225 protein-coding genes, 1 tRNA gene and 1 riboswitch (1 of these 227 running past the window's edge) are annotated in these 228,667 nt (G+C 47.2%); of the genes, 133 read left to right on the top strand and 93 right to left on the bottom strand.

What is annotated here, in order from left to right; genetic code table 11:
• Nucleotides 1-9 precede the first annotated feature (9 nt).
• Complete coding sequence (locus tag QJS83_RS07755; protein ID WP_284608604.1) at nt 10-480, bottom strand: ankyrin repeat domain-containing protein; 471 nt, start codon at nt 478-480, stop codon at nt 10-12.
• 18 nt (nt 481-498) lie between these two features.
• Nucleotides 499-945 (bottom strand): hypothetical protein, encoded by a 447-nt coding sequence (locus QJS83_RS07750; RefSeq protein ID WP_284608603.1) that lies wholly within the window; start codon nt 943-945, stop codon nt 499-501.
• A gap of 97 nt (nt 946-1,042) precedes the next feature.
• Between QJS83_RS07750 and QJS83_RS07745 the strand changes: the two genes are divergently transcribed.
• A complete protein-coding gene (locus tag QJS83_RS07745) occupies nt 1,043-1,825 on the top strand; it encodes a class I SAM-dependent methyltransferase (protein WP_284608602.1) in 783 nt (260 codons plus the stop codon).
• Between the two features lie 14 nt (nt 1,826-1,839).
• On the opposite strand, the gene QJS83_RS07740 is transcribed toward QJS83_RS07745, so the two are convergent.
• Both QJS83_RS07740 and QJS83_RS07735 read right to left on the bottom strand, forming a co-directional pair.
• The gene (locus QJS83_RS07740; RefSeq protein WP_284608601.1) at nt 1,840-2,478 is read right to left on the bottom strand and encodes a hypothetical protein; all 639 of its coding nucleotides are present in this window, start codon (nt 2,476-2,478) and stop codon (nt 1,840-1,842) included.
• Nucleotides 2,478-3,515, bottom strand: a complete 1,038-nt coding sequence (locus tag QJS83_RS07735; RefSeq protein WP_284608600.1) for a SurA N-terminal domain-containing protein — start codon at nt 3,513-3,515, stop codon at nt 2,478-2,480. The genes QJS83_RS07740 and QJS83_RS07735 overlap by 1 nt, the downstream gene beginning before the upstream one ends.
• Before the next feature lie 144 nt (nt 3,516-3,659).
• Between QJS83_RS07735 and mreC the strand changes: the two genes are divergently transcribed.
• From mreC to QJS83_RS07700, 7 genes are all read left to right on the top strand, one after another.
• Nucleotides 3,660-4,622, top strand: a complete 963-nt coding sequence (gene mreC / locus QJS83_RS07730; protein WP_284608599.1) for a rod shape-determining protein MreC — start codon at nt 3,660-3,662, stop codon at nt 4,620-4,622.
• On the top strand, nt 4,619-5,155 hold the full coding sequence (locus tag QJS83_RS07725) for a hypothetical protein (RefSeq protein WP_284608598.1): 537 nt from the start codon (nt 4,619-4,621) through the stop codon (nt 5,153-5,155). The genes mreC and QJS83_RS07725 overlap by 4 nt, the downstream gene beginning before the upstream one ends.
• Nucleotides 5,152-7,140 carry a penicillin-binding protein 2 gene (gene mrdA, locus QJS83_RS07720; RefSeq protein WP_284608597.1) on the top strand — a complete coding sequence of 663 codons (1,989 nt, stop codon included), beginning with the start codon at nt 5,152-5,154 and terminating at the stop codon, nt 7,138-7,140. The genes QJS83_RS07725 and mrdA overlap by 4 nt, the downstream gene beginning before the upstream one ends.
• Before the next feature lie 2 nt (nt 7,141-7,142).
• The gene (gene rodA / locus QJS83_RS07715) at nt 7,143-8,267 is read left to right on the top strand and encodes a rod shape-determining protein RodA (RefSeq protein ID WP_284608596.1); all 1,125 of its coding nucleotides are present in this window, start codon (nt 7,143-7,145) and stop codon (nt 8,265-8,267) included.
• Nucleotides 8,268-8,559: 292 nt separating this feature from the next.
• Nucleotides 8,560-9,279 carry a lytic transglycosylase domain-containing protein gene (locus QJS83_RS07710; protein ID WP_284608595.1) on the top strand — a complete coding sequence of 240 codons (720 nt, stop codon included), beginning with the start codon at nt 8,560-8,562 and terminating at the stop codon, nt 9,277-9,279.
• Nucleotides 9,280-9,457: 178 nt separating this feature from the next.
• Nucleotides 9,458-10,135, top strand: coding sequence for a hypothetical protein (locus tag QJS83_RS07705; protein WP_284608594.1), 678 nt, complete (start codon nt 9,458-9,460; stop codon nt 10,133-10,135).
• Nucleotides 10,136-10,150: 15 nt separating this feature from the next.
• Nucleotides 10,151-10,795 carry an iron-containing redox enzyme family protein gene (locus QJS83_RS07700; protein ID WP_284608593.1) on the top strand — a complete coding sequence of 215 codons (645 nt, stop codon included), beginning with the start codon at nt 10,151-10,153 and terminating at the stop codon, nt 10,793-10,795.
• On the opposite strand, the gene QJS83_RS07695 is transcribed toward QJS83_RS07700, so the two are convergent.
• The 3 genes from QJS83_RS07695 to QJS83_RS07685 form a co-directional block, all read right to left on the bottom strand.
• Nucleotides 10,792-11,463, bottom strand: coding sequence for a hypothetical protein (locus QJS83_RS07695; protein ID WP_284608592.1), 672 nt, complete (start codon nt 11,461-11,463; stop codon nt 10,792-10,794). The genes QJS83_RS07700 and QJS83_RS07695 overlap by 4 nt on opposite strands.
• A 147-nt stretch (nt 11,464-11,610) precedes the next feature.
• Nucleotides 11,611-11,937 carry a thioredoxin gene (trxA, locus tag QJS83_RS07690; RefSeq protein ID WP_284608591.1) on the bottom strand — a complete coding sequence of 109 codons (327 nt, stop codon included), beginning with the start codon at nt 11,935-11,937 and terminating at the stop codon, nt 11,611-11,613.
• A gap of 85 nt (nt 11,938-12,022) precedes the next feature.
• Nucleotides 12,023-13,048 (bottom strand): ANTAR domain-containing protein, encoded by a 1,026-nt coding sequence (locus tag QJS83_RS07685; protein ID WP_284608590.1) that lies wholly within the window; start codon nt 13,046-13,048, stop codon nt 12,023-12,025.
• A 114-nt stretch (nt 13,049-13,162) separates the two neighbouring features.
• Between QJS83_RS07685 and lptF the strand changes: the two genes are divergently transcribed.
• Nucleotides 13,163-14,266 carry an LPS export ABC transporter permease LptF gene (gene lptF / locus QJS83_RS07680; RefSeq protein ID WP_284608589.1) on the top strand — a complete coding sequence of 368 codons (1,104 nt, stop codon included), beginning with the start codon at nt 13,163-13,165 and terminating at the stop codon, nt 14,264-14,266.
• A 178-nt stretch (nt 14,267-14,444) separates the two neighbouring features.
• Here the strand turns inward: lptF and QJS83_RS07675 are convergent, their stop codons facing one another.
• From QJS83_RS07675 to QJS83_RS07665, 3 genes are read right to left on the bottom strand one after another with little or no spacing between them, the layout of a single operon-like run.
• Nucleotides 14,445-15,386, bottom strand: coding sequence for a DNA-processing protein DprA (locus QJS83_RS07675; RefSeq protein WP_284608588.1), 942 nt, complete (start codon nt 15,384-15,386; stop codon nt 14,445-14,447).
• A gap of 41 nt (nt 15,387-15,427) precedes the next feature.
• Complete coding sequence (locus QJS83_RS07670; RefSeq protein ID WP_284608587.1) at nt 15,428-17,053, bottom strand: LysM peptidoglycan-binding domain-containing protein; 1,626 nt, start codon at nt 17,051-17,053, stop codon at nt 15,428-15,430.
• Between the two features lie 16 nt (nt 17,054-17,069).
• Nucleotides 17,070-17,597: a tetratricopeptide repeat protein gene (locus QJS83_RS07665; protein ID WP_284608586.1), complete on the bottom strand. Its 528-nt coding sequence runs from the start codon at nt 17,595-17,597 to the stop codon at nt 17,070-17,072.
• Between the two features lie 498 nt (nt 17,598-18,095).
• Here QJS83_RS07665 and QJS83_RS07660 point away from each other — a divergent pair, with 498 nt between their 5' ends.
• The 3 genes from QJS83_RS07660 to QJS83_RS07650 all read left to right on the top strand — a co-directional run bounded on the left by QJS83_RS07660 (nt 18,096) and on the right by QJS83_RS07650 (nt 19,975).
• Nucleotides 18,096-18,821 (top strand): ComEC/Rec2 family competence protein, encoded by a 726-nt coding sequence (locus QJS83_RS07660; RefSeq protein ID WP_350159272.1) that lies wholly within the window; start codon nt 18,096-18,098, stop codon nt 18,819-18,821.
• The gene (locus QJS83_RS07655) at nt 18,818-19,534 is read left to right on the top strand and encodes a ComEC/Rec2 family competence protein (RefSeq protein ID WP_284608584.1); all 717 of its coding nucleotides are present in this window, start codon (nt 18,818-18,820) and stop codon (nt 19,532-19,534) included. The genes QJS83_RS07660 and QJS83_RS07655 overlap by 4 nt, the downstream gene beginning before the upstream one ends.
• Before the next feature lie 174 nt (nt 19,535-19,708).
• Nucleotides 19,709-19,975 (top strand): TFIIB-type zinc ribbon-containing protein, encoded by a 267-nt coding sequence (locus QJS83_RS07650; RefSeq protein WP_284608583.1) that lies wholly within the window; start codon nt 19,709-19,711, stop codon nt 19,973-19,975.
• A 216-nt stretch (nt 19,976-20,191) separates the two neighbouring features.
• Here QJS83_RS07650 and ald read toward each other — a convergent pair whose 3' ends face one another.
• A complete protein-coding gene (ald, locus tag QJS83_RS07645; protein WP_284608582.1) occupies nt 20,192-21,298 on the bottom strand; it encodes an alanine dehydrogenase in 1,107 nt (368 codons plus the stop codon).
• 356 nt (nt 21,299-21,654) lie between these two features.
• Between ald and QJS83_RS07640 the strand changes: the two genes are divergently transcribed.
• A complete protein-coding gene (locus QJS83_RS07640; protein WP_284608581.1) occupies nt 21,655-23,316 on the top strand; it encodes a hypothetical protein in 1,662 nt (553 codons plus the stop codon).
• 232 nt (nt 23,317-23,548) lie between these two features.
• Here the strand turns inward: QJS83_RS07640 and QJS83_RS07635 are convergent, their stop codons facing one another.
• From QJS83_RS07635 to ruvC, 6 genes are all read right to left on the bottom strand, one after another.
• Nucleotides 23,549-23,926 (bottom strand): hypothetical protein, encoded by a 378-nt coding sequence (locus QJS83_RS07635; protein ID WP_284608580.1) that lies wholly within the window; start codon nt 23,924-23,926, stop codon nt 23,549-23,551.
• A 319-nt stretch (nt 23,927-24,245) separates the two neighbouring features.
• Entirely contained in the window at nt 24,246-25,154 is a 909-nt protein-coding gene (lpxC, locus tag QJS83_RS07630) for a UDP-3-O-acyl-N-acetylglucosamine deacetylase (RefSeq protein WP_284608579.1), read from the bottom strand.
• Between the two features lie 21 nt (nt 25,155-25,175).
• Entirely contained in the window at nt 25,176-26,180 is a 1,005-nt protein-coding gene (locus QJS83_RS07625) for an asparaginase (protein ID WP_284608578.1), read from the bottom strand.
• Nucleotides 26,181-26,329: 149 nt separating this feature from the next.
• Nucleotides 26,330-27,322 (bottom strand): Holliday junction branch migration DNA helicase RuvB, encoded by a 993-nt coding sequence (ruvB, locus tag QJS83_RS07620; protein WP_284608577.1) that lies wholly within the window; start codon nt 27,320-27,322, stop codon nt 26,330-26,332.
• Nucleotides 27,319-27,900 carry a Holliday junction branch migration protein RuvA gene (gene ruvA / locus QJS83_RS07615; protein ID WP_284608576.1) on the bottom strand — a complete coding sequence of 194 codons (582 nt, stop codon included), beginning with the start codon at nt 27,898-27,900 and terminating at the stop codon, nt 27,319-27,321. The genes ruvB and ruvA overlap by 4 nt, the downstream gene beginning before the upstream one ends.
• A complete protein-coding gene (gene ruvC / locus QJS83_RS07610; protein ID WP_284608575.1) occupies nt 27,897-28,403 on the bottom strand; it encodes a crossover junction endodeoxyribonuclease RuvC in 507 nt (168 codons plus the stop codon). The genes ruvA and ruvC overlap by 4 nt, the downstream gene beginning before the upstream one ends.
• Before the next feature lie 71 nt (nt 28,404-28,474).
• On the opposite strand from ruvC, the gene QJS83_RS07605 reads away from it, so the two are divergent.
• Nucleotides 28,475-29,305, top strand: a complete 831-nt coding sequence (locus QJS83_RS07605) for a tetratricopeptide repeat protein (protein WP_284608574.1) — start codon at nt 28,475-28,477, stop codon at nt 29,303-29,305.
• A gap of 33 nt (nt 29,306-29,338) precedes the next feature.
• Here QJS83_RS07605 and QJS83_RS07600 read toward each other — a convergent pair whose 3' ends face one another.
• Both QJS83_RS07600 and QJS83_RS07595 read right to left on the bottom strand, forming a co-directional pair.
• A complete protein-coding gene (locus tag QJS83_RS07600; RefSeq protein WP_284608573.1) occupies nt 29,339-29,836 on the bottom strand; it encodes a hypothetical protein in 498 nt (165 codons plus the stop codon).
• A gap of 14 nt (nt 29,837-29,850) precedes the next feature.
• A complete protein-coding gene (locus tag QJS83_RS07595; protein ID WP_284608572.1) occupies nt 29,851-30,774 on the bottom strand; it encodes a hypothetical protein in 924 nt (307 codons plus the stop codon).
• 239 nt (nt 30,775-31,013) lie between these two features.
• Between QJS83_RS07595 and QJS83_RS07590 the strand changes: the two genes are divergently transcribed.
• From QJS83_RS07590 to bamA, 5 genes are all read left to right on the top strand, one after another.
• Nucleotides 31,014-31,703: a class I SAM-dependent methyltransferase gene (locus QJS83_RS07590; protein ID WP_284608571.1), complete on the top strand. Its 690-nt coding sequence runs from the start codon at nt 31,014-31,016 to the stop codon at nt 31,701-31,703.
• 121 nt (nt 31,704-31,824) lie between these two features.
• Nucleotides 31,825-32,391, top strand: coding sequence for an elongation factor P (efp, locus tag QJS83_RS07585; protein WP_284608570.1), 567 nt, complete (start codon nt 31,825-31,827; stop codon nt 32,389-32,391).
• 77 nt (nt 32,392-32,468) lie between these two features.
• Nucleotides 32,469-33,521, top strand: coding sequence for a hypothetical protein (locus QJS83_RS07580; protein ID WP_284608569.1), 1,053 nt, complete (start codon nt 32,469-32,471; stop codon nt 33,519-33,521).
• Nucleotides 33,518-37,474: a translocation/assembly module TamB domain-containing protein gene (locus QJS83_RS07575; RefSeq protein WP_284608568.1), complete on the top strand. Its 3,957-nt coding sequence runs from the start codon at nt 33,518-33,520 to the stop codon at nt 37,472-37,474. Before QJS83_RS07580 ends, QJS83_RS07575 begins: the two co-directional genes overlap by 4 nt.
• Nucleotides 37,474-40,263 (top strand): outer membrane protein assembly factor BamA, encoded by a 2,790-nt coding sequence (gene bamA / locus QJS83_RS07570; RefSeq protein ID WP_284608567.1) that lies wholly within the window; start codon nt 37,474-37,476, stop codon nt 40,261-40,263. The genes QJS83_RS07575 and bamA overlap by 1 nt, the downstream gene beginning before the upstream one ends.
• Before the next feature lie 5 nt (nt 40,264-40,268).
• On the opposite strand, the gene QJS83_RS07565 is transcribed toward bamA, so the two are convergent.
• Together QJS83_RS07565 and QJS83_RS07560 are read right to left on the bottom strand one after the other, a co-directional pair.
• Nucleotides 40,269-40,931: a hypothetical protein gene (locus QJS83_RS07565; protein ID WP_284608566.1), complete on the bottom strand. Its 663-nt coding sequence runs from the start codon at nt 40,929-40,931 to the stop codon at nt 40,269-40,271.
• A 93-nt stretch (nt 40,932-41,024) separates the two neighbouring features.
• Nucleotides 41,025-41,303, bottom strand: a complete 279-nt coding sequence (locus tag QJS83_RS07560; RefSeq protein WP_284608565.1) for a helix-turn-helix domain-containing protein — start codon at nt 41,301-41,303, stop codon at nt 41,025-41,027.
• A gap of 160 nt (nt 41,304-41,463) precedes the next feature.
• Here QJS83_RS07560 and QJS83_RS07555 point away from each other — a divergent pair, with 160 nt between their 5' ends.
• The 14 genes from QJS83_RS07555 to QJS83_RS07490 all read left to right on the top strand — a co-directional run bounded on the left by QJS83_RS07555 (nt 41,464) and on the right by QJS83_RS07490 (nt 54,361).
• The gene (locus QJS83_RS07555) at nt 41,464-42,270 is read left to right on the top strand and encodes an acyl-[acyl-carrier-protein] thioesterase (RefSeq protein ID WP_284608564.1); all 807 of its coding nucleotides are present in this window, start codon (nt 41,464-41,466) and stop codon (nt 42,268-42,270) included.
• Nucleotides 42,270-42,797, top strand: coding sequence for a DOMON-like domain-containing protein (locus QJS83_RS07550; protein ID WP_284608563.1), 528 nt, complete (start codon nt 42,270-42,272; stop codon nt 42,795-42,797). The genes QJS83_RS07555 and QJS83_RS07550 overlap by 1 nt, the downstream gene beginning before the upstream one ends.
• 93 nt (nt 42,798-42,890) lie before the next feature.
• The gene (locus QJS83_RS07545) at nt 42,891-44,399 is read left to right on the top strand and encodes an MmgE/PrpD family protein (RefSeq protein WP_284608562.1); all 1,509 of its coding nucleotides are present in this window, start codon (nt 42,891-42,893) and stop codon (nt 44,397-44,399) included.
• Between the two features lie 128 nt (nt 44,400-44,527).
• Complete coding sequence (gene prpB, locus QJS83_RS07540) at nt 44,528-45,427, top strand: methylisocitrate lyase (protein ID WP_284608561.1); 900 nt, start codon at nt 44,528-44,530, stop codon at nt 45,425-45,427.
• A 310-nt stretch (nt 45,428-45,737) separates the two neighbouring features.
• The gene (locus tag QJS83_RS07535) at nt 45,738-46,325 is read left to right on the top strand and encodes a hypothetical protein (protein ID WP_284608560.1); all 588 of its coding nucleotides are present in this window, start codon (nt 45,738-45,740) and stop codon (nt 46,323-46,325) included.
• A complete protein-coding gene (locus tag QJS83_RS07530) occupies nt 46,325-47,164 on the top strand; it encodes a TIGR02147 family protein (RefSeq protein ID WP_284608559.1) in 840 nt (279 codons plus the stop codon). Before QJS83_RS07535 ends, QJS83_RS07530 begins: the two co-directional genes overlap by 1 nt.
• The gene (locus QJS83_RS07525; protein ID WP_284608558.1) at nt 47,161-47,688 is read left to right on the top strand and encodes a hypothetical protein; all 528 of its coding nucleotides are present in this window, start codon (nt 47,161-47,163) and stop codon (nt 47,686-47,688) included. The genes QJS83_RS07530 and QJS83_RS07525 overlap by 4 nt, the downstream gene beginning before the upstream one ends.
• A gap of 130 nt (nt 47,689-47,818) precedes the next feature.
• Nucleotides 47,819-48,910 (top strand): DUF2914 domain-containing protein, encoded by a 1,092-nt coding sequence (locus QJS83_RS07520; protein ID WP_284608557.1) that lies wholly within the window; start codon nt 47,819-47,821, stop codon nt 48,908-48,910.
• An 83-nt stretch (nt 48,911-48,993) separates the two neighbouring features.
• Nucleotides 48,994-50,316 (top strand): chloride channel protein, encoded by a 1,323-nt coding sequence (locus tag QJS83_RS07515; protein WP_284608556.1) that lies wholly within the window; start codon nt 48,994-48,996, stop codon nt 50,314-50,316.
• Between the two features lie 147 nt (nt 50,317-50,463).
• Nucleotides 50,464-51,531 (top strand): M23 family metallopeptidase, encoded by a 1,068-nt coding sequence (locus QJS83_RS07510; protein WP_284608555.1) that lies wholly within the window; start codon nt 50,464-50,466, stop codon nt 51,529-51,531.
• A gap of 139 nt (nt 51,532-51,670) precedes the next feature.
• Nucleotides 51,671-52,015 (top strand): hypothetical protein, encoded by a 345-nt coding sequence (locus tag QJS83_RS07505; protein WP_284608554.1) that lies wholly within the window; start codon nt 51,671-51,673, stop codon nt 52,013-52,015.
• A 25-nt stretch (nt 52,016-52,040) separates the two neighbouring features.
• Nucleotides 52,041-52,592 carry a hypothetical protein gene (locus QJS83_RS07500; RefSeq protein ID WP_284608553.1) on the top strand — a complete coding sequence of 184 codons (552 nt, stop codon included), beginning with the start codon at nt 52,041-52,043 and terminating at the stop codon, nt 52,590-52,592.
• A 154-nt stretch (nt 52,593-52,746) separates the two neighbouring features.
• Nucleotides 52,747-53,913 (top strand): bifunctional 2-methylcitrate synthase/citrate synthase, encoded by a 1,167-nt coding sequence (locus tag QJS83_RS07495; RefSeq protein WP_284608552.1) that lies wholly within the window; start codon nt 52,747-52,749, stop codon nt 53,911-53,913.
• Between the two features lie 166 nt (nt 53,914-54,079).
• Nucleotides 54,080-54,361 carry a hypothetical protein gene (locus tag QJS83_RS07490; RefSeq protein WP_284608551.1) on the top strand — a complete coding sequence of 94 codons (282 nt, stop codon included), beginning with the start codon at nt 54,080-54,082 and terminating at the stop codon, nt 54,359-54,361.
• 29 nt (nt 54,362-54,390) lie between these two features.
• Here QJS83_RS07490 and QJS83_RS07485 read toward each other — a convergent pair whose 3' ends face one another.
• Nucleotides 54,391-54,966: a hypothetical protein gene (locus QJS83_RS07485; protein WP_284608550.1), complete on the bottom strand. Its 576-nt coding sequence runs from the start codon at nt 54,964-54,966 to the stop codon at nt 54,391-54,393.
• Nucleotides 54,967-55,074: 108 nt separating this feature from the next.
• Between QJS83_RS07485 and QJS83_RS07480 the strand changes: the two genes are divergently transcribed.
• Nucleotides 55,075-56,148 (top strand): alkaline phosphatase D family protein, encoded by a 1,074-nt coding sequence (locus QJS83_RS07480; protein WP_284608549.1) that lies wholly within the window; start codon nt 55,075-55,077, stop codon nt 56,146-56,148.
• 2 nt (nt 56,149-56,150) lie between these two features.
• Here QJS83_RS07480 and QJS83_RS07475 read toward each other — a convergent pair whose 3' ends face one another.
• Together QJS83_RS07475 and QJS83_RS07470 are read right to left on the bottom strand one after the other, a co-directional pair.
• A complete protein-coding gene (locus QJS83_RS07475) occupies nt 56,151-56,735 on the bottom strand; it encodes an alpha/beta hydrolase family protein (RefSeq protein WP_284608548.1) in 585 nt (194 codons plus the stop codon).
• Between the two features lie 135 nt (nt 56,736-56,870).
• On the bottom strand, nt 56,871-57,257 hold the full coding sequence (locus tag QJS83_RS07470) for a MerR family transcriptional regulator (protein WP_284608547.1): 387 nt from the start codon (nt 57,255-57,257) through the stop codon (nt 56,871-56,873).
• 47 nt (nt 57,258-57,304) lie between these two features.
• On the opposite strand from QJS83_RS07470, the gene QJS83_RS07465 reads away from it, so the two are divergent.
• Nucleotides 57,305-57,691 (top strand): hypothetical protein, encoded by a 387-nt coding sequence (locus QJS83_RS07465; RefSeq protein ID WP_284608546.1) that lies wholly within the window; start codon nt 57,305-57,307, stop codon nt 57,689-57,691.
• Here the strand turns inward: QJS83_RS07465 and QJS83_RS07460 are convergent.
• On the bottom strand, nt 57,688-58,071 hold the full coding sequence (locus QJS83_RS07460) for a group III truncated hemoglobin (RefSeq protein ID WP_284608545.1): 384 nt from the start codon (nt 58,069-58,071) through the stop codon (nt 57,688-57,690). The two genes, QJS83_RS07465 and QJS83_RS07460, sit on opposite strands and share 4 nt — an antisense overlap.
• Before the next feature lie 306 nt (nt 58,072-58,377).
• Between QJS83_RS07460 and QJS83_RS07455 the strand changes: the two genes are divergently transcribed.
• From QJS83_RS07455 to QJS83_RS07445, 3 genes are all read left to right on the top strand, one after another.
• On the top strand, nt 58,378-58,791 hold the full coding sequence (locus QJS83_RS07455) for a Fur family transcriptional regulator (RefSeq protein ID WP_284608544.1): 414 nt from the start codon (nt 58,378-58,380) through the stop codon (nt 58,789-58,791).
• 24 nt (nt 58,792-58,815) lie between these two features.
• The gene (locus tag QJS83_RS07450; RefSeq protein WP_284608543.1) at nt 58,816-59,352 is read left to right on the top strand and encodes a peroxiredoxin; all 537 of its coding nucleotides are present in this window, start codon (nt 58,816-58,818) and stop codon (nt 59,350-59,352) included.
• A gap of 101 nt (nt 59,353-59,453) precedes the next feature.
• On the top strand, nt 59,454-60,014 hold the full coding sequence (locus QJS83_RS07445; protein ID WP_284608542.1) for a carboxymuconolactone decarboxylase family protein: 561 nt from the start codon (nt 59,454-59,456) through the stop codon (nt 60,012-60,014).
• Here QJS83_RS07445 and QJS83_RS07440 read toward each other — a convergent pair.
• A complete protein-coding gene (locus QJS83_RS07440; protein WP_284608541.1) occupies nt 60,011-60,367 on the bottom strand; it encodes a VOC family protein in 357 nt (118 codons plus the stop codon). The two genes, QJS83_RS07445 and QJS83_RS07440, sit on opposite strands and share 4 nt — an antisense overlap.
• Before the next feature lie 26 nt (nt 60,368-60,393).
• On the opposite strand from QJS83_RS07440, the gene pepN reads away from it, so the two are divergent.
• The gene (gene pepN / locus QJS83_RS07435; protein WP_284608540.1) at nt 60,394-63,015 is read left to right on the top strand and encodes an aminopeptidase N; all 2,622 of its coding nucleotides are present in this window, start codon (nt 60,394-60,396) and stop codon (nt 63,013-63,015) included.
• A 42-nt stretch (nt 63,016-63,057) separates the two neighbouring features.
• Here pepN and folE read toward each other — a convergent pair whose 3' ends face one another.
• Both folE and QJS83_RS07425 read right to left on the bottom strand, forming a co-directional pair.
• Nucleotides 63,058-63,765 (bottom strand): GTP cyclohydrolase I FolE, encoded by a 708-nt coding sequence (gene folE, locus QJS83_RS07430; RefSeq protein ID WP_284608539.1) that lies wholly within the window; start codon nt 63,763-63,765, stop codon nt 63,058-63,060.
• 62 nt (nt 63,766-63,827) lie between these two features.
• Nucleotides 63,828-64,502, bottom strand: coding sequence for a PilZ domain-containing protein (locus QJS83_RS07425; protein WP_284608538.1), 675 nt, complete (start codon nt 64,500-64,502; stop codon nt 63,828-63,830).
• Nucleotides 64,503-64,583: 81 nt separating this feature from the next.
• Between QJS83_RS07425 and QJS83_RS07420 the strand changes: the two genes are divergently transcribed.
• The 4 genes from QJS83_RS07420 (at nt 64,584) to QJS83_RS07405 (ending at nt 70,768) form a co-directional block, all read left to right on the top strand.
• On the top strand, nt 64,584-65,747 hold the full coding sequence (locus tag QJS83_RS07420) for a hypothetical protein (RefSeq protein WP_284608537.1): 1,164 nt from the start codon (nt 64,584-64,586) through the stop codon (nt 65,745-65,747).
• A 9-nt stretch (nt 65,748-65,756) separates the two neighbouring features.
• Nucleotides 65,757-66,473, top strand: coding sequence for an acid shock protein (locus QJS83_RS07415; protein ID WP_284608536.1), 717 nt, complete (start codon nt 65,757-65,759; stop codon nt 66,471-66,473).
• Nucleotides 66,474-66,715: 242 nt separating this feature from the next.
• Nucleotides 66,716-69,088 carry an Ig-like domain-containing protein gene (locus QJS83_RS07410; protein WP_284608535.1) on the top strand — a complete coding sequence of 791 codons (2,373 nt, stop codon included), beginning with the start codon at nt 66,716-66,718 and terminating at the stop codon, nt 69,086-69,088.
• Between the two features lie 96 nt (nt 69,089-69,184).
• The gene (locus tag QJS83_RS07405; protein ID WP_284608534.1) at nt 69,185-70,768 is read left to right on the top strand and encodes a S8 family serine peptidase; all 1,584 of its coding nucleotides are present in this window, start codon (nt 69,185-69,187) and stop codon (nt 70,766-70,768) included.
• Nucleotides 70,769-70,775: 7 nt separating this feature from the next.
• On the opposite strand, the gene QJS83_RS07400 is transcribed toward QJS83_RS07405, so the two are convergent.
• From QJS83_RS07400 to QJS83_RS07380, 5 genes are read right to left on the bottom strand one after another with little or no spacing between them, the layout of a single operon-like run.
• Nucleotides 70,776-71,255 (bottom strand): YceI family protein, encoded by a 480-nt coding sequence (locus tag QJS83_RS07400; RefSeq protein WP_284608533.1) that lies wholly within the window; start codon nt 71,253-71,255, stop codon nt 70,776-70,778.
• Between the two features lie 48 nt (nt 71,256-71,303).
• Nucleotides 71,304-72,323, bottom strand: a complete 1,020-nt coding sequence (locus QJS83_RS07395) for a hypothetical protein (RefSeq protein ID WP_284608532.1) — start codon at nt 72,321-72,323, stop codon at nt 71,304-71,306.
• Nucleotides 72,324-72,341: 18 nt separating this feature from the next.
• The gene (locus QJS83_RS07390; protein WP_284608531.1) at nt 72,342-73,043 is read right to left on the bottom strand and encodes a hypothetical protein; all 702 of its coding nucleotides are present in this window, start codon (nt 73,041-73,043) and stop codon (nt 72,342-72,344) included.
• Nucleotides 73,044-73,048: 5 nt separating this feature from the next.
• Nucleotides 73,049-74,734, bottom strand: a complete 1,686-nt coding sequence (locus QJS83_RS07385) for a DUF1501 domain-containing protein (protein ID WP_284608530.1) — start codon at nt 74,732-74,734, stop codon at nt 73,049-73,051.
• A gap of 10 nt (nt 74,735-74,744) precedes the next feature.
• Complete coding sequence (locus tag QJS83_RS07380) at nt 74,745-76,298, bottom strand: hypothetical protein (RefSeq protein ID WP_284608529.1); 1,554 nt, start codon at nt 76,296-76,298, stop codon at nt 74,745-74,747.
• A 180-nt stretch (nt 76,299-76,478) separates the two neighbouring features.
• On the opposite strand from QJS83_RS07380, the gene QJS83_RS07375 reads away from it, so the two are divergent.
• Nucleotides 76,479-77,315 (top strand): hypothetical protein, encoded by an 837-nt coding sequence (locus QJS83_RS07375; RefSeq protein WP_284608528.1) that lies wholly within the window; start codon nt 76,479-76,481, stop codon nt 77,313-77,315.
• A 21-nt stretch (nt 77,316-77,336) separates the two neighbouring features.
• Entirely contained in the window at nt 77,337-79,004 is a 1,668-nt protein-coding gene (locus tag QJS83_RS07370) for a hypothetical protein (protein ID WP_284608527.1), read from the top strand.
• Nucleotides 79,005-79,010: 6 nt separating this feature from the next.
• Here QJS83_RS07370 and QJS83_RS07365 read toward each other — a convergent pair whose 3' ends face one another.
• From QJS83_RS07365 to QJS83_RS07355, 3 genes are all read right to left on the bottom strand, one after another.
• Nucleotides 79,011-80,717 (bottom strand): sensor histidine kinase, encoded by a 1,707-nt coding sequence (locus QJS83_RS07365; protein WP_284608526.1) that lies wholly within the window; start codon nt 80,715-80,717, stop codon nt 79,011-79,013.
• Nucleotides 80,714-81,340, bottom strand: a complete 627-nt coding sequence (locus QJS83_RS07360; protein ID WP_284608525.1) for a LuxR C-terminal-related transcriptional regulator — start codon at nt 81,338-81,340, stop codon at nt 80,714-80,716. Before QJS83_RS07360 ends, QJS83_RS07365 begins: the two co-directional genes overlap by 4 nt.
• 80 nt (nt 81,341-81,420) lie before the next feature.
• On the bottom strand, nt 81,421-82,227 hold the full coding sequence (locus QJS83_RS07355) for a S1 family peptidase (protein ID WP_284608524.1): 807 nt from the start codon (nt 82,225-82,227) through the stop codon (nt 81,421-81,423).
• A gap of 246 nt (nt 82,228-82,473) precedes the next feature.
• On the opposite strand from QJS83_RS07355, the gene QJS83_RS07350 reads away from it, so the two are divergent.
• Nucleotides 82,474-84,186: a DUF2785 domain-containing protein gene (locus tag QJS83_RS07350; RefSeq protein ID WP_284608523.1), complete on the top strand. Its 1,713-nt coding sequence runs from the start codon at nt 82,474-82,476 to the stop codon at nt 84,184-84,186.
• Nucleotide 84,187: 1 nt separating this feature from the next.
• On the top strand, nt 84,188-84,703 hold the full coding sequence (locus tag QJS83_RS07345; protein ID WP_284608522.1) for a hypothetical protein: 516 nt from the start codon (nt 84,188-84,190) through the stop codon (nt 84,701-84,703).
• Here the strand turns inward: QJS83_RS07345 and QJS83_RS07340 are convergent, their stop codons facing one another.
• Entirely contained in the window at nt 84,704-86,209 is a 1,506-nt protein-coding gene (locus tag QJS83_RS07340) for a flavin monoamine oxidase family protein (RefSeq protein ID WP_284608521.1), read from the bottom strand.
• A gap of 31 nt (nt 86,210-86,240) precedes the next feature.
• On the opposite strand from QJS83_RS07340, the gene QJS83_RS07335 reads away from it, so the two are divergent.
• From QJS83_RS07335 to mgtE, 4 genes are all read left to right on the top strand, one after another.
• Nucleotides 86,241-86,870, top strand: a complete 630-nt coding sequence (locus tag QJS83_RS07335) for a 2OG-Fe(II) oxygenase (protein WP_284608520.1) — start codon at nt 86,241-86,243, stop codon at nt 86,868-86,870.
• Complete coding sequence (locus QJS83_RS07330; protein WP_284608519.1) at nt 86,867-88,654, top strand: ABC transporter ATP-binding protein; 1,788 nt, start codon at nt 86,867-86,869, stop codon at nt 88,652-88,654. The genes QJS83_RS07335 and QJS83_RS07330 overlap by 4 nt, the downstream gene beginning before the upstream one ends.
• Complete coding sequence (locus tag QJS83_RS07325) at nt 88,647-90,518, top strand: ABC transporter ATP-binding protein (RefSeq protein ID WP_284608518.1); 1,872 nt, start codon at nt 88,647-88,649, stop codon at nt 90,516-90,518. Before QJS83_RS07330 ends, QJS83_RS07325 begins: the two co-directional genes overlap by 8 nt.
• An 80-nt stretch (nt 90,519-90,598) precedes the next feature.
• Complete coding sequence (gene mgtE / locus QJS83_RS07320; RefSeq protein WP_284608517.1) at nt 90,599-91,939, top strand: magnesium transporter; 1,341 nt, start codon at nt 90,599-90,601, stop codon at nt 91,937-91,939.
• A gap of 63 nt (nt 91,940-92,002) precedes the next feature.
• On the opposite strand, the gene QJS83_RS07315 is transcribed toward mgtE, so the two are convergent.
• Together QJS83_RS07315 and QJS83_RS07310 are read right to left on the bottom strand one after the other, a co-directional pair.
• Nucleotides 92,003-93,055 carry a S1 family peptidase gene (locus tag QJS83_RS07315; protein WP_284608516.1) on the bottom strand — a complete coding sequence of 351 codons (1,053 nt, stop codon included), beginning with the start codon at nt 93,053-93,055 and terminating at the stop codon, nt 92,003-92,005.
• 24 nt (nt 93,056-93,079) lie between these two features.
• The gene (locus QJS83_RS07310; RefSeq protein WP_284608515.1) at nt 93,080-94,936 is read right to left on the bottom strand and encodes a S8 family serine peptidase; all 1,857 of its coding nucleotides are present in this window, start codon (nt 94,934-94,936) and stop codon (nt 93,080-93,082) included.
• A gap of 156 nt (nt 94,937-95,092) precedes the next feature.
• On the opposite strand from QJS83_RS07310, the gene QJS83_RS07305 reads away from it, so the two are divergent.
• Both QJS83_RS07305 and QJS83_RS07300 read left to right on the top strand, forming a co-directional pair.
• Nucleotides 95,093-95,698, top strand: a complete 606-nt coding sequence (locus QJS83_RS07305; protein WP_284608514.1) for a DUF502 domain-containing protein — start codon at nt 95,093-95,095, stop codon at nt 95,696-95,698.
• A complete protein-coding gene (locus tag QJS83_RS07300; RefSeq protein WP_284608513.1) occupies nt 95,698-97,107 on the top strand; it encodes a hypothetical protein in 1,410 nt (469 codons plus the stop codon). Before QJS83_RS07305 ends, QJS83_RS07300 begins: the two co-directional genes overlap by 1 nt.
• Nucleotides 97,108-97,163: 56 nt before the next feature.
• Here QJS83_RS07300 and QJS83_RS07295 read toward each other — a convergent pair whose 3' ends face one another.
• Nucleotides 97,164-98,708 (bottom strand): leucyl aminopeptidase family protein, encoded by a 1,545-nt coding sequence (locus QJS83_RS07295; protein ID WP_284608512.1) that lies wholly within the window; start codon nt 98,706-98,708, stop codon nt 97,164-97,166.
• Nucleotides 98,709-98,827: 119 nt separating this feature from the next.
• On the opposite strand from QJS83_RS07295, the gene QJS83_RS07290 reads away from it, so the two are divergent.
• The 4 genes from QJS83_RS07290 (at nt 98,828) to QJS83_RS07275 (ending at nt 101,205) form a co-directional block, all read left to right on the top strand.
• Nucleotides 98,828-99,793 carry an endonuclease/exonuclease/phosphatase family protein gene (locus QJS83_RS07290; RefSeq protein ID WP_284608511.1) on the top strand — a complete coding sequence of 322 codons (966 nt, stop codon included), beginning with the start codon at nt 98,828-98,830 and terminating at the stop codon, nt 99,791-99,793.
• A gap of 79 nt (nt 99,794-99,872) precedes the next feature.
• Complete coding sequence (gene apaG, locus QJS83_RS07285; protein ID WP_284608510.1) at nt 99,873-100,262, top strand: Co2+/Mg2+ efflux protein ApaG; 390 nt, start codon at nt 99,873-99,875, stop codon at nt 100,260-100,262.
• An 84-nt stretch (nt 100,263-100,346) separates the two neighbouring features.
• Complete coding sequence (locus QJS83_RS07280; protein WP_284608509.1) at nt 100,347-100,658, top strand: hypothetical protein; 312 nt, start codon at nt 100,347-100,349, stop codon at nt 100,656-100,658.
• A complete protein-coding gene (locus QJS83_RS07275; RefSeq protein WP_284608508.1) occupies nt 100,630-101,205 on the top strand; it encodes a GNAT family N-acetyltransferase in 576 nt (191 codons plus the stop codon). The genes QJS83_RS07280 and QJS83_RS07275 overlap by 29 nt, the downstream gene beginning before the upstream one ends.
• Nucleotides 101,206-101,497: 292 nt before the next feature.
• Here QJS83_RS07275 and pdxH read toward each other — a convergent pair whose 3' ends face one another.
• The 5 genes from pdxH to QJS83_RS07250 form a co-directional block, all read right to left on the bottom strand.
• Complete coding sequence (pdxH, locus tag QJS83_RS07270; RefSeq protein ID WP_284608507.1) at nt 101,498-102,085, bottom strand: pyridoxamine 5'-phosphate oxidase; 588 nt, start codon at nt 102,083-102,085, stop codon at nt 101,498-101,500.
• The gene (locus tag QJS83_RS07265; RefSeq protein ID WP_284608506.1) at nt 102,085-102,780 is read right to left on the bottom strand and encodes an FKBP-type peptidyl-prolyl cis-trans isomerase; all 696 of its coding nucleotides are present in this window, start codon (nt 102,778-102,780) and stop codon (nt 102,085-102,087) included. Before QJS83_RS07265 ends, pdxH begins: the two co-directional genes overlap by 1 nt.
• Before the next feature lie 85 nt (nt 102,781-102,865).
• Nucleotides 102,866-104,017 (bottom strand): tRNA 2-selenouridine(34) synthase MnmH, encoded by a 1,152-nt coding sequence (mnmH, locus tag QJS83_RS07260; protein WP_284608505.1) that lies wholly within the window; start codon nt 104,015-104,017, stop codon nt 102,866-102,868.
• On the bottom strand, nt 104,010-105,059 hold the full coding sequence (gene selD / locus QJS83_RS07255) for a selenide, water dikinase SelD (RefSeq protein WP_284608504.1): 1,050 nt from the start codon (nt 105,057-105,059) through the stop codon (nt 104,010-104,012). The genes mnmH and selD overlap by 8 nt, the downstream gene beginning before the upstream one ends.
• Nucleotides 105,056-105,298 (bottom strand): Sec-independent protein translocase subunit TatA/TatB, encoded by a 243-nt coding sequence (locus QJS83_RS07250; RefSeq protein WP_284608503.1) that lies wholly within the window; start codon nt 105,296-105,298, stop codon nt 105,056-105,058. Before QJS83_RS07250 ends, selD begins: the two co-directional genes overlap by 4 nt.
• Nucleotides 105,299-105,391: 93 nt before the next feature.
• On the opposite strand from QJS83_RS07250, the gene QJS83_RS07245 reads away from it, so the two are divergent.
• The 5 genes from QJS83_RS07245 (at nt 105,392) to QJS83_RS07225 (ending at nt 110,345) form a co-directional block, all read left to right on the top strand.
• The gene (locus QJS83_RS07245; protein WP_284608502.1) at nt 105,392-105,778 is read left to right on the top strand and encodes a hypothetical protein; all 387 of its coding nucleotides are present in this window, start codon (nt 105,392-105,394) and stop codon (nt 105,776-105,778) included.
• A gap of 52 nt (nt 105,779-105,830) precedes the next feature.
• Nucleotides 105,831-107,939 carry an LTA synthase family protein gene (locus QJS83_RS07240; RefSeq protein WP_284608501.1) on the top strand — a complete coding sequence of 703 codons (2,109 nt, stop codon included), beginning with the start codon at nt 105,831-105,833 and terminating at the stop codon, nt 107,937-107,939.
• On the top strand, nt 107,920-108,603 hold the full coding sequence (locus QJS83_RS07235) for a response regulator transcription factor (RefSeq protein WP_284608500.1): 684 nt from the start codon (nt 107,920-107,922) through the stop codon (nt 108,601-108,603). Before QJS83_RS07240 ends, QJS83_RS07235 begins: the two co-directional genes overlap by 20 nt.
• Nucleotides 108,581-110,038, top strand: coding sequence for a sensor histidine kinase (locus QJS83_RS07230; RefSeq protein ID WP_284608499.1), 1,458 nt, complete (start codon nt 108,581-108,583; stop codon nt 110,036-110,038). Before QJS83_RS07235 ends, QJS83_RS07230 begins: the two co-directional genes overlap by 23 nt.
• Nucleotides 110,039-110,123: 85 nt before the next feature.
• Nucleotides 110,124-110,345, top strand: coding sequence for a hypothetical protein (locus QJS83_RS07225; RefSeq protein WP_284608498.1), 222 nt, complete (start codon nt 110,124-110,126; stop codon nt 110,343-110,345).
• An 86-nt stretch (nt 110,346-110,431) separates the two neighbouring features.
• Here QJS83_RS07225 and QJS83_RS07220 read toward each other — a convergent pair whose 3' ends face one another.
• The 6 genes from QJS83_RS07220 to QJS83_RS07195 all read right to left on the bottom strand — a co-directional run bounded on the left by QJS83_RS07220 (nt 110,432) and on the right by QJS83_RS07195 (nt 118,581).
• On the bottom strand, nt 110,432-114,130 hold the full coding sequence (locus tag QJS83_RS07220; protein WP_284608497.1) for an ABC transporter transmembrane domain-containing protein: 3,699 nt from the start codon (nt 114,128-114,130) through the stop codon (nt 110,432-110,434).
• Between the two features lie 277 nt (nt 114,131-114,407).
• Nucleotides 114,408-115,697 carry a putative Na+/H+ antiporter gene (locus tag QJS83_RS07215; protein WP_284608496.1) on the bottom strand — a complete coding sequence of 430 codons (1,290 nt, stop codon included), beginning with the start codon at nt 115,695-115,697 and terminating at the stop codon, nt 114,408-114,410.
• An 18-nt stretch (nt 115,698-115,715) separates the two neighbouring features.
• Nucleotides 115,716-116,009 (bottom strand): hypothetical protein, encoded by a 294-nt coding sequence (locus QJS83_RS07210; protein WP_284608495.1) that lies wholly within the window; start codon nt 116,007-116,009, stop codon nt 115,716-115,718.
• On the bottom strand, nt 116,006-116,737 hold the full coding sequence (locus QJS83_RS07205) for a hypothetical protein (protein WP_284608494.1): 732 nt from the start codon (nt 116,735-116,737) through the stop codon (nt 116,006-116,008). The genes QJS83_RS07210 and QJS83_RS07205 overlap by 4 nt, the downstream gene beginning before the upstream one ends.
• Before the next feature lie 41 nt (nt 116,738-116,778).
• Nucleotides 116,779-117,729: an ADP-ribosylglycohydrolase family protein gene (locus QJS83_RS07200; protein ID WP_284608493.1), complete on the bottom strand. Its 951-nt coding sequence runs from the start codon at nt 117,727-117,729 to the stop codon at nt 116,779-116,781.
• 9 nt (nt 117,730-117,738) lie between these two features.
• On the bottom strand, nt 117,739-118,581 hold the full coding sequence (locus tag QJS83_RS07195; RefSeq protein ID WP_284608492.1) for an HNH endonuclease family protein: 843 nt from the start codon (nt 118,579-118,581) through the stop codon (nt 117,739-117,741).
• Between the two features lie 117 nt (nt 118,582-118,698).
• Between QJS83_RS07195 and QJS83_RS07190 the strand changes: the two genes are divergently transcribed.
• The 11 genes from QJS83_RS07190 (at nt 118,699) to QJS83_RS07140 (ending at nt 129,665) form a co-directional block, all read left to right on the top strand.
• The gene (locus tag QJS83_RS07190) at nt 118,699-119,682 is read left to right on the top strand and encodes a hypothetical protein (protein WP_284608491.1); all 984 of its coding nucleotides are present in this window, start codon (nt 118,699-118,701) and stop codon (nt 119,680-119,682) included.
• A gap of 99 nt (nt 119,683-119,781) precedes the next feature.
• On the top strand, nt 119,782-120,423 hold the full coding sequence (locus QJS83_RS07185) for a Crp/Fnr family transcriptional regulator (RefSeq protein ID WP_284608490.1): 642 nt from the start codon (nt 119,782-119,784) through the stop codon (nt 120,421-120,423).
• Between the two features lie 158 nt (nt 120,424-120,581).
• Nucleotides 120,582-122,846: a heavy metal translocating P-type ATPase gene (locus tag QJS83_RS07180; protein WP_284608489.1), complete on the top strand. Its 2,265-nt coding sequence runs from the start codon at nt 120,582-120,584 to the stop codon at nt 122,844-122,846.
• Complete coding sequence (gene ccoS, locus QJS83_RS07175) at nt 122,843-122,998, top strand: cbb3-type cytochrome oxidase assembly protein CcoS (protein ID WP_284608488.1); 156 nt, start codon at nt 122,843-122,845, stop codon at nt 122,996-122,998. The genes QJS83_RS07180 and ccoS overlap by 4 nt, the downstream gene beginning before the upstream one ends.
• The gene (gene ccoN, locus QJS83_RS07170) at nt 122,995-125,118 is read left to right on the top strand and encodes a cytochrome-c oxidase, cbb3-type subunit I (RefSeq protein ID WP_284608487.1); all 2,124 of its coding nucleotides are present in this window, start codon (nt 122,995-122,997) and stop codon (nt 125,116-125,118) included. Before ccoS ends, ccoN begins: the two co-directional genes overlap by 4 nt.
• Nucleotides 125,115-125,276, top strand: coding sequence for a cbb3-type cytochrome oxidase subunit 3 (locus QJS83_RS07165; RefSeq protein WP_284608486.1), 162 nt, complete (start codon nt 125,115-125,117; stop codon nt 125,274-125,276). The genes ccoN and QJS83_RS07165 overlap by 4 nt, the downstream gene beginning before the upstream one ends.
• A gap of 1 nt (nt 125,277) precedes the next feature.
• Nucleotides 125,278-125,835, top strand: a complete 558-nt coding sequence (locus QJS83_RS07160) for a cbb3-type cytochrome c oxidase N-terminal domain-containing protein (protein WP_284608485.1) — start codon at nt 125,278-125,280, stop codon at nt 125,833-125,835.
• A complete protein-coding gene (ccoG, locus tag QJS83_RS07155) occupies nt 125,832-127,220 on the top strand; it encodes a cytochrome c oxidase accessory protein CcoG (RefSeq protein WP_284608484.1) in 1,389 nt (462 codons plus the stop codon). Before QJS83_RS07160 ends, ccoG begins: the two co-directional genes overlap by 4 nt.
• Nucleotides 127,217-127,849, top strand: coding sequence for a sulfite exporter TauE/SafE family protein (locus QJS83_RS07150; protein ID WP_284608483.1), 633 nt, complete (start codon nt 127,217-127,219; stop codon nt 127,847-127,849). Before ccoG ends, QJS83_RS07150 begins: the two co-directional genes overlap by 4 nt.
• Nucleotides 127,850-128,011: 162 nt before the next feature.
• Nucleotides 128,012-129,343 carry an OmpA family protein gene (locus QJS83_RS07145; protein ID WP_284608482.1) on the top strand — a complete coding sequence of 444 codons (1,332 nt, stop codon included), beginning with the start codon at nt 128,012-128,014 and terminating at the stop codon, nt 129,341-129,343.
• A 10-nt stretch (nt 129,344-129,353) separates the two neighbouring features.
• Complete coding sequence (locus QJS83_RS07140) at nt 129,354-129,665, top strand: transcriptional regulator (protein WP_284608481.1); 312 nt, start codon at nt 129,354-129,356, stop codon at nt 129,663-129,665.
• Between the two features lie 6 nt (nt 129,666-129,671).
• Here the strand turns inward: QJS83_RS07140 and QJS83_RS07135 are convergent, their stop codons facing one another.
• Entirely contained in the window at nt 129,672-130,346 is a 675-nt protein-coding gene (locus tag QJS83_RS07135) for a protein-L-isoaspartate O-methyltransferase family protein (RefSeq protein WP_284608480.1), read from the bottom strand.
• A 43-nt stretch (nt 130,347-130,389) separates the two neighbouring features.
• Between QJS83_RS07135 and QJS83_RS07130 the strand changes: the two genes are divergently transcribed.
• The 4 genes from QJS83_RS07130 to QJS83_RS07115 all read left to right on the top strand — a co-directional run bounded on the left by QJS83_RS07130 (nt 130,390) and on the right by QJS83_RS07115 (nt 133,948).
• Entirely contained in the window at nt 130,390-131,346 is a 957-nt protein-coding gene (locus QJS83_RS07130; RefSeq protein ID WP_284608479.1) for a hydrogen peroxide-inducible genes activator, read from the top strand.
• A gap of 115 nt (nt 131,347-131,461) precedes the next feature.
• Nucleotides 131,462-131,965, top strand: coding sequence for a Dps family protein (locus QJS83_RS07125; protein ID WP_284608478.1), 504 nt, complete (start codon nt 131,462-131,464; stop codon nt 131,963-131,965).
• Between the two features lie 27 nt (nt 131,966-131,992).
• Nucleotides 131,993-132,733, top strand: coding sequence for a ZIP family metal transporter (locus QJS83_RS07120; protein WP_284608477.1), 741 nt, complete (start codon nt 131,993-131,995; stop codon nt 132,731-132,733).
• Nucleotides 132,734-132,766: 33 nt separating this feature from the next.
• Entirely contained in the window at nt 132,767-133,948 is a 1,182-nt protein-coding gene (locus QJS83_RS07115) for a sodium/glutamate symporter (RefSeq protein WP_284608476.1), read from the top strand.
• Here the strand turns inward: QJS83_RS07115 and QJS83_RS07110 are convergent, their stop codons facing one another.
• Nucleotides 133,949-134,221 carry a KH domain-containing protein gene (locus tag QJS83_RS07110; protein WP_284608475.1) on the bottom strand — a complete coding sequence of 91 codons (273 nt, stop codon included), beginning with the start codon at nt 134,219-134,221 and terminating at the stop codon, nt 133,949-133,951.
• Between the two features lie 200 nt (nt 134,222-134,421).
• On the opposite strand from QJS83_RS07110, the gene QJS83_RS07105 reads away from it, so the two are divergent.
• From QJS83_RS07105 to QJS83_RS07090, 4 genes are all read left to right on the top strand, one after another.
• On the top strand, nt 134,422-134,928 hold the full coding sequence (locus QJS83_RS07105) for a Spy/CpxP family protein refolding chaperone (RefSeq protein WP_284608474.1): 507 nt from the start codon (nt 134,422-134,424) through the stop codon (nt 134,926-134,928).
• Between the two features lie 144 nt (nt 134,929-135,072).
• Nucleotides 135,073-135,462: a hypothetical protein gene (locus QJS83_RS07100; protein WP_284608473.1), complete on the top strand. Its 390-nt coding sequence runs from the start codon at nt 135,073-135,075 to the stop codon at nt 135,460-135,462.
• Between the two features lie 106 nt (nt 135,463-135,568).
• On the top strand, nt 135,569-136,402 hold the full coding sequence (locus tag QJS83_RS07095) for a DUF6279 family lipoprotein (RefSeq protein WP_284608472.1): 834 nt from the start codon (nt 135,569-135,571) through the stop codon (nt 136,400-136,402).
• Nucleotides 136,403-136,466: 64 nt separating this feature from the next.
• Nucleotides 136,467-137,237 (top strand): protein-glutamine glutaminase family protein, encoded by a 771-nt coding sequence (locus tag QJS83_RS07090; protein ID WP_284608471.1) that lies wholly within the window; start codon nt 136,467-136,469, stop codon nt 137,235-137,237.
• A gap of 59 nt (nt 137,238-137,296) precedes the next feature.
• Here the strand turns inward: QJS83_RS07090 and QJS83_RS07085 are convergent, their stop codons facing one another.
• Nucleotides 137,297-139,162 carry a hypothetical protein gene (locus QJS83_RS07085; RefSeq protein ID WP_284608470.1) on the bottom strand — a complete coding sequence of 622 codons (1,866 nt, stop codon included), beginning with the start codon at nt 139,160-139,162 and terminating at the stop codon, nt 137,297-137,299.
• Here QJS83_RS07085 and QJS83_RS07080 point away from each other — a divergent pair.
• Complete coding sequence (locus QJS83_RS07080) at nt 139,113-140,024, top strand: YheT family hydrolase (protein WP_284608469.1); 912 nt, start codon at nt 139,113-139,115, stop codon at nt 140,022-140,024. The two genes, QJS83_RS07085 and QJS83_RS07080, sit on opposite strands and share 50 nt — an antisense overlap.
• On the opposite strand, the gene QJS83_RS07075 is transcribed toward QJS83_RS07080, so the two are convergent.
• A complete protein-coding gene (locus QJS83_RS07075; RefSeq protein WP_284608468.1) occupies nt 140,004-140,735 on the bottom strand; it encodes a glycosyltransferase family protein in 732 nt (243 codons plus the stop codon). The two genes, QJS83_RS07080 and QJS83_RS07075, sit on opposite strands and share 21 nt — an antisense overlap.
• 17 nt (nt 140,736-140,752) lie before the next feature.
• On the opposite strand from QJS83_RS07075, the gene QJS83_RS07070 reads away from it, so the two are divergent.
• The 3 genes from QJS83_RS07070 to QJS83_RS07060 all read left to right on the top strand — a co-directional run bounded on the left by QJS83_RS07070 (nt 140,753) and on the right by QJS83_RS07060 (nt 146,110).
• Nucleotides 140,753-142,264, top strand: coding sequence for a flippase activity-associated protein Agl23 (locus tag QJS83_RS07070; protein WP_284608467.1), 1,512 nt, complete (start codon nt 140,753-140,755; stop codon nt 142,262-142,264).
• Nucleotides 142,261-144,486 (top strand): transglycosylase SLT domain-containing protein, encoded by a 2,226-nt coding sequence (locus tag QJS83_RS07065; RefSeq protein ID WP_284608466.1) that lies wholly within the window; start codon nt 142,261-142,263, stop codon nt 144,484-144,486. The genes QJS83_RS07070 and QJS83_RS07065 overlap by 4 nt, the downstream gene beginning before the upstream one ends.
• 64 nt (nt 144,487-144,550) lie before the next feature.
• On the top strand, nt 144,551-146,110 hold the full coding sequence (locus tag QJS83_RS07060) for a LysM peptidoglycan-binding domain-containing protein (RefSeq protein ID WP_284608465.1): 1,560 nt from the start codon (nt 144,551-144,553) through the stop codon (nt 146,108-146,110).
• An 85-nt stretch (nt 146,111-146,195) separates the two neighbouring features.
• On the opposite strand, the gene QJS83_RS07055 is transcribed toward QJS83_RS07060, so the two are convergent.
• Complete coding sequence (locus QJS83_RS07055; protein ID WP_284608464.1) at nt 146,196-148,349, bottom strand: Kelch repeat-containing protein; 2,154 nt, start codon at nt 148,347-148,349, stop codon at nt 146,196-146,198.
• A 59-nt stretch (nt 148,350-148,408) separates the two neighbouring features.
• Complete coding sequence (locus QJS83_RS07050) at nt 148,409-149,503, bottom strand: hypothetical protein (RefSeq protein WP_284608463.1); 1,095 nt, start codon at nt 149,501-149,503, stop codon at nt 148,409-148,411.
• Nucleotides 149,504-149,731: 228 nt separating this feature from the next.
• Here QJS83_RS07050 and QJS83_RS07045 point away from each other — a divergent pair, with 228 nt between their 5' ends.
• A complete protein-coding gene (locus QJS83_RS07045) occupies nt 149,732-150,145 on the top strand; it encodes a hypothetical protein (protein WP_284608462.1) in 414 nt (137 codons plus the stop codon).
• 170 nt (nt 150,146-150,315) lie between these two features.
• Nucleotides 150,316-150,398: riboswitch (cyclic di-GMP riboswitch) on the bottom strand.
• A gap of 463 nt (nt 150,399-150,861) precedes the next feature.
• On the opposite strand, the gene QJS83_RS07040 is transcribed toward QJS83_RS07045, so the two are convergent.
• Complete coding sequence (locus QJS83_RS07040) at nt 150,862-151,656, bottom strand: Mrp/NBP35 family ATP-binding protein (protein WP_284608461.1); 795 nt, start codon at nt 151,654-151,656, stop codon at nt 150,862-150,864.
• Between the two features lie 50 nt (nt 151,657-151,706).
• On the opposite strand from QJS83_RS07040, the gene QJS83_RS07035 reads away from it, so the two are divergent.
• Nucleotides 151,707-152,111 (top strand): J domain-containing protein, encoded by a 405-nt coding sequence (locus tag QJS83_RS07035; RefSeq protein ID WP_284608460.1) that lies wholly within the window; start codon nt 151,707-151,709, stop codon nt 152,109-152,111.
• Nucleotides 152,112-152,115: 4 nt separating this feature from the next.
• On the opposite strand, the gene QJS83_RS07030 is transcribed toward QJS83_RS07035, so the two are convergent.
• Nucleotides 152,116-152,610, bottom strand: a complete 495-nt coding sequence (locus QJS83_RS07030) for a hypothetical protein (RefSeq protein ID WP_284608459.1) — start codon at nt 152,608-152,610, stop codon at nt 152,116-152,118.
• Nucleotides 152,611-153,233: 623 nt separating this feature from the next.
• On the opposite strand from QJS83_RS07030, the gene QJS83_RS07025 reads away from it, so the two are divergent.
• Nucleotides 153,234-154,259 carry an HNH endonuclease gene (locus QJS83_RS07025; protein WP_284608458.1) on the top strand — a complete coding sequence of 342 codons (1,026 nt, stop codon included), beginning with the start codon at nt 153,234-153,236 and terminating at the stop codon, nt 154,257-154,259.
• Nucleotides 154,260-154,292: 33 nt separating this feature from the next.
• Here the strand turns inward: QJS83_RS07025 and QJS83_RS07020 are convergent, their stop codons facing one another.
• The 3 genes from QJS83_RS07020 to QJS83_RS07010 form a co-directional block, all read right to left on the bottom strand.
• On the bottom strand, nt 154,293-154,670 hold the full coding sequence (locus QJS83_RS07020; RefSeq protein ID WP_284608457.1) for a YbaN family protein: 378 nt from the start codon (nt 154,668-154,670) through the stop codon (nt 154,293-154,295).
• 63 nt (nt 154,671-154,733) lie between these two features.
• On the bottom strand, nt 154,734-157,802 hold the full coding sequence (locus tag QJS83_RS07015) for an efflux RND transporter permease subunit (RefSeq protein WP_284608456.1): 3,069 nt from the start codon (nt 157,800-157,802) through the stop codon (nt 154,734-154,736).
• Nucleotides 157,803-157,816: 14 nt separating this feature from the next.
• Nucleotides 157,817-158,173, bottom strand: coding sequence for a photosynthetic reaction center cytochrome c subunit family protein (locus QJS83_RS07010; protein WP_284608455.1), 357 nt, complete (start codon nt 158,171-158,173; stop codon nt 157,817-157,819).
• A 110-nt stretch (nt 158,174-158,283) separates the two neighbouring features.
• Between QJS83_RS07010 and QJS83_RS07005 the strand changes: the two genes are divergently transcribed.
• The 11 genes from QJS83_RS07005 to QJS83_RS06955 all read left to right on the top strand — a co-directional run bounded on the left by QJS83_RS07005 (nt 158,284) and on the right by QJS83_RS06955 (nt 170,357).
• A complete protein-coding gene (locus QJS83_RS07005; RefSeq protein ID WP_284608454.1) occupies nt 158,284-159,618 on the top strand; it encodes a glycine--tRNA ligase in 1,335 nt (444 codons plus the stop codon).
• A 194-nt stretch (nt 159,619-159,812) separates the two neighbouring features.
• Nucleotides 159,813-160,517: a MotA/TolQ/ExbB proton channel family protein gene (locus QJS83_RS07000; RefSeq protein ID WP_284608453.1), complete on the top strand. Its 705-nt coding sequence runs from the start codon at nt 159,813-159,815 to the stop codon at nt 160,515-160,517.
• A gap of 10 nt (nt 160,518-160,527) precedes the next feature.
• Nucleotides 160,528-160,983 carry an ExbD/TolR family protein gene (locus tag QJS83_RS06995; protein ID WP_284608452.1) on the top strand — a complete coding sequence of 152 codons (456 nt, stop codon included), beginning with the start codon at nt 160,528-160,530 and terminating at the stop codon, nt 160,981-160,983.
• A 10-nt stretch (nt 160,984-160,993) separates the two neighbouring features.
• On the top strand, nt 160,994-161,491 hold the full coding sequence (locus tag QJS83_RS06990) for an ExbD/TolR family protein (RefSeq protein ID WP_284608451.1): 498 nt from the start codon (nt 160,994-160,996) through the stop codon (nt 161,489-161,491).
• Between the two features lie 24 nt (nt 161,492-161,515).
• Nucleotides 161,516-164,506: a tetratricopeptide repeat protein gene (locus QJS83_RS06985; RefSeq protein ID WP_284608450.1), complete on the top strand. Its 2,991-nt coding sequence runs from the start codon at nt 161,516-161,518 to the stop codon at nt 164,504-164,506.
• A complete protein-coding gene (locus QJS83_RS06980) occupies nt 164,503-164,754 on the top strand; it encodes a hypothetical protein (RefSeq protein ID WP_284608449.1) in 252 nt (83 codons plus the stop codon). Before QJS83_RS06985 ends, QJS83_RS06980 begins: the two co-directional genes overlap by 4 nt.
• On the top strand, nt 164,751-165,884 hold the full coding sequence (locus QJS83_RS06975; RefSeq protein WP_284608448.1) for an AgmX/PglI C-terminal domain-containing protein: 1,134 nt from the start codon (nt 164,751-164,753) through the stop codon (nt 165,882-165,884). The genes QJS83_RS06980 and QJS83_RS06975 overlap by 4 nt, the downstream gene beginning before the upstream one ends.
• Nucleotides 165,885-165,887: 3 nt before the next feature.
• A complete protein-coding gene (locus tag QJS83_RS06970) occupies nt 165,888-167,051 on the top strand; it encodes a hypothetical protein (protein WP_284608447.1) in 1,164 nt (387 codons plus the stop codon).
• Nucleotides 167,048-167,755, top strand: coding sequence for an outer membrane beta-barrel domain-containing protein (locus QJS83_RS06965; RefSeq protein ID WP_284608446.1), 708 nt, complete (start codon nt 167,048-167,050; stop codon nt 167,753-167,755). The genes QJS83_RS06970 and QJS83_RS06965 overlap by 4 nt, the downstream gene beginning before the upstream one ends.
• Entirely contained in the window at nt 167,752-169,335 is a 1,584-nt protein-coding gene (locus QJS83_RS06960) for a tetratricopeptide repeat protein (protein ID WP_284608445.1), read from the top strand. The genes QJS83_RS06965 and QJS83_RS06960 overlap by 4 nt, the downstream gene beginning before the upstream one ends.
• A 2-nt stretch (nt 169,336-169,337) precedes the next feature.
• On the top strand, nt 169,338-170,357 hold the full coding sequence (locus QJS83_RS06955) for a VWA domain-containing protein (protein WP_284608444.1): 1,020 nt from the start codon (nt 169,338-169,340) through the stop codon (nt 170,355-170,357).
• A gap of 68 nt (nt 170,358-170,425) precedes the next feature.
• Here QJS83_RS06955 and QJS83_RS06950 read toward each other — a convergent pair whose 3' ends face one another.
• Nucleotides 170,426-170,740, bottom strand: coding sequence for a hypothetical protein (locus tag QJS83_RS06950; protein WP_284608443.1), 315 nt, complete (start codon nt 170,738-170,740; stop codon nt 170,426-170,428).
• Between the two features lie 277 nt (nt 170,741-171,017).
• On the opposite strand from QJS83_RS06950, the gene ppdK reads away from it, so the two are divergent.
• The gene (gene ppdK / locus QJS83_RS06945) at nt 171,018-173,729 is read left to right on the top strand and encodes a pyruvate, phosphate dikinase (RefSeq protein WP_284608442.1); all 2,712 of its coding nucleotides are present in this window, start codon (nt 171,018-171,020) and stop codon (nt 173,727-173,729) included.
• A gap of 3 nt (nt 173,730-173,732) precedes the next feature.
• Here ppdK and QJS83_RS06940 read toward each other — a convergent pair whose 3' ends face one another.
• Nucleotides 173,733-174,545 (bottom strand): hypothetical protein, encoded by an 813-nt coding sequence (locus tag QJS83_RS06940; protein WP_284608441.1) that lies wholly within the window; start codon nt 174,543-174,545, stop codon nt 173,733-173,735.
• Between the two features lie 123 nt (nt 174,546-174,668).
• On the opposite strand from QJS83_RS06940, the gene pal reads away from it, so the two are divergent.
• From pal to smpB, 6 genes are read left to right on the top strand one after another with little or no spacing between them, the layout of a single operon-like run.
• Complete coding sequence (gene pal, locus QJS83_RS06935; protein WP_284608440.1) at nt 174,669-175,178, top strand: peptidoglycan-associated lipoprotein Pal; 510 nt, start codon at nt 174,669-174,671, stop codon at nt 175,176-175,178.
• 24 nt (nt 175,179-175,202) lie between these two features.
• Nucleotides 175,203-175,514: a DUF4398 domain-containing protein gene (locus QJS83_RS06930; RefSeq protein WP_284608439.1), complete on the top strand. Its 312-nt coding sequence runs from the start codon at nt 175,203-175,205 to the stop codon at nt 175,512-175,514.
• A complete protein-coding gene (locus QJS83_RS06925; protein WP_284608438.1) occupies nt 175,511-176,182 on the top strand; it encodes a tetratricopeptide repeat protein in 672 nt (223 codons plus the stop codon). Before QJS83_RS06930 ends, QJS83_RS06925 begins: the two co-directional genes overlap by 4 nt.
• Nucleotides 176,183-176,188: 6 nt before the next feature.
• Complete coding sequence (gene tsaD, locus QJS83_RS06920) at nt 176,189-177,223, top strand: tRNA (adenosine(37)-N6)-threonylcarbamoyltransferase complex transferase subunit TsaD (RefSeq protein WP_470287793.1); 1,035 nt, start codon at nt 176,189-176,191, stop codon at nt 177,221-177,223.
• A complete protein-coding gene (gene rsmA / locus QJS83_RS06915) occupies nt 177,220-178,047 on the top strand; it encodes a 16S rRNA (adenine(1518)-N(6)/adenine(1519)-N(6))-dimethyltransferase RsmA (RefSeq protein WP_284608436.1) in 828 nt (275 codons plus the stop codon). The genes tsaD and rsmA overlap by 4 nt, the downstream gene beginning before the upstream one ends.
• Nucleotides 178,044-178,496: an SsrA-binding protein SmpB gene (gene smpB, locus QJS83_RS06910; RefSeq protein ID WP_284608434.1), complete on the top strand. Its 453-nt coding sequence runs from the start codon at nt 178,044-178,046 to the stop codon at nt 178,494-178,496. Before rsmA ends, smpB begins: the two co-directional genes overlap by 4 nt.
• Here smpB and QJS83_RS06905 read toward each other — a convergent pair.
• Nucleotides 178,441-179,100, bottom strand: a complete 660-nt coding sequence (locus QJS83_RS06905) for a hypothetical protein (RefSeq protein WP_284608432.1) — start codon at nt 179,098-179,100, stop codon at nt 178,441-178,443. The genes smpB and QJS83_RS06905 overlap by 56 nt on opposite strands.
• 87 nt (nt 179,101-179,187) lie before the next feature.
• Between QJS83_RS06905 and QJS83_RS06900 the strand changes: the two genes are divergently transcribed.
• On the top strand, nt 179,188-179,949 hold the full coding sequence (locus QJS83_RS06900) for a hypothetical protein (protein ID WP_284608430.1): 762 nt from the start codon (nt 179,188-179,190) through the stop codon (nt 179,947-179,949).
• A 29-nt stretch (nt 179,950-179,978) separates the two neighbouring features.
• On the opposite strand, the gene QJS83_RS06895 is transcribed toward QJS83_RS06900, so the two are convergent.
• From QJS83_RS06895 to QJS83_RS06880, 4 genes are all read right to left on the bottom strand, one after another.
• The gene (locus tag QJS83_RS06895; RefSeq protein WP_284608428.1) at nt 179,979-180,263 is read right to left on the bottom strand and encodes a hypothetical protein; all 285 of its coding nucleotides are present in this window, start codon (nt 180,261-180,263) and stop codon (nt 179,979-179,981) included.
• 119 nt (nt 180,264-180,382) lie between these two features.
• Nucleotides 180,383-181,069 carry a flagellar brake protein gene (locus QJS83_RS06890; protein WP_284608426.1) on the bottom strand — a complete coding sequence of 229 codons (687 nt, stop codon included), beginning with the start codon at nt 181,067-181,069 and terminating at the stop codon, nt 180,383-180,385.
• Entirely contained in the window at nt 181,045-181,944 is a 900-nt protein-coding gene (locus tag QJS83_RS06885) for an SAM-dependent methyltransferase (protein WP_284608425.1), read from the bottom strand. The genes QJS83_RS06890 and QJS83_RS06885 overlap by 25 nt, the downstream gene beginning before the upstream one ends.
• Complete coding sequence (locus QJS83_RS06880; RefSeq protein WP_284608424.1) at nt 181,941-182,243, bottom strand: hypothetical protein; 303 nt, start codon at nt 182,241-182,243, stop codon at nt 181,941-181,943. The genes QJS83_RS06885 and QJS83_RS06880 overlap by 4 nt, the downstream gene beginning before the upstream one ends.
• A 213-nt stretch (nt 182,244-182,456) precedes the next feature.
• On the opposite strand from QJS83_RS06880, the gene QJS83_RS06875 reads away from it, so the two are divergent.
• Nucleotides 182,457-183,656 carry a hypothetical protein gene (locus tag QJS83_RS06875; RefSeq protein WP_284608423.1) on the top strand — a complete coding sequence of 400 codons (1,200 nt, stop codon included), beginning with the start codon at nt 182,457-182,459 and terminating at the stop codon, nt 183,654-183,656.
• 59 nt (nt 183,657-183,715) lie between these two features.
• On the opposite strand, the gene QJS83_RS06870 is transcribed toward QJS83_RS06875, so the two are convergent.
• The 4 genes from QJS83_RS06870 to map all read right to left on the bottom strand — a co-directional run bounded on the left by QJS83_RS06870 (nt 183,716) and on the right by map (nt 186,276).
• Nucleotides 183,716-184,237 (bottom strand): MarR family winged helix-turn-helix transcriptional regulator, encoded by a 522-nt coding sequence (locus QJS83_RS06870; protein WP_284608422.1) that lies wholly within the window; start codon nt 184,235-184,237, stop codon nt 183,716-183,718.
• Between the two features lie 207 nt (nt 184,238-184,444).
• Complete coding sequence (locus QJS83_RS06865; protein ID WP_284608421.1) at nt 184,445-184,846, bottom strand: hypothetical protein; 402 nt, start codon at nt 184,844-184,846, stop codon at nt 184,445-184,447.
• Nucleotides 184,847-184,959: 113 nt separating this feature from the next.
• The gene (locus tag QJS83_RS06860) at nt 184,960-185,445 is read right to left on the bottom strand and encodes a GlcG/HbpS family heme-binding protein (RefSeq protein ID WP_284608420.1); all 486 of its coding nucleotides are present in this window, start codon (nt 185,443-185,445) and stop codon (nt 184,960-184,962) included.
• A 72-nt stretch (nt 185,446-185,517) separates the two neighbouring features.
• On the bottom strand, nt 185,518-186,276 hold the full coding sequence (map, locus tag QJS83_RS06855; protein ID WP_284608419.1) for a type I methionyl aminopeptidase: 759 nt from the start codon (nt 186,274-186,276) through the stop codon (nt 185,518-185,520).
• A gap of 26 nt (nt 186,277-186,302) precedes the next feature.
• On the opposite strand from map, the gene QJS83_RS06850 reads away from it, so the two are divergent.
• The 4 genes from QJS83_RS06850 (at nt 186,303) to QJS83_RS06835 (ending at nt 191,341) form a co-directional block, all read left to right on the top strand.
• Nucleotides 186,303-187,151, top strand: a complete 849-nt coding sequence (locus QJS83_RS06850; protein WP_284608418.1) for an NAD(P)H-hydrate dehydratase — start codon at nt 186,303-186,305, stop codon at nt 187,149-187,151.
• A 91-nt stretch (nt 187,152-187,242) separates the two neighbouring features.
• Entirely contained in the window at nt 187,243-188,190 is a 948-nt protein-coding gene (locus tag QJS83_RS06845) for a hypothetical protein (RefSeq protein ID WP_284608417.1), read from the top strand.
• 1,096 nt (nt 188,191-189,286) lie between these two features.
• Nucleotides 189,287-190,294 carry a hypothetical protein gene (locus tag QJS83_RS06840; RefSeq protein WP_284608416.1) on the top strand — a complete coding sequence of 336 codons (1,008 nt, stop codon included), beginning with the start codon at nt 189,287-189,289 and terminating at the stop codon, nt 190,292-190,294.
• A 57-nt stretch (nt 190,295-190,351) separates the two neighbouring features.
• A complete protein-coding gene (locus tag QJS83_RS06835; RefSeq protein ID WP_284608415.1) occupies nt 190,352-191,341 on the top strand; it encodes an outer membrane protein assembly factor BamD in 990 nt (329 codons plus the stop codon).
• Here QJS83_RS06835 and QJS83_RS06830 read toward each other — a convergent pair.
• Nucleotides 191,331-191,918, bottom strand: coding sequence for an NUDIX hydrolase (locus QJS83_RS06830; RefSeq protein WP_284608414.1), 588 nt, complete (start codon nt 191,916-191,918; stop codon nt 191,331-191,333). The two genes, QJS83_RS06835 and QJS83_RS06830, sit on opposite strands and share 11 nt — an antisense overlap.
• A gap of 146 nt (nt 191,919-192,064) precedes the next feature.
• Here QJS83_RS06830 and QJS83_RS06825 point away from each other — a divergent pair, with 146 nt between their 5' ends.
• Both QJS83_RS06825 and QJS83_RS06820 read left to right on the top strand, forming a co-directional pair.
• Nucleotides 192,065-192,325 carry a PepSY domain-containing protein gene (locus tag QJS83_RS06825; protein ID WP_284608413.1) on the top strand — a complete coding sequence of 87 codons (261 nt, stop codon included), beginning with the start codon at nt 192,065-192,067 and terminating at the stop codon, nt 192,323-192,325.
• A gap of 23 nt (nt 192,326-192,348) precedes the next feature.
• Nucleotides 192,349-192,876 carry a cytochrome b/b6 domain-containing protein gene (locus QJS83_RS06820; RefSeq protein WP_284608412.1) on the top strand — a complete coding sequence of 176 codons (528 nt, stop codon included), beginning with the start codon at nt 192,349-192,351 and terminating at the stop codon, nt 192,874-192,876.
• 31 nt (nt 192,877-192,907) lie between these two features.
• On the opposite strand, the gene QJS83_RS06815 is transcribed toward QJS83_RS06820, so the two are convergent.
• From QJS83_RS06815 to QJS83_RS06805, 3 genes are all read right to left on the bottom strand, one after another.
• Nucleotides 192,908-193,330, bottom strand: coding sequence for a hypothetical protein (locus QJS83_RS06815; RefSeq protein ID WP_284608411.1), 423 nt, complete (start codon nt 193,328-193,330; stop codon nt 192,908-192,910).
• A 94-nt stretch (nt 193,331-193,424) separates the two neighbouring features.
• A complete protein-coding gene (gene trhA / locus QJS83_RS06810) occupies nt 193,425-194,042 on the bottom strand; it encodes a PAQR family membrane homeostasis protein TrhA (protein WP_350159285.1) in 618 nt (205 codons plus the stop codon).
• A gap of 105 nt (nt 194,043-194,147) precedes the next feature.
• Nucleotides 194,148-195,350, bottom strand: a complete 1,203-nt coding sequence (locus QJS83_RS06805; RefSeq protein WP_284608409.1) for a TCR/Tet family MFS transporter — start codon at nt 195,348-195,350, stop codon at nt 194,148-194,150.
• Nucleotides 195,351-195,417: 67 nt separating this feature from the next.
• Between QJS83_RS06805 and QJS83_RS06800 the strand changes: the two genes are divergently transcribed.
• The 9 genes from QJS83_RS06800 to QJS83_RS06760 all read left to right on the top strand — a co-directional run bounded on the left by QJS83_RS06800 (nt 195,418) and on the right by QJS83_RS06760 (nt 202,503).
• Nucleotides 195,418-195,672, top strand: a complete 255-nt coding sequence (locus tag QJS83_RS06800) for a hypothetical protein (RefSeq protein WP_284608408.1) — start codon at nt 195,418-195,420, stop codon at nt 195,670-195,672.
• Nucleotides 195,673-195,696: 24 nt separating this feature from the next.
• On the top strand, nt 195,697-196,590 hold the full coding sequence (locus QJS83_RS06795) for an aminoglycoside phosphotransferase family protein (protein WP_284608407.1): 894 nt from the start codon (nt 195,697-195,699) through the stop codon (nt 196,588-196,590).
• Complete coding sequence (locus QJS83_RS06790; protein WP_284608405.1) at nt 196,590-197,156, top strand: HutD/Ves family protein; 567 nt, start codon at nt 196,590-196,592, stop codon at nt 197,154-197,156. Before QJS83_RS06795 ends, QJS83_RS06790 begins: the two co-directional genes overlap by 1 nt.
• A 102-nt stretch (nt 197,157-197,258) precedes the next feature.
• Nucleotides 197,259-198,548 carry a trans-sulfuration enzyme family protein gene (locus QJS83_RS06785; RefSeq protein ID WP_284608404.1) on the top strand — a complete coding sequence of 430 codons (1,290 nt, stop codon included), beginning with the start codon at nt 197,259-197,261 and terminating at the stop codon, nt 198,546-198,548.
• 96 nt (nt 198,549-198,644) lie between these two features.
• Nucleotides 198,645-199,646 carry an LLM class flavin-dependent oxidoreductase gene (locus tag QJS83_RS06780; protein ID WP_284608403.1) on the top strand — a complete coding sequence of 334 codons (1,002 nt, stop codon included), beginning with the start codon at nt 198,645-198,647 and terminating at the stop codon, nt 199,644-199,646.
• Between the two features lie 70 nt (nt 199,647-199,716).
• Nucleotides 199,717-200,475: a substrate-binding periplasmic protein gene (locus QJS83_RS06775; protein WP_284608402.1), complete on the top strand. Its 759-nt coding sequence runs from the start codon at nt 199,717-199,719 to the stop codon at nt 200,473-200,475.
• A 59-nt stretch (nt 200,476-200,534) separates the two neighbouring features.
• Nucleotides 200,535-200,879, top strand: coding sequence for a DUF6152 family protein (locus tag QJS83_RS06770; protein WP_284608401.1), 345 nt, complete (start codon nt 200,535-200,537; stop codon nt 200,877-200,879).
• A 1-nt stretch (nt 200,880) separates the two neighbouring features.
• Nucleotides 200,881-201,336 carry a DUF6644 family protein gene (locus QJS83_RS06765; RefSeq protein WP_284608400.1) on the top strand — a complete coding sequence of 152 codons (456 nt, stop codon included), beginning with the start codon at nt 200,881-200,883 and terminating at the stop codon, nt 201,334-201,336.
• Between the two features lie 99 nt (nt 201,337-201,435).
• Nucleotides 201,436-202,503, top strand: a complete 1,068-nt coding sequence (locus tag QJS83_RS06760) for a linear amide C-N hydrolase (RefSeq protein WP_284608399.1) — start codon at nt 201,436-201,438, stop codon at nt 202,501-202,503.
• Between the two features lie 4 nt (nt 202,504-202,507).
• Here the strand turns inward: QJS83_RS06760 and QJS83_RS06755 are convergent, their stop codons facing one another.
• Entirely contained in the window at nt 202,508-202,789 is a 282-nt protein-coding gene (locus QJS83_RS06755) for a helix-turn-helix domain-containing protein (RefSeq protein WP_284608398.1), read from the bottom strand.
• Nucleotides 202,790-202,904: 115 nt separating this feature from the next.
• Here QJS83_RS06755 and QJS83_RS06750 point away from each other — a divergent pair, with 115 nt between their 5' ends.
• Nucleotides 202,905-203,663, top strand: coding sequence for a TfoX/Sxy family DNA transformation protein (locus tag QJS83_RS06750; protein WP_284608397.1), 759 nt, complete (start codon nt 202,905-202,907; stop codon nt 203,661-203,663).
• Nucleotides 203,664-203,787: 124 nt separating this feature from the next.
• Nucleotides 203,788-205,524 carry a tail fiber domain-containing protein gene (locus QJS83_RS06745; protein ID WP_284608396.1) on the top strand — a complete coding sequence of 579 codons (1,737 nt, stop codon included), beginning with the start codon at nt 203,788-203,790 and terminating at the stop codon, nt 205,522-205,524.
• Between the two features lie 290 nt (nt 205,525-205,814).
• Here QJS83_RS06745 and QJS83_RS06740 read toward each other — a convergent pair.
• The 3 genes from QJS83_RS06740 to gcvT all read right to left on the bottom strand — a co-directional run bounded on the left by QJS83_RS06740 (nt 205,815) and on the right by gcvT (nt 207,437).
• Nucleotides 205,815-205,897, bottom strand: a tRNA-Leu gene (locus QJS83_RS06740).
• A 57-nt stretch (nt 205,898-205,954) separates the two neighbouring features.
• Nucleotides 205,955-206,344: a glycine cleavage system protein GcvH gene (gene gcvH, locus QJS83_RS06735; protein ID WP_284608395.1), complete on the bottom strand. Its 390-nt coding sequence runs from the start codon at nt 206,342-206,344 to the stop codon at nt 205,955-205,957.
• A gap of 10 nt (nt 206,345-206,354) precedes the next feature.
• A complete protein-coding gene (gene gcvT, locus QJS83_RS06730) occupies nt 206,355-207,437 on the bottom strand; it encodes a glycine cleavage system aminomethyltransferase GcvT (RefSeq protein WP_284608394.1) in 1,083 nt (360 codons plus the stop codon).
• A gap of 92 nt (nt 207,438-207,529) precedes the next feature.
• Here gcvT and QJS83_RS06725 point away from each other — a divergent pair, with 92 nt between their 5' ends.
• The 4 genes from QJS83_RS06725 to QJS83_RS06710 all read left to right on the top strand — a co-directional run bounded on the left by QJS83_RS06725 (nt 207,530) and on the right by QJS83_RS06710 (nt 210,101).
• Nucleotides 207,530-208,042 (top strand): tRNA (adenine(22)-N(1))-methyltransferase TrmK, encoded by a 513-nt coding sequence (locus QJS83_RS06725; RefSeq protein ID WP_284608393.1) that lies wholly within the window; start codon nt 207,530-207,532, stop codon nt 208,040-208,042.
• 97 nt (nt 208,043-208,139) lie between these two features.
• Nucleotides 208,140-208,619, top strand: coding sequence for a DUF4423 domain-containing protein (locus QJS83_RS06720; RefSeq protein WP_284608392.1), 480 nt, complete (start codon nt 208,140-208,142; stop codon nt 208,617-208,619).
• Between the two features lie 88 nt (nt 208,620-208,707).
• Entirely contained in the window at nt 208,708-209,490 is a 783-nt protein-coding gene (locus QJS83_RS06715; RefSeq protein WP_284608391.1) for a substrate-binding periplasmic protein, read from the top strand.
• Nucleotides 209,491-209,591: 101 nt separating this feature from the next.
• Nucleotides 209,592-210,101, top strand: a complete 510-nt coding sequence (locus QJS83_RS06710) for a hypothetical protein (RefSeq protein ID WP_284608390.1) — start codon at nt 209,592-209,594, stop codon at nt 210,099-210,101.
• 2 nt (nt 210,102-210,103) lie between these two features.
• Here QJS83_RS06710 and QJS83_RS06705 read toward each other — a convergent pair whose 3' ends face one another.
• From QJS83_RS06705 to QJS83_RS06660, 10 genes are all read right to left on the bottom strand, one after another.
• A complete protein-coding gene (locus QJS83_RS06705) occupies nt 210,104-210,358 on the bottom strand; it encodes a YheU family protein (RefSeq protein WP_284608389.1) in 255 nt (84 codons plus the stop codon).
• Nucleotides 210,355-211,374, bottom strand: coding sequence for a small ribosomal subunit Rsm22 family protein (locus QJS83_RS06700; protein WP_284608388.1), 1,020 nt, complete (start codon nt 211,372-211,374; stop codon nt 210,355-210,357). The genes QJS83_RS06705 and QJS83_RS06700 overlap by 4 nt, the downstream gene beginning before the upstream one ends.
• A 9-nt stretch (nt 211,375-211,383) precedes the next feature.
• Nucleotides 211,384-212,370: a glycosyltransferase family 9 protein gene (locus tag QJS83_RS06695; RefSeq protein WP_284608387.1), complete on the bottom strand. Its 987-nt coding sequence runs from the start codon at nt 212,368-212,370 to the stop codon at nt 211,384-211,386.
• 48 nt (nt 212,371-212,418) lie between these two features.
• Complete coding sequence (gcvP, locus tag QJS83_RS06690; RefSeq protein WP_284608386.1) at nt 212,419-215,292, bottom strand: aminomethyl-transferring glycine dehydrogenase; 2,874 nt, start codon at nt 215,290-215,292, stop codon at nt 212,419-212,421.
• 100 nt (nt 215,293-215,392) lie between these two features.
• Nucleotides 215,393-216,577: an MFS transporter gene (locus QJS83_RS06685; protein ID WP_284608385.1), complete on the bottom strand. Its 1,185-nt coding sequence runs from the start codon at nt 216,575-216,577 to the stop codon at nt 215,393-215,395.
• Between the two features lie 37 nt (nt 216,578-216,614).
• The gene (locus tag QJS83_RS06680; RefSeq protein ID WP_284608384.1) at nt 216,615-217,340 is read right to left on the bottom strand and encodes a hypothetical protein; all 726 of its coding nucleotides are present in this window, start codon (nt 217,338-217,340) and stop codon (nt 216,615-216,617) included.
• Nucleotides 217,341-217,506: 166 nt separating this feature from the next.
• Nucleotides 217,507-217,971, bottom strand: a complete 465-nt coding sequence (locus tag QJS83_RS06675) for an actin-binding protein (RefSeq protein ID WP_284608383.1) — start codon at nt 217,969-217,971, stop codon at nt 217,507-217,509.
• 66 nt (nt 217,972-218,037) lie between these two features.
• Nucleotides 218,038-218,361: a DUF4286 family protein gene (locus QJS83_RS06670; RefSeq protein WP_284608382.1), complete on the bottom strand. Its 324-nt coding sequence runs from the start codon at nt 218,359-218,361 to the stop codon at nt 218,038-218,040.
• Nucleotides 218,362-218,368: 7 nt separating this feature from the next.
• Nucleotides 218,369-219,706 carry a TldD/PmbA family protein gene (locus QJS83_RS06665; RefSeq protein ID WP_284608381.1) on the bottom strand — a complete coding sequence of 446 codons (1,338 nt, stop codon included), beginning with the start codon at nt 219,704-219,706 and terminating at the stop codon, nt 218,369-218,371.
• A 12-nt stretch (nt 219,707-219,718) separates the two neighbouring features.
• Entirely contained in the window at nt 219,719-221,146 is a 1,428-nt protein-coding gene (locus QJS83_RS06660; RefSeq protein ID WP_284608380.1) for a TldD/PmbA family protein, read from the bottom strand.
• Between the two features lie 206 nt (nt 221,147-221,352).
• On the opposite strand from QJS83_RS06660, the gene QJS83_RS06655 reads away from it, so the two are divergent.
• The 4 genes from QJS83_RS06655 to QJS83_RS06640 all read left to right on the top strand — a co-directional run bounded on the left by QJS83_RS06655 (nt 221,353) and on the right by QJS83_RS06640 (nt 227,249).
• Complete coding sequence (locus QJS83_RS06655) at nt 221,353-221,592, top strand: hypothetical protein (protein ID WP_284608379.1); 240 nt, start codon at nt 221,353-221,355, stop codon at nt 221,590-221,592.
• Nucleotides 221,593-221,652: 60 nt separating this feature from the next.
• Nucleotides 221,653-222,819 (top strand): EF-P lysine aminoacylase EpmA, encoded by a 1,167-nt coding sequence (epmA, locus tag QJS83_RS06650; protein ID WP_284608378.1) that lies wholly within the window; start codon nt 221,653-221,655, stop codon nt 222,817-222,819.
• Between the two features lie 138 nt (nt 222,820-222,957).
• Nucleotides 222,958-226,800, top strand: coding sequence for a tail fiber domain-containing protein (locus QJS83_RS06645; protein ID WP_284608377.1), 3,843 nt, complete (start codon nt 222,958-222,960; stop codon nt 226,798-226,800).
• A gap of 143 nt (nt 226,801-226,943) precedes the next feature.
• On the top strand, nt 226,944-227,249 hold the full coding sequence (locus QJS83_RS06640; protein ID WP_284608376.1) for a hypothetical protein: 306 nt from the start codon (nt 226,944-226,946) through the stop codon (nt 227,247-227,249).
• 59 nt (nt 227,250-227,308) lie between these two features.
• On the opposite strand, the gene QJS83_RS06635 is transcribed toward QJS83_RS06640, so the two are convergent.
• Both QJS83_RS06635 and QJS83_RS06630 read right to left on the bottom strand, forming a co-directional pair.
• Nucleotides 227,309-227,599 (bottom strand): HU family DNA-binding protein, encoded by a 291-nt coding sequence (locus tag QJS83_RS06635; protein ID WP_284608375.1) that lies wholly within the window; start codon nt 227,597-227,599, stop codon nt 227,309-227,311.
• 103 nt (nt 227,600-227,702) lie between these two features.
• On the bottom strand, nt 227,703-228,667 hold the 3' portion of the coding sequence (locus tag QJS83_RS06630) for a glycosyltransferase family 4 protein (protein WP_284608374.1). 295 nt of this gene lie beyond the right edge of the window; the window shows 965 of its 1,260 coding nt (coding positions 296-1,260); its start codon lies off the right edge, out of view; it ends in the stop codon at nt 227,703-227,705.

Genomic DNA, 228,667 nt, shown 5'->3' with positions numbered 1-228,667 from the left:
CTTGGCTGTCTAATAATAAGACAGGGACTTTCCGCGCCCTTCCGATGACGGCATTGGCAACGGCTCCGACCAAGGAACCTCTCCGGAAAGAAGCATACTGACATCACGGCGAGAGAACATTTTCGCGAAGTCGATGGCCATCATGCCTTGAGCATTTTTTAAAAAAGGATCAGCGCCTCGCTGCAACAGAAGAGCTACAATTCCCGTGAGACCTTTAAACGCCACGCCCATCAAAGCCGTATTGCCTCCGGTGTCCATCGCATCCACGTCAGCGCCTTTATCCAAAAGAAGGCGCACCAGATCCATCTGATCATTGTAAGCGGCAATCATCAGAAGACTGTGGCCACGTCGGTTTTTCTCTTCAAGAGAACCGCCGCGCTCAAGATATTCCAGAACGCTTTCTCTCTCACCTTTACGGACATTTTCAAAAATGGGGGCTTCGGAAACGACAGATCTTTTGTACTCTTCCCAAGTAATCATCTCTTCTCCACTCGGCGCTTATTTTTCTTTGCAAGTGACGTCAGCTTGAGGCGCTTCGAAATCGTCAGCGTGCAAGATGCACTCAAACTTCACGGTGCTGATGGCATTGATCCGACCGCCATAAGAGGTTTCCTCGGCAGGAACAAAGACGCTGTAAACGCGATCTTCATAGCCGGGTTCGCGATCGCCCTCGTCGGGACCGGTCACTTTTCCATAGTAGGTTTCATTCTCTGTTTCGATGATTTTAAAATCGGCGGCTTTAAGAACTTTCGGAATCACTTGTTCTTCATTGCGAAAACCGTTGGCTTTTTCTTGGCGGACCGTCTGCAATTTTTTGGCGATGTCCGTGGAACCGTCATTCGCCAAAGAGATAAACTTCGCTACAACCTGCGCATCTCTATCGACCGCTGCGTGAACAGAAGGGCCGACCAATAAAGCGCCCATGAGAAAACAGACCGTTTTCATAAAATCCTCCGCCAGATTTTGGGATGAGGTATATTTACCACTGAGTCGTGTCATCACCCTATTTACTTTTCAGTAATCAAATTTCGACAAATGGATTATGACTGTTCACATGGATATCACAGCCTTCAACAAAAAAGCCTGGAACTGGCAAGTCGACAACAACAATCCTTGGACAATTCCCGTTACATCTGAAGCAGTTAACAAAGCTCGCAACGGCGAATGGTCTGTCCTTTTAACTCCGGAAAAACCGGTGCCATCTTCGTGGTTTCCGAAGATGACAAATTTGCAAGTCTTAGCGCTGGCTTCCGGCGGAGGCCAACAAGCGCCGCTCTTTGCGGCGGCAGGCGCTAAAGTCACCGTTTTTGACAACTCTCCCAGTCAGTTGGCGCAAGATCGTATGGTTGCAGACAGAGACAAACTCGCCCTCACAACCGTTGAAGGCGATATGGCTGACTTGTCTTGTTTTGCCGACAGCTCTTTCGATTTTATCTTTCATCCTTGCTCAAACTGTTTTGTTCCCGATGCGAAACCTGTGTGGAAAGAAGCTTACCGCGTTTTGAAAAAAGGCGGCACGATGATCGCAGGCTTTTGCAATCCGGTTCTTTTCACCATAGATCTGGATTTAGAAAAACAAGGCATCGTACAAATGAAGTACAAAGTCCCCTTTTCCGATGCCACGAGCCTTACGGAAGAAGAGCGTCTGAAATATTTCGGACCGAATGAACCTTTGAATTTCGGGCATACTTTACAAGATCTCATTGGTGGCCAGACAGATGTCGGCTTTGCGATTACGGGATTTTATGAAGATTCCTGGAAAGGCACGGCTCCTATCCACGACTTCCTTCCCTGCTTCATCGCGACGAGAGCGCTAAAGATTTAAGTTTCCTTCAAAGATTACTTGAAAGCGACCTTGTAGTTGGCGCCGAGATATTCAATCTCGATATTTTGCAACGAGCTGCCGGAAGGAAGCTTCGTCTGCAAAAGAGACGGCAAAGAATTTTGCAATTCAGAAGCCTCTTTCTGCGCGAGTTTCTTTAAAAGCAAAAAACCCTCGTGCTGATAGTCGGCTTCACATCCTTGCACTCGGTGCCACTCGAAGTTCACGCGAAGGAGATCGAATTTTTCGTTTTTTGGCAGACTTTCAATATAGTGCGGATAAGTGAACATCATTTCTTCGGGAGACTGTTCATGACTCCATGAAAAAGACCAACCGCGCTCTTCGCAGAAACGCAGACTTGCCAGTTGTGCGCCTTCTTTTTCTGCTTTTTCCGTGAGATTCAGGCGTGCGACAGCCATCACTTCGGCAAACGCATGATTCACACTTTCGGAAGAAGATTCGAACAGAGTTGCTTCAAGATCTGTTTTAAGATCCTTCAACCACTCGTCCACAAGCATCAAGTTGACCGACATTCCCGAAAGAGGATCGATTTCTTTTGTAAATCCGGCAGCAAGATGAAATAGAAAGCCCCGTCGTGAAGACAGGGCTCCTTGGATAACTATCAAAATAGGAATCTCGCGAACGAATTGAAGCATTAGTTCAATTGCAACGCTTGCGTATTCATTGTCACCAATGATTTCGCGCGGAATTGGTTCACCCAGGCTTCGAACAAACCGTCGCCACGACGCTTCTGAGTCATTTCAACAGACATTGGCTCAAGAGCCTTTACTTCTTCAACTTTAGACTCTTTCAATTTCAAAACGTACTTCGCACTTCCGTCGCGCACCAAACGCTTCAACAAAGGCTCGTCCTTTTTAAGTTCGAAGATTGCTTCTGTCGCCACAGAGCTTGTGATTTTCGGGAAGCTTTCCGCACCCAACTCCACCAAACCTGTTTCTTCCCACGAAGCTTTAAGTTCCTTCAACTGCGCATTCACCGCAGCTTCGTCACCCTTTACAAGAGCTTCGTCCAAAGCTTTGATCGCGGCTTCGGCTTTTTCTTTCGTCATCGCCTTAGAAGCGGCTTCAGAATCGATCTTCACAAAAAGAACATTGATTTTTTGTGCACGCAATTGCTGCAACTTCGCCATTTCCACGGCTGTCGGCACAGCAACGATCTCGAACATCTGACGCGTACGGACGTTTGCGATGTCTTTACGAACTTTATTTTCGAAATCGCCCGGATTCATACGAGTCGACTCAAGATAGCGGCTGTAGAACTCTCTTTGGAATTGGCCGTTTTGCTGGAAGAACGGAATGTCTTTCACGATAAAGTCGCGAACTTCCGCGTCTGTCGCCATAATGCCATTTTTTTGCGCAGCTTGAGAGACCAATTCCATGCGGATCAAGTTCTCCAGAGCTTGCTGGCGCAGAAGTTGACGCTGAGAGCTGAAATCCATCGAGCCCCCAAAGAGGTTTTGGTAGTACTGCTGAATGCGATTTTCTTCCTGTTGAAAGTCAGCAATAGAGATCAAAGTGTTGTTCACACGAGCAACAGAACCCACGCCCCCGCTCATACGGTCGGACACTCCCGAAAAGACAAACACAAGAACGATCGCACCGAAGAGAACCATCGCTGTGATGCTCTTTGCAGAGAGCTTTCTTTTCATCTTTTCTACCATATTCTCGCTCATAAACTTTTCCTTCCTTAAACAAGCTTTCAAATAAGCGGTTCCATTACCCAACGATTTTTGCATTTTTTCAAGGGGAAATTGTTGAATTCTCAAGGTCTTTTGATAGCGTTGGGAAATAAAGATAAATGCAACAGAAGGTGACTTTTGAACTTTTTCAACTTTGATCTCAAAAAATTGGTGATGATCGGGATTGTTTTGGCTTTGCCGCTCATTTCCATCAACATGCAGCAAAGACAGCAAGAATCTAATTGGCTTTCGAAACCTTTCTCCCTTCTTGGTAGCGCTGTGTCCGAAACTTTCTATGGCTTCAGCAGCGGGGTCAAAGGCACGACGGCAATGTACGTGGATTTGATTAATATTAAGAAACACAGCGAAGAACTCAAAAGCAGCAATAACGAATTGCAGGCGCGTTTGGAAAAAATGAACGAGCTTCTTATGGAGAATGATCGTCTGCGCGGACTTTTGACGTTCAAAGAACAAACGAAGATGAGCTTGATGGCGGCGCAAGTGATCGGCCGTGATCTGGTGATCGATCACAACACCGTGACAATCAATAAAGGCACCAACGATGGTTTGAAAGCCGGTCAAGCGGTAATCACCACCGGCGGTGTTTTGGGTTATATCTTTAAACCTGAAGCTTTCACGTCGCACGTGATGTTGATCACGGACCGCTATGCGGTGGTGGATGGTATCGTGCAAAGAACTCGCGCACACGGTATCGTTGAGGGAAAAAGCCAGTACGGTTGTTCTTTGAAGTACGTGGAAAAAACAGAAGACGTTAAAGAAGGCGACCTTGTTGTCACGGGCGGCCTTGATAACATCTTCCCGAAAGGTTTCCCGGTGGCGGTCGTGGAATCCGTCGAACGCAAAACTTTCAGCGTTTCTCTTAAAGTAGATTTGCGCCCTGTGGTGGATCCTTACAAGGTCGAAGAAGTTTTTGTCGTGCTTTCTGCGGCGAACGAAGACTTCGGCGACAAGTATGCTCCGCAAGCGGCAACGGAAACTCCGGAAGGCGATGCGCCGGCCGCGACTGCAACACCGGCGCCAGCAGCGACTCCAGCCGCTTCTCCATCCACTCCGAAAAAACCTGAGGAGAAAAGACAGTGAAGATCCGCTGGAACGCCATTCTGAATTTTCTCGTTCTATTCGCAGTTTTGATTTTAGTAGCCGGGTTTCAAACGACGTTTTGGTTCCAACTTTTTGGCAACGTGCCGTCACCGCTTCTCTGGCTGAATCTTATTGTGTATGTGACTCTTTATCGCAAACCAGGTCCGGCGATCCTCACGATTTACGCCATGGGCTTCATTTTGCTCGCATTCACGGCGATGCCTTTGAAGATGATGTGGATCAGTTTGCTGATTCTCTTTACCTTGGTCTATGGAATTAAAACTCGCGTCTTTTGGAGCGGCTCTGGATACTATACTATCATGTGTGCTTTCTCTGCCGTGGCTTATCACCTAATTTATTTCTTCAGTTCAATGGTGATGGAGAAAAACCCTGCGAGTTTTGAAATCGTCGATCGACTTGTACAAATCATCCTGACTCCTTCCTTTGCCTTCCCGATGTACTGGGTCTTGGCGAAAATCGACAAAGTTACGCAGGACGAACTTATGCATGAGCCCGGAGGATTGGAGTTATGAGTACTTACGTCAGTAATCCGGATGAGGCTAAAGAGTATCAGAGTCGATACAAACTGTTTTACTTCGCCATCATCTTTACGCTCACCGTTTTCTCGATGCGCTTGTGGTATCTGCAAATTATTTCGGGAAATGAGTTGCGCGAGTTCTCTGAGAAGAACCGTATCAAACAAAATAAAATCTCCGCACCTCGCGGCTTGATGCTGGATCGCGACGGAAAAGTTTTGGTCGAAAACCTGCCAGGTTTCGAAGCCATTCTTTCTCCACAGTATATCGAGAATCTGGATGAGCTTGCAAAAACCGTCGGCCCTGTCTTGAGCATGGAGCCCGACAAAGTCGTTTTGAAGGTCACAAAAAGTCGCCGTCAAAACGGACCGTTCGCGCAAATCCGTCTTAAAGAAAACCTAAGCCGTGAAGAAGTCTTTCGCCTTAAACGCATGCGCTTGGATACTCCGGGTCTTGAAATCCGCGAGTCCATCATCCGCTACTATCCATTAAAGGACAATGGCGCGCAGCTTTTCGGTTACGTCGGCGAGATCTCTAAACGTCAGCTTCCCGTCTTGAACGACCTTTACAAGGGCACGATTCGCTTTGAACAAGGTGATATCATCGGTAAGAGCGGTTTGGAAGAGACCCTGGAAAAAGACATACGCGGAACTGATGGCGTCAGCTTCTTGCAAGTCGATGCTCACGGTCGCGAAACTGTCACGCAGACTCCGAATATTTACGGTGAACAAATCAAGGATCAAATTCCTGTCCACGGGAACAACGCTGTCTTGACCATCGACCGCGATATTCAAGAAGCGGCGTTTAAGTCTTTCATGGCTTTGAATCGTATCGGCGCGGTTGTGGCGATGCGAACCAACGGCGAAGTTCTGGCTTGGGTCAGCACGCCGTCATTCGACCCGAACGAGTTTTCAACGGGTATCTCGGCGCAGACATGGTCGCGCTTGATCAACGATCCGTTTAAACCTTTGCGTAATAAAATTATTCAGGATCACAACTCTCCAGGTTCGACATTTAAACCTTTGGTGGCTGTTCCTGCCTTGCAGGAAAAAGTGATTACACCAACAACGATCGTCAGTGCACCGGGCGTGTTTTACTTTGGTCGCCGTCCTTACCATGACCACTTAAAAGGCGGTCACGGTAACATCACAGTGTATGAAGCTTTGGAAAGATCCTCTAACGTTTTCTTCTATAAAATGGGTATCGCACTGGGTGTAGATAAAATGTATGACTACATCAGCCTTTTAGGTATCGGACAAAAAACCGGCATTGAGTTGTCGCGTGAAGTTTCCGGTACGATGCCGAACTCAGCATGGAAAAAAGCGACTGTCGGTGAAGAATGGCAACCAGGGGAAAACCTGAGCACAGCAATCGGGCAAGGCTTCGTGAACGTGACTCCTTTGTCGATGGCGATTGCCTACAACACAATCGGCACCGAAGGCAAAGTCGTGAAACCTTTCTTGGTGCGTAAAATCATCGACCAAGACGGCAAAGTTTTGCGCGAAAATTTCCCGCAAGTGGTGCGCGATCTGCAACAGACGCAACCCAACGGCGTGCATGTCTCTGCAGAAACTTTCAAGGTTGTTAAAGAAGGTATGCGTCGCGTGGCCAATGGTGAACGTGGAACTGCGAAACACTGGAAAGTTCCCGGCGTCGAGATGGCTGGTAAAACTGGAACCGCACAGGTGATGGGCTTCTCGGCCGATCAAATCTATGCGAAGTGTGAAGGCCGCCCTATTCACATGCGCCACCACGGTTGGTTCGTGGCTTTCGCGCCCGCACAAAATCCTGAAATCACAATTGCTGCTCTGGCAGAGCACTCTTGCCACGGAAGTACCGGCGCCGCGCCGATCGTTCGCGATATCGTGCAAGCTTACTTCCAAAAATATCATCCTGAGGTTATTGAGGCCGCACTCAAAGCCAAAGGCGGCAAAAGAGCGACAGCTCCTGTCGTTGTCCCTGAACCTGCGGAAGGAGAATAAGAGTGTTTACATCTTTGCATGTCGAGGAAAGAACTCTTTTCAAAAAATTAGATATCAATTTAATGATCGTGATTTTGGCCCTGAACGTGATTGGCTTGATCAATCTCTACAGTGCCACCCACGGCCCAACGTCCACGGACGTCGCGTCCTTGTTTATCTCCCAAATCATGTGGTTGATTGTCGGCTGGACCGTGTTCCTGGTGATGACGCTGCTTGATTATTCGATCGTGAGCAGGATCGCTATCGTTATCTATGTTCTGAATCTGGGCGCGATTATTTACGTGACCTTCTTCGGTAAAGTCGCTCTGGGTGCTCAACGTTGGATTGACCTGGGTTTTTTCCGTTACCAGCCTTCGGAAACAATGAAACTTGCACTGATCATGCTGATGGCGAAAATCCTTGCGACCCGCAATTCGTTGGGCGCGGGCATGGGCTTTAAAGAGATGTTCGTTCCATTGATTGTTTTGGGAATTCCCTTTGTGTTCGTCGTTGAACAGCCCGACTTGGGAACCGCGATGATGTTAGCTGCTATCGGTGGCTCGATGCTGATCTTCGCCAAGGTGAAACGCATTATCATGGTTTCTGCGATTGTTTTGGGGATTATTGCCTTGCCGATCGCGTGGAAGTTCGTTCTGCATGACTACCAAAAGAACCGCGTCCTCACATTCTTGTCACCGACAAGCGATCCGCGCGGAACGGGATATAACAGCATTCAATCTAAAATCGCCGTAGGCTCGGGCCGCTTCTTTGGAAAAGGTTTTATGAAAGGAACTCAATCCCAACTTGAATTCCTGCCGGAGCGTCACACGGACTTTATTTATTCCGTGCTCAGCGAAGAACACGGCTTCGTCGGCTCTATCGCCGTGATGGGACTTTTCGCATTCCTTTTCATCACAGGGGTGCGCATCGCTTCCAATGCTCGCGATAAATTCGGGGCGCTGCTCACCGTCGGCGTTCTCTGTTACGTCTTCTGGCATATGTTCGTAAATATCGGAATGGTTATCGGACTCCTCCCCATCGTGGGTGTCCCGCTGCCTCTACTCAGTTACGGAGGCTCATCCATGCTGACCACCATGGCGGGCTTGGGAATCGTCTCCAGCGTCGCCTACCGCAGATATCTCTTCTAAAATAAATAAAAACGGAACCTAAAAGGTTCCGTTTTTTCTTTCTGTACAACGAAAAAAGCTGCGATTCCCTCGCGTCTCCACGTGTATTAGAAAGAACGTCTCGAAGTTAGAAATAATCTCGAATCGACTAACTATCTATCAGACATTGTCGATACTTTGTTTGACACCTTGATTTGCCAACGTGAAAGGATTCGTTTTCATGGGTGATTCATTCTAAGAACCCAAACATTCCGCGAACTTAAATTCTCGGCACGCGCCTTGAACTATCTCCTAGTAACAGGAGGTCGCGGATATGAAAACGAAACATCTCAATTTAGGACTTACGCTAGTTGCCGCAACACTCACGTCCGTTCTTTTTAACAATTTCGCGTTCTTGAGCTGGGACAAGCCCGTCATCGCTTCTATTGAAAGCGTGAACGAAGCTTCTCGTGTAGCTCACGCTAAAGAGCTTTTAGGCTTTGAATATAAAGGCTCTACAGCGCAAAAGCTGGAGGGCGAAGCGACCTTGAATGAAATGATCCACCGTAAGGTGCAAACGTCATTAGCGCCTAAATGGAAGGCTTACTCACGTGGTATTGCTCGCACCGTGATTACTGAAAGCGCGAAGTACCACATGGACCCAGTTTTCGTTTTAGCGGTGATCAAAACGGAAAGTAAGTTTAATCCTGTGGTTGTAGGCCGTCATGGCGAAATCGGTTTAATGCAAATCAAACCAGACACGGCGGAATGGATTTCCAAGAAATTCAATCTTCCTTGGAACGGCAAGAAAACACTTGAGAATCCAAGCGCGAACATCCGTATTGGCTTGGCTTACATGAATTACCTGCGCAGCTCTTTCCAAGGTAAAGCGATGAAATATGTGAGCGCTTACAACATGGGTCCTTCCAACGTCCGCCGCTTGCTTGCTAAGAACGTCACGCCTGCAGAGTACAACTCTCGTGTGATGAAGAATTACAGCGAGATCTACGCGAAAATCAATACTCCGGCATTTATTCAAATTGCGTCTAACTAGTATCTAAACAAATAATATGCACCCACGAATTTCCGCTGTGGGTGCGGCTCTTTCTGGCACGCGAACATTACAAAAAGTAATCAGAACTCTAAAACAAAAAAAACTTTACCGTTTCTCAAAATCGCTCTTCAAATTTTGACAGCTCCTCCGAAAAGATTTGTGCTTTGGAGGTCGTGGTATGTTTGGGTTTAAGTATCATCTTCTCAGCCCGCACTATGTTCCAGATAATCACAGCGAGTTCTTCAATAAAATTTACGCGGCTTGGAAAGTCACTTTTAAAGAGGTTGTTGAAAGCGCCGGTGGAGTTTTAGATCCGGATGATTTCTTTCGTTGCGATCACGTGGGCGTGATCACACATAAGAATGAAATCGTCGGACTTTCTTTGCTCACGATGTTCGATTTGAAATTGCATTCCTCCGTCGAACATCACTACATCCGCGCCCTCGAGAATCCAACCCAGGAGCAGCTTCTAAAAAGAGGTATTTCCCGTCTTATTAGTATTGAATATCTGAATGTGCTTCCCGAGTGGCGCAAAAGTCATTCGAATGTCGCGTGGACGGAAGTACTTATAGGCATGGGTCTTAAATTTATGGACGAATCCGTGGCCGACGTCATTATTGGCATGCCTCGGATCGACCGCAAAGTGGATCAAATATGCCAGAACCTTGAAGGATATGAAATTCAGGCGCCGATTTCGAAAATGAATTATCCGTGCGCAGTGTTGATTTTTAATAAGCAAGATAAGCGTCGCTTTAAAAATGAAATCACCGAGCAGTACGTACAGTCGCTGTGGAAGTCACGCGAGATTGTCGGCATTGCTCCTTTCCAAAAACAAATTTTCAAAAAAGCCGTTTAATTAAAGGAGTCCCCTGTGAAAAACAAAAAAATCTTTACCGAGCTTAACAAATACCTGGAAAGAACTGGTGAAAAACTTGTGAAGGCTCCATGGACAGATCCTAACTTCTATGCGGCTTGGTGCGCGCAAACGACTTATTACGTGCGCCACTCCACCCGTCTGCTCGCCTTGGCAGGAGCGCATACGGCTTGGAAAGATCAAGAGTTTCACAATCGTTTTCTAAAACATGCCGCCGAAGAAAAAGGTCACGAGAATCTGACGCTGTTAGATCTCAAACATCTGGATCGCAAAATTGAAAACATCCCCGAGTTCGCGGCGACACAATCGTTTTATCAGCCACAGTATTATTGGATCGAGAAAGTGTCACCCATGGCCTTTTATGGGTATATCCTCTGCCTGGAGTGCTTGGCCGCGCAGTTCGGCCCGCCAATCACCAAAAAACTGACCGAGCACTATGGCCCGAAGGGAGCCCACTTCTGGCGCGTGCACTCGGAAGAAGATCCCGGTCACGTGGAAGAGGCCGTTTCGCGAGTCGAGAAATTTCCCGAAGAAGTTCAGGAGATTGTTCTAAGAAATATGATTCAGAGTTTTGAGAACTACGAAAAGATTCTGGAAAGTTGCGCGAACTTTGCCGCGCAACCCGTAAAGAAAGTCGCTTAGTTATTCAACAAACGTGCGTTGCTCATAATGAGCAGCGCGCGAGGGCGACGAGCCTTCAACAAAGGTCCCATCCAATCCACTCGATGCTCCATCACCAAACGATCTGTCGATTGCAATTCACGAAGGACATGGTTTTCAACATTCGGCTTGAAGTTCCCTGTCAATTCGCCCGAGAAAATGCGAGAAGCATAGTCGAAAAGTTGACGAGTGACGTGCGGCTCACGCTCAAACAAAGACCACCACTCTAAAGAATGCAGCTCTTCCAAAGTGTAAGAGCAGAACTCAAAAAAGTTGAAGTTGCGGAACAACTGAACGTTTTCATCGGAATAGATTTCGAAGATGTGTTCTTCTGTCAAATGTTGGAAAAGATCCGCTTTCGGCGCCAAACCCAATTTGGACAATGCACGCCAAGTGAAAGACAAACTGTCTTTGATTTTGTAACCGTCAGACACCTGTTCTACACAAAGATCATGGTAAAACTGCACGTGGTCGACAGCGATTTTCTTTTTTTCAACAGTCAGTTTTGAGAAATGCGGTAGACCGTCAAGATAGGGCTTACGGTGAACTCCTTCGCAGGCAAGAAGCATAGAAATCTTCTGTGTCAGAGTTTTGAATTTCTCTTCTAAGAGAATGTCTTCTGATGAACGTACACCTAATGACAACGACATAATCACCTTCGGCCAGTGCCCATTTAACAGACACAGATCTTAGTATAGAGGTTTAATCATGTCCATAAATGACATAAAAAATGGGAGCCAAAAAGGCTCCCATTTCATAAATTTAATCTTTCTAAATACGATCGCAGCTAGATGTGATTAAACATTCTTATTTAGGAAATCAACGATCGCGTCTTTAGGGTGATTTCCAACAAGTTGTCCCACTTCACTGCCGCCTTTGAAAAGCAACATCGCAGGGATACCGCGGATACCGTACTTGCCTGGAGTTCCAGGATTCTCGTCCACGTTCACTTTAACGATTTTAACTTTTTGTCCAAGCTCTTGTGCTACTTCTTCCAACTTTGGAGCCAAGGCACGGCAAGGTCCACACCACTCTGCCCAGAAATCAACAAGTACTGGAGTTGAGGAATTTAAAACTTCTGCTTCGAAAGAACTGTCTGTCACTGGTTTTGTAAATGTGCCCATGAATGGCCTCCGTAACTAATCAAATACCAAATTCTATACTTAATTTGTATATGAAAACCTTATCGTCAAGGTGGTCTAGGATCAATCACTTTTTAAACATGGCTTTGGTGAATTCGCGACGTAACTTATCTATTTCGTTAAGGTTTTTATCTTCTGGGTCCACTTGTAGCTCTTTGAGACGTCGACGCGCCTCCACTCGACTGATCGTACTTTTAGGAGGGACCTTCACATCTGCGACCATTTCCTGGTATTTCGCAATACGCTCTTTGAGCTTCTCTTCCGATTTTTCGAGGTCCGCCCGCGCTTTTGCCTGCAGTTCCGCCTCTTCCGTTTCGACCGCGTTCATTGGCGCGGCTTCTTCCTCTAAAGCCGGTTCAATCCGTTCAACTTCGGGAGCTCCTCCGCCTAAAAGTTCGCGCTCCAAGGACTTCAAATCGACATCGGGAAACGCCTCTTCCGCGGCACCACTCACACGTTCTTCTTCATTGACGGAAGACATGCGATCACCGAAACGAAAAGAGATTTTTTTCTCCTGTTCTTCGTTATTTAGATCAAAAGATTGAGAATCTTCACGAACTCTTTCGGGACGCAAAGAGGCCTCGTCTGCGTCGCCTTCAACTGTTCCTTTAACGTAGATCGCTTCTTCTTCAAGATTGAATTTCGAATTGGAACCGCCAGTGGCAGCCCCTTTTTGCTGAGGGCTTTCGACATGCATCGCCTTGTTAAGACGTTCCAGCAAAACAGCTTCATCGTGACCGAGAATTTTTCCAAGAACTTGCACAAGACGCAGAGGAGGCACCGGAGCCTCCAGAATCATGTCGACACGAATCTTGATAAGATCTTGCGGTGTCGGTTTGAAGTTTGCCGGGAAAATAAGCACGGACTTTCCCTGCCAGCGCGTCGCCTCTTTCAATCTTTTTCCAACTCCCAAAGAGTTGACCTTACCGCCGCGGCCCGAGCCAACAACAAGATCGGGATTGAACGCCACCATCTGATCCGCCATTGCATATTCACTGGTAACCCCGATGACATCAAATCCGACTCTTTTCAGAGTGGCTTCAACGGCCATCAAGTCTGCGTAATCCTCGTAAACCAAAAGTATCTTGTTCATATCTTTATTGTCAGATAAGGAGTCATTGGGGTCAATAAGGCTTCAACTGGACAATGGACGCGATGACTCGGCCGCGAAGGTCGGTCTACAATTAAAACTCACACGGAGACCTTTTTGAGTATCTTTAACGGAAAAAAAGCAGCCCAATATATTTTCTTTGAGATGCTGCCTAGTTTTATTCTGGGACTGCTGGTGTTCATTTCAATCATTCTCATGTTTCAGGTCTTGCGCCTGACTGAGTTCGCCTTGATTCATGGCGTGACGATCAAAACGATCGCCGAAATCATCGGATATGTCGTTATCTCACTTTTGCCGGTACTTTTTCCCATGGCCCTTTTGTTTTCTGTCTTATTAACATACGGACGGCTTAGCCAAGATTCTGAAATCGTCGCGATGAAAGCGTCGGGTCTTCCGATGGGCACTTTGCTTCTGCCGGCGGTGATCTTGGCGACATTCGTCGGCGTGATCTCCGCGCAAATGTCATTCAATATTGCCCCTTGGGGCAATCGTCAGTTCGAAGTTCTTTTCAATCGTCTTTCCGACACCAAGGCCGCCGCTGTCATCAAAGAGGGAACATTCTCAGAAGGTTTTTTCAATATGGTGGTTTACGCCAACAAGGTGGACTCGGAAAAAGGTCTCCTGACGAACGTTTTTATTTATGACGAAAAAACCGGAGATGCTCCGTTAACGATTATCTCCAAAGAAGGTCAGATCATCCCCGATCCCGATAAACCAGGACACGAGTTGCTTCTGCGTTTAAAAGAAGGCGAAATTCACCGTCAGGCAAAAACTCACACGAAAATCAGTTTCGACACCTACGACGTAAAATTTTCCGAGCCCCTCGTGCTTTCTGAAAAAGCAAAATCGCCGCAGTCTTTGACTCTGCAAGAGGTTCGCAATCGTTTGAAGGAAGAGATCAAAGACAAAGAAATGGAACGCACCTTACGCACGGAGTATCACAAGCGCTGGGCCATCAGCGTTCTGTGCCTGGTTTTCGCGATGATCGGCGTGGGCCTCGGAACAACGACGAATCGCCGCGCAGCTAAAGCCGGTGGCATGATCATGTGTATTCTTATCATCATCTTCTATTGGGCTCTTTACGTCGCCGCAGAAGGCATGGCTCGTTCCGGAACTGCACCTGTGGTACTTGCGATCTGGGCACCTAATGTTATTTTTGGAATCTTAGGAATTGAAGCGTTAAGAAGAAATTGGAACTAGGCTGTGGTCGAAAAATTAGAGCGATGCAGTAGCATCCATACTACCACGGTCATCCTTGACCACATCGCCCCTCCCTTAACTCAAATGTTAGGGGCAATCCGATGGCCTTGCAAAAGATTTTTTTAGAACATTTCATTTTTTTCTGAGAGATTTTGGTCACTTAGCACAGCCACTAGGGCTAGTGCGAGACCTTCGATAAGTCCGCTATCCCTACTGGGGACATGTTTTCGCCGCTGAGTTCCGCACGAAAATACATGGATAAATCTTGAGCATCGCGGACAAGCCCTGCTCCCTCCGCCAGCAAATCCAAACTTCCTAAAAAATGCGGATCTTGCGGATGACCGGGAACAACCCACAAAGAACGTCCCAATTGCAGCGCCTGTTGTGCCGTGATCAAAGTGCCACTGCGTCTTTTGGCTTCAACTAACAATGTCGCTTTGCCCAGAGCCGCAATCAGGCGATTGCGGTGATGAAAAAGATGCTTATGCATTCTTTGCTCAAAGACATATTCACTTAAAAAACAACCGCCGCCATTCAACACAGAGTCTTTCCACTCGTACAGACTTTCCGGATAGAGCTGCCCCAGTCCCGAGGGCAGCACAATCACCGTGCTTGCACTTTTGCGTAAAGCAATCGAATGGGATTTTTGATCTACACCGCGTGCTCCCCCGCTGACCACACAAGGTTTTTCCTGGTCACAAAAAGTCGTGAACTCTTTTTCCATCCATTGAATAGAATCAAAACAAGGTTCGCGACTTCCGACAACCGCCAGTGTTCTTTGCGTGAGCCAAGCCGGCGATCCCCAATAACTCAGAGTCAGCGGCGGTTCGGACATCCAATAGCAAGCCGCGGGAAAAAGATCCTCACCATAAACCACGAGCTGAATTCCTTGCATTTTTAACTTCAGGCTTTCTTCGCAGTGTTTTTTAAAAAGCGCATGATTTTTCTGAAGTGCTTCGCAAAGCTCTGGCAGCAGTTCTTTAAGTTCACACAAAAGAACGTCGGCGGTCAGCTCTTGCGCACGTCCTAAGCGAAGATAAAGCTGGTGAATGGCGTCTCTATGCACCGTGTACAGAGGATGGTTTTTAATTAGCTGGGAAAGAGAGTAAAGATCGTTCATAGACAAAGGGCCCTGCAATCTGCAGAGCCCTTTGAGAATCACTAGAAATCAAGATCGGAGTCATCGCCTCCGGATTCCGGTGCTGGAGCCGGTGCTTCCGTAGAGGTGTCCTCTTCAAATTCTTTTTCAAAGTCGTCGTTCGCGGGTGCCTCGCTTTGTCTTTCGATGGCAGGAGCTGCTTCGTTCAAGGCATGCACCACGGACTTGCCGACGTAATCGCCGAGCAAAATATCATCTGTAGATTTGATCACGTATCCTGTCGCAAAATTCGGAGCGACTCTGACAACTTTAATCAAACCGATCACGCGGTCGTTGATCACAGCTTCCGTGTTTTTATTGCGCACGCGCTCATCTGCGAAAATATTCAGCGTTTGTCCCTCTTGCAGACCTTGGCTTGCGCCACCGTCCAAGAAAACAAGACTGTTCGAACCAAAGAGTGTGCGTTTGGTATCAAACTGTCCGCCCATGATTTTTGCGCCCACACCTGAAGTAACCGGCCCCACTGACGGATCGATCATCGGCATCTTGCCTTCAGTCAAAACAGAGCCGACTGTAACCGGCTGGATCGTTTTCTTTACAATCGCGCGATACACATTCTTATGATCGTTCACGCGTTCCAAAACTTCGATCTCGCCTTGTATCTCGACCATGTGACCCACGCGATCTTTGACTTGCGGATCTTTCACCGCAGAGACATTTCTTTGCGCGACGTAGTTTTTGCCACCAGCAGCGCCGTCCAATGTGACATAGATGTACTGATAGTCGCCGGCCGTTTGCATATTCATCTCTACACCCGTGACCTTACCCACACCTGCAATCGGCGCATCCTGAATGTAGTACTCAAGATTTTCCATCGCCGTTGGGAATTGCGTTTTCGGCAACGCGATTTCGACCTGCACGGGTGGCGTATTCACGGCCCCCATGCGATACAATGGCAAACTGCCCGGAAGATTTTTTAAAAGCGGCGCTCTTTTCTTTGGACGAGGAATTTGCGCTGGAGCCCCCTCGATAACTTTCGGAGCGCCAGGTGTTACAGCCTCTTCAGCTCCCGCCGCAGGTGCCTCAGCAACTTGCACTGTGGGAGCATCATCCATACTTCCTGGGAAGAACTGAATATTCATACCCGGATCAATCTCATGCGGATTTAAGATTTGACCATTGTTGAAAGACCACACCTTCGGCCAAAAAAGCGGATCACCGAAGAAGGTTTGCGAAATGCCCGAAAGAGTATCGCCTTTTTGTACAGCATACACTTCGGACTCACGACCTCCGACGGCTTTTTCCCACACTTCTTCGGAAGTTGGTTGTTCGTTATAAGTTTTGTAAATGCGGTGAAACTCCGCCTCGCGCGAATAATCGGGCTCCGTCGAACCACCGAGTGCTGGTGACGCCACTTCTGTCGGCGTTGCCTCTGGCGGCAATTCCGTCGGCATAGAAGGCTCCGCCACTTCAGGAGCTGGAGGCGCGATTTCTTCCTGTCCAGGCTCCGGGATCTCTTTAAACTCTGGCACCGTCGGCTCAACCACTTCACGTTGTTGAGGTTCAAGAACATCTAAAGGATCTGACTCCCAAGGTGCATCCGGAGGCACGTCTTGAGCTTGTGCGAGCAACGCACAAAAGATGAGGGCTAACATCACAGAGATTTTTTTGTTCTTCACTCTTTGCATCCTTGCAGGGAGTTTTTTAGTTGAACATTCTTAGTTCAGCATCGGCACGGAAAGATTCCGGGCTGCCTGGATACTTTGCGCGAACCTCTTTCAAAGCGCGCTTCGCGAAATCAGGAAGATTCATGCGTTTGTAAGTCATGGCCTTCGCAAACTTGGCAGCGACGACTTTGTTGCTGCGAGGATACTTTTGTTCGATTTGCGCGAAATGTTTGACGGCTTCCGCGTAATTGCTGTGGTCGACAGCCATGCGTCCCGCGAGGAAAAGAGCATTATCCGCGTAAGAACTTTGCGGGAAACGGGTCAGCAAACTTTGCAGACGACTCTTAAATGCAATTTCATCATCATTGTTGTAAGCGCTCACCATTTCAGCATAGAGAGTGATGTCATTTTCTTTCGAAATGTCTTTCCCTGTCAGCTCTACGAGCAAGGATTCTTGCGCCAAGTCTTTTGCTGAAGGGCTTTTCATCTTGGCAGTAGGCTTTGCTAAAACACTTAACGGAATGCTTAAAAGGACCGTTGCTGCTAATAGTCTAAGTTGCTTCATCTATCGACACCTCTTGATCTTTTTAAAGTATGACACGTACAGAGAAGTGCAAACAAGCAGGAGTTATCCACATAAAATGTTGAGTTAATGTAATGCTGGACCTTAGACCTGTTTGTTTTCAAGGGTTTCAGCGGATTGCCTCTTCCTTGTGCATCAATTAAGTATATGATTTTACTAAAATATATCCAATTACAGCCGTGCAATTAAGCTTACAAATTTCAGATCTTAAAATCCGACCTCAGAAGACGCGCGGACCCGAAGACAGATTATTTTAGAAATCAGGTGCGTTATGAAATTTGCTAAGTGTTTGTAACTATGATCTTTCTCTTCACCCTTGCATTAAGCGTAAGCATTTCACTTCCCAGCACTTTGCTGAGAAACATATCAGCTCTATCTCACAAACTTCAGCAAAGCTGTCTTCAGAATCTTCCGCACGAAACAGAAAATCACGTTTCATTAGCAGCGCTCGTTTGTGGTGAAAAAATCACAGACGAAAATTTGAAAACAAATTTGAGCAAAACATCTTTGATTCACATCTTCGTTGTCTCGGGCTCTCACTTAATTTTGCTTGATCAACTTTTGAGCATCTTGCGGATTCCAGTCTTTTTAAGATTTCTTTTTCTTGGCGGCTATTCACTCGCCGTCGGTTGGCAAGCGCCCGCTGTGCGGGCTTTTTTGGGTCTTTGTCTGCGTGAGTTTTTTCGCCGCAAAAAACATTTTTTCCCCGCTGATCTTGTTGTTTTACTAACGGGCTTAAGTGTTTTGTTTTTGTTTCCCGCGTGGTGGAATTCTCTGTCGTTGCAAATGAGTTGGTGCGCGGCTTTGGCATTGGGTGTGCCGGAACTCTTACGTTTGCGCGGCTCGATGGCGCGAATTCTCGCCGCTCAGTTTTCCATTTTTCTATTTATGAGTGCTCCCCTTTGGGGGCTTGGCAGCCTTCATCCGCTCGGGCTTCTATACAATTTATTTCTTGCCCCAGTGGTTTCTTACGTTCTTTTGCCTTTAAGTTTTTTAGCCGTTCTTTTTAAAGGTCTTTGCTTAACCTTCTTTGATAAAGTTATGACGAGCTTTACATTCGTGCTGCCGTTGCTGGCAGAGCCGGTTCAAATTGTGCGCGGCTCCCCTCCCTCCGTTGGTTTTCTGTGGCTGTGGATTCTTCTTTGGCACTTGGTGTTTCATTTCTTACGACTGCATTTGTGGCAGGGAAAAGATTCCACGCGATGAAAGTTTTTATTCTTTTGCTTATCACTTTGAGCGCCAGTTTTATTGGCCAAGATGTCGTGCGAGGCTATGTCGTTGTTTGGAATGTCGGGCAAGGACAATGGGTCACGAAAATTTCGGCGACGCAGTGTCAGCACTTCGACATGGGCGGCGAATTCTTTCCCTGGAAAAAAATTTTGCAAGCATGCCGCGGAAAAACAAACTCTGCGGTCTTCAGTCATTGGGACTGGGATCACATTGGCGCTGTGAGCAAGCCCTCAGTGCGCTTTCTTAATCTTTGCGCAAAACTGCGTCCGCTGGGCGGGTCTTCGAAACGGAAAATGAAATTGTTAAAAACTCTTCCTGATTGCGCCGACATTCCAAATAAGTTGCGAGTCTGGTCGCCACTTCGCTCTAAAAACTCAAACTCCCAAAGCCAGGTCGTTTATACTGAGGGTTTACTTATTCCGGGCGATTCGCCAATCGCACAAGAACATCTGTGGAAGGATCGCCCATGGCTGTCCTTTGCCAAAGTTTTAATCCTAGGTCATCACGGCTCCAACACAAGCACCTCAGAACCGCTTCTGCAGCGCCTTCCACGCCTGCGTCTAACCATCAGCTCCGCACGTTGGGCCCGCTACAAACACCCGCACCCAGAAGTCCTCAGACGCCTCAAATCCCACAACCTCCCCCTCCTCCGCACCGAAGACTGGGGCAACATCTGGCTAGAACAATAAAAAAAGGTGCCTGCTTCTTTTTTCTGGCTAAGCCGCAGCAAATCCGTCCGAACTTCCGAGCCTCGGGCAGATCACTCTCCATAGATAGATGTTTTGTAAAAACGAAGATCTTCATTTTTATTATCTATTTTTCAAAACACTCGAATTTCGGGAAACTAGAGGTCGGAGGTTTTTATGAAATGTCCAACATGCAAAGAAGTAAATCTGGTGATCTCTGAAAGACAGGGAATCGAAATCGACTATTGCCCTGAATGCCGCGGTGTTTGGTTGGATCGTGGCGAGCTCGACAAAATTCTTGAGCGCTCACAACAACACACAAGCCCTTCCCGCGCCGCTCAGGAATCACATTCACAGCATCACCAGCAACCGAACCCTTATCAACAACACTACCCCCAACACTACAAAAGAAAAAAGTCCTTCTTAGAAGAACTCTTCGACTAAAAGGAACTTAGAAAAGTAAGTAATTAAAAAAGAAAACCCCGCAAGAAACTTGCGGGGTTTATATTTTCTCAATTTACCCAAAACCAAGGCTGATCAAAAGTGGTCAGCCGCGAGGCGGAGGGCTCCGCGAAGCGCGGAGGTGTACTCCCAGTACGTCGGAGCGATTCGCGGTACCCGACAACGAAGTCGGATGGCCGCTTCTCATCAGCCGCCGTATTAACCTTTGTAAGGGCGATACTCCATGTGAAGATCTTTCGCTACCGGCTCATAACATACGTATCCGCCGTAAACGTTCAAACCTTTCATCAAGGCTGGAGATTTCGCTACAGAGTCTTCAACTCCCATAGCAGCGATCATTGAACCGTACTTCATAGTTACGTTCGTCAAAGCGTAAGTTGAAGTTCTTGGTGCAACACCTGGCATGTTAGGCACGCAGTAGTGGATCACTCCGTCTACTTCGTAAGTTGGGTTTTGGTGAGACGTCGGACGGCAAGTTTCGATACAGCCACCTTGGTCAACCGCAACGTCAACAACAACAGAGCCTTTAGACATGGAAGAGATCATCTCTTTCGAAACAAGAGTTGGAGCTTTGTGACCTGTGATCAAAACGCCACCAACAACAAGGTCAGAATCTTTCACAGATTCTTCGATATTTTTCGCGTTAGAATACAAAGTTTGGCAACGACCTTGGAAGATATCATCCAAGTACTCAAGACGTGCAGTGTTTACATCAAGGATAGTTACAGAAGCGCCAAGACCTACTGCCATTTTCGCTGCGTTCGTACCAACAACACCACCACCGATGATTGTCACTTTACCTGGTTTAACGCCCGTCACGCCGCCCAAAAGAATCCCTTTACCGCCGTGATCTTTTTGCAAGTAGAAAGCACCGATTTGAGTTGCCATACGACCTGCAACTTCAGACATAGGAGTCAAAAGTGGCAATGAACCGTTGTCCAATTGGATCGTTTCGTAAGCGATCGCTTTCACTTTACGCTCGCACAAAACTTTTGTGAGTTTCGGCTCTGCTGCCAAGTGAAGGTATGTGTAAAGGATTTGGTTTTCGCGCATCAATTCATATTCATCAGGAAGTGGTTCTTTCACTTTCTGAATCATGTCGGCTTTCGCGTAGACTTCTTTTTTCGTGTCGATAATTTTCGCGCCCGCTTTTTCGTACTGCTCGTTTGTGATGCCAGATCCAAGACCTGCATCTTTCTCGATAAGAACTGTGTGACCTTCTTTTACGTACTGACGAGCACCCGCTTCAGTAAGACCCACGCGATTTTCAGAAATCTTAATTTCCTTAGGAACACCGATAATCATTTTTCACTCCCATGTATTTCAAATGACAACTCCGGACTATGCCAGATTGGTAACAAAAAGCAAGAAACCCCCGGAACGGAGAACGGGCCGTTTGTCGCTATGTAGCCAGAAAAAACAAGCAGGCACCTTTTTTGGTGGCGCTGCGTTAGTATGCTGGTATAGGGTTGGGATTTGAAAGTCCTCGATCGCGAGAACCCTTCTTTAGGAGGGTGTTTAAGACTTAAACATAGGCCCCAAACGGGGCTCTAAGGTCTGTAAACAAGTGCCTCAAATCAAAACAAACTCGTTTCCAGTCCCTTTTTCCGTGGCAGGAGGCTTGCACCCTACCGAATGACTTCATCCGTCTGGAGACTTATATGAAACTGACACGGCTATTACCGTTCCTGTTGCTGGCTTCGGCGAATGCATTGGCGCAAAACACAACGCCCCAATGGCGTATCACCCAACCGGCCTGGACAAATTCCCACGAGGAACAATTCGGTAACTTCGTCGCACAACTCGGCGAGGCTGTCGAACGCCGCGAGTGCGCCAAAGTCGACACGTGTCTGCAAAGCACCGCCAACAAATATTACGGCACGGATCCTTCAGGTTTAAAATATTTCGCGGATTGCGCGGATCTTCCCTATTATTTGCGCGCCTACTTCGCGTGGAAAAACGAACTGCCTTTTTCTATCGTGAGTGAAGTCAAACCGAACGTGGCTCCGGGAGATGACATTAAATCCGTGCGTGACGTTCGCTACTCTCCGCTAGGCAACTATGTGACGAAGCGTTTTGACGTCGTCACGAAGAGCGGAATTTTTAAAAACACTTACGCAGATGCTCGCGAAATTTTGAATGAGACGGTTCCACAATTAACGTTCTCTGGAACATTCCGTATGATGGGTCACGAGGACACGGGACTTTTTGCTGACTTCTATCCTGCGCGAATTTCTCGCGAAGGCATTAGACCCGGCACTGTGATTTACGATCCCAACGGTCACGTCGCCATCGTTTATAAGGTGACTGACGACGGTCGCATTTTTTACATCGACTCTCACCCTGACAACTCTTTGACGATGGGTATGTTCACGCCGAAGTTTTCGCGCAGTAATCCTTATCAAGGTGCCGGTTTCAAAAACTTCCGTCCTCTTTATTTAGCGGGAGCAAAAGTCGATTCTTCGGGCCATCACACCGGCGGCCAGGTTCTGTCGTATCCAAACTCCCAGCTTATTGATTTCAGCACCGAGCAGTACTACGGCACAGAAAGAGATCCCGGCGGAGTTTGGAATAAAGGAAAATTCGTCGTTCAAGGTCAACAAGTCGGCTTCTATGATTATGTGCGCCTGAGTCTTACTCAAGGTGAATTGCACATTGATCCATTAAAAGATATGGCGCAAATCGTAGACGATATCTGCGTGAGCTTAAAAGACCGTGTCGCTGCCGTGGAAGCCGCACGCACTTCCGGCGTTTATCTAAAACCGCATCCTGAAAGACTTCCGGTTAATATCTTCGGAACTGAAGGAGAATGGGAAGCCTACGCAACGCCATCCCGTGATGCGCGTTTGAAAGTCGCGTTCATGGATTTGCTCAGCCAAACAAAAGCTAATATTGAACGCTACAAGCGCGGCGAATCTTCCATTCGCTACAACGGCGTGAATTTGGCCGAGGATCTCTTTAAAGTCTACGCTCAGAAAGCGCAAGCTTGCCAATTCTCTTACACAACGACAAACAATCTGACTGTGAAGATGAATTTGGAGGCCGCTCGCCAAAGACTTTTCGCGATGAGCTTCGATCCCTATCATTGCATCGAGCACCGCTGGGGTGCACGTATTGCCCAAGAGTTGGCGGCTTGTACGGATGATTCGAATAAACGTCTTTGGTACGAAAATCAAAAATGGATGCGCTATCAGTACGAGAGAAAGTACGATGCGAGAATGGACTATTCCGTTTACGAACTCACGGGTCCATTGCCAGGTGGTGTTGGTATCGCGACTCCTCCGGATATTGATATCGTTGGCTATTTGAAATCTCAGCGCTAAGCTCATGCGAGAGCTCCCGATGCGGCTACCAAGGGCCAAGCTTTGGCTTAGAGCCGCTCCGGCAGACACGGCCCTCCAGGCCTCGCCGCGCTTTGGTACGACATCGTGTCGGCGCGGAGGCCTGCCTCCGGGCTCTAAGCCAAAGCTTGGCCCTTGCCAGCCGACGGAATCTTTCCCATGAACATAGATTGAAAATCAAAAAAACAACGATCCTCGTTAAAGCGTTTGCGGCCTAAGACGCAAAAAAGTATCGGACAAGGGCCATTGCGAACGCAAAAATATATCCGTAACTAAACTTGTCTAGACGAATCAGTTCCATACCTTTTTTCGCACGACGAGCACCAAGAATCGAAACTAATGCACCCACAATCAATGGAGTTAGAATTAGGTTCGCCACTCTTAAAGAGCCCTCATTCACAAAATGATTTCGAACGATTAACAAACTGAGACCACCACAAATGGCGCCGACGACGGCATAACCAATAAGGGCAACAAAAGGGTTCGGTTTTCTTTTAAATGTTTCCGCAATACTATGAAAACCGAGTTCAAAAAGAACCTGAATAATTATCTCAACAAAAAACTCAAAAACAATACTAGCAATGAAGTCCATATTCCTATTTACCAAGTTTCACATAACCTGAGTCTGCATACAAGACCATAAAACAGAACCATGTTTTCACCAATGAAACAGGATATATTTTTTTAGAAGCCCTCAAAAGATCTTTCTGCTTATAACCCCTACGAGAATTTCCTGAGGAGCGGAGCTTACCTCTGTCTTCTCCGAAGTCGGCCTCCGCCAAGCGTGATGCGTTCGACCGCGCCAGCGGGCGATGGCGGCAGAGCCTCATGGATGAGCGTGCCGACGTAGCGAGGAGACAGAGGTAAGCTTCGCTCCTCGGGAAGTTCCGTCGTTCAGAGGAAGAATGAATTTAGAGAGGAACGCTCCAGCCCGAGTAGCGTTGGACTTCTTCGGAGATGTCGGCCCCGAGTTCGACGTGGCGGTAGCTCGTTGGTGAGTCCCAGATTTTTTTGACAAGTTTGTTCATGATGTCGTGGCCGGCTTTGTAAAGGACTACGTGCCCCATTAAAGGCATTTCCAATGTCACTAAATCGCCGAGAGCATCCAAAGCTTTGTGACGAACGAATTCATCCGCCCAGCGCAGGCCTTCAGGGTTGACAACCTGATCGCCATCAAGAACGATGCAGTTATCGAGGCTTCCCCCTTTTGCAAGGCCGCGGGCTTTTAAAGCTTCGACGTCCTTCATAAAACCAAAGGTTCTGGCGTTAGCAACGTCGCGACCGAAAGACTGTTCGTTGATATCAAGATCGATTGTCTGTTTGCCGATCACAGGATTCGGGAAATCGATTGTCACAGTTAAACGCAGTCCGTGATAAGGAACGACGTAAGCGTGCTTCTCACCTTCACTGAAATAAATCGGCTCAGTGATGTAGCAATACTTACGCGGTTGATCTTGCTCGACGATTCCTACAGCTAGCAAAGCTTGCAGAAAATCACGAGCACTGCCGTCGCCGATGGGAATTTCGGGACCGTCGAGTTCGATAAATAAATTATCAATGCGCAACGCAGACAATGCCGAAAGACAGTGCTCGATAGTTGCGACAGAAAAGAATTCTCCGCCAATAGTTGTCTGGTGCGAAGTCGCTTGCACGTTCTTCGCTGTGACTTTGAGAGAAGGATTTCCAGGGAGATCGCTGCGGATAAAGTAAACACCGGAATCAGGAGGCGCCGGCTTAAAGGTCAATGTGCAGGAATCACCGGAGTGAATTCCGATTCCATGAACAACTGTCTTTTTACGAATCGTTTTCTGTAAAAACATACTAGTTAGACATTACTCTAACTAGCCTACCTTCGCAATGCGCATTTGCCCGACCACGTCGCCCTTCCAGTTTGTGACCGAAGGTTGAGTGTATTTTGCTAAGCTCTTAAACTCCGCCTCTGTAAGACCGCCTAATTGCAATAGAAGCGTGGCTGCTGCGACCTGAGCCGCGCGACCAGCTCCGTCGGAGGCCTTGATTGCGAAGGCGACTTTCTTTTCAGGCAAAACACCACAAAAAACACCTTCGGCGCCACCCTTGATAATGGCGCGTCCCTGTGTCTTTTCAATCACAGCTGTGGCGAAATTGTCACTTCCTGAAATGTAAAACGGATAGCTGCGCACCGCTCGCAAGATACGCTCGGCAGCGGCTTTTCGGGCCGGAGCCTCTTTAGAATTAATGAACGTCGACATGCCTGCAGCCATCGCCTGCAAAGGGACAGCGTAGGTCGGAATTCCGCAGCCATCAATACCGTGCGGAACTTTCGAGTGATCGACTTTCATGGTTTCACTCAAAACTTTGCGCAATCTTTTTTGCGCATTATGTTCGTACTTTTCATAACCGGCAGGGTCTTCACCCAAATGCAAACACGTGGTGATGATCGCCGCGTGCTTACCAGCGCAGTTATTGCAAAGAGCAGTGGGCTTGACACCACGACGGTTCATATCCAAAGCACTGGCTTCGTCATAAGGCAAATGCGGAGCGCAGACATATTGTGATTCTTTAATTCCGACTTTTTCCAGCCACTGCGAGAGCGCGGCAAGATGATCTTTTTCTCCGCGGTGAGACGCACATGCCAAAGCAATATGTTTGTCATCAAGGCCAAACTTTTCAGCCGCGCCCGATTCAATCAACGGAAGAGCTTGAAGCATTTTAATAGCACTTCGAGGCATCGTTAAAAACTGCGGATGCCCCCAATACTCTTTCACATGTCCTAGTTCATTGACCACAACAGCCATGACTTGGTGGAGACTCTCGACAACCGGGCCTCGCAACACTTCAACAACCAACGGTTGCTTAGAAGCCATATCAACCACTCCCAAAAAATAGTACGTTCAAATTGAGTTGAAAGCCCTTCGACTGAAAACAAATAAAGGGCCCGAGATATTGTAACAATACCTCTTTAGCCCTCATAATATTTTTCTTAAACCAGACTCAAAACAGGACGGGTTTGCGATTACGAATTCACGTTTAGAATAGTATTCTTAGCAAACTCAGTGATTACGCGGCCTCGCTGCGTCTTCTGAATGAAACCTTCTTGAATCAAGAAAGGCTCGTAAACTTCCTCAAGAGTGTCGCGCTCCTCGCTCAAAGCTGCGGCAATAGTATCAATACCCACAGGGCCACCGTTGTATTTTTCTTGGATCAAACTGAGAATTTTCCGATCCATCAAATCCAGACCGAACTGATCGACACCCAACTGATTCAAAGCATAGACCGCGATGTCTTTCGTGACGGTGCCATTGCCTTTGACCTGCGCATAGTCGCGCACGCGTTTCAACAAACGGTTCGCCACACGCGGAGTTCCGCGCGCACGTCGTGCGATCTCTTCCGCACCCTCTTCATCCATTTTGACTTTTAAGATGTCTGCGGAACGAAGAAGAATTTTTTGTAAAGCGCTTTTGTCGTAAAACTGCAAACGCTCGACAATGCCAAAACGATCGCGAAACGGAGGATTGAGCAATCCCGCACGCGTCGTCGCCCCTACCAAAGTAAACGGCGCTAATTGAAATTTCATTGAACGCGCGCCCAGGCCCTCGCCGGTGACGATGTCGATGTAGTAGTCTTCCATCGCCGTGTAAAGATACTCTTCCACGTGACGGCTAAGACGATGAATCTCATCAATGAACAACACAGAGTGAGGTTTCAACGACGTCAAAACAGCGGCAAGGTCGCCTTTTTTGTCAATTGCGGGAGCCGAAGTCATTTTGATCTCCGCACCCATATCATTGGCGATGATTTTCGATAACGTCGTTTTACCCAAACCTGGAGGACCGCACAGAAGAACGTGATCCAAGGATTCGCCACGATGTTTTGCCGCAGCCACAAAGACTTTTAGTTTTTCTTTAACGTCATCCTGCCCTGGGAATTCTTCGAAGTGCTGGGGACGAAGTTCGTTTTCCCAACTCTTTTCGCCTTCAACCGGATCGCCTTCAAGAATGCGACTCATGACAAGCTCCCAGACAATGTCTGCAGACCTTTACGCACGCCTTCTTCCAAAGAAATTTCTATCGGCAAAGAAGACACGAATTGATCGACCAATTGCGATTTATAACCCAAGTTGAGCAAAGCCGAAGTGATTTGCGTATGCGATTCTGATTTAGACTTGATTGTCTCTTCGATCGAAACAAGTTTTCCTTTGAGTGTAAGAATAATTTGCTCCGCCGTTTTCTTACCAACTTTAGGAAGTCCCGAAAGCGCTTTGGCATTTCCAGCTTCGATCATTTCCTGAATCTGCGCGGGACGTCCGCCGGAAAGAATGCTCAAAGCCATTTTCGGCCCGACGCCATTCACTTTAAGCAAAGAAAGAAAAAGATTTTTTTCATCTTTCGAGTGAAAACCAAAAAGCATCAACGCATCTTCGCGCACATGCGTATGCACCCACACGATGATATCTTTTCCCAACAGCGTTTGCAGATCTTCCAGGGTGTTTGCGGATGCAAAGATCTCGTAACCGACACCGTGAACATCCAGCAAAGCAGAGTCGCTCAAAACTTCAATAATTTTTCCACGTAAATAACCGATCATAAACTCACCGCTCTTTGCAGGATAGATTTCTTTTTCAATTCAAAAGCGTGGTGACAAGCCATCGCTAAAGCATCCGAAGCGTCAATACGATTGATGGTCTTCAGGTTGAGGATCGCCTTCAAAATGGCTTGCACGTCTTCTTTGGAGGCTCCGCCATTTCCTGTGACACCTTTTTTCACCACACGTGTCGCATACTCAAGGACATCAGCTCCACCAGCGCCGGCTTCGTACATCACAACCCCGCGGGCATGGCCGAGTTTGAAAGCGCTGTCCGCATTTTTACCCAAGAAGATTTTTTCAATCACCACTTGTTGCGGTTTGTATTTCTCCATCACTTCGCGAAACGCCGATCCCAATTCGATCATGCGTTTTGGAAACGCCTGATCCGCATCCAGCAAGATCACGCCATGATTGATATGCTCAATCCGGCCGTTCTCAACTCGAACAACTCCAAAACCTGTAATGCGGGAACCGGGGTCGACCCCGAGAATCGTCAATGACATCAAAACACCAATCCGTCGCCCTTATTTGAAGCTGAAGCTATTGCTTAGTCAACGAATCTGAAATAGTATTAATGGAAGTGATGAAAATAGATGCAAGCACAGTTGAAAAGTACCAAATGATTCTTGAGAAAGATCCCAACTCTCAGGTTTTCGCTCCATTGGCGGAGGCTTATAGGGAAATGGGCATGCTCTCAGAAGCGCAGAAAACTGTGACTGCGGGCGTTCAACGCCACCCGCAATTTGTCGGCGGACTTGTCACCTACGCAAAAATTTTCCGCGATCTCGGTCATTTAGGAAAAGCCCTGGAAGCCTTGAAGAAAGCGACTTCCCTGGCTCCAGAGAATATTTTAGCGCATCAATTACTTGCCGAAGTGGAGTTGGCGAATAAAAATCCGAAGGATGCTCTTAAGGCCTTTAAGATGGTTTTATTCCTCAATCCTAACTCGAAAAGCGCGCAAAGAGCCGTACAAAAATTAGAATCTTTGACGGCGGACGAATACGATGAAGACGTTTTTGCGATGACAAAACTGCCTGAAGTTTTGCTCGACAATCCGCCGACTCCGACGCCGCGTTTGCAGGAAAAACAAGATGAGATGGTGGTGAAACCCACACCCGTCACGCCCAACAAAGCTTTGGAAAGAATGTTGTCTTTGATTGACGCCTTTATCGTGCGTAACGACCTGGAAAAAGCGCATGCCCTTTTGAAGGACACCCGCATCGAATTTGGCGATCATCCTGAAATTCAGCGCCGAATGAAGACGCTGCAAGTGCGTTATAACGATTCTGATGAGGCAACGCCCCTGCGTCCGTTGCAACCTCGCGAGAAGCTGATTCGCGAGCGCAAATTGGAAGTGTTGGAAATGATGCTTCGCAGAATTCAAGATTATCGCATGCAAAGCTAAAAACTAAAAAGGCTCCCGAGGGAGCCTTTTTTATTAGATATCTTTGTTTTTCTTTTGGGAGCGGGCTTCTTTGCGGGCTTGTTTTTTATCTTCCCGCTTTTGCTTTCGCTCTTCTTTGCGAGCTTCGCGCGCTTCCTTTCTTTCTTTTTTCGCCTCCACATCATCTTGACGATGCATTGAAGACACGGACTGACCAATCATTTTTGGATGAAGACCCAACTCTTTGGCAATCTTGCCCCAGCCCATTTTGTCTTCGGTACGCATCTTAAGAATTTCTTCGACCGTCTTGCCGGACTCTTTCGCCAGGGCTCCAACAACCGCGAACTGCGACTCCGAAATTTTAGAGTCTTTCATCGCTTGAATCTGCTCGTCTGTCAGATTGTATTTTTCTTTCAGACGCGAAACATAGTCGGGCTTTGTTGCCTCTTCGGAAATCTGCGTTTCCGCTGTCGCGATTTCGTCTTCAGCTTGCGCCATCAAAGGGCTCGCCAAAGCGCACACCAGCAATAAGAGAAGAGCTTTCTTACTCATACAACACTCCTTTGTTAGTAGTTAATGAGAAATTTCCCTGCAAGAACCAATTCATTGTAATCTTGATAGCCACTGCGTGATTTCTGCTGCGAACTTTGCAGCGACACTCCCGCAGAGCCATTTGCAAACAAAGATCTTGTGGCGTCGAAGTAAAGAAAGACGTTCGTGTACGCTTCTTTTGACGTATCCACCTGACTGACAACTCGTCCATTTTTTCTTGTCACTTGCGTTTCTGTTGTAAGGTCACGCGACAAGAATGACGTTTGTTTAAATCCAAGTTCCCCGCTCAACACCCATTTGGCATCGAGTTGGTATTCAAGGGCTCCTGAAATTTGTAAAAAATAAGAACTGTATTCGCTGGCGGAAGATAGAGCGAGTCCCGCCTCTCCAATACCTTCCAGGTAAAGCACAGGGCTGACTTCATATCCCAAGGTCGCCACCTCACTGAGGACATGATCGAGGCGTCCCAAAGAATAGTAATTCTTCGCTTCATAGGTCGTCGCCAAATCAAAGGACGAAGCAAAGTGCAGGTTCAGCGACTTTTCCATCGCCAAGCGCAGACCATAATTACTGAAAGAACTATCTGTCGTCATCGGTTCACCATAGACGTATTCCTGGCCGCGCAATTCAATTTCACAATTTTTATCCGTGAAACATTTCAGGCGATCCGAAAGCCCCCACGACAGAACGTCGTTGGCATTTTCTTTACTGTAATCGCTGTAACCCAAGCGCAACCCCAGAACATGTTGATTCCAATCCAGGGTGTTTCGCGTGCCAAAAACGTAAAAGAAGTCGCTCTCTTTGTTTGTGTCAGTCAATAAAGCATTGTCGGTCATTCCTAGTTCCATTCTATTTCTCGAACTCCACTCCGCGAGCGCAACGGAGGACAAACTCAAGATGAAAACAACGGCAACAAGGTGTCGGATGGTTTGTGTCATAGACCTAATTATAGGACCTTAAAAATGAACTTAAAGAGCAAACCTATTAACAAATTTAAGAATGCCAAGGCGAGAATTCACAGAATTCTGATCAGCTTTTTGACAGAAACTCTTGAATTAGTCCGCTTGATTTTTTAAGATAAAACCTGCAGTGGCGCTGCGTTTTTTGCGTGTGCAAAATTCACAAAATTTATGCTCCTTTTCGTTTTTTTGGTTAACGAAGTTCGTGGGAGTCATAAATGTCTCAAGATAAAAAACTCACAGACAATCGAGACGGCTACAATGCGTGGTCAAAATTTTACGATCAGTATCCTAACCCAACCGTCGCGATGGATGAATTGTCCTTTGCGAATTATTGGCAAAACTTAGGTAACAAGAACGTTCTGGAAATCGGCTGTGGCACAGGTCGGAATACTGAAAAGTTGGCGGCGAAAGGAAATCACATCTTAGGTGTCGATGTCTCGGAAGGTATGTTGCAGGTGGCGCGCGAAAAATTTCCTCCCGAAGACAACCGCGTGAAACTGGTGCATGGCGATTTCATGACACTGACGGAATTTCCCGGCGCTCCTTTTGACGCCGTGGTTTCGAGTTTGGTTTTAGAACATATCGAAAATCTCTCGGCGTACTTTAAGAAAGTGGCGTCCTTACTGAAACCCCAGGGCGAGGTTTTCCTTTCAGAAATTCATCCGGAGCGAACTGCGAAAGGCGTGCTTGCGCACTTTAAAACTCCCGATGAACAAGAAATCCATCTGACTAGCCACCCGCACACGGAGGAGCAGATTGACCGGGCCGCCGCTCTGGCGGGCTTTTCCATCGAAAAATGCGAGACCATTTACGGGAACGAAGAGCTTGCGCAGATCCATCCCAAGTGGTCCCGCCACCTTGGCCAGCCCATGCTGCAAATCTGGGTGCTCAAGAAGAGCCAATAACCACGGCGCAATATGAAATAACGCACCTCGACCAGCGGACGGAAGGAGCCGCTTGTTGACCAAATACAGCCACTTAGGCCAATATGGCTCCTCTGCATTTAAAAATTTAAAAGGATTAAACATGTACGAAACGTCGGATTTTAAAAAAGGTCTTAAAATCATGATCGAGGGCAAGCCCTATGTGATCGTGGATTTCCAACACGTTAAGCCAGGTAAAGGCAACCAATTCACGCGCACAAAACTTAGAAACATGCTGACAGGCCAAAATTTGGAATCGACTTTCAAATCTGGCGAAAAGTTTGAAGTTCCTAACGTAGAAAACAAAGAGATGACGTTCCTTTACAAGGACGACTCCGGCTATAACTTCATGTCTCCAGAGTCTTACGAGCAAATCGCTATGTCTGAAGAAGACTTGGGCGAGTCTAAGTACTACCTCACTGAAAATCTTAAAGTTGTGATCTTGTTCTACAACGAAAAAGCCGTTGCTTGTGACGTACCAAAAGCCGTGAACTTGACTGTGGCTAAAGCAGATCCAGGTATCAAAGGGGACCGTGTGACGGGCGCGACGAAGCCTGCAACAATGGAAACTGGACTTGTTGTGAACGTTCCACTTCACATCAACGAAGGCGACGTTCTTCGTATCGATACAGCGTCTGGTGACTACGTAGAACGCGTGACTCAAAAATAGGTCTAGCGCATCGTATTAAGTCTCCGCAACCACTCAATTTTATCGCAAAATAAGAGGGGTTTGGTCGCGGAGGCTCGGTGTCCACATATATTGAGTTGGAAATTCAAAATTTACTCAATGAGGTTGAAGAACTCGACCAGGTGGCAGACCGTCTTATCCAAAGCCTCGAATCCAATCCGGATCGTTTCACACTCGACAACATCAACTCTCTCGCGCGTTTTTTAATTCAATCACGCCAATCTTTGAAACTTGTCGAATTTGTTCTTCGTCACATCGATAACGAAAGCTTTCCAATTCCTTGGCCGTACTTCATCGAAGCACTAGGCCCGTTATCGGAAGACTTGGAAGAAAAAACTTTGCGCGCGTTGATTGAGGGCATCGTTGAAGATCACGCGGAATCGGAAGCAGCTCGCTCGCAAGCACTGAACAAACAACTCTCTGAGTTCGGCGAATGGCGCAGCAATCGTAAATATAAAATTCACAAAGATTATCTGAACAACAAAAGACAGCTCTTGGATCAGTTGATCACACTGCGAACTCAGCAGTTGTACGAACAAGAGAAAAATCTTTTGCAGCGTTTGCAGAAGCTCTATCCCGGCGACAAAGAAATTCGCGCCGAGGTGAACGAACACAAACAGCGTTACGCTTTAGAAGTCTTGCAAAGACGTTCACCCAAAGCGCGCACCGTGAAAACCGACTTCATTCCCAAAGATCCGGAAGTGGAAGCCGCCCTCGAAGCGCTGATGACAAGTTTTCACGAACATGCCGAGCAGTTACCGGAAATGGCTTTTGATTTTTCGATCGCCGCCTTCATGCTGGAGGCTTACGAAGCGTCTTTGTCTCTTTTGAACTATAGCAACGAAGAAACCGAAACGCTTTTGTGGTTCCGTTTGGAAGTCTTGCTGAAATGCCGTCGCTTCGTGGAGTTGCTAAATGAGATCTCCCGCGTTGAGCTGACACTCGCTCACGAACCGGAAACTTTTTTTGCGACGGCTTACCTGCGCGCGCAAGCCCTGTGGGGCTTGGGTCAAAAACACACGGCGATTGAAGTGATGGAAGGCTTGCTGGCTTCCCGTCCACACTATCGCGCGGCGAGTGCTCTTCTGAGCATTTGGAGTGGTGGGCAATGAAGCGCGCTTTCTGGATTCTTATCACGCCGCTGGCGGGCTTCTTAGTTTTATGGTTAGTGCTTTCGTGGTGGGTGGCTCCGCAAGTTGAAAGCTGGGCCCTCAATCAAATTCAAACTTATTCAGCAAATTCTCTTCCCGTAAATATTCGTGCAGAGAAACTTCATCTGAAACTTTTCCGTCCGTCGGCGACGTTGGAAGGAATTGAAGTCACGGGCAAAGGCGAATTGGCGGAAAGTCTTCGTCAGATCAAAGTGGCGAGTGTGCGCATTTACATCGACGTTTTCCATCTTCTTGCGGGAAAGCTCAAACTTTCTGCGATTGTTGTGGATTCTCCGGAAGCGGATATCAATGTCGATCCGTTCATGAAGAAAGATACGCCGCCCAAAGAACTTCCAATGGATGCAATCTTCAATCAATTGGAACAGCTTCCTTTGCAAAGGATCTTTTTGCAAAACATCCATGTCAAAGTCAGTTCGCAAGAATTGAAATTCGATGTCACGGTCAAAAGCGGCGACCTCCTTGTTACAAACATGGGGAAAAACCTGACGGCGAAGGTGAACATTCCTTCTTTGGATCTGGGTTTAACTCGTATGGGGCACTTCCAGGGTTCGCTCGACACGCACTTGTATCTGACTCGCCAGTCTTTGCGAATTATTCAATTGGGTCTGCGCTTGGACGAGTCCGAACTTCTGGCGCGTGGTGAGTTGACGAAATTCAGTCAGGTCTTGATTCGTCCTTCCGGAGTTTTAGATCTTTCGGCAAAAATCAATCTAAGTGACGTCCAAAAAGAATTGAAAAAACTAAACGTCAAACTTCCCGCTTTTTCAGGCGAGCTGAATACGGAAGTGGAAGGCCGCTTTGACGGTCTTGATAACATCGTCGCGAAAGCGGACATTAACACGCGCGCTTTGGTTATTGATAAATTCGAATTGGGTGACTCGCGCATCCAAGGTGAATACAAAGACCAGATCATCCGTTTGTCTGAAGTGAAAGTGCAACACCCGGCTGGTGAAGCGGTATTAACAAAATCGGAAATTGAATTGGATCGCAGCTACCAATTCAAATCTAAAATCTCCGTTCCGAATCTAGATCTGCAAAAATTATTTCAGAGTTTGGACTTAGGCGGAATTCCTGTCGGTGTTGAAATCGCCGCAGAACTTCCTTGCGAAGGACAGATCTACCCGACTTTCCAAGTGACCTGCACCGGTGTTCGTATGTCAGGCCAGGACTTGTGGGTGAAGTCGGCAAACAACAGCAAGGGCACTGCGATTCTCAATGTCGGTCGTTTAACGGCACAAGGCCAAGTGCAAGTGACGACGAAAGCGGTCAGTTATGCCGCGAACCTTTCTGTCGGCGACAGCTCAGGGGCAACGGACGGCGTGATTGATTTTGCCACAGGATTTAGAATCAATTACGGCACGAAAAAACTCGATATGAAAGATATTAAAAATCTTGCCGGCTTAAAGCTGCAGGGTTTTGCCAGTATTGACGGTTCCACTTCCGGCGATTCAAACGCGGCGATCTTTGATATGAGTCTTAATGCACGCAACTTCGTGTTTGAAGATTTCTCCCTAGGAAATCTAATCACGAAACTAAAATACCGTGGCGGCCGTTTGTTGTTTGAAGACATCGCCGGAGCCGTCAACAAAACTCAGTACTTGGGTGATCTTGAAGTGAATTTAAATAAAAACACTTTGGGCGGCGAATTCAGCATCCCCACCGCCGACTTGGCTGACATTGCCGTGGTCTTTGAACGCATTTACAAACTCCCCTTCGCGGTTCAAGGTTTGGGCGCAGCCAAGGCGCGCGTCGACGGCCCGCTCAACTTCTGGCGCATGAATTATCATTTGGAGTCCGCGTTTAAGAAAGTCATCATCGGGCCCGAGATTTTTGACTCGTTGATTTTCAATGCTTCCGCGGATAACGGAAATATTCGCGCTGACAACGTGATTCTGCAAAAAGGCGCCAGCACGGTCACGGTTCAAGGCGGTATCGGCAATACACAAATCATGAACCTTTATGCCGACGGTAAAAACTGGAAACTGGAAGAGTCCGACTTCATCAACAAAATCAATTCGACCATCGCAGGTAATTTGAATTTCGCAGCGGAACTTAAAGACGCCGTGACCTCGCCAAATATTTTAGTCAAAGGCGCCATCACCGACACCTTCCTTGAAGAACAAGAATTTCCAAACTCGAATTTTATCTTGCGCACCAATAAAGACGCCTTCAGTGCGCAGCTCAGCTTGTTTGGCGACAAAGTTCAAGGTGAGTTCCAGATTCCATTTGAAAGAAAAGCGCCGTTGATCGTAAAAATGAAAACGCTCAACTGGAATTTCTCAAACCTCCTGGGCATTGTCGGCGGAGCAAGCCTTGCCAATGAATATCAGTCCAATTTGACTTCGACGATTGATCTGCGCTCTGAAAGCGGCGAGCTTTTTAAATCCACGGGCAAGTTAACGATCCAGAATTTCTCGTTAAAACGCGGGCCGATGAGCTTCAGCAACCAAGGGCCGATGGAGATCACAAGCGACAACGGTCTTATGAATATCCGTAACTTCCGTTTGGAAGGACCACAAAACTCCCTTTCTTTGCGCGGTGAAAATTTCACTTCGCAGAACCTGAACGTAGGATTGAATCTGAAAGCGGATCTGCGTTTGTTCCAAATCTTCACACCATTCTTGGAAGATCTCGGTGGTCCCGTCGATGTAACGGCGACTGTTTCGGGACCGCTTCTTAAACCGGAAGTGATTGGAAATGCGAATACACGCAATACGTTTATAAAAATCAAAGGTTTCCCGCACCCGATCGAGAAACTTTCAACGGATGTGGTATTCTCACAAAGTAAAATCCTGATCAACTCGATCAAAGGAAATATCGCCGGCGGGACTCTTTCAGGCGACGGCGGCGTTTCGATCAACGGCATCAAAGATCTTCCGACCTCGATCCGTTTGCATATGGAAGGTGTTACTTTCAACGTACCAGATAAAGTGAAAAGCAGCGGTCGTGCGGATTTATTATTTGCAGGGCGCTGGTTCCCGTTTGTTCTATCGGGAACGTACTTTATCTCAAACGGCGTGGTTGAAAAAGAATTCACCGAAGACGGCGGTGTGGCGGGGGTCCGTCAAAGCTTGTATCTTCCGAAAGTGATCAAAGAGAGCAATTTCGAACCGGTGATTTTGGATTTGCAGCTCATTATGGAGCGAAATATTATCGTTAAGAACTCGCTGATCGACGGCTCTGTGAACGGAAATCTGCAAGTGAAAGGGCCTCCGGGAAATCCGGTTCTGCTTGGCAAAATCGCCATGGATAAAAATTCAAAGCTGATCTTTAAAGACAAAGTCTTTAACGTGCAAAGCGGCATTGTCGAGTTTACGGATCCAGACGAAATCAATCCGAATCTTTATGTGTCCGCGATTTCACGTATCGATGAATATGACATCACGGTGATTGCGCAGGGAACGGCCAAAAATCTGGCGATTCGCTTGAACTCGGTGCCGCCTCTGTCGGAACAAGATATTATTTCTTTGATCGCTCTTGGCATCACTTCGTCGTCGATGGAACAAAACATGCAGTCCCGCCAACAAGCGGAACAGCTGGGTGCAGAGATCGGCGGTGCGGTTCTCGCAAAACCGATCAGCCGCTTTACTGAAAGCGCTTTGGGCGTCAACGTGCAAGTGACTTCCGAGTACGATTCCACTCGCAATATCTCGGTACCTAAAATCACTTTGAGCCGCCCGCTTTCAGAACGCGTAAAAATGTCAGGCAGCCGTCCTGTGGGTGACTCCTCGTCTTATGATTTGAAATTAGAATACTTCCTAAATAGCAACTGGACTGCGATCGGTTCGTACGAAAACCGCGGAGCCGAAGACAATACGACGTTGCAAAACACGCAGCCGGCGGCGCAAAGCGTGTTCGGTTTGGATCTTGAGTTTAAGAGGGAGTTTAAGTAGTGCCTCATTTCAGAACCCTCGCAAATCTTCTTTTAGTGCTTTCCTTCAGCGGCCCGGTGTGGGCGAAGAAGACTTTGAATTATTCGAATTTGCCTAGCGACGTTCAAGCCGAGCTGGTCAAACGCTTCCCGCAAGTGCAAAACGAAAAGATCCCATTGGATCAAGTCGACGAGATTCTGCGCTTTTTGCAACTCAAGCCCGATTACAAATTCTTACGCGTCTATGACGACGGTGGCACTGGCCCTTACCGCTTGGATTTCCAAAAAACGCGACGTATTTCAAAAATCGAATTCTCGGGCGTGAATAATATTTCCGACAACGAGACGGAAAATGCATTCGGCGTAAAACAAGGAGACGTCTTTGATCAAGACGCTTTGGCTGAAGGCGGCGAAAAAATCCGTCAGATTTATCGCGAAAGAGGTTACTTAAACGCGGTTGTTGATATTGAAATGCCTCCTGAGGACAACGACCAAGTCGGCATCAACGTCAAAATCACAGAGAACAAGCTTACTCGCATCGGCAATATCCTTTTGCAAAGTACGAATGCGACTTTAAACCATGCCGTGGCGAAGGAACTCACAAGTTATCTCAACGATCCGTTTACAGAAAAGAACCTCGCCGACTTGCAAAAAAAGGCGCGCGAGTTTCTTATTGAAGAGCGCTACATCCGTGCGGATATTTTAGGACCGACGACCGAGTTCAACGCTGACGAATCTCTTGTCACCCTGCTTTATCGTCTGGAAAAAACGGACAAATATACGTTCGACTTCCAGGGCGTGAAAATTCTTACGGTGCGCAAGATTCGCAATGCTTTGGACTTGGATAATTTCTATTCGGCGAATCCTTCCGTCGGATCGGAACTTGCGCAGAAAATTCGCAACTATTACCTTTCGGAAGGTCATGCCCGCGTCGACGTTAAGTTCGAGGAGAAAGAAGAAAAGCCTTTCCAGCGCAAAGTGACGTTCTTCATTGAGGAAGGCCCGAAAGTTAAAATCCAAAAGATTGCCGTCACCGGCCGCTTTACAAAAAGCGAACGCTATTATGCGAACTTTATTGAAAACCACAGCTCGAAACTTATTGATAGCGGCCACTACAATAAAGACGATTTTGAAACCGGACTTAAAAACCTGACGCTTGAACTGCAAAACAACGGCTTCTTACAGGCCAAAATCGTTTCTACGCGCACACAGTACAATAAAGAAAAAAACGAAGTCACTTTGCACGTGAACTTGGATGAAGGCCCGCTGACTCAGATTCAATCCATTAATTTTTCAGGCAATAAAGACTTTAGCAAAGAAGAGCTTTTGAAAGCCACGCGTTTGGAACCAGGCGCTTTACGTCTGAACCAAATTGAAAACGCGATTGGCCGCCTTAAAGAATTTTATCGCGATCGCGGTTACATCGAGATGATTCTTCTGAACGAGCGTGAAGACCTGGTCACGTATGATGAATCCAACACGCAAGCGCAGCTGAACTTCAAAATTCTTGAAGGTCCGCAAGTCCGCGTCGCCTCCATCATCCTTGAGGGCAACGACTTCACAAAAGACTCTGTCATTCGGAAAGAGCTTGAGTTTAAAGAAGGCGATCTTGTGACTCCGTACAAAATCGACGAGTCCACGGCCCGCCTGCAGCGCACAGGATTTTTCGGAACTGTCGAAGTGCGCACTCTGGAAGAAAAAACCAACGTCGCGAATCGCACTGTGCTTGTGAAAGTCAGCGAGCGTGATCCGGGCATCTTCTCGATGGGTGCCGGTGCGACGAATGAAAGAACACTGACTTTGCGTGGTTACATCGGCGTTGCCTACCGCAACCTCTTTGGTACAGGCCGCGGAGTTTCCGCGCGTGTGGAAGGTAATTATAATATCGCCGATCTTAAATACCTCGAAAGCCGCATCGTGCTTGGTTACTTAGAGCCTTATCTTTTCGGCTCGCGTCTGCGCGGTCGTATCAACGTATCTCGGTCGCAAACTGTGACGGACTATGATTTGGAAAAGATCTCGGAAGTGAACTCGACAACGTATTCGATCGAAAAAGACTTTACGTCGCATATTCTGGGTATCTGGGATGTCTGGTCTTTGGCAACAATCAAAGACTTTAGCTTGTCTGACAAGTTCCCTTCCGTAACTCAGGATATCGCGACGACGGGACCGACACTGGATATCGACTTCCGTGACAATCCCTTCAACCCGACACGTGGAAACTTCACGCGCTGGAATGCCGAGTATTCAGACCCCAATATCGGCAGCAGTCGCACGATCAAATACTGGAGAACGACGTTGAGTTTCACCCACTACTCCACTCTGGGCCGTATCACAGGACAGCCGGTTGTGTGGGCGAATCAAGTGCGCGGCGGCTATCTGCAAAACTTGAGCGATGAACCTGATGGCGGCGTTCCTTGGGATAAAAAAGGTTTCACTCTTGGTGGTCAATCCACGATTCGCGGTTACGAAGCCGGAACCCAAGAGGTCTTCCCGAACCGTAACGACCTCGGTTTGAGCGACAGTCAATCCACGTATTATCTAACAACTGAATCCGTGATGGGCTTGTTTAAATCGGAACTGCGCTTTCCCCTAGGTATTTATGAAAATCTTGGCGGCGCGGTTTTCTATGACGGTGGTTACGTGAAAATCCAAGACCTTGAGTTCACCGATTACTATCGTGACTCTGCCGGCTTTGGCGTGCGCTATAACACGCCCGTGGGTCCTCTGAGCTTAGAATGGGCTTGGAAGTTGGATGCCCGTCCTGACGAAGAACCTTGGCGCTTCCACTTATCTATCGGAACGTTCTAAGAAATTTAAGTAGTTTGGTATTCAGCTTCGCAGCTAATGATTGAAGTCAAAGCCTGCACTTCCCCGTCTTTTCTTAAACAGGAAATATGATGGCCGTTGATGTGCAGCTCGATACGCTCTAAAGACGCCCGCTCTTTCAAAACATGCGGGTGCGAAAAATACAGGCTGCCTTGCGGATTTTCTTTCACCAGTGTTGTGATTTTCGTGAACATAAGTTGAGAAATTTCTTCGTCACGTTGATAGAGATGAATCCATTGACGGCAGTAAATGTCTTCGATTGTATAACTTGTAAACTCAAAATAATTCAACGTGCGGAAAAACTGCGTGTGATGAAGAGTATAGAACTCTCCTACATCACGGCCGTTCCGCAAGAACTCAAAAAGATTCGGGTTGTATTCGTAGCCGTAGTACTCCAGGGCTTTACGAATAAAGAAAGAGCTTTCTTTAAGCTGATGGCCTTCCTTGTAAACGGAACGACAGATGTTCAGGTAATCACTTAAACGACCGACGACTTCTTTTTGTGTTTCTTCATCCAGCTGAAAGAAATAAGGAAGGGTTGGAGTGGCGTAAGGTCGAACAGCCAAACCCTCTTCTTCAATAAAACGGCAGAGCTCTTCACTAAGGGCTCGAAATTGAGTTGCAAGAGAATGAGATGTTTGCGGCGTCATAAAATGAATCAAACTCTTATTTATTGACCTAGAAATAGAAAGAGCCCCAGTTTGGAGCTCTTTTTACGATCATAAAGTCATTAAAATTCAAGATTAGCGCGCTTTACTGCTTGCGAATTTGCGACGAAGATCTTGAGTAACCTCTTGAATAGTTGCATTCAAAGTCACTTCAAAAAGATCGTCAGCGGACACTTTGTAAAGCTCACCCAATTTTTTAAGAGCATTAATTGGTGGATGAGAAACGCCTCTTTCCCAGTTAGAAATGAACTGCGGAGTAGAGTAGCCCAATTTATCAGCCACGTCTCTTTGTGAAAGGCCAGCTGACACACGCTTTTGCTTCAAGAAATCTGCTAACATATTTTTTTGTCTCATGAGTTTTTTCCTAACAATGCTTAAGCTTAAACACAACCCGCGGAACGTGACAAGTATTTGCTTTAAGCTTCGAGCGAGTTTCTAAATATAGTATACATTGTTTGGTCTAAATTACTTTGTGTTTTTTTGCAATTTCTATGTTTGATATATGAGTTATTTCATGTTTTCTCACAAAAAATTATGGAAAAATAAGATCATGGACAGAAAACCGAACGCCCCTTGGACGGAAAAATATCAAATCACCAGCCTCCTTGTGAACCCTCAGGGCAAGCTGGGACTGTATGGAACTCTTAACCTTATCCAGGAAACGGCATGGATGCATGCCGAACATCTCGGTTTTGGAATGGCCGATATGGAGAAAGAAGGCCTTTTCTGGGTGCTCACGCGCCAAGTATTGCAAATGCGAAAGTGGCCGCTCTTTGGGCAGACTATTACAATTCAAACATGGTTGCGCCCACCTGAAGGCGCTTTCGTCACCCGTGATTTCGCACTTTTAGACGACAAAGGCGAAGAGATCGGACTGTGTTCGACAAGTTGGCTTGCTCTGGATCGGGCGACGAAAAAAATTCTGCCAGCGCAAAACCTCCGCCCCTGGCAGGATATCACTTTGGAGCGCTCTTCCGGCCTTGTTCCGCAAAAAATTGCCGTGGAAGGAAGTTATGAGAAACGGGCAAAATACCGCGTGCGCAATTCCGATCTCGATATCAATCAACACGTGAATAACACAAAGTATGCGCAATGGATTTTGGACTCGATCCCGTTTGAGTTTCACAAGGCTTTGCTTTTAAAGACGTACTCGGTAAACTTTTTGGCAGAGACGCATTTAGGTGATGAAGTGGTGGTGGAGCAAAGCCTCACCTCTTCGGATGCTCGCCAGGAAAACCGAGGGGTCTCTTCTTATCGTGGCGTTCGTGCCGCTGACGGGAAAATCTTATTCACGGTTTTGCTTGAGTGGGAGAGAAAATAGTGAAAAATCTGATTCCCTTTAAAGCGACGGCTTCAACCAACCGTCTTGCCATCACGGCCAATCTGACACAAACGTCGCCAACCTCGCTGGCCTGCGATTTTCATCTGCAAGGCGACCTCACGAAAATTATTTGGCCTAAAGACACTTCGCCTCAACGCCAGGACGAGCTTTGGAAACACACGTGCCTGGAAGTATTTTTTGCTGCGGGATCTCGCCCTCAGGATCCTTATATCGAGATCAACTGCGCCCCGAATGGATCTTGGAATGCTTATAGTTTTAGCAGCTATCGCGAAGGCATGGCCCCCGCCAATATCACCGTGCGTCTGGGACATCACGAGGTGGACTCTCATCAGGCGCGCTTTCAGTTCGATATTTCCAGCGAAACTCCCGTCACCGCGACTCTCGTTGGTTTGACAGCCGTGATTGAGTTCAAAGACGAAGGCGTGAGCTATTGGTCCCTTCATCATCCTCTTCCGACCGCGAATTTCCACGACAAGCAAGGCTGGCTGCACTCCGCGACGCGCTGAGTGAAGAGGTCGTCTTCTCTCTGATTCTTGACCCTTTCTGGACACCAAGATAGTTTTGGCTGTTTCGTTTTTCATTACCAGAAAGGGACTACCATGAAGAAACATTTAGTACGTGTTTATCCGTCCAAAGAAAAGTTGGATCGTAAAGATCAGCTTGCTTGGAAAATTGCTGAAATTGCCTCTGACAATGCGCCGATCAAAGCTGACGTTGTAGATATGGTTATCAACCGTATCATCGACAATGCCTCTGTCGCTATCGCGGCTGCAAACCGCCGTCCTGTCGCTTCCGCTCGCGCTATGGCGATTGCGCATCCTCGCAATGGTGGTGCGACTGTATTCGGTATGCCGAACGATCAAAAATTTGACTGTGAATGGGCGGCTTGGGCGAATGGCACTGCGGTTCGTGAGCTGGATTTCCATGATACTTACTTGGCGGCAGACTATTCTCACCCTGGCGATAACATCCCTGCGATCTTGGCAGTGGCGCAACAAATGGGTAAAAACGGTAAAGAACTTCTTAAAGGTATCGTCACTGGTTACGAAGTTCACGTAGACCTTGTAAAAGCAATCTGCCTTCACAAACATAAAAAAGACCATATTGCGCACTTGTGCCCAGCGCAAGCGGCGGGTATCGGGACTTTGTTGTCACTTCCAACTGAAACTATTTTCCAAGCGGTTCAACAAGCGGTGCACGTGTCCTTCACGACTCGTCAATCTCGTAAAGGTGAAATCTCTTCTTGGAAAGCTTATGCTCCGGCACACGCTGGTAAATTGGCTGTTGAGGCTGTCGACCGTGTTATGCGCGGTGAAGGCGCTCCATCACCAATCTATGAAGGTGAAGACTCTGTTATCGCTTACATGCTTGATGGCAAAGACGGTAAATACGAAGTTCCACTTCCAGAAGTAGGCGAAGAAAAACGCGCGATCCTTGAGACGTACACAAAAGAACACTCTGCAGAGTACCAGTCTCAAGCGTTGATCGACTTGGCTCGCAAAATGAAGCCGATGATCAAAAACTTCGACGACATCAAAGACATCGTGATCCACACGTCTCACCACACGCACTACGTGATCGGTACGGGCGCGAATGATCCTCAAAAAATGGATCCAAACGCATCTCGCGAAACTCTTGATCACTCAATCATGTACATCTTCGCAGTGGCTCTTCAAGACGGAACTTGGCACCACGTTAATTCGTACGCTCCAGAGCGCGCGAAACGCCCAGACACTGTGGCTTTGTGGCACAAGATTTCTACAGTTGAAGACAAACAATGGACTGCTTGGTACCACGAGCAAGATCCCGACAAAAAACGTTTCGGCGGCCGCGTAGAAATCACGATGAAAGACGGCTCTAAGATCGTTGACGAGTTGGGCGTTGCCGATGCTCACCCAGCAGGTGCCCGTCCATTCAAACGCGCGGACTACATCCGTAAGTTTGATACATTGACTGAAGGAATCATCACAAAAGAAGAACGCAACCGTTTCATCGGTCTTGTTGAGCGTTTGGAATCTTTGACTGCGGAAGAAGTTCAACAGTTGAACGTACAGATTCCTATCGACAAATTGGTGAACAATAAACGAGACAACAAAGGTATCTTCTAGATCCTTTGCCTCACAAAAGGTCCGCTTCGGACCTTTTGTTTTATGAGCCCTCCTCCAGGAACAGGACGAGGGTTTTCACAGGGGCCCGATCCTGCTATATTACTAGGGCCCGCTACTTTGGAGGTTCTATGTTATTTCCTGAAATTACTCCCGCGCAAAAGCGTAAAAATTTTCGTGAGGCTTTGAAGTCTGGGAAGCTCTTGCAGTTTCCGGGTTCGTGGTCCCCACTTGTGAGTATGGCGATTGAGAAGCAAGGATTTGACGGGGTTTACATCTCGGGGTCCGTGCTTTCCAATGATCTCGGTTATCCTGATATCGGTTTGACCTCTTTGACGGAAGTCGCTCAGCGTGGTCGTCAAATTGCACGTACGACAAAACTTCCGACGATCATCGACATCGACACAGGCTTTGGTGAGCCGATGAGTGCCACTCGCACTGTGCAAGAGATGATCGAAATGGGTTTGGCTGGTTGTCATATCGAAGACCAAATCAATCCGAAGCGCTGTGGTCATCTTGACGGCAAAGGTCTTGTGACTCGTGACGAAGCGACTCGTAAAGTCGCAGCCGCGGCTCGCGGCAAAAAGTTGGACGAAAACTTTCTTTTGATCGCGCGTACGGATGCTCGTGCTGTTGAAGGTCTTGATAAAGCGATCGACCGTGCGAAAGCTTATATTGATGCAGGTGCGGATTGTATCTTCACGGAAGCGCTCGAAAACGAAAAAGAATTTGAAACATTCCGTAAGGCTGTGTCTGTGCCTCTTTTGGCGAATATGACTGAGTTCGGTAAAGGCCGTCTTTACACTTACGAAGAGCTTTCAAATCTGGGTTACAACATCGTGATCTACCCTGTGACGACATTCCGTCTTGCGATGGGTGCTACAGTCAACGGCTTGGCCGAGATCAAAACCAAAGGCACGCAAGAAGGTCTTCTGGATAAGATGCAACACCGTAAAGACTTGTACACGCTCACTCGTTATGATGAATACAACTCTTTCGACGCGAGTATCTTTAACTTCACTCTGAAGTAATCCTAAATTGAATAAAGCGGAAGCTGTAGGAAACATCACTTCATGCAGCTTCCTTCTCACTTTCCCCCATAAAAAACCGGCCTTTCAACCTAAAAACGTCTCAAAAGTGATCACTTTTCTGTTGTTTTTTGTGATCACATTGAAATTACTATATATTTTAAGTACCTGATATTAGGATTAATTATCGAAATGGCATGATCACATTTTGGAATTAATTTATGTGCTATCCAAAAGGGACACCTTATCCTGAAAGCAGAAATCGGGAGCATAGAATTCCTAAACTCTCGATGCGTAAACAGGAGGTTTTAGAATGAGAAAAGTAACGACCCTTGCAACAGCCGTTTTAATAGGTTTGTCTCTTTCAGCGTGTGCCCCAGACAGCTCACAGAGTCCGCTCACCATCCAGCTGCAATTCGGCTCTTATTCAACGGCCCAAAACAGCAAGCCGCTGTGGAGACTTTTGGGAATCAAAGAGGCGAACGCCGCCGTGACCTCTTTGAAGATGTGCTTTAAACGTCTGCGCTTCAAATTGGCTGACGAGAACACGACGTCTCCGGAAACGAATGAAGACAACGTGGATTTTGCGATCGGTGAAGTCACTATTAGCAGCAGTGGCGCTTCACTCGGCACAGTATCTGTCCCGCCCGGAACTTACAAACGCATTGAATTTGATCTAGATTCCGATTGTGCTTCGGGAAAAAGCATCCAGCTGACAAACGGCAATGGCAGTTTTTCAACGAATCAGACAATCACGATCAAATTCTCTGGAACATTTACGGCGGATACGGATGGGGCTTTGACTCTGGGAGTGCAAAACATTCTTGATCAGCTTAATTCGTACAATGGCCCGGACCTTAAAGTCGCTGCCGAAAGCGTCAGCGGGGAACTTGCCAACTAATGAAAAGAAAAAGCCTGGATATCTTTGATTATCATGACTACAGGGAATTCCTTCGGGACTGGTTCGATCATGCACGAGAGAGCCAGTCCCTCTCTTTACGAGACATCGCCGAGAAGTGCGGCCTTTCGACAGGATATCTCCCCATGATTCTTGCTGGAAAAAGAAATCTCTCTGAAAAATCTTTTTTGAAACTTCAGGAAGTCTTGAAGTTGAATCAAGAAGAAGCTCATTACTTCCGCTCTTTGCTGATTCTTTCCGATGGCAGCAAAAGCCAGGATCGCCTTCACGCCTTCGCAGAAATCCGCAAAAGCCGGTCTTTTCGTCAGAAGAATCCCAAAGAATTGGAAGTCTACCAATACCTCGCGAACTGGCTTCATGTGACGATTCGCGAGATGGCTCACCGTCGGGACTTTCAAGCCGACCCCACATGGATTCAAGCGCGTTTGGTGTATAAAGCTTCTCTTAAGGAGATTGAAAACTCCTTAAACTTTCTTTTGGAGCAGGGTTTTCTTGTCCGAACGAAATCAGGCATGGTGATACAGTCGCAAAAACAACTCGATTGCTTTAGCGGCGTCTACCGTCTTTCATTAGGAGAGTTCCACAAGCAGATGTTCAGGCTGGCTGCCGAATCCATCGACGCGACTCCTCGCGATCAAAGAAATCTTTTAGGGCACACGTTCGTGATTCCCGAGGATCAGATCGAGAGTCTGCGAAGAATCCTTGATGACACCCTCAAAAAAGTGGAAGCATTGAGTTCTGATTTTCAGGAAGCCGGCCCGGTCTATCATGTGATACTATCGACATTTCCCGTCGCCAAAAAAGGAGACGCCAACAAATGAAAAAAATCTATTTCCTCCTACTACTTTTTCTTGCCGGTTGCGCGAACTCTGACGGAACGTCGACTGGCAACCCCGTGGTTGCAATCCAATTCGCGTCCTACGCATCCTTAAAAGCCATGGAGGCGGATACACAAAGTGTTTCCAGCTTGAAGATGTGTTTTAAACGGCTGCGCTTTAAACCTGTTTCGGGGATCGCCGATAATATTGATTTGAGCTTAGGCGAAGTGACGGTCGTAAACTCCGGAACACTTGTTACAACTGTCACCGTTCCCGTCGGCACGTACTCCCGCGTGGAATTTGATTTGGACACTCATTGCGTCTCGGGACGATCCGTTCAGCTCGTTAATTCCAATGGAAGTTTCACAAGTGTCGATACGATCACCATCCGTTTTGATGGCACGCTGATCCTCACAGCCTCGCAGAATCTTGACTTGAACATCCAAAGTATCGTGAATGCTCTCGACACAGCCACATCCGACGGAGATATCAAACTCAAAGCGGAAAGCGTCAGCGGATCTTTCTAAATCGTATGGCGACGCTGGGACTCATCGTCTACAAAATGGACAAAGTTTCCATGATTCTCAAAACGGACTGCCATTTTCGCTTTGGGACATTGGTAGAGTTTCCCCTTCGCTCGTGTTAGAGTATGAATCAATGACCCATCTAAAGAATCGCCTGCTGAGTTACTACGAAGAGAATGAACTAAAAGTCGACATCGCCTTTTTTCTGGGCGGTTTCTTTTTTGATATTTTAACTCTTTCCGCTGTGGATGATTGGCTGGGCGTGGCTCAGCAAATAGCCTATCTCGCGATTTTGGGCGCGATTATATTTTTTGATTTCCTGGATAAACACCAAGCGTGGCAGGTTTCTCCCCGTCTTGAAAAATTTTGGAATTATCGCCAGCTCGTCGTGCATTTCCTTTTAGGAAGCCTGCTCAGTGTTTACTCTCTTTTCTTTTTAAAAAGCGCATCCCTCTTTTCTTCAGTGGTTTTTGTCGCCTTGCTGATGGCTCTGATGGTTGCTAACGAACTTAAGAGCGTGCAAAAAAGTGAGTTTAACATCAAGCTGGGTCTTTACATCGTCTGTGTGTTTTGTTTCTTTTCAGTGACGGTGCCCGTGCTTTTGGGATTCGTCGGGCTTGTGCCCTTTTTGATTTCGCTGGGCCTCACTGGCCTTGGTGTTTTTGGCGCCTATCAGTTGTTACAGAAGAAAATCAAAGATCCACAAAAACTGCAGAGGGGGCTTCTTTTCCCGGGTGGCGGTGTTTTGGCGCTTTTCTTTCTTCTTTATATTGTGGGTTTGATTCCACCAGTCCCGCTTTCAATTCAAACGATGGGCATTTATCACGATATCGAAAAACTGGAAGGCCGCTACATCGTTTCGCACGAAACGCCTCGCTGGCAGTTTTGGCACAGAGGCGATCAGAATTTCAAAGCCGAGCCACAAGACAAAATTTATTTCTTTGCTCAGATTTTTTCCCCGGCCCGCTTTAGCGATTCGGTTGTCTTGCATTGGTATTACAAAGATCCGATTGCAGGCTGGACAACGACAGATAAAATCCCCATGAGTATTGCCGGCGGTCGCAAAGAGGGCTATCGCGGATTCGCCTCGAAACAGAATTATTCCGAGGGAAAATGGCGCATCAGTGTTGAAACCACCGATGGGCGAGAAATCGGTCGCATCTATTTTAACGTCACAAAACTCGCCGAAAATTCCGAGCGGATTTTTTACAAAGAGTTCTTCTAACAAGATTGCGGATAAACAAATGATGCACCGTTTCGATGCAGAGGGATGTGCTTCGTCCGCACATTGCTGTTATTTCTACTCGAATGCATCCATCACGAATTCTCAAGCATGAGCGCGTGCGAAGCGCGCAACACAAAATACTTTTTAATCTCCCCTTTTGGATTTCAACCGGCATCGCCGCTTTGATCTCCGTGTTTTATAATAAACTTTTTATGATCTGTGAAACCTGGGCGCACACGCAGGCTCATAGCTCCGTCATTCTGTGGACAGCGCCGCTGGCGGTGCTCGCGTCTTTTTTATTGGGACATTTTATTTCCCGGGAATCTATTGGCAGTGGGATTCCTCAGGTTGTCGCGGCCGTTGAGCTTTCACAAGAAAACCATCCCTTTTTAAAAAAGCTTCTCGGCGTGCGCATGATTTTTATTAAAATCCTCGCGTCTTCGATCTGCGTTTTAGGCGGCGGTGTTACCGGCCGAGAGGGACCGACTTTGCAGGTTTCAACTGCGGTGTTTTATCAATTCTCCCGCTTGTGGCCTCGTCGTTTTCCGCGACCGCAATTACCTGCGATGATTCTGGCGGGAGGTGCCGCGGGTTTGGCGTCAGCGTTTAATACTCCTTTAGGGGGAATCGTTTTTGCGATTGAAGAACTCTCTAAAGCGCATATTAGCACCGTGCGTACGGCGGTTTTCCAGGCGGTTATCATCGCGGGTATTCTGGCGCAATTGTTTTTAGGAAATTATCTTTATCTGGGTGATTCCAATTTTGGGACTCTTCCCGGCGAGGTCTTTTATCAAACGATCATCATTGCGGGCATCGTCGGTGTTCTTGGAAGTCTGTTTGCTGAATTTCTGTTTCGTTTCACAACCTGGCGCAGTCAAAAAAACTTTTGGCTGAAGGTTTTTTTGACGGCTCTTTGCGGTGCTCTGTTGAGTTTGACGATTTGGTTTTGCGGGCCTTCAACAATTGGAGCAGGTAAAACCGTGATGGTGGATCTTCTTAAAAATCCCACCGGTCCCGTCGATCCTCTTTTGCCGATTGCGCGTATTTTCGGAAACCTCTTCACCTATATCGGTGGCGTGGTGGGCGGTGTGTTTGCACCCGCTCTGTCCAGTGGCGCAGCTTTGGGACAATATCTTAGCAGCCTCTTTGGCTTTGCCAGCATGAAGCTGATGATCATGGTGGGAATGGTGGCGTTCCTCACGGGAATTTCGCGCACTCCTTTCACTTCATTTGTTTTGGTGCTTGAGATGAGTGACTCCCACGAAATCATTTTGTACTTAATGCTTTCCTCGTTGATTGCAAACTTTTCCGCACGTCTTATCAGTGCGAAGGGCTTTTACGAAAAGGCCGCACACGGGCTCATTAAACAAAATGCCTCTGCACAGCCCATAACGGAGACCGTTTAAGATTTCTTTCGAGTGCCCCAAAAGGGCCCTCTGCTAAGAAGTTTAACAGGGCATTTTCCACTCACACGCAAATGAGAGCCTCCTCACCTTCCTGGCCCGGTCTTCGCAATAGGGCTTGCCATACCGGAACGTCCCTGAGGAGGTTTTATGAAAAGATGGATTCCAAAGGCGCTGAGCGCACTTGTTCTTTCAAGTCTTGCGGCTCCCGCAGCCATGGCTTTTGACGAAATCAACGACACCCTTTATCTGACGAACAGCTCCTCCGTTCAGCTCTATCTTCCAACAGTGCGTACGGACGGCCGCCAAGTTTTAAAACCAGCCTTAGAACTTCCTGAAGAAAGTATTTTATCGATTGATGTTTTGGATGCGAATCGCGCTTTTACTCACTCACAAACAAGCCCGGAGCGTCTGAAGTTTCCTTACTTGCCCGCGGGCTCCAGAGACATTAAAACAAATCTTGAATTTATCTGCGGCTTGACGATTGTGGATGCGATGGACGAAGACGTGCGCGAAGATGAAATCGCGGACCGCACGGACTTCTGCGCGCCTTTGCACTCTTTAAGTACGATGTCGGCTCTTGAATCTAATGGCGATGCTGTGATTCAGTCCTATGATTCTTTCCGTTTGGCCGGCGACCTTACTCACATTAATACTCTTTCAAATCATGTTGAAAGATTGCGCCAGGAAAAGACGTGGGACCTTGTTGAAAAAATCTCTGTGCGTGGTCAAGTGATCAGCCCGATTCAAAACTGCGGACGCGGCTGCCTTGTTGCCACAAGTGAATTCGGCATGCGCAGACACCCCGTTTTGAGGAAGCGCCGTTTGCATAAAGGAATCGATCTTCGCGCAAAAACGGGCACACCGATTGTAAGCGTGCTCGATGGCCGTGTGATTGCCACACGTTCTGAAAGAAATCGTCTGACGAAGAAACTCAAGGGCTACGGTCACTATGTTATCGTGGTTCACCCGAAATCAAAGATGCAAACCGTTTACGCGCATCTTTCAGAGTTTAAAACAAAGGCCGGCACGAACGTGGTTCAAGGCAGCTTGATTGCTCTCTCAGGGAACACGGGTATCGGTACGGCTCCGCACTTGCACTTTGAAACTCATACATCTGCCAAGCGTGGATATACGCCTGTAAATCCGCGCACGATCATCGGCTCCTTGCTGGACACTGTAGCCGCTTTTATTAAAGCCTTTAGCTTGAACGTTTAAAATCCCTCTTGGCCGGCTCTACATCCCAGAGAGCCGGCTCTTTTTTTAAATCATTCATTGTATGCATATATATTAGCGTTTTATTCATTTCACGGCGCGCCATCGGTTCGCTATAAGAAGCGCCATAAAGAGGTGCGAAATGAAATCTTACGCTTTGATCAGTTTCTTGTTTCTAGGTCTTTCTTTCCAAGCTCACGCTGCCGTTTACTGCAAAGAAAATGGCAAAATCTATGATGCTGCCAGCGAGGACGGACACTTCGAATGCGCCGGCGCTTTGATGATGGGATCCGCTTGTTTCACCGGTCCGCGCTCTGCTGTTTTAGAACTTTTTAACGACGATGTTTTTAACTGGGATGAAGAGTGGCTGGAAGAGGCTTACTATCACGGCCCTGACGCGATCTCTTACGTTTTCAGAGATGGTCCGAACGAAATCTCAGAAAAAGTCGTCATCAACCGTTGCTCAACTCAATTCTTTAAAAATTAAAACTAATAAATAAAAGGTAGATTTTATGAAAACTATGATTTTTGTTCTTTCTCTTCTCGCTTCCACGTCTGTGTTCGCAAAAAATAAAGGTATCGAAGACCGCATTCGTTTTGCCGCCAATCTTCTTGCGGAAACGGCGCAAGGTTCGCAGGAATACAAAGTCACGCCACAAGCCGATACGAAGAAAATGCTTTTGGAATTCGCCCTGCAAGAAGGCAGCATCGAATCTGAAGAGGATTTCGAAGCTAACTGGACGACAAATACTTACGAACTTTGGGGCGCTGATGGCATGATGTGGGGACTTGAAACAGCCGGCGGAGCTTATGGTTATGTCTCTAACGCTTTGGAAGTCGCTCTCGAAGAAGGCGAACAAACAGACAAAGACAAGATCACGTTCGCCGACGGCATGCTTAAATTAAACAGAGCTTTCCAAATTCTTCGCTCGATCAAATCCGTCAAGTACGGCGTCGCTCCCATGGGCGCAGTTCAATGCGGAGTCACGTTCCCGTCTCTTCTTATCATGGACACCGAAAACGGCGTGATCCATCAAATCATCATGGAAGGCTCCGGCTGTTAATCTTAGTGCCACGCCCTCGCCGCGCCAAGCAAACCGGGTATTTCTGGGGGTCGGCTATTGACCGATCTCCAGGTGCGAGCTAGCTTGAACCATCATTTTTAACATAAATTACGCATCGCTCCTATTTCGGGCGAGGCATCGCAGCGGAGGAAAAATGGCTGAGTATATCAATCCAGATTACGTTCCAGAACCAGAGAAGATGAACGTTAAAAAAGGTCTTGAAGGCGTTGTGATGGATACGTCTTCCGTATCTAAAGTAAACCCTCACACAAACTCTTTGATCTACCGCGGTTACCCAGTTCAAGACTTGGCTGAAAACTGCTCTTTCGAAGAAGTGGCTTTCTTGATGTACAACGGCGAATTGCCGACAGCTTCGCAATTGGCGGACTTCACGAAAAAAGAGCGCGGCTACCGCGAGATCTCCACAACTTTGTTGAACGTGATCAAAGCTCTTCCGCAAAAATGCCACCCTATGGATTCTATCCGCACGGCTGTTTCTTTCTTGGGCGCGGAAGATGCACGTATCTGGGACTCTTCTCCTGCAACAAACATGGACAAAGCGATGATGTTGTTGGCGAAAATCCCGACAATGGTTGCGGCAGACTACCGTTTCAAAAAAGGTTTGGATTTCATTCCTCCAAAAGCGGATTTGTCTATCGCTGAAAACTTCTTCCACATGTGCTTCGGCAAAGTTCCACAAAAAGAAGTCGTGAAAGCTTTCGACGTTTCTTTGATTCTTTACGCTGAACACAGCTTCAACGCTTCGACTTTCACGGCACGTGTTGTGACTTCAACTCAATCTGATATCTACTCTGCAACCGTGGCGGGTATCGGCGCGTTGAAAGGTCCTTTGCATGGTGGTGCAAACGAAATGGTTATGCACATGATGAAAGAGATCGCGGACCCTGCGAAAGCAGAACAGTGGATGCTGGATGCTCTTGCTCAGAAGAAAAAAGTCATGGGCTTCGGTCACCGCGTTTACCGCTCTGGTGACTCTCGCGTTCCGACAATGAGAAAATATGCGCAAGTCATGGCTGACGTGACGGGCGAGCAAAAATGGATGCAAATGTACGCTGCGCTTGAAAAAGTGATGGTTGAGAAGAAGAAGATCTACCCGAACCTCGACTTCCCAGCAGGCCCTGCTTACTACATGATGGGCTTTGACATCGACTTCTTTACTCCGATCTTCGTGATGGCACGTACAACAGGCTGGTCTGCTCACATCATGGAGCAAGCCGCTGACAACCGTATCATCCGTCCTCTTTCTGAGTACGTAGGTAAGGAGCAACGCAAAGTGACTCCTATCAGCGAACGCAAATAGGAAATTGCTTCTTAATAAGCCCCCAAAAGCCTCTGCCAAAAGCAGGGGCTTTTTTTTTGCCGTTCGCAAAGCCCATTACATGCCTGATTCTTTCAAGAAAAAAACCTGACATCCCTCAGGATTTAAATTTAGTTAGGCCCACAATTCAAAAAATGGAGATAATGCGATGAAAAAAATAATTGTAATGGCTGCAATCTTTGTCGGTTCTTATGCCTCTGCCCAAGTCGGAGAAACGACTGTGCATCTGGATTTTCCCAGCGAAAGTCAGTGGGCTATCGGCATGGTGAACATGGCTTGCGGGTCGAGCTTTCATTCGGATGAGGGTTATGTTGGAACCATCACAAAAACGAATTCTGGTGTCGTTTATAGAGTTTTTGCGAACGACGACCTCGTAGCCCGCGCGCATGCGTCTTCGACATCGATTTTCGCTAGAAAAAAATGTATGTAGTTTTGGGAAGGGCGCTCTTCGCGCCCTTTTTAGTTTTCGGCAATAGAAATCATTTTGTGATCGAACTGCATGCGTTCTTGATTGTAAGACGCCAGGACTTCGCGAACGAGTTCGGTTGAATCTCCCTCATTGCTTAAGTGTTCAATACAAGATTTTGTGACACTCAATGAAAGTAAATAATCACTTTTACGAATCATATTTTGGAAGTCGAATTCTTGGAGCTTTGCAAAGCCGCCTTTTTCCCGACGTATTTTTAAAATCGAAGTCATCGCTTTTAAGTGCGCGATCATATCTTGCGAGTATTGGGTTTTCATAGAGTCGATGTCCACTCCCCGACGCCAGCGATCAAAACCGCTCATCGACGAAACCGAAAGAATATGCAGGGACTGAGCATCGAGCCTTTCAGCCCAGCGTTTTGCCGACCGCATATTCATCTCAAGCATTTGGCGCTTGGGCATTTTGTAAACAGAGACGCCGCTTGTCGGCTGTCTCATTATGAGAGCCTGGCGCTGAACTCCAACAAGAGAGAGCTCGGCTGCCAAAATCGCAAACGCCACAAATCCAAAAGCCATTGTTCGTAAAAATAAACGCATTCTATCAGTCATACAAAGCTTCAAATACAAAGTGCATGCCTGTCTCACAATGAGATTGACCCTCTTTTGGTACGGACTTACTTTTGGTAGTGCAACTGCGTTAAGGCCTCGGGAGGGTTTATGAAGAGATTTTTACTCTTAGCTTTATTGTTCACGGCTTGCGCGCAAACTCCGAAAGAATCTAAATCAATAATCTCGCAACCTCACGGCGTTGAAGCTTACGTTTCATCTTTGCCTGCTCGCGAAATCGACTCTGCACAGATGTTAACGAAGATCGCTTTTGGTTCGTGCGCGAATCAAGATAAGCCCGAACCCCTTTGGAAAGACGTCGGCGCGGCCCATCCGGATTTATTTTTATTCATGGGCGATAACGTTTATGCCAGCAGCCCCTCTCAGCAACCTATTGCGGAACAATACCGCAAGCTTGATTTGATTCCTGAATATCGCGCCGTTCGCGAGAAAGTTCCCTTCATGGCGACATGGGACGATCACGATTTCGGTTTGCGTGATGGTGGAGCGGACTGGACTGGCAAAGACAGCGCTCGTAAAGATTTTCTGAACTATTGGACTTACCTGAGAAACTCTCTGCCGCCAGAGCAAGGTGGAGTTTACCACGCAAAAGTCATCGGTCCGAAAAAGAAGGCCGTGCAAGTGATCATGCTCGATACTCGCTATTACCGCAGTCCCTTAAAGGAAAAGCCCGGCAATGAAGGCAAAGCCTATGATTATATTCCGCAAGAGGACGGCACCATCCTAGGTGAAGCACAGTGGGAATGGCTCGAGACGGAACTAAAACGTCCCGCTGAGATTCGTTTCGTCGTCAGCAGCATTCAACTTGTTGCCAATGATCCCAAATACGAAAAATGGGGAAACTTTCCTAGCGAAAGACAAAGATTCTTTGATCTTCTAAAAAAGACGAAAGCAAAAAATGTCATCGTGCTCAGCGGAGACAGACATATCTCCGCCATCGCAAAAACCGACGTTCCATCTTATGGTCCTCTTTACGACATCACGGCAAGCTCCATTAATCGCGCGAATAATTTTGGCGATGCCGACAGTCACTATATAGGTCCCGTCTATAACAAAGAAAACTTTGGCATGGCTTTGATTGATTGGAAAAAGAAGAATATCACGATTGAGATCCGCGGCTTTAATAACGCAGTTGTAAACGCCGTCAAAATTCCATTGCGTTAAAGCTACTCATCCATCACGCTCCAGTCGACTTTGACTTGGGGTTCTTCTTGCACGAAGGCCCCGTCAAACAACGTGCGAGTCCATAAAACAATCTCATCGACGGCGGAATCCAAGTGGGTTTCATCAATCACAATTGTCGGAATATCGAGATCTTTCGCCATATTTTGTGAGTCATCAAAAGGCCCCTCAAGAATGATGAGTCCGCGAATGATATTGTCTTCGCGACAGATCTGCGCAAGATATTCGGCGCCGACACTCACGCCAACTCCGACGATTTTTTGCGGATCAATGGAATTATGGTGCTGCAGGAATTGCAGAGCCGCTTTCAGATCGCCCAAACGTTTTGAAGGCGACTCCCAAGGCTGAGCCAGGCCTTCCTCTTCCGAATAGAAACTATGATCCATCACCAGACACACAAAGTTTTGATCGGCGACTTCTTTAGCGACATATTCGGCAATTTGATTTGTCGCTCCCGTCATCGTTCCTTCAAAAAGGAGCGCGGGCAACGGACCTTCCGATGAATCCGGTAAGAACAATAAAGCGTCGAGCAATCTTCCTTGAGAAGTGACATTGACGTTGAGTCTCATAGCTCGCCTCCTCTTCTTATTGTAGACAACAATGCCTAAGAAGAGGGCCCGTTCTTGTCGAAAAACAAAAGAAAAAAGATGAGTGCACCTCTTATCAATTTGATCGGGCCTTATTCGGGTTTAAGACCTCAAGTCTCACCTGCGAGAGGATTTGGGCGTATGAGGAGGCTGGTTGACATCAAAGGGGCACGTGGACTCAAGAATTTGCCGAACATTTTTCTGGAACTTTTTTATTAAGGCAATTCGTTCGTCTAATGTGTCGAGTTTTTTGTTCAGCTCAGAACGGATCTTATCTTTAGTTAAAGCTCCTTGCTGTAGAGCGCTTCCTAGAGATTGAATTTCTTTAAGCGTGAAACCTAAATCTTTCGCCTGTAACACCAAAAGAAGAAGCCCCTCGGATTCCGGAGGGAAATCGCGATAATTAGAATCTCCCCTTTTGGCGCGAATAATTCCAAGTGTTTCATAATAGCGCACTTTCGAGACGGACAATCCAACTTTTTTTGCTAACTCGCCAATTTTCATATTTTCCTCTTGAGTCTCAAGTATACATGAAGGTTTACAGTAAAACCATGGAATCAAAAAGATATAAAAAAATAGTTCAAGCCAGCGCGATATATGACTTAATTGTGTCAGCCCCATTTGCAACACCATGGACATTCAAATGGCTGCATCATGGATTAGGATATTTGGTCACGCTTCCAGAATATCAACCGATGCATATGTTGTTCGCTAACTTAATGGGAAGTGTCGTCGTTGTCTGGTCGACTTTGCGTCTTCGTCAGTATAACGAAATTTTTGGCTTATACGATGGAATCGCCCGCCTGTTATTTTTCACATGGCAAATGTATTATCTCATAGGGTTTCAAGCTCCTTGGATCGTGGGAGTTTTTGCCCTCTTTGAAATTACTTTTGGAATTTTGCAGTTGGGTTTTAGAAAAAAAATCTCTGAGACTTAATTCGGATCCAGCAAACTCAAATTGATCATAAAGTTGCGAGCAATGCGGAGAGCCCGACCTTTAGCCTCTTCCGCTTTGAGCCCTACGAAGTGTTCATCGACGGTTGCGACGAACAATCGCAACCATTGTTCGAAATGACCCGGTTGCAAGTTCAATTTCATATGCGGAGGAAAAGGCCGGCCGTTATAGCTGTTTTCGCCCAATAACAGATCCGCCCAGAAATTGTAGAGTTTAGGCAAGTGTTCGTCCCAGTCCACTTGCGCGACATCGTTGAAGATCGGCCCAATCAAAGGATCTTTTCGTACTTTATCGTAGAAGCTATTTACGAGAAGTTCGATATCTTCCCGCGTTTCGATAGGTTTGCGCTGTTTCTTTTCCATAGAGCATCTTCTTTCAAGGCATGTAGTTTATCACAAGCCCTGCGCAAATACTTTGTCCGCACCAAAAATACGCCGCGGGTTGAAAAATACCGTGGAACCTGGCACCCTCGCCCCCGTTAGAAAGTCCCGCAATACGCATTAACTATTGGAAATAATTGAGCAATACGCCATATCAAAATAGACTCTTGACTCATTCCATATTTAGAACTATTCTAAATTTAGAACTTGTATACCGCTCGGTGTTAAGACTATCTCGTACGGTCCAACCAAGCCACAATAACCAAGTTAAAAACTAAAGAGTGATAAATGACAAAGCACTGCTTATCGACAAATGAAATTCAAGAGCGTTTGCAATCAGCCGGTGTTCAACCGACTTTGCAACGAATGGCTATTTGCAAGTACGTGCTCTGCGAAGCAGACCACCCGACGGCAGATGATGTGAAAGCTTGGGCGGATGCGAACTTAGGAAAAATCAGCCAAGCCACCGTTTACAACACGCTGAACACGCTGGTGGATGCGGGAATTTTGAAAGAGTTCCGCTTTAATCACTCCGAGAAAGTGGTTTATGACTGCAACACGCACGACCACTTTCACTTCGTGGATGAAAAAACAGGAAAGATTTACGACATCGATCCTGAAGACGTGAAGATCGATATCTCGATCCCGAAGAAGTTTAAAATAAAAGACATTAAATTAATTTTTAAAGGTGAAATTAAATAACTTAACAACAAAAGGAGACATAAAATGTTGAGTATCGGTGAAAAATTCCCGGAATTTAAATTGCAAGCGTGCGTATCTCGCGAAAAAGGTAAAGAATTCGCTGAAGTTTCTAACAAAGACATGAAAGGTCAATGGTCTGTATTCTTCTTCTGGCCTTTGGATTTCACTTTCGTGTGTCCTACAGAGATCGCTGAATTCAACAAAGAATTCAAAAATTTCCAAGCTCGTGAAGCGAAACTTTTCGGCGTTTCCGCTGACTCTCACTTCGTTCACTTGGCATGGAGAAACAACCACGACGATCTTAAGAATCTTCAATTCCCAATGGTTGCTGACTACAAAAAAGAATTGGCAGCTCAATTGGGCGTTCTTCACAAGCAAGATCAAGTTCCTCTTCGCGCCACTTTCATCGTTGATCCAGACGGCATCATCCGCTGGGTATCCGTTAACGACCTTTCTGTAGGCCGTAACGTGAAAGAAGTTTTGAGAACTTTGGATGCTCTTCAAACTGACGAGCTTTGCCCATGTAACTGGGAAAAAGGTCAACAAACTTTGACTGTGTAATTGTGAGCAATCACAACAGCAGGCAGGAAGAAATTCCTGCTTGCGATTGTTATTAACTCTCAATTCCTCATTCGAAGATAGAATTTCAGAAAGGTTTTTTTATGGCTATTGCAGAAAAAGTAGACGCCTACCTCGAATCAGAATATCCCGGAGCTAGCTCCACTATTTACCGCGATCTTTCCCTGAACTTTAAAAAAGTTTTGGAAGACAGCCCTCTTGAGCCGCAAGAAAGATTCTTGAATCTTCTTTCAATTGCTGTGGCATTGGAAAGCAAAACAATGGTGGCCTTGGCGAAAGACGTTTTGAACGAAATCGGCACAGCACCTGAACTTATTCAAGAAGCTGCGGAAATCGCCGGCATCATGGGCATGAACAACGTCTACTACAAATTCAAATCGTTCTTGCCAGCTGAAGTGGCAGCAGCAGACTACCCGCGTGCGGGTCTTCGCATGAATTCATTGGCGAAGTCTTTGAACAGCAAAAAAGATTTCGAGATGATGGCGCTTTCTGTGTCGATCATCAACGGTTGCCCTGTGTGCGTGGCGAGCCATGAAAAAGCTGTCAGACACCATGATGTGTCTCCAGATAAAGTTCATGATTTGGCCCGCTTGGCAGCAACTGCCAAGGGACTTGCGAGCCTTAAAAAAGCTCTGACTCTTTAATGTTCACTGAGTTCAATAGAATGGCCATCGGGATCTAAAACGATGGCCTTTTTTCCGTCCGGCATCTCTGTGGGATCCAGAATACACATCGCTCCCGGAATTTTCGTAAGATCGCCGACCGTTTTCTCTAGATCTGTAATTTTAAATCCTAACTGCAGACTCGGAATTTGCGATTTCTGCGCATTTGCAATGGAGTACAAAGAGAACTCCACTCCGTTATGAATGGCGCGATGAACTTCACTCCCCTTATCGACTTTTGACGCTGTAAATTGAAAGCCGATAATTCGGTAAAAACCCAGCATGTCCTGTAGATGCGGGGTGTTTATTGTGATAGAAGTGATTAGCAAACTCATCAGCTTATTATCCGAAGCGAGGCTTTATGAAACAAGAAAAAATTTATCTCAAGGACTATAAAGCGCCTACTTTCTCTGTAGAGGGCATTAACCTCGACTTCATCCTGAATGAAGACTTTTGTCGAGTTATCGCAAAGAGCGAAATCAAGAAACAAACACCCGGCGCGGAACTCCGCCTTAACGGCGAAGAGCTCAAACTTGTTTCCGTAAAAATCAACGGCAAGGCTTTAGCTGCGGGTGAGTACGAAACGACCGAAGAAGAACTTATCATCAAAACTGTTCCAGATGTTTTCACTTTGGAAATTGAAACCGAATTGCAGCCACAAAATAACACGTCTTTAGAAGGCTTGTATAAATCCAGCGGCATCTTCTGCACCCAATGTGAGGCGCAAGGTTTTAGAAAGATCACTTACTTCTTTGATCGCCCTGATATCATGACTTCCTACTCTGTCACTATCGAAGCTGACAAAAAGAAATACCCTGTTTTGCTTTCGAACGGCGACCGCATCAAAGTTGAAGACGTAGGCAACGGCCGTCACAAAGCTTTCTGGCGCGATCCACATAAAAAACCTTGTTACCTCTTCGCCCTTGTCGCCGGTGATCTTGGTGTTATTCGCGATACTTTCACGACAAAATCGGGTCGAAAAGTGAATCTGGAAGTGTATGCGGCTCACGGCAAACAAGAGCGTTGCTGGCACGCGATGGCGTCTTTGCAGAAATCCATGAAGTGGGACGAAGACACTTTCGGTCTTGAATATGATTTGAACGATTACATGATCGTTGCAATTGATGATTTCAATGCCGGTGCGATGGAAAACAAAGGTTTGAACATCTTCAACTCCCGTCTGGTCTTGGCGGACTCCAACTCTGCAACTGATGTGGACTTCCACTCGATTGAATCCGTTGTCGCGCATGAATACTTTCACAACTGGACCGGCAACCGCGTCACACTTCGTGACTGGTTCCAACTTTCTTTGAAGGAAGGCTTAACTGTTTTCCGCGATCAGGAATTCTCTGCCGACATGACCGATCGTGGTGTGCAAAGAATCGAGGACGTCGATGCTCTTCGCGCCGGTCAATTCGCTGAAGATGCGGGTCCGAATGCTCACCCGGTTCGTCCTGAATCATGCATGGCTGTCGACAACTTCTTTACGATGACCATCTATGAAAAAGGCTCTGAAGTCATTCGTATGATGCAAACGATTGTGGGCCGTAAAGGTTTCCGCAAAGGCATGGATGAATACTTCAAGCGGCACGACGGCCAAGCTGTCACGACTGAAGATTTTGCGGCCGCGATTTCTGAGCCGAACGGCAAAGACTTCTCGCAATTCCGCCGTTGGTATCACCAGGCTGGAACTCCAACAATTGCTATCAACGAGCACTTTGATGACGCCAAGGGTGAATATCACCTGACATTGGAACAGCATTGCGCTCCAACCCCAAATCAACCGACAAAAGATCCATTCCATGTTCCATTAATGATGGGTCTTTTGGATAAGTCTGGCCAAGAGTTGCCATTAAGCTGCGATAAAATCCAGGTTAATACCGATGGAAAAAACCTGATCGAGCTTAAAGACAAAAAAGAAACTTACGTCTTTAAGGGCTTGAAAGACCGTCCTGTTCTTTCAATCTTGCGTGAGTTCTCAGCTCCGGTGAATTTGAGCTGGAATGCCAAAGAAGAAGATCTTTATTTCTTAATGGAGAAAGATACTGATTCTTTCAACCGCCGGGAAATGACTCAAAAGTTGGCGTTGCGTGTATTCCACAAACTCATTGATCAAGCCCGCAACAAAGCTCCTCTCAATATGGATTCACGCTTTGTGAACGCCATGAGCGCATTGATTCGGTCCAACGATATGGACCCGGCTTTCAAAGCGAAGATGCTGCAATTGCCAAGCTATGCTGTTTTGGCGCAAGTCGAATCTGTTCTTGATGCGGAAGCCTTCCATCAAGCGCGTGTGGCATTACGTACAGCGATTGCGCGTGAAAACCGTCAGCAGCTTTTGGATATTTACCATAAATACCATGGCGTTGATCCAAAGAGCCACGACCCGAAAGTGTTCGGTCACCGCTCCTTGAAGAACCAGGCTTTGACTTACTTGGCGGAACTCAACGATCCGGAAATCATGGATGTCGTGAACAATCAGTATCAAAAAGCGCAGAACATGACGGATCGTATGACAGCCTTGATGATTTTGGCGGACTCAGAATCTAAACACCGTGAAGCGGCTCTGAACGATTTCTATCAAAATTGGAAAGATGATTCTGTGGTGATCAATAAGTGGTTCACAGCGCAGGCGACAACCTCTCGCAAGCAAACTCTTGAAGACGTGAAAGCTTTGACTAAGCACCCCGCGTTTAACATCACGAATCCGAACAATGTGTATTCATTGCTCAGAGCTTTCGGTGCTAACCTTGTGCGTTTCCATGATCCAAAAACGGATGCGTATGAATTCTATGCTGACAAGATTTTGGAAATCGACGGCAAGAACCCGCAGGTCGCAGCCCGTCTGTGCGCCGCTTTCAACTTCGTTCAGAAGTTGGATCCTGTGATGAAGGACAAAGCCCTCACACAAATCAAGCGCATGGTGGCAGTCCCAAATCTGTCCAAAAACTCCCGCGAGCTACTTCAATCAGCCCTCACTTAAAAAAGCTGGGAAAAAGGTACCTGGTACCTTTTTCCCACCGACTTACTTCGTGCGGCAGTGTTGCAGGAACTCTTCGCGTGTTTCTTGACGTGATTTGAAGTGACCGCGCAGGTCGGCTGTGGACGTCGTGCTTGTCGTGTCTTCGATTCCCCTCATCACAACGCAATAGTGTTTGGCGTTGATATGAACTGCGACATGCTCTGTATCCAAGATGTATTGAAGACAGTCCGTGATTTGTTTTGTCAGACGCTCTTGCACTTGCGGGCGGCGTGAGAAATATTGCACCACGCGATTGATCTTTGAAAGACCAATCACCTTTTTATTCGGAATGTAAGCCACAGTGGCAAAACCATCGATCGGCAAGAAGTGGTGTTCACAGAAGGACAGACAACTGATGCTTTGAACGACGATCATTTGATCGTAATTCATCTTGTTATCGATCACAGTCATTTTCGGGAATTTTTTCGGGTCTAAGCCGCTGAACACTTCGTTAACGTACATCTTCGCCACGCGATGGGGAGTCTCCGCCAAGCTGTCGTCATTCAAATCAAGACCGAGGATTTCCATGATGTCCGTGAATTTATCGGTGATCTTCGCAATCTTTTCTTCATTGCTCAGACCATTGTGAACCATCGGCGTTGGGCGCACGTTTTCGAGAATTTTCTTTACCGCAATAGCGACTTCGTGAGTGGCGTCGGGGTTTAGCTCGATGGATTTTTTGGATGTCTTTTTCTTCGTTGTTTTAGCCATGATTTTACCTTCAGAGAAAAGCCCTCTTATGCCTTAAAACGTCCCTCTACGGAAGCCCTAAACTATACTTTTTGCAAATTTTGGCTATTGAGCCACTGACGAATCAGGTCTTTTTCAGAAGACGACGTCCCCTCAAAGCGGACGCGCACCAGATTGTCACGCACTTCCACCACCTTCGCGCGGCATTGAATGTCGTTGATCTCTGAGAGCTGCAAAGTCACGGTTTCGCCCGTTTTAAACGGCTCCGTCGAAGCAGGAAGAGCAATGCGCGCTCCCGTATACGAAAGATCGATTGTTTGCGTTTCAACTCCGCGCAGAACCACAGGTGTGGAGATGGAAAAACGATCCCCCGTCGGCGCAAACCAGTTTTGACGACGATCCAGATATGGATAACGGAAGAAGTACGATACCGTGCCCACAATAAAAAGCACCAACATGCAATCCAGCATCATCGCGGCACTCACCGCCGGATCGATATCTCCCATCGTTGTGACAAGACGATATGCGGTCGAGATCACCACGACACTGCAAAGACCGATTCCGATCACCCACGAGAGTTTGTGACGAATCAACAAACTGACACCGGCTCCAAAGATCATCAACCAACTGATCCAGCTAAAAACCTGAGTGCCCGTTCTTTGCATCATCAAGATGTCTAAAACAGGTGTCATCATAAGCACAGCAGCGGCCATTTGCACGGCACGAGGACGTTCTAATGCGGGTGATTTTGCTTCCATGGAAAACTTATCGGCAAACGACCCGCGTAAGTATAGATTTTTATTGATTCTCTTCTCTCGTCCAATAGAATTTGTCTCATTGTGAGACATTTTAAATTACACCACGTTTTATTTCTTCTCGTTTCTTTCACCTTTGCAAAACAAGCGCAGGCCTATCCTGATTTTATTGGCTATGGCTATTCTTCTTGCATCACTTGCCACTACAACGGAAGCGGCAGCGGAGCTTTGAATGACTATGGTCGCGCCCTCTTTGCGACAGAGATCGCCGCTCGTGACGTCTTCCCGAAGAAAATGGAAGAGGAAGAAATCGCTGCTATGTCTGGATTTTTGGGCTCCAAGCCTTTGCCTTGGTGGTTTCGTCCCGGCATTAAATACCGTGGCCTTTGGTTAAAGACGGACCCGGGTTCAAGTAACACCATGGAACGCTTCATTAACATGCAGAACGACGTCAACCTGAATTTCTTCTTTGATAAGAAACAGCGTCTTGCATTAATCACGACGGCTTCATACACAGCCACAGAGATGTACTACGGAAAGCAGAATACCTGGTTTGCGAAAGAGTATTATTTGCGCTGGAAGCAAAACAACAATCTTTGGTTTTATGTGGGTCAGCTGGATAACGTTTATGGTTTGCGCAATATCGACCACACGGCTGTCAATCGCCGTCCTCTGGATTTGGGTCAATATTCACAAACACAAAGCGTGGTCGCGCACTTCACTTATCCTGATTGGAATATCGCCGCTCAAGCGTTCTTTGGAAATGCAGCTGCTGAGGATGCAGAGAAGCAAAAAGGCTTCTCCGTTTCTGGGGAATATCAAGTGTACGAAAAGTTTATGGTGGGAGCATCCGCCCTCACCTCACAAAGCGATATCACGAAATGGAATTTGTTGGCCTTTACAACGCGCATGGGACTTTCCAAAGGTTCTTCGCTGATTGCGGAAGCCGGCTTTAAAGAAAAAACCAATAAACTCGCAAACACCGATGCGGAACTGGGCACTTATGCCTTGGTCGAAACGCTTGTAAATATCCGCCGTGGTTACAACGTTCTTTCCGTGATCGAACACAGCAAATCGAACATCAATAAATCTTCGCCGGAGCAAATGAAGTGGAGCTTGGGCGGTTTGCTCTTCCCGCTTCCGCGCACGGAGCTACGTATGATGGCGACAAACGCGAAGACCTATTCCGATAGTGGCGGAACTCAGGACGCTTGGGCTTTGCAGGGCCAAGTGCATATTTCATACTAGGAGGCACCCATGAAGAAATTTATTTCCCTTCTTATCGCCAGTGTCCTTCTTTCTTCGGCAAGCTTCGCGCAAGAAGCACCTTCAGAGGAAGCTTCTCCTGAGGAAACGACCGAGTCCGCTCCGGCGGAAACTCCTGCGGTGGAAACCGCTCCGCCCGCGGAAGAGACGCCGACAGCACCGGCACCTGCGCCGGCTCGTACGAGAGCAAAAGTTCGTCGTAAATTTATCTCGAGCTGGGGCGTGGGCGTTTCAGCGCTGCAGTGGAATGACACTTTGAAACTTCAGCAAGGCGTAACAACAGACACTGATTACGCCAATTACAACGGCTTGATCCTGACGGTGCAAAAAGAATTTACTTACCTGCGTTGGGGATGGGCTGCCGCTGGATTTATCGGTTCGGGGCGCGCCAATGGCGGAGGCAACTCCAGCACAATCACTTACCAGAAAGACATGGTGGCTTTCACCGTTTACGGCGTATCCCCGCGCGCTTTCTATCGTCTTTCGGGGCGTATCAATGCCGGTGTCACGGGAATGGTTTTCATGCGCAGTATTGACTGGCCGAAAGATGCCGCCAATCAAACGATTGACTCTGGTCGCAATATGAATGTGATGGCCTTAGCTGATTTGAACGTTCGCCTGTTCCACAAGTGGGACTTTTATTCTGGAATTGGCCCGTTAAAAGAAGGTTCCACCCTATGGAAGGTGGGCGTGAACTATCGCTTCTAACATCAATGTCAGCTCAGTGAACACTTAAGCGACGAGCTTGATTTATAAGTATGAGAACTTGTTCATTAAATTCGTCGCTCTGTGAATCTTATTTGCGAACCTAAAACTACGACGTCTCAGTTTAATTCATATTGCATGGAAAATGACTCTTTGTGAGTCATCCCTTGCGCAGAAATGCATTTAAATACTTTTTATTTTTGGCCTGTCCTCTGCAATGAGTCTTTCGCGGGGATGGGGGCATCATGCGTAAGTTTCTTTGGCTATCATTGGCGTTTCTTACTATCACAGGTTATCAAAACTGTTCTAAGCAAGAGATGGCCTTCGAATACTACGACCAAGCCTCATTACTTGGAGTGGGTTTAAATCTTGTTCCCGATCCCAACAACGTCCATGAAGTTAACGAAGTGCAAAAGTACACTCTGGTTATTGAACTGCCTGAAAAAGGCGTGATCGCGAAAAGCTCCGTGCGCGTGAATAACCAAGAGGTTTCTACAGCACCCGACGCTTTCGGGAATCTCAAATTCTCTTTCAATCCTGAGTCACCTAAGAACTATGAGATTATTGGCGAAGTGTGGACTCCTGACGGAACACTTTTTAACGTGTCTGAGACACTGCCCATCACCGACGAAAAACCACCGGTCATCAATTTGCTTGCGAACTCTACAAACAAATATGACCTGCATCAGACGTTAGGTTTTAACTTCAAAGCTTTCGATGAAGGTGGCGGCGAAATCGAAGACCTCGCGTGCTATCTCGATGACGCTCGTGTGGATTGCGGTTTCAATCCAGCGTCTGCAACTGGCAAGTTTACATTTAAAGACCTCGACAGCGGCACCCACCTGCTGAAGGTACTTGCGGTGGACTCTTACAATAATACTGGTGAAGCGTCTTTGAAATTTAGCATCAGCTATGACAAGGTGGCGCCTAAAATCACGCTGGCTGCCTTCAGCGCAAACACTTGGTTCACAATTGATGAACAGAAATTCAATTTGCAAGTGGACGAATTGGGCGCGGGATTAAAATCCGTCATTTGTACCCTTGATAACGTTGCAGTACCCTGTTCCCAAAGCACGGGAAAAAGCGTTTTGGTTACGCAGCCGTCGACAGCCGGGAATCATCAGTTAAAAATCGTTGCTACGGATCGCCAGGATAATATGGCTACGACAACGTACACGTTGCGATCTTTGGTGGACTTGAACAAACCCAAAATAACGATCACGAAAAACACGGCGAATACAAACCTTATCAATCAATTGCAAAAGTTTGCGGTTAAGATTGTCGATTTAGAAAGCGGTCTTAAATCCTACACATGCCTTTATGGCAGCACGAAAATCGCTTGCACGCTGGCCAATGGTTCGATGGAAGTCAGTATTACTCCGAAAGTTGCCGGCGCTCAGCTTTTTGTCGTAGAAGCCGAAGATAGATACGGCAACAAAGAATCGTCCCGCGTAACTTTAGATATTATCCAGGACCGTTCCGCTCCTGTTGTGCAAATTTTGGCGGATTCCATGAACGAGCCTTTGACAAATAAAACGTTGAAATATTCTTTCACCGTTAGCAAGCCTGCGAATTTAAGCAAGGTTGCCAGTGTGACTTGTTTTAGCGACTCCATCGCGGTTAATTGTTCGCAAAACGCGACAAAAACTTCCGGATCCTTTTCGGTGATGTACCCGACAACCGGCGCGCATTTGATTAAAGTGGTTGCGAAAGATCAAGCCGGCAACATCGGTACGAAGTCTCTGTCATTGAATATCAAAAAACTGGCGACGAAAACGACGTCTCTTGCCGTTACGGAAATTAAAAAAGTCGACGTGCTTTTTGTTGTCGACGATTCAGGCTCTATGATTGAAGAGCAAAAAAACATGGCGGCTAAAGTCGGAAGTTTTGTTTCTAAAATCAGTCACATGGATTGGAGAGCCGCTGTAACGACGACAGACCTGATAAATTACGATGGCCGTCTTGTGCAAATCAAGAATCTGCCGAACACGTACTTTGTAAGTTCCGCGATGAATCCGGCGACAGCGCAAGTTGAATTAGGTGCGACCATTGAAGGCCTTGGTATTAACGGCTCGGGTGCCGAACAGGGAATTGCAGCGACCAATCGTGCAGTGACCCGCCGTTTTGAAGCCCCGAATGCGACATTCTTCCGCAATGATGCCGCTTTGGCCGTGGTCTTGATCTCGGATGAAGACGAGTCTGGAAATACGATGTTGAACTCGGGTGAAAATCTGATTTCTACTATCAAAGCGGCGTGGCCGGAAAAAAACTTTTCGTTCAGTTCGATCGTGAAATCCTATGCGACCTGCACGACGGGAGCCATGGGCACCAAGTACCTGGCACTGTCCAAGCTGACAGGCCAGAACTTAAAAGGCGGCGCCGTTGTTGGTTGTGTGGGTGATGCGGATTACACCTCTGTCTTGTCGAAGATTGGTGATTCCGTGCAAAACATCCATAACATGGTTTCGCTTTCCTGCTCGCCTTATAAAACGAGCGTGAACGTCAAAAAAGGCGCCACAGTTTACAATGGAACGAGAACTCTGGCGGGAGCTGCTTTGAGCTTTAGTACCAGCTTGCCGGTCGGAAGCTACACGCTGACTTATCAATGCGTGGAGTAATTCAGTTTGTCCAATTTTTTGACAGCTTAGAAAAGCTTTCAAGGGGTCATTGCGGCCCCTTTTGTGTTTTCCCAAGACCGGTTAAATTTCCAAGCCATGAGACTTCTTCCTTTTCTGTTTTTCATTCTCAGTTCTCCCCTTTTTGCACATGCAGAACGCTTGATCGTGATGATGAAAGACAAAGCGTCTTTTCAGCGCCTGCATAAGCAGCAAGGAACCTGGTCACAAGAAATTCCCGGAAAAATTGAAGCCAGCCTTCAGAACATCAACACGTTTATTGTCGATACCGCAAATCCCCGAGACGTGGAAAGACTTCGTTCCATTCAAGGTGTTGCTTACATTGAAAAAGAGTACCTTCACCCAGCTCCGCGAAAGTTTGTTCAAGGTGCTGCTTTACAAGCTGCCGCCAGCACTCCTTTAGAAAGACCTTGGGGTCTTGACGCTATTCATGCGCCGGAAGCTTGGAGCCTCACCAACAAAGGTGAAGGCGCACGCATTCTTATTTTAGATAGCGGCTTGCACAGTAATCATCCTTCGATCCAACCGAACTTCGAAAAAGGCCGCGACTTTACTGGTGCCGGTGACGATTCTGATTTTTCTGATAATACCGGACACGGCACCCACGTCGCGGGAACAGCCGCCGCCGCAGAAATGCCCGGAGGTTTCGCCGGTGTCGCTCCTAAAGCCAAAATCTTGGCTGGCCGCGTATGTCGCGAAGAAGGCTGCTGGAATACTGCAGTTGTTGCCGGCATCAACTGGGGCATTGAAGAAAAAGTCGATGTTGTGAATTTGTCTCTAGGAAGCTACGGCCCGACGCCCGCAGAAACGGCCGCTGTTCTGAGTGCGGATCGTGCGGGGGTCTCGCTCGTCGCCGCGACGGGAAATTACGGCACCGCTGAAGTTTTATTTCCTGCAGCCCACCCCACGGTGATTGCCGTCGGCGCTGTTGATAAAAATCTTCGCCATGCTTTCTTTTCGCAATACGGTCCCGAAGTATCCGTGGTCGCTCCGGGTGTGGATGTTTTATCTTCGATTCCTGTGGGAACAGGTCGTGAAAGCTCGATCCTTATTTCAGCAACAAACGAAACGGAAGAGGCTGTTTTGTTCCACGGCACGACGGTGCCACGCTCCGTTTTAACAAAACCTTTAGTCTATTGCGGTGACGGTCTGCCGGAAGATTTCCAAGGAAAAGACGTCACGGGTAAGCATGTGCTTTTGATGAGAAGCGATGATCTTTACTTTACAGAGCAGATCCGCAATGCCATGAGAGCCGGCGCTCTCAGCGTTCTCATCATCAACAACACGACGGGAATCACGGATACGACCCTGTTTGAAAAAGAAAACATGTTGTTCGCAACAGCGTTTTTACTATCCCAGGAAGCGGGAGCGAAAATTCTGTCGTTACTGGAAACGACACCTGACATTCAGATCTCTATGCGCACCAAGATCACGGATTACAAAGAGACCTTTGGTACGTCCATGGCGTCCCCGCACGTCGCTGGTGTCGTCGCTTTAATGAAAGTGGCAAATAAGAATCTTTTGCCGGCAGAGATAAAATCTATTCTGATGAAGACGGCCCTGCCCTTGGGGCCGAATAAAGAAAACAAATACGGTGCAGGCCTTATAAATGCAAAGGCAGCCGTAGAGGCTGCCCTGGCACTTCGTAACGAGAAAAAATAAGACTTATTTATTTTACCGGAACAGCGACGTGAAGAGTGACTTCGTCTTCTACGCCCACCCCCATGTAGTTGATGTCGCTGATACCGAAGTCGCTGATGTTCAATTTGAAATCAGCTTTAAGAACTTTACCTTCTACTTTGTAAGTTCCTTCAACGTCTTTTTCTACGCCTCTGATTTTGATTTTACCTTTTCCTTTTCCGCCTTTACCCGTTGCGGAAACAAGAACAGCTTCTGGGAACTTTGTCGTGTCCAAATGCTTTTGCGTGTGTTTATCACGAAGCTCTACGCCCGTTTTTAAACCTTTCAAATTCACGACGATGTTTTCTGCGGAAACCTCGTCGCCTTTCACAACCGCCGAACCTTTTACGTCGGAAGTCTTCGCCTTAAAATCGCCCATTGGATTCAGAACCACATCGACCGTCACACTCTGTGCCATAGCTGCATATGATACGCTCATGGAAAGAATCAAAGTTGCAAAAAACTTCATTTTATAAATCCCCCTACCTCATGGTTTTTTGAGTTATTAATTAAAAGATTATTGAATACTTGAGATCCAGTCAGCAATGGCTTGTACTTCCGCTGCAGAAATACCGGAGTCCGATGGCATGTTCTTCGTTCCTGCGCCCGAAGAGCCCTTCAAGCGAAAATACAATGAAGAACCCGCTGGATTTCCCGCCACTACAACACCTTTCGTGATCGCTTTCGCGGCAGAAATATTTTTGAAGTCCGCCGCTTGAGATCCGTTGTGACAATGAATACATTTTGAGTCGATCACGTTTTTAGCGGCAACAAATTTAGGATCTAACTGACTTCCGCCACCGCCCGTTCCAGAGCCACCGGAAAGCAGACTTGGATCGAAGACCACATTGGCGATCATGTTATTGTTTGCAATATAGCGAGACATCACATTTAACTCTGAATCCGTCAAGCGACCGTAACCTTCCGTGCTATCACCGCCGTAAACGACGTACTCGTAAACTTGGCCGCCAGAGCCGCCTTTACTCACGAGTTTTTCGATGTAACTGAATTCCCCAGGAACACCCGTTTTCACGATCGTACCTGATTGCACGATCCCATTGACCATCAAAGACATCTCGCCCGCTTTAGGCCCCAGAGCCGCCGCAATGACCATACGATCACCTTCGCTAGGCAAGTTCACGGTGAGCGTTTCTGTCGCGCCGGCACCAGACGTACGAACCAAAGAAATTTTTCCGGAGTTCACTTTGATCTCGCTGATTTCGTTGCCTGAACCGGAGCCCACCGTAAAAATAGTGCCGGTGATTTTGCGATCAGCCGCGACAACAAAAGACCATTGATCGGCCATGAAGTCATGATCCACATAACCTGTAGCGCCTACCTTCGACCATTTTGCGAGATAATCAGACTCAAGAAGTTGCGGAAGAGTTTTCGCATCAAGGGCTTCGCGAGAGTCATAAAGACCTTGTTCATAAAGCACTTGATCTTGCAGAGCAAAGTCGCTGCAGTTTTGAAAGGACACACCGACGACAGCGGTGAGACCAGCGACGATCAGTCCCTTTTGAACCCCTTTTTTCATCTCTTCCCCCAAGAACTTTTATTGTAGCTGCCACCCTGGTGATTCGCAAACTTGAAGTGCCAAAGCTCGCCATCTTTCCAGCGTCGTCTCATTTTGTTTCACGAGTGTTCTATCGAGATCCATGAGTGAATCAATCACCAACTGCGGAGCTTCGTCACCACGATAGAAAAGACCATAGACCTGTTTGATCGCTGAAATATTCGGCGCCACCGGTCTGTTCGCGATTTTTTCCAGAATGGCGTTTACTCCTTCATCCATTCCCAAAACATTCTCGCAAAATTGAATCCGGAAGGATTCGCGAACGGTGTTATCGTCCGTCTCGTAGGCAAGGTTTGCATTCGCGATATCGCCACCGCAATCACGGCCCGTGTAAGAGCTGTAGGGATTGCACGCCAGACCATACTGAGCGCCGCGCGTGATAATCCACTGATTAAGAAGCCCTTCCAAATTCGGAACTGGACCTGCGCTGGTCGTGAAAATTTCGCGCATCAGGCTGGCGACATATTCACGATTCACCACCTGCACTTTTTGTGTTGGTGGTGTGACCTCTTTTTGCCCCGGATGAGTTAAATCAGTTCCTCCGGCAGAGCCTAATTGTAAATTCATCGAAGAAGAATCCAAGGTTTGGAATCCGCCCATCTGCCCGCAGTTTTGATACGCTTGGGTCAGAGTCAAACCAATAAGAGCCAAAGTAAAAAATTTGATGGAAGCTTTATTCATAGACATCATCCCACCAACTTCGCTTTGTGAATGACATCCAAACGGTCGCCGCGCAACTCGACAAGAGGTGCCGCTAAATTCTCGTAAGGATTTTTGGGAACACGTAAAAGAGCCGCCACGGTCGACGCCGCCATGGTCGGACTCGGCATGCCTTTTTGATTGTAACCGTCAATCGGTGCACCGATACCTTGAGTTCCCGTGTAACCGCCACCGTGACCGTTGCGATAGATATTACCGACAACGACAGGTCCTTTGATGGCTCCGGAAAACACGCTCGACACCATTTGGTTGTAACCGTGATCGCTCCCCGTGCCGTTTGCACGCGCACTGCGATTAAACTCGCTGATAACTTGGATCACTGTTTCTGACCAAAGATCGACGCCGTTAACTTTCGCCGCCTTCAATTGATCAATCAACTCTAAAAGTCCCGAGGCAATAGCGCGATAGTAAGCTGTTGTTAATAACACCGCAGGCACCGCGCCTGTTTCGTGCATATCGATAATGGCATTGTGTTGCGCAAGAATTCCCGTGCCCGCTTCTTTCAACAAGACGCCAGGCATATCGCCGATGTGCATGTTGATTGAAGTCACAAGACCTTCTTTAAGAACGTACTCGGCCATAGCTAAGCCTTCAGCCAAAGCTCCCGGCACTGTCATCGTACTCAAAGCATCGCGCATATCGAAATCACTGCTGACTTTCAAACCACGGTTTCCATCCGCGACATGCACACGCCAGAAGTTACCCTCATCCGAAATCAACGGAATATCGCTGATACCGACCAAGCCGCTTTGGCGCAAACTGTTTTGAATCAAAGTACGGTAGCGATTCACAGCCGAGTTCCAGTAGCCATCAATATTGCCCGTGCCTTTTTTCATGAGGTCCGAAGCATTGGAAAGATTTTTTCCCAACATTGTTGAACCCGCGAAATCGGATTGTGCATAAGCTTTCAGACGCGCTTGCGCCAGATCGAAAGCCGCACGATTGCGGTCTTTCAAACTGCGACCTTTCACACGACCGCCTTGAGGGCCGCCAAAACCTTCAAGCAAAGAAACCAACGGACTGCCGGTCAGTTTGTTCAAAGCTTTTCCATTCACAGAGTTGAAGTTTCCGTAAGCGCCGCGGTCGGGCCATTCGATCGCTTCGAATGTTTTCTTTGAATAATCCGCAGCCAAACCTAAAAGTGAAGACACCCCGCCCACAGGCGCTTGCTGAGCCGTCGCATTGAAGGGGTGTCCGTCCAGACCTGTTCCGTAACCGCGGATCACCATCATGTGGTTAAGAAGATCCGTCAAAGGACGTTGTGCACCTTTACCGTTATAAACGTTATGCGAGAACATGTGCGGAACAAGAACGCCATTGTAATTGAATGTTGAATTTTCAACACCTGTGACCCGGCCGCCCGAGTTCACAAAACGATTCGTAACCATGGGATTGAAATCCAGCATTGCATCGTTAGGATTCGTGCGCATCCACGCATCGAAAGTATAACGAATCGGTCCGCCGGGCATAAGGAAGTTGATAAAATTGCGCGAACCTGCCGTACCGTTGGCATCCGCTTGCGCTTGATGAATAATCCCGGTTGTCAGCATATTAAGAAGACGTTCAACAGGTGTCGGCACCAATGCCGAAGCTCCAATGACAGAGCCACCAATTAACAATCCCCTGCGGGTAATATGATTACTGTCCCCCATTTGGCCCCCGTTATTCCCTGTAATTCACGCTGCGATAATACTTTGAAGACATAATCTGTTTTAACATCTCGCGAACTGAATTCGAGGTGCGAAGCCCTTCCCCAAGAGCTTCTACAAATTTTCTGTCTTCGATCGCTTCCGCGGAAAGTGCGCGATTTAAATGCGCGTTTGCTGGATTCTGACGGTCATACAAAGGAACTTGAATGCCCGTGAAGTATTCAAAATAGCGTTTCGCTGCACAGTAATAAAAATCGGTCGTTTGTGACATCACCGCACCCAACTGCGCGATGCCGTGAACGGGACGGTCCACCAATTCCCCCGTCATTGAGCGGAAGAAAAGACGCCCCTTCGGAGTCATACGATGAAATCCGGCCACAGGTTCTGAATGCCAAGTGTCATCAGAAGGAATCTCGTCACGATAACTTAAAAGCATCAAAGCGTTCTTCGCGTGCGTGCGGGAACCCGCGCTGAACTCCGTATAATCGCTGTTACCCATGACAAGGTTGCGGGCTGTGTATGCCATCGGATCAATCGTCGCATGGCACATCACGCAGCTGCCAGAGTTTCTAAATGGCGCGGAAGAGTTTCCAACAATAAATTTTTTGATGTCACTTTCACGCAAGGCCGGAAGCTCAGAGCATAAGAACGCGCTCATATTCGTTTGCGACCAGCGGCGTGGCAACTTCGTCGTTCCATTGGCTTCAAGACCACGGCCGTGACCGTAGTTCAGCAAGAAGTAAATAGGGCTTCCGATCACACCACCACCGTAGGTTTTATAAAAGTCATAAGAGTAGTTAAGCCCCTGCTGTGTATTTCCCGCACGGTCTGGTCCCAAAGGTTGCAACGAGACATTGGGAATAAACAGACTTTCCGTCGTCAGACGAATACCTACCAACTCCCCGATTTCAATCTTGGGAATATTCAGAAAGATCGAGTTTGTCGTATCGGAGTTTCCATTAAAACCGCCCGACAGAGCACGGAAATGGTAAAGGTTCTCGTTGAGCCCGAAGTTGTTGCCATAATCACGGCGTCCTGGAAAATTCACTTGAAAGCCGTATTGATTGCGCACGGAAAGATTCTCTTCTCTCTGAGCTCGCACGCCATAACTCAAATTCAAAACATCGCTATAACTTGCTCCGCGGGCAAAAACCGCCCGTGTGATGGCAAGACCTGGCTCGGTGGAATCGTAAATGTCGACGGTTCCGCGCGAGATCTCATCGTTATAGTCTTGAATCTGTTCTACGTTGTTCGTTGGAAACCAAGTGCGGTGGAAATTATAGAAATTGTTAAGAATGGCTTTCGCTTCCGCATCGGTCCGCAAGATAAGAGGCCCCGAAGGGTCCAACTCCGCTTTGTCGAGCAAAGCCTTACAAGCATCTAGTGCTTTGATTTTCCCCGCCCGAACTTGCGCCATCGCCGGGTGGCCGAGCGGAACAGGTTTTCCTGTTAAATGGGAATAACAACGATTGAAGAACGCCACTTCAGACAATGACTGGCCCGAAGCGAAAGATACTCCCAATAGCAAATAGATGCCGATTGTTACGACGTACTTTGACACGTTCATTCCCCCGAATAAAGTGTTCCTATATCTTATCGGAAGGGAGCGGCGCTTCGATATATCCGCTCTCAAGTTGAGACACATTTTGCGAGAATTACCCGTTGTTTGCGGTCCACGAATTACTCTAAGGACTCCGAATGTCTCAAAAAGCTTTAGTTTCATTCTTAAACTGACGATAGAACCCCTATGAGAACTTTGATTACAGCACTGCTATTAACATCTTTGGTTTCACCCGCTTACGCTCTGCGCACGGTCGCCGTTAAAAACGATCGCGCTTTGATTGATCTTGAAGGCGAAGACCTGCAGGTCGGTGATAAATTGGGTGCTCGGGATGCTGATGGAAAAGCTCGCGCGCTTCTTGAAATCAAGCAAGTCAAAGACGGCCGTGCCGTGGCCGCGGTCATCAAAGGCCGTATGCAAAAAGATTATTCCGTAGCGAAGTACACGCCCGGTGCAGCCGCAAAACCAACGGCAAAAAGCAAAGCGCCAAAATCAAATTCCGCTTGGGGTTTCACAGCGGGTTACGCAATGAACTCGATGGACGTTAAACCCACAGGAGCGTCTTCCATTTCATTGTCTGGTTCCAGCTTTAATCTTTCTGCGTTTTATCAAATGCAGTTGGATGGCCGAATCAGCGCGCGCATTTTAGGTGGCTACGAAACTTTGAACGCGACGGGAGACTCTGCCGCGGCCGCTTGTTCTGGATCTTCTTCATGTAAAGTCGAAATCAGCTATCTGGGTTTAGAAGCTTTGGTTCGTTATTCTTTCATCCATTCTAAAACAATGGATGTCTGGGCTGGAGCGGGTTTAGGTTTCCTCTTTGCCATTGGCAAATCCAGTAACGTTCTTGATACAAGTAAAATCAGCACGAATCAAACAATCGTGGGTTCGTTGGGGTTAGACTATCACCTCAGCCGCGAAAACTTTATTCCCATGCAGCTAGACTATGCAATCTTCCCGGACAACAGCACTTCTTCCGCAAAACAGATTATCTTGCGCGCGGGCTGGGGTATGAATTTTTAATCTGTTTTCGGAGTCATGACGATGAAAAAGATTTTATGTTTTGCGATTTTTGCTGTCGCGCTGATCTGTTCTTATAATTTTTCTTTTGAGCCGCAAAAACGCATTGAAGGAGAAGCAAGCTTTGCTTCTCTTGCGCGAACTTATGCTCCTTTGAAGTTGCCGCCTTTTCCCAAAACCGGTTTGAATCAGTTTAATTCCTCAGCAGAGGTCGCTAACTTTCAAGAAAGCTATCATGAAAGACAGACCTTTTCTTGGAACCCGGGCTACCCGATTTATATTCCGGCCTTTGACAGTAAGAACACACCGTTTTTTCGCAAGCACGAGCGCAGTCAAACAACCGCTTTGAATAATGGCTTTGTGAAATTAGAAAACGGCGTTTGGAAAGAGCGCGGTCTTGACGTGGCGGCTCTGCAGAAAAGTTTTCCGGCAAGTTCCGTCGAGGACCTTATTCGTTTTAACAAACAAGATATTCTGTGGGACCCGAAGATGGCCGTCTTTGACAAAAATGATGTCATGTACACCGTTTTGCGAATCAAAACCGGCAAGTCGCCGGATAAGAACTATGTTCTGATGTATTCCAAAGATAAAGGCACGACATGGGAAAGTCGAATTCTGCTGTCAAGCCCTTCATTGCCAGAATGGTACGATCTGGAAAGACCTTACTCTCCTCGTCCGTTGCAGGGACCTCCCGCGTTTTTGTATTTCCAGGCGACGGGAAAAGCTCCCGGTTATGAAGCAGGGTTTGAATATTGGCAAGGCACTGTCGGACGCTTGACGTTGCAAACGACGGCATTTGATGAAAACGGCGAGCTCGTGTTATCTGCACCGATTGAACTAAGCAAAACCGCGCAACCTATCGGTTATCGCAGCGGCAGCGCCGTCAAAATTCTTCGCGCAGGCCGCAAATACTTCGTCGTATGGCTGGAAGCAGATCTTCTTCACAAAGTAGAAAAGAATCAGCGTGGGCGTCCCACAAATACGGTTCCCAATAAAAAGGGCGATCCCAATTCGGCGATTTGGATTGCAGAGTACGACACCCAAACAAAGCTTCTTAAAAAACAAAATATCCTTAAGACCTGGCCGACCAATGACAGTCACAATCAGCCGGGCCTTGTGCGTACGAGCCAAGGACGTCTTGTGGTTGTAGGAGGCGCTCACGGAGCTCATTTCGCTTCGACGACTTCTTTGCAGCCGGACTCGATTGAGGGCTGGACACCCGCTCAATACGTAAATACCTATGAGAATGGTTACCCCGCAGTCTTTAATATTCCCGGTGTTCCCGGCGGAGGCCAGACATACGTTTCTTTCGTCATCGACAGTAAAGATCAATTGCATCTTGCGTATCGTCTGTGGATGCACGATAAATCGATTTTTGATTTTGAATACTTTGGCGCGCTCGCTTATCAAAAAGGTCAGCTTGATTCTTCAGGCAAAGATTTTCATTGGAACAAACCGCAAGTCTTGGTTTATCCCAATGCGCAGGAGTACACGCATTATTATCAGGTCATGACGATTGACCGTAGAGACCACCTGTATCTCGAATACAGTCAGATGCGTCCCTACGCTCCTTACTATTTTAAAAATCCAAGCGAAGAGATGATTAACACGTCTCCGATGGCGAATTCAGCGCTTTTGAAATCATCCGACTTCGGAGACCGTTGGTATCTTGTTAACGACGACGACTTTTAGAAGCCGCTAAAAGATCAGCTCGACCCATGTGCCTTTAAGAGGCCCGTGTTTGAAATGAATTTCACCGTCAAGCTGGCGCACAAAATCCAAAGTGAATTGCATGCCGATGCCAAATCCAAAACGATCTTTATTATTCACGGCTTTTTGTTTTAGAATGGTCTGCATAGTCTCTTCTTTGATTCCAGGACCTTGATCTTTGATCACGATGTGCAGACGGTTTTCCATGAAAAACGCTTCGATCTGTACGACCCCCTGGACGGGACTGTACTTGATCGCATTGGAAATCAAATTGCGCAGAATCGCCGCCATCACTCGAGGTGAAGTTGCAAATACCGGAAGATTCGACGCTACTAAAGTGTGAACATGGACATCATACTGTCGCGCCAGTCCGCTCTGCGTTTCAACAACGTCGCGAATGAGATTTGCCATCGACACGGACTCTTTGTTTTCGTCGTAACTCCAAGACAAGATGTTCTGCAAAAGATCCAAAGAAGAGTGATTGGTTCTTTGAATCGTCTCGGCCAAAGCTTGTTCTTCCCGTCCGCCCGTCATTCTTTTAAAGAGATGTCCCAGGGACGTTGACATCGAATGCAGCAGACCCGAAAGATCATGCGACAAAACCGCATGAATACGGCGATTGAACATCGTCATCTTCATGACTTCCGCATTCATTTTACTTAATACGGCGTTGCTATCGGAAAGTTCCTGGTTCAAACGGTGAATTTCCGTCACATCCGTCAAGGAAACGATTTGCACCCCTTCCGTACGCACGGAGCCGCTCAGGTCCTTGATTTCTACGTGATAATTCACGTCATCTAAGACCAGGGATTTTTTCTTCGCCTCAATAAACTCAAAGCGCGGATCGCCAATGATCGATCGTCCGATGTCGTCGCTTTTTAGGTGTAAAACCTCAATGGCTTTGCGGTTGGCGTCCCAAATCTCCCGGCGCGGATTCAAAGTCAAAACCGGAATCGGCAAATCATTAAAGGCAATCTGATTCGCCTGCGCTTTGATATTTAGAAACTCCATTTTGTGAATGGCGTAATACACCAAAGCAAAAAATGGAATGTAAGAGACCATGCTCATTTGAATGAAAACGGCACTGCCCACTTTTGAATGGCTGAAGAACTCAAAACCGATTTGGAAAATTCCGCACAGTAGAAAAAGCACGGCAAATTTTCGTATATCGGTGTTTTTTGAAAAGAGCTTGAAAATAACAAGTGCAAAGATCAACACCATCAGGCCAAAAGCAAAATTAAACTGCAGCTTTAAAGCGGGCCCGACCACATAGCGCATTAAGCCTATTTCGGGCATCAGCTCAAAGGAATGACCCATCCAGCGCTCCGCCGTTTTTGAGCCGAAAAGGGACATTATGGAAAGGACGCTTGTCAAAACCGGAAGGATATAAAGAAGCGGCAGAAATTTTCTGATCTTACTCCAGCGGCCTCGCATAAAAATCAAGAGAAGAACAGCCAGCCAGCTCGACGTTAAAAAGGGATTTCCCACTTGCCGGATCTTGGTAAAGATAATTTTCAACTCTATATTGGGCGTCAACAAAGTTAAAAGTACCCAGAACGACCACAAAAAAACGATGAACAGATTGATCGTAAAGAGCTTTGTCAGAAGCGATCTGCGAAACGGCCACGACTGTATACAGAACAAAGCCGTTAAAGTCAGAGTCACCAAGGTGCCGATCTTTAACAAAAGAATCATAGCAACAAATTGTTCTTCAGCGCCCAAACACTCAACTCGACGGAGTTTTTAAGATTGAGCTTTCTCATGATGTTAGTTTTGTGCGTTTTGATTGTGAATTCAGAGCAATTGAGGTCGCGGCCCACGTCTTTATTGGTTTTTCCCAAAGCGATGAGGCGGATGACTTCAATTTCTCTTGCCGTCAACGCCTCAGCAGGATCCTCGGAACCCAGAAGAGTTTTAAAACTTTCAGAAAGATACACCTGGGATGGAGAACTCAGCGACTCGATCCCTTCAATAAGAGCTTCGCTAGAGTCCTTCTTGGCAATAAGAGCTTTAACACCGACATGCAGATAGCCGCGCAGAATTTTTTTATCCTGAAGCTGGCTGACTAAAACAAATCGCGACGGGGAATAAACCTCTAAAAGTTCTTCGATTAAAGACAGTCCCGTCGAATCGCCAATGCCGTGATCAAGAAGGACGTAAGAAGGATCCCCTTTGCTGATAAGTCTTTTGGCGTCCGCCAAATTAAAAGCTTCCCCGAGACAACGCCATGCAGGTCGATGCGTTCCAAGAAGGTTCTTAAGACCTTCAACTAAAAGAGCATGATCGTCGACAAGAAGATAAGAGAGCGCCTGAGACATTATTTGAAAGTATCCTTGCCCCTTGGCCTATTGTCAAATCAAGGAAAGGATACTCCAACCGGAGTATCCTTAGAAAACATCTATTTTACCGACATTAATTGTGTAGATGCCGCTTGAATCCAAGACATTTGTGCATCGACGCGCGTGAAGACCGAAAGAATAAAACAATCCGGAGTCAAAGGAATCGGCAAAGAGTCCCCGCGGCTTGCAACTCCGAGCAAATGCAATTGCCCGTTGATTTCAACGTAAGCCGGTCCGCCGGAGTCGCCGCTGCAAATTCCACGACGAACAGATTGATCCAACATAATTTCGGAAGCGCCATACAAAGACTGCTTTACTTTAAGTTCTGTTGTTCTAAGGACACCGGAACCCATTTTGATTCCCCATGACCAGTTTAAACCATAACCCGCCACAATCACTTTACTGCCTTTTTGAATGCGCGAGAAATCTTGTAACAATGGCGCTGGAGCAAACCCTGCTGGCAATGGTCCCGCAAAGCGGATCACGGCCACGTCATTGATATCTTCGCTGCCTTCGGGATTGTACAACTTGTTCGGCAAAGCGGCCGTGGCTTGACGAGTGAGTTCTTCGGGCGTTTCACGCATGTCGGGGCTGAAGTAAACTTTAATATAAGAAGCATCGGAAACCACACAGTGAGCGGCCGTCAAAACCAGACTTTCACTGATCAAAGTTCCCGAACATAAAGACCCTGATTTGGAATCATAAAGACCCACAGTATGTTGTGCGATCGCTGTGCCGGCAGAAACTTTGTCGCCGCCAATCACACCATTTTGTTGGGCTGTTATATCGACTTGTGAGTTTTGACTTTCACCGCAAGCCGCAAGCAAAGCTGTGGTCGCAAGAAGAGCGGTCCATTTCTTCAACATGATTGATCTCCTTTATAAGACGCTCTCTTTGTACCAAAGAAACGCCAGAAGCTCTGAAAATAAAATGGGTGTTGGAAGATTTTTCCGAGAGGTTTCGTTCGGCGCCGCTTTTGGTCCCCTGTCTCAATCTTAGACACCTCCCCGCTTTATCAAATCTAATACGTTCTAAAACAGCCCGCCCCCAATTGGAACTTGGCTTGCATCGGGGAACGCAACGGAGAATAGCCACTTTGCGATGAGGTTCAAATGGTACGTCGGCTCCATACATCAAAAATATTGATTCCCCTGCTGATGACTTTGCAGGGCTTGAATGCGCATGCGATGGATACCAATCCACAGCTGCCGCAAAAGAATCTGATTTCTAATGCCGTTCACGTGCAAGTCACTCAACGCGGAATGAAGTATTTCGACACGCGTTTAAGTGAAATTCTTGGCAACTTAGGTGTCAAACTCGACGAGGGTTATTTCCCGGCGATGAAGTACACTTTCGATAAGCCCATCAACCCGGACGATTTTAAAGATGCCAATCCCGAAGCTGTCAAAATGTACGGCCAAGTCCGCGATCTTTTAACGAAATGGCTGGTCGGCTTTTCCATGAACGATCACCGTCCTACAATTGAGATAGGTGAATCAGGTTATCTTGCGCAGTTTTCGCGTTTTGGTTTGGTCACCGACGAAAAATTGATGCGCGCTTTGGGTAAACGTGACGGCGCCGTTCTGGCTATTGAACTTGAAATCAAAAAATTGACGGTATCGACGAAGTCTGTGATTGCGTGGGACGTTAATAATGAATTCCTTGGCAAAGTCGGTCTTGAAGACGTGACCTTACAAGCCGGTGACAACGAGATTCCGTTGCGCATTCGCCTCCCCTTCTATCTTCGCATGAACGCTTATGGCGGACTTGATTTTGAAGCTCTGGAAATCGATAACAACTTGAATTCGACGTCGCTTTCTTTGCAGTACAAAAAATTGATCGTGCCGACCTTCGCCGTTGAAGTGAACGGTAAGAAATTTTATATGAACACCAAAGAGCTTGATAATCTTTTAGCGGCGCAGGCCCCTATGATTCTGCAGAAAGTGCGCGAAAGCCTTGGTGACTTCGCCCGTAAACAGCTTCCGGAAATGCTCAACGAAAAAGCCAAAGAATTTTTGGGTGGTTCATTGGAGCAGATTCAAGACATGGCGCCTCCGGGTGCGGAGCCGACAGACCGTCGTCCTAACTTTAAGTGGGGACTCAAACTGCAAAATATCGGCTTGAAGGATTCTTTAAATATTGATTTGGCGACTTACGTGGAAGATCCGATCAATAGCCGTAGCGTGCCTTTGAAATCCAATGCGTCTCGTGGGGTGCCGTCATTTAATTTGATCCCGCAAGCCAACTATGACATCGCATTGAGCGTGGACCGCGGCCTTATCAATCGCGTCTTGCAATTGGCGTTTGAAAGAAAAAATTTCGAGCAGATCAAACAATCCGATGGTTCCGTTTTGAAACTGGTGGCGTCGCCGGTGGTTGATTACGTAAAAACTCCAGCTGGAGCCGTTTTGAAACCACAAGAAGCTTTCATGAAAATGAGAGTGGCGATCGAAACAAAACCGGGTTCGATGTTTTTGAAAGATACGATCATTGTTGAGTTCGATATTATTGCAAAACTTCGTCAGTTGAGCGATAAGAGCGGCATGCAGCTGCTCCTTTACACGATTGATACGGACAGCATGTTCCTTGACGACAAATACATTTCATTTGCCGGGAAGATGTTTAAAGGAAAAGTCCGCGAAGGTGTAAAGGATGAGCTTCGCAAGAAAAGCGCGGGATGGAAGATGAGCGATGAAGTTCTTCCAGGCAGTTTGCCGCTTCCGCCGCAGATTTTGGGAATTAAATTGGATATCAATCGCGTGGCCATGGATCCTAACGGACACCTTGTGATGTATCTCGACTACGCGAAAACAGGAGCTAAGTAAAATGAGATCCCTCAAACTTATTATCATCAACGCTTTGACTTTGATCATTGGCTTGGGACTGATGAGCGGTTCCGTATCGCAAAGAAATGCGGAAGCAGCCCGCTTCGAAACAATCCCGGCCTTGCAAGTGAACAAACTTGGCAATATGCGCGGTCAGTATCTGACGGTGCTTTACGCTGTCGGTTCGCGCCCGTTTATCTCGACAGACTCTTCGCAGATTTCAATTTCTCAGGTGAAAGAGTCGCGCACGGTTTATATCTCCGACGACGCAATGACCTTACCGACAGTGCAAGTTGAAAAAGAAGGTTTCCGTCCTTCTTATAACATCATCGTGTTCGTGGTGTCTCCGCAACCGAACTACTCTTGGGTAAATGCAGACGGCAGCGTCCCTCAAGGCATGAGCTTGACGAACAATCACATGAGCTCATTGATCAACGCGATCAACAAAACAGATGTCGACGGTTTCGTCTCTGCTCAAGGTGAAGCAGCCACTTTGCAAGTCAATCTTGTGAAATAATTAAATGGAAACTTCGGAGGCGGCCCTGAGGCCGCTTTCCAAAGCGCCTTGCAGTGTTCCTGCGAATCGCGCACTGGTATGTTCCCCCGCAAATAAGAAGCGACCTTCGTACTCAGCCTCGGCCGCAACTCCCTTAAAACGCATGTATTGTCCCGGTTTGAAAAACGCCATCGAACCACCGGCCCACGGGCGCTGACTCCAGTTGGCGATTTGTGTTCTTTCTTTTTCATATTCGGGAACGTCTTTATAAAAAAGTTCCAAATCATTCGCGGCATCTCGAGCGGCTTCAGCGCCCGCTTTCAACCCTGAAGCACCTGCTCTTTGGAAAGTAAGAAGACCGCGTGTAACCGGTTGCGAGCGTCCCGAGTCCCACATTTTTTGCGAAACAAAATCACCTGTGAAGTTGCCGACGTTGGCCGGCGTGTTGCCGCGGCGATTTTTCCAGAAAGGCGTCGGAAACACGACGGTGCCTTTGCTATGAGTGGCGTAGGCTTGATTCAGGATATTTTCTTTTTTGATATTCGAGAAGGACAGATCGCCGATGCCTTTGACCTCTTTCAACTTGGAAAAAGGCAAAGTGCAAATAATGTTTCGTGCGGTAAAGACCTCGGTGCCGTTCGGACCTCTGAAGAACAATTGAAAGACACCATCTTCCTCATTGATTTCAGTCAATACCATATTGAGTTTCATCACATGATCCGGAATAACTCCCGCCACTCGTGCCGACAATGTTTGCATCAAGCTCGAAAGCCCGCCGTTCATGCGATAAGTCGTGCGACCGCTTAAAAGCGAACTGCCTTCCGCATCAATCGTCGAAAGGAAATGCAGCGACGACTGCTCCTTGGCATCCACGCCGAAACGATTCACCGCTTGCACTTCAATCAACTTGAGAACCAAAGGATCGACTTCATCTTTCCAGGAATTAAGAAGATCCTGCAAAGACAACGTGTCGTAATAAAGGGATCTTTCAAACTGCACAGCGTTTTTATAACTAAGAATCACGTCTTGTTCACGGAAAAGATCGCTGCGAATACGGCGCATGGGATTTTGCAGAGTCTTCAGGCGCGAAGCCATGTCTTTTACGCGGTAAGTTTTTTTGTCGAACGCGAAGAGGTGCGCTTCCTCTCCGCTGGCCGCTTTGATTTCACTCACAGAGATATTGAGTTCTTTGGCCAAAGACAAAACGGCCGTATGGGAAGAGTCAAAAAACTCCGCCCCCAATTCCGCAACGGCTCCTTCTAAACCAAAAAGAGGGATGGATTGCACGCGCCCGCCCACTCGCGAGGAAGCCTCAAATACACGGAAAGGAATTTTACGCTTTTTGAGTTCAAAGCCTGCACTGAGTCCCGCGGCTCCAGCTCCCAGAATGACCACCTCATTCGTCAGATTCCTTTTGTCGCCCATAAAATAGCGATCGAGGGTCGTGCAACTGCTAAGTGCCAACGCTGACGAACTCATTGCTGAAATCTTTAAAAATTCACGGCGGGTCAAAGAACTTTTTGCCATCACTCCCTCACCTGAATAGAATGGCAACACTTTGGAACAGAAGCAAATCAATCTCTCAGAGCTCGAAAGAATGTTCGATGAATTGGCCCAGCAAAATTGGACCTCTTCGACCCAGTTTTTATCGCAAGAGTTCTGTCGTTCCCTCGCCCAAGAGTGTCAAAATCTTTATGACAAAGGCTCTTTCCGCCAAGCTTCCATCGGACGCGGAGCTACAAAAGTCACGCACACTGAGATTCGTGGTGACTCCATTCTGTGGATTGACGAAAAAAACGCCACGCCTCTGCAAGCGGAGATGCTTTCGATTTTGCAAACTCTTTTGCAACGGCTGAATCAGAGTTTCTATTTAGGACTCAAAAGATTTGAAACGCATTTTGCGTGGTATCCTCCGGGCGCTTCTTATGATAAGCATATCGACAACCATCGAGGTTCAGGAGCACGAAAGATCACTTTCATTCTGTACCTCAATGAAGCTTGGCAAAAAGAGCATGGTGGCGAGTTGAGTCTCTATCACCCCGAGAATGAAAGTAAACTTCTCGCGCGGATTGAGCCTCAATTGGGCACCTTCGTTCTTTTTCGAAGCGATCTCTTCCCTCATCAAGTCGAGAAGAGTTTTGCCAACCGCCTCAGTATAACGGGCTGGTTTAGGGACGACGCATCATGAACTCGCTATTAAAAGAAGTCATCTTCACCCGCCTTCACGCCCGTTTCACGATTCTTCTTTGTTCGTTGATCGCGGCGGTGCTAGGACTTTTGGGGCCCTTCTTTCAAAAAGAGTTTATCGATCAGTTGACCGGCGTGCACAGCCAGCTGCACCTGATCCACTTCGACAGCCCTTTGACCTATGTCATGGGCGCTTTTCTGTGCGTGCTTTTGGCGCAAGGTTTTTCGCAACTGACAAACTACCTGAGCGTGCGTGAGTCGCTTTATATGCAAAAAGTTTTTGCCCAAAGATTGTACGAAAAAACTTTGCACTTGCGCGTAGACACAATGAGCGGCCGTCCCGTGGGAGAGATCGTTTCCCTTTACGCGACAGATGTTCAAGGTGCCACCGTATTCCTGGATCAAACACTTCCTGCCGGAGCCTCGACTTTATTTCCGTTGATCCTCGCGCCTTTTGCGATTTCGGTTCTTTTTGACGTTCCTCTGTGGCCGACCGTTTTGCTGATGATCACCATCGCGACATTCAACACCTTCATGGCGTTTCGTCAGTCGAAGTTTTTTTATCGCTTCAAACAATTAGCGGCAGAGCGTATCGGTCTTGTGAACGAGTGGGTGCAAAACATTCGCACCATTCGCATCCTGGGCTGGACTCGCCATTTCGAGAAAAATATTTTCGCCAAACGTATTATTGAAACCCGCAATCGTGTTTTGATGGTGACAAACGGCCAAGTGATGAACTCCATTTCTTCTTCGATCACATTTATTCTGAATGTGGTCGCTTTAGGCACATTGGTTCTTCATTCCAAACATCAAATGACCAGCGGAGAATTGTTGGCGCTCCTGTGGATTGTCGGTGTGTTTCTGACTCGGCCTTTCCGTCAGATGCCTTGGTTCTTTACGTTTGCTTTTGACTCTTGGACTTCGCTTAAACGTCTGGAAGATTTTCTTTCGACAAAAAACAACGAGACAGCTCCGCCCACATCGCCGTCCTTGGAAAAAACCGAAGCCCGTCAGGATATTTACTCGTTGCAAGTGCGCGGTTTAAATCTTGAGATTGGCGGAAGAAAAATCCTGCAAAACATCAACCTCGATGTAAAACACGGCGAGTTTGTTGCCGTCGTCGGAGAAGTCGGCGCCGGAAAGTCGATGCTGCTGCTGTCTCTTTTAAAAGAAACCGGAGCTCGCTTTCATTATTATCAATTAGGAAAAATCAACGCTTTGGATGCGCCCCTCGATGAAGTGCGCCAACATTTTGCCTATGTTCCGCAAGAGGGCTTTATCATGAACGCCACCCTGCGCGAAAACGTGGCCTTCGTTTACGACATCGAACCCGAGCGCGATCCCATGGTCGAAGAATCGCTGAAGCTTGCACAGTTTGATTTATCTACAGAGCGCGTGGAAAAAGGCTTAGCGACGGAAATTGGCGAACGGGGCGTAAATCTTTCGGGAGGCCAACGCCAACGTGTGGGTTTAGCACGCGTGCACTTCCATCAAGCCCCTATCATGCTTTTGGATGACTGCTTAAGCGCCGTGGATGTCGATACCGAACAAAAACTTTTTGAGCAGTTGCTCTTGGGCGCGTGGGCGGAAAGAACGCGTCTGCTTGTGACCCATCGTTTGAGCGCTCTTCATCAAGTCGATCGTATTTTATTCATGGAAGAAGGCCGCATCATCGACCAGGGGACTTTTGAAGAACTTCTGTCACGCAATCAAAAGTTCCGCGAATACACAACGACCGTCGCCAAAGAAGCCAGCGAGAAAAAACAGGAGGCCTCTCATGTCTAAACGAGAAGCTAAAAAACCTGTGCGTGCAAAATATCTTTCCGACGGTGAAGTTCACAAAGGCGGCTATAGCAAAACTCTTTTTGAAACTTTGAAATTTGCTTATCAACCGTTTCTTGCGCGTATTCTTTTTTGTTTAATTATCGGTATTATCGGTCGCGGTCTTTTGCTGGGTAATACAAACGTGATTGGTTATTGGGTCGATACTATCGTCGGAAAATCCAATCCTCTTTCGGGATTTACCTCGGCGCAAATTATCACTTTGCTTTTTGCGATGGCGATTACAGGTTTTGTTTTCACCTTGATTTTCCGTGTGAGTTTTTCGCGACTTTCGGCGCAAGCGATTTCTTCGTTCTATGACGAAGTGACATTGCGCACCTCCCGCCTGCCAATGGGATTTTTTGATAACACTCCAGCGGGAAGAATCATCACGCGCTTTTCGAGTGACTACGGTAACGTCTTCCGTCTTTTCGGAGGACCTTTAGCGGAGTTTATCTCGATCATCTTTGATCTTACGATGATGATCGCATTGATTACCGTCGCAAATCCGATTTATCTGGTTTTTGTGGTGTTCATCGGCTTCATGAATTACGTGGTTTACAAACTTAATCAGCAAAAACTGCGCACGTCTCGACGTGAGCTTTCTGCAAGCCGCTCGCCAAGCATTGCGCATTTTGCCGAAACGACGCAAGGTGCGAGCACGATCCGCTCTTTCCGTCGGCAGCGCTCCTTCGCCGAACGCTTTGAAAGACTCGACCGTCACTTCTTAACGCAGAAAATGAACACGACGAAAAGTCTTCTGAGCTTTTCTTTACAAATGAACAGCCTGACCGCGTTTCTTTTGTTGATCACGGGTGTGTCGGCGTACTTTATGGTGGAAAAGGGCTGGGCAACCGTGGGCTCTGTCGGCGTGGCGTTTAGCTTTATCGCTCTTTCCGGAAACACGGTGCAGATGTTCTTTGAATGGTTGACTCAGTTTGAAGAAGCCATGATAGGTGTTGAGCGCTTGGACCAATACATGCGCATGGATTTGGAAAAAGGCAGCCTGCTTCCTTCCACTGCGAAATTTGCGACAGGACACCCGACTTACGCGCCCTCTGTAGAGAAATATCTTGAACACCGCCAACTGACAGAAGATCGCAACGCTTCAGTGCAAGTCCAAGATGTTTGGTTCCGTTATCGCGAAGACCTTCCTTGGGTTTTAAAAGGCGTCAACTTTGAGGTGAAGGCCGGTGAACGTTTAGGCATCGTCGGTCGCACGGGCTCGGGCAAATCCAGTCTGATTCAGGCGCTTTTCTATCTATACCCTGTCGATAAAGGCCATATCTCGATCAACAACCATCAACCGAAGCTTGCCGAAAGCGCCAGCGGTGTCGATCTTAACTTGTATCGCCAGTCGATGTCTTTTATTTCGCAAGAGCCGATTCTTTTCCAAGGCAGTTTGCGTTTTAATCTGGATATTGAAGGACAGATCTCTGACGAGCGCCTGCTTGCCGTTCTTGATCAAGTCGGATTGCGCGAATGGGTGTTAGGTCAGCCCGACGGCCTTATGATGAAGATCGAAGAACGCGGTAAAAATCTTTCCCTCGGGGAAAGACAGCTTCTGTGCATGGCCCGTTGTCTTTTGCAAAAAGCGCCTATCGTGATTATGGATGAGGCGACCAGCTCTGTAGACCCACAGTCCGAAGAGATCATGGTGAAAGCCACAGAAGAGTTTTTCTCGGATCGGACGCAAATCATCATCGCCCACCGTCTTTCAACGCTTGCAAAGTGCGATCGCATTTTATGGTTACAGAATGGCGAAATTGTCGCTCTGGGGCCGACACAAGAAGTGCTGCCGCGTTTTAAAAATGCAGAACTGGTCTAAAAAATAAGTTTGCTCCGACCGATGAAAAGGAGTATTTCATCGGCACACAACATATTTTTCAGCCATAGCGGAGCACGGTGATGGAACATAACAACCAAGCCGAAGAAGAAGTTCAGAGTGAAGACTCCGTTTTGAGTCTTTCTGAGACATGGTCCGCGCTCAGTCCCGATGAACGTCGAGAAAAATTCAAAGAACTTCCCCGCACTGAAGCTGAGGAGCTTTTCTTAAGTCTCAAGACCCATGACCAGGCTGAACTCATCGCGGAAGCCGCTCCTTTAGAAAAACGTTCCTGGATTCGCCTGCTCGCGCCCGATGACGTGGCCGATCTTATTCAAGAAATGGGCTTGGAGTCCAAAGACGATCTTTTAAGTCTTCTTGATCCCCAGACAAAACGTGAGGTCATCGCGCTCTTGGCTTATGCCGAAGATGCGGCCGGTGGTCTGATGAGTTCCCGTTTCGTTCGTCTTCGCCCCGACATGACCGTGGATGAGGCCATCAGTTACATTCGGATTCAGGCAAAAACACACGTTGAGACGATCTATTACGCTTACGTTTTGGATCAGGATCAAAAACTTTTGGGTGTTGTTTCTTTCCGTGAATTATTCTCTGCAGCTCCTGGCAAAAGAATCGCCGAGATCATGCACACCGATGTTTTGAAAGTCCCTGTTGAAATGGACCAAGAACAAATCGGACGTATCTTTTCACAACAAGATCTTATGGCCGTTCCCGTTGTCGACGAGCAAGGCATTATGAAAGGTATCGTTACGTTCGATGACGTGGCGACAGCGATTCAAGAAGAAGCGACTGAAGATATTCACAAAATCGGGGGTGTGGAAACTCTTGATGCGCCTTATTTGAAAATCTCGATGCTTGAGATGATCAAAAAACGCGGCGGCTGGCTTTTGATTCTTTTCCTTGGGGAAATGTTCACGGCCACGGCAATGGCTTATTACGAAGATGAATTGGCGAAGGCCGTTGTGCTTTCCATGTTTATTCCGTTGATTATCAGCTCCGGTGGTAATTCGGGTTCGCAAGCTTCGACCCTGGTGATTCGTGCGATTGCCTTGGGTGAAGTTCGTTTGCGCGACTGGTGGCGTGTCCTCGGTCGCGAAATCATGACCGGTGTCTGCCTGGGTGCTGCACTGGGCGCGATTGGTTTTATTCGTATTATGCTTTGGCCTAACCGCGAAAGCCTTTACACCGCTCACTACATGCTGGTTGCGGGAACTGTTGCTGCGAGCGTCGTCGGCGTCGTTTTATGGGGCACAATCTCAGGCTCCATGCTCCCCTTCGTTCTTAAAAAAGTGGGCTTCGACCCGGCCTCCGCTTCCGCTCCAGCTGTCGCTACTCTCGTCGACGTGACCGGTCTCGTGATTTACTTCACAGCCGCCCACATCTTCCTTCACGGCGTCCTCCTCTAGGTACCCGCTTCCCTTTGCAAATCGAAGGTACACGGTCGGAAAAAGGTACCAGGTGCCTTTTTCCTAGAAGCTGATACCGAGGGAGATATAGGATTCGTCGAATTTACCGGTGAAGCCAACATCCAATTCTAAATATTTAAAATCTGCGAAAATCATTCCGAAGCCATGGCGATCATATTTTTCAAATTTGACGGACTTAACTCCAAGAGCAAGGTAGCGGGGGAAGAAATTGGTGCTTTCAAAATACCAGGCATATCCCATGTATTCTCCCGAATATTGCATATCATCACGGGAAGAAGAAAAGGATTTATCCACACCGAGAATAAGACGATCCCAAACATACATTTTTAGGTCGGCAGCGGTGACTCCGTCGTTGATACTCTTTTCGGCAGTATCAATGTTAAATAAGACTCTCTTAACGCCGATTTCCACCCGCGAGGGCATGGAGCCTTCAAACAGAGATTTATCTTTCTCCTCCGGCGCCGCCGTGAGCGCTTTGACTTTATCGGGATGAACCATCATCGCAATACTACCCGCATAACGATGCACATTCTTTTGCGAGACTACGCCGACAACTTGACCCTCTTTATTTAAAACGGGACCACCGGAGTTTCCTGGCGATACCGACATATCACTAAGAAAATTCTTGTCAGAATTTATCTTCGTCACAGTGCCGCGCGTGTAGTTAAAAAGCATATCGAAATTCAAAGAGGATCCACGAATTCCAAAAGGGTGTCCTATGGTTGTTAATTCATCTCCGACTTTAAGCGCACCTGTCGGAGCTAAAACTAACGGTTTTGTTTTCACTGAAACATCGAGCTCAAGAATGGCAAGATCGTTTTGGGGATCCCAGCGGCTCACCTTGGCTGTCTGTTGGGAAATGACTTTGTCTCCTTCTATCCACTGCACAGTAATCGGGCGAAGAAACTTCACACAATGCTGAGCCGTCAGAATTAAGGTCGGAGAAATCAAAGCGCCCGAACAAATCCCGCCCATGGTGCGAATGACAGGAATAGCAGGTCGAGCGGATTCGTAGACCTGACTCCAGGTCTGCTCCGCTCGTGCTGAAGATATAAAGAGAAAAGAAATAACGAGACCTTTGCTGAACAAACTCATGCTGCCCTTCTCGCTGTTAAATCTTTACGTTTTGATAAGGCCTGACGTCCAATCGCGAATCATCGCCAGAGTTCCCTGTTTTGCATTGGCAAACTGAACTCCGTAAGATTGATTTTTCTCGCACCATACGACTTGCCCTTGCACCTCGATCACTTCGTGACCGTCAGGGCTTTGGATACGCATAGTAACGATGCCGCCTTTATCAAGAGCTTGATCCGTATTGAATGACAGACCACCTTGTGAAATCGTATTCACAGAGCCGACCAACTCGCGGTCGCCAACCATCACACGAATTTCTGAACTCATCTTGAAGCGATCATAACGGCGTTTGTTTTTTGGATCGCGCACACGCAGCACTTGCCATACAACCAACGGCATTGCGAGAAGCCCCAGGACAATAGCTATCGGCGCATTGCCCCCCTGACCAGAGCCAGGACCGTTTTTCGTGATGTCCATCACAAGACCGCAACCGCCTCCGCCGCCGGCAGCATCCGAAGCGACCGAGCGCTCAGGTTTGTACGTCGGCTGAGCCGCCGCTGCCGTCACCATTTGTTGCGCGGATTGAATCAATGACAAAGCATCGATACGAGCACTCGTAGAAATATAGCCGTTCAACCAACCGCTTTGGCGGCCTGTTGCTTGAATCAGTTCTTTCATTTGATAACCCGAAAGCCCCGGAGCTTCACGGAAAGCCAAAGCGGCCATACCCGAAACAAGCGGAGCCGCCATACTTGTTCCTGACATGCGCATCGTTGTATTACCAGGCACGGTACTTAAAATACTTTCACCGGGGCTCCCGATATGCACACGAGATGCTCCGTAATTCGAGAAACCGGAAATATCATCAAAGCGTGTAACCGAAGCCACCGTCAAATTGCTTGGAACAGAATAGTTCGCGGGATACATCGGCACACTGTCATTGTTATTTCCATAGTTACCGGCCGCCGAAACGATCAACACTTGATGATCGTAAGCATAAACCAATGCATCTAAAAGGCCTTGGCTGTAACTGCCTCCGCCCCAAGAGTTATTGATCACACGTGCGCCATTGTTAACGGCATAATAAATCGCGCGAATCGCATTCGCGGTAGAGCCCGTCCCGTCGGCACCTAAGAACTTCAAAGGCATAACGAGGATTTTTGACTCTGGCAAAGGATCCGCGAAAATATTCAGACCTGCACCCACGACGATACCTGCAACGTGAGTTCCGTGATCGTCGTCATCGATAAAGTTATTCGTGTTGTTAATAAAGTTCCAACCGTTGATGTCGTCGACAAAACCATTTTGGTCGTCATCGACGCCGGGGCGACCCTTGTCTTCAATCTCATTCACCCAAAGAGCGCCCGTCCCACCATTCGCGACAGGTTTAAAGACGTCATGAAAACGGTCTAATCCCGTATCCACGATCGCAACAACAACTTTTCCTTGCTGATCTAAAGGAGTTTGCAAAGGCCAGGCATCCGCAACGCCGACATTCGCAGACGACTGCGAATAATCATTAGGACTTGTCGAGGCAAAAGCTGAAGCAATGACCTCATCATAACTGAGTCTTTGTACAGGTTCTGTCGGTGCCACTTCATTTTTTTCAAGAATGTAGTTGGGCTCAATATACTCGACGTCGGGATCGTTTTTAAGAGCTTCGTAATTGACCTTTTCCCCCGCGCCGGTTTTCAAAGAAACCTGCATGATTCCCAAACCTGGGAACGAACCTTTAAAGGAGGCCTTACCGGAAAGCTTGGAATGGGCGACCGCCAATCCCCCCGCAGAGGCTTTAAATTTAATAAGGTATTCGCCCTCAACGACTTTAGGTTGATTCTGAGCCCATGCGGACCCGCTGACGAAGCTGATTGAAATAAAAAGACCCTTTAGAATCCGTTTCACCGGTTCTCCTTTGACCCAGATCTTTTCGGTCGGAAGTCCTGGAGGGTTGAGGGAAAATCATGTCTCATTTTGAGAAGAGCGTAAGAGCTTGAAGACGCTCGACTATGCTGATATTAATTTTTTTCCGATATTAAAAGAAGGACAGGACATCTAGCTATGAAACAACTCCAAAAAATTTTCTTGCAAGGGCTCGTCACCTTCTTACCAATTGCACTGACAATTTATATCATCTATGCGGGTATCGCGATTGTCGATAGCTTCCTTGGAGACGCTCTTCGCCGTGTGCTTCCCGTTTATATTCCCGGCTTAGGATTTTTGCTCACGATCCTTTTGATCTTGTTGCTCGGCTTGATGCTTAACAACCTTATTGCGGGCGGAATCTTCCAAAAGTTGGAACAGCGCCTTACGCAAGTTCCTTTCATCAAAGCGATCTACAGTCCTTTGCGTGACTTGATGAATTTGTTTTCAAAAGGTGGCGGTCCCGGCGGCTTGCAAAAAGTTGTTTTTGTCGACATGGGGGAAACCGGCATTCGCGTGCTCGGTCTTGTCACACGCGAAAACTTCAAAGACGTTCCTGCCATTGAACAAAATGCGGGTGATCGTATCGCCGTTTACGTTCCAATGAGTTATGGTTTGGGCGGATTTACTTTGATGGTGCCTCGCAATCGTATCACTCCTTTGGATATGCCGATTGAAAAAGCCATGAGCCTTGCGATCACCGGTTGGGTGAAAGCCGACAAGAATGAGGGAGACAAACACTAATGTCCGTATCTCCGCAAGAAACCACTGTGGGAAAAGCGCTTAAAATCAATAAAGACGTCAGTCGTTATGGTGCTTTCGCGGAGATTGGTGCGGGTCAGGAAGTGGCTCGTCATTTCTTCCAAGCTGGAAAAGCTTCGCAGACAATCGCAAAAACAATCTCTGCCTACGACATGATCGTCAGTGACGATATCTACGGTCGCGAAGCCAATGGCCGTTACGTTTGCGAATCGCGTCTGCACAAAATGTTGGGCCACGAATACAATCTTTTAGTAGATCGCCTTAGCAAACACCGTGGAGCGACGACTCGTTTCTTTTCTTTCGCTAACACAGTCGCGACGGCCTCTTCGGGAAGTTCGAAGCAATCTCACGGTTGGATGGGAGTTCGCTTTCAAACTGAGCCTGGCGGCCCTGCCAACGATATCATTCTGCACGTGCGCATGCTGGATAAATATCGCCTGCAACAACAAGAATCGTTGGGTGTTCTTGGCGTCAATCTTTTGGACTGCGCTTTTTACCATCTCGACAATGTGGAAGAGTTTATTCCCCGTCTTGTGGACGGCCTCAAAGAAGGTCAGATCGTCATCGATGTGATCAAGTTTGAAGGCCCGGCGTTGCAGCACTTTGATGCGCATTTGATGAATCTAGAGCTTGTACGCCGTGGACTTGCTGAAGCGATCTTGTTCTCTCCTAAAAATGAAATTCTTAATGTTTCAGATGCTGTCTATGGCAAGTCCCTGCTTATTCAGCGCGGGACTTTCCGTCCTGTCACGAGCACGCATTTGGATGTTTTGCAAAAAGGCCTTGTGCAAATTCGTGATGACGTCCAAAAATCCGAAGGCAAAGAGCTTGAGATCCTGCCGATCATGGAGCTCACGATGCACAACCTGCAAACGGATGGACATATCAACGAGAAGGACTTCTTAGCCCGCGTTGAAGTTTTGACGTCTTTGGGTTTTCACGTTTTGATCTCCAATTTCTTTTTATTCTACGGTTTGAAGCGTTTCTTACGCCGCTACAACCCGCATTTTATGGCGTTGGTTGTGGGCGCAAGCCATCTCAATAAACTTTTCACAGAAGAGCACTATCAAGATCTTGAGGGCGGCCTTCTCGAGGGAATGGGGAAGCTTCTTGAGCAAAAAACGAAGCTGTACATTTATCCGCACAAGACGCCGAACCTTTGTTTGACGGCGCGAAGCTTTTTCCCGAATCCGCATCTTCGTCATGTGTATTCTTATTTTGTCGAAAACAAGCAGATCGTGGACATCTCCGGTTGCGATGAAACGGATGATTATCTGCACTCCGCTGACGTTATGAAAATGATTGAGTCCGGCGATCCGAAGTGGGAGACCTCCGTTCCTCCGAAGGTCCGCGACCTCATCAAGGCCAAAAAACTTTTCGGCTATAAGTAATTTACCCGGCTCAACTCCCCAAGAAAAAAGCGCCGAGATCTTCGGCGCTTTTTTTATTACTTCTCTGCTCTTTTCGTGAGGAACTCGATCAAACATTGAACCGGCTGACCGCTGCCTCCGCTGGACAACAAAGCACCTTGAGCTTTGTCGGACCAAGCATACACATCTAAGTGCGCCCATTTTTTTCCGCGCACGAATTTTTGTAGGAACAACGCCGCCGTGATCGCGCCACCGAATCCGCCACCGGAGTTTTTAAAATCCGCAAATGGCGAAGACATCTCGCCCCAGTATTTTTCAAACAACGGCATACGCCAGTTGAGGTCGCCCGCGCGCTGACCTGCTGTCGTCAACTCATTCGCCAAGACGTCGTCGTTTGAAAACAAGCCCGCGATCTCTGAACCCAGTCCCACTTTAATTGCGCCGGTCAAAGTCGCGACGTCAATGACGTACTCGGCTTCGTCAGCGCCTTTTGCCGTACATGCGACATCCAAAACATCGGCCAAAACCAAACGGCCTTCAGCATCGGTGTTGTCGATTTCAACACGCAAACCGTTTCTTGCCGTGATCACATCACTTGGACGGAATGCTTTACCGTCGACCGTGTTTTCAGCCAAAGCCAAATAGAAATCCACAGGTCCTGGGTAATTGCTTTCTGCCACCCACAAAGCCAAACCGATAACGCTGGCAGCTCCGCCCATATCTTTTTTCATCAAACGCATTGCTGACGAAGGCTTGATATCCAAACCGCCCGTATCAAACGTGATGCCTTTACCGACGAAGGCCACTGGTTTTAGTTTTGATTTCTTCGTAGGACGGTATTTCATGTGAACCATGCAAGGGCCGTTTTCGGAACCTTGACCGACAGCCACATGCAATCCCATGTTTTCTTGAATCAATTTTTTCGTGTCCCACACGTTCACTTTCAGAGTTTGCGGGAATGACAATTGTTTCATCGCGATTTCAGCAAACGTTTTCGGATTCAAATCGTTTGGCGGCAAGTTCACCATGTGGCGCGCAAAATTGACAGCGCGAGCGCGGATCATCGCCTCTTTCACTAAGGCTTTGTCCAAACCCCCACCCAAAGATTTTTTGATCGCAACACGCGGCAGATCCAACAGCTGCTTTCCATCCACGAACTGACGGAAGTTATAAACGGCAATATCCAAACCGACCAGCGCGCCCAAGTCTTGAGCCTCTTCGGTGCCGTGGAAATCAATGACAACCGCTTTTAGATGATGCGCTTTAAAGTGACTGACAAGGGAGCCAAACTGATCACGCGCCCATGCATAGGAAGCTTCATCAATCAAACCGTCGTGCCCAACGCTGGTTTTTTTACGCGAACGCAAAATCCACACAGGCCCTTGCTGGCCGACAAAATAAACAAAATCTTTGTCATTCGTTTTCAACGAGTCCGCTTGCCAATCCAAAGAATGCTGCTTCACCAAAGACGAAAACTTATTCGAGTCATCCACGCCCAGGAAATAGACGAATCCCGTCAATTCATTTTTAACTTTAAGTTCCTTCCCGAAGTCGAAAGTTTCAATCCAAGATTTAAATTGAAGCTTGTTGGAGTTCTTCGCGGGAGCCGATTTTTTAGCCACTGTATTTCCTCACTTTTAGTTTGTGATATGGGTGAAAAATTCCGTAAAATCATAATATGACGTGGACAGAGACCACAAATTTAAAATTTTGCTTACTCAATGCAGAGAATCTCTTTTTGATGTTCGATGTGGTCCCGGGTAAGGAAGCCTTAGACTGGAAAGAGGCGCAATGGCAGCGCCTTTCCACCTCCATCTATGAGAATAAGTCTCTGAAAAAAACTTCGGATATCGCGAAAGCCCTGAAAGAGATCAACGCGGACGTTATTATGCTCTGCGAAGTGGGCGGCTTTGAATCGCTTAAAAACTTCAACCAACTCTTTATGGATGACGCGTATTCGCCTTGTTTGATTGAGGGAAACTCTGAGCGCAATATCGACGTCGGTTTTTTGATTCGCAAGAATCTGCCTTTTTATTTTGATCTTCAATCGAACAAACACCGACCGATCAATTACCTCTACCCGCACGAGCGCCAAAGCCTTGAAACCGGTTATCCCGTCAAAGGCAAAGTGAACGGGAGCCACAAGTTCTCGCGCGACGTTGCTGAGCTACGTCTTTTCACCGTGGATAAAGAAAAACCTTTCCTCACGATTTTGCTGGCGCACTTAAAGTCCCGTTTAGATCCCGAGAATATTGACCCCAATGGTTTCGAGCGCCGCCAGGCCGAGCTGCGCACTTTGCTTGAGATTTATAAAGAACTGAACACTGTTCATCCCGATCTTCCGGTGATCGTTGCGGGAGACTTCAATGGCAACGCGAGCCTCGTGAACACCGACGAGGAATTTAAGGACATCTACTCGACCACCAATCTGAAGGACGTGCTGGAAGTCATGAATCTGCCGCAAGCAGAACGCGCGACTTTTTATCAAGTCCGCAACGGCTCGCGCGCAGACGGACGACAAATTGATTTTGTCTTTCTTTCACCGTCACTTCATTCACACATAAAACCGGGCTCCGCTTACGTCCACAGATATAAGGATGAGTTCGGTATGCCACATGACATTCCCCGCAACATGGATGCCAAACTTAGTCTTCCTTCGGATCACTATCCTGTTGTGTTTGAAATTGAGAACTTGAAACTCAAATAAGAATTATACGTCGCATCTGCATTTGTCATGATCTCGCCCGTTGACCTTTCAAAGTTGCAAACTTATTCTTTATGACACTATGGCAATGCAAAAAACCGCGGTACCAGAATTTGTTATCTCCACGAAAGTGGTCTACGTTCCTTCGGAATCAAAACCCGAACAAGGTTATCACTTTTTTGCTTACAAAATTTCCATCACAAACAAAGGCACAGCGCCGGCGCAACTGATGAGCCGTCACTGGGTGATCACGGATTCTCGTGGACACAAAGAAGAAGTGCGCGGACCGGGCGTTGTGGGAATGCAGCCGAAAATTCAACCCGGCCAAACTTTTGAGTATGACAGTGCGTGTCCCCTTAATGCCTCTGCGGGCAGCATGCAGGGACGCTATTACTTCGTAGCCGAAAGCGGAGAGAGCTTCAGCGTCGAAGTGCCTGAATTCTATTTAATTGCTCCTCACGCTCTCCACTAAATTACAGGGTCTAGTTTTAAGAAAATTGCTGGAATTCCTCAAAAAGTCAGTGCTATACCCTTCCCGAATTTGAAGGGAGCAAGCATGGCTTGGTTCAAAAATCTTCGCCAATTATTAGGACTGCAAAAGCCTGAGCCGATGTGCTTGTGCATGGTCGTTTCTGAACAAGAAGGCGCAGAAATATGGCTTGATGGAGTCAAAACCAATTTCGTTACTCCCAAGATCGTCGCGATCCCTAAATCCACCGACATAAAACTGACGATCAAAATGGTCGGCCACCATGATCACGAAGCGGTCGTCAGCAGCCCGCACACTTTAACCTATTATTATTGCAACTTAGAGCGCATCCCTCTTAGACTCATCTCTAATGAAGTCTATAGATCTGCCACTCTCTAAAACAACAAAGCGTCTTATCATCCGCCCACTCGAAGAGTACGATTTCGAAAACTGGGCCCAAGCCCACTCTTCGATGCGCTCCCCTCAAAACGAATGGGATGAAACCAACTGGGATGACTCCGAACTCACACTTAAAAAGTTCAAAGCCATTCTTAAAGAGCAAAAACAAAAACGCAGCGCCGATCACTTCTATGACTTCGGCATCTTCCGCAAAGACGACGGCATTCTTATCGGCACCGTCAGCCTGATGGATATCTCCAGAGGCGTCTTCCAAAACGCTTACTTAGGTTATCGCATCTACAACAACTTCTGGGGCCACGGCTACGCCCAAGAAGCCTGCAAAGCCGCTTTCCATCTCGCCTTTAAAAATCTAAAACTCCACCGTCTCGAAGCCGGCATAGCACCCTCAAACAAAAAATCCATAAAAACAGCCAAAGCCTTGGGCCTGCGCAAAGAAGGCCTGAGCAAAAAACGCCTCTTAGTAAATAAAAAATGGAAAGACATGCTCATCTACGCCATCACAAAAGAAGATTTAAAATCAAAGTAACCCATTAATAACTCATCCGTTCTGAATTTTTTTGAGTCTTACGGGAAAATTCAAAAACTTAGTTTCCCACGAAATGAAATGATTCGAACGGAGCAAATCCTTGGTTCTTCCGCCAAGCTGCCTTTCCTAGGCTGCCTCCTCTCTAGCGAGTTCCACAGCGCCAAGAAAAACCGGCCATAGCAATCAGGAAACTAAAAAAGAAGAACAAAGAATGCCAGAAACCGAAAAGCAAGCGCGAGGACTGTCTGAGCGTAAGAGGAGGCAGCCTAGGAAAGGCAGCTTGGCGGAAGCACTAAGGACTTCGCATGAACGTCTTCCAACCATCCGCACCACGTTGGTAAACATAACGCTCATGCAGTCTCCCCGAAAGCCCAAACCAAAACTCAATCTCAGTGGGAATGACTCTCCATCCGCCCCAGTGCGGAGGCCGAGGCACAATCTGTCCATCGAATTGTTTTTCGTATTCGGCGACTCGACGAGCGAGCCAATCACGATCAGGAATAATCTCACTTTGGTGGGAAGCCCAGGCACCGATCTGACTTAAACGTGCGCGAGTGGCGAAGTAAGCATCGCTTTCCGCAGCGGAAATTTTTTCGGCTTTACCAGTGATACGGATTTGTTGCCACAAAACGGGCCAATGGAAGTTAAGACACACGTTTTCATTGATTTCGATGTCTTTGCCTTTATGGCTGTTGTAGTTGCCATAAAAAACAAAGCCCCCCTTCGAAACCTCTTTAAGGTAGACGATTCGAACGGAGGGCACACCCTCTTCATCCACCGTGGCCACCGACATCGCGTTGGCCTCGGGAACTTGCTTTGCCATCGCCTCTTTAAGGAGGCGATCGAAATGCTGAAAAGGATCTAAAGTAATATCGATCATTACTTCTTCTTTTTAGTATCTTGTTTAACGATGTCGATCAACTCAACGTCGAAAACAAGAACTGAATTTGGCGGAATACCAGGACGGCCAGATGGACCGTATGCCAACTCAGGTGGGATGAAAAGTTTTGCTTTGCCGCCCACTTTCATCAATTGAAGAGCTTCTGTCCAACCAGGGATCACACCGCCTACTGGGAATTCCGCAGGTTGACCACGATCGTAAGAAGAATCGAATTGTTCGCCGTTCGTCAAAGTTCCTTTGTAGTGAACTTTTACGACGTCTTCTTTCTTAGGAGTTGCGCCAGTACCTTCTTTTTCAACGATGTACTGAAGACCTGAAGCTGTTGTTTTCACGCCAGCAGCAGATTTGTTTTTCTCCAAGAATTCTTTACCAGCTTTAGCATTACCTTCAGCCGCTTCTTGTTGTTTTTTCATCGCCATTTCTTGAAGCTTCATCATTGCTGCTTGCATGTCTTCTTTAGACATTTCATTTTTACCAGCAGATGCATCTTTCAAAGCTTGCGCCAAAGCGTCAGCATCGAAATCGATGTTTTGTTGTTTCAAGTTGCCACCGATTTGTTGTCCGATAGCGTAGCTCGCTTTTTTCATATCAGTATCGAGCTTCACTTTCTTTTGGCAAGCCGTTGTGAAAGCCATTGCAGCTACAACGAGACCACCAAGCACTACCTTATTCATGTTGTCTCCTCTTAAAGGTTGTTAAATTGCTAACGACATATCTTGCGCTGGTTTCTTGCTTTTTCAAACAGTTAACGCAGGGAGTTTAGGTAGGTGCTTGCGAACTTTTAAGGAATTCAAAAGCCTCAGAGGCCGGGCCTTTAAAGGCGACGCGAACTTCACGCCGTTGCAGGGAGCCGAGATAGAGCGGGTCATAGTAGTAACTAAGCAGCTTCTCAATCCATACTTTATTGAGATTCACGGTATTGTTGCGCCAAAAATCCAGCTCGGCGGCTTCAATATCCGTCAAGATTTCCCTTGCACGCAAGCCCCCGAGCTTGCGCGAAATCACTTGCACCGCCGTTTTGTACTTAAGGAAAACCTTGTTTACTTGCGCGCGCAGGATCTCTGCCTCTTCCGCGCATCGCATGGTCTGCGCATGAGCCATTCCAATATCCGTGCTGAGAATATAATCATGGAAAATATTGTCCACGCGTTTTTCCAAGGGCTCATCCAGCCACAGAACTTGCGAAGAGCGCAAGCGTTCAAAGAAAGACGTTGGCTGATACACCTGCCCGATCATACGACTTTCATCTTCAACAAGCGGCCTTGTGCTTGTCGCAGTTTTGTCCTCAATTTTAAGAAGATTTACGGCCAGTTTGTTTTCAAAATTAATCTGCGTCGGCTGGGCTATTTCTAAAGAACCAAAAGCCGACCCGCGATGATGCGCGAGAGCTTCCAGATTCACTGTCGGATAGAAGCTTTCGACCGTCTTCAAAAGTTCCGTTTTCCCGCTCCCCGTGGGGCCTGAAACCACCAGGAATTCTTTTTTCTGAGAGAACTCGTCAATGGTACTCATTAAAAACTGGCGCGTGACTTTATAGCCACCGACAATCAAAGGCCGCTCGACACCCGCTTCTTTGAGCCACTGCTGCGTGATCTGCGAACGCTTTCCGCCACGAAAACAATAAATCACCGCAGAGGGATTTTGCTCAAAAAAAGCTTTCCAAGCCTGAACACGTTCTTCCTTAACAGGCCCTGAAATCAATTCGTACCCCAGCTTGACCGCGGCGGCTTGTCCCTGTTGTTTGTAAGTCGTTCCGATCAGAGCCCGCTCGGCATCGTTAAGAATAGGTCTGTTCACAGCGCCGGGTAAATGTCCTTGAGAAAACTCAATAGGCGCACGCACATCTAACAAAGGTGTATCGTGTAAAAAAAGATCTTTGAGATTTTCGACTTTGATATTCGTGCTATTCAAAAATCACCGCTTTATCTTGGCGAGGCAAAACCTCTCCAATGATCTCAGCAGATTTGAACTTCGCACGCAAGGCCTGAAGAACGTCGTGACTGACTTCACGAGACACGCTCAAAAGAAGGCCTCCGCTGGTTTGCGGATCGTGTAGAAGAAGCTTATGAAGTGCATCCAGACCGGAAACGTCGATATCATTTTCAGTATAAGCGGCGTTCGTACGATGCGCTTTCGTTAAGAAACCTTTTTCCAAAAAGGCCAGCGCCTTACTAAAGCGCGGCAATTTTTCAGAGTGAATTTTTAAGCTGACCTGACTTGCTTTTGCCAGCTGCATGGAATGCCCGGAAAGACCAAAACCCGTGATATCCGTCGCCGCATGAATGTGTTCCATCAAAGGTGGAGTCAAATAATCGACGGCATTATTCACGGTTGCCATGCTTTGCAAGGCATCCATGATGTCGCTTTCTTGCGACTCTTGGCGCTTCAAAGAAGCGGTCATTGTTCCCGTGCCCAATGGCTTTGTAAGAATAAGATGATCCCCGGCTTTTGCTCCCGCATTGGTCCAGACAAAACGCGGATTCACAAAACCTGTGACTGCCAGGCCAAATTTCAACGTGTCATCATCAATGGAGTGACCGCCGACGAAGTTGGCATCGGCTTCGGCGATCTTATCACTCGCGCCTTGCATCACATCGACGATCACTTCTTCCGGCATCGTCGCGATGGGAAATGCCAAGATCCCCATGGCGGTTTTTGGACGACCGCCCATAGCGTAAACGTCACTCAGAGCATTGGCTGCGGCGATTTCACCAAAAAGTTTGGGAGTATCAACAATAGGAGTGAAAAAATCGAGAGTTTGCACCAACGCGACATCGTCGTTGACTTTGTAAATCGCGGCATCGTCAAACAATCCTCCATCCACCATCAAAGCCGGATGCGCCACAGGGAATTTCACCTGTTGCAGGATTTTTCGCAATTCAGAGGCGGCCACCTTCGCAGCACAGCCTCCCTTTTGCACAGTCTGAGTCAGCGCGATTTTTTGCGAGCTCATGATTGTTTATTTGGATCTTTTTGCTCTTGCGCTTCACGCTCTTGATTCAAAGGCTTTTCCTGATTCTGCGTGATTTGCTTGTTCACGTCGCGCTCTTGCGAGTGGTCTTCGTTCAGACCTTTTTTGAAACCACGAATGGCTTCGCCCAGAGAACGTCCCAAATTGGGAAGCTTGCTAGGGCCAAAGAGAAGCAAAGCAATCGCGCCGATGAGAATAATTTCTGTCCAACCAAGATTCATAAGGTCTCCTCGTTACAAGCTCAAAACCCTACCATAAGCCCTATTGCACGGCAACAAAAGGCCGTGCATTATATTTCAAAGGGAGAAAACAAAATGCTTTCCTTCATCATGGTCTTATTCCTTATGGGTGACGCTCAGGCCCAAAGCAAACTGAACACTAATCTTTACGAACAAGAACCCGAAAGGGACAAGACAAAATCGTTTGCCGCCAAAGTGCGCGTCGTCCGCGAAATTAGCGATGAAGTTGAGGTCTTTTTTGAAGGCGATAAAGCTAAAGGAGCCTACACTCTCCCCCGCTCTGCACAGCATTATGGCAAAATGCTCAAGGATCTTGAGAAAAGTAAAAAAGCCGGCGGTCCTTCCGTGAAGGTCACGGCGGATGAAGACAAACGAATCAAATCCGTTGAAATCAATGAGTCGGGAGACACACGCGTCCCTGCAGACCCGAATAAGCCTTGGGACTTTGGAAAACCTGAATAAGTCCTGATTCATCTTGCATAGGCGCTCGGGAAGTGAGATTTTCACTCACTCCATGGATAAAACTCGGGCGCAATGGTTCAACCTAAGCTGGCTATATATCAAACGCATTCTGATCGTGAATGTGGTTTTTCTGCTTATTGGAACTCTTTGGCGCGCGGCTTTTTTAGGGCTTTTTGGAAACTCTCAAGAACTCGCGCAGCTTCGTAGCGATGTCTTTCACGCCTTCATTTTGGGCGCACGCTTTGACAGCACGGTTTTATTTTATATCAACGCCATTCCTCTGCTTTTGCTTTTATTTTTCAGCTTGTTTTCCTTTTGGCAGGGATTTGCTCCGCAGCTTCACAAAATCTTTGCGCGCTTTACGAAATTCCTTATCCCGTACTATGCGGTGATGCTTTTCATCGTCACGTTTATCTCGGCGGTGGATCTGGGTTTTTACAGTTTCTATCAAGACCGCATCAACGTTTTGATTTTTGGCTTTATCGAAGATGACACCTTAGCGCTTGTTAAAACCATGTGGCGCAACTACCCTATCGTTTGGATTTTTACGGGGCTGGCGATTTTTTGTTATTGTCTTTGGAAGGGTTTGAAAATCAATTTCACCCAAGGCAAAGAGTGGTGGCCAGCCGACGTTCAAAAAATCTCCTATCCTGTTTTTGTTTTTTTCTTTTTCGTTCTTTTTGTCGTCAATGGTGTGGGCGCGCGCGGGACCTTGGCTTTGTTCCCGCTCAGCGAAATGGATACCGGCATCTCAAAAAGTATTTTCGTTAATCATCTGTGCTTTAACGGCACCCGCGCATTTACCCGCGCGATTGAGCTGAAATCCCAGCAACAGTCCCAATGGGACAGCAATTTAAAACACTATGGTTATGGCGAAAACTATCGCCAGGCCTTTGCAGATTTTTATCAAATTCCCGTAGAGCAAGTGCCGGAAGATCCTCTCAGCCTCATGAAACATGTCACCCCCAAAAATGAATGGGCGGAAAAAACCCGCCCGCATGTTGTGGTTCTTGTGATGGAGTCTTTGGGGTCTTACTGGCTGCAATACGACAAGCAGGATTTCGACCTTGTCGGCGATTTTAAAAAACACTTATCCGAGGACACCTACATCACAAACTTTCTTTCCAGCACCAACGCCACGATTGGAAGTTTGAGCTGCTTGATGATTGGCTCCCCGCAAAGACCGATCAGTGAGTTTCTGACCGAGAGTGATTATCTCCAAGTCCCCTTCCGCACAAGTCCCGCGCGTATTTTCAAGCAGAACGGCTACAAGGCGCGCTTTCTTTACGGTGGCAACCCCGGGTGGCGCGAAGTAAATAAATTCGCTCTGATGCAGAGTTTTGACACCGTTGAAGGTGAAGCCGAGATGACCGAGAGTCTCGGTGGGCTTAAAGAAAAACATGACTGGGGCGTTTACGACGAAGACGTCTTTGAATATGTGTTTAAAAGTTTGAGCGAAGCCAAAGAACCGCAGTTTCTTTTGACAATGACGACAACCAATCATCCGCCGTATCAACTGCCGGCAAGCTATGCAATCCCGGCGCTCAACGCCCCCGAGGAATTGAAAGCGCGCCTCATCGGTGAAGCGGCCTTGGCGGAAAAACGCTTTCGCACGTATCGTTATTCCGCTGATAAACTCGGCGCCTTTTTGAGTCGTATTAAAAATTCTCCGCTCAAAGACAAAGTGATTATCGCTGTCACCGGAGATCATACGTTTTGGATTGTGAACTTCTCAGAGCAGGAACTTTTGCAGAAAGGCGCCGTGCCTTTTTATCTCTACACTCCGGCGGCCATTCGTAAAAAACTGGAAGCGCAAAGCTTTGGTTCGCATGCGGATATTGCTCCGACACTTTACAATCTCGCTCTTTCCGAAAAGGAATATTATTCGCTTGGACGGGATTTATTTTCCCCTGCCGGAGATTTTGCCGTGAATGCCTCGCATCTTATCGTCGATCGATCCGGCGGTGTTTTGGCTGCGGGAAATGCGAACGACGATAAAGCTTTGGATTGGCAGGGAACTTATGAAAAGTTAGTTCCAGGTGAACTCACCGGGCATAAAAAAGATCTGTCTTTAAAATACAAATCACTCATGGGCGTTCTGGATTATTACTTTATGAAAGAAAAGAAAGGATCACACTCAAATGCGGATTCTCGTCGTTGAAGACCAAGTCAAAATGGCGAACTTTCTTAAGAAAGGCCTCAATGAGGTAGGTTATGCCGTTGATATCGCGGAAAGCGGAAGTGCGGCCGAGTCCTACATGGCGCAAGGTGATTACGATCTCGTGATCCTTGATGTGATGTTGCCGGATCAAAGCGGCATCGATACGGCTCGCCACATTCGCCGCGATGGCTATGAAGGACCGATCATGATGCTGACGGCTCTTTCCACAACAAAAGACAAAGTGCATGGATTGGATGCGGGCGCTGACGACTATTTGACGAAGCCCTATTCTTTTGACGAACTTCATGCACGCGTGCGCGCGCTTCTGCGCCGAAAAAGTTCAAGTACTGGAAACAATTCGAACGTTTTAAAATACGCCGACTTGGAGTTGGATTTGATCCAACGAAAAGCCCGTCGTGCGAATCAAGAGATTTCTTTAACGACTAAAGAGTTTGCTCTGCTCGAGTACTTTATGCGCAATCCCGAACGACCTTTGGGTCGCGTTTCGATTGCAGAACATGTCTGGGACATCCATTTCGATTCCGAAAGCAACGTGATCGATGTGTACATCAATCTTTTGCGTAAAAAAATTGACGCTCCTTTTTCGAAACGTCTGATTCATACAGTTGTCGGCACAGGCTATGTTCTTAAAGAGAATTTATAAATTCTTTTCCGGCTTCAGCATTCGTCTGCGTCTTTCGCTGATCTTCGTCCTTATTTTCGGAGCGACGACGATCTTTTTTAACATGTTCCTTTTCCAAATGATGATCGACACCCTTCAGCAGGACTTCGATGACGCTCTTTTCAATTACTCCGTCGACGTTTCCGAAGGGATCGAGATCGGCATCAAAGGGGACTTAAGTTTTCCTCCCCTGCGCTTGGACCATGGAAAAATTCTGCCCTTTCCCTTGGGAACCGCTTTGATTCAAGTTCGTCATAGTTCCGGCGCCGTGCTTGCGCGTGTGGGAAATTTCGGTGAGTTCAATCCGCCGTATAAGAAAGATTTCGAGCGTATTTGGAAAGGCGAAGAAGCCACCTATCGCACCATTGAGCACATCCGCAATATTCCCTCTGCGGAAGCCGATTCGTACCGTTTGATTTCTTTCCCGCTGGATAACGCCGCAAAACCTCAGCTTCTGTTGCAAATTGCAGTTCCGATGACACTTCTAGAAACTCAGATCAGCCAGCGTCTGACGTTATTGCAAATCGGCATTCCGTTTGTCTTGTTGATTGCGACAGCCGGTGGTTTGTTTCTATCAGCACGCGCTTTGACTCCGCTGAACAATATGATCAACACGGCGAAAGAGATTAAAGCCAGCGAACTTTCCCAGCGCGTTCCGATCCCTAATGCGAACGACGAAATCAAAAAACTTGCGCTGACTTTAAATGAAATGCTCGACCGGATTCAGCAGGCCTTCCTCAGTCAGGAGCGCTTTGTCGCGGATGCGTCTCACCAGCTTTTAACACCGCTGACAATCATGCGTGGCGAGCTTGAGCTTTTGAAAAAGACCGAAAAAAAAGACATCGATCAATTTATCAAATCGGCTTTGCAAGAGGTCGACAATCTATCGAGCATTGTGCAAGAGATGCTTCTGCTTGCGCGCGTTGATGCTGGTATCGGCGCCCTGAATTTGCAGGACCTCGCTTTGGATGAGTTGGTGTTTGAAGCGGTTTCCCGCTGTGAGAAATTGGCGAATTCAAAAAATATTAAGCTGAAGCTAAACATCAATAATGAAACAGCGGACGATCGCAAAATCATTCGCGGCGACAATGATCTGCTTTTGAATCTTATGGTGATCGTGATTGAAAACGCCATTAAGTATTCACCGAATGGGGAAGTCGTTTCACTGACACTGAACTATAAAGATGAAGTCAGTCTTTTTATTGTCGATGACAACGGACCGGGAATTCCAGAGGAACAGCTTCCTCTCATTTTTGAACGTTTCTCGCGCGGTTCGAATGTGGGCGTCCGAGTTAAAGGCTTTGGTCTAGGTTTGGCGATTGCTCAAAAAATCGCCATTCTTCACAACGCGAAGCTAAGTGCGCAAAATCACTCAGGATACGGCGCGCGATTCAGCTTTGAAATTAAAAACATTTAATTCCCTTTTAATCAGAGTTTTATCCCTATTTGCTAGCATTTTCCCTGTCCGATTGAAGCTAAAACATAACCATTAGGAGGTTACTATGAAATTCGCTTCTGTTTTGATGACTGTTGTATTTGCTGGTGTAGTTGCTCACGCTAACGAAACTGCTCCTGCTGCTGCAGCTGCGGCTCCTGCTGCTCCTGCTACTGAAGTTAAAAAAGAAGAAGGTAAAGCTGCTAAGAAAAAGCACGCTAAAAAAGCTGCTGCTGCTACTGAAACTAAAAAAGAAGAAGCTGCTGCTCCAGCTCCTGCTGGTCACTAATCGCTTTGCGATTTTAGTGAGAGCTTAGCTCTTTTAAAAAGGGAACCCACTCGGGTTCCCTTTTTTATTAGGTACGGCCTTACTTTTTAGACTAAGCTTTCTTCGATTTCTTCTTGCGAGATTTCACTTGGGCTGCGGATCGATTTTACTTCTCCGGCAGAGATTTCCACAATCTGGTCGCAATCGGCGATGGTTCCCAAACGATGGGCGATAATCAGCATCGTAACTCCGGCGAAACTTTGACGAATGACTTTTTGTAAAAGCGCGTCTGTTTGCACGTCGACGCTGGCCGTGGCCTCATCCATCACAATCACGCGAGCTTTCGTCAAAAGGGCGCGCGCCAAACACAAAAGCTGCCTTTGGCCTTGGCTCAAATTCAAGCCGCCTTCTGTGACCGCCGAATGAATTCCGTGCGGCAGCTCTGAAACGTGTTCCCACATTGAAGCATGTTTCAACGCGCCGATCACTTCTTCGTCTGAATACTCGTTGTAACGATCCAGATTGTTGCGAATCGTGCCTAAGAAAAGCGTCGGATCCTGCGGAATGATCGCAAGACTGCGACGAAGCTTCTCCAAAGGCACGGTGGCAATGTCGTGACCGTCGATAACGATGCGTCCTTCCTCGGCCTCGATAAAACGGAACAAGGACTGGAAGAACGTACTTTTTCCCGAACCGGTTCTCCCGATAATACCGACACGGCTTCCCGCTGCGACTTTAAAAGTAATTCCTTTTAAAACCATCGGAAGATGTTCGGCATAACGAACTTTTAAATTCTCTACCGAGATTTCACCAAGCTCGGGCCATGTCGGTAAAACCGCATTTTCCGCTTTCTTAAGAACGGATTTTTCCGAAGGCAAGTTCGAGAAAAACTTCAAGCGTTCAATCGAGGTCATACGTGATTCGATATCCGCGAAGATGCGCACGCCCCAGTTGAGGAAGCCCCAGAAAGAAAGCGAATACAGGGTCACCAGACCCGCTGTCCCCGCATCCATCACGCCATAGTAAGCTGACAAAGACACGCCGATCGCCGTGGCCATCGAGATCACACCGCCAATCAGGGGAATGCGCGACGAAAACCAGCGGTTGATCATGTAATGCGAGTAAAACATACGCTGACTGTGCGCGAGCTTGTCATAGAAGTTACGCATAAACCAATTCGATTTATTGAAACCGCGGATAACAATCAATCCCTGCAAACTTTCTTTAAAGTGCGCATAGCGCGGTGAACGCGCGACACTGTCAAAACGTTTCACTTCACGAGCCGGACGGCGATAATCTCTTTGCACAACATAGTACAAAGCCATCACCGGTCCGATGACAAAAATCATCAGCGGCATCAATCCCAAAATCAAAACGATCGACACGATCACCTGCAAAGCACAGTGAACGGCAGAGTCAAAACTCCACTGCAGATACACGTCCACCGATTCGATATCGCGCGAAAATCTTTGAATGATTCGCCCCACCGGTGTGGAATCAAAGAAACGCACCGGCGACGACAAAACACTTTTCAGCATTTTATCGTGCATGTTCTTACCCGCACGAATTCCACGATCCAGCCAAAACAAATGATTTAAAAGAGAACCCACTAAAACAGCTAAACCAATCAATCCATAAATACCGACAGCGGATAACGCCAGCCACTCACTCTGATGGCCAGAGTAATAAGACAGCCAGGCTTTTTGCGCCAGCGGCAGCATCGTCACCAAGACCGCGCCAAGCAGCAAACACGTCAGAATAAGCTTCTTTGTGTACTTGCCGTCGCCACCTAAAGAGCTAATGTAATCCCAATACACAGAGCTCTTCACCGCGCCGACTTCCCGCTCTTCATCTTCGGTAACGCGCGATTTTTTATCATCGTAAACGCTGTCTTGAGCGGCAGCGGCATCCGCCGTCGCGATTTCAGCGGAAGCCTGCGTGGAAGAATCCCCTTGCGTCACCGCATGTTCTTTATAGAATTCCATAAAGGCCGGGCAGTTTTTCTGGAGCTCCGAATAAGGCCCTTGGCCTTTTACTTCTCCATCTTCGATGTAAATCATTTGATCGAAGCGCGCGAGGTGCTCCAAGCGGTGCGTGACGACAATGCGTGTGATGTCCTTCCACGCGCCAAAAAGCAAACGGTCACAAAGAAGATTTTCCGTTTCAGCATCGACAGCAGAAAGGGGATCATCCAGCAATACGATCTGTGGACGACGTAAATAAGCACGTGCCAAAGCGACGCGTTGTTTTTGTCCGCCGGAAAGATTCACCCCTTTTTCGCCGATCTCCGTGCGCAAGCCTCCGCTCCACTCTTTCAAGTCGCGGCTTAAACAGCTGTTATGAAGTGCGCGGCGCAATTCTTCTTTGCTCACGTCTTCTCCGAATTGCAGATTTTCCAAAAGGCTGCTGTTTACGATATATGCCTCTTGCGGCACATAGGCCATGCGCGGACGTTCACCTTTCTCGATTGGAAAATAGTGAATGCCGTTTTCTTTACAAGGAATCTCACCTAACAACGCATACAACAAAGAACTTTTTCCGGAACCTACAGGACCGACAATCGCCAAAGACGTTCCCGGCGGAATTGTGATTTGGATGTTTTTTACGACATCGTCATGAGCTTCGGGATAACGCACAGACAAATCGCGAAGTTCAACACCGACAGCTTCACCAATGCGCGCGCTTTCTTGGGTTGAAATCTCAACCTGATCTTGCTTAAGAAAATTCAAAATGCGGCCCGCACCGACAGTCGCCGTTGTAAAACGTGAAATCAAACGCGACAAATCGCCGAAAGGACCTTCCAATAAACCAAACAACGAGACACACGTAAAGATAATCGCAGCATCCAGTTTTTCCCCGCGAGCGGCGTGAACCGCCAAAGCGACGAAAAGAACCAAAGTGGAAACACCCAAATAACCGAGGCTTGAAATCACTTCCGCTTTCGCCAAACGGCGGCGGCTTAAAAGTTCTTTCTCGCGCACTTCGGTCACTTCTTTAGAAACACTTTTTTCCCAAGCGAAATATTTAACCACGCGGATTGCATTTAACGCTTGGGTCATTAAAGTGACGCGACGATCCCGGTGCGCCATCATCTCTTCATCAAGGCGTGTGAATCTTTTCGCCACATAGTTTGTCAAAGGTGCAAGAGTAAACAAAACCGCCAAGGCCGCCAGCGCCGACCAGCCGATATAATAGAACAGCATGCCGACCACGCCGACGATCAGGAAACTTGCTGAAAACAAATCCCCCAAGACCAAAGGAAAATCAGACACGGCATCAGAGTCGGAACTCATATGGTTCACGACATCGCCGATTTGATTTTTCTGACGAGCCTGCTGACTGAGCTTTAAGCTGTGGCGAAAGATCTTTTCATTTAAAAGATTTGTCGCCAGCTGATACGCGCGCAACGTATTGTAAAAATAGTGCTGCATGCAAAGGCCCGAAAGAAAACCGCACAGGCCCAACAAAACACCATACCCCAGCGCCCAAGGCAGATTTTCTTTGCTTACACCTTGAGAAATTAAACCGACAAACCGATTCACTAACACCGGTGAAGCCAAAGCCAGTAAAGAACTTGCGATGTACCAAATATATGCCGGGCGTGTGCACCCACGAAGCGCGCGCACTAAAGAGAATAAAAACTTTCGCGGCGTGCTCCAATTTATTTCAGAGTCATCGACTTTTTGAAGTTCAGGATGAAGACTGTCCGGCAAAGGGAGCAGATCCGCTTCCTCAATGTGCTTGGTTTTAGCCAACCTCACCAGAGGAGTGACCTCAGAGAACAACATACGTCTAAAGAAATTCATACGAATCCGTAACTGCCCGTCATGGGCTTTTTAAAAAACAAATTGTGTTGGGAAAAAGATCTATAAGCGTCGCTAAACGTGGATCTTTATTTTTGCAGAAGAAGAAGATCCATCATTGATACAAAAGAAAATTTCATCATGATGTCCTCCTCTCCCCGTGAGATAGATAAAGCGTAACTGAAAAAAAGGGGGCTTGTCCATAATTTATTAGGTACGGCCTTACTTTTGGTTGTGCGCCTGCGCAACCAAAAGTAAGGCCGTACCTTTTCAAGAGACCTTAGAACACCCACAAGAAGAAAATTGCGACCGCCGTCGGTACCAGAGCAGCAATCAATAGATTCAAGGGCTTAATTCCTCCGGAGAATTTATGACTCAGAATCGAATAACCTGCTGCATTGGGCGCATTGGCGATGATCGTCAAACCGCCACCGGCAATTGCTCCCGCCACCAGAGCGTATTTGCTCGAGTCTGACAGGCTTTCGACTTGGGAACCTAGATAAGTCAGCGCGGCGTTATCAGTAATCGCAGTTAAACCCACGGCTCCTTTAAACAAGAGAAGATCACTCATACCCGCCAAGAGAGGCGCCAGCCACCATTTTTGAAACGCACCAAACTGAATGATCCCGCCAAGAAACATGGAAACCAAAAGACTTTCTTTCAAGCGCAATGAATCCTGATATCTTTGCGTCACGGAAGCCACGCCCAAAAAGAGCAAGAAAATTCCAAGAAAGGCATTTTGGTAGTGTCCCGTCACCACGATGCCCGCAAGGAAAAGCAAGTGCACCACTGTGACACCGACAGGAATTTGCGCTTGGCCGCCAGCCAGACGTTTTTCAACATCCTTCAAAGTAATGCAGCTTTCTTTTAATTCGCGACGGAAAATCGCAAGCAGCAAGGATGTATTCACAAACACGGCCAGGGCGCTCTTCCAGCCAAAGTTCGTTATGATAAAAGTAAAATCCCAATTCCATTTGCTGGCGACCATTAGAATTGGCGGAGCGGCGAAAGGCGTAAGGGCTCCTCCAATAGAAACATTCACAAACAACACCGCAATCAATGCATAGATTAATTTGCTCGTTTCTTTATGTAGCATCGAGTTCAGCATGAAAGCCGTCACCGTCATAGCCGCCGGTTCCGTGATGAAACTTCCACTCAAGGGGCCAATAATCAAAACAACAAAAAGATCCGTTAAAACCGGCGGAGTTCTAAAAACTTTTTGCAAACCCGTGCTCACCGTCATGATTCCTTGACGAGCGGCTGCCAGAATGGGCCGAGTGGAACATACCACCATGATGGCAAAAATAAAGAACGGCTCTACAAAGTTCAAAGAAGTTTGATATTGAATGGCGGCCGTCCAACCGTTCAAAGCGATAAAGACCACCATGAATATGGAAGCCCAAATGGCAAAGACCGCTTCAATCTCTCCAAGAAGATGAAGAATATTGCTCCACAATGAATCTTTAGGAAAATGATGGGACCATTGAAGAATACGCCCCACCATGAATGTATGCATGACTGCGAGACCAAAGAAAATCGTGCCGAGAAGCTCTATCGTTGTGTATGTCATAACAACATACTAAACGGTTTATTTTTTGACGCAAGTTCCTTTGCGACATGTTTGCTCCCCTGAGCAAGTGATTTCTTTCTCAAGCACCGTGCCGTTTTCACAGGCAAATTCCAACACGCGCTGTGAATCCAAACAGCGATCAAATTCTTTCACCATTTGCGAGTAACACGCTTCTCCCAAGCAGTTTTCTCCACCAAGAGAATAGACAACCTTGCCGGCTTGCTCTGGCAGCAGGCCCTTATCTGAGTCCAAGCAAGTGTCAGCCAGAGTCGGAAGACTGAAAAGAGTTATCAGCAAAAATGTTTTGATCATTTCGCCACCTCGCAACGGAAAGTTTTCGTCAAAGACGCGTGAGTCACCCATTCGCGCTCTTTCTTCGGAGGCCCGCAAAGCACGGCCAGCTCAAGCTCCACGCCACAACCTGATTTCACGTCGGTCTTTGTTTTAAGACGAATCACTGACGAATAAGAACACGGGCTTTGACATTTTTTTTCTTCAAGGAATTCTCCCAGATCGTTGTCGCCCATCAAAGTCTCTTGCGCAAATTTCGTGGCTTGCTCTTGACACTCTTTCGCATCGCCATTCAAGCGAAAACTTTTCTTGAACGTCGGTCCTGCTTGCAAGACGGCGAACTTGGCCAGCTCCGCCCCGCTGAGTTTCATTTCTGAATAAGCCGCAGGACACTGCGGATCCGGAATGGTTCCTGTAGGCTTCGTTTGAATCTCCACGACAGGCGCTGACACCTTAGAACAGCCGCCAGGACAACCGGAAGAATCCGCCAAAAAATCTTTTTGCAAAGATTCCAGCTGCTGGAACAACGACTTCATTTTACCTGAAGCCCCCAGCAAACCGTATGAAACCGCCGGAAGATTTTGCTTCTGCGCTTTGACGTTGCTTTGGCAATGCGATTCATTTTTCTTATTCAATTCACCGCAAAGTTTTTCGATGTTTTTTAAAGAGCTCTCGGACGAACCGCACTTCTGCTGTCCGTATGAGAACTGGCTGATCATAAAGATTGAAAGATAAATAAGAATTCTCATGTTCCTCTTATCGGAGGCACAAGCGAATTAGTTTACTTCTTCTAGACCTCTGTCCCAGCGGGATTGAGATCATCCAGACTGTCATCTAAAAGATTTTTATTCCTTAATATTTCAACAATCTCATCATGAAACTCGAGCACCTTCAGCCAACGCTGCGGGATCGCGGAGAGACCATAGTAGGCGCCACAAAGAGCCCCAGCCACAGCGCCACACGAGTCCGAATCATCGCCCCTATTCACGACCGCCACCAGCGCGCTTTCAAAATTATCATGCCGTAAAAGCGCCCACATTCCCGCGCACAAAGTATCGACGCAAAAACCCGAGGTTGGCAGTTGCTCCCAAGGCAAGGTAATAACTTGCTGCAAGCGTTTTAAAATCGTCTCAGACACGCGGCCCGCTTCTTTGATGGCGGCATGATAAATGCCCGACTTCGTGCCACCGCGAAGAGCTGCGCGCAAGGCCGCGATAAAAACACGATCGCTTTCCACACACAAAGAATGACCATGAGTCATCTTCGTTTGCGTTTCGATCACTTCATCTAAAGTTAAAATCTGCGAGCCTTGGTAAGTGCCATTGGCATCTTCAGCAAGAAGGCTCAATGGAGCAACCCGCATAATCGACCCGTTGCCCTGAAACTTATTATCGACATAACCGCAGCTTTTTAGCGGCAAGCCCGCCTTCAGATTGCGCAAACCTCGAATCGTGGTGGTGCCGATGTCAGGAGGATGACTGTCGTACCATTTCAGCATTTCTTTTTTGAGTACGTCGAAAGAAAGAAGGTGCGGATTTTCAATTGCGCGCAAAACACACAGCATAAGATCCGTGTCATCCGTCGCTTCCCCGACCTTCCATTTGAATTTTCCGCCGCCGACAATTTCCGTGTGTTTATTCCAAACCGGCGAAGGAGGAAGAAACTCCCATGGAGCCCCGAGAGAGTCCCCGGCATGCAGCCCCAACAACATTCCTAAAACTTTATCGTGTGCGAAGATCATTCCTCTGGATTACTGGCAGAGGTCTTTGTTGTCAGCAATAAAACGTCTTTGCTCGTCCAATTCTTGCGCGGAGTACTTCATTTGTGAAAGGTCACAGTGATTTTGCTGAACCAATTCGACCACGGCGTCTTTTTCCGGCGGCGTAAGCCCCAAAGACCAAATCATTTTTACTTTCAGCCATTGCGCCAAGTACTGGCAGTGATAACTTTTGTTGCTTGGCATCCAGCCTTCCGGCGTTTTATCACTCTTCGAGTTGTTTTCTTTCCCGTAAACCGCAAGAAGATGAAAATTATTTCCCAAGTAGTTCGCATAAAGACAGCGCTTCGCGCGATCCCACTTGTAAGCTCCGCTGATATAGGCATTTTTCAAAGCCACATAGTGGTCAATTTGAATATCCGCGGCCTGCGTGTACTCGCGACCGCTATAAGGATCGTCCCAACGTCCCGCACGCACCGAACAGCCGTTGGTATTCATCGTCACGTCGACACTGGAATCGCGCACAAGAACTTTACCGCGCGTATTTAAGCAGGTGTCGTCGCGGCGATCATTAATCCAACCACCAAAATGTTTTTGGCGATTGTAGGGTTCATTCACGTCACCGTATTTTTCTGCGTGATGCTCGAAATCTAAAAGATTAAAAACCGTCGCGCGAAGCTCAGCAAATTCATCGCTTTCACTCCACCATTTTTGCGCGGTATCGAGAGGATTTAAGGACACATGATCGCTGAAAGAGACGGATTTTTCTTTGACGGTATAAAATTCGTCAAAGCGAGGATTGCCTTTGGTCTCCATCGCAGAAGCGTTGAAAGACGAAGCTGCCAGCAACAGTATCACAAGAAGTGCGTTCTTCATGAATTCTCCAAATCCGTTTAGAGAGTTGTTGTCCTCTTCAATTAGATTCGGCCTTGCTGCTGATGGCAACGAGTTATTTGTTAGACTTTGGTTAATAAATTTCATAAAACAAAGATTATGTTACGTGCTGGCCGCTTTCGACATCGTCTGCTTGACGATTCATTTCTAAAAAACCAAAGTTCACTGGCTTTTGAATGCCTGACAGAGTTTGTGAATCTATGGCGTAAAAAAGAAATTTCTGACGTCGAAATCGCAACTATCTATATCCTTGTCTTCAGCTTCCTGCGCCGCCCTCAGGATTTTTTAGGCGGACCTCATAATGAAACTCTCGACACTGTGACCGCCGGCAAAAACATTTCTGCCAAAGATGTTTTGCAAGTTTTGCGGGAGCGGCTTCCTGACAATTTACGAATGGCAAAGTCTCTGTCTCGCTTGGATTCGGAAAAGCCATTCGTGGAACACTTTTGCAGCATGAGTTGGCGCTCTATTCCCCTTTCCGTCGCAAAGTCTCTGACGGCGTGGAATTCAGGACGGTATCCTTTGCGCCTGCTCACGTACGTACCGACACCGGCAGACGTTCTCAGAATGCAGACACAGGGCGAGCGCTGCCTCAGTATGTTGCTTGCAAAAGAGCAAATGGAAAATCTTGTCGAAGCGGGCCGCGATGTTTTGGGATTTATTGTGCATGATCTTATTCATGCCGATCACTTTTTTGCGGAGCCTGAAAAAGCTCGCGCCCAGATTCGCTTCAGTCAGAAAATCGCCCAAGTCTTAGAGATGGCGGAAATCCAAAAAATGCTGGCACAAGATCCGTCTTTTTCCGGCGAGTTTGATTATCTCATGTCCGACATGAACTCAGTGCCCCTGCATCTACTCAAAACATTGAAAGCCATTCTTCTGGGATTTTACAAACGCCGGGAAGGTCTGGGCATGGCCAGCGCCCTTTCCTATGATAGTGAACAGGAATTTCTGGGCCTTTTCGCAAAAGTCCTGGAACCGTGGAAACTGCCTCCAGAGGCACTTTTAGTGGCTTACCGTCTCAATACGTCCCGCTACCAAGGTCGCGAAGACAGCGAATTGTTGCACCTGGCTCTTTCCTAAACTCTTTTATGACGAAACAACGTTTTTTTGTTAAGATAGCTCTCGATGACAAACAAAAAGTGCGACCCTCTACCCGGAAACTCCTGTCAAACCTGCGGAATGCGTTTTGATAGTCTGATTTGTGCTTCTCCCGACGTTCTTTCCGTTGTTGAAAAAGCCAAAGTGACCTGCCGCTTTAAAGCGGGCCAAATAATTTTCTATTCAGGAAATGACCCTCTCGGAATTTTCACCATTCAATCGGGACTTGTAAAATTGGAAGTCACTTCAAGCACGGGAGCTGCGCACACGCTTCGTTTGGTCGGACCGGGAGGCGCTTTAGGCTATCGCTCGCTTTTTGCGATGGAACCCTATCATGCCTCCGCCGTTGCCGTCGAAGACTGCGAACTTTGTTTTATTCCTAAAACTGAAATTATGGCGCTTTTTAAAACCCATCCTGATTTAGCGATGCGATTGCTTTCGCATATCTCCAAAGATCTTCGCTTAGCCGAAGAAAAGTGGATGGGACAAATGGATAAAGGCGCTTCCGAAAGAATTGCCGAAGCTCTTTTGTTTCTTCAAGATCACTTCTCGCACGAGAACTGGACTCGCCGTGAAATCGCCCAATGGGCAGGAACAACGCCAGAGACCGTGATCCGCACTTTGGCGCAATTTGAAAAAGACGGCTTGATCGACCAGACAGATGGCCGGTCCATTCGCATTCTTTCCAAAGAGAAACTTCGCGAACGCGCCGATTTGAGATAGTCCACTATTGAATTTTCTCGCAACAATTTGTTGCGCGCATCCACTCCACCTCCCCGGCTTAATTTATATAAATGGGCCTCATAAGCCGGGGTTGTATGACCGCCATCATATTGTTCGAACCACGAATGACCGCATAGTAATCCCGAAAGGGAGAGTCTATGCAAGCAAGCTCCATGAGCTGTCAGTACTGCGGAACGATCACAAGCGGCGAGCAAGCTTACTGTTGTCGCGCTTGTGAATTGCTGGATTCGCATGTCCACGCTTTCGCAAAAACGGATGACAACCCTTTCTCTCACTTAGACACTGCGGAATTTCAAGCACCCTATCGTCACGAGAAAAAAGATTTCGATTTTCTTTTTTACGCCGAAGGCATGCATTGCTCTTCCTGCGTGCACCTCTTGGAAAAGCTTCCGCAATTTTGCGAAGACGTTCTTACTGCTCGCGTAAACTACGCCCAATCCACAGCGGCGGTGAAACTTCGCGAGGGGGCCTCTTTGGCGCAAGTGGCTTTCAGTATTCGCGAGCTGGGTTACCAGCCGACTTTGCTGTCCCCACAAGATCATTTCAGTGACCGCTATAAAAATGAAAACCGCGAGTTCTTAAAACGCATCGCTGTTGCAGGTTTTTGTGCGGGCAACATCATGCTTTTCGTGGTGCCTGTTTATGCAGGACTTACGGGTCTTAGTGCCGTCCTATTTAACTGGATCAGCTTCATTCTGTTTTTGCCTATTTTATTTTATAGTGCGATCCCCTTTTACAGAGGCGCACTAAATTCTCTTAAGTATAAAGTCATTAACGTCGACTTACCGATTGCCGTGGCGATGCTTTCCGGTTTTGTGCTTTCGACTTACAATCTGATTCGCGGCGATGGCGCAATTTATTACGATAGCACTGCGAGCTTCTTATTCTTAATCCTCTCAGCCCGTTATCTTTTAAAACGAGTTCAACAAAACTATCTGTCACCTTCAGCGATCAAATCTTTCTTTAAGTCGGAAGAGTATACCGTTTCGATTGAAGGTCGCAAAAAAGTGCTTCCGTGGTCCAAAATCGAGGCGGGTCAAACTTTACTCGTTCGCCGCAGTCAAACTTTACCCGTGGACGGAGAGCTTCTTTCGTCTTCGGCTTTGATTGACATGTCTTTATTCAGCGGCGAATCGCTGCCAAAAACCTTTTCCAAAGGCATGACTCTTTTTGCAGGCACCAAACTTTTAGATCAGGAAGTCGAATTGCGTGTGCAAAAACCGTTTACTTTCAGCCGCCTCGGTTTGTTATTGAAAGATCTCGATGAAAATGCGCTTAAAAAGAATGACTTTGTCGCGTTGACCGATCGTCTTGCACAAAAGCTTATTTTTACAGTTTTTTCCGTCGCGCTGATTTTCTTTCTGATTTACATGAACGTCGATTTCAACGAAGCCTTTAACAGGGCACTAGCCCTGATTGTTCTGGCGTGCCCGTGTGCTTTGGCGTTCGGCTCTCCTCTAACTTTTGGGATGGCTTTAAAGAAGGCGCAAAAAAAGGGAATTCTTTTAAAAGACGCCGGCAGCCTCGAGCGCATTCTAAAAATTAAAAATGTTTTCTTCGACAAAACCGGAACTTTGACAGAGGGGGCTTTAGACCTTTCCTATACGGAACCGGCGGTTCTTTCCGAGGAAACAAAAAGAATCATCTTAAGTTTAGAAACTTTGTCTTACCACCCTGTCGCTTTCGCCCTTCGCAAAGCGTGGAACTTAACGTCGCCGGACTTTAAAGTCGAAGAGCACGAAGAAACTTTAGGGCGCGGCGTCCGAGGCAGAATCAATGGTCACGTGTACGAGGTGCGCACCCTTTCCGAAAGCCTTCACGAAAGTGAAAACGGCATCGAACTTATCCGTGATTCTGAAAGCGTGTGCCGGCTTTATTTCACGGACCGTCTTCGTTCTGATTCCAAGACCGTTGTGCAAAGCCTGCAAGCGCGGGGTCTGCAGTGTTTTCTCCTGTCTGGCGATAAAAAATCCCGCGTTGCACGAATGGCGGCAAGCTGTGACATCGCTAAAGAAAACTCTTACGGCGAGTTATTCCCTGAAGACAAGCGGGCCCTTCTTAAACAGTATTCTGACACTTGCATGATCGGTGACGGCGCGAACGATTCTTTGTCATTGCAGGCGGCTGATGTGGGAATCGCCGTGAAAGGCAGCGTCGACCTCAGCCTGCAAAGCGCGGATATTTACTTCACCCGCGGAGGCCTTTCACCACTGCGCGATTTGCTTTCATTGGCGGAAAGAACTCGCCACGTTCTGTATCGCAATCTTGCTTTGTCTTTAGTTTATAACAGTGTCGGCGGCGTGCTCGCTTTGGCTGGCTTTATCAATCCGATGATGGCGGCGATTTTAATGCCTCTCAGCTCTATCGCCATCATTTTGTCATCGCTGTGGGGGTTTCGATGAACATTCTTGTCTTAATGATTCCCATGGCAATTCTTCTTGGAGTGGGTTTTGTGAGCGCCTTTTTATGGGCGACGTCCAAGGGGCAATTTGATGACCTTGAAACCCCTGCACACCGAATTTTAGAAAAAGATAGCGAAAGGAAACTCTTGTGAACACAGCGGGATCTCAATTTGAAAAAATATTTTATGACGATGACATCGTTAAAAAGTTTGTGCTTGCCACACTTATTTGGGCGGGTGCGGCCTTTCTGTTTGGCTTGCTCGCCGCTTTGCAATTGGCGTATTGGCCGTTGAATGCCAACTTAGAGTGGATCACATTCGGCCGCCTTCGTCCTTTGCATACGAATGCAGCGATTTTTGCTTTTGCCGGGAATGCGATCTTTGCGGGGATTTATCACTCAACGCAAAGACTTCTTAAAACTCGCATGTTCTCGGATCTGCTTTCAAGAATGCACTTCTGGGGTTGGCAGCTCATCATTCTTGCGGCGGCAATCACTCTGCCTTTGGGTTATTCGCAGTCAAAAGAGTACGCAGAACTTGAATGGCCCATTGATATCGCCATCACTCTTGTCTGGGTGATTTTCGCGATCAACTTCTTTATGACTTTGCGCCAGCGCCGCGAAAAACATATGTATGTGGCAATCTGGTTCTATATCGCGACGATTATTACAGTTGCGGTTTTGCATATCGTAAACTCCATCGAAGTGCCCGTGACATTTCTTCACTCTTATCCGGTCTATGCGGGAATTCAGGACGCTTTGGTGCAATGGTGGTATGGGCATAATGCGGTGGCGTTTTTCTTGACGACTCCGTTTTTGGGACTCATGTACTATTACGTCCCTAAGGCGGCCAACCGCCCGATTTATTCGTACAGACTTTCCATTATTCACTTTTGGGCGCTTGTTTTCATTTACATCTGGGCCGGCCCGCATCACTTGCTTTATACGTCTCTGCCTGAATGGGCGCAGACGTTGGGAATGATTTTCTCGATCATGCTTTGGGCACCTTCTTGGGGTGGTATGATTAACGGTCTTTTGACACTCAAAGGTTCATGGCATCTTCTGCGCACAGAGCCGCTTATTAAATTCTTTGTTGCCGCTTTGACTTTCTATGGAATGTCGACTTTTGAAGGCCCTCTGCTTTCGATCAAATCCATTTCTGCATTGGGACACTATACGGACTGGATCGTAGGTCACGTTCACTCCGGCGCTTTAGGTTGGAACGGATTTCTTTCTTTCGGAATGATCTACTTCCTGGTGCCGCGTCTTTGGAAAACGAAACTCTACTCGAATAAACTTCTTGAGAACCATTTTTGGATCGGCCTGACAGGGGTGACTCTTTATTACATCTCCCTGGTGGTTGCGGGTATTACTCAAGGCCTTATGTGGAGAGCTGTCGATGCGGAAGGAAATCTTGTCTATCCTGACTTTATCGAAACAGTCGTGCGTATCGTTCCGCTTTACTGGGTTCGTGCCTTGGGAGGATTTCTTTTTATCGTGGGCTTTTTCCTGATGGCCTACAACATCTTTAAAACAATTCAGCTAGCTCCGAAGAATGCCCCCGAGGAAGCTGTTTTGGTTGAAAGAACCGGCTTCGACGAAAAAACGAAAGAAACTCATCGCAAACTTGAAGGCATGGGCTTGGTTTTCTCGATCCTCGCTTTCTTGGCGATTGCTGTCGGATCCGTGATTGAAATTTATCCGACGCTTTCTTTGCACAAGTACGTGAATCCTAACAATATCGTGGATCCATATACTCCGCTGGAGCTCGCCGGTCGTGATATCTATATCAAAGAAGGCTGTTACGTTTGTCATTCGCAACAGATTCGCCCTATCGCTTCCGAAGTTCTGCGTTACGGAAAAGCTTCAACGGTAGAAGAGTCCATGTACGACCGTCCCTTCCAATGGGGCTCGAAACGTACGGGACCGGACTTGTCACGCCTTGGGAAAAAGTATCCGCATCTTTGGCATTATAGCCATATGATGGATCCTCGCGCCGTAACTCCGAAAAGTATTATGCCCAACTACCCTTGGCTTGCGGAAAAAAACACAGACTTCCTGGTTCTGCGCAAAAAACTTTCCGTGATGTCGCAATTGGGTGTTCCTTATGCGGAAGACGTGGTCGCTAACGCCGACATCCACGCGCAGAAACAAGCGCTAGAAATCGCCGCCGACCTGGAGTCCAATGGCGCTCCGAAAGGTCTCGCGAAAAAAGAAATTGTCGCTCTGATCGCTTATCTCCAGTCATTAGGACAGAAAGGAAAAGCGCAATGAAACAAGAAGGACTCCGCTACTTTACCGACACTCATCTTACCGCGCTGGGACTTCTGATTTTCTTCGTGTTTTTCGTCGGCGTTTTGATTTGGGTTTACCGAAAGCACAGTAAAGAACTTTATCAACATCTTGAGCAGATTCCACTAAAGGGAGAGTAAAATGAGCCAGGACAACGAAAAATTCCATGTCTATGACGGCATCGTAGAGCATGACAATCCTCTGCCTACGTGGTGGTTGTGGGGATTTTTTCTTACCATTATTTTCTCGTTCCTCTATTACCTTCATTATGAATTAGGTGGCGGCCCGACACTGAATGACGAACTTAAAGTCGCGATGGAAGAGCTGGAAAAATCACGCGCCCAATCCGCAGTCACTTCGGTGATGGAAACGGAAGAGTCATTACAAGCTCTTTTCGCGAAGGAGGGTGTCCTTTCACTGGGAGAATCTCAATTCGCGGCGAAATGTGCTTCCTGCCACGGGCAAAAACTTGAAGGACTTATCGGTCCTAATCTAACTGACAGCTATTGGCTGCACGGAAAAGGTCAGCGCCTTGACGTTGTTAAAGTGATTCGCGAAGGCGTTCCTGAAAAAGGCATGCCGCCATGGGGCCCGGTTATGAAGAAAGATGAAATTTACGCTGTAGCGGCTTTCATTCTTGCGAAGAAAGGCACGATGTCTTCCGGCGGAAAAGAACCGCAAGGAGAAAAAGTTGAATGAGTTCCTTAGATCCGAATAAACTAACTAGCGTTGATCAGCATGGCGACCGAGTCGATATTATTCCGGCGGAAGTGCGGGGTTTCTTCCGTCGCCATCGCAACTGGACTCAGGCGATTTTGCTGATTATTTTCCTCGCTCTGCCGTGGACGGAGATGCAGGGACATCAAACGATTTTGCTGAACGTCCCGGCCCGCGAGTTTGCTTTATTTGGAATTCTTTTCCGAGCCCATGATGCTCCTCTTTTGTTTTTTATTCTTGCATTAGCGGCTTTGGGTCTGGCCTTTGTTACTTCCATCTGGGGCCGCGTGTGGTGTGGCTGGGCGTGCCCACAAACAGTTTTTATCGACGGCGTGTTTCGCCGAATAGAACAGTGGGTGGAAGGAAATTATATTCAGCGCCGTCAGCTTCGTGACGGTCCGATGACTTCTGCGAAGGCTCGCAAAAAAGCCACAACCTGGTTTTTGTTTTTTGTTGTTTCCGCTCTTATCGCTCATAGTTTTATGGCGTACTTCGTCGGCGCCAAAGACTTGATTGCGATGATGCAAAAAGCGCCCTCTGAAAACCTGACTTACTTTGTTTTGGTCTTCGTCTTTACGGGTTTGATTTTGTTCGACTTCGGTTGGTTCCGGGAGCAGTTCTGCGTGATCATGTGTCCTTACGGTCGGCTGCAATCTGTTTTACTGGATCCGAAGTCCATGGCGGTCGTTTACGACGTAGAGCGCGGCGAACCTCGCAAGGGAGTGAAGACCGACAAAAAAACGGGCGACTGTGTCTCTTGCAATCGCTGTGTGCAGGTCTGCCCTACGGGGATTGACATCCGTAACGGTTTACAAATGGAATGCATCGCTTGCACAGCGTGTATCGATGCGTGCGATGACATCATGGAAAAAGTTAAAAAACCAAAGGGTCTGATCAGCTATCGCACTTTGGATGGCAGCGCCATCAGTCTGAAAAAATCGCGCAGCATCTTCTATATCCTTGCGTTGACTTTGCTCACTGCCGGTCTCGTTTACTCTTTAGGCAGCCGCCAACCTGTGCACTTTACCGTTTTGCGCGGAGCCGGCCTTCCTTATTCATCCGTCCAAGGTCAAAAGGGCGAAACGTTGATCCTCAATCAGTTCAAAGTCCACATCCAAAATCAAGGCAAGCTTCCTGCCCTCTATGAACTGTCTTTAAAAGAAAACAAACTCGCTATTGAAATCACCGTCGCTGAAAATCCTGTTCATTTGGCACCAGGGGAAAGTAGAGAATGGTATTTCTTTACCCGCGTTTCCCCGCAGGCGTTTCACTCACAGAATCAAATCAAAACCGAACTTTTGTTGCGCGATCTAAAGTCGTCCTTCACGACAGAGCGTGAATTGATTTTAGTGGGACCACGCCAATGACAACCGCAACGGGCCTTTTAGTTCTGGGGATTATCTCTTCAAGTTTCTTCGGCAGCTGGCACTGCGCTGCCATGTGCGGCCCGATTGCGACTTTGATGAAATCCCGAAATCATCTTTTGCAATATCATTTGGGTCGGCTGTCTTCTTACTTACTTTTGGGATTTCTTGCCGGAAGTCTTGGCGAGTTTTTTTTGAACAGTGACTTTGTGATTTTGCGCTGGATCTCAGCGGGCGTGTTAGCACTGCTATTATGTTTTTATGGCATTGTTATGCTCGCTCCCCGTTTGCAAAGAACTCCGGCATGGACTCATGCTCCCCTGGCATTACTGCGCAGGCTCCAAGCTTTTCACGTGCAGCGCTCGGGATTCATTGTGGGACTTTTCACGGCCTTTTTGCCTTGCGGTTGGCTTTACACTTACGTGGCGGCAGCAATCACAACGAAGAGTCCTTGGGCAGGAACGCTGACTTTGTTTTTATTTTGGCTCGGTGGTCTTCCCGCTTTGTCAGCCATCCCTTTTATGGTTCGCAGGACTGTCCAAAGCGCTGGTTTAAAACAACAAAAATGGGCCGGAATTATATTAGTTATTTCTGGTTTGTATTCCCTCGGCAGCTTCATGTTTCTGCACTGACAATTAACACATCATCATTTCAATATCGCAAGCAACTTGGCGAAAGACTCTGTTGGGAATCACGACAAAGTTCGCCTTTTTTTGTTTTGCTTGTGTGCGCTGAATAGCGGGGATTAGCCTATTTTTAAGAGACAATAACCATATCCATATAAGGAGACGTTTATGATTTCCCGAGCGAACCAACTCTTGGCCTCTACCGCCTTTGCGATTGCAGTGGCTGGTTGCGCGAGCACTCCGCCGACAATGCAGGAGATCTCGTCCAGTGCGAACCCAGCAACCGAAATTGAGCGCACGGAGGAAATGTTAAAAGAAGCGCGTGATCAACAAGTGGATGTTCTATCTCCTGAAAATTTCACGGACGCCTCTAAAGAGCTTGAGAAAGCCAAAGAAAAACGCGAAAAAGGAAAGTCGAATGAAGACATTCTTGAACACGTAGCGAAGTCTCGCGGCTGGCTGCAGGAAGCCAACTCGAAAGCCGAGATTTCCCGCACTTCCATGAAAGAAATCACGGATGCACGTGCCGGCGCATTACGCGCGGGGGCTCCGACACTTTTCGAAAAAGAATGGAAGAAAGCTGAAAACAATCTTGAAGACATCACTGCCTCCATCGAAAAAGGCAATCTGGGGCCGGCAGAGAAAAAAGGCAACGATCTGACAACTCGTTATCGCGAGCTTGAAGTTGACTCTGTCAAAAAAGCCAATCTTTCAACAGCCCAAGAAAATATCGACGCTGCCAAAAAAGAAGGAGCCTTGAAAAAAGCTCCGAAAACTTTGAGCATCGCGGAAATGAAATTCGACAACGCCTCTAAACTCATCGAATCGGATCCTCGCAACAATGAAGCGATTCGCCGCGCCTCTGAAGACGCGACAAGAGAGTCCGTTCATCTTACTGATGTCACTAAAAAAGTGAACGAAGGGAATACCGAGGATCTTGTTTTGACGGCGGAAAAACAACAGCGCACCATCTCCAGTCTTAGAAAAGACTATTCGTCAACAGAACAACAATTGGAACAATCACAAAGCCAATTGAGCGCGACGGAAGCCGAAAAGATGGAGCTGCAAAAACAAGCTGACTTGAACGCAGCGGCTTCAAAATTGCGCACTCAGTTTAAACCCAACGAAGCGGAAGTTTACGTTGAAAACAATAAAGTGATGTTGCGTTTGAAGAACGTGCAGTTCCCCTCAGCCAAAGCCACCTTGGGCCCTAAGAGCCAAGCGGCTTTACGCAAAGTGGATACTGCTTTAGCCGAAGTAAAACCTTCTAAGATTACAGTGGAAGGCCACACGGATTCGACAGGCAGTTATGAAAAGAATAAAGAGCTTTCAGCACAAAGAGCTGAAGCGGTTGAAAAATTCCTTGTATCACAAGGCGTGGTTTCAGAAGGGCAAGTTGAAGCCGTCGGTATGGGACCTGAAAAACCCGTAAGCGACAACTCAACGGCACAAGGTCGGGCGCAAAATAGACGTATCGATCTGCTTATTGAAACCGAATAGGAGGTGCCTTATGGCAACACACCTTTCGGGACCGAAATGGACGGAACTAAAAAAAGATCTTATGCAAAAATGGCATGAGCTCACTGAAAATGACCTGGAACAAACCAAAGGTCGCTCCGAATCTATTGCGGATCTCTTAGAACGGAAGGTGGGTTTGGCCATTGAAGAGGCCAGCGAAAAGGTTGCGGAAATTGCTTCCCATTACCATCTTTATGATGAACCTGAAGAAAAACCTGCAAAGGTTTCTCAGGAGAAAAAGGAACGAGTGATGGAACTTAAACCCAAAAAGCCGGCTCGCCGCGATGTGAATCCAAAGGCCTAACTCACCTCAGGGAGTCCCGTCTTGCAGGCGGGACTCTTTCTTTCTGATCACCGAAACAAACGAACATGGCACCGCCGAGATCACGTCAACCACTCCATTTTTCTTTTCAATGAGTTCCAACGAGTCATAACCTAAATGCGTTTCCCGCACAAAAACCATCCGTCCGCCCTCTTTCAGTTGCTCGAAAAGTTTTTCAGGAAATTCTCTGGAGCCTGCTGTAAATATCGCGCGATCGTAAGGGGACTCTATCTGATAGCCTTCAAACCCGTCGCCTTCCAGGACCACGGCGTTTTTCACGTGAAATTGTTTTAACATATCGGTCGCTCTTTTTGCCATTTCCGGAATCACTTCGACGGAAATCACTTTCCCAGTGTCACCCACAATATGCGCCATCAAGGCGGTGTTCCACCCGCTTCCCGTTCCGAGTTCAAAAACCTTATGACCGGATTCAAGTTGCAACATATCCAGAATTTTCAAAACAAAGCTGGGTTGCGAAATCGTCGACAAAAGCGGAGATCGCTCAAATAAAAGAAGCGGATGATCTGAGTACGCTTCGGCTATTGAATATTCCGGTACAAAAAGATGACGAGGATGATGATAAAAAGCCTCGACCACCTTCTCAGACAGAGGCAACGCTTTTTTTATCACGTTTTCCTGATAGAGTTCGATTTGTGAAGCCATGATTAAGCTTGCAAGCTTTTAGAGGCAACGGCAAGCTTGTATCATGACACTCACGCAACTCGAATACATTCTTGCCGTCGCCGACACCGGAAGCTTTAGCCAGGCCGCACGCCAGTGCCACGTTACACAACCGACTTTAAGCATGCAGATTCAAAAGCTGGAAGAAGAGTTGGGGATCGTCATATTCGATCGCACGAAACAGCCTATCAAAGCGACTTCGGTCGGCGAAGAAATTCTGCACCAAGCGCGCTTGGTCGTGCGCGGTTCACAACATATTCGGGAAATCGTCGATGATGCGAAAGGTTCTTTAAAAGGCGAACTGCGTATCGGAATTATTCCCACCTTGGCACCTTACTTATTGCCGTTGTTTCTGAAAAGAATGAAGGATGCTTACAAAAACCTGCATTTGACCTTTGAAGAACTGCAAACGGAAACAATGGTGGAAAAAATCCGCACGCACAGCCTTGATCTAGGTATCGTTGTCACACCCATTGACGATTTGAACATCGCCAATCACGTTCTTTTTTATGAGCCCTTCTGGGCTTACTTCGCCAAAGGGCATGCGCTCTTAGATAAAAAAAGTGTGGATGAAAAAGACTTGTCCATTGATGAGGTTTTGCTTTTAAACGAAGGCCACTGCTTCCGCGAGCAAAGCCTGTCCTTGTGTCGTAATCGCAAACAAGTCCTGTCTTCCGACAAAAGTTTCACCTTCGAAAGCGGCAGTCTTGAAACTTTGAAAAAACTCGTGGATCAGGGCGAGAACTTTACACTTTTACCTTGGCTGGCGGCCATGGACGTTCAAGATAAAAAGCGCTTACGACCGTTCTCAGAGCCGATTCCTACTCGAGAGGTGAGTCTCATTCATGGACCACATTTTCAAAGAAAAGCGCTGCTTAAAGCGCTTATTGAAAACATAAAGAAAAATCTTCCTGAAGGGCTGTCTTTGACTCGTGCTAAAAACCAATTAAAAGTAGACAATCCGCTAGGAACTCTCAAATAGTTTTCATCTATGCCCGCCTTTAATCTATAGATTTTCACTATACTTTCTATAGAAAAAGAGAACTTTCCCCTCTGAAAAGCCTGCCCTATCCTAAAAGAGGTCAGAGGAGGCATTTATGAGACAAAGTACACATGCGTCTAAAGAAAGTCGCAATCTGCAATCCGTGCCGCGAGCTGAAACGGATATGGCTAATGTTGTCGAAACCCTGAAAGTCACGTTAGCCGACGAATATCTTCTGCAATTAAAAACTCAAAACTTTCACTGGAACGTGGAAGGTCCCTTGTTCTTCTCTTTGCACAAACTCTTTGAAGAACAATACAAAGAACTTTTTGAGTTTGTCGACAGAACGGCGGAAGTCGTCAGGGCTTTGAAATCCAAAACTCCGGGATCTTTTAAAGAATTTAAAGAACTTTCATCAATTCAGGAAGCTCCGGAAAAATTCAGCGCGAATCAGATGATCGAGACTTTGAGTCAAGATCATACGAATATCGCGATTGCTTTGCGATCCCGTTTGGAAGCCGCGGAAGAAGCGGAAGAAACAAGTGCTGTGGTGCTTTACGAAGATTTGATTACTTTCCATGAAAAGGCAGCTTGGATGATTCGAAGCCACAGATCTTAACTGACGTTTTAGAAAGGAAACTGCTTTATGATGAGTGCGTGGATGGGACTTTTAGCAGGTGGTATTACAGGGCTCTCAACGATGCTCGGTGCTCTGCCTGTGCTAAAGCAGGAAACGAAAACGTGGAATCCCTGGCGAAGCCTCAATCTCGATTTTGCTATCGGGATGATGCTCGCCGCGGCTGCCTTTAATCTTATCGGTCCCGCTTATTCAAGCGCCCATGGCGCGACTGGAGTTTCGTTGGCGCTCGTATTAGGCGTGGTTTCCATTTACGGACTCAGTCATTTGATTCACAAGGTGTCGCCTTCCGATTGGTCATTGCATCGTCGTGCTTGGCTTTTTGTCACGGCGATGATGCTGCATAATCTCCCAGAGGGTTTAGCTTCGGGAGCTGCATTAAGTGCGGACTCTATTTCTCAAGCCAACGGTTGGACTGTGGTGGGCGCTATCGTCTTTCAAAACTTTCCTGAAGGTTTAGCGACGGCTGCTGCTTTTCTTTCTATTGGGCTTTCCCGCAAAACGGCCTTCTTTGGTGCGTGCCTTACAGGTGTCATGGAAATCTTGGGCGGTGCCGCAGGTGGATTGTTCGCGACGGTGACTTCGGCATCTCTACCTTACATTCTTGCGTTCGCCGGCGGCGCGATGATCAGCGTTACTTTAGAAGAAGTTTTTGCGAAGCTCAAAGAAACGCAAATGCGCTATCTCTTACAAAAAGAATTTGTCATGGGAGCTCTCTCCGTTGTGGTGATGAACTGGATTATCGCCTAGACAGGACTACCAAAATCCGTTTAGGCTTTAGGTATGACACTCACATCTTTGCAAACTGTCGCTTTAGCCGCTCTTGTTGTTTATTTTGGTCGCTACCTCAAACGCAAGATTCACTTTATCGATAAATACAATCTGCCTTCCCCGGTTATTGGCGGATTCATTGTGGCGTTCATTCTTTCGATTTTAAAAAGTTACGATTTATTTTCGATTCAATTTAACAAAGGTCTCGAAGAAGGTTTGATGATCGCCTTCTTTGCGTCGATCGGTTATTCGGCGTCTCTCAAATTATTGAAAGAAGGCGGACGTACCGTTGTGTTTTTCTTGGCTCTCGCGATCGTCGGTCTTTTCCTGCAGATTGGCGCGGGCATCGGCTTGGCAAAACTTATGGATTTGCCGCCTTTAATGGGTGTTTTGACTGGAGCGGTGTCGTTGACAGGAGGTCCCGGCACCGCTCTGGCTTTTGGTCCTTTGTTTGAACAAGCTGGAGTCACCGGCGCTTCCGTCATCGGTCTTACGACCGCGATGGGTGGAATTCTTTTGGGCGGACTGGTCGGAACGCCTCTTGCGACTCATCTTTTGCATAAAAAAAATCTGGTCAGTGGCAACCATAAAACGGTGTCGCAACAGGAAGCACCTCTGCTGCTGAAGGCGACTCCCGGCAAAGATCTTTTGATGCATTTTCTGGGACTCGCAGTGATTATGGGTTTCGGCACGGCTTTGAGTTCTTGGATAAATGCACAAGGAATCACTTTGCCGATCTATATTGGCTCGATGATTATCGCGGCCGTCGTCCGCAATATTGAAGACGTAAAACCTGTTTTCCAAATTCAAGCCGACTGGATTGAGGAGATTGGTTCTGTCGCTCTGACTCTTTTTATCGCGATGGCAATTATGTCTCTGCGTTTAGACGAACTTAAAAACGCCGCTTTGCCGATTTTTGTTTTCTTGATTGTGCAAGTGCTGCTTGTCGCGATCACTGCCTTGGGGCCTGCTTTTTGGTTTACCGGAAGGGATTATGAAGCCGCAATTATCAGTTCCGGTTACGTAGGATTTATGATGGGAACTTCGGCCAATGCCATGGCCAATATGTCATCCCTGTCACAAAAATACGGTCCTGCACCAAAGGCTTTCTTAGTTGTTCCTTTGGTCGGATCTTGTTTCATTGACTTTATCAACGCAACAGCGATTACTTTTTGTCTGAATTATCTAAGATAACTAGATGACGAGCTCGATGATGGCGCGGAATCCATGGTTGCCCGCCATAGCTCCAATAATATTTCGAAGCGAAGTAATGTTCTTACCTTGAGATCCGATCAATTTCCCGCGGAACTCCTGGGGCAATGTCACTTTATACACAGTCGTTTTATCCCCGGTTGCGAAACTGACAACGATTTCCTGGCTCGATGTCATTTCTTCGATCACACTCTGAAGCACTTTAGCCAACCGGTCTCTTACCGCGTTGTCTTCAATAATTGTCTGAGTTAACACTCGTTCCTCCGTCGATTTCTCTCTCATTCTGTAGGGAATCACAAAGTGGACGCAATAGTGAGGATTCCTCCTAGCCTAGAATGTGTTCCACCAAAGTCTTTGCAGAAACGCTTGAGTCTCTACATTTCCCGGCCATTCTTCTACTCAAACAGGAAAAGTTTAGTTTCAATTCAGTTCTCAAATATCAATAAGGAGGCCCCATGAATCGCTTGATGACTTTCACTGCTGGACTTTGCTTGTTCCTACCAGCCTTTGCGAACGCCAACCCGGCTTTGGCCCTTGATGAAGATCAAGAAATTGCCATGACTCTGGTAGAGGCGCTGGAAAAACCTCATCATCCTCAGGAGTGCGAACAAGTGCAGCTTGACGATGCACAAAAAACCGCTTTACGTGAGGCAAAGTTCGCTTATGCAAAACAAAAAAACACAACAGACGCGGCTTTGAAAAACGCATGGATGGACTACGTTCACACCTTGGTTGATACGACATCGACAAAAGACATCGGTCTGGCTGCTGCGAACAATCTCAAAACGACGGCGATGACAGCGGGTACTGCCAAGATGAATTTCGAATTAAAAGTGTTCTACGATATTCTGAAACCGGAACAAAGAATGCCAGCTCTTCGCTGCACGATGAAGATTAAAAGACAAAAGATGATGGAAAGACTCATCGAACGCTGTTCGAAACTTCCGCCGAAACAACCTTAGTTTTACTAATGAGGGGTTTCTAGAATGGAGGCCCCTTTTACTTCGGCTGTTTAAAGATTAGTCATTCAAGAAAATAGTTCCTGCCTCATGGGGAATAATCTCTCCGCCATCGAAATAACAGATCCCGTCTGATATACAAGGCCGATGCAAAAATCATTTTTATTCTTGATCACGGGAATTCTCGCTCTGCAATTTGTCGCGACTTCTGCTCAAGCGTGCAGCTGTATCGCCGACCCTTTTTCAAAGAAATACGAGTACTATAAAAAAACCTGGTACGGCACGAAGAGAAAATGGACTTGCGTTTACACTTGCCAAGACGCTCAACAACAGCGCACGCAAGTGACCGGAACTCATGAAGATTGGTACACAACGGATAAGGGCCTTGAAGGTATCTGCGACGGACTTCACTATGTGAATCGCTACAACACTTACAAGATGGATTTCGTGTGGCAATTCGAAGAAGCGCGATGGTTCGATGCAAGTGACTCTTCTGCCGCTGAACTTAAAAAATGGAATCAGGAGAAATGCCGCTAAGCTGAGCTCCTGTCGCATCTGCCTCGTCTCTCGTCCTGAGAAAGTGTGATTTTTCCCGCCGCCAAAATGAAAAAAGGTAGGCTTCACTGTAAGGAAAAAATCACGGATGATCAAAACAATCTTTTTAATCTGCGCAAGTCTCTTTTGTTTTTCCGCTTGTTCCCGCTTGGACTTAGCGGTGAATTGGGCGGACACTTTTCTCGCCGCAAAAGTCGACGACTATTTCGACATCTCATCAGAACAAAAAAAGGAACTTAAAAAATATCTCCAGGCGGACTTCAAACGCCTGAAGAATGAGCTTTTACCGCAATGGATGGACGAGATCTCCAAATTCAAATCCGACGTTGCGCAAGGATCTCTGACAAAAAATCGTGTGGAGTTGTATTTTAATACTGTGATGAAAAACGTGTCCTCCTTTACAGGACATTTTTCAGAGACCGCAGTCAGCTTCATGGCCAGTGTTGATAGCAATCAACTGAACCACTTCAACAAAGCTTTTCGGGACAAAGCCAAAGAAGATCACGAAAAAATAAGTGATACGCAAAAATATCGCAATAACCTGCGCGACAAATACTATAAATATTTTGAGATGTTTCTTGGTGATTTAACCGCCGAACAAAAAAATCTGATCGAAAAACATTTAAACGAGACACCCTATCCTGCGGCATTAAAACTTAAAAACAAAGAACACGTCTTTCAAACTTTTTTGAAAGAGCGTGGCTCGCCCGAACAAATCGCTCTTTTTGTAAAGAATTACTCCGCCCATCCGGAACAGTATTCCCTGCCCGAGTATAAGCAGGCTTATCAGCAATACCAGCAAAGCTTGGAAAAGCTGGTTGTGCAAGTTCTGACGAGCTTGAATGCGAATCAAAAGGCGGAATTGCTGAATAATCTTTCCGAAAAACTGGCGCAGCTCGAACGAATTCGCAAAAGAGGCTGATTTTCTCTTTTTGAGACAGGCCTCTCTATAATCTTTCCGCGCTCGCTTACCGACAAGATAGAGAATGCTGAGGCTGCTCGTTTTTCTTTTATTTCTTAGTTCCGCTTCTTTCGCGCAAGGCGATGACCTCGTGCCGTTTGCGAAGCAACTCGATAAAACTCTTCGCCATTTGAATAAATCAGAAAGCCGTCCCTGTAATGCGGAATCGGTGACTCCGGCATCGGCGCGCACGGTGACTTTCGAGGGAAAACGCGCCACGGTTATGAGCGAAGAAGACGCGCAAAAACTATTTGCGGAATTCCAAAGCAACGACGAAATCCCTTTCGATTTTTCCGTGGCTGGTTGCGAACAGCGCGCTCATGAAATGTCGCGCTTGCTTTTGCTTAAAGGTATTACTCCGTTAAAAGGCTTTGCGACGGTGGACTTGAAAAAAGCTCCGCGCCTTAAAATTCCGCATCCAAAGAAAAAGGGTCAGATCATCACATGGAAATATCATGTGGCTCCGGTGGTCTTGGTTGAAAAAAACGGAAAGATCATTCCCTATACGCTCGACCCTTCCATGGAAAGCCAGGCCGTCCCATCGACACAGTGGAAAGCGGATATGACGAAGCACGATCCGAAAATGGACGCTCGCCTGACATTCACTCCGGCGACACAGTATGATTCTCAAGGGTATATCAAGATCAATTTTGCGGATAAGTCCTTTAATGACGGCATTCGCAAGTCATTGCAAGAATTCAAACAGTATAGCAAAGATCCCAATGGCGAAGATGAATATCTTTTCCAGCTTGAGCGCGAACAAGAGCGCCTCGACATGATCGACGCCGGCTATTAAAAAAGCCGCCGAGGTTTCCCCCGACGGCTTCGTAAACTGAGTCTTTTCCAACACTCTTATTAGAATGTCACTGGAGTCATATGCGGCAATTTGCCAGCATCTGAGTTTCCGATGATCATACCACGTACTCGTGAGTGACGAGTTTGCGGTTTGAACGGAAGACCTTTGTATTTTTGACCCGTCGTTGGAGATGGCACCCAACGTCCGTTGTCGCCCACTGTCCATTCACGGTAGTACATATTCGTATGAGTACCTTCAACAAGGTAATCCATCGTTGTACCAGGACCCGCCATTTTCACGGCTGCTTTGAATGTGAAATGGTTCTCTGCCATACCTTCACCGAACTTACCGTAAGCTGCTGCGAATGCCTTCGGATTCGAATTCATGTACTTGTACATAGAACGCAACGCGAAGTACATTTTGCTAGCTGCTGCGGATGTATTTTTGATCGTTCTGTTTACGCAAGTGCCAGAGACACCAGCGCCACCGTCAAAGACGCAATAGTCGTACGGATCGCCTTTAGAGCTGAAGTATGGTTGTACCATATCCACGGCTTTATCGATGAACTCGTCTTGACTCATGCTTTGTGCCGCACTCATCAATCTCATAGTTCCTTCATCACTGAAGTTGACGTTGAATTCAAGACCTGTGTAACCAAGATCACGATCAGGGACGCCAATCATCAAAGAGTCTATACCCGTTTTTCTAACAAGCTCCATGATACCTTTTTTAAGGCGTGCACCATTTGATTTCTCATGTCTGAATGCATAGGAGTAAGTACCGAACATGCTTTCCATAGTCGAGTGAGTATCCCAGTTTTCAACGGAGTACTTCGCACCATAGAACATAAGGTCTTTCTCTTTATGTCTTGTCCAGAAACGAGAGTCTTCAGAATCTGAGTAGATACCGTAGTGAACACGAGCCGTGTTGCGATCGATATGCATATCAGATGTCGTGAATGAATATACTTTGCCTGTGCTGTATGTTTTGTCCCAGATAATTGGGATCGCCAAAGACTTGCTGACAATACGGCCTGTAGAGACAGAGCGGAATGTTTCCACTTTCAATACAGGAGCGCGCTCAACAAGATTTTTCGTTGGCTGTGCCGCAATATTTTCTGAAGCAAGAACGTTACCGCGGATCATATCTTCGTAAGCCTTACGACCTACTTCTGTCGATAGATCGAACAAGAACGAGAATCCATCATCTGCATATTTGAAGTCGTTAACACTCAAAGTAAGGATGGCAACGTTCGTGAACATTGAGAAGCTGTTCAACTTACCGCGTGACATTTTCACGTACGCTGTTTGTGAATCCACTTTCTCTACGTATGTTTCCCAAGTACCGCTTGCAAGTTTAGCAACACCAACACCAACAGGACCGAAACCAGCACCTGCAGAGAAGATGATACCACCGTGACCGACATAAGTGATGCTGTCACCAGCGTCCCAACGATCTAGGTCTGAAGCGTCTTTAGGAACTTCCCAACGTCCGCCCATAGCGTGCGCTTTTTCCAAAGTGCTTACGTAGCGAACTGATTCTGTGTCTTTACCTACGATTGGCAATACACCGACGTAGCCCCAGAAGCTCTGACGAATTCCAGTTGCGTTATCGAACCAGAATTTCACTTGCGCACCGATACCTACTTCGATTGAACCGTAAACAGTTTTTTGGAAACCGTCACGATAGTCGCCGTAAATCAAAGCGTCTGAACTAGGTCTGTAATCGTAGTTTACGAATTTAGACTTAGGCTGAACGTCTCTGAAGTGAGGCGTCAAGTTCACGATGTAAGAACCGTAGTCGAAGCTGAGATGGAACAGAGGTTTTAACTTCGCTTTCAACTCGTTTTCTTCTTCCTCTTCAAAGCCTCCCGTAGTGGAAGTCGCAGTCGCTGTTGAAGTCGACGTAGACGTAGAAGTTGTCACTGACGTGGAACCTTCCGTCGTCTCTGTCGTAGTTACAGTCGGCTGTTCTGTTGTCGACGTTGTGATCGTGCCTGCCGTAGTTTCCGTCGTTGTCACAGTTACAGTGACAGTCGGAGCTTCGGTTGTGGAAGTTCCACGAATGCCGTTATTTCCGTTATTTCCGTTATTGCCGTTGTTCGCATTATTCGCATTACTGCATCACGCGAAACACCCTTATCATTCGGGCCGAGCGGAAGATGTCTCTGTCGTGCTTGCGCATTTGCGGGCGATGTTTCCACAGAAGAAACAGATTTCTATCGGCTACTCCATGAGCGGCAATATTTTGTTGTGCCTTTTGGGAGGTTTTCGCGGGAAGCACAAACCAGACGGCGCTATCACCGTGAATGCTCCTCTTAGTCTTAAAGCGGGATCGAAACTTTTAAAAACGGGATTTAATCGCATCTATGATATTCGCTTCGTTACGCGCCTTAGAAAGAATATCAACGAGAAATACAAACTCGGTTTGATCGACGAGCCTTACAAGGTTCCGCCTTGGGCGACGGTGTGGGACATGGACGAGATTTACACGGCACCAGCTGGCGGTTTCAAAAGCCGGGAAGACTATTATGCTTCTTGCTCGTCCATTCATTATTTGCCGCAAATTGATGTGCCCACTTATGCGTTGACGGCGGAAGACGATCCGTTTGTTTCCGTGCACAATTATCTTTCAGCACCTTTTTCAAAATTCACCAGTGTGCATATTGAAAAACGCGGCGGCCATTTAGGTTACATCGCAAGAAAACCAACACCGTTGGGAAGTATTCGTTGGTTGGATTATTATCTTTGTGAGGCGCTCAAAGGGTTAGAAAACACCCTTCGTTAACAAATTCAGACGCTCTTTCCAGAGCGAGTAAGAAGGCGACGTCGCTCCGGAATCATACACGGGTACTTCCACCACGCTCTTATTTAATTTCCGGCAAAGATTTTGTACGTAAGGGGCCGTATACCAGCCTCTCCAGGGGTGCGTAGGGGAGGAGTTGCCGATGTCTGACCATGCTGTTTTTTTAATTCCCCAAATTTCGCACGACGGATCTTTAAAGGGCTGTCTGTTTTTTTCTCGAGTAATGGCGTTAAAGGTGTGTTCGATACGATGCCGAGGTTCGCGTTTGTATTGGAAAGGACTGTCCTTGCGGCTGGTGCGATCTCCCCAACAGATATCGACATCGGGCTCGGTCATCAGATGCTGCAAAATTTTAAATAAATCGCCTAACGGAGTTGCCATCTCCACAGTCGCGACAAGAACAAACGGAGCTTGGGCTTTGTGTAAAGCGTGGCGCAAGCTTTCCGCGCGACCGCGTGTTTTTGTGTTCTGCAAAAGCACCAAGGTTTCTTTGGGCCCGGCATTTTTAAGTTCGGGCTGAAGGATTTCGGAACAGGCCGAAGCATTATTTTCGACAGCGAAAATCAGTTCGTAAGACAAAGGAAACTTCTGAAAAAAACTGCGCACGTCTTTCAGGAAATCCGGCACGAGCGCGGAGTCGCGGTTTAAATACACAACGAAAGAGCAATGCGGGGTTGACACAGAAGATTCCATCTTTACGATAGGTAACAATGAAAACGGTGAAGGTCACGCATTTCTCAGTGCCATTTCTATGGATCGCGCTTTTAGTGGCGACGATTTTCACGCGTTTTTATGACATCGAGCTTAAGCCGATTCATTTCGACGAAAGCATCAACGGCTGGTTTGTCATGCAAATGGCAAAGCTGGGATATTACAAGTACGATCCGAACAACTATCACGGCCCGCTGTACTTTTATCTTTTGCAGGGATTTGAATATGTTTGGGGCACAAGCCTGACGATTTTGCGCGCCGTTCCCGCCGTATTCAGTGTTTTGTGTGTGATGATTTTTACCTTTGGAATTCTATCGTCGTCAGCTGTGCAACGCTGGATGATCTTTTTTCTCTTTCTAAGTCCCGCGTTTCTTTTTTTCGGGCGCTCGGGCATTCATGAAATGCCTTTCGTCTTTTTCCAAATCGTCTTTTCTTTGGGAGTTCTGCGTTGGTTTGAAAAACCCGACAGCAAGGCGATAGCGCTGGGTCTTGTCGGACTGTGGGGGATGACGACGCTGAAAGAAACCTTCGCGGTGTTTCTTTTTGCATGGACGCTTGCGCTGTTAAGTTTGGGAGCTCGCGGACTTCGGGAGTTTTTCGCCAAAGAAAAATGGAAACAGGCCTGGACGTCGCGTGTGACGATTCTTTTTGCCTTGTTACTTGTGCTCTTTGTACAGCTCTTTACCGGCTTTTTTAAAAACGGCGCGGGATTAGTGGATTTTGTAAAAGCGTTTTTGCCATGGATGAAAACGGGTGTTCACGGCAATGGCCATGATAAAGAATTCGCGTACTGGCTCAAGGTGCTGTGGGAAGCGGAGCCTTTGGTTCTTTTCGGAATTCTCTTTGCTGTCAAAGGTGTTTTTGCCAAGGACAAGGCGCTGCGTGTGTTGAGTGTTTTTTCCCTGACGCAATTTCTTGTGTACTCTCTGATTCCATACAAGACCGTGTGGTGCATTCTTTCTTTGGTGTGGGGATTTTATTTTGTTCTGGCTTATAGCTGTGTGGAGCTTGCTCGTTCGCGTTTTGCAAAATATGCGACCTGGGTATTGATAGGAGCCTTGGCCGCTTTGGGCGTGCGCAGCGCTTATCTTTCTGTTTATAAACATCCTTTGTGGTTTGAACATCCTTACGTCTACGTGAACTCCACCGAGGATCTTGTCTTGGTGCAAAACACACTTCTGCAAGAGGCGCAAAAGCGTCCCGAACTTTTGCAAGAACTTGTTCAGGTCGGCATGAAAGAGCAGTGGCCATGGCCTTGGGTTTTGCGTTCGTTTACTCATGTGCGGTATGATCTCTGTGCAAAAACGGTGTTCCAGGGAGCGGCAGCATACTTCTGCGAGATGCCGGAATCTTTGGCGGTGGATAATTTGCTGTCGGAACCTTATTGGAAAATCAAGGTGACTCTTCGCCAATCGCGAGAGCCTTCCGTAGTGTATTTGAAGAAATCTATTTTCACGGCAGAGGCTTTCCCAGAGGCGGAGGTCGTCGGAGTTGGGGAGTTTATCAAATGAAGAAAACGGCTTTAACGGTTTCACTTCTGTGTGCAACGTCCGTGTCGGCGCAAGTTCACAAGGTCGACGTGAAAAAGGAACTTCCAAAAACGGGAGTTGTGGATCTTTACCACACAGCGAACGGTAAAAAGAAAGTTCCGCTGACATCTCTTTCTCAACTCAAAGATTATGAAATCCATCTTAAATGGAATGAATGTGTTTCTTTGGCGCCGCAGGTTTTTGCGAACCAAAAACCTCTTCGCGGGTGGGTGGCTTTGACGTGGTTTCATTGTTTGGAGCAAGCGCAGCTTAAGAAAAAGGATGCCAGTGCGGAAGCAAAACTTCTTGCGACAATGGCAAAAAACCAAGAGCTTCTTTTCGAAGGTCCCTGGTCGACGTCATTGCACGAAGCTTGGCTGAGTGTGCAGCTGGCGCATCTTGAAGAGCAAGTTCTTAAGAAGAACACCAAAGTCGCGGAAGAATTGGAGACGCTTCTTAACGGAAAACATGTGCTTTCAAAAGAACAAAAATCCAAGATCTATCAGTTGTTGGGTGACATCTCTTTGCAAAAAGTGAATTACGCTGAAGCTCAGTTTCTTTACGAAGAAGCGCAAGATCAGCGAAACTCCGCTTACTTACAGGACAAGTTGGACTTTCTTGCAAAAACTCGCGGGGAAACAGAGAGCGTAAAACAACCGGCGTCCACCCTGACAGAAATGGGCGAGGAAATTAAGATCGAAGAGCGTCTTCGTCAGTCTTTAAAACAAGGTGATGATGTATCGGCGCTTAAAGACACCATGGAGATTTTAAACAAATATCCAGGCAGCCGCTCGGCGAAGCGTTTAAAGGACAAGCCTTTAGAAATTTATAATGCCCTCAGTGAAAAGCTTGCGAAAGTAAAAGCTTTAAATGAGATGGAAGAGGCCGATCCATCGCGTTTGTTGGACTGGGCGCAAAGTCTGCACCGTCGTGGTGATTTCGCCGGAGCACTTTCGCTTGCACAAAAAGCGACGAATAAAAACTCTCAATCACCGCAGACGACGAACGCGTTGTGGATCGCGGGACGCTCGGCGCATTTCTTAGGACAGTATGATCGTGCGCTGGATATTTATAACAATCTTGTGACTTATCACAATGGTTCGGATGAAGCAGCGGAGGCGTTGTTTCGCTCGGCTTTGATTTATTATCGCAAAAAAGATTTTTCGACGGCATCGGCAATGCTTGAAAGACTTTTGCAGCAGAATCGCGACCGCTACGATTTGAATTCACAGTATTGGCTGGTGCGCTCTCTGCAGGAATCAAATCCAGAGCGCGCAAAGCAGGCCGCAGCGGCGCTGATTGAAAAATATCCGTTTTCTTATTACGGTTTGCGTTTAAGCGCCGAGGCTGCGGGTGGAAAACTCACATGGCCGGAAATCAAAGACAAAGCTCCGAAATTGCAAAACGATATTTATCTTGTAGGCGCACAGAAGAAATCCTGGCAGCGATTCAAATCCTTGTCGACGGCGGGTTGGGTGAGCGAAGCCCAAGCGGAACTCAGCGGACTTCCGTTCATCAAAGATGCGACGGTGAAAGTGTCTTTGGCTGAGGCGTTGGCGCTTCGTCAGCAATACATGATGGCGATTCGTCTTATCAATGAAGCCATGGAAGCCGAGCCTCGCTTGCGTCGCGAGCAGTTTATTAAAATCGGTTATCCAGAAATTTTCACTTCGTTGTATCAGGCTGAAGCAGAACGCTACGGCATTGATGTGGTGCTGTTGCGCAGTTTGACTCGTCAAGAAAGTGCTTTTAACTTGCGAGCTGTTTCGACTTCGAATGCTCTGGGCCTGATGCAGATGATTCCGCCGACAGCCCAAGAAGTTGCAAAAAAGTTAGGCATGAAAGTGGAAATTCCAGACGATATGTTCCGTCCGGAAATAAATATCCCGATGGGCTCGTTCTATGTTTCCCAGATGTTGGACCAGTTCCAGGGTAACGTGCCTTTCGCTTTGGCGGCATATAATGCGGGGCCCTACAGATTGAAGACGTGGCTCGAAGGAAGAGCTGAGGTGAGCGAACTTGTTGGGCAGGCGAGTGGTTCTCCTCGAGATGAGCTGTGGTTTGATGAGCTTCCTTGGACGGAAACGAGCTTCTATGTGAAGGCGATCCTTCGTAATGTTTTGCTCTATAGACTAGCTGAGGAAGGAACGATCTCTTTGAAACCTGTCCTATGGGTGGATTTGCTGAATAAAAAGGCAAAATAAGGGAGATGTTTTATTGAAAAATGCTTTTGAGTTTTGTAGCCTGAAAGCTGTGTCGGAGGGACTCATGAGGAGACTTTTAACATTGAGCTTGGTCCTGGCCTTTTTGGCAGGGTGTGCTCATAAGAACGTGAGCACGGAAACCGAAGGTTCAGTAGGAGCCAATGGTGAAGCGGAAATCAAAGATATCGGTTCGTTCCGCTTATCAGATCCAGAAGGACCCAAGGTGGTCGACCAAGAGTTGGAGTCCATCCCTACGGAAGTGAATCCTCTTGTTGAAAAATGGATTGCTTATTTCCAAGGACGAGGCCGTCCTCACATGGAAAGATATTTAGCACGTTCCACGCGTTACGAAAAACTGATGAAAAAAGTTTTGCGCGACAATGGTTTGCCTGAAGATCTTTTCTATATCGCATTGATCGAATCTGGTTTCAGTTCAAGAGCGACGTCGCATGCCGCGGCTGTGGGTTACTGGCAATTTATCCGTGGTACGGGTAAACGGTATGGTTTGGATATCAACGCGTTCGTGGATGAAAGACGTGACCCTGTTTTCGCAACTCAAGCGGCGGCGGAATACTTCAAAGGTCTTTACAGCGTTTTCGGTTCTTGGTACTTGGCGATGGCTTCTTACAACGTGGGTGAAAACCGCGTGAAGCGTGAAGTGATGAATCACTACACCCGTGATTTCTGGGAGCTCGCTCGTAAGAAGAGACTTCCTAAAGAAACAATCAATTACGTTCCTAAGTTCATCGCAGCAAAAATGATCGGTAAAGATCCAGCGAAGTACGGTTTTGACGATATCGATTATCTTCCACCGATCGAATTCGATCACATCACTGTGAACAAGCCTGTCAATCTTCGTGCAATGGCTGACAAGTTGAACTTGAACTACGAAGACTTCAAAGCTTTGAATCCAAAGTTCAAAGGGGAAGTCGCCGTTCTTAAAGGCAGCGAACTGGTTTTGCGTATTCCTCCGGGAACAAGTGAAACAGCTCTTGTGGCAGCCAATGAAGCTTTCGTTGATAACGTAAGATTCATTGCCGATACAGGCGACACACAAACATATCGTATCCGTCGTGGCGACACATTGAGCACAGTGGCTCGTCGTTACCGTACGACTGTGGCATATCTGCGTGATTTGAACGATCTTCCTCGCCGTAAAGCTTTGCGCGTGGGGATGAGAATCCAAGTTCCAGATCGTACGCCTTTGAAAGACCGTGTATCGACAAAGAAAACATTGGTCGCAAAGAATTCTTCCTCTGAAAAACAAACTGTGACAGTAAGTTCCGATGGACGTTATTACATCGTTCAATCCGGCGACTCTTTGTTCACGATTGCAAGAAAATACTCTACAAGCGTTTCTCAGCTTCAACGTATGAACAACATCAAACGAGGTCGTACTTTGAAAGTGGGCATGAAGCTTTTGGTGCCAACGCCAGACAGTTCTTCGGCGCGTGAAATTGCGAAAGCCAAAGTTCACGTGGTTCGCAGAGGTGAAAACCTGTCTGCCATCGCGGCGAAGTATAATGTTTCGATGAGCGATATTAAACAAAAGAATCGCATCAGAAACCCGGCCTCTTTGGTCGTCGGCGCACGCCTCGTTATTCCTGCAGAATCAGCCCAATAAATAATTGTCTGAAGGCGAAAAGAAGAACCCCGGTCAGCCAAAGCTCCCGGGGTTTTTTATTGCTTATCAAATGAAATTCTCAAATTTATATAGCGATAGCGGAGACATAGGGAAGTGATGACTCTATGATTTCTCCCGAGTCCGAATCGCACGCGACGAGGGCGCCTCCCTCATAGGGTGCGCCGTGGACGTTTTGAATATAGCCAATGATGTTTAATTCCTTATTTCGCAAAGACATTCCATACAGGCCGCCGATTTCGATGCCTGGATCCCAAGCGAGAGGCTCATCGCTGGTTAAAGATAACTTAGCCAATGTGTTTCTGGGAGTTGCAGAGGGACCGACTTGTTCGAACTGGCCAGCGATAATCACGTTAGTTCCATCCGTCAAAACTTTCTCAACAATGGAATCGGGCTGAGGTCGCCACGCTGACAAAGCGGCCGTCTCGACATCCAAAGCTGCAAGGCGAGCTGCCGTTGCGTCTCCTTGAACTTGCGAGAAATTGCCGCCAATTACGATTTTGTCTCCTACGAAATCAAAATCAAGAACCCGTGTTCCCGTAACCTGCGCATCCCAGTTTTCCACGGCACCGGTTGTCGGGTTGAGTTTTGCAATAAAGTTACGCGCAACCGCAGGAGAACCGACGGAAGAAAAACTTCCCGACATCCACAAAAATCCTTGATGCAATTTCACGCTCGAAACAACTCCATCCGCGTGCGCCTCCCACGGCGTGGCTTCTCCTGAAAAATCAATTTCCGCAACATAGTCGCGGGGGACTGGCGTGGCTCCGATTTCAGTAAACGTGCCTCCTGCAAAAATCGTTGTACCGGTTGCAAAAAGAGTGATGACACGACCGTTGGGAGAGGGATTCCACGACGTGATATCGCCTGCAGGATCAATCATCACAAGATATTCTCTGCTCTTGACCGAGACCCTGTCGAAAGAGCCCACACTGATAAGCTGACCGTTTTCAAAGTAGGCGTGGTAAATGTCCTCTGGAAGTTGTTCTGAGTACGCCAACGAACCATCCGTTGTCTTGAGAATGGCGCTTCCTTTCGCTTGCATGCTGCCGATATTTCGGAAAGAACCGACGATCAATAGATGATCTTGGCTCGCGAAGATATTCATCACCAAGCCATCGGGTTCGTGGCCCACGTTGCTCCAGGTGCGAATGCTTGGCAAAGCACCGCTAATGTCGAAGGAGGCGATACCGACCGTGGTTAGGGCGTCGTAACCGGAAAAATTACCCCCGACCCATAGAGTGTCGCCGGAGATATCAAAACTTGTTATGGAAGCAAAACCCACCGGGTCCATGTGACTCTGCCAATTCCAGCCGCTGTCAGCGCCTGTCGTGGGATCGATAGCGGCAAAAGAAGTATTGGCGCCGCCAATTGTGGAAAAGGGACCGCTGACATAAAGCAAATTGCCATGCCCGAGCACTTTAAACACCTTGCGATCTGGCTGTGGAGTGAAAGTCGCAAGGGCCTCATTGTTATTGAGATTCAATGCCGCCAAGAAAGGATTCGTCACACCATTTCTTCCGGCAGAGTCAAATTCGCCGCCAACATAAAGTCGATTGTCGTGAATGGAGATGTGATTCACAAAAGCATCTCCCGAGCCCGATGCCGGAGTGACCCCGGGGTCCCATGCTGTCAATAAGCCCGTGGCAGTATCAAAAGCCGCGAGTGCAACACGGGGTGAATCCGCGCTGCCCGCAGATGTAAAATTCCCGCCGACATACAAAATGCCGTTATGAAGTTTTAAAGTATTAACCTCGGCCGGTCCTCCGTCTGCTTTCAGATTCGCATTCCAGTCGGAAATCGTGCCATTGGCGTTGATGTGCACAAGGCTTACGAGAGTTTCTTCTCCGGCCGTAGCGAAAAAACCTCCACCCAGGTAATAGCCACCGTGACCGTCTGGTTCTATGGCATAGACATAGCCTTGAATTGCACGCGGAGCCGCGATGATGTCTGCGATCTTATTTGTAGAAAGGTTGACTCGCAAAGTAGGATTGCTGCACTTGCCGACGCTTACAAAATCTCCGCCAACGACTTTATGGCCGTTTTCTAAAGTGATCTCACTTTGAACCGTACCATCAAAACAGTACTCGGTTTTATAAGATACTGGCGGTGGCGATTCCGAATTCTCATGGGAACCAAACATTGTTGCACTCAGGCTGCAGCCGCATAGATATAAATAAGCAAGAGACGCAACAAACGTACGAAGAAGTATTGATCGCATGCAGGACTGTTCGGAGTATCGTGAAGATTTCTAAAGTGTAATATCCAGCCGACGGAACATTATTCCTCGATCGTCAAATGTGTGATGGCCTCACGAATTTTGCGAATCGCGATGTTGCGATCAGGAGTCGCCGTGCCTTTACGGATCTCACCGCGACGACCGTTGTAGAGGTAATAAAGATAGTCCTGCAGAGTCTCTTCAGAAATAGGCTCGTGATAGTGCGCCAGATTGCGCAGCTCTTTAATTTGTTCCGCAGCGAAAGCCAGCGTTGCGATCGCGGCGTTATGCGGGCGTTTCAACTGGTGCTTCTCGATTTTGTAGTGCTCAACCACGACGTCAGGAATGCGCTTGATTTGCGTAGGCCCACGGCTGTTCGCCGATGTGTCCAGGCCATTGCCTTTAAGTAAAGAGACGATAACCGGAGCGGTCTGTTTCAAACGGTATTTAAAGTTTTGCCCGTATTCTGTTTCAGGCGCTAAGACACCGAACGCAAACTCCGCCAGCATATTGTATTCGTCATTTTCAAGTTTCAAAAGTTTCATCAATGTCGGCTTTTCTCTTTGCAAAGTGAGAACGTAATTGTTCGTAAAAGCATCCGTGAAATCGACGCGGAAAGTGCTTTTGCGAACTTCATAATTAGCCGGACTGTAGTTAAAGTCGGGACGATTGCGCAAAACTCTGGCGGCATTGAACGTAAGTTGGTGATTACGAATGCGGAAGTGGTGAGCGTCCGTTTCAGGCAGGACGTACACACGAGTGCCCGCAGGAATTTGCATAGAGCCTTGAAAGACCGTGTGCAGACTCTGGTCTTTTTCCGCCTTCAAATAGTGAAGAGAGTTGCGAGTGCCGGCGTAAGTATAAATACCGGAGCCACCGCGCTCAAGCTCATCGCCCGAGTATGTGCGGATATCCGCCGAAGCAAGAGTTTGTCCTTGTTCACCGAAATAGGTCGCAAGCTTTTGTTTTTTATCGACCACCACGTAGGGGGCGAGGGTGAATTTGCGATGATAAGCCTGAATCACCGAGAGGTCGTCTTGGGAGTTGATTTCATTGCGCTGTTGAACGTAGGCACGGAAATTTTCCGCCGCCATCGCCATGGAAGAGAACGCAATCACGGATACGAATGAAAGAAGTACAAGCTTGCCTGTTTTCATACCCTGGGAAAGTAGCAATTCCGCGGCCTTCCGTGAGTCACCCTATTGCTTTTAACGTAAGAGGAGCGTCTAAGAACCTTTCATAGTGACAAAATCCGGGTTCTGCCTCATATGCATAATAAACTTCTCGGCATGAATTTTACTTATATTTCATTCTTTGAGTAAGAAGAGGACCTTCAAAAAACAATTAAACTTCTCTTCTAAAGAGAAAGAGTAAAGGAACTTTTTATGAAAATGTTAATCGTAGCAATGTTGACAGTGGTTGCAGCTTTCGCAGCTCAAGCAAAAACAAGAACAAACGTGGAAGTCATCGACGGCGTTGTATATCAATGTACAATCGCGATGCGCAAGTACATGGTGCAAGAGTTCACGAAAGAAGTGGCTGCTTATCCAGAAGCGAAAGAGGAAGTTGCCAACTTTAAAAAGTTCCTTCAAGAAAGTCTTGTCGACGGTTGTCGCCATAGAGAAGCTCCCGAAAATGAAGATCTCACTTTCTGTGATGGGTCTGCTTGTTATGGCGCTTCGGCGGTATTTAAGAATGGCCGCTGTGAAGTGAGTGATTATTGGTCTGGGCAAGACGACCAAGATGGTAGCGGCGATAAAGCGGAATCTTGCTTGATGGATTTTGATTTTAAAAAGTAGAACGCTTTAAAAACAGAAAAATCCCGATGTCGGGATTTCTTTCGCAGGCTTTTAAAAAGTGCTTGCGAGGAATCTTCAGTGATAACTCGCAAGCTAAGGGGAATGAAACCAATCCTTGTATGTATTTGTTCCTTCCATATGCACACCTCTGATTCCTCAGGTGACTCACCTTTGGCAGCTGGCTGGCGTGGCTTGCACCGACACCCCTCTAGCTTTGCGTCCCACCGTTTCCGATGGTTTGCCTTGAGGCAAAGGAAGGATCTAAATCCTAACGAGTATAACCCTAGGAACCTCCTTTGAGTTATTCTTCAAGATCCAACCTTGTTCATCATTCTTTTAGAGAGGCCTGAACCGTGAACCTCTTGGTAGCAATCCTGGTGATTCGCACGTCACTTTGGTGGTTCATCATGATGATCGTGAATTCGATTTTTCATCCGCGTCCTCCCTTAGCTTGGCCCTAAAAGCTTTCACTTACCCGAGGTAAGTCTCCCGAGCCATGTGGTTTCAACTCTTTCAGGATATCTCGACCAAAGTTTTATTTTCAATAGCCCCACATTCGATTCTCAAAATACGTCATATTTGCGAATCACTCTGAGAAAAGGCGCTCAATTTTGTTTGAGGATGAAACAAGAAATAGGAAAGCAGAGAAATAAAAAAGGACTCCGCAGAGTCCTTTTTGAAAAACAAATTGAGGGTCATGAACTCCCGCCGTCGCACTACGGAAGAATAGTGCGAATGCGATCGGCGATTTGCATGAAGGCTTGTGCTTCAGCGCCGTTAGTGTTCGCCTCAACGATTGGAATGCCTGCTTCGCAAGCAAGACCCACGGATGGATTGAACGGAACTTCACCGAGCTTCGCAATGCCTTTCGAAGCGGCGTAAGAATCCATCTCTCCCTTAGGGAAGAGCTGCATTTTTTCACCGTTTACCGGGTTTATCATGTAAGCCATATTTTCGATCATACCGAGCAAAGGCACATTCACGCGTTGGAACATATCGACGGCTTTTTTCACGTCAAGCAAAGCTACGTTTTGCGGAGTGGAAACAACCACGGCCCCTGCAACGGGAACTTTTTGTGACAACGTCAATTGAATGTCGCCCGTGCCTGGAGGAAGATCGACAAGAAGGTAATCCAACTCGCCCCAGTTCACATCGCGAAGGAATTGATCCATCGCTTTAAAGAGCATAGGTCCACGCCAAACGACAGCGGCCCCCTCTTCGACCAAGAAACCGATGCTCATCAGTTTAATACCGTAACGAACGATTGGTTCCAGTTGGTTTGTCTCAGGATTGATCTGAGGCTTCTGCCCAAGTGTTCCCAACATACGCGGAATGGAAGGGCCATAAATGTCGGCATCCAAAAGACCCACTTTGGCTTTACGACCTAACGCCATGGCAAGATTCGTAGCCACCGTACTTTTACCGACGCCCCCTTTACCGGAACTGACGGCAATAATGTGTTTCACTCCGGGAATCGCAGTTTGCTTATCGAACGGATTTGGTGCTGCCATGCATGGGACTCCTTGAAAAATTTTGGCTTCCAACGAATAATAGAAGTTGGATGAATAGCCAAGACTTTTTGACATTGAATTTAGTGGGAGCGGGAGCTTTCATCTTTTGGTATTTACTTTCGCGGGGAGGAAGCACTCGTCCCACGCAGCTCAATTTAAATGCAAAAGATAGCGCGCCGCCACTGATAGACGCCGAACCTGAGAAGACTCAGCAGGTTGTGGCTCTGCATCGTCATCCTGATTTGCAAAATAAAGCCTCTAAGAACCTAAATGTGATGTTTAATTACAATGGTCATTGTTGGGATGCCTATGAAGTTTTGGGCGTGCCGGCCGGGGCGTCGATCAAACTTGTTACCGAGGCGTATCAAACGGCCTTGCGTCGATCCGACAAAGAGTCGGTGGAGTTCTTGGAAACGGCTTACAACGCCATTCTCAATAACAACAAGGGTGCTTAGTTCTTTAGCGTGAGTAGAGGCAGCTAAGGCCTTTGTTATTCTGACTGTGTTCCCAAAGAAATTTTCCCGTGTCGTCAAAAATCACCATGTCTTCTTGGAAAAGACTGATGGAGTGTTTCTTATCGACAAGCACGGTCGTGTTGGTTTTGCGGATCACATTTTCTTTGCTCGAGACGTCAGAGAGTATGCGCTTATACCCGCTCTCCATCGGTTCACGTGAAACTTTCGGCCCACGGTTGATATCGCAAAAGTTTTGGCTTTCCAGAAGTGAAGCCGAAGCAGAACTGTTAAGCGTATTCAAAGAAAAACCTTGGCACTCAGTCACCCATTCCACTTGCGCAGGGCAACCGTCCGTCCCATTCACCAGATAATAAATCCCCGCTGGAGATTTGGCGACACTTTGCGGAGTTCTTTCCACGGTCATCGGCGAAGGCGCGAGCGACAAACCCAAAACAAAGAATCCCAAAATGAGAATCGAAACTGAGAAATTTAAGCGCATGAAGTCGCCTCCTACAGAGGAAAGCAAAGCAATCTTCATGACAAGCCAGCCGCAATGAATTGCAGCAGGCGAGGGCAGTCTCAAAGTGAAATGTTGAACTTAGAGGAAAGTGACGTTCCCTGTCTTCTTCTTGCGCGCTCGACGCTTCATTTCTTGGTAGCGCGGTTGTGATTGTGACCTTAAGCGTTTCTATTGCCGATTAATTTTATTAACGTATTGTTTTTTTCTCGCAAGGTCTCTCTAAGAACAGAACATTGATGTTCTAGAAAATGGCAATAAAACACAGGCGTAATATAGGAACATAGCAAAGGCAATTCCTGTAAAGAGAAAAGAATTTTTTAGAAAATTGTTGACGAGGTTTTCTTCGCGCGAGGAATCCTTCAGCGCATTGATTTTTGCAAAGAGATAGCCGGCCCTTCGAATGAAAAATTCTCTCGCGTAGAGGGTAATCAAGCGTACCTAAAGGTATAATAATGGATTCTCTCGAAACGTTTCAAAATTTTAAAAATCTCAAAAATTGAAAAATAAAACATGTGATACAAGGTTCTTACGAATGAAAAACTCGTTCGTGGCTTCGTAGATTATGAGGCGCAATCTTCTGAACAATAAAGAAGGAGCAAAACATGGATCTTTCAAAAATTTCTAATGTCGAATTAGTAAATCGTTTAGAAAAGCTGGCTCGCACAGAAAGAAAAATCACGCATTTGATTTTGTGGCACATAAATGAAGTCGAATCGCGCAGACTGTTTGCTGAGTTGGGATTTGATTCTATGTTTAAATATTTAACTAAGCATCTCGGTTACGGCGAAGACAGCGCCTATCGAAGACTTCAAGCTGCGAGACTTTTAAAACAAGTTCCGGCAGTCGCAGAAAAACTCGAAGAAGGTTCTTTGAATCTCACGCAGCTGACTCAAGTTCAAAAATGCATAAAACAAGAAATTAAAATAGGAAATCGAGTTGAAGCAGCAAAGACAGAGCAAATTCTGGAAGACATCCAAAACAAGTCGAGTTTTGAAACTTTAAAATACTTGGCGCAAGAATTTGATCAACCTATCCAAACTCACGAGATCAGAAAGCCACAACAAGACAACAGCGTAAGACTCGAAATTACGTTCAGCGAAGATCAAATGGAAATACTGGAGAAAGCAAAAAGCCTTTTATCCCACGTCCTCCCAGAAGGAAACTGGGCCGACTTGTTCACTCATCTTGCAAAGAAACACATCCAAAAGGAATTGGGAAAATCCAACCCAAATCAAAAATCTCCGAAAATGCTTTCCTCTGGCGCGCAGGAAGCGCGACAGAAAGGCCCTCCACGGATGGAGGACGGCCGCGCCATTGTCACAGCTGAACAAAGCGACAAATCAGCTCAAACCACGAACAAAACCGCGCTAACAAGAAACCCAGCGTCACCACAGAAGCGCAAGTATATCCAGCTCAAGATGAAAAGAGAGCTCCTAATAAATGCACATCACTGCTGCGAATATATAGAACCTAAAACCGGAAAGAAGTGCGATGGAAAATATCAACTTCAGATTGACCATAAAGTTCCACTGGCAAAAGGCGGAAGCAACTCTAGAGAAAATCTCAGAGTCTTATGCCGAACACATAATTTGCTCGCAGCCAAACAGTGGGGATTATCGAGATATTGAAGAAATCCGTGGTGAAGAAATCAATTAAAAAAATCAAGACGGGGAAGAGGGGCGCGACCACAAAAACACAAGGACGCTGCCGCAGATGACGGCGACGGAGATTTTTCCTAGGGAGGAGATTCGTTCATTCAGGAAAACTCCAGCGACCGAGGCCGCGATAAGAAGCGTCGCCATTATTTTTGCGCGGGTGCGGATGACGCCGTGGCGTTGCCAGTCCAGAATGAACGGACCTAAATGGCGTTGGCGCAGCAGCCACTGATGCCAGCGCTCTGAGCTGCGCGCGAAACAAAAAGCGGTCAGAAGCAAAAACGGTGTCGTTGGTAAAAGAGGCAGGAAAACTCCAATCACTCCCAAGAGCAGGAAAATCCAACCGAATACAAAATAAACCGTTCTTGCTGTCGCTTTTAACATAAAGCTATTTTAGCCAACTATTTCATCAAAAAACAGTCTGAATAAGCTCCCTTAAAATAAGCTTTAAAGCTCTGGGGCTTTCTTCTTACTTTCAAGCGGCGACAACAACAAATACAATGCGGGAACCACAAACAGAGTCAGCAAAGTCGAGACAATCGTTCCGCCGATGATCGATAAACCCATCGGGATGCGCGTTTCAGAACCGATGCCTCCGCCGACAACCAATGGCAGGGCTGCGGCGATCGTTGCAACCGACGTCATAAGAATCGGGCGCAGACGAACCGGGCAGGCTTCTAGCAAAGCTTTGCTGATGTCTTTTTCTCCGCGATGACGGAATTGGTTCGTAAATTCCACAAGCAAGATCGAATTCTTTTTGGCGATCCCCATTAACACGATCAAACCGATGAAGCTAAACAGGTTCAAGGAAATATCGAACATCCAAAGCGCGATCAATGCTCCCGTCACGCTGAATGGCAATGCCACCAAAACGGAAATAGGGTGGATGAACGAGTTGAACTGAATAGCTAAAATCAAGTAAGCGACCAAGATCCCCACCATCAAGGCGGAATAAAGGCTCTTAAATGATTCAGTAAATCCTGCAGAAGCTCCTTCTAAAGCGAAAGAGTAACCTACAGGAAGAATTTCTTTAGCAATGGCGCTGGCGCGATCCAATACGGATGCCTGCGATTGTCCCGGAGCCAAGTTGCCAAAGACCGAGATCGCTCTTTGGCGATTCACGCGGCTGATCCCTTGAATCGCGGCATCTTCTTTGATGTTCACGAGTTGCGACATGGGAATCAAGTTCCCGAAGTTATTGCGCACGTAGAGTTTTTTAAAATCTTCGGGCGTGCGAATTTGCTCTTCAAGAATTTTAAAGCGGATGTCGTAACGACGACCGTCGGCTGTGTAGCGGCCTTGGCGCAAACCGCCGACACCAGCAGCCAGAACCTGTCCCACGTCTTCAACAGAAACACCGCGATCGGCCATGGCTTTGCGATTTGGCGTTAAGACCAATTCAGGAATACCGGTTCGGAAATCCGTATCCAAGTCGACAGCCAATTTTTCTTTCTCTAAACGGTCCATCAGCTCTTCGGATTTTTGCAAAAGAATCTTCAAATCCGGACCGCGCAAGTTGATCGCCAAAGGATTTTGTCGGCCCGAAGCAAGATTCCGTGCAGAGATATCCCGCATGGTCACGCGAACACCTTTTATCTTGCGGAATTGTTCGCGCAGGTCATTCATGATTTGCGTGTGATTTTTCTCGCGCTCGGCACGTGGTTTTAAGGTGACGGGCATAAAGACTTGATTCACGTTGGAACCGCCGCCGCCTCCGCCGACGGAAACCATGAAGCCCAGAATGTTATCATTCTTCTTGAGGACTTCTTCAACTTCCTCGGCTTTGCGGCTCGTGGCTTCTAACGAAGTTCCCGGGGGCGTTTGCGCATTGACGATGATGATGTCTTGATCTTGCGCTGGTACGAACTCTTGACGGACTTTGGTGACTAGGAACAATGAGACAACAAAGAAAATCGCCGAAGAAATGACGATCAGATATTTCCAGCGAAGTGTTCCATGCAAAACTTTTTGATACTGATGCGAAAGCTTCTCGAACAAAACATCCAAGAAATGTTCAAGCTTTGAGATCTTCGGTTCGTTGCGCAAAAGAGCCGCCGCGCGCATCGGAGTGATCGTGACCGCTTCAAGAAGTGAGATCAAAACCGCCGCACTCATTGTGACGCCGAACTGGAAGAAGAATTTTCCGATCACACCATCCATGAAAACGACGGGCAGAAACACGGCCACAACCGCTAAGGTCGCCGCGATCGCCGCGGGCAGGACTTCTTTAGATCCATCCGAAGCCGCTTTGGCGGAGCCCTTACCCATGCGATAGTGACGCACGATATTTTCAAGCAACATAATCGCATCGTCGACCACAATGGAAATCGAAAGAGTCAAAGCCAACAGGGTGAAAAGATTTAAAGTGAATCCGGAAAAATAAAGAATGATAAACGTACCGACGATAGAGGTCGGGATCGAAAAAAGAATATTCACTGCCGCTTGAATACTTCCCAGGAAAAGGAAGCACACCAGGATCGTGATCAAAGCCGCAACCCAAAGTTTTTCAATGGTGAGATGAACAGTGGCTTCGGTCGAACGCGTGTAGTCCACATTCACGCGATAGTTAAATCCCGGCGGAAAGCGGTCTTTGATTTTGTCGAACTGATCGTGGACGGTCTTGGCAACGGTCACTTCGTTGGTGCCCCGCTGTTTACGGATGATCATCGACACCGCTTGTTTGCCGTCAACCCGCGCGACCCGGCGGATGTCGGAAAGGCCGTCCTCAACGATGGCAACATCGCGGATATAAATTTGCCGGTCGTGAATGCGCTGGCCGCCACGACGAAGAATCTGAATGCCGCCGACTTGATCGACGTTGGTCGCTTCACCAAGCCAGCGTACGCGCAACTCTCTTTGGCCCTCAGTGAATTGACCTGCGGCGCTTTCCAAATGTTGCTGACTCAAAGCTTCGACAACGTCGTTCACTGTCAGATAAAGCGCTTCGAGTTTTTTCGTATCAAGCCAGATGCGCAGATTGCGCTGACTGAATCCGCCGATGCTGACTTCGCCGACACCGGGAAGAAAGCGGATCTGATCAAGCAGATAGTTTTCAGTCCAGTTGAGCATTTCTCGCAAAGGAGCTTCACCGAAAACGGTGATAATGATGATGGGATCTTCTTCGGGATTTTGTTTGCGGATGGTCGGGGGATCCACATTCGGGGGCATGCGCATTTGCCCCAAGGCTGTTTGGACCTCTTGCAAAACCACGTCGACGTTGCGGTTGATGTCGAACTCGAGAGTCACTGAGCCCGACCCTTGTCGGGCTGACGAACGCATTTCTTTGATGCCTTCGATGGCAAGCAGGCGTTCTTCAATCGGATCGATCAATTCGGCTTCAACAACTTCAGGGGCAGCGCCTTCATAAGTTACGGACACACTGACGACGGGAAAGTCGACGTCGGGGAGTTGACTGATGCCCATACGGTTCATGCAAATCGCACCGAAAACAATCAAGGCAAACATGAGGACCCATGCGAATACGGGCCGGCGGATCGAAAGATCGATCAAATTCATAGCTGTGTTCCTCTCTAGTGAGGCTTATTGTTCGCAGGCTCCTTATAATCGGGCATAAGTTTTCCCCGATGGCACATGTAACAGGTCGACATAGGACCTTTTTTGCCGTCAAAGCCGTTTTCTTTCAGCATTTGAGTGAGCTTCATATGCTCTTTGCCTACTTTGAAGGACTTTTTGGAGCTGTCACGGAAGTTTTGGACATTATGGCATTCGGTGCAAGTCACGCCGAGTTCGCGAGAGATTGTGATCATTTGTTCGCGGATGTTCTCTTCTTTGGTCACAAACTTAGTGACCGACTCTGAATGAGCTTTCGGTAATAAAAGGAAAATCGCGAAGAGAATAAGGGCGGAGGTTTTTGAAGCGCGCTGCATAAAGGTAGTTTCTCTAAGACCTGTCCCGAGATCAAGAGTGACCCCTGTTCCTTGACTGCTTCTAGACTGAAGTGTACTTTTTGACATGCCCTTTCACTTGGAGTTTCAACATGAAAATTAAACACTGCGAGGACCTAAATACCCTCGTTTCTCTCAGCAAACGTCGCGGCTTTGTATTTCAATCGAGTGAGATCTATGGTGGTCTCGCAAGTTGTTGGGACTATGGACCTTTGGGTTCCTTGATGAAACTCAATGTGAAAAGAGCGTGGTGGAATGCCATGACAAGAAGAGCTGACATCGTTGGTATTGATGCGGCGATCTTGATGCATCCGATGGTGTGGAAAGCTTCCGGTCACGTCGACGGCTTCAGCGATCCTTTGGTGGATTGCAAAGACTGTAAAACTCGTTTTCGCGCTGACAACACGGACTCTTACATCAATGAAAAGAAATGCCCGAACTGCGGCAGCAAAAATCTTTCGGAAGAAAGAAACTTCAACTTGATGTTCAAGACGCACATGGGACCTTTGGAAGATTCTGCAAGCGTGATTTACCTCCGCCCGGAAACAGCGCAAGGTCACTTCGTGAATTTCCAAAACTGCCAACAATCTTCACGTTACAAAATTCCGTTCGGTATCGCGGCGATCGGCAAGTCTTTCCGTAACGAAATCACTCCGGGCAACTTCATTTTCCGTACACGTGAATTTGAACAAATGGAGATGCAATATTTCGTGAAGCCGGGCACCGACGAAAAGTACTTCGCGCAATGGAAAGAAATGCGTTGGAACTTCTATCTGAAGTACGGCATCAAGAAAGAAAACTTGCGCTTTAAAGATCACGATAAGCTTGCACACTACGCGAGAGCGGCTGTGGACGTGGAATACAAGTTTCCAATGGGCTTCTCGGAGCTTGAAGGTATTCACAATCGTTCCGACTTCGATTTGACTCAGCACTCGAAATTTTCTGGCAAAAACTTGGAGTACTTCGACGAAGCGAACAAAGAAAAATACATTCCTTACGTGATTGAAACAGCCGTCGGCTGTGATCGCCTGTTCCTGGCGTTCTTATGTGATGCTTACCGTGAAGAAATCACGACGGATGACAAGGGTCAGGAAGATACACGCGTGGTTCTGGGGCTGCACCCGGAAATCGCTCCTTATAAAGTCGCTATCTTGCCACTTTCTAAGAAAGAGGAGCTGACATCGATTGCGGATAAATTACGCGATCAGTTAGCGGAAGACTTCGATTGCACTTATGATGAAACGGCTTCTATCGGTAAGCGTTATCGTCGTCAGGATGAGATCGGAACTCCATTCTGTGTGACGGTGGATTTCGATACGATCAATGACCACGCGGTGACAGTTCGTCACCGTGACAGCATGGTTCAAGAGCGTATTCCTATGGCACAGTTGAATTCTTACGTCGCTGCAAAACTCAAAAGTTTTTAGTCCTTAGTTCTTGCAAAACCGCCTCCACAGAGAATTTCTGTGGAGGACGTTCCACGCCTCTCCGCGAACATATTGTTCAGAACGCTTCAAGAAATAATTAAGATTTTAATGTTTTCGTTCCGTGTCATTGTGCATTTCGCTTTGCAAACCTCTAGACCATGGTCTGTAATCTTCGATGATTGGAGGGGTATTACATGGAAAATCTAACAAAAATTGCATTGGCATTCGAACACGGTGGCTTCTGGATGTGGCCTATTTTGCTTATCCAGCTTGTGGCTATCGCGATCATCATTGAAAGAACTTACGCGTTGTTCGTACGTCGTAAGCTGACTCAAACGGCATTCGCTCTTGGTTTTGAAGAGTCTATCCGTCGCGGTGAAATGGACAATGTGATTGCAAAAGCTCAAGCGGCAACAGCGCAAAACCCAGTGGCTCGCGCGATCGCAGCAGGTGCTTTGGCAGCTCGTAACTTGGGTGGTAAAGAAGAAATCCAAGGCAAAATGGATGAAGTTCTTTTGGAAGAAAACGCACACCTTGATCACCGTACTGCGTTCTTGCAAATGCTTGGTAACGTTGCGACGTTGACAGGTCTTCTTGGAACGATCACTGGTATGATCAAATCTTTCGCGGCGGTGGCGTTTGCGAATCCTGCTGAAAAAGCATCTTTGCTTTCTGCGGGTATCTCTGAGGCGATGAACGCGACAGCTTACGGTTTGATCGCAGCGATCCCTGCGTTGGTTGGTTATGCAATCTTGCAAAACAGAGCGAATCGTTTGGCTGAAGATTTGAACCAAGGTGGACTTAAAGTTTACAACTGGTTGAGCTACTCCTACGACCCGATCACTTCATACCAAATCAAAACGAATAAGTCTGAGCGCAACGCTGAAGTAAACGCGTAATAGAGGCTATATGAAGCACTCTAAAAAGCATCTAGACTTTGAAGTGAACTTGATTCCGTTCATCGACTTGCTCTCGGTGTCCATCTGCTTTCTTTTGATTACAGCAGTGTGGCTCAATGTCGGTTCCATGAACGTGAAACAAGCCGTCGGCGGACAAGCGCAAGAGGATACTAAAAAGAGTCCTCTTGTGTGGATTCGCATGACGCCTGCGGGAGATTTGGATCTGGAAGTTCAACAGAGCTCTCTAGTTCCGGCGTCTTTGCGCAAGTTTCGCGTTTCTCAACTGGACAAAAAAGTGAATTACGAAGGTTTGGAGAAGGCTTTGACGAACTTGAAACAAGTTGAGCCGTCTTTGAATACCGGATTGATTCAGCCCACAGCTGCGACATCTTACGAAGAGATCATCGACGTGATGGACAAGCTTAAAAAGAGCGGAATGACGGATTTGGGAGTTTCTCCTTTATAGTGGGGGTTTTGTGATTTCTGATGGCATCTTAAAAAATTCAGTGCTGATGGGGACTCTCGAGGGGCACTCGATCATCAGTCCTCGTGGCGCTAAATTGAAAAGAAACATTGCCGCCGATCTACTTTTGACGGCGTTGATTGATGCTTTCTCTATTCTAGTAATCTTTCTTTTGATGAACTTCTCAAGTACCGGGGAAATTTTGATGATCGGTAAAAACCAAGAGTTGCCAAAGGCGCACTTGGCGGACGTTCTTGAAAGAAATCCTGTGATCAAAATCGACGACGGCAAATTGTACGTCGAAGATAAATTGGTGACTGCAAACACAATCACGGCTGAGCTTCTCGAGCTTCGTAAGAAGTATCAAGAACTTCATCCAGGGGAAGCGTTCCCTGGTATCGCCACCATCCAGGCCGATCGCCGGGTGAAGTACGAGTTCCTGAACCAGGTGATCCTGGGAATGAATCAGGCGGGTTACAGCGATATCAAATTTGCAGTTGTACTTAAGTAGTTAGAAGAGACAGAGGGGGTCTCGATGATGAAAAAAGGACTTTTAGTTTTATCTTTATCGGCGGGTGTGGCAGCGCATGCACAGAACGTCGCAACCGCGGGGACAACCCAAGATCTCCTAATTCAAAAATTGACTCAAGTGCAAGTAGGCTTGGCGCCGGCAGATCCTGCCCGCGTCGCGGTCCTTTTGCGTTTGGCCGATCTGCATGCAGAACGCGCGCGTCAGCTTTCCATGAAGGAACTGGCTGACGGTTGCGTGGTTTGTAAGGCGGGTGAAAAAGACCGTCAAAAAGCTTTGTCTTATTATTCTGAAGCGTTGACAAAAGTGTCCGCTTCTTCAGCAGCAAAAGTGCACTTGCAAATGGGGCACTTGTACGAACTGCAAGGTCAAAATGACCTGGCGGAAAAAAGCTATCTTGCGATGCTCAGCTCTTCGTCGTCTCCTGTCGAGATGGCCGAAGCCAATCTTTCTTTGGCTGAGATGGCATTTAGAAAATCAGATTTTACAAAAGCGGAAGCTCTTTACGGAAAAGTATTAGCGACAGAGGGTGCGAGCTCTCAAGGTTTGGCGGCTTATCGTAAAGCATGGTGTGCTTTCCGCATGAACAACTTGGATTCTTCACTGGTGCAACTTGAAGAGATTTTGAAAAATCCAAAACTTCAATCGCGTATGGCTTCCGACCGTGGTGTTGCGGACCCGCAATTCCTTGAGGAGGTTTCCCGTGATATGGCCACTTTCATGGCGGCTCGTGGAATCAAAGACGGTGATGCGGAAAAATTGTATTCTCTTTCTCCAGAGGCGTTCAAACTTCAACAAGTGACATTGTTGGCGCGTGAAGGTCTGCGTTTGGGACAAAAAGAAGCCACATTGAAAGTGTGGGACTTCGTTTATCAAAAACAAGCGGATGCTAAAGGCCGTTTGGAAGCGCAAGTGCGTATGGCGCAATTGCACTTTGATCTTAAAAATACGGCGGCGGCTGCAAAAGCTTACCAAATGGGTCTTTCTCTTTGGGGCGCGACAGACTGCACGCTTTCTTCTTGCGAAGAATCGGCAAAAGGCTTGCGCCAATTCGTTGTCGGTTGGAACCGTATCGAAAATGCGAAACCAAGTGCTGAGCTTTTGACGGCTTACGACGAATATTTCAAAGTTTTCTCTGATGATGAAGATATGTACGTTTGGGGCGCGCAGGCAGCGGCACAAGCGAATCAATATGCTCAGGCTGCGACTTGGACAGCGTTGGCGAATAAAGTGATCTTGGCAAAATACCAAGGTGAAAAAGACGCTGCTCAACAAAAAGCGCTGGCTGAGAAGTTGGAAAAAAATCTTCTTTTGGGTATCGAAAATGCCGAGAAGTCCAAAGACGAAGCGCTTTTGGCTTCTGCACAAGAAGACTACTTGCAAAAGTCCGTTCTTAAACAAAAGACTTTCGATGTTCAGTATCAAAAGGCTTACGCTGTTTACCAAAAAGGAAACTATCCTGTTGCGGCCGAGCAGTTAAGACAATTGGCTGTTGAAGGCAAAGGTCCTCGCCAAATTCAAATTCAGGCGGCGGAACTTTCTTTGGATGCGTTGGCAATTCTTAAAGACGACGCGCGCATCCAACAATGGGCTTCTGACTACGCGACAAAATTCGCTGATAAAAAAGCGGAATTCCAGCACGTTCAGCAGAAGTCGATCCTGACTCAATCCGCGAAATTGGCGGCGGCACAACCAGACCAAGCTTTGGCGGCGTTGGCTAGCTTCTCTCCGGCGGCGGCGAGTGCGGAAGACAGAAAAATCTACTTGAAAAATAAAATCTTGCTCAACGAAAAATTGAACAAGATCACAGAAGCTCGCGTGGCGGTTGAAGACCTTCTGCGGGAAACGACATTGACGGCGGAAGAGCGCGAATTCGCGTTGGGCCGTAAAGTGTGGTTTGCTGAATTGGAACTTGATTTCGCAACAGCTTTGAAAGCGGCGGAACAAATGCAATTCGGCTCTCTTTCTCAAGACGAAAAAGTGTTGAAGCTTGCACTTTATTCGGAGCTTGCTGATAAAGATCCTAAAAATTACTACTCTCAATACTTGAAGCAATCTAAGGACGCTGAAAAGAAAGCCTTGATTGCGACGCAGTTGATTCGTTTGTCGAAATCTCCGGTGAAAGATCTTGAGACGTACAAACCTTACTTCAAAGACAACGCAGGTCTTTTTGCCCGTGCTTCTTTGGAAGTGTACGGCATGACTGGCGATAAAAAAGTTCTTGAGAAAGCTTTGAAAGAAAAAGGCTCGAACAAGCAAGACGCTTTTGTAATGATCGAAAAGATCATGATCCTGGGCGATGTGAAAGCTTTGGAAGCGCAAGTGGCCGCTCATCAATTGGATACGAAAAACCAAAACACAATTGCCTCCAGCTTGAAAGCGCGTGTGAAGCTTCTTGAAAAAGTCGATGCGTTGGCAAACCGTGCGATCGCTTCCGGCGATTTCTCTTCTCAATTGTTGGCTTTGCAATTGGTCAGCAAAGAAAACTCTCGTTTCTATAACGAAGTGTTGTCTTTGCCGATGCCTGCAGGTTTGACGCCTGAACAAGAAAGCGAATACTTGACGATCTTGTCGCAACAAGTGGCTCCGAACCAAAACACGGCGACAATGGCCGATGCGAAGTTGAAAGAGTTCTGGGAACAGAAATCCACTTTGGATTCATACAAAGCGTTCTCTACGCAAAACTCCGAGTGGGCGAAATATATCGTTGAAGAAGTGAACGCTGTGGCGGCGGTAGCTCCGGAAGCGCAAAAAGCTTCATGGACAGCTTTGGCAGCGGATATCAAGGCCAGCGAAATGAGCCAACAAAAGCCAAGTTTGGCGGAGTTGGAAAAAGCGCGCACGAATTTGAAACAAAATCCATTTGCAGCGGCTGCGATTCAAGAGGCTTTGACTCTTGAGAAAAAAGCGCAACGTAAGAGCATGGTGGAATATCTTGAGTCTCGTTTGGCGTCTTTAGAAAAGAAAGACAGTGAAGTGAAAGGAAACCAACAATGAAATACATCCTATTGATGATTTTATCTGTGGTGGCAGTTTCCGGAGCGCACGCCGCTCCTGAAAAGAAAAATGCTCAGAAAGATATGAACTTCGAAGACCTTTTGGTCAGCGGTCAATATCACTTCTCTGACGAAGCTGTGACGACAGTCGAAGAGGACAAAGTCCTTAACAGCTTGATCGGTGTAAGAACAGACTTCAAAGATCGTATGAAGCAATCAGCGACTTTGGGTGAGGTGAAGGGCAAATGAATCTAAGACTTATATTAGAAGACAATGCAGGGAACATCACTCGTCAGATTCCGGTCACGGAAAAAAAGGCGCAGTTGATTCAGCGTTTTGATACAAAACGTTTGGAAGTCGTGACTGACACGTCTCTTTTGACAAAAGAGAAAATCAAGTTTTCGAAAATTGCGGATCTTGATTTCGACGAGATGAAGAATCAGAAAGTCGCTTTGGGCAACTTCGGAACTCTTCGTCTTGTTAAAGAAATCACGGCTGCGGTTCCAACAGACGGTTCCGTTAAAGAAGATCAAAAGAAAGACCTCAAAGCTTCCATCCTTGTGGCGGTGGCTTTGTTCATTCTTTTAGTGTCTATCATTCAATTGGCGCCTCGTGAGAGCGTGAAAATGAATGAAGAGTTGAAACAACAAGTTGTTAAAATCGTAAAGACCAAAGAAATGAAAGCGCGCACGGTGACGCCGACATCGAACATGATGGCGGATCAAACAGCGACAAAGATGCCGACAAAAAGAGCGGAACTTGTTAAACGTTCCGGTGCTTTGGCGGCTTTGGGCAGTCTGCGCTCAGGCAAACAACGTGGTGGTTTGAACCTTGGTGCTGTGAATACAACAGCGGGCGTAGGTCTTGGCGGCACCGGCGGCAGCGGTGGCGTGCAAACATCTTTGTACGGTAAAGGCATCACATCAGCTCCTTTAGGACCTGGTGCAAACATCGCTGGTGGCGGCGGTTACGGAACTAAAGGTAAAGGCGGTGGCCAAGCTGGTTACGGAAGTCTTTCCTTAGTTGGTTCTGCAGGCGGCGCTCCGGTACCACTCGGTGCGGAAGCGGAAATTGCACAAGGTTTGGATCGCGCGCAAATCGACGAAGTGATTCGTCGTAATCTTGGTCAGGTTCGTTTCTGTTACGAACAAGCTTTGCAAGGAGCTCCAAGTTTGAGTGGTCGTGTGGCGATGGGTTTCACTATCGGTGCTAACGGCCTTGTTAAATCCGCAGCGGTGGAGAGTTCTTCAATGGCCAACAAAGGCGTTGAAGACTGCATCACAATGCGTTTGAAAACTTGGAAATTCCCACTGCCACAAGGTGGCGTGGATGTAAAAGTGACTTATCCGTTTGTATTACGTCGTCAAGGTCAGGGGTAAAAAATGAAATCAATGCTAGTATTATTTGCCAGCATCATGTTCTTAACTGCATGTGAATTGCAGCAAGATCCGCTAACAGGCGCCAGCGATCAAGTTCGCCAAGGTGTTCCTCCAGCGACTGGAAAACCGGTTGCGGCGAAGCCTCTTCCTAAAGAAGCTTTGCAAATCGATACGCCACTTTTGGTAAACGGCCGTGTCGGTCAACCTGTTGAGTTTAAAATCACAGGCCGCGTGATGACGGGTGACGATCAACCATTCACAATCACAATCGACAACTTGGCGGATTTCCCAGGCGCGACTTATGACGCTGCGACGGGTGATTTCAAATGGACGCCGACAAAAGCGGCCGTAGGAAGCTTCCCAAGCATGGAGCTTTCTTTGCGCATCACTTTGGCGACAGAAATCACTCCGAAAAGCCCCACGATCTCTATCGAAAGAAAGACGATCTCTTTAGTGATCGTGAATTCTTACTCTAAGCCGATTATCAACACGGTGACAGGTCCTTCCACTTTGATTGGTGGTCAAAGACACACGTTCGATTTCACAATGGAAGATATCGACGCTTTGAGCGTGCAAGATGTTTCGGTCATGGCTCGTGACTGCGCAGGATCTTACAACGACTCCATCGGTCACTTGGTGGAAGTGAAGGATATCAAAGCGACAACAACGCCAAATAAGTACGAAGGTAAAGCGATCCTTGATCTGCAAAACTCGGCTTTGAGCAGCACTCTTGTGAGCGGTTCTTACTGCTTTACATTGGCGGCAGTTTCTAAGCACGGTGTTGTTTCTGATCTTTACAAAAGAGACTTCTATATCGACGCTCTTTTGAAAAAATCACGCTTGAGCATGGAGTTGGCTCCGGTTCTTGTAAAAGGTGAAAAAATGCGTATCGCGTTCTCCATCTTCGATCCAACGGGCAACGCTGAAGTCAGCTTGAAGTCTATGGACGATTTGGCGGCGCAACTTCCAGGCAGCTCATTGGCTTGTAAATCAGATTGGGGCTCTCGCTTCCAATTGAACTGCCAAGGTTTGATCGATACAACAGGCGCATCCGTTGTTGAGAAGGTTTACACTTTCAACATCGTGACTGAAACAACAGCGTCTCGCTCTACTCAAAAAGTAATGACTGATCACGTTCTACGCGTGAACGTAAAGGCGGCTCCATGAAATCTTTAGGTCTTATCTTTGCTCTCTTCGCTTCTTCTGTTGCCTTTGCGCAGGTAGAACAAGAATTGGATTCTTTCGGTGGTAACCAAGCTTTGTACGAAAAAGCGAAAGCTTTGAATCCGGAAGTTGAAAACGAAGTGGTGCAAAACCGCTTTATGACTCGGACAAACCGTTTTGAAATCGCGCCAGAAATGGCCGGTGTTTTCGGTGGCGACTCTTACAACAACACAAACAACGTGGGCGTGAACGTTCACTACCACATCAATCCGACTTGGAGTGTGGGAGTGAAGTACAGCTACTCTTTCAACGAATTGACTCCGGAAGGAAAGTCGATGGTTGAAAAAGCCAACCAAGCGGCAGCGGCGAATCCGAAAGATCCTTCTTACTTGTTCCCGCAAGTTGTTTATCCAAAGTCTGAGTTGCTAGGTCTTGTGAACTGGTATCCGATTGTGGGTAAATTGAGCTTCGGCAAATGGGGTGTTGCTCACTTCGATACCTATTTAACTGCAGGCTACGGTCAGATGGAACTTTCTAATGGTTCGTCTCCGGCAGCAACTGCGGGTTTGGGTTTGGGCTTCTGGGTGAATCGTAATTTGACGACACGCCTTGAGTACCGCGTTCAGCAGTACACAGCAGAGTACTATCAAAAAACTGAAAACTTGATGACAAGCGTTGCCTCTGTGCAAGTAGGTTGGATGTTATGATGATCGTTAAATCATTGGCTGTAGCTTCATTGCTTTTGGGATCTCAAGGGGCGTTTGCAGAAGACGACCTCATGAACATCCTTGAGGGCAAAACAAGCTCTGCAGCCGCACAATTCGTTGAAAGCGAAGAAGTGGCAAAGCTTAAAAAAGCGGTGAATCCTTCTTCAGCAGAACAAAATATTTTCTTCCAATTCCTCGTTGAAAAGAACTACGAAAAAGCTTTGTTTCAATGGAGCACGGCTTTTAACGGTTCGGCGTTTCAGACGACAGAAACAGGCAAAGCTCTTGAAGCTTTCTTGAATTACAAAAACGGTTTGAAGCTGACAGGCGTTGAAGCTCTTCTGGCGATTCAAAATCCGCAAAAGATCGACAACACTGTGATCAGCTTGTGGAAAGAGAATCTGAACGACAAAGACCCTGTATGGGGTATGGCACAAGTCACTTGGAATCCTTACTGGACACAAGTGTTCGGTGTTGGCGCTGAGATGGCGGTTCTTCTGCAAAAAAGCTATGTCTCTGAAGATATTGCCGCTTTGACAGAACTTATTAAAAAAACGCCGGTCGATTCTAAAGAACGCGCGATTTTGCAATGGCAATTGGTTTTGAACCTTGGTATTCGCGGGGACTCAGCGAAAGCCGCGCAAGTTTTGGCGCACTTGATGAAAGTAAAGAACAACCCGATTGATCAAGATCTTATGACTTTGACAGCGGGCCGTTTGCTTTACCAAAACGGTTTCTTGGACGCTTCTTTGAAGTATTACGAAAAGATTTCTAAGAAGTCTGATTACTGGTTCCAAGCGCAAGAAGAGATGGCTTGGGCTTACATGAGAAAAGGTGAGCCGCAAAACGCGTTGGCAATCACAAAAACTCTGACTTACCCGCACTTCAAAGGCTGGGTGGGTATTGAGTCTTATCTTTTGAACTCGTTCAGCAGTTTGAAAGTGTGTGATTATCCAAGCGTATTGAGCACGATGAAGTCTATTAAAGGCCAATTCGGCGAGCACTTGATCGCTCTGGAAAAATTGAGCGTGGACGCGCATCAACCGGCTGTAGCGAACTTGATGAAAGCTTTGAACGAAGGCGCTGTTTCGACAGCGAAGTTGGGTAAAGAAGCGCATCAGTTGCCATCAGTCGCGTCGAAAGACGAAGTTTTGACATTGCTTGTGAAACGTCACGGTTACTTGATGAAAGAATCCGAGATCGCGGAGCAGCTTTTTGCCAAATCTTTGACGTTCGGAAACTTGCAAGGTCAATTCGAGACTTTGAAAAACCAAGTGGCGACACGCGCACAGATGACTCAAGGTGCGGGCTATCAACGTGTTCAGGATCTGGCGAAAGCGGAACTTGAGGACTCAAAACAAGTGATGCAGCGTTTGCGCATCGTGGAAGTTGAGATGATCCAACAAGTGGACTCTGCAGCGAAATTCTTGAAGCACGCCGGTGTTTCTGAAGCTAAAAAAGGCACAACAGGTTCTAAAGATAAATTTGCGATGAACTTTGCCAACGACAAAGAAATTTGGTTCGACGAACTTTCAAATTTCAAAGTCGATGTGAACAAAGGTTGCGCTAAGAGGGAGTAGTCATGAACGCAGTAGTAAAAGCTTTTAGTTTCGTGATCGCTCTCGCTGTTGTGGCAGGTTGCTCTTCGGAGTCCTCCACAAACATGCTGACTCCAAAAGGCGTTATCCCGAAAGAAGAAGTCTCTGAAAAACCAAAAGACTTCACGGTATTCACTCCGAAGGTTGATATCTTGTTTGTGATCGACAGCTCGGGCAGTATGGATTTTGCGCAACAAAATTTGAGCCGCAATGCTTTCCAGTTTGCTGATGCGATCTCAAAGGTTTCTTTCCTTGATTACCATATTGGTGTGTTGACGACGGATATGGATGACTGCCGTGACCATTGCGGTCGTTTGGTGGGTTATCCAACTTACGTTGAAAAATCGACAGTGGACAAGGTCGGTATTCTTTCCCGTAAAATGCTTGTCGGCACAAACGGAAGCGCGTCTGAAGAAATGTTCGGACCTGTTGTGGCAGCTTTGTCTCCGGGGCTAGAGAACAGTTTCAACAAAGGCTTCTACCGTCAAGACGCGTTCTTGGCTGTGATCTTCATCACGGATGCGAAAGATCAGTCGAATTATTCTCCCCAAGATCTTCTGCACTTCTTGAATACGAAGAAAGCCGATCCAAATCGCGTTTTGGGTTACGGTGTGATCCGTACTCTAGCAGAGGAACAAATCTGTGATTCTTCCGAAGACTTGGATTCAAAACTGGAAGAGTTCCTGGCATCTGTCGTTAACGGCGACAAAATGCAAAAGAATATTCTGAGTCTTTGTACTCCGGACTACGGCGTGAAATTGGCGGAGTTCGCGAAGGACATTATTCGCAGAACGGCAGGCGCGGTAAAGTTGAACCGCGTTCCCAATGAAAAGACGATCAAAGTTTCTTACGGCACGCAGGTGATTCCAAACAGTTTGACGAAAGGGTGGGTCTACCAACCTTCAACAAACTCAATTCTTCTTTCTGAAGGCATTGAATGGGTGGATCAGGGGCCAAACGTTGGACTCGCTATCGACTTTGAAGCGATCGACGTCAAAGACTAAGAAAAAGGTACCAGGTGCCTTTTTTCCCACGCAAAAAAAGGGCTTCTTACGAAGCCCTTTTTTATTTCCTAGTAAAGATAGATAAATTCGGGAGACGCATTCACGTCACGATAGACGATTCCCGTAACCATGTCTCCCGGTTTCACGTTGCATGAAGTGATCACGCCGAAAGAACTCACCTCGTCGATATCAAGAGGACATTGATAAGAAGGGTTGAGCTGCCATGCTCCTGTCCACGCCAGTTTCACACGGCATTGACCGTTTTCAAGAGATTCAACTGACGCAGCCGTTGCGATCATTTGCGCTTCCAACTGTGTGCAAGCATAAGCAGAAACTGCTGAATTTGAGAGCAAAACAGCCATAGCAATCACGAGCTTTTTCATGGATTTTTCTCCTCTTTTTTAAAGATGGCTCCTTGTAGCACAGGCGGGCGGCGAAGTTCTTTAAGAATCCGTTAGTATTGGGGAAGCGAGGAAAACTTACCTAAGTGTCGAATAAATAAAGTGATTTTGCAGAGCTTGTGGACAAGGTTTGGTTCGAGCAGAGACTCTAATAACTCATCGCGAAGGCTGCTCGAAATATTTCATTGATATTAGGCACTTAGCAATGTTTTATAGGGGATAGTTAGGACAGCAATTTTACTTTTCTGGAGGGAGACTTATGCACCAGAATGTAAACACGGAAAAACAATCATCAACTTCCACGATTCCGCAAAAGTTCGTGTACTTCTTTGCGGCGGGAGAATCTGAAGGCAATGCAGGAATGAAGAACATTCTTGGCGGTAAAGGTGCGAACCTCGCTGAGATGACGTCTCTTGGAATTCCGGTACCTCCAGGCTTTACAATCTCAACTGAAATCTGCACGCACTTCTATGAAGCCGGCGGCAAACTTCCTGAATGGGTTCGTCCTGCAGTGACTGCGGCGATGGCAAAGGTGGAAGCAAAGATCGGCAAAAAATTCGGTGACGTGAGCAACCCTCTTCTGGTTTCAGTTCGCTCAGGAGCCCGTGCTTCAATGCCAGGTATGATGGACACGATCCTCAACTTGGGTTTGAACGACCAAACGGTAGAAGGACTTGCGAAGTCTTCTAACAATCCACGTTTTGCGTGGGACTCTTATCGTCGTTTCATCCAAATGTATTCGGATGTTGTGATGGGTATGAACTCGTCTCTTCTTGAAGTGACACTGGAAGATCTTAAAGAAGAAAAACACTACAAGCTTGATACGGACATGACTGTCGACGATTTGAAACTTCTTGTGAAGAAGTTCAAAGACCTTGTTCACCAAATGACAGGTCAATCATTCCCGACAGATCCTTGGGAGCAATTGTGGGGCGCGGTTTCCGCTGTATTCCACTCTTGGAACACACCTCGGGCGATTACTTACCGTGAACTTCACAACATCCCAGCAAGCTGGGGAACGGCTGTGAACGTGCAATCAATGGTCTTCGGTAATATGGGTGATGATTCTGCAACGGGTGTAGCGTTTACACGCAATCCATCGACTGGTGAAAAAGCATTCTTCGGTGAGTTTTTGATCAACGCTCAAGGTGAAGACGTTGTGGCGGGTATTCGTACTCCGCAACCGATTACAAAAGTCGCGGCGGCGGCAGCGGGAGTGCCATCTTTGGAAGAAGCTTTACCGCAAGCTTACGCGCAACTTGTTGATATTTACAAAAAACTTGAAGCCCACTACCGCGACATGCAAGACATCGAATTTACGATTGAGCGTGGCGTTTTGTGGATGCTGCAAACTCGTAACGGCAAAAGAACAGCGGCTGCCGCTTTGAAAATTGCCTGTGACATGATCGACGAAAAGTTGATCACAGAAGAAGAAGCATTGCTTCGTCTTGAACCACAAGCTTTGGACCAGCTTCTGCATCCGACCTTGGATCCAAAAGCGCAAAAAACTTTGTTGGCGAAAGGTCTGCCAGCGTCTCCAGGCGGCGTGAACGGTCAAATCGTATTCACATCTGAGGAAGCGGTCGAGTGGAAAGAGCAAGGTAAGAAAGTTATTCTTGTGCGTATTGAAACTTCTCCTGAAGACATTGCCGGTATGGTGGCAGCTCAGGGGATCTTCACAACTCGCGGTGGTATGACGTCGCATGCGGCGGTGGTCGCGCGCGGTATGGGTAAATGCTGTGTCGCTGGTTGCGGCGAAGTCGAAGTCGATTATCGCAACGAAACGATGAAAGTGAAAGGCTACGTTCTTAAGAAGGGCGATGTGATCACTTTGGACGGTTCAACGGGTGAGGTGTTCCTTGGTGAAGTTAAAACCATCGAACCAAAACTTGACGGCAACTTCGAACGTATCATGAAGTACGCGGATCAAGTGCGTAAATTAAAAGTTCGCACGAATGCGGATACTCCGAAAGATGCGCAAACAGCGCGTAACTTTGGGGCGGAAGGAATCGGTCTTTGCCGTACAGAGCACATGTTCTTCGGTGCGGATCGTATCGATGCCGTTCGTGAAATGATCATTGCTGACAATAAAACAGAGCGCGAAAAAGCGTTGGTTAAACTTTTGCCAATGCAAAGAGACGACTTCTATCAACTCTTCAAAATCATGGACGGTTTGCCAGTAACAATTCGTCTTTTGGATCCTCCTCTTCACGAGTTCGTTCCGCACACGGATGAAGAGACCAAAGAGTTGGCGAAACGTTTGGATACGGATTATGAACGTCTTCGCTCTAAAGTGAAGTCTTTGCATGAGTTCAATCCAATGCTAGGTCACCGTGGTTGCCGTTTGGCGATCACATATCCAGAGATCTATCAAATGCAAGTGCGCGCGATTGCAGAAGCGGCTTGCATGTTGATCGGTGAAGGCAAAAAACTAACTCCGGAAATCATGATTCCGCTTGTGGCGACGGATAAGGAATTGAATATCCTGCGCCATCTTGCGATCAATGAAGTTAAAAAAGTTCAGGCAGAGAAGAACGTAAAGTTCGACTACCTTGTCGGTACAATGATCGAGCTTCCTCGTGCGGCGATCACAGCAGACGCTATTGCTGAGCACGCGGACTTCTTCAGCTTCGGAACGAACGATTTGACTCAGACAACGCTGGGACTTTCTCGTGATGATTCCGGTCGTTTCCTGGGTTCATACGTGTCTTCCGGCATTTTGCCGAAAGATCCGTTTATGTCGATTGATCAAGTGGGCGTGGGCTCTCTTGTTAAAACGGGTACAGACCTTGGCCGTCGTACAAAACCTGACTTGAAAGTCGGTGTGTGCGGTGAACATGGTGGTGATCCGGATTCAATTGAGTTCTTCCACCGCGTAGGTTTGGATTACGTTTCTTGTTCTCCATTCCGCGTGCCAATTGCAAGATTGGCGGCAGCGCGCGCGGCTTTGATGGGCAAGAAAATTCACTAGTTCTTAAAAGGTGCCAGGTCCTGTTTCTTGTTCGAACGCGTCAAGAAACAGGACCTGGCACCCACGACCGCCCTGGCGTTCATTCAGATCTCCCACAAGCTTAGGTCCTTTATCGGAGAGGAGCTGACTCCAGATCAGTGAACCAAAAAGATAAGAGCGCGCTCCTTCAGGCCATGTGGGTATCACTTCGTTGGCTTGGGCGATGTCGTAGCTAAGGAAGGTTTGTTCATCGACCATCGCGCGAATCGTCGCATCTTGAAAATAAGAGCGCAGCCGCCCATGCCGGCTCAGACGCGTCTCCATTTCGACCGCAAGCCCTTCTTTCCACCATTGTGGCAAAAGAATATTCGGTGCGATGATGTTTCCAAAAATGGAACGCAAAGGCTTCATCACTCCGTTCGCCGGTTCAAAATTGAGAATATGAGTGTATTCGTGCGCTAGAAGTTCAAACGCCCAATCGCCTGTATCTGCGAGACTCTCTTCAGGTCCCGGCAAAACCGGGTAAGCCATAATGTGCGGATATGGGATTCGTGTGGCATACCCGTTTGTGATGTCGGTTTTGTCGTTTATAATAACGACTGTCTTTTCTGGAAGTGAGTGAAAGTAAGCTCGCAGCTCGGAGTAGGCTTTCTCTAATTTTTCAGCGTAAAGGAGACCAAGGTCCTGCTGCTTGGCATTAAAAATGATTTCGAAGTGAGGCGTCTTGAGAGTCTTCCATTCCAGCTCGGGAGGAACTTCAAGTTGCGCGCGTGATACGAGAGAAAAAAAGAGAATTGAACAGAAAAATAGAAAGCTGTGACTCAGATGTTTTTGCATAAATTCTCAAAGCCGTACAGCAACGCAACATCAATTCGGAAATCAAAAGTTTGACAATGAGCTGCTATAAATTAAAGTTTTTATTTGTAAATGATAACTATAGGATCTTCATAGGAGGACATCATGCTTCGTAAATTAGCTCTTGGTCTTGTTGCTTGCGCCCTAGTTGCCGGTTGCAAAGGAAAACAAACTCAATCTGACCAATCCATCGAAACAATGCCAGCAGGCGGACAACAGTCTACGGCTATCGACTCTGCTCCATTGAGCTATGATCCAATGGGATCTGACTCTGGAAAAATTGCGGGTCTTGTGACAGTTCACTTCGGTTATGATAAATCGAGCCTTGATGCTTCCGCGAAAAAAGATATCGCGACAAACGTTGAGTGGATGAAAGCAAATCCATCAGCTAGAGTGCAAATTGAAGGTCACTGCGATTCTCGTGGTACAATCGAGTACAACGTAGCATTGGGTGAAAGACGCGCTAATGCAGTTAAAGCTTACATGGTCAGCCTTGGAATTCCTTCTGAGCGTTTGAGCGTGATCAGCTACGGTAAAGAAAAACCTATCGAGATGGGTGACACTGAAGCAGCATGGGCGAAAAACCGCCGTGCGAACTTTGTTCCTGCTCAGTAATTTTTTAGTTAAGAAAGGGTGCGAGTGAGACTCCAAAGAATTTTCATCGGAATTTTACTTTTCACGGTGATCGTTGGTTGTCAAACAGTTCCCGCACCCATTGAGGACTATTCCCTCGCGCGAGCCGCTTTAGATGCGGCTCGTTCCGTTCAAGCGGCTCGACATTCCCCCGGTTACTGGCATCAGGCGGAGGAAGCTTATCGTAAGGGCCGCATCTATTTTGAAGATCGTGATTATTCTAAAGCCAAAGAACAGTTTGTCCGTGCGCGAATGGCGGCGGAAAAAGCTGAAAACTCAGCGCGTTTGATTCGTCAAAAAACGGGAGATATTTTATGAAGTTGATCATCGTCCTTGCCTCTACGGCACTTCTTCTTACGGGATGTTTGAAAACGCGCAATGAAGTTCGGGAAAACGAGCAACGCCAGGTGATGCAACAGCAAGTGGTCACTTTGCAAAGATCCAATGCTGACGTGTCCAACCGTTTTGCCGATCTTGAAGAACAAATGCGCCATCTTAATGGCCGTGTCGACGTGGTTGAAAACCGCGTGGGCCAAAACACTTCTGGTGCAGAAAACGCCTTGAAATCGGCGCACCAACAAAACGCCGAACTCAACCAGAAGGTTCAACTGTTGCAAGAAGCTCTGACGAAAATGGAGAGCCAGATTTTCGCACTGAACGCTCAAGTGAATGCTTTAAACGCCGCAAAAGCCGCGGATACAGCGGAAAGATCCGCGCGTTCAGCAAAGAAAAACGTCTATGAAGTGGCCGAAGATTTCTTTGACAAGAAAGACTGGAAACAGGCGATCTTGAATTATCAGAAATACCGTGACGACAGCCCGAAAGGTTCAAAGTTCGCGGATGCGACTTATAAAATCGGAGTTTCCTTCCAAGAATTAGGGATGCGCGACGAAGCAAAGACCTTTTACGACGAAGTTGTGAGTAAGTTTCCAAAATCTGAAGAGGCTCGTCGTGCTAAGATACGCCTCAAAGGAATGAAAAAATAATCCGTGATTGAACGTGTTCTTTCTATTGAAACCAGTTGTGATGATACCTCTGTCGCGATCGTAGATCGTCACGGGTTGGTACACTCTGTCGTTTCCGCCTCGCAAGATCTGGAACATGAACTTTACGGAGGGATTGTTCCTGAAATCGCTGCTCGTAATCACTCCATCGCTTTAATTCCTCTTATTGAAGAAGCTTTTAAAAAAGCCGGTATGAACTGGAATGACGTGCAAGGTATCGCCGTCACCAATCGTCCTGGTCTGGTCGGAGCTTTGATTGTTGGTCTCGTGACGGCAAAATCTTTGGCGCAAGCGAAGAAGCTGCCGTTCCTGGGTGTGAATCACTTGGAAGGTCATCTCTTAGCGCCTTTTTTGAAAGACGCCCAGCACGCTCCGCCGGAAGATTTCGGTTATCCTTACGTGGGACTTGCAATCAGTGGCGGTCACACCAGTCTTTATCAAATTAAAGGCCTGGGTGAATATCGCATTTTAGGCGCGACGAAAGATGATGCTGCCGGCGAATGTTTTGATAAATTCGCGAAGATGGCGGGCCTCGGTTTTCCAGGCGGTGTGCGTGTGGATCAACTTGCGAAAACGGGAAATCCAGAAGCTTTCGAATTTCCCCGCAGCATGATTCACGACGACACTTTTGATATGAGCTTTTCAGGTTTGAAATCCGCAGGGCAAAGAATGATCGAGCAGTTGGGACCGGAACTTGTGCAAGAACAGCTTCCTGATTTATGCGCTTCTTTTCAAGAAGCCATCGTCGATGTCCTGATAGCAAAATTAGACAGAGCCGCAAAAGTATTCCGCTCGCAAAGAGTCATTCTAACCGGGGGAGTGAGTGCGAACTCGCGCTTGCGTGCCCGTGCGGAAGAATGGGCTCAGAAAAAGGGTCTGCGTTTGGTGATTCCTCCTCTTCGTTATTGCACAGACAATGCGGCGATGGTCGGTTACGTCGGCGCACTTCGTATGGCTCGCGGTGAATTTTCAAATATTGATCTCGGCCCTTCTCCTCAAGCACTTGCATCGGATTTTAAATGAGCCAAGCCAGAGAACGTTTAGAGAAGACTCTCCAAGAGTTGGGGATTCTTGCGAAAAAATCTTTAGGACAGAACTTTCTTGTCAGTGATAAAGTCATCGAACGCATTATCATGCAGGTGAAAGAGTTTGCTCCCGAGCAACTCGTTGAAGTGGGGCCAGGCCCCGGCGCTTTGACATACTTTCTGCGCCAAATGAATCTGCCGTTGCAGTTGATCGAACTTGACCGCGAAATCGCGGCTTACTGGCGCGAACAGGGATTGCCGGTTATTGAAGAAGATGCTTTGCGCCTGGATTGGTCGCAGTTTTACTCCGACAAAAAATTAGTTTTCGTCAGCAATCTTCCGTATCAGATTTCGTCCAGCATCGTGATTGAGCGTTCGTTGGAAGAAAACGGGCCGCAGCATATGGTGCTGATGTTTCAAAAAGAAGTGGCGCAAAGAATTCGTGCGGCGGCAAAGACCGAGCATTACGGACTCTTAAGTGTGATCGCGCAGACTTTCTGGAAAACCGAAATGGTGACAGAGGCGGGGCCTCGCGACTTCTTGCCGGCACCCAAAGTGGCCAGCCGGGTTTTGGCTTTTTCCAAGATTCCGAGCGAAGTAAAAAACCGCCAGGCCTTTCTTACATTTGTAAAGGCAGGATTTGCTCAGCGCCGAAAACTGCTCAAATCAAATTTATCTGGTCTTTTGCATCAAAAAAAGCTAACTGAAGAGCAGCTTATTGGCTGGCTGGCCGAGCTGGGTTTCAAAGAAACGGCTCGCGCTGAGGAACTCAGTCCCCAACAGTTTGTGAAGTTGTACAAGCACTTCGGATTTGAAGCATGAGTATTTTGATTGTTCAAGAGAACAAAAAAGCCCGATTCGATTATACGATCGTAGAAACCTACGAAGCGGGGCTTGTGCTTATGGGCAGTGAAGTGAAGTCTTTGCGTAACAAAGACGTGCAGCTCAAAGATTCATATATTTCCTTTCGTGGCGACGAGGCCTTCTTGCAGAACGCGCACATCGCGGAATACAAAGCTTCGAGTTACAACAATCACGCGCCCGAGCGTCTTCGTAAACTGCTTTTAAATCGTAAAGAATTGGAAGAGATTTACGGAGCCCTTCGTGAGAAGGGTTACTCTTGCGTGCCATTGAAAATCTATTTTAAGAATGGCCGCGCAAAATTAGAGATTGCTTTGGTGAAGGGCAAAAAAACCCACGACAAGCGTGAGGCGATTAAGAAACGCGACGTTTCTGATCAAATTCGCTCAACTCTACGACGCTCTCGTTAGAAATAAATTCTTCTTTGATTCCCAGACGCGCGCGTTTTTCTGATAGCAAGTGCTTCCAGGCCGCGTAAGCTTCCCGGTTTTGCGGATCAATGCTGAGTTTTTCTAAAAGCTTCAATTCCATTTCCGTATTAGCTTTTAAAGAGCGATAGAAATAATCGTAAGTCATCGCCAAGTCACGGAAGTCATCTTCTTCCGGCAAGTGATAGTCCGGAATATGCCATTGTCCCAGCATCAATTGGTGCATGTGGCGCTCCATCGTAATCAATGGAGAAAGAAGATTTTTCGTCATACGGATACTTAAGAACAACGTCACACCCATCAGGAAGACAAAGCTCGCCGCAAGGAAAATGCGCAACCATGTGATCTCTCTTTCAAGATGCTCTACAAGATGCGGGTGCGTATCGTAAGCAAGACCTTTGAAGAGTTCGTAGTTTTGATTGATAAAGAAAAAAGACGGCAGAAGAAATAAAATCGCACCGCCAGCCACAGCAGTGATCATGTACCAGCAGTATTTATACTGAAACGCTTTGTTCAAGATAAAGCGTTGAGGACTTTGTCCTTGGGGCACGCGTTGGGGTTCAATAACTCTTCGACCATATAACATATAGATCCTTATCGGTGGGTTGAGTTTTCGGTAGAGTCCAATTATTCTCAAAAGCAGACATACTCGACTTCGCGCAGGAGATTTTTCATGAACTTAGCACGACTTAAAGCCGTCATTGCGAGCCCAGGCCAAAATACAAAGACTTTGTTTCTGTGTGTGTTGAGCGTGCTTGTCGTGAGTGGAAATGTTTGGGCCAATGATGACACGACTTTGGTCGATGACAAATACTCTTTGAAAGCGGACCGGGAAGCATTAGAAAAACTCCGCAAAGATATCCCCGCCGAAAGACAGAAAGAGAACGACGAAAAAGCGTTTATGGATCAGATGATGGCGGATTTTTCCCGCTCTCCTGGTGAAGTCCGCAATAAATTCAGCAGTATCGTGAATAAGAAAAGAGAACTGTTCAGCAAAGACATGAATAAACAACGCGAACAGTTTAATAAAACTCAAAAGAAAGAGCGCGAGGAATTCACTAAAGAACAAGCCGAAGCGCGCAAGTCTTTCGCAAAAAAGAAGTCGGACTCGGATGAGCGCAAAGAATTCTTTGACGACCTCGATGCGAAACGAAAAGACTTCTATGCCGATCAAAAAGAAAAGCGCGACGAGTTTGAAGCCAACATGCGTGACAAGCGAAAAGACTTTGACGATTACATGCGCGCGAAAAACGACGAGTTCAATCAATTGCACCGCGATTATTCAAAACGCTATGACGAGAATAAAAAAGCTCAAGCAGATTTGAAAAAACAAGCCGAGCAAAAAAGAAAAGATCTGCAGAAAAAATTGGACGCTGAATACGAACCTATCCGCAAAAAAGACCCGACAGTTTTAGCACCCGAAATGTCCGAATAAGAAAAAGGTACCAGGTACCTTTTTCCCACTTAGTTTGAAACGATGTTTCCCTGAACCGAGATAAAGACTTTGTATCCGCCGTTGGTTTTCGCAGAAAGTTTGTTGGTGTAGTTTCCTGTCGCACTTTCCACCGAGTAGCCGTTGCCTGTAGGCGCCGCCGCCGAAGAACCTGAGACGAAACCCGTAAGCTGGGCTTTTTGCATTTTGACTTCCGGAGCCATGCCTTCCGCCAATTGTTCCAATGACACTTCCATCGAACACCCCGCAAGGGTGCCGCCTAAGAAAGCCAATACAAGAACATTCCGTAAAGCCATAGGTTTTCTCCGTCCTTTAACTTATCGGTTGGGGCGGGGGTCCTCTAAAGAGCGAGACCGTCTCAAAATAAGACTCTCTATGAGCTGTAATCCTGGGAAAAGGTACCAGATACCTTTTCTTACTTTGTGGGGCGTTTGAAGACGTCTTTGTGGATTTCCATCGTGATCGCGAAAAGTTTGTTTTCGATGATTGCAGGAAGGGGGGTGAATTCAATGCCGAAGGTTTGGATGACTTTATTGCCTTCGTCGACTTTGATATGACGAACAACCCCTTGGATTTCAATCGGAGCGCGTTTGCCAATGACAAGATGACCGGTGACTTGGTCGCCGGTTTTCATTAAGGGCGCATCCAAGCGATAGACCACCTTACAGCCTTGACTGCTTAAGTCCGCAAGTTGGCCGATGATTTTTTGCGGATTCGCGTTCACAAGAATAATATTATAGAAAGCTTGGTAGCCTTCGGGAATTCTCACGCGATAATTTTGGCGGCGTTGCAGATGATAAAGCTCTTTCGGAAGCGGGACGATCACTTTGCCTTGGTGGATTTGCGTGACGCTTTGAAAGTAGTATTTTTCTCCGCCAAGAAAGAAATGTCCCAGGTATTCCTCTTGCGGTTTTAAAGTCGTGGGTGATTCAAAAACACACTCAAGAGTTTGCGATTTCGAATTATAAAAACTCACACGCAATTTACAGACAGCATCTTCTTGGCCTTTGCAAAGAAGCTCTCCTTTGGCTTGAGCTAAGTCATTCCAAAGTTTCGCTTTCTCTTCTTCGCGACCAATCAGGGTGAAGATGTCTTTATCCATACAGTGACCTCGTGCTTGTTGTGGTGCAGGTGCTGAATGTGTGCGCCGTCCATTTGCAAAAACTTTTTAAGAGTCGCAAAATCGGTCTTACCCTGAAATTTTATCGTGCAAACGAAGTTCGAGCAAAGTCCTGAACTTTGCCACATCTTTACAAGTTCGAGAAGTTTCTCGGGATAGCAGATGATATCGGAAAAGAACCAATCAATGGCCCCAATGTCCTCGGGCTTCACATTGAAAGCGTTGGTCTTCATAAAATGCACGCGAGGCAGTTTTTCAATATGCGGCTCCAGCGGGGCTCGATCGATACTGATCACCTCACAGCCGACCTGTTGCAACACCCATGTCCATCCTCCAGGACAACTGCCGAAGTCGACGACTTTTTGTCCTGGTTGAGGTTTCACTCCGTAAACCGTGAAAAGCTCCCACAGTTTTAAATAGGCGCGTGAAGGCGGATTTTTTTTATCTTCATGAAACTTCACTTCGCCCAATGGAAAAGGGGAGTTGGTTTTCGCGGAAGCCAGTAAGGTATTTTTGTCGAGCAAAGTCCAAGCACCGATATTATTCTCGGGCAGGGGAGCAAGAAACTCCACCACACGAGGTTTCAAAACCGGAAGCTGTTCTTGAATCAGCTGAGCCCGACGGTGATTGTCGAATGTGTAAGGAGCCCAGAGTTTGCCGAGAGCCTTGAGAGCTTTTGCCGCCTGGCTGATGGACTCGAAAGGAATGATTTCACAGTCGAACCAAATGTTTTGGGCCCATACAGAGGTCTGCACGGGCCCATCAGTGAGAACCAGGCTTCCATGGACTGAACGAACGTTTTTTAGTTCTTCAAGAAGCTCTGGGAGAAATTGTTCTGACGTAAGATAAGCAATCACGCTGCCTTAACTGCCACAGCTGGAGTCAGAAGTCCACGATTGTTCCAAGTCGTCATACATTCAGACCAGAACTTTTCTTTGATCTTCATTTCCGCAGGGCCCATTTTGATTTTGGGGAAATCCTGCTTATCGAAGTGAGCAGTGAATTGTTCTTCGTTGCATGCGCGCACAACTTTTAACATCAAATTGAAGTGGGCTTCTGAGAACGGCTTGTTATCAACAAGCATTTTTCTGAGACCGGCCTCTGGAGTATGAAGTAAGAAGTTATAGAGGTTCGGTACATCATATTGTTGACTCATTTTGAGACTCCCTTTTTGTTTGTTGCATTCACATTATCGGTCGACATCGCGGGGAGCTTGAACCCTTCTGCCAGACCATCGTCTGAAGAGTGACTGAACAATAATTTTTCAGTTTATCTCGACTTTACCTTTTTCCAGAAAAAGTCCGGAAAAAAGGTCCAGGTAAAGTCTAGGACGTCTTAAGTCTTAAGACCTTGCTCCGATCTAGCGGGCATGAACAAACAAACAAACAAAACCAACATCTTGATGGCCTTCGTAGTAACAACAATCGTTTCTCAACAGACTTTCGCCATGGCGAAAAGACCGGTTCAAGAAACTCAACCAAAACCTCCGACAACGACGCCAACGAATCCGACGACGCCTCCTCCGGCACGGGAACCTGCGGCAGTGACAGACTCTATCACTCCGGAAGGTTTCGATGTGTTCAATGAAGTGGCGTACCCTGTGGGTGGCATTGTAGATAACACTTTTAAATCTTATCGTGAACTTTTGCCGGTCAGAAATGCGCAAGAGTCTCATCGCACAGACAGCTGTGACGTGAACACGGAAGGAAAAGATCGTTTCGCAGATCGCATCGCTTACGCGGTGGAACTTAAGATGCAACCTTCCAAAGCGCAATTGGGTTATGTCTCTTCTTATTTCAACTTAAATAAAGATGCGAACACTTACTTGCCGAACAGTTTGATTTCACATCCAATGTGTAACGTGACGTCTTCGACACTGAATACGACATTGGCTGGAAAGAATGTTCCTTCTGCAGCGACTATCAAAAAAGCAAATCAGTTCGTGGATAAGATGAATGAATACCGTCGTGAAGCCTTGGCTGGAAACCGTGAAGGCTATGTCAAAGCTTCGAAGCTTTGGTCTAAATTCATGATGTGTTTGTCTTACCAAGAATCTTTGACGACAGCGGATACAGCAGCGGCGCAAAGAGCGGCAGCGAAGTATGCACCTTCAGGTTACCGTCGTCCAGCAGGTGTTAATTTCTATGAAGATCCGTATCAAGACGCCGCTTCAAGATTGAATATCGGTTTGTTCCAATTCACTCCGAACTCTGGCGGTAACATCCAATCTTGTATCCGCGAGTGGAACGTCCTTTATCCAAAATGCACGATCGCAACGAATGCAAGTCAGGCAGAGATGATCCGTGTTGTCGGAAGCTCTTTGCAAACTTTCAATGCCTTCTGTGCGGCTGCAAAGGTTACGGGTATGTTTGCGGTGCAAGTGAATACGTCTAAATCGGTGAACACGCATCCTGCGAACGTGACATCCAACGGATTGAAATTGCCGACAGAGCGTTGTGTGACTCCGTTCTTTGGCAGCAAGTCTTACAACCACTTCGGCCCATTCCAAAACTCTATGGGCGACACGATGGGAAATATTTTGTCCTGTACTTTGAACGGCGAGCACTGATCACAATAAGAAATGCCGTGATAAAAAAAAAGCCCTGCGTGTGCAGGGCTTTTTCTATTTTAAGATTTCTGTCCTAGTTTTCCGATCACTTTGATCATTCTTTCGAACACGCTATTGATTTGTTCTTTTTCTGCATTGCTGAACTCAGACCAGAAGTGGCTGATGCGTTCATGATAGAGCGGCTGAATTTTATTGCAGACTTCGTGACCTTTCTCCGTCAGAAGAATCACGAAAGAACGACCGTCTTTCTCGTGAGTCGTGCGTTTGACGATGTCCGCTTTTTCGAGGCTGTTGATCAAACCGGAAATCGTCGCTTGCGTTACGCCCACTTTCTGCGCCATCTCCGAAGGCATTAAACCTTGAGGAGTATGTCTTTGCAAAAGCAGCATCAATGCAAAACGTCCTGACGAAAGGCTGTATTGAGAAAAGAAAGCATCTAAGTTGATTTCCAGATCTGTCGTCACTTTGCGAAACAAGATGTGAGAGTACAATGTGAGGTGATCGAGATCTGGATATAGAAGAGCAGCATTTTTTTGGAGTTCTTCGCGACTCGGAATTTCCGTAAAGAACAATTTTGCCATACGTTCTCCAATTCTAGACTCTGATTAAGCTTCCTTAGGATTTTAGTTATGGCGTTAAAAAAGCGCAAGAAAAAGGACGCACTTTTTGATAGGAAAAACGCGAATTTAAAAACGAAATGAAAAGAAGATGAGAATAAGTAGGAACTCTGGATGAGTTGTGAAAGAACGGTAAAGAAATCACCGTTCTTTCACGCAGAAAAATCGAAATTACTCGAGAGTGTAAACGATTGCTTTCACGTAGTCTTTGCCAGTCAATGCGTTCTTCAAGCAAGAACGTGAAGGCTCGAAAGTCGCAGTGTCTTTAGAGATGTTTGCGAAAGTGATCAAGATAACGCCGTTGAATGCTTCACCGTGAACGTCACACTTGTCAGTTTTCAATCTCAACACGCGACCTTGGCTTACTGGAATCTCGCCAGCCGTTGTGTACTTGATAGCGCAAGAATAGAAAGATCTAGGCTTTGTTGTGTCTTGGTCGCCCATGTTTGAAAGACATGTGTCGTAAATTTCTGGAACTTCTCTTTCAACAGCGATCACGTTACCAACTTTGCGATCCGCAGCGTTTGCAGAGAACGCAACAAACATTGAAGCTAAAACAAAAAACATTTTCATAGATTCCTCCATCGGAAATATTGACAGACATAGCCTTTCACCTTTTGTTATAGCTTCAAGCCTTAAGGCGCTGTGTCTACAACAAATCTAATACGCCGGCTTCCATTTGTTCTCTAAGGGGCGCCTTTTTGATTCAATTTGTCTATCCCTGCTTGAGCGCACTGATCGTCCAAAGGACCGCCTGGTGCACCACCCACGCCAATAGCACCAACGACGATATTATTAATTCGTATGGGAATACCTCCACCGAGCAAGAGAAAGCCGTCAATCTGCCCTAGGTTCTGAGCGGTGGGATTGCTTTGCGAAGTCGCCAACATTGCACTGGTAGGCTGTTTGGCGGAGGCCGATGTGTAAGCCTTGCGACGGCTGGCATCCAGCGTATGCGGCCCGGCTGCTTCGTTCCGCAAAGTAACTTTGGTGTCGCCGGAAGCATCGACAACGGTCGCTGCAACGGCATAACCTTTTGAAGCGCAGTTTTCCACGGCCGCTTGTGCGATAATCAGCGCCGCATCCATGGTGATGTTTTTTTCGTCGACGGTCGCAGCGTTTGCTCCGACAGAAAACAGAGTCGTTATTAGTAACGCGTAAGATTTATTCATGAGCCCTCCTCTGGGTAAGAGGTTCTCATCCTAAATTCTTCCCGGAGTCGGGCAAATGCTACTTCGTTGTTTTTAGACAGGGTCCGGATGAGTGACGATGAGAGCGCGGTCTTTCATCGCAACCATCGTGTGTTCAAATTGAGCGGTGCGATGTTCTTTGCCGGCAACCAGCGTCCAATTGTCAGGCTCTTCATCAACGAAGCGAGCACCCGTCGAAAGAAAAGGCTCAATGGTAATAACGTGGCCTTCTTTCAGACGACGTTTATCCGCTTTATCAAAGTAACTGGCGATAAACTTGGGCTCTTCATGCAAACCGCGACCGACACCATGACTGCCGAGGTTCTCAATCACGGTGTAACCGTGCTCCTTCGCCACTTTTTCAATGTTGTAACCGATGACGTTGATAAGCTCTTGCGCTTTTACAGCCGCGATCGCCGCATTCAATGCTTTGCGAGTGGCATCCAGCAGGCGTTGATCTTCGCTGCGGCCCGGAGGCTGGACAATGAACGAACCACCGTTGTCAGCGTAATAGCCGTTCAACTCCGCCGACACGTCGATATTGATCAGATCGCCTTTTTGAATTTTTTTGTTAGATGGCACGCCATGGGCCACTTCATGATTAAGGCTGATGCAATTATAGCCCGGGAAGTTGTAAGTGAGCATAGGGCCGGATCTTGCACCATGCAGTTCAAGAAACTTACCGCCGATTTCATCGAGCTCTTTTGTCGTCATGCCAGGTTCCATGGAGCGAGCCATGTGTTGCAGGCAATTAGCGACAATCTTTCCGATTTTTTTAAGACCTTCGAGGTCGGCTTCTGTCTTTACGATCATGATGCGCCAGTTATACACTCAAAGAGGTGGAAAAAGCCAACGATCAGAAATTTATTCTTAAGAAAAAAGCCGCGGGGAAACTTTTACCTGCCGTTTCTGTCATGGATAATAAGGCCTCCCGAGGACGAAGCTTGCTTCTGGCAGGAAGCGCGGAATATCCCGGAGCCGGCATCTTAGCGGCGAAAGCAGCCCTGCGCATGGGAAGCGGCTATGTCACCTTGGCGCAAAAGAATATTTCTGTCTCCTCGTTAGAGAATCCCGATTTTTTACTGTGCGATTTAGCGAAAACTTCTTGGGAAGATTTAAAATTCGACAGCGTTCTTGTCGGACCGGGCTTTGGCGTGAACTCTGTGACAGCAGAGATTGTTCGTCGTCTCAAAGAAAAAAAAATTGCAAAAGTGATTCTCGATGCTGATGCGATCACCGTCTGTGCGCAGGAAAACATCTTTCCTTTGCCACCGACGTGGATCGTGACTCCACATACAGGAGAGCTCGCGCGATGCCTGCATGTCAGTGCCGAAGAAATCAACTCAGATCGCAGGACCTTCGCCCGCAAAGCGCAGGAACTTTTTCAATGTGTGGTCCTTCTGAAAGGGCACCGCACATTGATCGCAAACTCGCGGCATACCTATACTATTTCTTCGGGGAATGCGGCCTTGGCAAAATCGGGAACAGGGGACGTGTTGGCGGGAATTATCACGGCTTTAAGAGCACAGGGCCTGGCGCCAACAAAAGCCGCTTTATTGGGGGCCTATGTTCACGGAGCCACAGCCAATTTATGGGCTTCGCGGCAAAAAGATCTGCTTTCGATGACGGCCTCGGATGTAATCGAATATATTCCAGATGTGCTCTATAAGCTGCGCCATCAGGGTTGAAATTTCTACTAAGGCGTGTCACCGACCCAACCTTGACTTTCCTTTTTGAGCCGCAACAGGTACAAGCTCCCGAAACAAGGGGAGAATCCTAATGAAATCAGGGCTTTTGGTTGCCGCGCTCGTGTCTTTGACCTTTGCTGCTCATGCACAAACTTCGACAACAACTCTTTCCACTCCAGCGACGTCTGTTTCTGAAGTGGCGACACAAGAAACATCGATCAAAGCGACAGATGTTCTTAAAAACAAAAAGTTCGAAGACGACAGAGACATCACGGATTCAAAATTGAAAGCGGACTCGGGATCTCTTTCCCGTTACTCTTTGAAATTCTCTTTATCTTATTTCGGTCCACCGATCGGTGATCTTTCAAATCCAAAACAACCAAATCCAGATGGCTCTATCGGTAACAACGATACGGCAGTCAGCGGTTCTATCAGTGGTCGTTACCGTTTCGACAGCAAAAGTGCTTTGAGTTTGGGAACAGGTATCAGCGCCTTGACGCCTTTCCACGGATCAAAACGCACCGACGTAAAAACACCTTTCGTTAACTACGACCGCAACGCAAGATTGGGTAACGTACAAATGAGAAACTCTTACGGAGTTTCCATCACGACAGTTCAAGAATATTTGGATGTCGGTCAGTACGCGACTCTTGGCTACGACAACTCTCTTGTTTACAACATGGGAACTTCCGGTTTCGCAGTCGGCTTGGACTCAAGCATCAGTTATTTCATGTACAATAGAGACTACGAAAAGAAAGACCGCACAGCAGGCCGTTACTACGTCGGCTTCTATCCGCAAGTGAAGTACAACTTCTCTGACAAATTCAATATGTACACGTCCCTCGCTATGGGCTTCACAAACCCAAGAAGCTTGGACAACGAATGGGCTATGCTCAACAGAACACTCAGCCAGCGCCTCGGCGCCGGCATGGCCTTCACAAGAGACATCTATTTCTCAACATTTCTCAACTTCTACCCAAAAGAATTGAGAACAGAATCCACAACAATCTCCTTCAACACAGTTTTCTCAATCCTCTAAAAGGTGCCTGCTTCTTTTTTCTGGCTACAGCGCAGAAAAAAGAAGCAAAGCAAAAGAGCGCATGAATCCCATGCGCTCTTTTTTTATTTCGAACTCTCATAAACAACAGAACCTCAGGCGTCTTTGCTGCACCCTCGCCAGAAAAAAGAACCAGGCACCTTTTCCTCTTTTCCTTCCCGCGACAAATTTGCCTTAATAAAATCCAGCCAGATTCTGTTTTTATCTTTATACGGATTCGATCGAAGAGTGGATTTGGGATCTTAACGAGTTGGGGTTGGAAGAGGCTTAGGCATGGGAGCACGAAGGTCGCCTTTGCCGGCGCCACGATGGCGCGAACCGCACGAAGTGCGGCGGCGATTGAGCCCGGATGGCGTGCGACCGCAGCTGCTACTAGGACTAAGCCTCTTCCAACCCCAACCCTCGTTCGAAGAAACCGACTCCAGGGCTCGGGACGAAGCCCGGAAAAAGAAAAAACCAGAACTCCTTGCAGTTCTGGTTTTTATTAATCACCAATATTTAAATTAGAAGGGTTAAGGTGGCCCCGTCTCCGGGTGTAGAGTCAATTCACGAATCTCCTGAGAAAGTATCAATTCGTGACGTGCTACATTTGATTTCGCCATTCAAGGCTCCTTTCATTCAAGGTAGTAAGCTTATCGGCTGGACCTTTGGAGAGTTGAGCGACTTTTTCAAAATTCTTTAAAAACTTGCACGATTCCTAGTTTGAAACGGGAAGTGTCAAACAGAAATGCACACCTATAATCACATGTAATAGAGACTGAAATTGTCTCTTATGCGGTGACATCTTTCTATCTGATGAAAATGACTTCACTCTTCTTTGTTTGCTTAAAATTTGACCTAGAGTGTTGAGACAAAATAGGGCGTCTTTTTTGAGACGGCGAGAAACAATTGTCGTCACCTTCGCTTCGCGAACTGTGTTCCAAACACCCATTTACTTCTGTGATCTTGCGAGTTTGAATTTTTTGCCCGTGACATGAAAGTCGCGCTGGCACCTTCTTTGGAATAGTCCCCATTCGCAACCGCACTCGAACAATTAGGGGAAAGAGGGCGGTCCACATAAACCAAAAAAGGGGGAACCATGAAAACTCAACTTACTACTGCCGTACTTGCGGCATTGCTTTGCACACAAACAGTGACAGCAGAAGCAGCGCCGTGGCTTAAAGTCGACGGCCAGGCGAATTTCGATGTGACAGGGAGCTCAAGCGAAGACTATGAAAGAAATCTTCGCGTGCAAGACGCTGAGATCAAATTTGAATTGATCGTGCGTGAAGGTATCAAGATGGTCGTAAAGACCGAGCTTGAGCAAAAATTGAACAAGTCCACTATGGACGAAGATTTCGATCTTGGTAAGTTCTTGGAAGAGGCTTACATCCAAATCGAAACGGACAAAATCTCTGGCTTGCCACGTGCAGTGATCACTGCCGGTAAGCACCAAATGGCTTTCGGTCAAAACTATACAGAGCTGCCAATGTTTAAGGACGCTCTTCTTTATAATCTTTCAAAACAAGACGAAGTGATCGGTTTCACGGTCGAACTTCCGGCGAACTTCTTTAAGATTGTCGATACAGTGGCGATCTCTATGTTTGAAGCAGGTGCGGGTGACTTGAAAGTGTCTGACGAAAAGGGTGCTTCAATCAAGTTGAGCAAAGAGCTTTCAAATCAATTGTCGGCGCAAATCTCGGGCTTGATGAAAGAAAATGAAGGTACAGATAAAAAAGAAAAACGTGGAAGCATTGGTTTCGTATTCCGCGGTTTGGATGGTTCTTGGAAAGTATGGGCTGAGGGTGTTGTTGTTGTCGATCATCCGGAATTCACAGACACGACTGTCGGTGGAAAAATCGGTGGATCTTACAAAGTGGGACCTGGTGCTGTTGTGGTTGAGTACCAGTACCTAGACAAACAAGCTCACGAAGTGGCTGTGGCTTACAATCTTCCTGTGGGAACATGGTTGGTATTGAGCCCGGAAATCCGTCACCGTCGCGATCTTTCTGGCAACGGCACTGACGAAACTATTGTTGGTATCCGTGCTCGTATCAAGGCGCACGTTGAAGCTCGTCACAATTTGTTGACGGGTAAAAAGAACTAATCTGTGGAAGGGCGCTTTCGGAGGGGGAAGCGCCCTTCATTTTTTCGGGGGGAACGTATGAAAAAGATCTTAATCACAATCGCGATTTTATTGATGTCACTCACTGCCGATGCCAAAGTGACGAAGCTGCAAAAAATTCTATTCGAACTTGGTTTCATTCAAGATCCTTACGTACAAATCTGCCCCGAAGATATGGAAATTGACTGGGATGCCAGCGAGCAAGAGCTTTGGGCAAAAGCGCAAAGAGCCAGTGACGGTTACAACAAATGCGAACCCGCAAAGTATTATAAAAGTTTGATTGTCAATTATGGTGCGAGCCCGCGCTATAAAGAAGCTTACCGTGCTTACATTGATACTTTCATGAACGCACAAGACTTTATCATGGTGATCAACGAAGCGAATATTTATATTGAAATGAACAATCACAAAAATGATTCGGAGTACATGCACTTGCAGCTTTTGCGTGCGGTGGAAGGCGAAATCAAACAAACGTGGAGAAGCAAAGAAAGACAGATGGAGTTTGTCTCTCTCAGTTTGGGAGCAGCTTTAACGCAAACCGAAGAAACTCCGTATCTTCTAAATTTACAGTTTCACTCTTTCTTGGATCGGTATCCGAATTCTTATTATAAGAATGAAGTGTTGGCGATGCTTAATGGCTCTCGTCAGATGTACGGAAAAAATGTTCTGAGTGAAGCGCGCATGTTTCTGGTAAAGCGCGATTATCCGATGGCGTTTAAAAAATACGATGTGATTTTAAAATGGGGTCCTGTCGTCGAAGTTTTCGAGGAAGCTCTTTACGAAATGATTCAGTATCATATGGAACTTTCGTGGATTTTGACGGATAAAAGACTTTTAAGTGATTTTCAGCTGAACGAATTCCTGAAGCGCGACTACTCTACAGTCAGTACGAAAGAGGAACGCATGGAGTTGTCGAAGCAAACGCGAGCGCAGGGATTGCAATATCTGGAGCAAATGAAAAAAAATCTGCCGAACAGTCCGTGGACGGCAAAAGCGATCAAGATTTCAGAAGCCTATCCTATTTTTTAAGACCGTTCAGTCGCTCGAATAGATTCAGAATCATCATGTACGTGAGTCCCCAGAGCGGCGGCTCACGATCCAATTGCACCGCAGGAAGTTTCACATGGCCGAACTCGCGTTCGACAGTATAGTGAGTTTGTCTTTGCGGGTTTTGAATTTCCTTAAGCGGCACCCAGAAAAAATCGGCGACTTCCGCCGCATCCAAAGTCACTGCAAATTCACGCTGAGTGTAGAAAACAAAAGGGCGAATATAGAAATCCAGCAGCGTTCCGCCTTTGCGCGCCTGCACGTCGTCAAGGCGCCCTAAAAGCTCGTCGGGATGCAAGTCCACGCCGACTTCCTCTTTCGTTTCCCGTAAAGCCGCCTCGAGATCGGATTTGTCAGAGTCTTCTCTTTTTCCGCCGGGAAAAGCGATATGACCCGCCCACCGGTCGAGAGGATTTAAGGCACGCTGTATAAAGCCGACTTCTAAGTAGTGCAAACTAGGTCCTCTAAGAATGATGGCGACACAGGCATGCCGGGTGAGTTTGGTATGCAGATCCAGAGGTTGAGGATTTTCAAGGCGTGACAGTATTTCGTCTTTCAAAGTAATATCCTTCTATTCGAGTTTAACACGAATAAAAAACAACGGCTTAATTTTCATCTTGTTTTCAGTGAGGAAGCCCCGCGGTCTAGACTCTGGACAAGGCGGCGGAACTTAAGGACAACAGGGAAACCACTGAGGAGGTTATAATGAAGGCTCTTTTGACAGCTCTCGTTCTTTTGACAGGTTCTGTCTCTTTCGCAGCTCCTGAATGTACAAAGGAAGCAAAAGACAAATGGATGACAGAAGAAAAAATGAAAGAAATGATTTTGTCTCAAGGTTACAAGATCAAAAAATTCAAAGTAGACGGTAACTGCTACGAAATCTACGGCTGGGACAAAGAAGGTAAAAAAGTAGAAATCTACTTCAACCCAGTAGATGGCTCTATCGTAAAAGAATACAAAAAGTAATTTGAATTGAAGCCGAGGTGCCAATGAACACAAGCGAAAAAAGAATCTACGTTTGGGATGTCTTTGTTCGCGTTTTTCATTGGACCTTGGTGGTTTGTATTTTTCTGAACTACTTCATCACCGAAGAAGGTGATAAACCTCACGAGATTATCGGATACGTCGCTGCGGGTTTTGTCGTAGCTCGTTTTTTGTGGGGCTTTTTTGGCAGTCCGTACGCCCGTTTTAGTCGTTGGTTGGCGAGTCCCAAAACTGTTTTCAAATATCTTGTCGATTTCAAAAATAGAAAACCGTCATTGGCCCACAATCCTGTTGCGGGTTGGATGATGATTTTTCTGATGATCTGCGTGCTCGCTTTGGGTGTTACAGGTTATATGATGAGCATGGACCGGTTCTTCGGCGAAGACTGGGTCGAAGATCTTCATCATAATATCGCCAACGTTATGATGGCCGGAGTGGCGATTCACATCATCGGCGCCCTCTATGAAAGCTACCACGAGAAACAAAATCTCGTGGCAGGAATGATTCACGGTTATAAGAACAAAGTGGAATAAAAAAAGAGAGCTGTGAAAGCTCTCTTTTTTGTTAGCGGCAAGATCTGCGCGAAACGGTTTCGTTCGTTTCAGAGCAGCTTACAATGCGGCAGTTATCGTAGCGGTATTGGCAACGGTCGATCGCTTCACGCTCCGCAGAGTAGCGGTAATCGCCGCGACCTTCGATCGTCGTTCTGTAACCTCTGTAGTCGATGCCTTCCGCTTGACAGGTATAGAATTTAGCAGAACAGGTTTCGATACAATCTCCGTGCTTCTTCAAACACTCGCGACAGTCTCTGTGGCCTCCCCAGTGCTCTTCCCAACCATCGTCTGTGGCAGAACAAGTGACGGCAGGTCCACGTCCACCACGGCCATCGCCGGGGCGAGGGTCAGGGCGTACCCAGTCAAAGATGCTGGCTGCGTAAGTGTTGACTGCAAACAAAGTGATAAGAAGTGTGGTTGCTAGTGATTTCATTTTCCCTCCGTGTGGTTTTGCTACACAGGGGAATTATTTCAAAGAAGATGCCAAGAAGTTTGGAGTCAAAGTGACACTTTGAAAACCGTGTCACTTACACCAGATAAAAAAGGATGCAGAAATACTGACACAAGCTTCCGCCGAGAACGAACAAATGCCAAATGCCATGGAAGTGGCGCACCTTTTCATCGAAAACAAAAAAGACAATGCCGCCGGTATAAAGAAGTCCGCCGAGGGCCAGCCAGAAAACTCCTGCCGGAGCCAGAGCTGCCGTCAAAGGTTTCAAAGCGACGACGACAAGCCATCCCATCAACACATAAATGATCAGCGAAGGTATCCGCGTTTTATGGGCGAGGGTGAGTTCATAAATAATTCCAATTAATGCTAAAGACCAATTGATTCCAAAAATCCACCAGCCCCAAGGACCGCGCAAAGTTATCAAAGCAAACGGCGTGTACGTCCCCGCGATCAAAAGATAAATGGCAATGTGATCCAGCTTCTGCAGGATCTGTTTCGCTCGACCTTTCATGCTGTGATAGAGAGTCGAAATTGTATAAAGCAAAACCAGCATGCCGCCATAGACGCTGGTGCTGACAATTTTCCAAACGTCGCCATGCAGAGTGGCGGTCGTGATAAGAACTGAAGTTCCTGCGATAGAGAGGGCAGCGCCAACAAGATGGGTGATGCTGTTAAAGCGTTCTCCGGGGTAAATAACGACCTCCCTGTTATGAGAAATCATAACACGAGTTTTTACATACGGAGAGGTCAAGATTTCAAATTTTTATTTTGAAAGATAATTGAGACTCAAAACTGAGTCTCAATTTGGTTTGCGCTGACGAGCGATAATGAGCCAGGAAACTAGAGCAATGACGGCTGCGAAGAAGTAAGGTGCTCCAGGAACATACACGGAAGCGGACTTCGCGCCAAAGACGGCAAAAAGTTTCGTGGTTACAAGCGGCGTAATGATACACGCCAAAGCGGTCAAACTGACAAGCGAGCCTTGCAATTCACCTTGTTCCTGAGGAGGAACATTGTGACTTATCAAAGACTGCAACGCAGGTGGAGCCACCCAGAAAATCGCAGAGAAAATAAGGATCGCATACATCATCCAACCCTCTGTCGCGAGCGCGAAAAGAATGAACGTCAGTGTGTAACCGAAAGCTCCCCAGGCCACGGCTTTATGCTCCCCAATCTTAGGTACGACAATGCGAGTGAGCCAGCCTTGAGCAATGGCCGAAAGAATACCAACCACCGCCAAAGACATCCCGACTTGTGTCGTTGTCCATTGGTAGCGAGTCTCTGTATACAACGTCCAAATGGACGGATGAGTTTGCCCCGCTAATTGGAAGAGGAAATAAACCAAAAGCAATCCCAAGATATGTTTTGCCTGAAGTGACTTCAGCAAAGAAGAAAACGGGTTTGTTTTTGCCAAGTTAATTTGACGGCGCATTTCCGGAGCCAGTGACTCTGGCAGAATGAAAAGACCGAACAAGAAGTTAAGCAAATTCATTCCCGCTGCAAGAAGGAATGGATAGTGCGGGCCGTAGTGTCCCAACAGTCCCCCGATTGCAGGCCCAATAATGAAGCCAAGACCGAACGCGGCTCCGATCATCCCGAAATTGGCAGAGCGATTTTCATCCGTGCTGACGTCAGCGATATACGCCATCGCCACCGTGATATTCGCGCCGGTCAAGCCTGCAAGGATACGTCCCGCAAAAAGAATCTCCAGGGTCGGGGCATAGGCCATCAAAATATAATCAAACCCGGCAACTAAAAGGGAAACCAGAAGGATGGAGCGACGGCCAAAACGATCTGACAAAGCTCCTAAAAGCGGAGAGGCCACGAACTGCATAAGGGCGTAAACCGAAATAAAATAACCGAAGTACTCAGAAACCGAGGTTTCTGAAGAAACAAAACGGCGCATGATGTCTGGCAGCGACGGGATGACCAAACCAATCCCGATCATGTCCAACGTCACAGTGATAAAAATAAAAAGAATACCGGCTTTAGAGTTTTTCATGAGAAGAGGCTAGAGGAATATTAACCGAAAAGCAACTTTGAAGCCTCTTAGTGATAGGAGGGCAAGGATGCGCTTCACAATAGTAACAACGATTATTTTAATGAGTTCGATTTCTATGGCTTCTATCAAAGACTTTAATGGCTTGATAGGCAAGGTTTCCGAGGAAGAAAAGGAGGTTCATCAAAAGCTCCTCAAGGCGACCGAAGACACGGAGGTTTCCCAAGCATTCAATCGCACTTTAGAAAGGATCCGATACATTGAAGGTAAAAGACAGGTTAAAATCGCTGTGAACCTGGTTCCAGAAAATGAAATCGCGCAGTAGCGGGAATTCTGTTATCCTCGGGAAATGGGTTTTTCTGAAGGATTTAAAAAGAACATTCGTGAAGTCTATGGAGCTGACGGGGAATCATGGCTAAAAAATCTTCCCCAGCAACTCAAGGAACTCGCTTCGCAATGGGACTTTGAACTGGAGCAAGTACATCCGTATCTGACATACGGGTTTGTGGGTTTCATCAAGTTTTCTTCCGGCAAAGAGGCCGTGCTGAAAATGTCCCCTCCCCTGGGGCCTTTAAGTCGGGAAGTAGAGTGGCTGAAGATCCATAGCGGAATCGCTCCGGAAGTTTTCTTGTATAGCACGGAATACAGTGCGCTCGCGATGGAACGACTGCAACCAGGTTACACCGTAAAACGTCTTGTTATCGAGGGACAAGATGAGCTCGCAACACGAACTTTAGCGCGAGCGATTCGCCAACTGAATCGTAAAAACACAGCCTCTGTGCTGTTGTTTCAACCTCTATCGCAACTTTCAGCCGCTTATAAGGAACTGGAAGGGCGTCTTGATAAATATCTTGTAGATAAAGCCAAAGGTCTTTTTAAAGAACTCACCGCGCCCGGCGGAGAAGAAGTTCTTCTGCACGGAGACCTTCATCATGACAATGTCTTGCAAAGTGAAGATGCGTGGAAAGTTATTGATCCCCACGGATATATCGGCGACCCGGTTTTTGAAGTCGGTCCTTTGTTTTATAATCCCAATGATTATCCTCATCTCATGGATCCTCTGGAAAAAGTTTTAGACCGCCGTCTTGGCGTGCTTGCGGAAGAACTTCCGTTTGACCGCCAGCGAATGCATGCCTGGGCTTATTGCATGACACTCTTGTCAGCGGCCTGGAGTGGCGAAGAACAACGCCCGCTCCCGGCGCGAGAAATTGAAATTGCCCGAGTCTTAAACAAGATGATGTAATGACGATCATGCAAAGAAAAATTTCCGCTGACGAATACAAAGTAATGCCTTGGAAAAATGGCTTGGGCGTAACCTCGCAAATTTCTTTAGTTCCGGACGATGCCGCCTTTCCTGACGGAGATTTTTTGTGGCGGGTGAGTTCGGCGACTGTGCGCACGTCTTCCGCGTTTTCTCTTTTTCCTGGATATGATCGTTTTCTCGTCGTGTGGCGAGGGCGCGGACTGAAACTCAATGGTGATCTGCTGCCGCCGCTCAAGCCGCTGTGGTTTTCGGGAGATGATGAAATCGAATGTGAACTTCTAGGTGACGAAGTTATTGATGTCGGTGTGATTTTTCGTCGTGAAAAAGTTCGGGCGGATATGACCGTGGAAACATGGAGCGCGGGAGAAGAGCGAACTCTGCATGTAGATCAAGGTTGCCATTACCTTTTCTGCGCCCAAGGAAGTTTCATGGCGAACGACATAGGGATCAGTGAAGGAGAAACTCTGCGGATAGATTCATTGACAGAGTCCCGCGTTAAGTCCCGAACCGAGGGGCTCATTTTTCATATTCGTCTTTCTTACTAGTATTTTCCTGGACGCAAGGCTCATTGGCGCTCTGCAAACATTCTAAAATCTTCCAAACCCTTAGAATATGTGCTCTAGTTCGGACGTATCTTTGGAGGAATTATGACGAAAAAAAGAAGCCAGGCGCCGAAGTCACCAAAGTCGCCAAGAACGCAAGCTATTCACGGCGAATTCATGTCGCAATCTTGGGAGTTCTCTCACCATCTTATTCCTCCGATGACGGCGTCAACGACATTCCGTCTGGAATCTTTGCAAAGAGGTGCAGAAGGCTTTAGCACTTTCGGAGCACAAAATGAAAAAGGCAAGCCGATCTGGATTTATGATCGCCTTGAAGAGCCCACGACAAAAATGTTGGAAGATCAGTTGGCTTTGCTGGAAAAAGGCGAGTGCGCTGTGACCTTCGGAAGCGGTATGGGCGCGATTGCTTCGACGTTGATGTCTTTAATCAGCCATGGACAAAAAGTGGTCGCTCACAAAACTTTGTACGGTTGTACTTACAGCTTAATCACGAACTGGCTGCCTAAATTCAATGTTCAAAATTCTTTAATCGATATCAACGACCTTAAGTCATTACAGCAAGAGCTTCAAGATCCGAAAACACGTGTGATTTACTTTGAAACTGTTTCGAATCCTATTCTTGAAATCGCGGATCTTGAACGCATCGTAAAACTTGTTAAAGCTGCAAATAAAAAACGTGGCAAAGAAAATCAGATTTACACAATCGTCGATAATACCTTCGCGACGCCTTGGGCTTTGCGTCCGTTAGAGTGGGGAATTGATTTCGTCATTCAAAGTTTGACGAAGAATATTTCAGGCTTCGGCACGGAAATGGGCGGAGCCGTTATCGCGCCACGCTCTTTCGAAAGTATTTTGCGCGTGGCCCGCAAAGATTTCGGTGCGATCATTCATCCTTATTCCGCTTGGCATATTTTGGTTTATGGAATTTCCACCCAAGCAATTCGCTTCGAACAACAGCAGGCTTCCGCGTTAAAGGTTGCGCAGTTTTTAGAGGCGCATCCGAAAGTGGAGAAAGTCATTTACCCTGGCCTGAAAAGCCATGCTCAATACAAAGAAGCGAAAAAATATTTGAAATCTCCGGAAGGGAAGTTCGCTCCAGGCACAATGATTTCTTTCCAGCTCAAGGGGGACATGAAAAAGTGTCAGAAGTTCGTCGATGATATCGCAGCGAACTCTTATGCTATCACTTTGGCGGTGAGCTTGGGTTTAACAAAAACTTTAATCGAAGTTCCGGGATTTATGACTCATTCTGCAATTCCGACGGAAAAGCGCGGTGAATCGGGGATTGATCCACGCGCGATTCGTTTGAGTATTGGTCTTGAGAATGAACAAGATATTATCTCGGATCTCTCTGACGCTCTTAAACGTCTATAACGTTCGGCCTCCGAAGATTTTCCCGTCTTGCCATTTTATTATTCGGCCTCATAGTAAGAGAACGGCGGTTATCGCCGTTCTTCCTCGAGGTCGACTATGAAAACGCTTTCAAATACGTCTCTTTCAGTTCTTGATTTGGCTCCAGTAGCGGAAGGAAAAAATATTTCCGATTCCTTTCGCAACACTTTGGATCTAGCCCGGCACGTAGAGAACCTTGGATATAAAAGATTTTGGCTGGCGGAACATCATAACCTCGAAGGTATTGCGAGTGCGGCGACGTCGGTGCTTATTGGGTACGTTGCGGGAGGAACTTCGAAAATCCGCGTGGGCTCTGGCGGCATCATGCTTCCGAATCATGCGCCTCTTGTGATCGCAGAGCAATTCGGAACTCTTGAAACACTTTATCCCGGAAGAATCGATTTGGGTTTGGGGCGAGCTCCGGGAACGGATGGTTTTACGATGCGAGCGCTTCGCCGGGAGATGACCGGAAGAGAAGCCGATTTTTCCGAACTCGTTTCCGAATTGGAATATTATTTTGCGAAGCCTATTCCGGGTCAGAAAGTTCGCGCGGTCCCCGGTGCGGGCATTGATGTGCCGATTTGGTTATTGGGCTCGAGTCTTTATAGTGCGCAGCTCGCAGCGGTGACCGGGCGGCCTTATGCTTTTGCCGGGCACTTTGCGCCTGAGCTGATGATGCAGGCTTTGGATTTATACCGAGTGGGTTTTCAAGCGTCGGAACATTTGAAAGCTCCGCACACAATGGTCGGAGTTCAAGTCATTGCCGCAGAAACGGATGAGAAAGCCGAACACTTAGCCACGACTCTGTATCAAAGATTTTTAGGGATCATTCGTAACCAACGCGTTTCTTTGCAGCCACCCGTCGAGAATATGGATTCTTTGTGGAGTCCGCTGGAAAAGGAACATGTACTCAGTCGCCTTAGTACATCCGTTATTGGTGGGCCGAAAAAAGTAAAAGAAGGACTTGAGAAGTTGATTGCGGAAACTCAAGCCGATGAACTTATTATCGTCTCGGATGCTTACGACCATCAAGATCGTCTGCGTTCGTTTGAAATTATTCACGATATTTGGAAAAACTAGAATTTATTCTGCGTGCGATTTTGGATTCCCTGTTTTAGACTTTCAAAAAAACCGGGGGGCCAAAATATTTATGCGCTTCAGTGCTATTCTTCTCTTGTGTTCCGTGTTCGCATTTTCCGTCTCTGGGCACGAAGCAAAGGCACCCCATCGACAAGAACTTCGTGGCGGTGTTCCGGCTGGTCTGGCAGCGCCTCTTCTTTTTGAGGAAAAAGATCCAACGCATCTGGTAGGTCTCGTTCCCGACTACATCAATGCCTTAGCTGAAGAGCTGGGTATGAAAAGTTCGCTAAGCTTGGTCACTCGTTACCGTTTGGATGACTATCTTCTGAAAGGGCAGATGGACATGCTTTGCTATACGAGCACGGTATGGGCCAGCAATAAGGATCAGCTGGATTTTTCTATTCCGATTTTTACGAAGCGTGAAGTGATCATCGGCCCCGCACCGATGCCGAAGCGCTATCAAGATTTGCAGGGGAAAACAATCGGAGCCATGCTTCAGTACGTCTATCCGAAACTAGATCCGCTGTTTGCGGCAAAAAAGATAAACCGCGAAGATGCGCCTCGTGAGGAAGCAAATTTAATGAAGCTTCTCAATGGACGTCTTTCTTATATTGTGACGGATGAAATTTTCTTGGATTATTTCAAGACAAAACATCCCGAAATTGAAAAAGGTCGTGAAAGAATGTTTTTACAAGAGTATCCGATTTCTTGCTCGATCAGCCGTAAAGGCCGGGTCAAGGTTAAGGATCTCAACGCAGCTATTGAAAGACTCAAAACGAACGGCAAGCTCGAGAAAATCTTTAAAAAGTACGGCAGCAGTTTCAAATAACAAAGTAAGTTTGATTGCCAGTGCCGCGGTCTTTTCTAAAATAAGATCCGAGGTGAGGCATGAAAAAGATAGTACTGCTTTGTTTTTGTCTCTTAACAGGTTTGCCCGTTCAAGCTCATCACGGATGGAGCTCTTACGACGCTTCGAAGGTGATGAACTTTTCAGCGAAAGTTTTAAAGTCGTCCTATGAAAATCCGCACGGCAGTTTGCAAGTGGATTATCAGGGGAAAACTTGGACGGTGATCCTGGCTCCGGTTTCACGAATGCAGGCGCGAGGGCTCACAGCAGAAATGATTCAGCCGGGAGCGGACGTGCAAATTCTGGGATATCCCTCCAAAGAGAAAAAACCAGAGCTTCGTGCGGAATCTATCACCGTAAATAACAAAAAAGTCGAGTTGCGCTAAAATGTTAGGCGAAGTCGCGGCGAAAATAGGTGCGTCTTCGCTGTCGCAAGGCCTGCAAGCGTCCACATGGATCTACCCCATCACAGAAAGCTTGCATATTTTGGGAATAACTTTGGTAGTAGGAGGCGCTTTTGTATTTGATTTGCGCTTACTCGGTGTTGGTAAAGCGGTGCCGTTAGAGACCGTTGCAAACCTCAATTTAAGAATGTCCCGGCGCGGTTTTCTTTTAGTTGTAGTGACGGGAGTTCTTTTAATTGTGGCGAATCCCGAAGAAATTCTTTTGAATCGCACTTTTCAAATCAAAATGCTTCTGATTCTTTTCGCTTTGATAAATCTAGGCATTTATCACTGGCGGGTTCATCAAGGTCTTCACAGCTGGGCTGTCGCGCATTCTTTACTTTCTTTAGGTTTGTGGACCGCTGTGATATTTGCGGGTCGACTTATCGCTTACACGTAAATTCGACTCGGTGATAAAACCGAATTGTTTTCGGTCAAAATTAGAGATTCGATCTTCGTTCCCCATCGAGAAGTCGAGATAATAAAGAAAAGAGGTTTTATGAAAACTCTATTTCTGGTTTTGAGTTTAATTTCTGCCGTTCCAGCTTATCCGTGCACGCGTCTTTTGTGGGAGGGTAAAAATCAGGACGTCATTGTGGGTCGCAATATGGATTGGTTGGAGGACATCGGGACAAATATGTGGCTCTTTCCACGCGGAATTGCGCGTGACGGTTTAGCGGATGCGAACTCTCTGAAATGGACTGCAAAATATGGAAGTGTTGTTACGTCGGCTTATGACAAGGGCACCGCCGATGGCATGAATGAAAAAGGTCTTGCAGCTAATTTGCTTTATCTTTCTGAAAGCGATTTTGGTTCTCGTGACGAAAGTCTTCCAGGTATTTCTGTCAGCCTTTGGGCGCAATATTTCTTGGATAATTTTGCAACGGTCGATGAAGCTATTGCGGCGATCGATAAGGCACCCGTTCAGGTCTTAATGGCTAGCGTTCCGACGACTGGTGGGACGAAGCAGGGAACTGTGCATTTGGCGTTGTCTGATAGAACCGGCGATACGGCTGTGATTGAATACATCGACGGACAGCCGAAAATTTATCAAAGCAAAGAATTCAAAGTTATGACGAATTCTCCACCGTTTGATAAACAATTGGCGGGATTAAAGCAGTACAAAGGTTTCGGAGGAGAAAAAAATCTTCCAGGCACGACAGATGCAGCCGATCGCTTTGTGCGGGCAGCTTACTACACTCAACAACTGCCGACGCCCAAAGACTACCGGGAAGCCGTCGCCGGTGTATTGAGTGTTCTGCGCAATGTCTCGCAGCCGTTTGGAACTCCCGATCCGGCACGCCCGTATATTTCCCCTACGCGGTGGCGAACTGTTGCGGATCTTACAAAAGGTCTTTACTTCTATGAGAACACTTTAAGTCCCAACCTCGTATGGGTGGATCTTGCCAAGTTGGATTTTAAGAAAGGCGCTCCTGTTAAAAAAATCACTCTCGTAAAAAATTACGAGTTAATTGGAAATGTTTCGGATAAATTCAAGACGACAAAAAGTTTTGAGTTTCTCAAGCCCGACGTCGCGACAGGCTTAAAAGCCGATGCCGCTCGATAATGGATTATGCTTCCATTTTAAATCGGCGACGTAAGCTTTCAGCGGCTTCAAGAACGACGATCTGTTCGACGCGGCTAAAAACCTCTTCGGCAGGAACGTTGAGATGTTTTGCCAGAATTTTTATTTTCATAATGGGAGGCAATGCGATGCCAGACTCCCAATTGTGCACGTACTGTGAGCCCGAGTAACCAAGAATCAGACCAAGATCACGCCGCGAGAGGCCCACATGCTCTCGTTTCTTTTTTAAATATATTCCGAGTTCTTTTTTGAAAAGGCGTGACTGCATCTTTCCAGGGTGAACGAGAGTTTTTATTCGTGCATTCCTATTCTCATTATGAGGAGTTGAATTCTCGTATTCGGGAAATGTTGCTTTACAGACCCGAAAATCGGTAAGCTAGGATATGGCAAAAGAACCAGGTGAACTTAAATGGGTCGAAGAACTTCTTCCTGAAGAAGGATATCGCCGCAAATCCATGTTTGGCGGATTTGCATATTATATTGAGGAGAAGATCGTTCTGCTGATCTTTGAATCGGATGACAGCCGTTGGAACGGCGTCATGTTTCCTGTAGAAAAAGAATTTCAAGAAAAAGCTCTCGCTAAATTCCCCGTATTGTCTCCACACCGGATTCTGCCCAAGTGGCTTTACCTGCCTTTAAATACGGATGGCTTTGAAGAAATTGTTCCTGACATCCTTCGTGAAGTTCTGCGGCCCCAGAGTTTTTGGGGAAGTATTCCAAAACCCAAAGGGAAAAAAGGAACCTCGCCAAAAACCAAGAAAAATAAAGACGACGATATTCAAGTGAATATCGATACGCGACGTCCACGCCTTTTTTCTGACGAACCCGCCGAAGAGAAGCTAAAAAAAGCTAAAAGGATCTCAGATCTTAAAAACCTAGGCGCGGTTTCCGAAAAACAATTCGCAAAGATCGGGATCACAACCGTTCCGCAGTTTATGAAGCTCGGCTGGAAAAAGACGATGAAGAAGCTCGCCGAATACGATCCGAAGCACCGCCATTCCATCTATGCTTATGCTTTGATCGGGGCTTTAACCAATACAGAATTCAACCGCATCTCTGAAGAAGAAAAGGCCGAGGCCCGAGCCTTTGTTAAGTCGCTTCCGAAAGTGGAAAAGAAAAAGCCGAAGAAGAAGTCACGGTAACTCGCTTTGAGTCCTGTTCGGTCGAACGCTTTCCATAACTTCGCGGCACTGTCATGGTGTTTTTCATACAAAAATCATCACGAGGAATTTTAGAATAAAAGCCAACATCAAAGAAGAAGGCATCGTGGTGGTTGGCAATAACGCGAACAATGGTTTTTCTCTCGTCGAGATTCTCTTGGCTCTGGGCATTTTAACTATTGCCTCCTTGGGAACGATGACGCTGATGTCAGACAGTTTTCAATCGCAAAGATCTTTGCAATCCAAGAACAATCAAATGCAGATGATCCAGGATATCGAAACACTTTTGGGAATTGCCGACGTATGCAAAAACAATCTCGGCGGAACTTTGGCTGGAAGCCACATCAATATTAACGCTCTTCCCGTGACTATTCCTGAACTCTCAACCAGCGGGAAAAACGGTTTCGGGAGTCCGCCCGGTGTCATCGCTTATCAAACGTGGAATGCCTCTAACAATGTCACTTATTATGGCGGAGATTTAAAAATCACGCGAATGAGATTGAATCGTTTTACGGCCGTTGCAGATGCGACAGGGGCTTGGACAAATCAGGGATTCGCCGATTTCGAAATTGCGGTGGAGCGCACCACAGCTCTTCCTGGCGGAATAGGTTTTAATCAGGACAAAAGCAAAGTGAAGCTTAAGCTGATTCTTGAAAATACGTATGCTCCCGGAGTCGACAACGCTGTCGTAGCGTGTGTCTCTGCGGGGAATGGCGATTCGCTGTGGATTCAGAATCCAAATCTTTCTATTTATTATCCCGGCGGAAACGTTGGTATTGCGACCTCCGCTCCCCGCAGTGCTCTTGATGTTAACGGTGCGGTTCGTTTGAAAGCGGGAATTCCTACAAGCAAAAATGCCGCCGTGGGTTTGGCCTTTGAAGACAACGGTGACACCGGACTTTTCATGGCGAACTATAATCCGGGAACGCCTACCTCCGGTGTGTTGAATGTTTTCACCGAGGGACAACCGCGCATGGTTATTGCCGGGAACGGCAATGTCGGTATTGGTACGACAGTTCCTGATTACAAACTGGATGTGCGCGCGAATGGCCTGGTGATCAGTCAAGTTTCGTCAGAGGACGGTGATCAGGTTTTCTTTAACGTGAACTCGCGCATTGCCACCGGGGTTCCCGTAGGTGCTTCGATGCAGTCCAATGCCGTGGATTCTTATGCATCGTTTGCTTCAACAACGTCGACCAATGAGTTGCGCGTGGCTTCGCAGAGTACAAGCGGGATTATTCGATTTATCGCTGGAGGTTCCAATCCCGTGAACTTTGAAAGAATGCGCATCGATAACTCCGGAAATGTCGGCATCGGCACGCAGTCTCCAAGTCGAAGACTTCACGTCGTGGGGCCGGTAGGTTCAATCGTGGCCTCCTTTTCTGACGGTGCTGCCAGTTGCTCGATCCAACCATCAGCGGCGGGAAATATCTCGTGTTCTTCGGATCGCAGATTGAAAAAAAATATTGAGCCCGTGCCCGATGCTCTTTCATTAGAGAAAATTCTGAAGCTAGAAACCGTCAGCTATGAGTGGAAACACGCCGCGAAGGGAAGGCACACGGGCTACATTGCCCAGGATGTTGAAAAGGTCGCTCCCGAACTTGTTACGACCGCCGATGACGGTTCCAAGCAAGTCAGCTATGGCGGTTTTATTCCCTGGCTTTCGGGCGCGGTGAAGGCGCTTTACTCTTATGATCTTGCACAATCCCGTGATATCGCGGAATTGAAAACTCAGATGAAGACTCAGCACGCGGAAATTCAAACATTGAGAAAAGAAAATCAAGTGTTGCAGCTTCGACTCGAGCGCTTGGAAAAAGCTTTTCAAACTCAGAGCGCCCAATAAAAAATCGAAAGAAATAGCAGGCAAAGTTTGCGAGATTCAACAATGACGGTGTTTTGTTTTCGTGACGGGTGACTTGAATCGACCTTCGAGGTCGCTTCAAGTCATAGGTGCCCCGCGAGGGAGTGGGCGATGGGCTCCTGCCCATCGTCCTTCGGACGCGCTAAAGCGCGCCCAAAAATAGCAGGATGCTATTTTTGTGAACCCCCAAAGTTCTAAGTCCAAGTCCCGGGCAAGAACGAAGTGTAAAAATAAAAAAGCCACTCTTTGAGTGGCTTTTTTATTTTTAGATTTGGTGCCCCGCGAGGGACTTGAACCCCCACGCTTGCGCACTAGATCCTAAGTCTAGCGTGTCTGCCAATTTCACCAGCGGGGCACACCTTAAATTTGAAACACAGTGATAGCGCACTTTAGGGCGCTAAATCAACGAAAATTACTTCTCGCTGATCAATTTTTTGTAATCTGGAGCTCTCATAAGGTTTGCGAGTTCTTTTTCAGTATCCATTTCGATACGAACTAACCAACCTTCGTTTACTGGATCGTCGTTCAATACGGATGGATCGTCGCCCAAAGCCATATTTACTTCGATAACAGTTCCAGAAACGGGAGCGTAAAGGTCGCTCACGGCTTTAACAGACTCGATAACGCCGAAAGTTTGACCTTGAGTGATTTTTTGACCTTCTTCTGGAAGCTCTACGTATACGATTTCACCCAATTGGTCTTGAGCAAACTCAGTGATACCAACAGTTACGATGTTCTCGTCAACTTGAGCCCATTCGTGTTCTTTTGTGTAGTAGTAGTCTTCTGGGATGTGAAATGCCATGTGCGGCTCCTTATTTCGTTACAAAAGGGGTCTTACAAACCACCGCTTTCACCTTGCGACCGCGGATATCGAGAAGAAACTCAGTTCCTTCTTTAGCGAACTCCGTGTCGATGTAGGCAATCCCGATAGGTTCATCGAGGGTCGGTGAGTGTGTACCACTAGTTACCTTGCCGATTTCTTTGTTGTCAAAAGAAAATAGGCTGTATCCCTGACGAGGGATGCCCTTCTCAAGCATCTTAAATCCCACAAGATTTTGCTTTAGACCGGCTTCTTTTTTACCCACGATCAAAGCTTTACCCATAAAGTCTTTTTTAGCGGGTTTAATCACCCAGCCAAGGCCGGCTTCGTATGGATTCGTCGTGTCATCAATCTCGTGGCCGTAAAGAGAGTACTTCATTTCCGTGCGCAAAGTGTCGCGGGCGCCCAAGCCGATGGATTGAACTCCCAGGTCTTTTCCTTGCTCTAACAAAGTCATCCATAAAGCCGCGGTTCCTGCGGCCTCAACGAAAACTTCGCAGCCTTTTTCGCCTGTGTAGCCCGTTGTTGCCACCATGATTTTGTGATTTTGGAATTCGCCGGCTTTTAATGTGAACGGCTTCATTTCGCTGACTTTGAAACCGAAAACACGGTCACACAATTCCAAAGCTTTCGGGCCTTGAATCGCGATCTGACCCCATTTATCACTCTCGTCCGTCATGTCGGCGCCCTTGTTGTGTTTGGTCATCCACGCAAAGTCTTTGTCTTTGTTGGAAGCATTCACGCACACCAAGTAGTCTTCATTTTTCTTCAGGCAATAAACGATGATGTCGTCAACCAAGCCGCCTTGATCATTCGGAAGAAGAGAATACTGAGCTTCGCCGTCATTCAATTTCGCAACGTCATTCGTGGTCAGCCATTCCAAAGTTTCAAGAGCTTTAGGTCCTTTTACGCGAACTTCGCCCATGTGTGAGACATCGAAAAGTCCCACGTTGTTGCGAACGTTGTTGTGTTCTTCACGAAGGCCTACGTATTGAACCGGCATGTACCAGCCAGCAAAGTCGACCATGCGTGCGCCTAATTTTTCATGTGTTTCTGCGAGAGGTGTCTTTTTCATGGGCGTGAGTTTCCTTTTCCAGAGGGAAACAGTCAATTAAAGAACCTGTCGGGCTTGCGCGCAAAAACGCGCCTGTGCTATTTTTCCGGGCGATGTACAAACTTTCCGAGCGCATGCAGTTTATCTATGATCAGCTTCTTCCCAACAAGCCTGTTTGGGACTTTTGCTGCGACCACGGCTATATGGGGCTGAATGCTTATGAAAGCGGGCGGTTTCCTGAGGTGTATTTTGTCGATCAAGTCCCGCATATTGTTCAGCAGCTCGAGCAGCGCTTTCACAGGGAGTATTATCGCGAGGACGCTCTCGCAAAGGCGTTCTTCCTGGCGAAAAAAGGTGAGGACATTGATCTTCCTTTAACAGGAACGGCCATCGTCGCGGGTGTGGGCGCCTTCACGATCTTCAATATTCTGCAGGAGCTTCATCAAAAAGGTCTTTTACACGCGCAAAGATTGATTTTGGGGCCACAACGAGATGAGCTGAAGTTGCGGGAGATGATCCGTGCAGAGGGCGATTTCGGCTACCCATTTTGTAATGAACATTACGAAATTTTAGAAAAAGGACGCGCCCGTAAGTTGTTGATATTTGATAAAATTTTAGAATTGTAAGTTCGGCGAATGACGCACCCCGAATGGCATTATTAAAAGTCTGTAAGGCGTGAACAAAATATTGATTATTAGGGGCCCTGCAAATAATTGTGTCCTCATGCAGGACGTAAAACAAAACTCAGATTTTAGACAATTTCTTGAAGATGAATTGGCTCGTCGTAGCCAAAACTATCCCCGTTACTCACTCCGTGCGTTCGCGCGCCATCTAGAAGTGGACTCGTCTTTCTTGTCCAAAATTCTAAATGGTAAAAGAACTGTTACGATGAGAACAATCCGTATGTTCGGGGAGCGTTTGAACCTCACTCCGGATGAACTCCAGCGCTTCGGCGAGATTTCTCGCGAAAAGAAAATGAAGCGTAAATTGGAGCGTCTCTTGGAGAAAATGCCAACGGAAGAACGCGAGCAATCTACAATCTCTATCACTGTAGATGAAAACCGTCTTCCTGAAGCTAAAGAGAAAATCAAAGCTTTCCGCAAGGAATTGGCTCAGTTTCTCGATGCAGGGGCAGCACAAGGAAGAACTTATCAGATTTCCGTGTCGCTTTTTCCTGTTTCAGGATTCGGCATTAACGAATAAAGAAGCTATTAACTCAAACTCGACTTACAACGAGGGCCCGAAAGGCCCTCGTTTCGTTTTTTGCCCTTCGAAATGATAGAATGCCCCTATGAATATGCGCGGTTTATTTGCTCGCTTCGGGGTTTTGTTTGTTCTGCTGACATTGGCGGTTCAAGCGCATGCTACTGAAGCTGTGACAATGATATCACCCTATGACACGCCTCCTTTTGTTGTGGATTCCACGCAAGAGAAAGGGTTGATTTATGACCTGGCGGCGCTGCTTTCGAAACGCTCTCAAGGTAAATACAAATTTAAAGTTAAAATCCTGCCGCGCAGTCGTCTTGTGCGAAGCCTGCAGAACGGTAAAAGTTTTGTCGTTCCTCTTGTAGAGCCCAAATGGTTTGAAGATGCGCAAGAGACAAGATTTTTATGGACGTCTTCTTTATATGACGATCAAAACATCGTGCTTTCAACGGTCAAAAAACCTCTGAACTATGAGGGGCCGAATTCTTTAGAAGGTAAAAAAACGACGGATGTTTTGGGTCATAGGAATCCGACGTTGGAAGACCTTGCGAAACAGGGAAAAGTGAATAAAGGCGAAACGAGTTCCCTGGCGGGCAGTCTAAAAATGTTAGCCAGCGGCCGTATTGATTTCGTTATTTCCGGTGGATTGGCGACACGTTATTTGATCAAAGACCTCGGCCTGCAGGGGTCGATTTATATCTCTGAAAAACCCATGGAAATGATCCATAGAAAAATCCTGGTGAGCCCTGATAATAAAAGCCTGTTCGAGTGGCTGGATAAAGAAATCAAGAAATTGCGTGAAAGTGAAGAGTGGAAAACTCTTTTGAAAGCTTATGAGGATTCACTAAATTCTGTCTCTTATGTATAAAAGTTTGCCATCCCGGATTCTTATTTGTGAGTTTTATTGCACGGCAATCCTGGCATAGGGATCGCATGGAATTCTTCGATTAATAAAAATCGGAGAATTCTATGAAAACCGCCCTGAACGTTCTTGTCTTGGTAAGTATTTTTGCCGGCTCCATCGCCTACGCCGGTTTTGAAGGTCGTATCTTTGATGAAAACGGCCGTGAAGTTCGAACAGGTGAAAGAGTTGTCGGAGTCATCTGTGATTACTTTGATGATAAACGCAATCCTCTTATCACCGAAAATCCAGATCTTTTGGTGAAGCATTTCCAAAACAATCTTCAGAATGTTGAAAAAATCATGGCCTATTATCAAGGCGAAAAGATGAATCAACCGATCATTCTGCACGCCCCTTTTGAGCTGGCGCCCCTTTCTGAAATTACCAAATACACGCGCAAGCAATCAGCGACTGTACCCGAAAAAGCCGTGGGTGCCGTTGTTGGAGTTATCACGCTGGGCGGAGGCTCCGGCTCTTACACTCGTACCGTGACGACTTATAAAATGTGTGTCAGCGTTGTCGGAACTTACGATGCGCGCACAACGTGGGAAAAAGTGAAAGAGTACTTCCGAAGATAGAATTACTTAAGCAGGCGTTGCCACTCGATTTTAGTGACGATGCCGACGGTTTCCGTGTTGGGGTCAAAGACGATTTTCACGTCGCCCTTATCTAATTGCTTTTTAATCTGATTGAATTTTGTTTCGAAGGCCGCTTCCTCGCGGCCATAGTCTGTTCCTTCGCGCAAAATAAAACTCTCGATAATGCCACGCAGAGCCTCCGGGCTTAAAGCTTCTTGGGGAACTTCCATGGGCGGCAGTTTTTCATTGTCGTTCATAGACGCTGAATCTCTTTCTGCACGCGCAGTTCGTTTGAAACTTTTTGCACGTCGCTTTCAGGGATTTGGACAAGCACGCCACGAGGGATCTCTTGCTCAATCTTCGTCTTGTGCATCCAGGCCAAGAATTCGCGCTCGGGACCTCGGCAAATCATTTGGCGATCTTTGCCTTTTTCCTGCAGGCGGTCTCCGACTACGCGAGCCGCTGGGATTTTTTCAGCCGGCGTCTTGCGCATTAAAAGATAGCTCATTGTCAGTGTTCGGTTTTTCATCGGAAGCTGTTCTTCCATTTTTAAAAACCACTCGGGAGCTGCGAAGTGAACACGATCATGGCACCAATCGGTCTTTGACTGTGTCAGCAGCGGACAAGGTCCTTCATGGGTACATGGAGCCCACACATGATAACCTTTATCCAAAAGTTTTTGGCGAAGCTGCAGAAGCTTTCGGCCGTCTTGTTGTGTCGAAGGCTCCACCAACATCAAAGCTTCACACTCATAAGCCCAGTCGGGGATATCGCTTAATTCCGTCAGTGAATAAGAAAACACCGCCAAGGTTTTTTGGGGATCTTTAAGTTTGGGAGCGCTAAAGGTGCGTTGCCATTCTTCCGCTGTGAATTGCGGAAAAAAAGTTTCGATCAGTTTTTGCGGTTCCGCCGCTCTTTCAATTAACTGAAAACGAAAAGCCTGCTTTTCAGATAAAACCAACGACGCTGTCGCAAGGCCCGCGCCGAAGTCGATAACTCGTTCCAAGCCTTGAAAGAAGTTTCGTTTCTCGGCCTCAGCGACGATCCCGCGCAAACGAGACGCGTTCAAAGGAAGATAATAACAAAGATAAGCCACTTGCGCCCAGGTTTCGTTCCATGGCGTCGGAGCCTCCGGTTTTTGAATAAAATAGTCTGACAGTGCGAGCACGCATTTCGCCAAAGCTTTAGAGTCCTTCAATGTCAGTTGAAAGCTTGCAAGAGCTTGGGTTAACGACTCCTCAAAAGATGCGGGGTAAGAATACTGTCTCGACATTTTGATAGTTTAAAGGGAACGAAGTGTTTTTAGCAAATCTTCAACTGTAATCAGGTCCATGCAATGAGGATCAACCTGGTCCACGTCGGCCACTTCAGGGACGAAGATGTGAACGTCTTTCCCTCGCGCGGCCCAGCGACGGGGATGTTGCACGCGAAGAGGCGAGTAAATTCCTAAAACGGTTGCTCCTAAAGACGCCGCCATATGAGCAACGCCCGTACTTGGAACTACGACCGCTTTCGAGTTTTTTAAAATCGTGAAAAGCTCTGCGGCCTTCAGCTGATTCTGCAAAGAACGAACACGAGGATGATCTTTGAATCTTTCTTTGATGTCTTTGAGCCAAGGTTCATCGGCGGGAGTTCCTGTAAGAACCACCTGCGTGTCTTTAGCGACCTCTTCAATAAATTCAATGTAACGAGGAATGGGCCAATTTAAGGCGGAACCGGCCATACCAGGGTGCACGACGACATACCTTTTGACGGCAAGACCGTATTTATCCAAAAGCGCGATGTTTTCAGGCGCTTCAAGTTTCAATACGGGAGTTTTTTCCTGCAAGACGTCTTCTTCGATATCAAACGCATGCAAAAGCAAATCGAGGTTGTAGTCCGCCTCGTGCTGAGTCGCAAGACTGCGGCGCTGGCGCAGACCGCGATTTAAAAACAAGAAGCTATGCCATTGCGATTTAACTCCCGCCCGCACAGGCACGTTTTCCGCCCACAAAGCATAACTGACCCACCACGGAGCTTGAAAGCTCACGGCGACGTCGGGTTTAAACTCGTGCAGGAACGTACGGAGAGCGCGAAGCGATTCTTTCCAATTCTCTTTGGAAAGTTCAAGATACTTTCTTTTTGGATCCGCATGATCGGGAACGAAGCCAAGACCTTTGGAGATCACCCATTGCACATCGTGACCTTTTAAAAAAGAAACCTGATCGACACACATGGTGCAGATCAGGTCTCCGATTTTATCTAGGCGAATGAGCAAAACTTTTTTCATCCAAGAGTTCCCGTGGGAAAAAGGTACCTGGTATCTTTTTCCGCGGTGTTATTGATAATCCTCTAGCGGGGGGCAAGAGCAAATAAGGTTTCTGTCGCCGTAAGCGTTGTCCACGCGGCCGACAGTGGGCCAGTACTTGTTAGCGCGCAACCACTCGACAGGGTACACAGCTTCTTCGCGAGAGTAAGGATGATTCCATTCAGGTTTCATCATCATCTGCGCTGTGTGCGGAGAATTTTTCAAGGCGTTGTTTTCTTTATCCATTTTGCCGGATTCAATCGCCGTGATTTCTTTGCGAATCGCGATCATAGACTCAATGAAACGGTCGACTTCTTTTTTCGGCTCGGATTCTGTCGGTTCGATCATCAAAGTTCCCGCAACCGGGAAGCTCATTGTCGGAGCATGGAAGCCGAAGTCCATCAAACGTTTTGCAACGTCTGTCACGTCGATGCCGGAAGTTTTTTTGATCTCGCGAACGTCCACGATACATTCGTGCGCCACAAGCCCGTTTTTCCCTTTGTAAAGAACAGGGAAGTGCGGTTCCAACTTTTTCGCAATGTAGTTTGCGCTCAAGATACTGACAAGAGTCGCTTTTCTCAATCCTTCAGCGCCCATCATGGTGATGTACGCCCAAGAGATCGGCAGAATGCTCGCAGAACCCCAAGGTGCCGATGACACCGCCGAGATCCCTTTTGCAGGACCCGCTTCAGGAACCAAAGAGTGTGTCGGTAAGAACTCTTTCAAGTGAGCCGCAACACCGATCGGGCCGACGCCAGGACCGCCACCACCGTGAGGAATCGAGAATGTTTTATGCAGGTTCATGTGAGACACGTCAGGACCGAAAGTTCCAGGACGGCACATGCCAACAAGAGCATTCATGTTGGCTCCATCCATGTAAACTTGTCCGCCGTTGTCGTGGATGATCTTGCAGATTTCAACGATACCTTCTTCGAACACACCGTGAGTCGAAGGGTACGTGATCATCAACGCCGCCAAGTTGTCGCGATGTTGTTCTGCTTTCGCTTTAAGATCGGCAACGTCCACGTTTCCTTGGTCGTCACACGCCACCACAACAACTTGCATGTTCACAAGCGCTGCGGACGCAGGATTTGTTCCGTGCGCAGAAGATGGGATCAAGCAGATGTTACGATGACCTTGGCCGCGAGAATGATGATACTTACGAATCACTAATAGACCCGCGTATTCACCTTGCGAACCCGCATTTGGTTGCAAGCTGACAGCCGCGAAGCCCGTAATGTCCGCCAACTTCTTTTCAAGATCGTGAATCATTTCGATCAAGCCCGCCGCTTGAGACGTCGGAGCAAACGGATGAAGTTTGCTGATCTCAGGCCATGAAACAGGAACAAGCTCTGTCGTGGCATTGAGCTTCATCGTGCAAGATCCCAATGGGATCATGGAATGAGTCAACGTCAAATCTTTGTTTTGCAAAGAGTGGATGTAGCGAAGCATTTCTGTTTCGCTGTGGTGAGAGTTAAACACCATATGAGTCATGTAAGCGGAAGTACGAGTCAGCTTCGCAGGAACTTCAACGTCTTTCATCGCTTCGTCGATCGACAAAGCGGTAAAGCCCGCCATGTTGCCAAGATTGAATGCCGCCCAGATCATTTCAACATCTTCCAAAGTCGTCGTCTCATTCAAAGAGATACCCAACTTGTTGTTGCCGAAATTGCGGAAGTTGATTTGCATTTGATCTGCTTGCGCGACAATCGCAGCCGCTTTGTCTGTTGTCACAGTGATGGTATCGAAGAACGGAGTTTTTGCGACAGCAAAACCAAGCTTATTCAATCCTTCAGCCAAAATACCTGTCATGCGCTGAACGCGCAGAGCGATTTTTTTCAAGCCTTGCGGGCCGTGATAAACCGCGTACATGGAAGCCATGTTTGCCAATAGAACTTGTGCCGTACAAATATTGGAAGTCGCTTTTTCACGACGGATATGTTGTTCGCGAGTTTGCAAAGCCAAACGCAACGCTTTTTTACCTTGAGAATCGACACTCACGCCGACAAGACGGCCTGGCATCAAACGCTTGTAAGCGTCTTTCGTCGCCATGAACCCTGCGTGAGGGCCTCCGTAGCCGAGTGGCACACCGAAACGTTGTGAGTTACCGACAACGATGTCTGCGCCCCATTCTCCCGGAGGCGTCAAAAGAGTCATCGCCAACAAATCCGCAGACGCCGTTACAAGAGCGCCGTGGTCTTTGTAGGTTTTTGCAAGAGCGGAGTAATCTTCAATTACGCCGTTGGTGTTTGGATATTGGAAGAACACGCCGAACACAGGTTTAGAGAAATCGTACTTCGCAGGATCCATGACGATCATCTCGAAGCCCAACGGCTCCGCGCGCGTTCCCAAAACTTCGATCACGTGCGGATGCATGTCAGGAGAAACGATGAAAGTGTTCGCTTTGTTCTTGCAAAGAGCATGCGCCATGAACATCGCTTCCGCAGCGGCCGTTCCCTCATCCAACAAAGAGGCGTTGGAAATTTCCATGCCTGCAAGATCCGAGATCATTGTTTGGAAATTCAAAAGAGCTTCCAAGCGGCCTTGCGAAATTTCCGGCTGATAAGGTGTGTAGGCTGTGTACCAAACAGGATTTTCAAAAACGTTTCTTTGAATTACTGTCGGCGTGATGGTGTCGTGATAGCCCATGCCGATATAGCTTTTGTAAACTTTGTTTTTGCTCACCATCTTTTTCAGATAGTTCAAAAGATCGTATTCAGAAATTCCGTTACCAACGTCATCGTACTTGTGCTGTGTACGAATTTGCGCAGGAATCACTTTGTCAGCCATTTGCTCCAAAGAGTTGAAACCTAAAGTTTTCAACATATCGTGGATGTCTGAATCTGTGGGTCCAATGTGACGGGGAGTAAACTCGTTACGGGGAGATAAATCGGCAATTTTCATGTGCACCTCAATAAGCGCCTCGAGACTAGCACAGCCCCCTTTGGTATGAAAGATTTGTAAGGAGAGCAAACCGGCTAATGCGAGGCGAAATGAGGCTATTTTATGCTATTTTTTGAGCAGTCGCTCGGACTTTCTGTCCTCTTCGAAATAAGAGGTTCGCGGCTCCGCAGAAGACCAGACCGCCAAGACTCACGGCGGGCCATTTTCCCCAACTCCACAGCAGCGAGCCGATCCAAGAGCCGAGGCTTCCTCCGATAAAATAACAGAACACATAGATCGAGCTGAGACGGGAACGCGCTTCTGCGGAAAGTTCAAAAACACGCGCTTGGTTGGAGATATGTGCGACTTGAATGCCCAAGTCCAAAATAAGAACGCCCAAGATCACGCCGAGAACAAGCTTGGAAGAAAGTGCAAGTAAAGCAAAAGCTCCCATAGAGCAATATAAGCCCAAACGAATGGTCGCTGCCGTGCCTTTTTTATCGGCGTAACGACCCGCAAGAGGCGCCGCCAAAGCGCCAATCATTCCTAGAAGACCGAACAACCCGATTGTTTGCGGGGTGTAATTGAAAGGTTCGCCTTCTAATAAGAACGTCAGCGTCGTCCAAAACGCCGAGAATGAACCAAAAAGAATCGCGCCCATCAAAGCCGCTTCGCGCACCAGAGGCAGGTCACGAATCAAACCCCAGGTGGAGTGCAACAGAGCTTTGTACGAACCGCTGAATTGCGGAACAGAGGCGGGTAGTGCCCATTGAGTCGCCACCGCCAAAAGCAAGTTCACTGATCCGGCGAAAATAAAAATCGACTTCCAGCCAAAGTGCTCAGCCATGAAACCCGAAAGAGTTCGCGCCATCAGTGAGCCCAATAAAATTCCCGACATCACGGTGCCCATAACTTTGCCGCGCTCTTGCGGCTTTGCGAGATTTGCAGAGAAAGGAATTAGCACCGTCGCTGAGACGTTAAAGAAACCCATTGCAAAACTCAACGCACACAACACTGCAAAACTGGAAGTGAACGCCAAAGCCAGAGCCAATGATCCCGCCGCAGTCATACTTACTTGCAAAAGCTTACGGCGCTCCATCATGTCACCGAGGGGAACTAAAAGAAGAATGCCGATGGCATAGCCCACAAGAGTCAGGGCCGGAACAAGCGAGACTGTTTTTTCCGATACAGCGAACTCACGCGCGAGAATTCCGAGCAGAGGTTGATTGTAATAGAGATTGCCGATCACAAGGATGCAAGTGACAACCATGAATGAAACTTGAAAGCGAGAGACACCTTGACCCATGCAGAAGGTGTTAAACTAAATTAAAGTGAGGTTCAAGTCAGTTCGCGATTTGAGAGTGGCACTCGGATATCACGTTTTTGCGAGGAATACCTCGCTGGCAAGAACGAATAAGTTCTCGCAACGTTTTTAACTTCTCCGCATCTTGTTTCATTTGATCAAAGCGAAACGTGAAATGATAAATTTCTTTGACCACCGCCGTTTCAAGTTGCAAAGCCAGTTTGAACTTCGCTGATTTCGCTTCTTCAATTTGCACCATGATCTTCCGAAGCGACGGCGGATACAATCGGGAGATAAATCCGACTTCTTCCAGTTTCATTCGGAAAAGAGGATCCTGCAATGCGCGCGTACCCTCTTGTTTGTAGTAAGAAACCAGATAAGCGGTGCGTTCGTTGGCAAGTCTTTCACGATCCAAATATGACGGATTGCAGAGAGTATGGCACAGATCAGGAACTGATTTTTGCGCGATCTTTTCCGCAAGTTCGTCGAAAAGATTGAGCTCTTCATCGTAGCTCTTCCCAATGCGCACAAGTTCTTTAAGATTGGGGTTTACTTCGGTGTGACTTTCGGGCCCGGTCGGCAGCGACGGGAGCACAGAGGCCTTAGCGACAGGAGGTCTCTTGGCCGTTTTTTCTTCGGAGGCCGAGGCTTTCGTCAATTGATCAACAGCGTAATACGAAACAGCCGTCAGGCCCACAAGCGCGCAGGTCACTACACCCAGAATAAAAAATCCTATGCACTTTAGAAGACCTTTAAGAAATCTCATCGAGTTGAAAATTAGCAGAATTTGAGGGCGGTGTCAGGAACTTACTCGCTAGACTAGGCGCTCGCATAAAAAATGCTCTTTGTCTTTACCTGACTAAGGGAGAGACCAATAAAAAAAGGAAGGCTTTTTAAGGGCCTTCCTTTTTAGATTTTTTAAAGAGCCAAGCTTAAGCGCGTTTTACTTTTTTTGTCGTTTTGCGAATGGCTTTTTTAGTCGCTTTTTTTGCAGACGCTTTCTTTGTTGTCCCTTTAGCTGACGCTTTTTTAGAAGTCTTTTTCATAGACTTGTTGAAAAGAGACTTTTCCAGCATCGTTTTTTGCGCGATGGCTTTTTTCTTGTAAGTTTGGATGTTCTTTTCCAAGTGATCCGCTGACTTTTTGATTTTTGTGATCGCGGTGTTCACTTCTTTTTCTAGTTTCTCTTCAGAAGCGCCCAAAGCTTTCACGATGTCTTGGTATTTCTTCCAAGCAAGTTCGATCTTTTCTTCTTTTTGTTGATCGAAACGGCCTTTCAACTCCGATTCTTTCTTTTTGATTTCGTCATTCAGTTTTTGGAAGTTTTCGAGAAGATTCTGAATGCCTTTGTTTCCAGACAAGTTCTTCAAAAGTTTTTGGAATGTAGTTGTAGCCACAACAGTCTCCTTTGTTTACAAAACCTAACATACACCTCACAGAGGTGAAATGAAAGCCCCGGAATTTTATTTTGACTCAAAATTAATAGTTTCTAACCAAACTTCACGCTGGGCGGAGTATTGGCCTGGGAATTTCTCGAGGCCTTTTTCTCTCAGTTTCATCGCATATTCAGACATGTACGTCTTCAAAGAAGCTTCGTCTTTCACTTTGTAAACGACCTTGACGTCCTTGCTTGAAGCTTCCAGGCTTCCACCTTTACGAAGACAGAGTTCAGCGCTGATAAAGCCCGGGCATTGCAGAACTTCGTTAATGTGTTCAGTTTTAAGCCATTCAACGTACTCAGAATAGACCTCATGTCTAACCACGAGGTGGATCATATAAGTAACCATGGGACTCCTAAAGGGTGAATTTGAAGTCCTTGATTAGCATACCCGGGATCTTTTTTCCACCGAAAGCACGGCTTTCATAGGTTGAAACCATGGGGTCGATCTCTTGGAAGTCCGTCACGGCGACAAGATTGCCACCCAAACAGTCATAAAGGCTCTCATCGAAGCGCAAATCCGCAATCGGAGCGACGATTTCCCCATTTTCCACCCAAAAACACGCATAACGAGTCATTCCCGTGATGCGCGCATTCAGACGATCCGACCAGTTCAGATAATGAAGATTCGACAAATAGAGTCCCGTACCTAGTTCTTTCAAGATGTCTTCTTGTTTCAAAGAACCTGCCAGGATTTCCATAGCACGTGGAGACTCATAGGCGTCAGACGCATTTCCAGCCACGCCATATTCTTTCGCAGAACGGGTGCTGACCATGAAATTTTTCAATTCACCTTGAGTGATCAATTCCATCGTCTCCGGAGCTAACTCTCCCAAAGAGTTGAAACGGTGAGTGAGGCCCGTTTTATAGTTCTCGCGCATCGAAAAGAGTTTAGAGAAAGACTTTTCTTTGTCGGCGAGCTTTTGCAAAGCGCTTCCGCCTTGCTTGTAAGCATTGAAGCTTAAAGCGCCCCAAGAAAACATCGAAGCCATCTCCGCCACCGCACCCGGCGCAAGATAAGTGCGATACGCACCCGGCTTCAAAGTGACTTTCGGTCTCTCCATCAGACGCAATTGATTTTTACTTTGCGCCAAATTCGCTTCAAAGTGTTTTTGATTCCACTCTGTGCCGGCATAAATCGACTTCACGGCTTTTTGGCCCATGTAAAGGGAGTAGTCGACAAAGAAGTTTTCATTTGCAAACCAGTGGCTTTGACCTTTGGAGTTTTTATTTGCAGAGATCAAAGGACCTGCACAGTAAAGGCCTGCCAAGTCCGCACCTTCTGCCGGAGTCGTGATCGAAGTGATGACTTTTTCATCCGGCAAAAGCGCGCCTTTCACCGTTGTGTCGCTGGTGCCGTTGTTTTGCAAAGGCACTTGGTAGGGATCTTCTGGAAGGTAGTCACACTCTTGACGAGCTTGCTTTAACCAAAAGTCCGCGCGTTTTCTGTCTTCATCGGCTTGGCCCGTAATTGAAAAACTTAAATTTGCGGTTTTGCCTTTTTTTTGCAGTAAAAGGGATAAAGAACGTTGCTCGACGTGCGTGTTCTGACGAACTTTGTTGCCGTTGAAACGCACGAACAAAGATTCTTCCGCGTGCAAGTTGACGTTCGCCGCTTCGTCACCTTGAAGATTGGCAAGAAGATGGTCGGCAACGAGATTGAAATTCTTTTTTGTATTTTCAGAAAAACTCATTCGTTGCTCCAATTATGCGCCAAAGACTTCAACATTTGCGAAGAGGCAGTAAGGTGTTGTGTGGCCGACGCGGATCACTTGGTTGGGTTCGCCTTTACCGCAGTAAGGAGAGCCGTAAGTTTCACGGTTTTCGCTGACAGACTTTAAAGAGTTCCAGAATTTCACAGTTGTCCCGCGATAATTAGGATTTTTTAAGGTCTTTGTGATCTTACCATTTTCGATCAGTTTGGCGTATTCGCAGCCGAATTGGAATTTATTGCGGTAATCATCAATAGACCAAGATTTGTTCGCCATCATGAAAACACCGCGCTCAACGGACGCGATCATGTCTTCAAGTTTGCTAGTGCCTGGCTCCAGATTGATATTCGCCATGCGATCAATCGGGGCACGATTCCACGAAGAAGACCGGAAATTCGCGACCCCCGGCAAATTCAAGCGCGCCTGTGATTCAAGTCCACCCAAACCGCGCAAAAGCTTTCCGTCTTTGATCAAAAATTCTTTTTGCGCCGTATGGCCAGAGTCATCAAACGCATAGGAAGCCAATGCATCAGGAACGGTCGGATCAAAAGTGACATTCATCAATTTCGAGCCGTATTGGAGCTTTCCGAAGTCTTCCGGTTGTACGAAACTCCAGCCGGCATAATTGCGCTCGTCGCCAAGGATGCGGTCGTATTCCAAAGGATGGCCGATGGACTCGTGCACTTGCAGGGTCATTTGATCTGGCGCCAATAAAAGGTCCATTGTCGTGTCAGGGCAGTTTTCCGCACTCAACAACTCGACCGATTCTTCGGCCAAACGCTTTGCACGTTCCAGGATCGAGGCGCGATCGAAAACTTCCGCACCGATTTGCAAGCAGCGGGCAAGGCCGCCGCTGTCGGAACGGGTTTGCATTTCGCCGTTCGCCCCTGCCGTCGCAGAAAAGTCCGTACTCACGATCGAAAATTTTTGGTGAACGTCAGAACCGTGGGAAGTCACGGTGTAAAACTCTGTTTCCACGATCATCGCCGTTGCAGACCGGCTGACAATCTTATCAGAAACTTTCATAGCCTTCGTTGCGTCGACAAAAATATCGGAAATTTCTTTCGCCGTGAAAGAATCGAGGGGTTTTACCACCGGAGACGAGTATTTACCTTGCGCGTGAGGACGTTGATCCAAAGTGAACGGATGCACTTTTTGCGAAGACGCGGCCTTGGCCATCAAAAGAGCTTTGTTCAAAGCTCTTTGAATTCCCGACTCGGTCAAATCGCTCGTGCCGGCGAAGCCAAAATGACCCTCGACCAAAACCTCGACCATCACGCCTTGATCGAAAGCGATGTGATTGCGATCGGGTTTTTCATCACGAACAGTTCGATAGGTCGTTTTTTCAGTGACGTGACGTAAACTGACCCAGTCGGCTTGGGATTTTAGTGAATTTAGGGTGCGTTGCAAATCGAGCATCATAGGCCCCTTTCCTCAATGTAATTCAACAGTTGAAATAAATGATGCTACTTGAAAAGACAACCTCGATCGGCAAAGTCGCAAGAAATAATACTAAGAGCGAGCGCGTACGAGACTAGTGACAAAATATCTTGGCAAGGCCTTTGCTTTATAGGGCTTGCAGGGAGGAGCTGGTGTCATAAAGACCCAGACGAAAAAAGGCAGAATTTATGAGAATCCTTTTAGCACTCATCACAACTTTGATCATGTCGATGTTAACTCAACTGGGTCACGCTCATGCCGCGATCCCGTCCGTGCCATCTTGTGGTTTGGCGAGCGAAGGGATCTATAATGGTTCATGGGTGAAGCACCGTATCGTAGTCGAAGAGGATGTTCTTGGCGGTGCGAATGACATGGATTCCCTTTTGGCCCAGCTTGAAAACTTGCGCTCTCAAGGTCTTTGCCGCTAATCTGGCAGGACTTTGAATCGAAACGAATATCTAACCAACATTTGGAAGTCTTATCCCGCAATGCCACCGCAATATCAGGTGGCGGGGCGAATTTATAAAATCGAGCGTGATCCTCATTTTCTTAAGATCACGGTGATTCGCGATCAAAAAGAACATAAAATCGAATTTGCGAAACCTCCGGCGCATTCCGAATTCTTGCACGAGGGTGATTTGATCGCAGTCGTATCGGCAGCGGAAATTATTTTGTTGGCGCCCGCTTTGGTGTCTTTGCCGGCACATCGTTTTAATAAAGAGATTCTCAGTCAGTGGAGTGTTTTTGTTCAAGGCGTGCGCGATTTTTTCGTCAAAGATCATTTCTTGGAGATTAATACTCCCTCTTTGGTTGTTTGTCCCGGAACGGAGCCTTCGCTCGATGTTTTTTCCACGATTTTGCAAGTCGGTTCACGCCAGCAAAAGTTTTATCTTCCGACAAGCCCAGAGCTGCATTTGAAAAAAGCCTTGGCCTTGGGCGCAGAAAAGATTTTTGAAATCGCACCTTGTTTTAGAAACGGTGAAATCACTGAACGCCATCAGCCCGAATTCGTTATGTTAGAGTGGTATCGCGCTTACGATTCACTCACACACATCAAAAAAGATGTGGAAAAACTGGTGCATTCACTGGCGAAGACTTTGAAAGTCTCTGCTCCGCATGCTGTAAAGACTTACAGCATTGCCGAGCTCTTTAAATTCTACTGCGATTTTCCGCTTCGTCCCGACACGACAAAAGAAGAACTCAAAGCTTTGGCGCACAAGCTGAACGTCGACGTGCGTAGCGCCGAAAGCATTGATGATTATTTCTTTTTGATTTTCATGGAAAAAATAGAATCGCAGTTGCCGCACGACGATCTTATCTTCGTTGAAAAATATCCTCCTTATCAAGCGGCGTTGGCGCGCATGACAGAAGACGGGTGGGGCGATCGTTTTGAGGTTTATTGGAAAGGCTTTGAACTGGCGAATGCTTTTCATGAGCTCAACGATCCGCGCATTCAACGATTGCGTTCGGCGGAAGATCTTGAAAAGAAAAAATCCTTGCACAAAGAAATCGTGTCTTTGGATGAAGAATTCTTCCAATGCCTAGAAGCGGGAATGCCACCTTCGGGGGGGATCGCCTTAGGTCTGGAAAGACTTTTCATGGCATTGATGGGCCTCTCGCATATTGCAGATGTTAGAGTGTTTTCAAAATCGTAAGACTCAAATCGGCTTTATGCGCCTCTTAACGGACGCCGTTTCATTGTGAGAACCCAGCCGGAATTTTGCGGAATATTATCATATTATTGTTAAGAAAAGATCGTAAGGATTGCTGAGTATCGTTCCGAAAAGAACACTATGGAACAGCAAACTGTACGTAAAGGATTGTTTCTTTTGGCGCTTCTGTTTTTATCAGAAGCGATCGCGACGCCGACGACTTTGAATTATCAAGGTCGCATTCTTAAGTCCGATGGAACACCGTTAGAATATAACAACGTGAGCTTCGCCTTTGAAATCACGAATGTCTCTGGAACTTGCGTTTATTATCGCGAACAACGTAATGCCGTGAACATGCAAGGTTCGAAGGGCGTCTTCGATATTCCTATCGGTGAAGGCACAAAACTTTTTCCCACAACCTCCAGTTATTCTTTAAGGGACGCCTTCAACAACTCCGTCACACATGACTGTGACGGGGGCACGACATACACTCCTTCTTTAGATGAAGTGCGTGTCTTGCGCGTGCAATTTCATGATGGCTCTGGTTGGAAGGCGATTACGCCTAACAACACGATTCGCTCTGTGCCTTTTGCGAATTTTTCTTATTCCGCGGCGAAGCTCGGTGACAAACTTCCTTCAGACTTCGTTTTAAAAAACAGTGTGACGTCTTGTGTGCCGGGACAGTATCTGACCTTCGACGGCACTAGCTTTGCCTGTCAAAACGATGCGGGCGGGGCCGGCATGGTTTCAGATATTAATGTCACTGCTCCGCTCACTAAAGGAGGCACGGCTTCGCTTCCTGTCCTTGGAATTTCCGTAGGCACAAGTGCAGGTACCGTCGCTGCAGGGAATGATGCGCGCTTCACAGACGCACGTCCTCCCACAGGTGCTGCGGGTGGAGATCTTGGTGGCGCTTATCCCAATCCTTCTGTCATAAAACTTCAAGGCGTGGCCGTTTCTTCGGGGGCGCCGACGTCAGGACATTTTTTAAAGTATGACGGCTCCCAGTGGTTGAGTTCCGCCATTGCGATTTCCGACGTGACGAATTTATCTGCGACGTTGGGCACGTATATGACGACAGCGGCATTCAACGCGGCCGTGGGAAGCGGGAACTGTGCAGCTCATCAAACGCCGTATTGGAATTCTGTTTCGGGATCTTTCCAATGTCAGGCGATCAATGTTTCGGTCGCAGGTGACGTGAGCGGAAGCATTGGCGCGGTCAGCGTTAATAAGATCAAGGGTGTAGATGTCGATACAACGGGTTTAACTGCGGGGCAGGTGTTGAAGTATGACGGAACGAAATGGGCCCCCGCGAGTGATTCGAATGCAGGCGGTACCGTTACGAATATTGCGACAGGCACAGGTTTGAGCGGTGGCCCGATTACGTCGACGGGAACTATTTCGCTTGCGAACACGGCAGTGACTGCCGGATCTTACACGCGTGCGAATATCACGGTCGATGCCCAAGGTCGTTTGACTGCCGCTTCTAACGGAGCCGCGGTTAATCTTGCAACGGAAGTCGCGGGGACGTTGCCGATTGCGAATGGCGGCACGGGACAAACAACGGCGGTGGCGGCGTTTAATGCGCTTTCTCCTCTGACGGCGAAAGGTGATGTTGTTGTTAACGATGGAACGAATGATATTCGTCTTGCGGTAGGTATGAATGGACAAGTTCTTTCTGCGAATTCCGCTCAGCCTTCGGGACTTCAATGGGTGACGCCGACAAATGGAACTGTCACCAATGTCACGGGAACGGCTCCGATTGTTGTGGCAAGCGGAGCGACGACACCTGCGATTTCAATTAACGACGCGACGACTTCTGCAAAAGGGGCCGTGCAAGTGGGCGCGGGTATTGCCGTTTCATCTGGAACTATCAGCGCGGATCCTGCGACCTTTCCGTCTGCAGTTCCTGTTTCTAAGGGCGGAACGGGAGTAACCTCGTTGACGGCCAATCGTCTTGTTGCTTCGAATGGGACGGGGGCTGCTTTAACTACATTCAGTTGTGCCGTCGGGCAAATTGTCAGTTTCGATGCGACGGGATTGATGACGTGTTCTTCATTCACGACAGGCTCGGTTTTCCTGAATGGAGGAAACAGTTTTGGTGCGGCCGCGACGTTGGGCACGAACGATGCCTACAATCTCGCTTTTGAAACGAGCAATACCGAGCGCATGACAATCAAAAGCGATGGGAATGTTGGTATCGGTGTGATCAATCCCACGGCGACTTTAGATGTTTCATCGGCGTCAATGAATGTGGGGCGATTTACTTCGTCAAACACCGGCGGAACTCGTCTGGTTCTGGTCAACAGTGATACGGGTGGAAGAACCTGGAATATTATTTCTTCAGGTTCGGGCACTTCCGGCGGAGCGGGAGCACTGCAACTGTTTGATCCTGCCGGCGGGAGTGCCGCGCAGTTCGTTTTCAAAGGCGACGGTAAATTCGGTGTGGGCACGGTTTCTCCTGCGACGAATTTACATGTCTTGGGAGCGAGTGCGGTGGCGCGTGTCTCTGCCAGCGGAGTGAACGAAGATGCGAGTCTGCAAATCAATAACGGCGCTGAAAACACTGGCTTTGCGCTGACTCGTTCAGACACGAACAATGCTTTGCAAATCAACTATGAATCACCGATTGGCACCGTTTCAAAACAAGCGATGTCTATTGCGAGCACGGGATATGTGGGTATTGGAACTTCGGCGCCGACTTCGGGTTTGACGTTGGTGAACAATGCTGTGGGCGACGCGAGTGACGATATCAATATTCAGACGTATTCCGATACGAATACGCCGTCATTGATTTTAACAAGATACCGCGGCAACGCGACGACACCGACACCGCTGGCTTTAGGAAATATCGGTAGTCTTTTAGTTCGTGGGTACAATGGTTCGACTCTCATCGAAGCGGGAAGCATTCGTTTCGCTGCCGAGGAAGCGTGGACGACAACGGCAACGACAAATAATACCGCTTTGACTTTCCATAATTCAACAGACGGAAGCGCGACAGAGAAAATGCGTATCGCTTCAAGCGGCAACGTGGGTATTGGTTTGACGGCGCCTCTGGCGACTTTGCATGTCGGCGGCAACATTAAGCTCGGCCCTGTAAATCCCGCAAGCACCGGGACACTGCCAAACTACGGGAATTATCTTTATTTTCACGGGGGACCCTCGCCCGCAACTTCAGACAGTGATGTCACCGATCCTATTTGGATGGCTCGTTACAATCTCGCGGCCGACCAATCCGAGTTGCGCGTGAATTTCTCGGATAACAATCAAGCTCAGGATGCTTTCTCTGTCGGTTACACAAGTGCAGGCGTTTTCAATCAATTGTTGCGCGTGCAGGGCGATGGTAAGGTGGGAATTGGCGATTCGTCTCCATCATTCAAGCTCGATGTGGCAGGGGAGATCGCGGCACGTAACGGCCCAGGCACTGTGATTTACATGGGTGGTGACGCGAGTTCGGATCTTGAGATCGGAACGACAAGTACGGCGCAAAACTCACTCGTTTTTTACAATCGTGGTGGTGGTTATGGTATGGATATTCAAGCGCGTAATATCACGTACTCGGGTTCACTCAATCCTTCGGACCGCCGTTTAAAGAAAGACATTCAGCCATTGCATTTTTCCCTCGAGAAAATTCTGCAAGTGGAAGGTGTCAGTTATTATTGGAAGGAACCTATCCAGTATTCCGAAGGTTTGCAGCGCGGAGTGATCGCTCAGCAAGTGGAAAAAATTTATCCCGATCTCGTCAAGACGGATAAAAAGGGCATGAAGAAAGTGAACTATTTGGGCTTTATTTCGCCGATGATTGAAGCTCTTAAGGAGTTTTATGCTCTTTGGTACAATGACAGCCAAGAGTTGCACAAAGAACTGGACGAACAAAAAAGAAAAATGGCGTCTCTTGAAGAGATCAATAAGAAATTAGAAGAGCAGAATAAAGCTTTGGAAAAACGCTTGCAGCTGATCGAATCCAAACTCGAAAGTAGATAAGGGCTGATTTTTCACAGGCGTTCTTGGAAATTCCGCGGTTAAAACCGGTAAAAATAACAAACAACGAAAACCTGACTTTGAAAGCCGGGTTTTCTTTTATAAAACCTCAGCATCTTTTTAATAACACCGCAAAGAGGTTTTCGATGAAGAAGCTTGTTCTCGCTTTATTGGTTCTATCCGCAGCTCCGGCTTACGCTGGAAAAATGAAGGCAATCTGGGAAATGACGAATGAAAGCGTTTTACAAACTTTAGGTTTTGACGAAGGCATTGTCGCTATCGAAAAGCATCAGTTCGTCCAAGTTGTCGGCGCTGATTTGGCGGTGCAAACACAAGTGCGTGGTTACTATCGCGTGCGTGGCGAAGTGCCTCTTTTTAACTGTGTAACAAGCTTCGTGAAATCCAGCGAGTTTTATGAAGTTAAAAATACGAAGTGCGAAAGCGCTCAATAAGAAAAAGGTACCTGGTACCTTTTTCCCAATAAATAAGGGGCTTTTAAGCCCCTTATTTTTTACGCCTTTTTAGGCCCGTTATTGATGTCTTCTTTAAGTTCTTTTCCGACTTTGAAAAACGGAAGTTTCTTTTCATCCACGTTGATGATTTCACCCGTACGAGGATTGCGTCCTTTATAAGCACCGTACTGACGATTCACAAATGAACCGAAGCCACGGATCTCGATACGGTCGTCACGCATAAGGGCCTCCACCATAGAATCAAAAATGGTGTTCACCACAGTTTCCGCTTTCACGCGAGTGATACCGGCTTTTTCAGAGATTAAATTAATCAAATCCGCTTTAGTCATTATGTGCTTCCTTCAGCTCTGACGGCAGCCCCTTAAAGTATTGATAACACTCCCGATTATACAGAACTGCGGAGGCCTGACCACCACTTTTCAATACTTTAACTCAATGCTTCTTATAGAACCCAGTATTGAGAAGGATTTTACGGTAGGCATCAAGGGTCGCCTGGACCATTTTAGGCGTATCGAAGAGGTCTACAACCTTTTGGCGCGCGCGTTCGCCAATTTCTTCGGCGGGCATCGTTCCAGAGAAGATTTCGACCAAAAGATTGCTCATAGAGTCTACGTCCGCGGGTCTAAGCAGGAATCCATCACGACCGTCTTCAATAATATTAGCAATCGGCGATACTTCGGAGCCTAAAACCACTTTCTTTTGGGCCATGGCCTCTAAAGTGGAGGGTTCAAAACCGGTCGTTCGGGAGCCCATGTTCACGAAAACATCCCCCAAAACGATATAGTCCTCGATCTCAGCAGAAGGAACGGCGCCGGTCATGACCACGCGATTTCCCAAAGCCAGGTTCAGAACGTTAAATTCGATATCGCGGAACTTCGGCCCGTTGCCGACGACGATCAAATAACTGTTAGGCTTTTTGATCGCAACTTTTTCAAACGCTTTCAGCAAAGGCAAGATCTCTTGCACTTCCGTCATATCTGAAATGGTCACAGCGACGTGAGCATTTTCAGGAATGCCCAATTGCTTACGAAGCTCCAAAGATTTTTCTTTTGGAGTAAGGTCGCCAAGTTCAATTCCGTAAGGCACCGTGTACGTGTGATAGTCCGGATAAAGATAGTATCTTTCCAGAATAATTCTTTGTTCCGGATTCGTGACGAAGATTCCGTCAGCGGTCGTCAGCAAGCGGCGGTCGCCACCGTAATAAGTCGTAAGAAATTTGTATGTCGTCGCAATCGCGGTTGTAAGCATACTGCTTAAGTTGTCCTGCTTCATCGCGCGAATAGCGAAGAGCTGTGACATTTGCGTCGCTTCCACGTCGTAAGCCATCGCGACTTTCAAAGCATTCTTGCGCGTGCCAATGCGGAAGCCTGATTTATCGATACTATGAACGATATGAA

This window comes from Bdellovibrio sp. 22V, from assembly GCF_030169785.1.
Classification (GTDB): Bacteria; Bdellovibrionota; Bdellovibrionia; order Bdellovibrionales; family Bdellovibrionaceae; genus Bdellovibrio.
Note: the sequence above shows the minus strand (reverse complement) of the source record. Positions and strands in the feature narration are given on the sequence as shown.

Bases quoted from the DNA above. Each gene is read 5' to 3' on its own strand.
- QJS83_RS07755 (WP_284608604.1), bottom strand. From the start codon at position 480: ATGATTACTTGGGAAGAGTACAAAAGATCTGTCGTTTCCGAAGCCCCC.
- QJS83_RS07750 (WP_284608603.1), bottom strand. From the start codon at position 945: ATGAAAACGGTCTGTTTTCTCATGGGCGCTTTATTGGTCGGCCCTTCT.
- QJS83_RS07745 (WP_284608602.1), top strand. From the start codon at position 1,043: ATGACTGTTCACATGGATATCACAGCCTTCAACAAAAAAGCCTGGAAC.
- QJS83_RS07740 (WP_284608601.1), bottom strand. From the start codon at position 2,478: ATGCTTCAATTCGTTCGCGAGATTCCTATTTTGATAGTTATCCAAGGA.
- QJS83_RS07735 (WP_284608600.1), bottom strand. From the start codon at position 3,515: ATGAGCGAGAATATGGTAGAAAAGATGAAAAGAAAGCTCTCTGCAAAG.
- mrdA (WP_284608597.1), top strand. From the start codon at position 5,152: ATGAGTACTTACGTCAGTAATCCGGATGAGGCTAAAGAGTATCAGAGT.
- QJS83_RS07710 (WP_284608595.1), top strand. From the start codon at position 8,560: ATGAAAACGAAACATCTCAATTTAGGACTTACGCTAGTTGCCGCAACA.
- QJS83_RS07705 (WP_284608594.1), top strand. From the start codon at position 9,458: ATGTTTGGGTTTAAGTATCATCTTCTCAGCCCGCACTATGTTCCAGAT.
- QJS83_RS07695 (WP_284608592.1), bottom strand. From the start codon at position 11,463: ATGTCGTTGTCATTAGGTGTACGTTCATCAGAAGACATTCTCTTAGAA.
- trxA (WP_284608591.1), bottom strand. From the start codon at position 11,937: ATGGGCACATTTACAAAACCAGTGACAGACAGTTCTTTCGAAGCAGAA.
- QJS83_RS07685 (WP_284608590.1), bottom strand. From the start codon at position 13,048: ATGAACAAGATACTTTTGGTTTACGAGGATTACGCAGACTTGATGGCC.
- QJS83_RS07675 (WP_284608588.1), bottom strand. From the start codon at position 15,386: ATGAACGATCTTTACTCTCTTTCCCAGCTAATTAAAAACCATCCTCTG.
- QJS83_RS07670 (WP_284608587.1), bottom strand. From the start codon at position 17,053: ATGCAAAGAGTGAAGAACAAAAAAATCTCTGTGATGTTAGCCCTCATC.
- QJS83_RS07665 (WP_284608586.1), bottom strand. From the start codon at position 17,597: ATGAAGCAACTTAGACTATTAGCAGCAACGGTCCTTTTAAGCATTCCG.
- QJS83_RS07655 (WP_284608584.1), top strand. From the start codon at position 18,818: ATGAAAGTTTTTATTCTTTTGCTTATCACTTTGAGCGCCAGTTTTATT.
- QJS83_RS07650 (WP_284608583.1), top strand. From the start codon at position 19,709: ATGAAATGTCCAACATGCAAAGAAGTAAATCTGGTGATCTCTGAAAGA.
- ald (WP_284608582.1), bottom strand. From the start codon at position 21,298: ATGATTATCGGTGTTCCTAAGGAAATTAAGATTTCTGAAAATCGCGTG.
- QJS83_RS07640 (WP_284608581.1), top strand. From the start codon at position 21,655: ATGAAACTGACACGGCTATTACCGTTCCTGTTGCTGGCTTCGGCGAAT.
- QJS83_RS07635 (WP_284608580.1), bottom strand. From the start codon at position 23,926: ATGGACTTCATTGCTAGTATTGTTTTTGAGTTTTTTGTTGAGATAATT.
- lpxC (WP_284608579.1), bottom strand. From the start codon at position 25,154: ATGTTTTTACAGAAAACGATTCGTAAAAAGACAGTTGTTCATGGAATC.
- QJS83_RS07625 (WP_284608578.1), bottom strand. From the start codon at position 26,180: ATGGCTTCTAAGCAACCGTTGGTTGTTGAAGTGTTGCGAGGCCCGGTT.
- ruvB (WP_284608577.1), bottom strand. From the start codon at position 27,322: ATGAGTCGCATTCTTGAAGGCGATCCGGTTGAAGGCGAAAAGAGTTGG.
- ruvA (WP_284608576.1), bottom strand. From the start codon at position 27,900: ATGATCGGTTATTTACGTGGAAAAATTATTGAAGTTTTGAGCGACTCT.
- ruvC (WP_284608575.1), bottom strand. From the start codon at position 28,403: ATGTCATTGACGATTCTCGGGGTCGACCCCGGTTCCCGCATTACAGGT.
- QJS83_RS07605 (WP_284608574.1), top strand. From the start codon at position 28,475: ATGGAAGTGATGAAAATAGATGCAAGCACAGTTGAAAAGTACCAAATG.
- QJS83_RS07600 (WP_284608573.1), bottom strand. From the start codon at position 29,836: ATGAGTAAGAAAGCTCTTCTCTTATTGCTGGTGTGCGCTTTGGCGAGC.
- QJS83_RS07595 (WP_284608572.1), bottom strand. From the start codon at position 30,774: ATGACACAAACCATCCGACACCTTGTTGCCGTTGTTTTCATCTTGAGT.
- QJS83_RS07590 (WP_284608571.1), top strand. From the start codon at position 31,014: ATGTCTCAAGATAAAAAACTCACAGACAATCGAGACGGCTACAATGCG.
- efp (WP_284608570.1), top strand. From the start codon at position 31,825: ATGTACGAAACGTCGGATTTTAAAAAAGGTCTTAAAATCATGATCGAG.
- QJS83_RS07575 (WP_284608568.1), top strand. From the start codon at position 33,518: ATGAAGCGCGCTTTCTGGATTCTTATCACGCCGCTGGCGGGCTTCTTA.
- QJS83_RS07565 (WP_284608566.1), bottom strand. From the start codon at position 40,931: ATGACGCCGCAAACATCTCATTCTCTTGCAACTCAATTTCGAGCCCTT.
- QJS83_RS07560 (WP_284608565.1), bottom strand. From the start codon at position 41,303: ATGAGACAAAAAAATATGTTAGCAGATTTCTTGAAGCAAAAGCGTGTG.
- QJS83_RS07555 (WP_284608564.1), top strand. From the start codon at position 41,464: ATGTTTTCTCACAAAAAATTATGGAAAAATAAGATCATGGACAGAAAA.
- QJS83_RS07545 (WP_284608562.1), top strand. From the start codon at position 42,891: ATGAAGAAACATTTAGTACGTGTTTATCCGTCCAAAGAAAAGTTGGAT.
- prpB (WP_284608561.1), top strand. From the start codon at position 44,528: ATGTTATTTCCTGAAATTACTCCCGCGCAAAAGCGTAAAAATTTTCGT.
- QJS83_RS07535 (WP_284608560.1), top strand. From the start codon at position 45,738: ATGAGAAAAGTAACGACCCTTGCAACAGCCGTTTTAATAGGTTTGTCT.
- QJS83_RS07530 (WP_284608559.1), top strand. From the start codon at position 46,325: ATGAAAAGAAAAAGCCTGGATATCTTTGATTATCATGACTACAGGGAA.
- QJS83_RS07525 (WP_284608558.1), top strand. From the start codon at position 47,161: ATGAAAAAAATCTATTTCCTCCTACTACTTTTTCTTGCCGGTTGCGCG.
- QJS83_RS07520 (WP_284608557.1), top strand. From the start codon at position 47,819: ATGACCCATCTAAAGAATCGCCTGCTGAGTTACTACGAAGAGAATGAA.
- QJS83_RS07515 (WP_284608556.1), top strand. From the start codon at position 48,994: ATGCATCCATCACGAATTCTCAAGCATGAGCGCGTGCGAAGCGCGCAA.
- QJS83_RS07510 (WP_284608555.1), top strand. From the start codon at position 50,464: ATGAAAAGATGGATTCCAAAGGCGCTGAGCGCACTTGTTCTTTCAAGT.
- QJS83_RS07505 (WP_284608554.1), top strand. From the start codon at position 51,671: ATGAAATCTTACGCTTTGATCAGTTTCTTGTTTCTAGGTCTTTCTTTC.
- QJS83_RS07500 (WP_284608553.1), top strand. From the start codon at position 52,041: ATGAAAACTATGATTTTTGTTCTTTCTCTTCTCGCTTCCACGTCTGTG.
- QJS83_RS07495 (WP_284608552.1), top strand. From the start codon at position 52,747: ATGGCTGAGTATATCAATCCAGATTACGTTCCAGAACCAGAGAAGATG.
- QJS83_RS07490 (WP_284608551.1), top strand. From the start codon at position 54,080: ATGAAAAAAATAATTGTAATGGCTGCAATCTTTGTCGGTTCTTATGCC.
- QJS83_RS07485 (WP_284608550.1), bottom strand. From the start codon at position 54,966: ATGACTGATAGAATGCGTTTATTTTTACGAACAATGGCTTTTGGATTT.
- QJS83_RS07480 (WP_284608549.1), top strand. From the start codon at position 55,075: ATGAAGAGATTTTTACTCTTAGCTTTATTGTTCACGGCTTGCGCGCAA.
- QJS83_RS07475 (WP_284608548.1), bottom strand. From the start codon at position 56,735: ATGAGACTCAACGTCAATGTCACTTCTCAAGGAAGATTGCTCGACGCT.
- QJS83_RS07470 (WP_284608547.1), bottom strand. From the start codon at position 57,257: ATGAAAATTGGCGAGTTAGCAAAAAAAGTTGGATTGTCCGTCTCGAAA.
- QJS83_RS07465 (WP_284608546.1), top strand. From the start codon at position 57,305: ATGGAATCAAAAAGATATAAAAAAATAGTTCAAGCCAGCGCGATATAT.
- QJS83_RS07460 (WP_284608545.1), bottom strand. From the start codon at position 58,071: ATGGAAAAGAAACAGCGCAAACCTATCGAAACGCGGGAAGATATCGAA.
- QJS83_RS07455 (WP_284608544.1), top strand. From the start codon at position 58,378: ATGACAAAGCACTGCTTATCGACAAATGAAATTCAAGAGCGTTTGCAA.
- QJS83_RS07450 (WP_284608543.1), top strand. From the start codon at position 58,816: ATGTTGAGTATCGGTGAAAAATTCCCGGAATTTAAATTGCAAGCGTGC.
- QJS83_RS07445 (WP_284608542.1), top strand. From the start codon at position 59,454: ATGGCTATTGCAGAAAAAGTAGACGCCTACCTCGAATCAGAATATCCC.
- QJS83_RS07440 (WP_284608541.1), bottom strand. From the start codon at position 60,367: ATGAGTTTGCTAATCACTTCTATCACAATAAACACCCCGCATCTACAG.
- pepN (WP_284608540.1), top strand. From the start codon at position 60,394: ATGAAACAAGAAAAAATTTATCTCAAGGACTATAAAGCGCCTACTTTC.
- folE (WP_284608539.1), bottom strand. From the start codon at position 63,765: ATGGCTAAAACAACGAAGAAAAAGACATCCAAAAAATCCATCGAGCTA.
- QJS83_RS07425 (WP_284608538.1), bottom strand. From the start codon at position 64,502: ATGGAAGCAAAATCACCCGCATTAGAACGTCCTCGTGCCGTGCAAATG.
- QJS83_RS07415 (WP_284608536.1), top strand. From the start codon at position 65,757: ATGAAGAAATTTATTTCCCTTCTTATCGCCAGTGTCCTTCTTTCTTCG.
- QJS83_RS07410 (WP_284608535.1), top strand. From the start codon at position 66,716: ATGCGTAAGTTTCTTTGGCTATCATTGGCGTTTCTTACTATCACAGGT.
- QJS83_RS07405 (WP_284608534.1), top strand. From the start codon at position 69,185: ATGAGACTTCTTCCTTTTCTGTTTTTCATTCTCAGTTCTCCCCTTTTT.
- QJS83_RS07400 (WP_284608533.1), bottom strand. From the start codon at position 71,255: ATGAAGTTTTTTGCAACTTTGATTCTTTCCATGAGCGTATCATATGCA.
- QJS83_RS07395 (WP_284608532.1), bottom strand. From the start codon at position 72,323: ATGAAAAAAGGGGTTCAAAAGGGACTGATCGTCGCTGGTCTCACCGCT.
- QJS83_RS07390 (WP_284608531.1), bottom strand. From the start codon at position 73,043: ATGAATAAAGCTTCCATCAAATTTTTTACTTTGGCTCTTATTGGTTTG.
- QJS83_RS07385 (WP_284608530.1), bottom strand. From the start codon at position 74,734: ATGGGGGACAGTAATCATATTACCCGCAGGGGATTGTTAATTGGTGGC.
- QJS83_RS07380 (WP_284608529.1), bottom strand. From the start codon at position 76,298: ATGAACGTGTCAAAGTACGTCGTAACAATCGGCATCTATTTGCTATTG.
- QJS83_RS07375 (WP_284608528.1), top strand. From the start codon at position 76,479: ATGAGAACTTTGATTACAGCACTGCTATTAACATCTTTGGTTTCACCC.
- QJS83_RS07370 (WP_284608527.1), top strand. From the start codon at position 77,337: ATGAAAAAGATTTTATGTTTTGCGATTTTTGCTGTCGCGCTGATCTGT.
- QJS83_RS07365 (WP_284608526.1), bottom strand. From the start codon at position 80,717: ATGATTCTTTTGTTAAAGATCGGCACCTTGGTGACTCTGACTTTAACG.
- QJS83_RS07360 (WP_284608525.1), bottom strand. From the start codon at position 81,340: ATGTCTCAGGCGCTCTCTTATCTTCTTGTCGACGATCATGCTCTTTTA.
- QJS83_RS07355 (WP_284608524.1), bottom strand. From the start codon at position 82,227: ATGTTGAAGAAATGGACCGCTCTTCTTGCGACCACAGCTTTGCTTGCG.
- QJS83_RS07350 (WP_284608523.1), top strand. From the start codon at position 82,474: ATGGTACGTCGGCTCCATACATCAAAAATATTGATTCCCCTGCTGATG.
- QJS83_RS07345 (WP_284608522.1), top strand. From the start codon at position 84,188: ATGAGATCCCTCAAACTTATTATCATCAACGCTTTGACTTTGATCATT.
- QJS83_RS07340 (WP_284608521.1), bottom strand. From the start codon at position 86,209: ATGGCAAAAAGTTCTTTGACCCGCCGTGAATTTTTAAAGATTTCAGCA.
- QJS83_RS07330 (WP_284608519.1), top strand. From the start codon at position 86,867: ATGAACTCGCTATTAAAAGAAGTCATCTTCACCCGCCTTCACGCCCGT.
- QJS83_RS07325 (WP_284608518.1), top strand. From the start codon at position 88,647: ATGTCTAAACGAGAAGCTAAAAAACCTGTGCGTGCAAAATATCTTTCC.
- mgtE (WP_284608517.1), top strand. From the start codon at position 90,599: ATGGAACATAACAACCAAGCCGAAGAAGAAGTTCAGAGTGAAGACTCC.
- QJS83_RS07315 (WP_284608516.1), bottom strand. From the start codon at position 93,055: ATGAGTTTGTTCAGCAAAGGTCTCGTTATTTCTTTTCTCTTTATATCT.
- QJS83_RS07305 (WP_284608514.1), top strand. From the start codon at position 95,093: ATGAAACAACTCCAAAAAATTTTCTTGCAAGGGCTCGTCACCTTCTTA.
- QJS83_RS07300 (WP_284608513.1), top strand. From the start codon at position 95,698: ATGTCCGTATCTCCGCAAGAAACCACTGTGGGAAAAGCGCTTAAAATC.
- QJS83_RS07290 (WP_284608511.1), top strand. From the start codon at position 98,828: ATGTTCGATGTGGTCCCGGGTAAGGAAGCCTTAGACTGGAAAGAGGCG.
- apaG (WP_284608510.1), top strand. From the start codon at position 99,873: ATGGCAATGCAAAAAACCGCGGTACCAGAATTTGTTATCTCCACGAAA.
- QJS83_RS07280 (WP_284608509.1), top strand. From the start codon at position 100,347: ATGGCTTGGTTCAAAAATCTTCGCCAATTATTAGGACTGCAAAAGCCT.
- QJS83_RS07275 (WP_284608508.1), top strand. From the start codon at position 100,630: ATGAAGTCTATAGATCTGCCACTCTCTAAAACAACAAAGCGTCTTATC.
- pdxH (WP_284608507.1), bottom strand. From the start codon at position 102,085: ATGATCGATATTACTTTAGATCCTTTTCAGCATTTCGATCGCCTCCTT.
- QJS83_RS07265 (WP_284608506.1), bottom strand. From the start codon at position 102,780: ATGAATAAGGTAGTGCTTGGTGGTCTCGTTGTAGCTGCAATGGCTTTC.
- selD (WP_284608504.1), bottom strand. From the start codon at position 105,059: ATGAGCTCGCAAAAAATCGCGCTGACTCAGACTGTGCAAAAGGGAGGC.
- QJS83_RS07250 (WP_284608503.1), bottom strand. From the start codon at position 105,298: ATGAATCTTGGTTGGACAGAAATTATTCTCATCGGCGCGATTGCTTTG.
- QJS83_RS07245 (WP_284608502.1), top strand. From the start codon at position 105,392: ATGCTTTCCTTCATCATGGTCTTATTCCTTATGGGTGACGCTCAGGCC.
- QJS83_RS07240 (WP_284608501.1), top strand. From the start codon at position 105,831: ATGGATAAAACTCGGGCGCAATGGTTCAACCTAAGCTGGCTATATATC.
- QJS83_RS07235 (WP_284608500.1), top strand. From the start codon at position 107,920: ATGCGGATTCTCGTCGTTGAAGACCAAGTCAAAATGGCGAACTTTCTT.
- QJS83_RS07230 (WP_284608499.1), top strand. From the start codon at position 108,581: ATGTTCTTAAAGAGAATTTATAAATTCTTTTCCGGCTTCAGCATTCGT.
- QJS83_RS07225 (WP_284608498.1), top strand. From the start codon at position 110,124: ATGAAATTCGCTTCTGTTTTGATGACTGTTGTATTTGCTGGTGTAGTT.
- QJS83_RS07220 (WP_284608497.1), bottom strand. From the start codon at position 114,130: ATGAATTTCTTTAGACGTATGTTGTTCTCTGAGGTCACTCCTCTGGTG.
- QJS83_RS07215 (WP_284608496.1), bottom strand. From the start codon at position 115,697: ATGACATACACAACGATAGAGCTTCTCGGCACGATTTTCTTTGGTCTC.
- QJS83_RS07210 (WP_284608495.1), bottom strand. From the start codon at position 116,009: ATGATCAAAACATTTTTGCTGATAACTCTTTTCAGTCTTCCGACTCTG.
- QJS83_RS07205 (WP_284608494.1), bottom strand. From the start codon at position 116,737: ATGAGAATTCTTATTTATCTTTCAATCTTTATGATCAGCCAGTTCTCA.
- QJS83_RS07200 (WP_284608493.1), bottom strand. From the start codon at position 117,729: ATGATCTTCGCACACGATAAAGTTTTAGGAATGTTGTTGGGGCTGCAT.
- QJS83_RS07195 (WP_284608492.1), bottom strand. From the start codon at position 118,581: ATGAAGAACGCACTTCTTGTGATACTGTTGCTGGCAGCTTCGTCTTTC.
- QJS83_RS07190 (WP_284608491.1), top strand. From the start codon at position 118,699: ATGTTACGTGCTGGCCGCTTTCGACATCGTCTGCTTGACGATTCATTT.
- QJS83_RS07185 (WP_284608490.1), top strand. From the start codon at position 119,782: ATGCGTTTTGATAGTCTGATTTGTGCTTCTCCCGACGTTCTTTCCGTT.
- QJS83_RS07180 (WP_284608489.1), top strand. From the start codon at position 120,582: ATGCAAGCAAGCTCCATGAGCTGTCAGTACTGCGGAACGATCACAAGC.
- ccoS (WP_284608488.1), top strand. From the start codon at position 122,843: ATGAACATTCTTGTCTTAATGATTCCCATGGCAATTCTTCTTGGAGTG.
- QJS83_RS07165 (WP_284608486.1), top strand. From the start codon at position 125,115: ATGAAACAAGAAGGACTCCGCTACTTTACCGACACTCATCTTACCGCG.
- QJS83_RS07160 (WP_284608485.1), top strand. From the start codon at position 125,278: ATGAGCCAGGACAACGAAAAATTCCATGTCTATGACGGCATCGTAGAG.
- ccoG (WP_284608484.1), top strand. From the start codon at position 125,832: ATGAGTTCCTTAGATCCGAATAAACTAACTAGCGTTGATCAGCATGGC.
- QJS83_RS07150 (WP_284608483.1), top strand. From the start codon at position 127,217: ATGACAACCGCAACGGGCCTTTTAGTTCTGGGGATTATCTCTTCAAGT.
- QJS83_RS07145 (WP_284608482.1), top strand. From the start codon at position 128,012: ATGATTTCCCGAGCGAACCAACTCTTGGCCTCTACCGCCTTTGCGATT.
- QJS83_RS07140 (WP_284608481.1), top strand. From the start codon at position 129,354: ATGGCAACACACCTTTCGGGACCGAAATGGACGGAACTAAAAAAAGAT.
- QJS83_RS07135 (WP_284608480.1), bottom strand. From the start codon at position 130,346: ATGGCTTCACAAATCGAACTCTATCAGGAAAACGTGATAAAAAAAGCG.
- QJS83_RS07130 (WP_284608479.1), top strand. From the start codon at position 130,390: ATGACACTCACGCAACTCGAATACATTCTTGCCGTCGCCGACACCGGA.
- QJS83_RS07125 (WP_284608478.1), top strand. From the start codon at position 131,462: ATGAGACAAAGTACACATGCGTCTAAAGAAAGTCGCAATCTGCAATCC.
- QJS83_RS07120 (WP_284608477.1), top strand. From the start codon at position 131,993: ATGATGAGTGCGTGGATGGGACTTTTAGCAGGTGGTATTACAGGGCTC.
- QJS83_RS07115 (WP_284608476.1), top strand. From the start codon at position 132,767: ATGACACTCACATCTTTGCAAACTGTCGCTTTAGCCGCTCTTGTTGTT.
- QJS83_RS07105 (WP_284608474.1), top strand. From the start codon at position 134,422: ATGAATCGCTTGATGACTTTCACTGCTGGACTTTGCTTGTTCCTACCA.
- QJS83_RS07100 (WP_284608473.1), top strand. From the start codon at position 135,073: ATGCAAAAATCATTTTTATTCTTGATCACGGGAATTCTCGCTCTGCAA.
- QJS83_RS07095 (WP_284608472.1), top strand. From the start codon at position 135,569: ATGATCAAAACAATCTTTTTAATCTGCGCAAGTCTCTTTTGTTTTTCC.
- QJS83_RS07090 (WP_284608471.1), top strand. From the start codon at position 136,467: ATGCTGAGGCTGCTCGTTTTTCTTTTATTTCTTAGTTCCGCTTCTTTC.
- QJS83_RS07075 (WP_284608468.1), bottom strand. From the start codon at position 140,735: ATGGAATCTTCTGTGTCAACCCCGCATTGCTCTTTCGTTGTGTATTTA.
- QJS83_RS07070 (WP_284608467.1), top strand. From the start codon at position 140,753: ATGAAAACGGTGAAGGTCACGCATTTCTCAGTGCCATTTCTATGGATC.
- QJS83_RS07065 (WP_284608466.1), top strand. From the start codon at position 142,261: ATGAAGAAAACGGCTTTAACGGTTTCACTTCTGTGTGCAACGTCCGTG.
- QJS83_RS07060 (WP_284608465.1), top strand. From the start codon at position 144,551: ATGAGGAGACTTTTAACATTGAGCTTGGTCCTGGCCTTTTTGGCAGGG.
- QJS83_RS07055 (WP_284608464.1), bottom strand. From the start codon at position 148,349: ATGCGATCAATACTTCTTCGTACGTTTGTTGCGTCTCTTGCTTATTTA.
- QJS83_RS07050 (WP_284608463.1), bottom strand. From the start codon at position 149,503: ATGAAAACAGGCAAGCTTGTACTTCTTTCATTCGTATCCGTGATTGCG.
- QJS83_RS07045 (WP_284608462.1), top strand. From the start codon at position 149,732: ATGAAAATGTTAATCGTAGCAATGTTGACAGTGGTTGCAGCTTTCGCA.
- QJS83_RS07040 (WP_284608461.1), bottom strand. From the start codon at position 151,656: ATGGCAGCACCAAATCCGTTCGATAAGCAAACTGCGATTCCCGGAGTG.
- QJS83_RS07035 (WP_284608460.1), top strand. From the start codon at position 151,707: ATGAATAGCCAAGACTTTTTGACATTGAATTTAGTGGGAGCGGGAGCT.
- QJS83_RS07030 (WP_284608459.1), bottom strand. From the start codon at position 152,610: ATGCGCTTAAATTTCTCAGTTTCGATTCTCATTTTGGGATTCTTTGTT.
- QJS83_RS07025 (WP_284608458.1), top strand. From the start codon at position 153,234: ATGGATCTTTCAAAAATTTCTAATGTCGAATTAGTAAATCGTTTAGAA.
- QJS83_RS07020 (WP_284608457.1), bottom strand. From the start codon at position 154,670: ATGTTAAAAGCGACAGCAAGAACGGTTTATTTTGTATTCGGTTGGATT.
- QJS83_RS07015 (WP_284608456.1), bottom strand. From the start codon at position 157,802: ATGAATTTGATCGATCTTTCGATCCGCCGGCCCGTATTCGCATGGGTC.
- QJS83_RS07010 (WP_284608455.1), bottom strand. From the start codon at position 158,173: ATGCAGCGCGCTTCAAAAACCTCCGCCCTTATTCTCTTCGCGATTTTC.
- QJS83_RS07005 (WP_284608454.1), top strand. From the start codon at position 158,284: ATGAAAATTAAACACTGCGAGGACCTAAATACCCTCGTTTCTCTCAGC.
- QJS83_RS07000 (WP_284608453.1), top strand. From the start codon at position 159,813: ATGGAAAATCTAACAAAAATTGCATTGGCATTCGAACACGGTGGCTTC.
- QJS83_RS06995 (WP_284608452.1), top strand. From the start codon at position 160,528: ATGAAGCACTCTAAAAAGCATCTAGACTTTGAAGTGAACTTGATTCCG.
- QJS83_RS06985 (WP_284608450.1), top strand. From the start codon at position 161,516: ATGATGAAAAAAGGACTTTTAGTTTTATCTTTATCGGCGGGTGTGGCA.
- QJS83_RS06980 (WP_284608449.1), top strand. From the start codon at position 164,503: ATGAAATACATCCTATTGATGATTTTATCTGTGGTGGCAGTTTCCGGA.
- QJS83_RS06975 (WP_284608448.1), top strand. From the start codon at position 164,751: ATGAATCTAAGACTTATATTAGAAGACAATGCAGGGAACATCACTCGT.
- QJS83_RS06970 (WP_284608447.1), top strand. From the start codon at position 165,888: ATGAAATCAATGCTAGTATTATTTGCCAGCATCATGTTCTTAACTGCA.
- QJS83_RS06965 (WP_284608446.1), top strand. From the start codon at position 167,048: ATGAAATCTTTAGGTCTTATCTTTGCTCTCTTCGCTTCTTCTGTTGCC.
- QJS83_RS06960 (WP_284608445.1), top strand. From the start codon at position 167,752: ATGATGATCGTTAAATCATTGGCTGTAGCTTCATTGCTTTTGGGATCT.
- QJS83_RS06955 (WP_284608444.1), top strand. From the start codon at position 169,338: ATGAACGCAGTAGTAAAAGCTTTTAGTTTCGTGATCGCTCTCGCTGTT.
- QJS83_RS06950 (WP_284608443.1), bottom strand. From the start codon at position 170,740: ATGAAAAAGCTCGTGATTGCTATGGCTGTTTTGCTCTCAAATTCAGCA.
- ppdK (WP_284608442.1), top strand. From the start codon at position 171,018: ATGCACCAGAATGTAAACACGGAAAAACAATCATCAACTTCCACGATT.
- QJS83_RS06940 (WP_284608441.1), bottom strand. From the start codon at position 174,545: ATGCAAAAACATCTGAGTCACAGCTTTCTATTTTTCTGTTCAATTCTC.
- pal (WP_284608440.1), top strand. From the start codon at position 174,669: ATGCTTCGTAAATTAGCTCTTGGTCTTGTTGCTTGCGCCCTAGTTGCC.
- QJS83_RS06925 (WP_284608438.1), top strand. From the start codon at position 175,511: ATGAAGTTGATCATCGTCCTTGCCTCTACGGCACTTCTTCTTACGGGA.
- rsmA (WP_284608436.1), top strand. From the start codon at position 177,220: ATGAGCCAAGCCAGAGAACGTTTAGAGAAGACTCTCCAAGAGTTGGGG.
- smpB (WP_284608434.1), top strand. From the start codon at position 178,044: ATGAGTATTTTGATTGTTCAAGAGAACAAAAAAGCCCGATTCGATTAT.
- QJS83_RS06905 (WP_284608432.1), bottom strand. From the start codon at position 179,100: ATGTTATATGGTCGAAGAGTTATTGAACCCCAACGCGTGCCCCAAGGA.
- QJS83_RS06900 (WP_284608430.1), top strand. From the start codon at position 179,188: ATGAACTTAGCACGACTTAAAGCCGTCATTGCGAGCCCAGGCCAAAAT.
- QJS83_RS06895 (WP_284608428.1), bottom strand. From the start codon at position 180,263: ATGGCTTTACGGAATGTTCTTGTATTGGCTTTCTTAGGCGGCACCCTT.
- QJS83_RS06890 (WP_284608426.1), bottom strand. From the start codon at position 181,069: ATGGATAAAGACATCTTCACCCTGATTGGTCGCGAAGAAGAGAAAGCG.
- QJS83_RS06880 (WP_284608424.1), bottom strand. From the start codon at position 182,243: ATGAGTCAACAATATGATGTACCGAACCTCTATAACTTCTTACTTCAT.
- QJS83_RS06875 (WP_284608423.1), top strand. From the start codon at position 182,457: ATGAACAAACAAACAAACAAAACCAACATCTTGATGGCCTTCGTAGTA.
- QJS83_RS06870 (WP_284608422.1), bottom strand. From the start codon at position 184,237: ATGGCAAAATTGTTCTTTACGGAAATTCCGAGTCGCGAAGAACTCCAA.
- QJS83_RS06865 (WP_284608421.1), bottom strand. From the start codon at position 184,846: ATGAAAATGTTTTTTGTTTTAGCTTCAATGTTTGTTGCGTTCTCTGCA.
- QJS83_RS06860 (WP_284608420.1), bottom strand. From the start codon at position 185,445: ATGAATAAATCTTACGCGTTACTAATAACGACTCTGTTTTCTGTCGGA.
- map (WP_284608419.1), bottom strand. From the start codon at position 186,276: ATGATCGTAAAGACAGAAGCCGACCTCGAAGGTCTTAAAAAAATCGGA.
- QJS83_RS06845 (WP_284608417.1), top strand. From the start codon at position 187,243: ATGAAATCAGGGCTTTTGGTTGCCGCGCTCGTGTCTTTGACCTTTGCT.
- QJS83_RS06840 (WP_284608416.1), top strand. From the start codon at position 189,287: ATGAAAACTCAACTTACTACTGCCGTACTTGCGGCATTGCTTTGCACA.
- QJS83_RS06835 (WP_284608415.1), top strand. From the start codon at position 190,352: ATGAAAAAGATCTTAATCACAATCGCGATTTTATTGATGTCACTCACT.
- QJS83_RS06825 (WP_284608413.1), top strand. From the start codon at position 192,065: ATGAAGGCTCTTTTGACAGCTCTCGTTCTTTTGACAGGTTCTGTCTCT.
- QJS83_RS06820 (WP_284608412.1), top strand. From the start codon at position 192,349: ATGAACACAAGCGAAAAAAGAATCTACGTTTGGGATGTCTTTGTTCGC.
- QJS83_RS06815 (WP_284608411.1), bottom strand. From the start codon at position 193,330: ATGAAATCACTAGCAACCACACTTCTTATCACTTTGTTTGCAGTCAAC.
- QJS83_RS06805 (WP_284608409.1), bottom strand. From the start codon at position 195,350: ATGAAAAACTCTAAAGCCGGTATTCTTTTTATTTTTATCACTGTGACG.
- QJS83_RS06800 (WP_284608408.1), top strand. From the start codon at position 195,418: ATGCGCTTCACAATAGTAACAACGATTATTTTAATGAGTTCGATTTCT.
- QJS83_RS06795 (WP_284608407.1), top strand. From the start codon at position 195,697: ATGGGTTTTTCTGAAGGATTTAAAAAGAACATTCGTGAAGTCTATGGA.
- QJS83_RS06790 (WP_284608405.1), top strand. From the start codon at position 196,590: ATGACGATCATGCAAAGAAAAATTTCCGCTGACGAATACAAAGTAATG.
- QJS83_RS06785 (WP_284608404.1), top strand. From the start codon at position 197,259: ATGACGAAAAAAAGAAGCCAGGCGCCGAAGTCACCAAAGTCGCCAAGA.
- QJS83_RS06780 (WP_284608403.1), top strand. From the start codon at position 198,645: ATGAAAACGCTTTCAAATACGTCTCTTTCAGTTCTTGATTTGGCTCCA.
- QJS83_RS06775 (WP_284608402.1), top strand. From the start codon at position 199,717: ATGCGCTTCAGTGCTATTCTTCTCTTGTGTTCCGTGTTCGCATTTTCC.
- QJS83_RS06770 (WP_284608401.1), top strand. From the start codon at position 200,535: ATGAAAAAGATAGTACTGCTTTGTTTTTGTCTCTTAACAGGTTTGCCC.
- QJS83_RS06765 (WP_284608400.1), top strand. From the start codon at position 200,881: ATGTTAGGCGAAGTCGCGGCGAAAATAGGTGCGTCTTCGCTGTCGCAA.
- QJS83_RS06760 (WP_284608399.1), top strand. From the start codon at position 201,436: ATGAAAACTCTATTTCTGGTTTTGAGTTTAATTTCTGCCGTTCCAGCT.
- QJS83_RS06755 (WP_284608398.1), bottom strand. From the start codon at position 202,789: ATGCAGTCACGCCTTTTCAAAAAAGAACTCGGAATATATTTAAAAAAG.
- QJS83_RS06750 (WP_284608397.1), top strand. From the start codon at position 202,905: ATGGCAAAAGAACCAGGTGAACTTAAATGGGTCGAAGAACTTCTTCCT.
- gcvH (WP_284608395.1), bottom strand. From the start codon at position 206,344: ATGGCATTTCACATCCCAGAAGACTACTACTACACAAAAGAACACGAA.
- gcvT (WP_284608394.1), bottom strand. From the start codon at position 207,437: ATGAAAAAGACACCTCTCGCAGAAACACATGAAAAATTAGGCGCACGC.
- QJS83_RS06725 (WP_284608393.1), top strand. From the start codon at position 207,530: ATGTACAAACTTTCCGAGCGCATGCAGTTTATCTATGATCAGCTTCTT.
- QJS83_RS06720 (WP_284608392.1), top strand. From the start codon at position 208,140: ATGCAGGACGTAAAACAAAACTCAGATTTTAGACAATTTCTTGAAGAT.
- QJS83_RS06715 (WP_284608391.1), top strand. From the start codon at position 208,708: ATGAATATGCGCGGTTTATTTGCTCGCTTCGGGGTTTTGTTTGTTCTG.
- QJS83_RS06710 (WP_284608390.1), top strand. From the start codon at position 209,592: ATGAAAACCGCCCTGAACGTTCTTGTCTTGGTAAGTATTTTTGCCGGC.
- QJS83_RS06705 (WP_284608389.1), bottom strand. From the start codon at position 210,358: ATGAACGACAATGAAAAACTGCCGCCCATGGAAGTTCCCCAAGAAGCT.
- QJS83_RS06700 (WP_284608388.1), bottom strand. From the start codon at position 211,374: ATGTCGAGACAGTATTCTTACCCCGCATCTTTTGAGGAGTCGTTAACC.
- QJS83_RS06695 (WP_284608387.1), bottom strand. From the start codon at position 212,370: ATGAAAAAAGTTTTGCTCATTCGCCTAGATAAAATCGGAGACCTGATC.
- gcvP (WP_284608386.1), bottom strand. From the start codon at position 215,292: ATGAAAATTGCCGATTTATCTCCCCGTAACGAGTTTACTCCCCGTCAC.
- QJS83_RS06685 (WP_284608385.1), bottom strand. From the start codon at position 216,577: ATGGGTCAAGGTGTCTCTCGCTTTCAAGTTTCATTCATGGTTGTCACT.
- QJS83_RS06680 (WP_284608384.1), bottom strand. From the start codon at position 217,340: ATGAGATTTCTTAAAGGTCTTCTAAAGTGCATAGGATTTTTTATTCTG.
- QJS83_RS06670 (WP_284608382.1), bottom strand. From the start codon at position 218,361: ATGGTTACTTATATGATCCACCTCGTGGTTAGACATGAGGTCTATTCT.
- QJS83_RS06665 (WP_284608381.1), bottom strand. From the start codon at position 219,706: ATGAGTTTTTCTGAAAATACAAAAAAGAATTTCAATCTCGTTGCCGAC.
- QJS83_RS06660 (WP_284608380.1), bottom strand. From the start codon at position 221,146: ATGATGCTCGATTTGCAACGCACCCTAAATTCACTAAAATCCCAAGCC.
- QJS83_RS06655 (WP_284608379.1), top strand. From the start codon at position 221,353: ATGAGAATCCTTTTAGCACTCATCACAACTTTGATCATGTCGATGTTA.
- epmA (WP_284608378.1), top strand. From the start codon at position 221,653: ATGCCACCGCAATATCAGGTGGCGGGGCGAATTTATAAAATCGAGCGT.
- QJS83_RS06645 (WP_284608377.1), top strand. From the start codon at position 222,958: ATGGAACAGCAAACTGTACGTAAAGGATTGTTTCTTTTGGCGCTTCTG.
- QJS83_RS06640 (WP_284608376.1), top strand. From the start codon at position 226,944: ATGAAGAAGCTTGTTCTCGCTTTATTGGTTCTATCCGCAGCTCCGGCT.
- QJS83_RS06635 (WP_284608375.1), bottom strand. From the start codon at position 227,599: ATGACTAAAGCGGATTTGATTAATTTAATCTCTGAAAAAGCCGGTATC.